At 40.6% G+C, this 230,686-nt stretch carries 218 protein-coding genes and 1 tRNA gene (1 of these 219 cut by a window edge); 129 read left to right on the forward strand and 90 right to left on the reverse strand.

Translation table 11 applies throughout. The annotated features are described in order from the left end of the window. Positions 1-77: 77 nt before the first annotated feature. The 8 genes from scpB (at position 78) to LI164_RS00040 (ending at position 7,286) form a co-directional block, all read left to right on the forward strand. On the forward strand, positions 78-659 hold the full coding sequence (gene scpB, locus LI164_RS00005; RefSeq protein ID WP_005332498.1) for an SMC-Scp complex subunit ScpB: 582 nt from the start codon (positions 78-80) through the stop codon (positions 657-659). Positions 660-759: 100 nt separating this feature from the next. Continuing rightward, on the forward strand, positions 760-2,151 hold the full coding sequence (locus LI164_RS00010) for a D-alanyl-D-alanine carboxypeptidase family protein (protein WP_227086566.1): 1,392 nt from the start codon (positions 760-762) through the stop codon (positions 2,149-2,151). A 56-nt stretch (positions 2,152-2,207) separates the two neighbouring features. After that, a complete protein-coding gene (gene recA, locus LI164_RS00015) occupies positions 2,208-3,299 on the forward strand; it encodes a recombinase RecA (RefSeq protein WP_005332501.1) in 1,092 nt (363 codons plus the stop codon). A gap of 3 nt (positions 3,300-3,302) precedes the next feature. Next, on the forward strand, positions 3,303-3,923 hold the full coding sequence (locus LI164_RS00020) for a regulatory protein RecX (RefSeq protein WP_227086567.1): 621 nt from the start codon (positions 3,303-3,305) through the stop codon (positions 3,921-3,923). A 122-nt stretch (positions 3,924-4,045) separates the two neighbouring features. Continuing rightward, positions 4,046-5,599, forward strand: coding sequence for a ribonuclease Y (gene rny / locus LI164_RS00025; protein ID WP_005336573.1), 1,554 nt, complete (start codon positions 4,046-4,048; stop codon positions 5,597-5,599). A gap of 140 nt (positions 5,600-5,739) precedes the next feature. Then, positions 5,740-6,039 (forward strand): hypothetical protein, encoded by a 300-nt coding sequence (locus tag LI164_RS00030; RefSeq protein WP_022279035.1) that lies wholly within the window; start codon positions 5,740-5,742, stop codon positions 6,037-6,039. A 16-nt stretch (positions 6,040-6,055) separates the two neighbouring features. Then, positions 6,056-6,595: an NUDIX hydrolase gene (locus LI164_RS00035; RefSeq protein ID WP_227086568.1), complete on the forward strand. Its 540-nt coding sequence runs from the start codon at positions 6,056-6,058 to the stop codon at positions 6,593-6,595. Between the two features lie 151 nt (positions 6,596-6,746). Next, positions 6,747-7,286: a stage II sporulation protein M gene (locus tag LI164_RS00040; protein WP_227086569.1), complete on the forward strand. Its 540-nt coding sequence runs from the start codon at positions 6,747-6,749 to the stop codon at positions 7,284-7,286. Positions 7,287-7,300: 14 nt separating this feature from the next. On the opposite strand, the gene LI164_RS00045 is transcribed toward LI164_RS00040, so the two are convergent. Then, the gene (locus LI164_RS00045; RefSeq protein WP_227086570.1) at positions 7,301-8,653 is read right to left on the reverse strand and encodes a polysaccharide biosynthesis protein; all 1,353 of its coding nucleotides are present in this window, start codon (positions 8,651-8,653) and stop codon (positions 7,301-7,303) included. 135 nt (positions 8,654-8,788) lie between these two features. Here LI164_RS00045 and LI164_RS00050 point away from each other — a divergent pair, with 135 nt between their 5' ends. The 12 genes from LI164_RS00050 (at position 8,789) to LI164_RS00105 (ending at position 20,068) form a co-directional block, all read left to right on the forward strand. Then, positions 8,789-9,247, forward strand: a complete 459-nt coding sequence (locus LI164_RS00050; RefSeq protein ID WP_022279039.1) for an Rrf2 family transcriptional regulator — start codon at positions 8,789-8,791, stop codon at positions 9,245-9,247. A gap of 20 nt (positions 9,248-9,267) precedes the next feature. Continuing rightward, entirely contained in the window at positions 9,268-10,449 is a 1,182-nt protein-coding gene (gene nifS / locus LI164_RS00055; protein ID WP_117606107.1) for a cysteine desulfurase NifS, read from the forward strand. Between the two features lie 33 nt (positions 10,450-10,482). Beyond that, complete coding sequence (gene nifU / locus LI164_RS00060; protein WP_005332537.1) at positions 10,483-10,926, forward strand: Fe-S cluster assembly scaffold protein NifU; 444 nt, start codon at positions 10,483-10,485, stop codon at positions 10,924-10,926. Between the two features lie 18 nt (positions 10,927-10,944). Then, complete coding sequence (gene mnmA, locus LI164_RS00065) at positions 10,945-12,024, forward strand: tRNA 2-thiouridine(34) synthase MnmA (RefSeq protein ID WP_168933058.1); 1,080 nt, start codon at positions 10,945-10,947, stop codon at positions 12,022-12,024. Beyond that, positions 12,021-12,827, forward strand: a complete 807-nt coding sequence (locus tag LI164_RS00070; protein WP_005332541.1) for a histidinol-phosphatase HisJ family protein — start codon at positions 12,021-12,023, stop codon at positions 12,825-12,827. Before mnmA ends, LI164_RS00070 begins: the two co-directional genes overlap by 4 nt. Positions 12,828-12,963: 136 nt before the next feature. Next, positions 12,964-13,977, forward strand: coding sequence for a type I glyceraldehyde-3-phosphate dehydrogenase (gene gap / locus LI164_RS00075; protein ID WP_005332543.1), 1,014 nt, complete (start codon positions 12,964-12,966; stop codon positions 13,975-13,977). A 148-nt stretch (positions 13,978-14,125) separates the two neighbouring features. After that, positions 14,126-15,319: a phosphoglycerate kinase gene (gene pgk / locus LI164_RS00080; RefSeq protein ID WP_227086571.1), complete on the forward strand. Its 1,194-nt coding sequence runs from the start codon at positions 14,126-14,128 to the stop codon at positions 15,317-15,319. A gap of 96 nt (positions 15,320-15,415) precedes the next feature. Continuing rightward, positions 15,416-16,165, forward strand: coding sequence for a triose-phosphate isomerase (gene tpiA / locus LI164_RS00085; protein ID WP_005332546.1), 750 nt, complete (start codon positions 15,416-15,418; stop codon positions 16,163-16,165). A 113-nt stretch (positions 16,166-16,278) separates the two neighbouring features. After that, positions 16,279-17,118 (forward strand): alpha/beta hydrolase, encoded by an 840-nt coding sequence (locus LI164_RS00090; protein WP_227086572.1) that lies wholly within the window; start codon positions 16,279-16,281, stop codon positions 17,116-17,118. After that, on the forward strand, positions 17,118-18,656 hold the full coding sequence (gene gpmI, locus LI164_RS00095) for a 2,3-bisphosphoglycerate-independent phosphoglycerate mutase (RefSeq protein ID WP_227086573.1): 1,539 nt from the start codon (positions 17,118-17,120) through the stop codon (positions 18,654-18,656). The genes LI164_RS00090 and gpmI overlap by 1 nt, the downstream gene beginning before the upstream one ends. A gap of 27 nt (positions 18,657-18,683) precedes the next feature. Continuing rightward, complete coding sequence (locus LI164_RS00100; protein WP_022279046.1) at positions 18,684-19,388, forward strand: TraX family protein; 705 nt, start codon at positions 18,684-18,686, stop codon at positions 19,386-19,388. Between the two features lie 29 nt (positions 19,389-19,417). Next, positions 19,418-20,068 (forward strand): HAD family hydrolase, encoded by a 651-nt coding sequence (locus LI164_RS00105; RefSeq protein WP_227086574.1) that lies wholly within the window; start codon positions 19,418-19,420, stop codon positions 20,066-20,068. Between the two features lie 445 nt (positions 20,069-20,513). Here the strand turns inward: LI164_RS00105 and LI164_RS00110 are convergent, their stop codons facing one another. Then, complete coding sequence (locus tag LI164_RS00110; protein WP_227086575.1) at positions 20,514-24,758, reverse strand: 2-hydroxyacyl-CoA dehydratase; 4,245 nt, start codon at positions 24,756-24,758, stop codon at positions 20,514-20,516. A gap of 312 nt (positions 24,759-25,070) precedes the next feature. Between LI164_RS00110 and LI164_RS00115 the strand changes: the two genes are divergently transcribed. The 17 genes from LI164_RS00115 (at position 25,071) to LI164_RS00195 (ending at position 43,457) form a co-directional block, all read left to right on the forward strand. Then, positions 25,071-25,937 (forward strand): rhomboid family intramembrane serine protease, encoded by an 867-nt coding sequence (locus LI164_RS00115; protein WP_117606115.1) that lies wholly within the window; start codon positions 25,071-25,073, stop codon positions 25,935-25,937. A gap of 27 nt (positions 25,938-25,964) precedes the next feature. Beyond that, complete coding sequence (gene pyk / locus LI164_RS00120; RefSeq protein ID WP_117606116.1) at positions 25,965-27,401, forward strand: pyruvate kinase; 1,437 nt, start codon at positions 25,965-25,967, stop codon at positions 27,399-27,401. Positions 27,402-27,543: 142 nt separating this feature from the next. Beyond that, on the forward strand, positions 27,544-28,275 hold the full coding sequence (locus LI164_RS00125; RefSeq protein WP_005332555.1) for a TrmB family transcriptional regulator: 732 nt from the start codon (positions 27,544-27,546) through the stop codon (positions 28,273-28,275). After that, a complete protein-coding gene (locus LI164_RS00130; RefSeq protein ID WP_173793527.1) occupies positions 28,272-29,543 on the forward strand; it encodes a diaminopimelate decarboxylase in 1,272 nt (423 codons plus the stop codon). The genes LI164_RS00125 and LI164_RS00130 overlap by 4 nt, the downstream gene beginning before the upstream one ends. A 60-nt stretch (positions 29,544-29,603) precedes the next feature. After that, positions 29,604-29,686 (forward strand) — tRNA-Leu (locus tag LI164_RS00135). Positions 29,687-29,829: 143 nt separating this feature from the next. Then, positions 29,830-31,512: a PucR family transcriptional regulator gene (locus LI164_RS00140; protein ID WP_117606118.1), complete on the forward strand. Its 1,683-nt coding sequence runs from the start codon at positions 29,830-29,832 to the stop codon at positions 31,510-31,512. A 148-nt stretch (positions 31,513-31,660) separates the two neighbouring features. Beyond that, positions 31,661-32,896 (forward strand): Zn-dependent hydrolase, encoded by a 1,236-nt coding sequence (locus tag LI164_RS00145; protein ID WP_040015436.1) that lies wholly within the window; start codon positions 31,661-31,663, stop codon positions 32,894-32,896. A gap of 59 nt (positions 32,897-32,955) precedes the next feature. Beyond that, positions 32,956-34,122, forward strand: coding sequence for an FAD-binding oxidoreductase (locus LI164_RS00150; protein WP_005332569.1), 1,167 nt, complete (start codon positions 32,956-32,958; stop codon positions 34,120-34,122). 61 nt (positions 34,123-34,183) lie between these two features. Further along, positions 34,184-34,975: an electron transfer flavoprotein subunit beta/FixA family protein gene (locus LI164_RS00155; RefSeq protein ID WP_117682475.1), complete on the forward strand. Its 792-nt coding sequence runs from the start codon at positions 34,184-34,186 to the stop codon at positions 34,973-34,975. 4 nt (positions 34,976-34,979) lie between these two features. Beyond that, positions 34,980-35,963: an electron transfer flavoprotein subunit alpha/FixB family protein gene (locus tag LI164_RS00160; protein ID WP_005332571.1), complete on the forward strand. Its 984-nt coding sequence runs from the start codon at positions 34,980-34,982 to the stop codon at positions 35,961-35,963. Between the two features lie 240 nt (positions 35,964-36,203). Beyond that, positions 36,204-38,831: a DNA polymerase I gene (gene polA / locus LI164_RS00165; protein ID WP_117648915.1), complete on the forward strand. Its 2,628-nt coding sequence runs from the start codon at positions 36,204-36,206 to the stop codon at positions 38,829-38,831. 12 nt (positions 38,832-38,843) lie between these two features. Further along, a complete protein-coding gene (gene coaE / locus LI164_RS00170; protein ID WP_117682476.1) occupies positions 38,844-39,434 on the forward strand; it encodes a dephospho-CoA kinase in 591 nt (196 codons plus the stop codon). Between the two features lie 43 nt (positions 39,435-39,477). After that, on the forward strand, positions 39,478-40,275 hold the full coding sequence (locus LI164_RS00175; protein WP_117656900.1) for an MBL fold metallo-hydrolase: 798 nt from the start codon (positions 39,478-39,480) through the stop codon (positions 40,273-40,275). 107 nt (positions 40,276-40,382) lie between these two features. Then, positions 40,383-40,655 (forward strand): ACT domain-containing protein, encoded by a 273-nt coding sequence (locus LI164_RS00180; RefSeq protein ID WP_005332576.1) that lies wholly within the window; start codon positions 40,383-40,385, stop codon positions 40,653-40,655. A 25-nt stretch (positions 40,656-40,680) separates the two neighbouring features. Then, positions 40,681-42,045 carry a PFL family protein gene (locus LI164_RS00185; protein ID WP_117682477.1) on the forward strand — a complete coding sequence of 455 codons (1,365 nt, stop codon included), beginning with the start codon at positions 40,681-40,683 and terminating at the stop codon, positions 42,043-42,045. 16 nt (positions 42,046-42,061) lie between these two features. Then, positions 42,062-42,919 carry a DegV family protein gene (locus LI164_RS00190; RefSeq protein WP_117682478.1) on the forward strand — a complete coding sequence of 286 codons (858 nt, stop codon included), beginning with the start codon at positions 42,062-42,064 and terminating at the stop codon, positions 42,917-42,919. Between the two features lie 49 nt (positions 42,920-42,968). Beyond that, positions 42,969-43,457 carry a GNAT family N-acetyltransferase gene (locus LI164_RS00195; RefSeq protein ID WP_117682479.1) on the forward strand — a complete coding sequence of 163 codons (489 nt, stop codon included), beginning with the start codon at positions 42,969-42,971 and terminating at the stop codon, positions 43,455-43,457. Between the two features lie 3 nt (positions 43,458-43,460). Here the strand turns inward: LI164_RS00195 and LI164_RS16245 are convergent, their stop codons facing one another. Beyond that, on the reverse strand, positions 43,461-43,673 hold the full coding sequence (locus tag LI164_RS16245) for a TrkA C-terminal domain-containing protein (protein ID WP_005332582.1): 213 nt from the start codon (positions 43,671-43,673) through the stop codon (positions 43,461-43,463). A 122-nt stretch (positions 43,674-43,795) separates the two neighbouring features. Between LI164_RS16245 and LI164_RS00205 the strand changes: the two genes are divergently transcribed. The 7 genes from LI164_RS00205 (at position 43,796) to LI164_RS00235 (ending at position 51,475) form a co-directional block, all read left to right on the forward strand. After that, complete coding sequence (locus LI164_RS00205; RefSeq protein ID WP_005336541.1) at positions 43,796-44,491, forward strand: DNA alkylation repair protein; 696 nt, start codon at positions 43,796-43,798, stop codon at positions 44,489-44,491. A gap of 32 nt (positions 44,492-44,523) precedes the next feature. Beyond that, entirely contained in the window at positions 44,524-45,660 is a 1,137-nt protein-coding gene (locus tag LI164_RS00210) for a YibE/F family protein (RefSeq protein WP_227086576.1), read from the forward strand. Beyond that, positions 45,654-46,403, forward strand: coding sequence for a YibE/F family protein (locus tag LI164_RS00215; protein WP_005332585.1), 750 nt, complete (start codon positions 45,654-45,656; stop codon positions 46,401-46,403). Before LI164_RS00210 ends, LI164_RS00215 begins: the two co-directional genes overlap by 7 nt. 52 nt (positions 46,404-46,455) lie before the next feature. Continuing rightward, entirely contained in the window at positions 46,456-47,898 is a 1,443-nt protein-coding gene (locus tag LI164_RS00220; RefSeq protein WP_147566971.1) for an ATP-binding protein, read from the forward strand. A gap of 144 nt (positions 47,899-48,042) precedes the next feature. Continuing rightward, on the forward strand, positions 48,043-49,440 hold the full coding sequence (locus LI164_RS00225) for an SPFH domain-containing protein (RefSeq protein WP_173793529.1): 1,398 nt from the start codon (positions 48,043-48,045) through the stop codon (positions 49,438-49,440). Between the two features lie 46 nt (positions 49,441-49,486). Beyond that, complete coding sequence (locus tag LI164_RS00230) at positions 49,487-50,599, forward strand: hypothetical protein (protein WP_117606128.1); 1,113 nt, start codon at positions 49,487-49,489, stop codon at positions 50,597-50,599. 12 nt (positions 50,600-50,611) lie between these two features. Next, positions 50,612-51,475: a TPM domain-containing protein gene (locus LI164_RS00235; protein ID WP_117606129.1), complete on the forward strand. Its 864-nt coding sequence runs from the start codon at positions 50,612-50,614 to the stop codon at positions 51,473-51,475. A 126-nt stretch (positions 51,476-51,601) separates the two neighbouring features. On the opposite strand, the gene LI164_RS00240 is transcribed toward LI164_RS00235, so the two are convergent. Continuing rightward, positions 51,602-52,879: a nucleotidyltransferase gene (locus LI164_RS00240; protein ID WP_117606130.1), complete on the reverse strand. Its 1,278-nt coding sequence runs from the start codon at positions 52,877-52,879 to the stop codon at positions 51,602-51,604. A gap of 89 nt (positions 52,880-52,968) precedes the next feature. Between LI164_RS00240 and mgtE the strand changes: the two genes are divergently transcribed. From mgtE to LI164_RS00315, 15 genes are all read left to right on the forward strand, one after another. Then, positions 52,969-54,321, forward strand: coding sequence for a magnesium transporter (mgtE, locus tag LI164_RS00245; protein ID WP_117606131.1), 1,353 nt, complete (start codon positions 52,969-52,971; stop codon positions 54,319-54,321). Between the two features lie 136 nt (positions 54,322-54,457). Beyond that, a complete protein-coding gene (gene pta, locus LI164_RS00250) occupies positions 54,458-55,462 on the forward strand; it encodes a phosphate acetyltransferase (RefSeq protein WP_022279061.1) in 1,005 nt (334 codons plus the stop codon). Positions 55,463-55,609: 147 nt separating this feature from the next. After that, the gene (locus tag LI164_RS00255) at positions 55,610-56,800 is read left to right on the forward strand and encodes an acetate/propionate family kinase (RefSeq protein ID WP_005332597.1); all 1,191 of its coding nucleotides are present in this window, start codon (positions 55,610-55,612) and stop codon (positions 56,798-56,800) included. Positions 56,801-57,047: 247 nt separating this feature from the next. Continuing rightward, a complete protein-coding gene (locus tag LI164_RS00260) occupies positions 57,048-57,581 on the forward strand; it encodes a DUF177 domain-containing protein (protein WP_117606132.1) in 534 nt (177 codons plus the stop codon). Between the two features lie 3 nt (positions 57,582-57,584). Then, entirely contained in the window at positions 57,585-57,764 is a 180-nt protein-coding gene (gene rpmF, locus LI164_RS00265) for a 50S ribosomal protein L32 (RefSeq protein ID WP_005332600.1), read from the forward strand. Positions 57,765-58,123: 359 nt separating this feature from the next. Continuing rightward, positions 58,124-59,077, forward strand: a complete 954-nt coding sequence (locus LI164_RS00270; protein ID WP_168933082.1) for an AEC family transporter — start codon at positions 58,124-58,126, stop codon at positions 59,075-59,077. A gap of 66 nt (positions 59,078-59,143) precedes the next feature. Further along, the gene (plsX, locus tag LI164_RS00275) at positions 59,144-60,166 is read left to right on the forward strand and encodes a phosphate acyltransferase PlsX (RefSeq protein ID WP_040015438.1); all 1,023 of its coding nucleotides are present in this window, start codon (positions 59,144-59,146) and stop codon (positions 60,164-60,166) included. Positions 60,167-60,200: 34 nt separating this feature from the next. After that, a complete protein-coding gene (gene acpP / locus LI164_RS00280) occupies positions 60,201-60,437 on the forward strand; it encodes an acyl carrier protein (protein WP_005336507.1) in 237 nt (78 codons plus the stop codon). A 65-nt stretch (positions 60,438-60,502) separates the two neighbouring features. Continuing rightward, positions 60,503-61,198 (forward strand): ribonuclease III, encoded by a 696-nt coding sequence (gene rnc, locus LI164_RS00285; RefSeq protein ID WP_040015439.1) that lies wholly within the window; start codon positions 60,503-60,505, stop codon positions 61,196-61,198. 7 nt (positions 61,199-61,205) lie between these two features. After that, positions 61,206-64,766 carry a chromosome segregation protein SMC gene (gene smc, locus LI164_RS00290; RefSeq protein ID WP_227086577.1) on the forward strand — a complete coding sequence of 1,187 codons (3,561 nt, stop codon included), beginning with the start codon at positions 61,206-61,208 and terminating at the stop codon, positions 64,764-64,766. A 68-nt stretch (positions 64,767-64,834) separates the two neighbouring features. Further along, entirely contained in the window at positions 64,835-65,782 is a 948-nt protein-coding gene (ftsY, locus tag LI164_RS00295) for a signal recognition particle-docking protein FtsY (protein WP_227078241.1), read from the forward strand. Further along, complete coding sequence (ilvA, locus tag LI164_RS00300) at positions 65,776-66,990, forward strand: threonine ammonia-lyase (protein WP_005332608.1); 1,215 nt, start codon at positions 65,776-65,778, stop codon at positions 66,988-66,990. The genes ftsY and ilvA overlap by 7 nt, the downstream gene beginning before the upstream one ends. A gap of 336 nt (positions 66,991-67,326) precedes the next feature. Then, positions 67,327-67,983, forward strand: a complete 657-nt coding sequence (locus LI164_RS00305; protein ID WP_005336501.1) for a GntR family transcriptional regulator — start codon at positions 67,327-67,329, stop codon at positions 67,981-67,983. Between the two features lie 59 nt (positions 67,984-68,042). Then, positions 68,043-69,242, forward strand: coding sequence for an NADP-dependent isocitrate dehydrogenase (locus LI164_RS00310; protein WP_117494265.1), 1,200 nt, complete (start codon positions 68,043-68,045; stop codon positions 69,240-69,242). A 15-nt stretch (positions 69,243-69,257) separates the two neighbouring features. After that, the gene (locus tag LI164_RS00315; protein WP_005332616.1) at positions 69,258-69,761 is read left to right on the forward strand and encodes an NUDIX domain-containing protein; all 504 of its coding nucleotides are present in this window, start codon (positions 69,258-69,260) and stop codon (positions 69,759-69,761) included. A gap of 14 nt (positions 69,762-69,775) precedes the next feature. On the opposite strand, the gene LI164_RS00320 is transcribed toward LI164_RS00315, so the two are convergent. Further along, complete coding sequence (locus LI164_RS00320) at positions 69,776-71,701, reverse strand: ABC-F family ATP-binding cassette domain-containing protein (protein ID WP_227086578.1); 1,926 nt, start codon at positions 71,699-71,701, stop codon at positions 69,776-69,778. A 202-nt stretch (positions 71,702-71,903) separates the two neighbouring features. Between LI164_RS00320 and LI164_RS00325 the strand changes: the two genes are divergently transcribed. From LI164_RS00325 to LI164_RS00390, 14 genes are all read left to right on the forward strand, one after another. Further along, positions 71,904-72,545 (forward strand): redox-sensing transcriptional repressor Rex, encoded by a 642-nt coding sequence (locus LI164_RS00325; RefSeq protein WP_117656921.1) that lies wholly within the window; start codon positions 71,904-71,906, stop codon positions 72,543-72,545. 80 nt (positions 72,546-72,625) lie between these two features. Continuing rightward, positions 72,626-74,140: an NAD(P)H-hydrate dehydratase gene (locus tag LI164_RS00330; protein ID WP_173785755.1), complete on the forward strand. Its 1,515-nt coding sequence runs from the start codon at positions 72,626-72,628 to the stop codon at positions 74,138-74,140. 3 nt (positions 74,141-74,143) lie between these two features. Further along, entirely contained in the window at positions 74,144-75,313 is a 1,170-nt protein-coding gene (alr, locus tag LI164_RS00335) for an alanine racemase (RefSeq protein ID WP_117656923.1), read from the forward strand. Positions 75,314-75,449: 136 nt separating this feature from the next. Further along, complete coding sequence (locus LI164_RS00340; protein ID WP_005336494.1) at positions 75,450-75,797, forward strand: type II toxin-antitoxin system PemK/MazF family toxin; 348 nt, start codon at positions 75,450-75,452, stop codon at positions 75,795-75,797. Between the two features lie 26 nt (positions 75,798-75,823). Then, positions 75,824-76,561 carry a hemolysin family protein gene (locus tag LI164_RS00345; protein WP_144124151.1) on the forward strand — a complete coding sequence of 246 codons (738 nt, stop codon included), beginning with the start codon at positions 75,824-75,826 and terminating at the stop codon, positions 76,559-76,561. Between the two features lie 44 nt (positions 76,562-76,605). Beyond that, positions 76,606-77,337 carry a YebC/PmpR family DNA-binding transcriptional regulator gene (locus tag LI164_RS00350; RefSeq protein ID WP_005332628.1) on the forward strand — a complete coding sequence of 244 codons (732 nt, stop codon included), beginning with the start codon at positions 76,606-76,608 and terminating at the stop codon, positions 77,335-77,337. 22 nt (positions 77,338-77,359) lie between these two features. Next, entirely contained in the window at positions 77,360-78,640 is a 1,281-nt protein-coding gene (locus LI164_RS00355; RefSeq protein ID WP_005332630.1) for an O-acetylhomoserine aminocarboxypropyltransferase/cysteine synthase family protein, read from the forward strand. A 49-nt stretch (positions 78,641-78,689) separates the two neighbouring features. Beyond that, positions 78,690-79,361, forward strand: coding sequence for a ClpP family protease (locus tag LI164_RS00360; protein ID WP_005336485.1), 672 nt, complete (start codon positions 78,690-78,692; stop codon positions 79,359-79,361). Positions 79,362-79,416: 55 nt separating this feature from the next. Then, complete coding sequence (locus tag LI164_RS00365; RefSeq protein ID WP_005332634.1) at positions 79,417-81,879, forward strand: DNA translocase FtsK; 2,463 nt, start codon at positions 79,417-79,419, stop codon at positions 81,877-81,879. Positions 81,880-81,901: 22 nt separating this feature from the next. Next, complete coding sequence (locus LI164_RS00370; RefSeq protein WP_005332635.1) at positions 81,902-83,164, forward strand: chitobiase/beta-hexosaminidase C-terminal domain-containing protein; 1,263 nt, start codon at positions 81,902-81,904, stop codon at positions 83,162-83,164. A 123-nt stretch (positions 83,165-83,287) separates the two neighbouring features. Next, positions 83,288-84,469, forward strand: coding sequence for an iron-containing alcohol dehydrogenase (locus tag LI164_RS00375; RefSeq protein ID WP_005332637.1), 1,182 nt, complete (start codon positions 83,288-83,290; stop codon positions 84,467-84,469). Positions 84,470-84,686: 217 nt separating this feature from the next. Then, positions 84,687-85,574, forward strand: coding sequence for a sulfide/dihydroorotate dehydrogenase-like FAD/NAD-binding protein (locus tag LI164_RS00380; protein WP_005332642.1), 888 nt, complete (start codon positions 84,687-84,689; stop codon positions 85,572-85,574). After that, positions 85,574-86,962, forward strand: a complete 1,389-nt coding sequence (gltA, locus tag LI164_RS00385; protein ID WP_005332643.1) for an NADPH-dependent glutamate synthase — start codon at positions 85,574-85,576, stop codon at positions 86,960-86,962. The genes LI164_RS00380 and gltA overlap by 1 nt, the downstream gene beginning before the upstream one ends. Before the next feature lie 254 nt (positions 86,963-87,216). Then, the gene (locus LI164_RS00390; protein ID WP_005332644.1) at positions 87,217-87,990 is read left to right on the forward strand and encodes a ZIP family metal transporter; all 774 of its coding nucleotides are present in this window, start codon (positions 87,217-87,219) and stop codon (positions 87,988-87,990) included. Positions 87,991-88,111: 121 nt separating this feature from the next. Here the strand turns inward: LI164_RS00390 and rlmH are convergent, their stop codons facing one another. Together rlmH and LI164_RS00400 are read right to left on the reverse strand one after the other, a co-directional pair. Next, positions 88,112-88,591 (reverse strand): 23S rRNA (pseudouridine(1915)-N(3))-methyltransferase RlmH, encoded by a 480-nt coding sequence (gene rlmH / locus LI164_RS00395; RefSeq protein ID WP_005332645.1) that lies wholly within the window; start codon positions 88,589-88,591, stop codon positions 88,112-88,114. Between the two features lie 46 nt (positions 88,592-88,637). Next, a complete protein-coding gene (locus LI164_RS00400) occupies positions 88,638-88,916 on the reverse strand; it encodes a type II toxin-antitoxin system HicB family antitoxin (protein WP_005332646.1) in 279 nt (92 codons plus the stop codon). A gap of 180 nt (positions 88,917-89,096) precedes the next feature. On the opposite strand from LI164_RS00400, the gene LI164_RS00405 reads away from it, so the two are divergent. Together LI164_RS00405 and LI164_RS00410 are read left to right on the forward strand one after the other, a co-directional pair. After that, positions 89,097-89,441, forward strand: a complete 345-nt coding sequence (locus LI164_RS00405) for a cupin domain-containing protein (protein WP_005332647.1) — start codon at positions 89,097-89,099, stop codon at positions 89,439-89,441. 43 nt (positions 89,442-89,484) lie between these two features. Beyond that, on the forward strand, positions 89,485-90,624 hold the full coding sequence (locus LI164_RS00410) for a glycerate kinase (protein WP_005332648.1): 1,140 nt from the start codon (positions 89,485-89,487) through the stop codon (positions 90,622-90,624). Between the two features lie 11 nt (positions 90,625-90,635). On the opposite strand, the gene LI164_RS00415 is transcribed toward LI164_RS00410, so the two are convergent. Then, on the reverse strand, positions 90,636-91,529 hold the full coding sequence (locus LI164_RS00415; protein WP_040015441.1) for a LysR family transcriptional regulator: 894 nt from the start codon (positions 91,527-91,529) through the stop codon (positions 90,636-90,638). A gap of 121 nt (positions 91,530-91,650) precedes the next feature. Between LI164_RS00415 and LI164_RS00420 the strand changes: the two genes are divergently transcribed. Beyond that, entirely contained in the window at positions 91,651-92,409 is a 759-nt protein-coding gene (locus LI164_RS00420) for a DUF4866 domain-containing protein (RefSeq protein ID WP_005332651.1), read from the forward strand. Between the two features lie 134 nt (positions 92,410-92,543). Here LI164_RS00420 and LI164_RS00425 read toward each other — a convergent pair whose 3' ends face one another. Then, a complete protein-coding gene (locus tag LI164_RS00425; RefSeq protein ID WP_005332652.1) occupies positions 92,544-93,899 on the reverse strand; it encodes a threonine/serine exporter ThrE family protein in 1,356 nt (451 codons plus the stop codon). 206 nt (positions 93,900-94,105) lie between these two features. On the opposite strand from LI164_RS00425, the gene nadA reads away from it, so the two are divergent. From nadA to LI164_RS00635, 42 genes are all read left to right on the forward strand, one after another. Next, the gene (gene nadA, locus LI164_RS00430; RefSeq protein WP_040015442.1) at positions 94,106-95,011 is read left to right on the forward strand and encodes a quinolinate synthase NadA; all 906 of its coding nucleotides are present in this window, start codon (positions 94,106-94,108) and stop codon (positions 95,009-95,011) included. A gap of 10 nt (positions 95,012-95,021) precedes the next feature. Beyond that, a complete protein-coding gene (locus LI164_RS00435) occupies positions 95,022-96,251 on the forward strand; it encodes an L-aspartate oxidase (RefSeq protein ID WP_005332656.1) in 1,230 nt (409 codons plus the stop codon). A gap of 43 nt (positions 96,252-96,294) precedes the next feature. Next, positions 96,295-97,146, forward strand: a complete 852-nt coding sequence (gene nadC / locus LI164_RS00440; protein WP_005332663.1) for a carboxylating nicotinate-nucleotide diphosphorylase — start codon at positions 96,295-96,297, stop codon at positions 97,144-97,146. Between the two features lie 76 nt (positions 97,147-97,222). Then, a complete protein-coding gene (locus LI164_RS00445; protein WP_005332670.1) occupies positions 97,223-97,435 on the forward strand; it encodes a FeoA domain-containing protein in 213 nt (70 codons plus the stop codon). A gap of 421 nt (positions 97,436-97,856) precedes the next feature. Then, positions 97,857-100,109, forward strand: a complete 2,253-nt coding sequence (gene pflB, locus LI164_RS00450) for a formate C-acetyltransferase (protein WP_040015443.1) — start codon at positions 97,857-97,859, stop codon at positions 100,107-100,109. 132 nt (positions 100,110-100,241) lie between these two features. Further along, the gene (gene pflA / locus LI164_RS00455) at positions 100,242-100,967 is read left to right on the forward strand and encodes a pyruvate formate-lyase-activating protein (RefSeq protein ID WP_005332673.1); all 726 of its coding nucleotides are present in this window, start codon (positions 100,242-100,244) and stop codon (positions 100,965-100,967) included. Between the two features lie 148 nt (positions 100,968-101,115). Next, complete coding sequence (gene yqfC, locus LI164_RS00460; protein WP_005332674.1) at positions 101,116-101,394, forward strand: sporulation protein YqfC; 279 nt, start codon at positions 101,116-101,118, stop codon at positions 101,392-101,394. 17 nt (positions 101,395-101,411) lie between these two features. Further along, positions 101,412-102,698, forward strand: coding sequence for a sporulation protein YqfD (locus tag LI164_RS00465; protein ID WP_040015444.1), 1,287 nt, complete (start codon positions 101,412-101,414; stop codon positions 102,696-102,698). A gap of 5 nt (positions 102,699-102,703) precedes the next feature. Continuing rightward, complete coding sequence (locus LI164_RS00470) at positions 102,704-103,708, forward strand: PhoH family protein (protein ID WP_005332676.1); 1,005 nt, start codon at positions 102,704-102,706, stop codon at positions 103,706-103,708. Continuing rightward, the gene (gene ybeY, locus LI164_RS00475; protein ID WP_005332677.1) at positions 103,705-104,199 is read left to right on the forward strand and encodes an rRNA maturation RNase YbeY; all 495 of its coding nucleotides are present in this window, start codon (positions 103,705-103,707) and stop codon (positions 104,197-104,199) included. Before LI164_RS00470 ends, ybeY begins: the two co-directional genes overlap by 4 nt. A gap of 13 nt (positions 104,200-104,212) precedes the next feature. Continuing rightward, positions 104,213-105,874, forward strand: a complete 1,662-nt coding sequence (locus LI164_RS00480) for a polysaccharide biosynthesis protein (RefSeq protein ID WP_005332678.1) — start codon at positions 104,213-104,215, stop codon at positions 105,872-105,874. A gap of 83 nt (positions 105,875-105,957) precedes the next feature. Beyond that, positions 105,958-106,335 (forward strand): hypothetical protein, encoded by a 378-nt coding sequence (locus LI164_RS00485; RefSeq protein ID WP_005332679.1) that lies wholly within the window; start codon positions 105,958-105,960, stop codon positions 106,333-106,335. A gap of 87 nt (positions 106,336-106,422) precedes the next feature. Then, positions 106,423-106,644, forward strand: a complete 222-nt coding sequence (locus LI164_RS00490) for a DUF896 domain-containing protein (protein WP_005336417.1) — start codon at positions 106,423-106,425, stop codon at positions 106,642-106,644. Next, complete coding sequence (locus tag LI164_RS00495) at positions 106,622-107,176, forward strand: 5-formyltetrahydrofolate cyclo-ligase (RefSeq protein ID WP_005332681.1); 555 nt, start codon at positions 106,622-106,624, stop codon at positions 107,174-107,176. The genes LI164_RS00490 and LI164_RS00495 overlap by 23 nt, the downstream gene beginning before the upstream one ends. Positions 107,177-107,184: 8 nt before the next feature. Next, positions 107,185-107,361, forward strand: a complete 177-nt coding sequence (locus LI164_RS00500; protein WP_005332682.1) for a DUF4250 domain-containing protein — start codon at positions 107,185-107,187, stop codon at positions 107,359-107,361. Further along, positions 107,327-108,766, forward strand: a complete 1,440-nt coding sequence (gene miaB, locus LI164_RS00505) for a tRNA (N6-isopentenyl adenosine(37)-C2)-methylthiotransferase MiaB (RefSeq protein ID WP_040015445.1) — start codon at positions 107,327-107,329, stop codon at positions 108,764-108,766. The genes LI164_RS00500 and miaB overlap by 35 nt, the downstream gene beginning before the upstream one ends. An 85-nt stretch (positions 108,767-108,851) precedes the next feature. Beyond that, complete coding sequence (locus LI164_RS00510; RefSeq protein ID WP_005332685.1) at positions 108,852-109,301, forward strand: hypothetical protein; 450 nt, start codon at positions 108,852-108,854, stop codon at positions 109,299-109,301. 205 nt (positions 109,302-109,506) lie between these two features. After that, positions 109,507-112,131, forward strand: a complete 2,625-nt coding sequence (mutS, locus tag LI164_RS00515) for a DNA mismatch repair protein MutS (protein WP_005332695.1) — start codon at positions 109,507-109,509, stop codon at positions 112,129-112,131. A 3-nt stretch (positions 112,132-112,134) separates the two neighbouring features. Beyond that, entirely contained in the window at positions 112,135-114,231 is a 2,097-nt protein-coding gene (gene mutL / locus LI164_RS00520) for a DNA mismatch repair endonuclease MutL (protein WP_227086579.1), read from the forward strand. Positions 114,232-114,265: 34 nt separating this feature from the next. Continuing rightward, positions 114,266-115,225: a tRNA (adenosine(37)-N6)-dimethylallyltransferase MiaA gene (gene miaA, locus LI164_RS00525; RefSeq protein WP_005332698.1), complete on the forward strand. Its 960-nt coding sequence runs from the start codon at positions 114,266-114,268 to the stop codon at positions 115,223-115,225. Continuing rightward, the gene (locus tag LI164_RS00530) at positions 115,219-116,505 is read left to right on the forward strand and encodes a methionine gamma-lyase family protein (RefSeq protein WP_005332713.1); all 1,287 of its coding nucleotides are present in this window, start codon (positions 115,219-115,221) and stop codon (positions 116,503-116,505) included. The genes miaA and LI164_RS00530 overlap by 7 nt, the downstream gene beginning before the upstream one ends. A 22-nt stretch (positions 116,506-116,527) precedes the next feature. Then, the gene (locus LI164_RS00535) at positions 116,528-117,766 is read left to right on the forward strand and encodes an NAD(P)/FAD-dependent oxidoreductase (protein ID WP_005332714.1); all 1,239 of its coding nucleotides are present in this window, start codon (positions 116,528-116,530) and stop codon (positions 117,764-117,766) included. Between the two features lie 58 nt (positions 117,767-117,824). Further along, positions 117,825-119,423, forward strand: coding sequence for a response regulator (locus LI164_RS00540; RefSeq protein ID WP_005332716.1), 1,599 nt, complete (start codon positions 117,825-117,827; stop codon positions 119,421-119,423). Further along, positions 119,420-121,198: a sensor histidine kinase gene (locus LI164_RS00545; protein WP_005332724.1), complete on the forward strand. Its 1,779-nt coding sequence runs from the start codon at positions 119,420-119,422 to the stop codon at positions 121,196-121,198. The genes LI164_RS00540 and LI164_RS00545 overlap by 4 nt, the downstream gene beginning before the upstream one ends. Continuing rightward, positions 121,195-122,490: an ABC transporter substrate-binding protein gene (locus tag LI164_RS00550; RefSeq protein ID WP_227086580.1), complete on the forward strand. Its 1,296-nt coding sequence runs from the start codon at positions 121,195-121,197 to the stop codon at positions 122,488-122,490. The genes LI164_RS00545 and LI164_RS00550 overlap by 4 nt, the downstream gene beginning before the upstream one ends. A 122-nt stretch (positions 122,491-122,612) precedes the next feature. Beyond that, the gene (locus LI164_RS00555) at positions 122,613-123,911 is read left to right on the forward strand and encodes an ABC transporter substrate-binding protein (protein WP_005332726.1); all 1,299 of its coding nucleotides are present in this window, start codon (positions 122,613-122,615) and stop codon (positions 123,909-123,911) included. Positions 123,912-123,996: 85 nt separating this feature from the next. Then, positions 123,997-124,839: a carbohydrate ABC transporter permease gene (locus LI164_RS00560; RefSeq protein ID WP_005332727.1), complete on the forward strand. Its 843-nt coding sequence runs from the start codon at positions 123,997-123,999 to the stop codon at positions 124,837-124,839. Then, entirely contained in the window at positions 124,840-125,679 is an 840-nt protein-coding gene (locus LI164_RS00565; protein ID WP_005332728.1) for a carbohydrate ABC transporter permease, read from the forward strand. Positions 125,680-125,708: 29 nt separating this feature from the next. Next, positions 125,709-127,217, forward strand: a complete 1,509-nt coding sequence (gene malQ, locus LI164_RS00570; protein ID WP_147566967.1) for a 4-alpha-glucanotransferase — start codon at positions 125,709-125,711, stop codon at positions 127,215-127,217. 2 nt (positions 127,218-127,219) lie between these two features. Next, positions 127,220-129,472, forward strand: a complete 2,253-nt coding sequence (locus LI164_RS00575) for a glycogen/starch/alpha-glucan phosphorylase (protein WP_227086581.1) — start codon at positions 127,220-127,222, stop codon at positions 129,470-129,472. Between the two features lie 114 nt (positions 129,473-129,586). Next, entirely contained in the window at positions 129,587-131,233 is a 1,647-nt protein-coding gene (locus LI164_RS00580; protein ID WP_227086582.1) for an NAD(P)/FAD-dependent oxidoreductase, read from the forward strand. Between the two features lie 93 nt (positions 131,234-131,326). Beyond that, positions 131,327-131,587, forward strand: a complete 261-nt coding sequence (locus LI164_RS00585) for a DUF4321 domain-containing protein (protein WP_005332732.1) — start codon at positions 131,327-131,329, stop codon at positions 131,585-131,587. Between the two features lie 35 nt (positions 131,588-131,622). Continuing rightward, the gene (gene radC / locus LI164_RS00590; protein ID WP_005332734.1) at positions 131,623-132,315 is read left to right on the forward strand and encodes a DNA repair protein RadC; all 693 of its coding nucleotides are present in this window, start codon (positions 131,623-131,625) and stop codon (positions 132,313-132,315) included. Positions 132,316-132,331: 16 nt separating this feature from the next. Continuing rightward, positions 132,332-133,354 (forward strand): rod shape-determining protein, encoded by a 1,023-nt coding sequence (locus LI164_RS00595; protein WP_005332736.1) that lies wholly within the window; start codon positions 132,332-132,334, stop codon positions 133,352-133,354. A 1-nt stretch (position 133,355) separates the two neighbouring features. Then, positions 133,356-134,249, forward strand: a complete 894-nt coding sequence (gene mreC, locus LI164_RS00600; RefSeq protein ID WP_005332737.1) for a rod shape-determining protein MreC — start codon at positions 133,356-133,358, stop codon at positions 134,247-134,249. A gap of 6 nt (positions 134,250-134,255) precedes the next feature. After that, on the forward strand, positions 134,256-134,774 hold the full coding sequence (mreD, locus tag LI164_RS00605; protein ID WP_173786018.1) for a rod shape-determining protein MreD: 519 nt from the start codon (positions 134,256-134,258) through the stop codon (positions 134,772-134,774). Further along, entirely contained in the window at positions 134,767-137,709 is a 2,943-nt protein-coding gene (locus LI164_RS00610) for a penicillin-binding transpeptidase domain-containing protein (protein ID WP_227086583.1), read from the forward strand. Before mreD ends, LI164_RS00610 begins: the two co-directional genes overlap by 8 nt. Before the next feature lie 100 nt (positions 137,710-137,809). After that, positions 137,810-138,601 (forward strand): septum site-determining protein MinD, encoded by a 792-nt coding sequence (gene minD / locus LI164_RS00615; protein WP_005332740.1) that lies wholly within the window; start codon positions 137,810-137,812, stop codon positions 138,599-138,601. Positions 138,602-138,616: 15 nt separating this feature from the next. Next, complete coding sequence (locus LI164_RS00620) at positions 138,617-138,829, forward strand: cell division topological specificity factor MinE (protein WP_117612699.1); 213 nt, start codon at positions 138,617-138,619, stop codon at positions 138,827-138,829. Further along, positions 138,826-139,950 (forward strand): FtsW/RodA/SpoVE family cell cycle protein, encoded by a 1,125-nt coding sequence (locus LI164_RS00625; RefSeq protein WP_118397206.1) that lies wholly within the window; start codon positions 138,826-138,828, stop codon positions 139,948-139,950. Before LI164_RS00620 ends, LI164_RS00625 begins: the two co-directional genes overlap by 4 nt. Positions 139,951-139,963: 13 nt before the next feature. Next, positions 139,964-140,359, forward strand: coding sequence for a methylglyoxal synthase (locus tag LI164_RS00630; protein WP_005336385.1), 396 nt, complete (start codon positions 139,964-139,966; stop codon positions 140,357-140,359). Further along, the gene (locus LI164_RS00635) at positions 140,343-141,446 is read left to right on the forward strand and encodes a D-alanyl-D-alanine carboxypeptidase family protein (protein ID WP_117612697.1); all 1,104 of its coding nucleotides are present in this window, start codon (positions 140,343-140,345) and stop codon (positions 141,444-141,446) included. The genes LI164_RS00630 and LI164_RS00635 overlap by 17 nt, the downstream gene beginning before the upstream one ends. A 69-nt stretch (positions 141,447-141,515) precedes the next feature. Here the strand turns inward: LI164_RS00635 and LI164_RS00640 are convergent, their stop codons facing one another. Beyond that, positions 141,516-141,728, reverse strand: a complete 213-nt coding sequence (locus LI164_RS00640; protein WP_005332750.1) for a DUF378 domain-containing protein — start codon at positions 141,726-141,728, stop codon at positions 141,516-141,518. A 72-nt stretch (positions 141,729-141,800) separates the two neighbouring features. Between LI164_RS00640 and LI164_RS00645 the strand changes: the two genes are divergently transcribed. The 8 genes from LI164_RS00645 (at position 141,801) to LI164_RS00680 (ending at position 148,439) form a co-directional block, all read left to right on the forward strand. Next, on the forward strand, positions 141,801-142,751 hold the full coding sequence (locus LI164_RS00645) for a TIGR01212 family radical SAM protein (RefSeq protein ID WP_227086584.1): 951 nt from the start codon (positions 141,801-141,803) through the stop codon (positions 142,749-142,751). 73 nt (positions 142,752-142,824) lie between these two features. After that, positions 142,825-144,201, forward strand: coding sequence for an HlyD family efflux transporter periplasmic adaptor subunit (locus tag LI164_RS00650; RefSeq protein ID WP_117606167.1), 1,377 nt, complete (start codon positions 142,825-142,827; stop codon positions 144,199-144,201). Positions 144,202-144,214: 13 nt separating this feature from the next. After that, positions 144,215-144,919, forward strand: a complete 705-nt coding sequence (locus tag LI164_RS00655) for a YggS family pyridoxal phosphate-dependent enzyme (protein ID WP_227086585.1) — start codon at positions 144,215-144,217, stop codon at positions 144,917-144,919. 13 nt (positions 144,920-144,932) lie between these two features. After that, positions 144,933-145,481: a cell division protein SepF gene (locus LI164_RS00660; protein ID WP_227086586.1), complete on the forward strand. Its 549-nt coding sequence runs from the start codon at positions 144,933-144,935 to the stop codon at positions 145,479-145,481. 38 nt (positions 145,482-145,519) lie between these two features. Further along, positions 145,520-146,275, forward strand: coding sequence for an RNA-binding protein (locus tag LI164_RS00665; protein ID WP_022278481.1), 756 nt, complete (start codon positions 145,520-145,522; stop codon positions 146,273-146,275). Positions 146,276-146,334: 59 nt separating this feature from the next. Further along, complete coding sequence (lspA, locus tag LI164_RS00670; protein ID WP_005332759.1) at positions 146,335-146,844, forward strand: signal peptidase II; 510 nt, start codon at positions 146,335-146,337, stop codon at positions 146,842-146,844. Next, the gene (locus LI164_RS00675) at positions 146,822-147,730 is read left to right on the forward strand and encodes an RluA family pseudouridine synthase (RefSeq protein ID WP_117494315.1); all 909 of its coding nucleotides are present in this window, start codon (positions 146,822-146,824) and stop codon (positions 147,728-147,730) included. Before lspA ends, LI164_RS00675 begins: the two co-directional genes overlap by 23 nt. Before the next feature lie 64 nt (positions 147,731-147,794). Further along, positions 147,795-148,439, forward strand: a complete 645-nt coding sequence (locus LI164_RS00680) for an AAA family ATPase (RefSeq protein ID WP_005332761.1) — start codon at positions 147,795-147,797, stop codon at positions 148,437-148,439. 193 nt (positions 148,440-148,632) lie between these two features. On the opposite strand, the gene LI164_RS00685 is transcribed toward LI164_RS00680, so the two are convergent. The 6 genes from LI164_RS00685 to LI164_RS00710 all read right to left on the reverse strand — a co-directional run bounded on the left by LI164_RS00685 (position 148,633) and on the right by LI164_RS00710 (position 154,596). After that, positions 148,633-149,718: a tyrosine-type recombinase/integrase gene (locus tag LI164_RS00685; RefSeq protein WP_005332763.1), complete on the reverse strand. Its 1,086-nt coding sequence runs from the start codon at positions 149,716-149,718 to the stop codon at positions 148,633-148,635. Between the two features lie 655 nt (positions 149,719-150,373). Then, positions 150,374-151,300, reverse strand: a complete 927-nt coding sequence (locus LI164_RS00690) for an Rpn family recombination-promoting nuclease/putative transposase (protein WP_227086587.1) — start codon at positions 151,298-151,300, stop codon at positions 150,374-150,376. Positions 151,301-151,794: 494 nt separating this feature from the next. Further along, positions 151,795-152,340, reverse strand: coding sequence for a Uma2 family endonuclease (locus tag LI164_RS00695; protein ID WP_005332765.1), 546 nt, complete (start codon positions 152,338-152,340; stop codon positions 151,795-151,797). A gap of 83 nt (positions 152,341-152,423) precedes the next feature. Then, positions 152,424-153,422 (reverse strand): DUF5688 family protein, encoded by a 999-nt coding sequence (locus LI164_RS00700; protein ID WP_227086588.1) that lies wholly within the window; start codon positions 153,420-153,422, stop codon positions 152,424-152,426. Positions 153,423-153,490: 68 nt separating this feature from the next. After that, complete coding sequence (locus LI164_RS00705; protein ID WP_040015447.1) at positions 153,491-153,973, reverse strand: hypothetical protein; 483 nt, start codon at positions 153,971-153,973, stop codon at positions 153,491-153,493. Between the two features lie 233 nt (positions 153,974-154,206). Beyond that, positions 154,207-154,596 (reverse strand): LysM peptidoglycan-binding domain-containing protein, encoded by a 390-nt coding sequence (locus LI164_RS00710; protein ID WP_005332771.1) that lies wholly within the window; start codon positions 154,594-154,596, stop codon positions 154,207-154,209. Between the two features lie 292 nt (positions 154,597-154,888). Between LI164_RS00710 and lexA the strand changes: the two genes are divergently transcribed. Next, positions 154,889-155,506, forward strand: a complete 618-nt coding sequence (lexA, locus tag LI164_RS00715; RefSeq protein ID WP_029732398.1) for a transcriptional repressor LexA — start codon at positions 154,889-154,891, stop codon at positions 155,504-155,506. A gap of 100 nt (positions 155,507-155,606) precedes the next feature. Here lexA and rsfS read toward each other — a convergent pair whose 3' ends face one another. From rsfS to LI164_RS00875, 32 genes are all read right to left on the reverse strand, one after another. Next, on the reverse strand, positions 155,607-155,960 hold the full coding sequence (rsfS, locus tag LI164_RS00720; protein WP_005336327.1) for a ribosome silencing factor: 354 nt from the start codon (positions 155,958-155,960) through the stop codon (positions 155,607-155,609). Between the two features lie 102 nt (positions 155,961-156,062). Beyond that, positions 156,063-156,644 carry a bis(5'-nucleosyl)-tetraphosphatase (symmetrical) YqeK gene (yqeK, locus tag LI164_RS00725; protein ID WP_005332788.1) on the reverse strand — a complete coding sequence of 194 codons (582 nt, stop codon included), beginning with the start codon at positions 156,642-156,644 and terminating at the stop codon, positions 156,063-156,065. Then, the gene (nadD, locus tag LI164_RS00730) at positions 156,628-157,242 is read right to left on the reverse strand and encodes a nicotinate-nucleotide adenylyltransferase (RefSeq protein WP_119195555.1); all 615 of its coding nucleotides are present in this window, start codon (positions 157,240-157,242) and stop codon (positions 156,628-156,630) included. Before nadD ends, yqeK begins: the two co-directional genes overlap by 17 nt. Before the next feature lie 56 nt (positions 157,243-157,298). Further along, on the reverse strand, positions 157,299-157,589 hold the full coding sequence (yhbY, locus tag LI164_RS00735) for a ribosome assembly RNA-binding protein YhbY (RefSeq protein ID WP_005332792.1): 291 nt from the start codon (positions 157,587-157,589) through the stop codon (positions 157,299-157,301). A 26-nt stretch (positions 157,590-157,615) separates the two neighbouring features. Beyond that, complete coding sequence (gene obgE, locus LI164_RS00740; RefSeq protein WP_005332798.1) at positions 157,616-158,905, reverse strand: GTPase ObgE; 1,290 nt, start codon at positions 158,903-158,905, stop codon at positions 157,616-157,618. A gap of 112 nt (positions 158,906-159,017) precedes the next feature. Continuing rightward, on the reverse strand, positions 159,018-159,299 hold the full coding sequence (rpmA, locus tag LI164_RS00745; RefSeq protein WP_005332800.1) for a 50S ribosomal protein L27: 282 nt from the start codon (positions 159,297-159,299) through the stop codon (positions 159,018-159,020). A 5-nt stretch (positions 159,300-159,304) separates the two neighbouring features. Next, positions 159,305-159,637, reverse strand: a complete 333-nt coding sequence (locus LI164_RS00750) for a ribosomal-processing cysteine protease Prp (protein WP_005332802.1) — start codon at positions 159,635-159,637, stop codon at positions 159,305-159,307. A 20-nt stretch (positions 159,638-159,657) separates the two neighbouring features. Next, positions 159,658-159,966 carry a 50S ribosomal protein L21 gene (gene rplU / locus LI164_RS00755; protein WP_005332804.1) on the reverse strand — a complete coding sequence of 103 codons (309 nt, stop codon included), beginning with the start codon at positions 159,964-159,966 and terminating at the stop codon, positions 159,658-159,660. Positions 159,967-160,162: 196 nt separating this feature from the next. Then, the gene (locus LI164_RS00760) at positions 160,163-160,954 is read right to left on the reverse strand and encodes an amidohydrolase family protein (protein WP_227086589.1); all 792 of its coding nucleotides are present in this window, start codon (positions 160,952-160,954) and stop codon (positions 160,163-160,165) included. 10 nt (positions 160,955-160,964) lie between these two features. Beyond that, positions 160,965-162,296 (reverse strand): aspartate kinase, encoded by a 1,332-nt coding sequence (locus LI164_RS00765; RefSeq protein ID WP_022278385.1) that lies wholly within the window; start codon positions 162,294-162,296, stop codon positions 160,965-160,967. Positions 162,297-162,382: 86 nt separating this feature from the next. After that, positions 162,383-162,991 (reverse strand): HAD family phosphatase, encoded by a 609-nt coding sequence (locus tag LI164_RS00770; RefSeq protein ID WP_118236544.1) that lies wholly within the window; start codon positions 162,989-162,991, stop codon positions 162,383-162,385. A 54-nt stretch (positions 162,992-163,045) separates the two neighbouring features. Beyond that, complete coding sequence (gene ybaK, locus LI164_RS00775; protein WP_022278387.1) at positions 163,046-163,531, reverse strand: Cys-tRNA(Pro) deacylase; 486 nt, start codon at positions 163,529-163,531, stop codon at positions 163,046-163,048. Positions 163,532-163,615: 84 nt separating this feature from the next. Beyond that, positions 163,616-164,335, reverse strand: a complete 720-nt coding sequence (locus LI164_RS00780; protein WP_227086590.1) for a TIGR03936 family radical SAM-associated protein — start codon at positions 164,333-164,335, stop codon at positions 163,616-163,618. Next, on the reverse strand, positions 164,319-166,184 hold the full coding sequence (locus LI164_RS00785; protein WP_117606864.1) for a TIGR03960 family B12-binding radical SAM protein: 1,866 nt from the start codon (positions 166,182-166,184) through the stop codon (positions 164,319-164,321). Before LI164_RS00785 ends, LI164_RS00780 begins: the two co-directional genes overlap by 17 nt. A 313-nt stretch (positions 166,185-166,497) precedes the next feature. Then, positions 166,498-167,844: an MATE family efflux transporter gene (locus LI164_RS00790; RefSeq protein WP_227086591.1), complete on the reverse strand. Its 1,347-nt coding sequence runs from the start codon at positions 167,842-167,844 to the stop codon at positions 166,498-166,500. Positions 167,845-167,980: 136 nt separating this feature from the next. After that, complete coding sequence (locus LI164_RS00795; RefSeq protein WP_227086592.1) at positions 167,981-170,236, reverse strand: NlpC/P60 family protein; 2,256 nt, start codon at positions 170,234-170,236, stop codon at positions 167,981-167,983. Positions 170,237-170,479: 243 nt separating this feature from the next. After that, on the reverse strand, positions 170,480-172,405 hold the full coding sequence (locus LI164_RS00800) for a polysaccharide deacetylase family protein (RefSeq protein WP_227086593.1): 1,926 nt from the start codon (positions 172,403-172,405) through the stop codon (positions 170,480-170,482). Between the two features lie 123 nt (positions 172,406-172,528). Then, complete coding sequence (locus LI164_RS00805; protein WP_117656969.1) at positions 172,529-172,846, reverse strand: hypothetical protein; 318 nt, start codon at positions 172,844-172,846, stop codon at positions 172,529-172,531. Between the two features lie 85 nt (positions 172,847-172,931). Next, positions 172,932-174,218 (reverse strand): bifunctional phosphoribosyl-AMP cyclohydrolase/phosphoribosyl-ATP diphosphatase HisIE, encoded by a 1,287-nt coding sequence (gene hisIE / locus LI164_RS00810; RefSeq protein ID WP_117494335.1) that lies wholly within the window; start codon positions 174,216-174,218, stop codon positions 172,932-172,934. A gap of 22 nt (positions 174,219-174,240) precedes the next feature. Continuing rightward, entirely contained in the window at positions 174,241-174,828 is a 588-nt protein-coding gene (gene hisB / locus LI164_RS00815; protein WP_005332827.1) for an imidazoleglycerol-phosphate dehydratase HisB, read from the reverse strand. A 15-nt stretch (positions 174,829-174,843) separates the two neighbouring features. Continuing rightward, positions 174,844-176,136, reverse strand: a complete 1,293-nt coding sequence (gene hisD, locus LI164_RS00820) for a histidinol dehydrogenase (protein WP_005336292.1) — start codon at positions 176,134-176,136, stop codon at positions 174,844-174,846. 84 nt (positions 176,137-176,220) lie between these two features. After that, entirely contained in the window at positions 176,221-176,856 is a 636-nt protein-coding gene (gene hisG, locus LI164_RS00825) for an ATP phosphoribosyltransferase (protein WP_005336290.1), read from the reverse strand. Positions 176,857-176,930: 74 nt separating this feature from the next. Then, the gene (gene hisZ / locus LI164_RS00830) at positions 176,931-178,178 is read right to left on the reverse strand and encodes an ATP phosphoribosyltransferase regulatory subunit (protein ID WP_227086594.1); all 1,248 of its coding nucleotides are present in this window, start codon (positions 178,176-178,178) and stop codon (positions 176,931-176,933) included. Positions 178,179-178,253: 75 nt separating this feature from the next. Then, the gene (locus LI164_RS00835; protein ID WP_040015453.1) at positions 178,254-178,793 is read right to left on the reverse strand and encodes a Holliday junction resolvase RecU; all 540 of its coding nucleotides are present in this window, start codon (positions 178,791-178,793) and stop codon (positions 178,254-178,256) included. Further along, entirely contained in the window at positions 178,751-179,758 is a 1,008-nt protein-coding gene (locus tag LI164_RS00840; protein ID WP_227086595.1) for an RluA family pseudouridine synthase, read from the reverse strand. Before LI164_RS00840 ends, LI164_RS00835 begins: the two co-directional genes overlap by 43 nt. A gap of 4 nt (positions 179,759-179,762) precedes the next feature. After that, positions 179,763-180,341, reverse strand: coding sequence for a hypothetical protein (locus LI164_RS00845; protein ID WP_005332839.1), 579 nt, complete (start codon positions 180,339-180,341; stop codon positions 179,763-179,765). A 9-nt stretch (positions 180,342-180,350) separates the two neighbouring features. Beyond that, positions 180,351-181,112, reverse strand: a complete 762-nt coding sequence (locus LI164_RS00850) for an SDR family oxidoreductase (protein ID WP_118000317.1) — start codon at positions 181,110-181,112, stop codon at positions 180,351-180,353. Between the two features lie 47 nt (positions 181,113-181,159). Continuing rightward, positions 181,160-183,061 carry a YgiQ family radical SAM protein gene (locus tag LI164_RS00855; RefSeq protein WP_005332847.1) on the reverse strand — a complete coding sequence of 634 codons (1,902 nt, stop codon included), beginning with the start codon at positions 183,059-183,061 and terminating at the stop codon, positions 181,160-181,162. Between the two features lie 23 nt (positions 183,062-183,084). Next, positions 183,085-183,801: a pseudouridine synthase gene (locus LI164_RS00860; RefSeq protein WP_227086596.1), complete on the reverse strand. Its 717-nt coding sequence runs from the start codon at positions 183,799-183,801 to the stop codon at positions 183,085-183,087. After that, a complete protein-coding gene (locus LI164_RS00865; protein ID WP_227086597.1) occupies positions 183,798-185,183 on the reverse strand; it encodes an RsmF rRNA methyltransferase first C-terminal domain-containing protein in 1,386 nt (461 codons plus the stop codon). The genes LI164_RS00860 and LI164_RS00865 overlap by 4 nt, the downstream gene beginning before the upstream one ends. Before the next feature lie 63 nt (positions 185,184-185,246). Next, on the reverse strand, positions 185,247-185,993 hold the full coding sequence (locus tag LI164_RS00870) for a M23 family metallopeptidase (RefSeq protein ID WP_227086598.1): 747 nt from the start codon (positions 185,991-185,993) through the stop codon (positions 185,247-185,249). 200 nt (positions 185,994-186,193) lie between these two features. Beyond that, the gene (locus LI164_RS00875; protein WP_227086599.1) at positions 186,194-187,639 is read right to left on the reverse strand and encodes an aminoacyl-histidine dipeptidase; all 1,446 of its coding nucleotides are present in this window, start codon (positions 187,637-187,639) and stop codon (positions 186,194-186,196) included. Between the two features lie 156 nt (positions 187,640-187,795). Here LI164_RS00875 and LI164_RS00880 point away from each other — a divergent pair, with 156 nt between their 5' ends. Beyond that, complete coding sequence (locus LI164_RS00880; RefSeq protein WP_227086600.1) at positions 187,796-188,743, forward strand: nucleoside recognition domain-containing protein; 948 nt, start codon at positions 187,796-187,798, stop codon at positions 188,741-188,743. Positions 188,744-188,827: 84 nt separating this feature from the next. Here LI164_RS00880 and LI164_RS00885 read toward each other — a convergent pair whose 3' ends face one another. The 20 genes from LI164_RS00885 to LI164_RS00980 form a co-directional block, all read right to left on the reverse strand. Continuing rightward, entirely contained in the window at positions 188,828-189,466 is a 639-nt protein-coding gene (locus LI164_RS00885; RefSeq protein WP_117606874.1) for an ATPase, read from the reverse strand. After that, positions 189,466-189,960 (reverse strand): pantetheine-phosphate adenylyltransferase, encoded by a 495-nt coding sequence (gene coaD, locus LI164_RS00890; protein WP_005332855.1) that lies wholly within the window; start codon positions 189,958-189,960, stop codon positions 189,466-189,468. Before coaD ends, LI164_RS00885 begins: the two co-directional genes overlap by 1 nt. Before the next feature lie 9 nt (positions 189,961-189,969). Then, the gene (rsmD, locus tag LI164_RS00895; protein WP_227086601.1) at positions 189,970-190,521 is read right to left on the reverse strand and encodes a 16S rRNA (guanine(966)-N(2))-methyltransferase RsmD; all 552 of its coding nucleotides are present in this window, start codon (positions 190,519-190,521) and stop codon (positions 189,970-189,972) included. 240 nt (positions 190,522-190,761) lie between these two features. Then, positions 190,762-190,968, reverse strand: coding sequence for an alpha/beta-type small acid-soluble spore protein (locus LI164_RS00900; RefSeq protein ID WP_005332859.1), 207 nt, complete (start codon positions 190,966-190,968; stop codon positions 190,762-190,764). 56 nt (positions 190,969-191,024) lie between these two features. Next, positions 191,025-193,055 carry an ATP-dependent DNA helicase RecG gene (gene recG, locus LI164_RS00905; RefSeq protein WP_227086602.1) on the reverse strand — a complete coding sequence of 677 codons (2,031 nt, stop codon included), beginning with the start codon at positions 193,053-193,055 and terminating at the stop codon, positions 191,025-191,027. A 5-nt stretch (positions 193,056-193,060) separates the two neighbouring features. Continuing rightward, positions 193,061-194,737 (reverse strand): DAK2 domain-containing protein, encoded by a 1,677-nt coding sequence (locus tag LI164_RS00910; protein ID WP_117612641.1) that lies wholly within the window; start codon positions 194,735-194,737, stop codon positions 193,061-193,063. 18 nt (positions 194,738-194,755) lie between these two features. Then, a complete protein-coding gene (locus LI164_RS00915) occupies positions 194,756-195,115 on the reverse strand; it encodes an Asp23/Gls24 family envelope stress response protein (protein WP_040015456.1) in 360 nt (119 codons plus the stop codon). Between the two features lie 205 nt (positions 195,116-195,320). Continuing rightward, a complete protein-coding gene (gene rpmB / locus LI164_RS00920) occupies positions 195,321-195,509 on the reverse strand; it encodes a 50S ribosomal protein L28 (RefSeq protein WP_005332867.1) in 189 nt (62 codons plus the stop codon). A 141-nt stretch (positions 195,510-195,650) separates the two neighbouring features. Then, positions 195,651-195,791 (reverse strand): hypothetical protein, encoded by a 141-nt coding sequence (locus tag LI164_RS00925; RefSeq protein ID WP_005332869.1) that lies wholly within the window; start codon positions 195,789-195,791, stop codon positions 195,651-195,653. 73 nt (positions 195,792-195,864) lie between these two features. Continuing rightward, complete coding sequence (locus LI164_RS00930) at positions 195,865-196,257, reverse strand: GerW family sporulation protein (RefSeq protein WP_227086603.1); 393 nt, start codon at positions 196,255-196,257, stop codon at positions 195,865-195,867. Between the two features lie 15 nt (positions 196,258-196,272). Continuing rightward, a complete protein-coding gene (locus tag LI164_RS00935; protein WP_227086604.1) occupies positions 196,273-197,235 on the reverse strand; it encodes a DUF2953 domain-containing protein in 963 nt (320 codons plus the stop codon). An 81-nt stretch (positions 197,236-197,316) separates the two neighbouring features. Next, entirely contained in the window at positions 197,317-197,640 is a 324-nt protein-coding gene (locus LI164_RS00940; protein ID WP_147566941.1) for a hypothetical protein, read from the reverse strand. Between the two features lie 62 nt (positions 197,641-197,702). Further along, positions 197,703-199,034, reverse strand: a complete 1,332-nt coding sequence (locus tag LI164_RS00945; protein ID WP_227086616.1) for a penicillin-binding protein 2 — start codon at positions 199,032-199,034, stop codon at positions 197,703-197,705. Positions 199,035-199,071: 37 nt separating this feature from the next. Continuing rightward, on the reverse strand, positions 199,072-200,544 hold the full coding sequence (locus tag LI164_RS00950) for an FtsW/RodA/SpoVE family cell cycle protein (protein ID WP_227086605.1): 1,473 nt from the start codon (positions 200,542-200,544) through the stop codon (positions 199,072-199,074). Positions 200,545-200,552: 8 nt separating this feature from the next. Continuing rightward, positions 200,553-202,715 (reverse strand): U32 family peptidase, encoded by a 2,163-nt coding sequence (locus tag LI164_RS00955; protein ID WP_227086606.1) that lies wholly within the window; start codon positions 202,713-202,715, stop codon positions 200,553-200,555. A gap of 145 nt (positions 202,716-202,860) precedes the next feature. After that, positions 202,861-203,274 (reverse strand): cell division protein ZapA, encoded by a 414-nt coding sequence (gene zapA / locus LI164_RS00960; protein WP_005332876.1) that lies wholly within the window; start codon positions 203,272-203,274, stop codon positions 202,861-202,863. Positions 203,275-203,346: 72 nt separating this feature from the next. Continuing rightward, positions 203,347-204,354, reverse strand: coding sequence for a Holliday junction branch migration DNA helicase RuvB (gene ruvB / locus LI164_RS00965; RefSeq protein WP_117494349.1), 1,008 nt, complete (start codon positions 204,352-204,354; stop codon positions 203,347-203,349). A gap of 19 nt (positions 204,355-204,373) precedes the next feature. Further along, positions 204,374-204,985 (reverse strand): Holliday junction branch migration protein RuvA, encoded by a 612-nt coding sequence (gene ruvA / locus LI164_RS00970; RefSeq protein WP_005332878.1) that lies wholly within the window; start codon positions 204,983-204,985, stop codon positions 204,374-204,376. 19 nt (positions 204,986-205,004) lie between these two features. Further along, positions 205,005-205,502, reverse strand: coding sequence for a Gx transporter family protein (locus LI164_RS00975; RefSeq protein ID WP_040015480.1), 498 nt, complete (start codon positions 205,500-205,502; stop codon positions 205,005-205,007). Positions 205,503-205,598: 96 nt separating this feature from the next. After that, a complete protein-coding gene (locus LI164_RS00980) occupies positions 205,599-205,970 on the reverse strand; it encodes a NusG domain II-containing protein (RefSeq protein WP_117648801.1) in 372 nt (123 codons plus the stop codon). 198 nt (positions 205,971-206,168) lie between these two features. Between LI164_RS00980 and LI164_RS00985 the strand changes: the two genes are divergently transcribed. Next, positions 206,169-207,146 carry an FAD:protein FMN transferase gene (locus LI164_RS00985; protein ID WP_227086607.1) on the forward strand — a complete coding sequence of 326 codons (978 nt, stop codon included), beginning with the start codon at positions 206,169-206,171 and terminating at the stop codon, positions 207,144-207,146. A 26-nt stretch (positions 207,147-207,172) separates the two neighbouring features. On the opposite strand, the gene LI164_RS00990 is transcribed toward LI164_RS00985, so the two are convergent. The 22 genes from LI164_RS00990 to ppk1 all read right to left on the reverse strand — a co-directional run. Then, positions 207,173-207,652 carry a DUF2752 domain-containing protein gene (locus LI164_RS00990; protein ID WP_117656980.1) on the reverse strand — a complete coding sequence of 160 codons (480 nt, stop codon included), beginning with the start codon at positions 207,650-207,652 and terminating at the stop codon, positions 207,173-207,175. 18 nt (positions 207,653-207,670) lie between these two features. Continuing rightward, complete coding sequence (locus tag LI164_RS00995; RefSeq protein WP_005332883.1) at positions 207,671-208,462, reverse strand: RnfABCDGE type electron transport complex subunit B; 792 nt, start codon at positions 208,460-208,462, stop codon at positions 207,671-207,673. A 12-nt stretch (positions 208,463-208,474) separates the two neighbouring features. Further along, entirely contained in the window at positions 208,475-209,059 is a 585-nt protein-coding gene (locus LI164_RS01000; protein ID WP_005332884.1) for an electron transport complex protein RnfA, read from the reverse strand. A gap of 14 nt (positions 209,060-209,073) precedes the next feature. Beyond that, positions 209,074-209,793, reverse strand: a complete 720-nt coding sequence (gene rsxE / locus LI164_RS01005; RefSeq protein WP_005332885.1) for an electron transport complex subunit RsxE — start codon at positions 209,791-209,793, stop codon at positions 209,074-209,076. 2 nt (positions 209,794-209,795) lie between these two features. Further along, complete coding sequence (locus LI164_RS01010) at positions 209,796-210,389, reverse strand: RnfABCDGE type electron transport complex subunit G (protein ID WP_117606884.1); 594 nt, start codon at positions 210,387-210,389, stop codon at positions 209,796-209,798. Continuing rightward, complete coding sequence (locus LI164_RS01015) at positions 210,389-211,318, reverse strand: RnfABCDGE type electron transport complex subunit D (protein WP_040015481.1); 930 nt, start codon at positions 211,316-211,318, stop codon at positions 210,389-210,391. The genes LI164_RS01010 and LI164_RS01015 overlap by 1 nt, the downstream gene beginning before the upstream one ends. A gap of 44 nt (positions 211,319-211,362) precedes the next feature. Further along, positions 211,363-212,682, reverse strand: a complete 1,320-nt coding sequence (gene rsxC, locus LI164_RS01020; protein WP_005332896.1) for an electron transport complex subunit RsxC — start codon at positions 212,680-212,682, stop codon at positions 211,363-211,365. A gap of 179 nt (positions 212,683-212,861) precedes the next feature. Next, positions 212,862-213,941 carry a 30S ribosomal protein S1 gene (gene rpsA, locus LI164_RS01025; RefSeq protein ID WP_005332898.1) on the reverse strand — a complete coding sequence of 360 codons (1,080 nt, stop codon included), beginning with the start codon at positions 213,939-213,941 and terminating at the stop codon, positions 212,862-212,864. After that, positions 213,922-214,779, reverse strand: coding sequence for a 4-hydroxy-3-methylbut-2-enyl diphosphate reductase (gene ispH, locus LI164_RS01030; protein WP_040015458.1), 858 nt, complete (start codon positions 214,777-214,779; stop codon positions 213,922-213,924). Before ispH ends, rpsA begins: the two co-directional genes overlap by 20 nt. A 23-nt stretch (positions 214,780-214,802) precedes the next feature. Then, positions 214,803-215,459: a (d)CMP kinase gene (gene cmk / locus LI164_RS01035; protein ID WP_227086608.1), complete on the reverse strand. Its 657-nt coding sequence runs from the start codon at positions 215,457-215,459 to the stop codon at positions 214,803-214,805. Positions 215,460-215,496: 37 nt separating this feature from the next. Beyond that, on the reverse strand, positions 215,497-216,741 hold the full coding sequence (locus tag LI164_RS01040) for an NAD(P)/FAD-dependent oxidoreductase (protein WP_117606886.1): 1,245 nt from the start codon (positions 216,739-216,741) through the stop codon (positions 215,497-215,499). A gap of 18 nt (positions 216,742-216,759) precedes the next feature. Beyond that, positions 216,760-217,662 (reverse strand): MurR/RpiR family transcriptional regulator, encoded by a 903-nt coding sequence (locus LI164_RS01045; RefSeq protein WP_005332906.1) that lies wholly within the window; start codon positions 217,660-217,662, stop codon positions 216,760-216,762. Between the two features lie 245 nt (positions 217,663-217,907). Next, entirely contained in the window at positions 217,908-219,323 is a 1,416-nt protein-coding gene (locus LI164_RS01050) for an oxaloacetate decarboxylase subunit alpha (RefSeq protein WP_005336230.1), read from the reverse strand. Between the two features lie 40 nt (positions 219,324-219,363). Further along, a complete protein-coding gene (locus LI164_RS01055; RefSeq protein WP_005332909.1) occupies positions 219,364-220,515 on the reverse strand; it encodes a sodium ion-translocating decarboxylase subunit beta in 1,152 nt (383 codons plus the stop codon). A gap of 34 nt (positions 220,516-220,549) precedes the next feature. Beyond that, entirely contained in the window at positions 220,550-220,915 is a 366-nt protein-coding gene (locus LI164_RS01060; RefSeq protein WP_005332914.1) for a biotin/lipoyl-containing protein, read from the reverse strand. Between the two features lie 24 nt (positions 220,916-220,939). Continuing rightward, the gene (locus tag LI164_RS01065; RefSeq protein WP_227086609.1) at positions 220,940-221,710 is read right to left on the reverse strand and encodes an OadG family transporter subunit; all 771 of its coding nucleotides are present in this window, start codon (positions 221,708-221,710) and stop codon (positions 220,940-220,942) included. A 14-nt stretch (positions 221,711-221,724) separates the two neighbouring features. Continuing rightward, a complete protein-coding gene (locus LI164_RS01070; protein ID WP_005332916.1) occupies positions 221,725-223,164 on the reverse strand; it encodes an acyl-CoA carboxylase subunit beta in 1,440 nt (479 codons plus the stop codon). Positions 223,165-223,376: 212 nt separating this feature from the next. Then, positions 223,377-225,365: a 2-isopropylmalate synthase gene (locus LI164_RS01075; RefSeq protein ID WP_117612634.1), complete on the reverse strand. Its 1,989-nt coding sequence runs from the start codon at positions 225,363-225,365 to the stop codon at positions 223,377-223,379. A gap of 172 nt (positions 225,366-225,537) precedes the next feature. Beyond that, positions 225,538-227,127 carry a sodium:solute symporter gene (locus tag LI164_RS01080; protein WP_227086610.1) on the reverse strand — a complete coding sequence of 530 codons (1,590 nt, stop codon included), beginning with the start codon at positions 227,125-227,127 and terminating at the stop codon, positions 225,538-225,540. Between the two features lie 259 nt (positions 227,128-227,386). Beyond that, entirely contained in the window at positions 227,387-228,055 is a 669-nt protein-coding gene (locus LI164_RS01085; protein ID WP_005332919.1) for a UDP-N-acetylglucosamine pyrophosphorylase, read from the reverse strand. A gap of 59 nt (positions 228,056-228,114) precedes the next feature. Beyond that, entirely contained in the window at positions 228,115-230,325 is a 2,211-nt protein-coding gene (locus LI164_RS01090) for a DNA topoisomerase (protein ID WP_227086611.1), read from the reverse strand. Positions 230,326-230,494: 169 nt separating this feature from the next. Continuing rightward, a protein-coding gene (gene ppk1 / locus LI164_RS01095) for a polyphosphate kinase 1 (RefSeq protein ID WP_227086612.1) crosses the window boundary here: on the reverse strand, positions 230,495-230,686 show its 3' end. It continues 1,914 nt past the right edge of the window; 192 of the gene's 2,106 nt are visible here — the last part of the coding sequence; its start codon lies off the right edge, out of view; it ends in the stop codon at positions 230,495-230,497.

Consider the following 230,686-nt stretch of genomic DNA (forward strand, 5'->3'; position numbering starts at 1 on the left):
TCATGCAATTGCATGACGCGCACCTCGCAGCAAGAATGCCGAGGCATTCTTGAAAGATGGAGTGACTAAGAAATTATATGGGTAAAAAAACGGAGATAGGTAAGATGGAGGCTGTGATAGAGGCCATTTTATTTACAATGGGCGAATCAGTGGAACTTAAGAAGATCGCGGCGGCGATTGAGCACGATGAAGCGACTACAAGAAAGATCATTCATCGGTTGCAGGACAAATATGAAGCAGAGGACAGAGGCCTTCGTATTATTGAGCTGGAAGACTCCTTTCAGTTGTGCACGAAGCGGGAGATGTATGACTATCTCATTCGTATTGCAAAACAGCCGAAGAAATGTGTTTTGACAGATGTTCTGCTGGAGACATTATCAATCATTGCATATCGTCAGCCGGTGACAAAGCTTGAAATCGAAAAGATCCGTGGAGTCAAATCAGATCACGCGGTAAATAAACTGGTAGAATATAATCTTGCCTGTGAAGTGGGAAGACTGGATGCACCGGGACGGCCGATTTTATTTGGTACAACAGAAGAATTCTTGCGAAGATTCAGTATTCAGTCTATCGAAGATCTTCCGAGCATGCAGCCGGAACAGGTAGAAACATTTAAAGAAGAGGCAGAGGAAGAAGTACAGCTTAAATTAAATGTATAAACAGATATAGTAAATGAAACAGATAAAGTGAAGAAGAGATACATATTTGTGCGCAGAGTATCATAATCTGTAAAGATAACGGTGCTTCAGGGTACTGGATATGAATCAGAACAAAATAAAAATTATCGCAGTCTTACTTTTGTTATGCATATCTGCCGCCTGGCTGGAAAGATATGAAATTCAGGAATCGGATCAGAATCTATCGGGTCAGATGGCTGACAAAATGAAACAAAATACAGACGAGCCACAAAATCTATACGCCCAATCGGCAGTCCTTATGGATGCTGACAGTGGGCGTGTTTTATTTGGAAAAGAAGAGGAAGCCATAAGGCCTATGGCAAGCACCACAAAGATTATGACCTGCATCATAGCACTGGAGCATATGACAGATAATGAGATAGTCACAGCGTCTGCATATGCTGCCAGTCAGCCGAAAGTTCATCTGGGTGTCCGGGAAGGGCAGCAGTTCTATCTGAGGGATATTTTATTCTCGCTTATGCTGGAATCGCACAATGACAGCGCAGTTATGGTTGCAGAAGAGATAGCCGGAAGCGTGGAAGCATTTGTAAAAATGATGAACGAAAAAGCAGAAGAACTGGGGCTTACTAAGACACATTTTGTAACGCCAAACGGACTGGATGGAGAGGATGAAGGTGGCGTGCACGCCACAACAGCCATGGAACTGGCGAAAATTATGAAATATTGTATTATGGATTCTCCGGAAAAGGAAATGTTTCTGGATATTACCGGAACGAAAGAATACCATTTCCGGGATCTTAAAGGAACTTCTTCTTATACATGCACGAATCACAATGCTTTTCTGACTATGATGGACGGGGCGATTTCTGGCAAGACCGGTTTTACGGCAGATGCAGGATATTGCTATGTCGGTGCACTCAGACGTGATGAACGGACATTTATCGTGGCATTACTTGCCTGTGGCTGGCCGAATCATAAAGGATATAAATGGAGTGACACGAAGAAACTTATGGAATATGGACTTTCGAATTATGAGTACCGGAACGTATGGCAGGAGCTTCCAAAGCAGGAGATTGTTGTAAAAGATAGTGGTAACGACCAGAACATTTATCAGAAAAACAGCGTGGCTGAGGTTGAAATTCAACAGAAGCCGGAAGTATTAAAAGTATTATTAAGAACTGATGAAAATGTAGAGATTTCCGTGCAGATGGAAAAAGCTTTGTCTGCACCGGTGGAAAAAGGGCAGAAAGTGGGAGAAGTGCGGTACATAATAGATAAAAATATTATTGGAAAATACGATGTTTTGACAAGAAGCGGGCTTAAAAAACGGACATTTTTCTGGTGCCTGAAAAGATGTATGGAGCGCTTTTTTTGGCTATACAAGATTGAATACATTCTTCGTGGATTTGCGTTGACGGAGATCGAAAACCATGATACAGTTAACATTGTCAGGGGAAACAATTCTTACACACTTTTTCTTGTTTTTTCTATTGACAATTTGCGGCGGTTATAATACTATATTAATCAAATACCGAACATTCGTTCGGAAAATATCAAGGAGATTTAATTATGGCGAATAATGAAGATAAGAAGAAAGCCTTAGATGCGGCTATTGCAAAGTTAGAGAAGGATTTTGGTAAAGGTACGGTCATGAAGCTTGGAGACCCGGCAGCCCAGGTATCAGTGGAGACAATTCCGACAGGATCTTTAAGTCTGGATATTGCACTGGGACTCGGAGGTGTTCCAAGAGGACGTGTGGTTGAGATCTACGGACCAGAGTCCAGTGGTAAGACAACAGTTGCACTGCATATGATTTCAGAAGTTCAGAAAAGAGGCGGGATTGCAGGGTTTATTGATGCTGAACATGCCCTTGATCCGGTTTATGCGCGTAACATTGGAGTAGATATTGATGAACTTTACATTTCACAGCCTGACAGTGGAGATCAGGCGCTTGAGATTGCTGAGACAATGGCGCGTTCCGGCGCGATGGATATTATTGTCATTGACTCTGTTGCAGCGCTTGTACCGAAGCAGGAGATTGAAGGAGATATGGGAGATTCCCATGTAGGACTTCAGGCAAGACTGATGTCCCAGGCACTACGTAAGCTGACTCCTGTTATCAGCAAGTCTAACTGTGTGGTAATCTTTATCAACCAGCTTCGTGAGAAGGTTGGTATTATGTTCGGTAATCCGGAGACTACGACCGGTGGACGTGCATTGAAGTTCTATGCATCTGTCCGCATGGACGTCAGAAGAATCGAGACGCTCAAGCAGGGCGGAGAGATGATTGGTAACAGAACCCGTGTGAAGATTGTGAAGAATAAGATCGCACCTCCGTTCAAAGAGGCAGAATTTGATATTATGTTCGGAAAAGGTATTTCAAAAGAAGGAGATATTCTGGATCTTGCAGTAAATCTTGGACTTGTCAACAAGAGTGGTGCATGGTTCTCCTGTAATGGAGATAAGATCGGCCAGGGACGTGAGAATGCTAAGATTTATCTCACAGAGCATCCGGAACTTATGGAGTCTTTGGATAAGCAGATTCGTGCACACTATAATTTTGACGGATCAGCATCAGAGGAAGCGGATACAAAGGAAGGAAAAAGCAGTAAAGCTGACAGTGCGGTCAAAGTAGCAGCAGAGGCAGAGAAAGAGGATTAACAGATGATTGTCACAAGAGTTGAAGCTGTGACAAAGACAAAGTATAAGGTATATGTAGATGGACAGTTTGCTTTTATATTGTATAAGGGTGAACTGTCCCGTTTTCATATAGCCGAAGATCAGGAATTGTCGCAGGAAAGCTATGAGAAGATTCGAACAGAGGTTATATTAAAAAGAGCAAAGCTTCGGGCAATGCATCTTTTGAATGATATGTGGCGTACAGAGGCGCAGCTTAGGGAGAAACTTACGCGTAATGAATATCCGGCAGATATCGTGGAGGCTGCAATCAGTTATGTAAAATCTTTTGGTTATATCAATGATTATGAATATGCAAGAAGTTTTATTGAATCAAGGAAAGAACGAAAAAGCAGGCGGGAGATTTATATGCAGCTTGTGGGAAAAGGAGTGTCCAGAGAACTAATTGATGAAGCATTTGAAGAGAGCTATGAGCGTGAAGATTCTACGGAGGCAATTCGCAGACTGCTAGAGAAAAAGCATTATGATCGGGAGAATACGACGCCGGAGGAAAAGAAAAAAATAATGGCTTACCTTGTCAGAAAAGGTTTTAGCTATGATGATATCAGAAGAACCATGCAGATATATGAGTGTGAGATGTACAGTTGATATAAAGAAAACATATTTAAATTATAGAAGTTTCCAATGGTTAAGCTTGACATCTTTCACAAAACAGTATAGAATTTAACTGTTGTATTTGTACAATGAAAACTAAATAAGGAGGTGCTCCTGTGCCGATAGGAATAGTAATTGCTGTTGCAGTAGTGCTTGTCATTGTGTCAGCAGTCATCAGTCACTTTGTAACCGTTTCTAATCTGAAGAAGAATGCGGAATCTAAGATTGGTAATGCGGAGAACAAAGCGCGTGAGATTATCGATGATGCAGTGAAGACAGCCGAGGCTAAGAAGAAGGAGTCTCTCTTGGAAATTAAAGAGGAATCAATCAAGAATAAGAATGAACTTGAGAGAGAGTCAAAGGAACGCAGATCTGAATTACAGAGATATGAGAAGCGTGTACTTTCCAAGGAAGAAGCTTTGGATAAACGGTCTGAGGCAATTGAGAAGCGCGAAGCAAGCTTTACAGCAAAAGAAGAACAGTTGAAGCAGCGTGAGAAGAAAGTTGACGAGCTGAGTCAACAGCGTGTACAGGAACTAGAAAGAATCTCAGGACTTACCTCCGAACAGGCAAAAGAATATTTGTTAAAAACTGTTGAAGAAGATGTGAAACATGATACTGCGAAGATGATCAAAGAGATGGAAGCGCAGGCAAAGGAAGAAGCAGATAAGAAGGCAAAGGAATGTGTTGTCACTGCTATCCAGAGATGTGCAGCAGATCATGTAGCTGAGACTACGATTTCTGTAGTTCAGCTTCCGAATGATGAGATGAAGGGAAGAATTATTGGTAGAGAAGGACGTAATATCCGTACTTTGGAGACACTGACAGGTGTGGAACTGATTATCGATGATACCCCGGAAGCTGTTGTATTATCAGGCTTTGATCCAATCAGACGTGAAGTTGCGAGAATTGCGCTTGAGAAGTTGATTGTTGACGGACGTATACATCCGGCAAGAATCGAAGAGATGGTAGAAAAAGCGCAGAAAGAAGTCGATTCTATGATTCGCGAGGAAGGAGAGTCAGCTGCACTTGAAGTTGGTGTTCATGGAATTCATCCAGAGCTTATCAAGCTTCTTGGTAGAATGAAGTTCAGAACAAGCTATGGACAGAATGCATTGAAGCATTCTATTGAAGTGGCACAATTATCCGGACTTCTTGCTGGAGAAATCGGTCTCGATGTCAGAGTGGCTAAGAGAGCCGGACTTTTACATGATATCGGTAAATCAATCGATCATGATGTGGAAGGATCACATATCCAGATCGGTGTTGACCTTTGCAGAAAATACAAAGAGTCAGCAACCGTTATCAATGCGGTTGAAGCCCATCACGGCGATGTAGAGCCGGAATCCCTGATTGCATGTGTTGTACAGGCTGCTGATACGATTTCTGCAGCAAGACCGGGTGCAAGAAGAGAAACATTAGAAACATACACAAACAGGTTAAAACAATTAGAAGATATCGCCAATCAGTTTAAAGGCGTTGAGAAATCTTTTGCAATTCAAGCAGGTAGAGAGATTCGTATCATGGTAGTTCCAGAACAAGTATCTGATGCAGACATGGTATTGCTGGCTAGAGATATTGCGAAACAGGTTGAATTTGAACTTGAATATCCAGGTCAGATTAAGGTAAATGTAATTCGTGAATCAAGAGTTACAGATTATGCCAAGTAGAAGATAAATGATAAGGAATCATCACATATAAAGCATAAAAGCTTATGGTGATGGTTCCTTTTTTGTATAATAAGAAATTGCTATAATAGTCCTAAAATGCTACAATTATGGTTGATAGTAAATAAAAGGAGATGTATGTGATGGATTTCAAAGAATATATCGTACAGAGAATCGAAGAGATGCCGCTTGTGACGCTGGCAACGGAGGAAAAAGATGGGGCAGTCTGCATCGATTTTACAAAAGTGGATGAGAAGATGTACAATGGAGTTCTGATTGGAAATACGGCAAATGCTGCGAAGATTCTGACAGAGGAATATATGACGGCTGTGACACCGGACGCAGAAAAAGACCAACTGCTGTGGTTCACTTATGAAGGTATGACAGAAAAAGCTCTCAAGAAGAAAATGAATATGATGGAAGCATTTGTATCATCTATATAAGAAAGGTGGCTGAATTATGAGCGAAGAAGTGAAGCGTGTCGGAAGAGATCTGGCATATGAAGGAACAGTCATAAAAGTTTATAAAGACCATATGAAATTTGCAAATGGTAACACGGCAGAATGGGATTTTATCCATCATGACGGGGCAGCCGCAGTTGTTCCGGTCATGGATGATGGAAAAATTCTCATGGTTACCCAGTATCGTAATGCGTTGGAGCGAGATACGCTTGAAATCCCAGCAGGGAAACTGGATGCGCCGGGAGAGCCTGGAATTGAATGCGCTTCCAGAGAACTGGAGGAGGAGACGGGATATCGTTCAGAGAATCTTGAATGGTTGATTACACTTCGGACAACAGTGGCATTTTGCGATGAGAAGATTGATATTTACGTTGCGAAAAATCTGATTCCGTCACACCAGCATCTGGACGAGGATGAATTTATCAATGTGGGAGCTTACACCATTGATGAATTGAGAAAAAAGATTTATTCCGGTGAGATTGAAGATTCCAAGACGGTGGCAGCACTTCTCGCATATGCGGACAAATATGGAAAATAGCAATCTGCAGACATCAGTGTTTACATGAGATGGAAAAGCAGATTTATGAACAAAGAAGAATCACAACAAGTAAATAAGAATATCTAGAAAGTCCAGGCATATAAATAGAGGGAGACTACATGCAAAAGTATCTGAACAGGAGGTTACGTGTGTGAAGATACAAAGAAGGCAAAGGTATCCTATTCTGATTTATATGCTGGGCTTTTTTCTTGGAATCATATATTTGAATGTTGCTTCGACCAGGTATGTTGTAGATGTGGGAATCTGGAGCGAGTGGTTCAGAAGCCAGTATCTTGGCTATGATTTGAAATCTTTTGATTATATGTGGTATGTAGCGCAGATACGCCTGCTTCCGGCAGGCGGACTTGCAATACTTGGTGGGACAAAGTTCCGGAAAATAGCAGCTTATCTGTTTCTTTTATGGGCTGGACTGGCAAGTGGCATGATTCTGACATCGGCACTTCTTATGCTGGGAGTCAAAGGATTGATATTATGCATTATAAGTATGCTTCCACATTTTTTGTGCTATATACCGGCTTATGCAATGCTTTTACTATATTTATTCCGATATCCGGTGAGCGAATGGAATTCTACGAAGACGTTAAGTTTTGTATTATTTCTTACTATGGGAATTGCATTAGAGTGTCTGGTCAATCCGGTATTGTTGAAAATGTTTTTGAGAACATTATAAAAACTAGCATTCTTTTATGTGTTGTAATGAGAGCTCAAAAGCATCTGGCGTAAATGATAGCTTATATACAAAATCCCGGTTACGAAAAGGAATATCTGGCTTGCCAGAAGGCAATGCAGGTATCCCGGGATTCCCCAATATGCTGTAAAATATAAGACACCAATGATCCGAATGAAAAGACTTAGCGTATTTAGCAAGAAAGAAATGCCAGTTTTTCCGAGACCATGGATAATGCTGATGAGTGCACTGTTGGCGTATAAAAATGGACACATCCAGGAAAGGGTGCGTATGAACTCTCCGGCAAGAGAGCTATGGAAGAGCAGTCTTCCTAATACGGGACCAAGTAGAAAGAATCCGGCCAGGCATCCAGTTCCAAGAAAAATGCAACCACAGAGGGAACTTCGGATCATTTTCTTTATGCGTTGTACGTTTTTTTGAGTCTGGGCTTCTGTGATAGCAGGTAAGAGCATTGTGGAAGCAGAATTAGTAAGAGCGGATGGAAACAGGATACAAGGAAGAGCCATACCTGTCAGGACACCATAAGTACTCAAGGCATCTGAGGTGGAAAGCCCATAAATTAGTAAAGAAGCAGGGATAGAGACTGCTTCGATACTTTGCAGTATATTTAAAAGTATACGATTACCGGTAATGGGAAGAGACAGTTTTATAAGCTCTTTTGCATCGGAAAACATTTGCTGTAAGGAAAGAAAAGGCGGAATAAGAAAATGAAGCCCAGGTTTATTACGAACGCATTTTAGACTATAAAGGGCAGAAGCTATTTCACCGAATATCAACCCCAGAACAGCAATCCAGATGCCGGAAGATCCTTCGGTGTGGTTTAAAAACTGACAAATAACGAGAACACTGAAAATACGTACTGTTTGTTCTAATAATTGAGAGGATGAAGGAATTTTGGTGTCTTTTAGGCCGAGGCAGTATCCGGTAATACAGCTATGTATAGCACTGAAAGGAAAAACGTAAGAAAGCAGGATCAGAAGATGTTCACATCTTCGGTCGCCAAGTACAGAGCCAGCTAAAAATGGCGCGAATTTTTGCAGAAAAATTGTAAAACAGCAGGAGACGGACAACGTGATGAGAAGTCCGGTATAGAGAAGCTGGCGGGCTTCTTTTTTTCTGTCCTGAACAAGACGGCTGGCAACACTGCGGGAGAGAATCGTCTGAATTCCGGCACAAGTTGCGGAATAGCCAAGAGCATAAATGGGAAAAATAAGCTGGTAAAGTCCGACCTGAACCGCTCCAAATGTATGGCTTAGGAAAATGCGATAAAAAAACCCCATAAATCTGGTGAGCAGCCCTGTAACGGTTAAAATAAATGTCCCTTTGATAAGTGGATTGTGTAACTCCATGAAAGTACCTCAAAAGATGCCTTTATTTCTTTATTATATTCGTAGGAAAAGCTTGACAGAACGGAAAATGGGTGATATTCTACTTAAAGTAAATCCCCAGTATTTTGCTAGGGATTGGAAAAGAAGGTGAAAATATTGAAACTGTCGACAAAAGGAAAGTATGGTCTGCGAGCCATTATCGATTTGGCGAGATTTAGCGAGAAAGAACCAGTATCCATCGGCTGCATAGCCACGAGACAAAAATTGTCTGAGCGATATCTGGAACAGCTTTTTGCATTACTGAAAAAAGCAGGGCTTGTAAAAAGTATCCGGGGAGCGTCCGGAGGATATGTGCTTGCCCGTGATGCGTCAGAAATATCGGTAGGTGATGTACTGCGTGCCCTGGAAGGCAATCTGGAACCGGTAAGATGCGCAGCATTTTATTCAGAAGAAGGGTGTATGGCTTCCGATGAATGTGTCACAAAGTATGTATGGCAGAAAATCAACGACAGTATTAATAAAACCGTAAATGAAATCAAGCTGGATGAGCTTGTAAAAGAAAGCAAAGAACTGAATCCGGAGGGTGTTATCCACGGAGAATGCAGTCAACAATAGAGAAAGAAGGGTAATGTAAGATGTCTAAATTAATTTATCTTGATAATGCGGCAACAACAAAGACAGCTCCAGAGGTTGTAGAGGCTATGCTTCCTTATTTTACAGAATACTATGGAAATCCTTCCAGCGTATATAGCTTTGCAGCACAGAATAAAGAAGTGATCACACAGCAGAGAGAGATCATTGCAAATGCGCTCGGTGCCAAAACAGAAGAAATTTACTTTACAGCAGGTGGTTCAGAGTCTGATAACTGGGCATTGAAAGCAACTGCAGAGGCTTATGGAAATAAAGGAAAACACATCATCACAACAAAGATTGAACACCATGCAATTCTTCATAGTGCCGAGTATCTTGAAAAGAGAGGATACGAAGTAACTTATCTGGATGTAGATGAATATGGTGTAGTGAAATTAGATGACCTCAAAGCAGCAATACGTCCGGACACAATCCTGATTTCTGTGATGTTTGCAAATAACGAGATTGGTACGATCCAGCCAATTAAAGAGATTGGTGAGATTGCTCATGAGCATGGTATACTATTCCACACAGATGCAGTACAGGCATTTGGACAGGTTCCAATCAATGTTGACGAATGTCATATTGATATGTTGAGTGCCAGTGGTCACAAATTAAACGGACCTAAAGGAATTGGATTTCTTTACATCCGTAAAGGGGTTAAGATCCGCTCATTCGTTCATGGCGGAGCTCAGGAGAGAAAACGTCGTGCCGGAACAGAAAATGTACCGGGAATCGTGGGAATCGGAACAGCAACTGAGCGTGCGGTCCGCACGATGCAAGAACGTACAAAGAAAGAAACAGAAGTACGTGATTATCTGATCAAACGTGTTTTGGATGAGATACCGTATACAAGACTGAACGGACATCCAACAAAGAGACTTCCGAACAACGCAAACTTCAGCTTCCAGTTCATCGAAGGAGAGTCACTTCTGATCAGATTGGATATGAAAGGAATCTGTGGTTCCAGTGGATCCGCATGTACATCAGGATCTTTAGATCCGTCCCATGTACTTCTGGCAATCGGACTGCCTCACGAGATTGCACACGGATCACTCAGACTGACTTTGAATGAGGAAATCACAAAAGAAGATATCGACTACGTTGTAGACAGTCTGAAAGAAATCGTGGCTTATATCCGTCAGATGTCACCACTTTATGAGGACTTCTTAAAAAAACAAAAATAGATAATAAATCACAAACATCAGGAGGAAATATAAATGTATTCAGCAAAAGTAATGGATCACTTTGAACATCCAAGAAATGTAGGAGAGATTGAGGATGCCAGTGGAGTAGGAACTGTTGGAAATGCAAAATGTGGAGATATTATGAGAATTTATCTGGACATCGACGAGAACCAGATCATTAAAGATGTAAAATTCAAGACATTTGGATGCGGAGCTGCAGTTGCAACAAGCAGTATGGCAACTGAGATGGTAAAAGGAAAGACGGTTCAGGAAGCGATGGAGGTTACGAATAAAGCGGTTATGGAAGCACTTGACGGACTTCCGCCGGTAAAGGTACACTGTTCCCTTCTTGCAGAGGAAGCAATCCATGCAGCACTGTGGGACTATGCACAGAAGAACGGTATTACAATTGAAGGACTCCAGAAACCAAAATCAGATATTCACGAAGGTGAAGAGGATGAGGCAGAAGAGTATTAAATCGCAAAGGTAGATGTGATGGAGAAGAAAAAAGTAGTAGTAGGAATGTCCGGTGGTGTGGATTCATCGGTGGCTGCCTGGCTTTTAAAGGAGCAGGGATATGATGTGATCGGTGTGACCATGCAGATCTGGCAGGATGAAGATGAATTCAAGCAGCAGGAAGAAGGCGGATGCTGTGGACTTTCCGCTGTGGAAGATGCAAGACGGGTAGCTGCCCGTCTGGGCATTCCTTATTATGTTATGAATTTTAAAAATGAATTTAAAAAATATGTCATCGATTATTTTATCGATGACTATTTGCATGGAAGGACACCGAATCCATGTATTGCCTGTAACCGTTATGTAAAATGGGAGTCTCTGCTTACAAGAGCGATGGAGATTGGTGCAGATTATATTGCAACCGGTCATTATGCACAGGTAGAACAGCTTCCTAGTGGAAGGTATTCCATTAAGACTTCCGTGACAAGTGTGAAGGATCAGACTTATGCGCTATATAATCTGACACAGGATCAGCTTAGTAAAACACTGATGCCAGTTGGAAAGTATAGCAAAGACGAAGTACGTAAGATGGCTGAGAATATCGGACTTCTGGTTGCTCATAAACCAGACAGTCAGGATATATGTTTTGTTCCGGATGGAGACTATGCCACATATATAGAAGAAAACATTGCGGCAGGTTCAATCCGGCCGGGGAACTTCGTGACTTCCGATGGAACGATTGTAGGACAGCATAAAGGAATCATACACTATACAGTGGGGCAGAGAAAGGGTCTTGGATTATCTCTGGGACATCCGGCATTTGTACTGGAAATCCGTCCAGAGACAAATGAAGTAGTTGTGGGAACCAATGAAGAATCCATGTCCAGATATGTACGTGCTAATCATGTTAATTTCATGTCGGTTGCTGACATTGATGGGAAGAAGCGTGCGTGGGGAAAGATCCGCTACAATCATAAAGGTGCATGGTGTACAGTCGAACGTACAGGTGAAGACGAAATTTTATGTACATTCGATGAACCGGTACGTGCGATTACACCGGGACAGGCACTGGTGCTTTATGATGGAGAATATGTTCTTGGAGGAGGAACGATTCTATGAAAACAGATGCACATATGCACAGCAGCTTTTCTTATGATGCAGAGGTCTGTCCAAAGAAAATGATAGAAGCTTCCATCCAGAAGGGGTTAAAAGCCATCTGCTTTACAGATCATTATGACAAAGATGACGATCAGTGGGGCGAGGGAGAGCAGATTTTTGATGTAGATGAATATTTTACAACTATGACAAGGCTAAGGGAACAATATCGGGATCAGATAGAGGTCCGGATAGGGGTTGAACTTGGTCTCAGACCGCATCTTGCAGAATATTACAGCAGGTTCGTTCCAAAGTATCCATTTGATATGGTGATTGGATCGGTCCACTCGGTTCACGGCGTAGACCCGGCATCCGAAAAGCTGTTTGAAGGAAAGACTGATGCACAAGTATACAGGATGACCTTTGAGGAGAGTCTGGAGGATATCAGACATTTTCATGATTTTGATGTTATGGGACATCTAGATTATGTGGTAAGATATGGTAAGAACAAAGAAAAAGAATATTCGTATAAGATGTTTGCAGATGAGATAGACGCTCTTTTAAGAGAACTGATCGAACATGGCAAAGGACTTGAGCTTAATATGGCAGGACTCAAATATGGACTGCCTTTCGCACATCCGCATCCGGATATTCTGAAGCGTTACAGAGAGCTTGGAGGCGAAATTGTTACAGTTGGTGCAGATGGGCACCGGCCAGAGCATATTGCATGGGAATTTGACAAGGCATGTGACATTTTAAAAGGGTGTAATTTTAAATATTATACAGAATTTAAGGAAAGAAAGCCGATTTTTTTGACACTTCGATAGAATTCGAAAAGAGACTTGAATTTTTGTACTTTCTTTAGTACAATGAAAGAGGTTGATGAATCTTTAACAAACTTTTGTTGAAGATATCAGCATAAAATGCAAAGAACTAAATTTAAAACTTTAGGAGGAATTAATCATGGCAGTAAAAGTAGCGATTAATGGTTTTGGACGTATTGGACGTTTAGCTTTCAGACAGATGTTTGGAGCAGAGGGATATGAGGTAGTTGCAATCAACGACCTGACATCTCCTAAGATGCTTGCACACCTGTTAAAGTATGATTCTTCTCAGGGAAGATATGCTTTAGCTGATAAGGTAGAGGCTACAGAGGATTCTATCATTGTTGACGGAAAAGAGATCAAAATCTACGCAAAAGCTAATGCTGAGGAACTTCCATGGGGAGAAATCGGTGTAGACGTTGTTCTGGAGTGTACAGGATTCTATACATCTAAAGAAAAATCCATGGCACATATCAAAGCAGGAGCTAGAAAAGTTGTTATTTCCGCACCAGCTGGAAAAGACCTGCCAACAATCGTATATAATGTAAACCACAATGAGTTAAAACCAGAGGATACAGTTATTTCTGCAGCTTCTTGTACAACAAACTGTCTTGCACCTATGGCTAAGGCACTGAATGATCTTGCACCGATCAAATCTGGTATCATGAGCACAATCCATGCTTACACAGGAGATCAGATGACTCTTGATGGACCACAGAGAAAAGGTGATTTAAGAAGATCTCGTGCAGCAGCAGTTAATATCGTACCAAACAGCACAGGTGCTGCAAAAGCAATCGGTCTTGTTATTCCAGAGCTGAATGGAAAACTCATCGGTTCTGCACAGCGTGTACCAACACCTACAGGATCAACAACAATCCTTACAGCAGTTGTAGAGGGTAACGTAACAGTAGAGCAGATCAATGAGGCTATGAAAGCAGCTTCTAATGAGTCATTCGGATACAACACAGATGAGATCGTATCCAGTGATATCGTTGGAATGAGATATGGTTCACTGTTTGATGCAACACAGACAATGGTTATGCCACTTGACAACGGAACAACACAGGTTCAGGTTGTTTCCTGGTATGACAACGAGAATTCTTACACAAGCCAGATGGTAAGAACAATCAAATACTTCTCAGAGCTTGCATAAGATTTCGAGTATTTCATAAAGACTCACAAAGGGTCCGGTCTAATATGGACCGGATCCTTTTTAAGTAATAGAAATATAATTTTATTGCTTAAAAAGCGTTTGGCAGAACAAGCCAGAGTATATTCATTTTGAGAATGGAGAGAATGTTATGTTAAATAAAAAATCAGTAGATGATATCAATGTAAAAGGAAAAAAGGTTCTTGTAAGATGCGATTTTAACGTACCACTTATTGATGGAAAAATCACAGACGAGAACCGTCTTGTTGCAGCACTTCCTACAATTAAAAAGCTGATTGCTGACGGAGGAAAGGTCATCCTTTGCTCACACCTTGGAAAACCGAAGGGACAGCCAGTACCGGAGTTATCTCTTGCACCAGTTGCAGTACGACTTTCAGAGCTTCTTGGACAGGAAGTAACATTTGCAGCAGATCCTGAGGTTGTAGGAGCTAACGCAAAAGCAGCAGTAGCCAATATGAAAGACGGAGATGTCATCTTACTTGAGAATACACGTTACAGAGCAGAAGAGACAAAGAACGAAGATGCTTTCAGCAAAGACCTTGCTTCTCTTTGTGATGTATTTGTAAATGATGCATTTGGAACAGCACATCGTGCACACTGCTCTAACGTAGGTGTTACAAAATATGTGGACACAGCAGTTGTAGGATATTTAATGCAGAAAGAGATCGATTTCCTTGGAAATGCAGTAAACAACCCGGAGAGACCTTTCGTAGCAATCCTCGGTGGAGCAAAAGTATCCAGCAAGATTTCTGTAATTGAGAACTTGATCGATAAAGTTGACACACTGATCATTGGTGGTGGTATGTCTTACACATTCAGTAAAGCTCAGGGCGGTACAGTTGGAAATTCACTTCTTGAGGCTGACTACTGCCAGTATGCACTTGACATGTTAAAGAAAGCACAGGAGAAAGGTGTAAAACTTCTTCTTCCTGTAGATACAGTCATTGCAGATGATTTCTCCAATGGAGCAAATAAAAAAGTTGTAAAAAGCGGTGAGATTCCGGACGGATGGCAGGGACTTGATATTGGACCTGAGACAGAGAAAATTTTCTGTGACGCAGTAAAAGATGCTAAGACAGTTGTATGGAACGGACCAATGGGCTGCTTCGAGATGCCGAACTTCGCACATGGAACAGAGGCAGTTGCAAAAGCACTTGCTGATACAGATGCAGTTACAATCATCGGTGGTGGAGATTCCGCAGCAGCAGTGAACCAGCTTGGATATGGCGACAAGATGACACACATTTCCACAGGTGGCGGAGCTTCTCTGGAATTCCTGGAAGGAAAAGAATTACCGGGTGTTGCAGCTGCTAACGATAAATAGGTGACGAAAACCAAGTATACACTCGTATCCAATGTTTTTCTTTGATTAATTTCAGAAAAATACTGAACAATAAAATTTAAATTAGGAGATAAAATCATGGCAAGAAGAAAAATTGTTGCAGGTAACTGGAAGATGAATAAAACTCCAAGCGAGGCAGTTGCTCTTGTAAATGAGTTAAAACCTTTAGTTGCAAATGACGAAGTAGATGTAGTGTTCTGTGTACCAGCAATTGATATTATTCCAGTTGCTGAGGCAGTAAAAGGGACCAACATTCAGGTTGGCGCTGAGAATATGTATTTTGAAGAGAGCGGGGCTTACACAGGCGAGATTTCACCAGCTATGTTAGTAGATGCAGGTGTCAAATATGTTGTTCTTGGACATTCTGAGAGAAGAGAGTATTTTGGTGAAACAAATGCTGATGTCAATAAGAAAATCCTGAAAGCATTTGAGCATGGTATTACACCAATTATGTGCTGTGGTGAGACACTGGAGCAGAGAGAGCAGGGTGTGACAATGGATTTCATCCGCCAGCAGGTGAAAGTCGGATTCCAGAATGTGACAGCAGATCAGGCAAAAACAGCAGTTATCGCTTACGAGCCAATCTGGGCAATTGGAACAGGTAAGACAGCAACAACCGAGCAGGCTGAAGAAGTATGCGCAGGTATTCGTGCATGTATCGCTGAAATCTATGATGAGGCAACAGCAGAAGCTATCCGTATTCAGTATGGCGGATCTGTAAATGCTGGAAATGCAGCAGAATTGTTCGCACAGGCTGATATCGATGGAGGACTTGTAGGCGGAGCATCTCTGAAAGCAGATTTCGGAAAAATTGTAAATTACAAGTAAGATTTTGAATCGCAGGGGGCGGCAGACACTTCCTGCGATTTTTACCCTGACTCGTCAAAGAGTCTTAAGGTATGAACAGTTTACGAAAATAAACAGCGCTAGAGGATAGTATTATGATATATAAAGAAATACCAATTCAAGTGGAAGGTTCTGATAAGACGAGCCGAGCACAGTTTTATATACTGGATACACTTCCGGACGAGATGAAGATCCAGAAACGGCCGATCATTCTGATTTGTCCGGGCGGAGGATATCACAAGGTCAGTTACCGAGAAGGAGAACCCCTTGCCATGCATTTTTTGAGTCTGGGCTATCATGCATGTGTGTTACAGTATTCCGTGTCACCGGAGGCATTTTATCCGACACAGCTTTTGGAAGTGACAGAGAGTGTCAGACAGATTCATGAACATGCAAAAGAATGGTATATTGACACAAAGAAAATTGTACTGGCGGGAGCTTCAGCAGGAGGACATCTGGCGGCTAATTACTGTGCATTTTGGAAACGCGAGTTTTTGGTGGAGAAAAGTGGTATGCAAAGAGAGATGTTAAAGCCAAGAGGCCTGATCCTCTGTTATCCGGTTATCACATCGGATCCGAAATATGCGCATATGCCAAGCTTCCAGAATCTTCTTGGAGATACAGTAGAGGAAGAGGCTTGGAACTTATCTTTGGATCATCAGATTACAGATTCCATGCCGCCTTGTTTTATCTGGCATACAGCAACAGATCAGACAGTACCGCTGCCGAATTCTCTGCTGCTTGCCATGGCATTATGGAAAGCAGGCATTCCGGTGGAGCTGCATGTGTATCCGGAAGGGATTCATGGACTCAGCCTTGCCAATGAACTGGTAGAATGTCTGGATGGCAGGGGTGTACAGGAGGAATGTACAAGCTGGATTTCGCTTGTTGATACATGGCTTGACAGACTTATGAAGAAAGAAGGAGAAGAATAATGAGCAAGAGACCAACAGTTCTTATGATTTTAGATGGTTACGGTTTAAATGATAATCAGAAAGGAAATGCTGTAGCTGAAGCAAAGACTCCGGTTGTGGATAAGTTAATGGCAGAGTATCCATTTGTAAAAGGATATGCAAGCGGACTAGCTGTCGGACTTCCGGATGGACAGATGGGAAACTCTGAAGTCGGACATCTGAATATGGGGGCCGGACGTATTGTGTACCAGGAATTGACAAAAATCACAAAATCTATTCAGGATGGAGATTTCTTTGAGAACAAAGCACTGCTTGCTGCATGTGAAAATGTAAAGAAAAATGATTCTGCACTTCATTTGATGGGACTTGTATCAGATGGAGGAGTACACAGCCATATTGAGCATATTTTCGGACTTCTTGAGTTGGCAAAAAGACAGGGACTTAAGAAAGTTTATGTACACTGCTTCCTGGATGGACGTGATACACCACCGGCATCAGGAAAAGAGTATGTAGAGCAGTTAGAAGCTAAGATGAAAGAAATAGGTGTTGGTGAAGTAGCGTCTGTTATGGGACGGTATTATGCGATGGATCGTGATAATCGCTGGGATCGTGTAGAAAAGGCATACCGTGCAATTGCATACGGAGAAGGCGAAAAGGCAGCAAGCGGACCAGCCGGAATCCAGGCATCTTATGATAAAGATACAACAGATGAGTTTGTTCTGCCAACAGTTGTTGAAAAAGATGGAGCTGCGCTTGCAACAGTCAAAGAAAATGATTCCATCATCTTCTTTAATTTCCGTCCAGACCGTGCGAGAGAAATTACAAGAACATTTTGCGATGATAAATTTGAAGGCTTTGACAGAGGCGAGAGAATTAAGACAACATTCGTATGCTTTACAGAGTACGATGTGACAATTGAAAATAAACTTGTGGCATTTGTAAAAGAAAAGATTACCAATACATTTGGTGAATTCCTTGCAAAGAATGGACTTAAACAGGCACGTATCGCCGAGACAGAGAAATATGCACATGTGACATTCTTCTTTAACGGTGGAGTTGAGGAGCCGAATGAGGGCGAGGATAGAATCCTTGTGAAATCTCCGAAGGTGGCAACTTATGATCTGAAACCGGAAATGAGTGCTTATGAAGTATGTGACAAATTAGTTGAAGCAATTGAATCTGATAAATATGATGTGATTATCATCAACTTTGCAAACCCGGATATGGTCGGACATACTGGCGTAGAAGGAGCTGCAATCAAGGCTATTGAGGCGGTTGATGAGTGTGTAGGAAAAACAGTTGAAGCAATTAAGAAGGTAGATGGACAGATGTTTATCTGTGCAGACCATGGAAATGCAGAACAGTTGATCGACTATGAGTCAGGCGAACCATTCACTGCTCATACAACAAATCCGGTTCCATTTATTCTTGTAAATGCAGATCCTGCATATAAATTAAGAGAAGGCGGATGCCTTGCAGATATTGCTCCGACATTGATTGAATTAATGGGAATGAAACAGCCAGCAGAGATGACCGGAAAGAGTCTTTTAGTGAAATAGTTGGTGAAAAATTGTAAGGGGCAGAACATGAATCGAGATCAAATTAAATTTCTTGCAATCATTACCATGACATGCAACCATATTGCAAATATATTTCTGACACCGGGAACGTTACTATTTGAGATTATGATCGACATTGGGTATTTTACTGCAATTACGATGTGCTACTTTCTGGTGGAAGGTTACGGTTATACCCATGATAAGAAAAAATATGGGGAGCGGCTGCTGCTGTTCGGTGTGATATCATTCATACCATTTTGTCTGGCATTTGGTATGGTCCAGATGAATATGCTGTGTACCTTATTTTTGTGTTTCCTGATTCTTAAGGTTATGGAAATGTCCACTTTAAAATGGGAAAAATGGATTGTAATATTAATTTTAATCTTTGTATCCCTGTATTCAGACTGGGCATTACTGGCTCCTGTTTTTACAATTTTATTTGCAAAAAGTAAAGGAAATCGAATAAAAACAGCAATATCATTTGGAATAGGAGCATGTTTATTTGCAGGATTTAATTATTTGTCAAATTTAGAGAGTATGAGTACGGGCAGTGCGCTGATTCATGCATTGTGTTCAGGTATCGGACCGGTTGTGGCAGGAATCATCATTTTATTCTGCTACAATGGAAAGAAATCTAATCATGCAGGGAAAGCGTCAAAATGGTTCTTTTACATATACTATCCGGCGCATCTTCTTTTCTTGTGGGCAGTACATCAGCTTTGCATGTTGTAGAGAAGTATAAATAACAGGAGTACAGGAATATGAGCAAAAAATATGAGATATTTTTATTTGATCTGGACGGAACTATCACAGATTCTGCTCTTGGAATCACCAATTCAGTCATGTATGCATTGAAAAAGTTCGGCATCGAAGAGACAGACCGGACAAAATTATATAAATTTATCGGTCCGCCGCTTACAGAATCCTTTGAGAAATTTTACGGTTTTACAAAAGAGCAGAGTCTGGATGGAGTAAAGTATTACCGGGAATATTATCATGATAAAGGCATCTATGAGAATCGTGTTTATGATGGATTAGAAGAAGTTTTAAAGAAGATAAATGAAGCCGGAAAGCAGGCAATTGTTACAACATCAAAACCGGAGGAATATGCAAAGATTATCATTGATCATTTTCATCTGACTCAATACTTTGCATGCGTTGCGGGTATGGAGATGGACGGTGGAAGAGGAACAAAAGCGCAGGTCATTACCTATGCTCTTGAGAAAAATGATATTACAGACAAGTCTAACGTACTTATGATCGGTGACCGCGAACACGATGTCATCGGCGCCCATGAAAATGGACTTGACTGTCTCGGCATTCTCTACGGATTTGGAAGCCGCAAAGAATTTGAAGAAGCCGGAGCGGATTACATTCGTGAAAATGTAGAAGACATTTTACAATTCGTATAAAAATTTATTCGCCAATATTAATCCAGAGAAAATTATTATTTGTCAAAGGCACGCTCGCGCTACCTTCCGCTGGTAGCGGTACATAAGGCGCTAAAAAACACCGCCTAAGTACCGACCGCTCCAGAGTACCTTTCTCCAAATAATAATTTTCCTGGATTTTCTATATTTTGAACAAAATTATAAGGTGATTTTCGCTTTTCGAAGGAATTATAAAGTGTAGTGATATTAGTGAATAAAAAGAATCCAGCAAGGTGATGTTATTTGACGGTAGAGTGATTTCTGATACATCTGCGAGTATAGTCTCATATATTTTACATTGTCTGAGTCCATACGGACGAGTTTGTAAAATATATGAGAAATAAACGACGCAGCAGATGTCAGAAATCATTCGTGTCAGGAACACATCTAGCTGGATTCTTTTTTATGTATCACTACAAATTATTAATTACGCCTCTAAATTCTTGTTTGCTGTGGAAAGCATCAGTTTAATTCGATTCAACTGATTTACTTCACTTGCGCCCGGATCAAAGTCGATCGCTACGATATTTGACTGTGGGTAGCGTCTTCGTAACTCTTTAATAACACCCTTGCCTACTACATGGTTTGGCAGGCAGGCAAATGGCTGTGTACACACGATATTTGGTGCACCGCTGTGGATCAGCTCTAACATTTCGCCGGTCAGGAACCAGCCTTCACCAGTCTGATTTCCAAGAGATACAATGTCAGAAGCCATCTTTCCGAGATCACGGATATCTGCAGGCGGGTTAAAATGTTTGCTCTTCTTAAATGCTTCGGTAGCCGGAGCGCGGAACCAGTCTATGACCTTGATGCCCCAGTTTGCAGCAGTTGCTTTTGATTTCGCAAATCCAAGCTTTTCTACTTTGAAGTTCTGATTGTAGAAACAGTACTGCAGGAAGTCCAGAAGATCTGGGACAACAGCTTCAGCCCCTTCACTTTCCAGCAGATCGACCAGATGATTATTAGCTGCCGGAAGGAATTTGACAAGAATCTCACCGACAACGCCGACGCGTGGTTTTTTAACATCTAAAAGTTCGATATTATTGTCAAAGTCTTCGATGATCTGCCGGCATAACTTCTTGAATTTTCGTCTGGAAGGATAGCCGGAAGAGACAAACTCTTTACATACTTCCACCCATTTTCTATGCATTGCATTCACAGATCCCGCAACAGCTTCGTATGGTCTTAAACGATACACACATTTCATAAAGATATCACCAAATACTACGCTGTAAATACCACGAAGTACGAGAGCGGGTGTGATCTTAAATCCAGGATTTTCTTCCAGTCCGCTTAAGTTGATGGAAATAACCGGAATATATTCGTAACCGGCTTTTTTTAGGGCACGGCGGATAAATCCGATATAATTGGAAGCACGGCAGCCACCACCGGTCTGGCTGATGATGACAGCAATCTTGTGTGTATCATATTTGCCGGAAAGGATGGCCTCCATGATCTGTCCGACAACCATAAGGGACGGGTAACATGCATCATTGTTAACGTATTTAAGCCCCACATCTACTGCCTGTTTGTTGTCATTTGGAAGGACTTCGATGTTGTATCCGGAAGCTTTAAATGCAGACTCCATCAGTTCGAAGTGGATCGGTGACATCTGTGGGCAGAGAATCGTGTAATTCTCGCGCATTTCCTTTGTGAAAGATACTTTTTTAATAGCTGCGGAATGAATCGTACGTTTGTCATTTCGCTGTTCTCTGACGCGGATAGCAGCCAGAAGAGAGCGGACACGGATCCTTGCAGCACCTAAGTTGTTGACTTCATCAATCTTCAGAGATGTATAGATCTTATCTGAATTATTTAAAATATCCGCAACCTGATCGGTTGTGACCGCATCCAGTCCGCAACCGAAAGAGTTGAGCTGGATCAGATCCAGATTGTCTTTTGTTTTTACATAGTTTGCCGCTGCATACAGACGGGAATGGTACATCCACTGATCCATCACGTTGAGTGGGTGCTCAGCTGGGTTTAAGTGGGAGATGGAATCCTCAGTCAGCACAGCAATATTATAAGAATTGATCAGTTCTGGAATGCCATGGTTAACCTCCGGGTCAATGTGATATGGACGTCCTGCCAGTACAATACCTCTGTTTCCGGTCTCATCCAGGAATTTGATAACTTCCTCCCCTTTTCGACGCATATCTTCACGGCATGCTGCAAGTTCTTCCCATGCGGCATGGACGGCAGACTGGATCTCCTGATTGGAAATATCAAATTTCTTTCCAAGTTCTTCCACCAGGCGATAGGAGATAGTATCCTCGCTGGCAAAAGAGAGGAATGGGTGCATAAAATCAACTTCTCCATTTACAATGGCATCAATGTTATTCTTGATATTTTCCGGATAAGAAGTAACAATCGGGCAGTTGTAATGGTTGTCAGAGTCTGCAAATTCATTGCGCTCGTAAGGAATGCTTGGGTAGAAAATGTGTTTCACACCTTCGTTGATCAGCCATTGTACATGTCCGTGAGCCAGTTTTGCCGGGTAGCATTCAGATTCACTTGGAATGGACTCAATACCGAGTTCATAAATGCTTCTTGTAGAAGCAGGAGAGAGTTTGACAGAGAATCCAAGCTGATTGAAAAATGTGAACCAGAACGGATAGTTTTCGTATATATTTAATACACGGGGGATTCCGATTACACCGCGTTTTGCAGATCCTTCCGGCAATGGTTCATAGTCAAAATAACGTTTTAATTTGTATTCAAATAAATTTGGCAGCTTATTCTCGGATTTTGCTTTTCCGAGTCCGCGTTCGCATCTATTTCCGGTAATGAACTTACGTCCGCCGCTGAAATGATTAATCGTCAGACGACAGTTATTTGTACAGCCTTTACATTTTGTCATAGTTGTAGAATATTCCATGGCCTCAATGTCCTCAATAGAGAGCATAGTCGTGCCTTCGCATTCTACATAACGTTCACGTGCAATGAGAGCTGCACCAAATGCGCCCATAATTCCGGCAATATCTGGACGGATAGCCTCACATCCTGCGATTTTCTCAAAACTTCGAAGGACAGCATTGTTGTAGAATGTTCCACCTTGAACTACGATATGTTTTCCAAGTTCCGATGCATCAGAAACTTTGATGACCTTGAATAACGCATTCTTAATAACAGAATATGCAAGTCCTGCGGAGATATCAGCAACCTCAGCACCTTCTTTTTGTGCCTGTTTAACCTTGGAGTTCATAAATACAGTACAACGTGTTCCAAGGTCGATTGGATTTCTTGCAAATAAAGCTTCGTGGGCAAAATCTTCAACAGAATAATTCAGTGATTTTGCAAATGTCTCAATAAATGAACCACAGCCGGAGGAGCAGGCCTCATTGAGCTGTACACTGTCAACGGTCTGATTCTTGATCTTGATACACTTCATATCCTGACCGCCGATGTCCAGAATACAATCAACATCCGGCTCAAAGAAAGAAGCAGCATAGTAATGAGAGACAGTTTCTACTTCACCTTCGTCAAGGAGAAGGGCTGCTTTGATCAGAGCTTCTCCATATCCGGTAGAGCAGGAGTGTACAATCTGTACATCCTCTGGTAATTTGCTGTAAATATCTTTGATCGCAGTAATTGTTGTACCAAGCGGATCTCCGTCATTGTTGTGATAGAAGGAATATAAAAGTGTTCCGTCTTCGCCGACAAGAGCTGCCTTTGTAGTGGTAGATCCGGCATCAATACCAAGGAAAGCCTTTCCTTTATAGGTAGCCAGATCTCTGATGGGAACCTGATCCTTGTCGTGCCGCTTTTTAAACTCTTGAAAGTCAGCTTCACTTGCAAACAAAGGTTCCATACGGTCAACTTCAAATTCCATCTTAATCTTGCCTTCCAGGCGCTTTTGCATCTCCTGGATTGGTACGTCCAGATCCTTTTTTGAGTTCAGGGCAGAACCAATGGCTGCAAACAGATGGGAATGATTCGGGGCAATGATGTGCTCATCATCCAGATTCAATGTACGGATAAATGCCTTGCGCAGTTCGGAGAGAAAATGCAGAGGTCCGCCAAGGAATGCAACGTGTCCGCGAATAGGTTTACCGCATGCAAGACCACTGATAGTCTGGTTGACAACTGCCTGGAAAATGGAGGCAGCCAGATCTTCTCTTGCAGCACCGTCGTTGATGAGTGGCTGGATATCTGTCTTTGCAAATACACCACATCTTGCAGCAATCGTGTAAAGTGCTTTGTAATTCTTTGCGTATTCGTTAAGACCGGAAGCGTCTGTCTGAAGAAGAGATGCCATCTGGTCAATAAAAGAACCTGTACCACCGGCACAGACACCATTCATACGTTGTTCAATATTCCCGCCTTCAAAATAAATGATTTTAGCATCTTCACCGCCGAGCTCAATAGCTACATCGGTCTGAGGAGCGTAGTCCTGAAGAGCCGTGGATACGGCTATAACTTCCTGAACGAAAGGTACCCCCAGATGCTTGGCAAGTGTCAGTCCGCCAGATCCGGTGATGACCGGAGAGACGTGAATGGCACCAAGTTTATGAATGGCACGACCAAGAAGATCAGATAAAGTCTCCTGGATATTGGCAAAATGTCTTTCATAATCGGAGAACAGTACTTCATTGTCCTGATCTAATACAGCAATCTTGACTGTAGTGGAACCGATGTCAATACCGAGAGTGTAAATGTCGTTTTGAACCATAATTTATGTACTCCTTATTCAATGTTTATTATTAAAAAAAGATATGATTAAAATTCATTTGGCAGATATCTCTTCCTATTACAATGTAATCTGCCAATATAACTAAAATATTATACGACAGTTTGCGCCAAATTACAATTAAGAAATCGTGTTCTTAACATAAAAGAAACATAAAAGAAATATGAAATGCGAATAAAAAAATTGTAAAAAATGTAAAATTACAGAAAGCTGGGGAGCGTATGATTGACAAAATAATAGCAAGACGATAGAATGGCTATGTGTGAAAATAATTTTAACAGGAGTTAGGACAATATGAATTGGATGGACAAACTGGAACGAAAGATCGGAAGATATGCAGTTCCGAATCTGATGTTGTACATTATCATCATGTATGGAGCCGGATATGTGCTCTACTTGATAAATCCGGCATTTTATGCACAGTATCTCTGCCTGAATGCACAGGCAATTCTACACGGACAGGTCTGGAGGATCATTACATTTATCATTCAGCCTCCGTCATACAGTCTGATCTGGATGCTGGTGGCATTATCTCTTTATTATTTTATCGGGAAAGAACTGGAACGGGCATGGGGGACTTTCCGTTTTAACCTCTACTTCTTTGCCGGAGTTCTGTTTCATGTGATCGCTGCCATTTTGGTCTATGTACTGACAGGGCTTGTATTGCCGCTTGGAACAGGATATCTGAACATGTCGTTATTCCTTGTATACGCAGCTATGAATCCGAATGCACAGTTCATGTTATATTTCATCATTCCGGTGAAAGCCAAATGGCTGGCGTGGCTGGACGGAGCATATTTTATCTGGGCAGTTATCCAGGCATTTCTCCCGGCGTATGGAGGAAGTGCCTATGGAATATACTATAAAGCAAATGCACTGGCGGCAGTTGTCTCAATCTTGAATTTCCTGATATTTTTCCTGAATTCAAGAAATGTAAGACCATACCGTCCTTCACAGGTGAAGCGCAAAAATGATTTTTACAGACAGATTCATAAGGCACGCCCGGTCAATTACTATAAGGACGGTGCAAGACATAGATGCGCAGTCTGCGGAAGAACCGAACTGGATGACCCAAAACTGGAGTTTAGATATTGTTCCAAGTGCAATGGAAATTATGAATATTGCCAGGAGCATTTATTCACTCATAAACATGTAATTTAGAAATTGAACAACAAAAGGAGAACAGGAATGAAGAAAACAAAGATTGTCTGCACAATGGGACCGAATTCAAACGATGAGAATATCATGAGACAGCTTGTAAAAGAAGGCATGGATATTGCAAGATTTAACTTTTCACATGGCTCACATGAAGAACAAAAAGGCCGTATGGACATGTTGAAGAAGATTCGCGAAGAAGAGAAGAAACCAGTGGCAATCCTTCTGGATACAAAGGGACCGGAAATCCGTACAGGTGTTTTGAAAGACGGAAAAAAGGTATTGTTAAAAGAAGGCGAGACAATCACTCTGACGAATGAAGAAATCGAAGGAGATGAAACAAAAGTTTCTCTGACATACAAAGGTCTGGTCGATGATGTGCAGATCGGGAACATGATTCTGATCGATGATGGTCTGATCGGACTTAAAGTAAAAGAAAAGACGGAGACAGATATTATCTGTACAATCGTTAATGGTGGTGAACTTGGCGAGAGAAAGGGAGTCAATGTCCCGAATGTTCCAGTCAGACTTCCGGCAATTACAGAAAAGGATAAAGAAGACCTGAAATTCGGTGTTGAGCAGAAAATTGACTTTATTGCAGCATCATTTGTAAGAAATGCTGAGTGTATTCTGGAAATCCGTTCTTACTTAAATAAATGCGGAGCACCATATATTCCGATCATTGCAAAGATTGAGAACTCGGAGGGAATTGATAATATTGATGAGATTATCCGCTGTGCAGACGGTATCATGGTTGCCAGAGGAGATCTCGGTGTAGAAATCCCGGCAGAAGAAGTTCCATATCTCCAGAAATTGATCATTCAGAAATGTAATGATAATTACAAACCGGTCATTACAGCAACTCAGATGCTGGATTCTATGATCCGTAATCCACGTCCGACAAGAGCAGAGGTTGGAGATGTGGCAAACGCAGTTTACGACGGAACAGACGCTGTCATGCTTTCAGGTGAGACTGCACAGGGAAAATATCCGGTTGAAGCACTGAAGATGATGGTACACATTGTAGAAAGTACGGAGCAACATTTGGATTATAAGGAGATGCTGGAAAAAGCAGGTGCACACAGAATGAGAAATGCTTCCAGTGCTCTGGCATATGCAACTGTAACAACTGCAAGAAATCTGAAAGCAGCGTGTATTATTACACCAACTGTATCAGGAGCAACTGCAAGAGTTGTGTCCAAATTTAAACCGAAGACAGAGATTATCGGTATATCACCAAACGAAGATACACTTCGCAGAATGCAGATTTACTGGGGAGTACGTCCGTATTGCTCTATTAATGCAAATTCTACAGATGAAATCTGTAGCAGCGCGTTAGATCTTGTAAGAGCAAAACAGATTGCAGAGACTGGAGACACTGTAGTCCTGACAGCAGGAATTCCTTCCCCGAATATTTCCGGAAATGTTGCCGGAGTCAGCAATATTATGAAAATAGCAGTGATAGATTAAGAACTACTGAAAACGAACAACAGATGAGAGATTTCTTTCATCTGTTGTTCGTTTTTTGAATATATTTCTCATTTAAGCACTTGACTGATAGCGAGAAATATACTATAGTGTTCCGTAAGAGAACTACTACAAAAGAATAAAAATGAGAACAGGTGAAAAAATGGAAGATAAATCATATATCGAACGCCTGATGGAATTTGGGCTTACAAGGCAGGAAGCAGGAATTTACGGCTGCCTGATCAGTGAAGGAAAGACGACAGGCTATGAAGTCGCAAAGCAGCTTGGAATATCTAGATCCAATGCGTATAATTCGCTTGCAAGTATGACTGAAAAAGGCGCGGCTTATCTGGTGGAAGAAGGAACAACAAAAAAATATGTATCTGTGCCATTGGACGAATTTTGCCGGAATAGAATCCGGAGGCTGGAAGAGTCCCAAAGATGGCTAAAGAAGCATATGCCATCTGAAAAAGATCATGTAGAAGGGTACATTACAATAGAAGGTTCTTCTAATATTTTGGATAAGATTCGTAATCTTCTGGCAAAAGCCGAAGAGAGAGTATACATTTCCTGTACAAGAAATTACCTGTTATTGTTCGTGGATGAGCTGGAAAGTCTGATCCGGGCTAAAAAGAAAGTCGTAATTGTGACAGATCAACCTGTGAATTTTAGAAATGCCAGAGTCTATATGGGAAACAATCGTGGAATGCAGATTGGTGTGATTACAGATTCCAGATATGTGCTGACCGGAGAGTATGGAGAAGGAAGTATTAATACATGTCTTTATTCCGGACAGAAAAATTTTGTAGAGTTATATAAAAGTGCTCTTAGTAATGAAATAAAACTTCTGGCAATACGAGAGGAGAACATGCAATGAAGAAAAAACCATTTGTAACAAAAGAACAACTGGATGAAATTATTAAAAAATATCCAACTCCATTTCATCTTTATGATGAGAAGGGAATCCGCAAGAATATGCAGGCACTAAAAGAAGCATTTGCATGGAATCCGGGGTATAAAGAGTATTTTGCAGTTAAAGCAACGCCGAATCCGTTCCTGATTGATATTTTGAGAGAGTATGGATGCGGATGTGACTGTTCTTCTTATACAGAACTTCTCCTTTCAGATGCAATGGGAGTAAAGGGAGAGGACATTATGTTTTCTTCCAATGACACACCGAGAGAAGAATATGAACTTGCACACAAGTTAGGAGCAATTATTAATCTGGATGATATTACGCATATTGATTTCCTTGAAGAGACAATTGGCGAGATTCCAGAAACGATCAGTTGCCGGTATAATCCGGGCGGACTGTTTAAGATTAGTAATGATATTATGGATAACCCGGGAGATGCCAAGTTTGGTATGACAACGGAGCAGCTTTTTGAAGCATTTAAGATTTTAAAAAGCAAAGGTGCGAAGGAATTTGGAATTCATGCCTTCCTTGCAAGTAATACTGTAACAAATGAATATTATCCGATGCTTGCAAAAGTATTATTTGAAGTGGCTGTAAAGCTTCAGAAAGAGGTAGGCATTCATATCAAATTTATTAATTTGTCAGGCGGTATCGGAATTCCGTATACACCAGATCAGGAGCCAAATGATATCCGTGCGATTGGAGACGGTGTGCGGGAAGTTTATAATGAGGTTCTTGTGCCTGCAGGCATGGGAGATGTAGCTCTTTATACAGAACTTGGAAGATTTATGTTGGGACCTTATGGCTGCCTTGTAACAAAAGCAATTCATGAGAAACACACCCATAAGGAATATATTGGGGTAGATGCATGCGCAGTAAATTTGATGCGTCCGGCTATGTATGGTGCATATCACCATATTACAGTTATGGGAAAAGAAGATACGCCGTGTGATCACAAATATGATGTAACAGGTTCCCTTTGTGAGAATAATGACAAATTTGCAATTGACCGTATGCTTCCGAAGATTGATATGGGAGATGTTCTTGTGATTCATGATACAGGGGCACATGGATTTTCTATGGGATACAATTATAATGGAAAATTAAAATCCGCAGAGGTGCTCTTAAAAGAAGATGGAAGCACACAGCTTATCCGAAGAGCTGAAACACCAGCAGATTATTTCGCAACCTTTGATTGTTTTGATATTGGAAAAAAATTAATAAAATAAATGTTGTATTTCACGCAGTTGTGTGTTACAATTAATCTCGGCTTGAAAAAGCTGGGATATGCGGATGTGGCGGAATGGCAGACGCATCAGACTCAAAATCTGACGTAGGTGACTATGTACGGGTTCAAGTCCCGTCATCCGCAGTTGATTTATGAAAGAGCATCGAAGACTTAAAGTTTTCGGTGCTTTTTTGTTCTTGCACATTTATTAGATATTCATTATAATAAAATCGATGTTTTTAGAGGAACAAAAGAAGAAAGAATGAAATGACGAAAGGAAGAAGATTATGGGATTTACAGTACAGGATATGCTTGATATGAAATTATTTCAGAAAGCGAATCTGCTCTGGGGCAAAGGTGGTATTGGCCAGGAAATCCGTGGTGTTACGATTATTGAATCTCCAGATATTGTTCGTTTTATCAGTGGTGGAGAGGTCCTTCTGACAGGATTGAATGCATTTCAGAATTGTTCCCCGGAAGAGTTCCGCAGTTATATCGCGGAGCTTGCAAAGAAAAAAGTAAGTGCACTTGTGATTAAGCAAGGAAGAACCGTAGACTTCATGGAGGAAAAGATGGCGGTCATACAGGAGTATGCTCAAAAGACAGAAATTCCTGTCATTGAGATTCCGTTTGAAATGCCATTTCGAGAAATTCTTAATACGATCATGGAGCATATTTTTAGTGAGGAAGTTATCAGACTTAAGTATTTTAAGACAACTCATGATAATTTCACGGCACTGTCACTTTCCTTTCATTCCATGGAAAATGGAGTGCAGCGTATTGTAGACATTTTGTCAAAACTGATTGGAAACCCGGTGGCATTGTTTGATCAGAATCTGGAATGCCAGGCGACAACAGATACGAGAATCCGTGAATTTGAAATTCAGCCGGACGCAAAAGAATATTCTTTAGACTTCTATTCAAATTATAAATACCGGAGACAGGAAATTACATTGGAGGAAAAACCGGAAGAAAAGATCGGGCAGTATCTTGTGCGATTGAATGTTATGTATAATGCGAGAATGTATCTGGTTGTTACTGAAACAGAACATCCGGTCAACGGTATGGATTTTATTGCAGTTGAGAATGCAGTAACAGCGTTGAAGCAGGAATTGTTCCGTCAAAGTTCACTGGCAGATCTTGAGAAAAAGTTCCAGAGTGATATTATGAACAATATTTTGAATGGAAAGGTTCACTCAATTCAGGAACTTCGAAGGGACAGTTCCCTGCTTGGGATTTCTATGGATGCGTCCTACCGTATTATTGCGTTCAATCTCGGATATAGCTCAAATCAGGTCGATCTGAATGACACGGTGAAATACACGAATATATTGAACAATGCGATCGCTATTGAATTTCCGAATGTGAAGATTCAGAATGATATGGACAGAGTCATTGTGATCCAGGAAGTAGATCCGGCGAGAAAACAGGAAGAATATCGTCACGAATTGAAAGAAATAGTCATGAAAATCCAGAAGCGTGTGGCAAGTACGAAAAAAGATTTGAAAGTCTGTGCCGGAGTCGGACGAATGATAGAGGGGATTGAACATATTCCGAGCAGTTTTAAAGAGGCAACTGATTCACTGATGTTTATTGATATTCTTGGAGATGAAAATGAAGACAGTCAGTCCAAAATTATGATTTTCTCCGACATGGGAATTTTCAAACTGCTTTGTCAGCTCAGTGATGAGAAAGAAATGATGGAATATGTACCAGAATCTCTTCAAAAATTATATCATTACAAAAAACAGCAGCGTCAGGATCTGATCCTGACACTTAAGACTTATCTGGAACACAACCAGAATCTGACAAAGACAGCTCAGGACTTGTATATACATTATAAGACGGCGGCCTATCGTATTGAGCGGATTTCGCAGATCACAGGCATAGATTTTGATAACCCTAATGAAGTACTATCTGTCCGAATTGGCTTAGTTGTATGTAAAATGATGGAAAATTTAAAAAAATAGCAGTTTTTTGAGAAAGTAACAGAGATTTATCAGTTGTTGATAAATCTCTGTTATTTTTTTGTCCAATTATGCAGATGCGTATTGTTAAAAAAATATCTATAATATGAGACATAGAAAAACAAAGATTCACAAGGGAGGAGGAATTCGGATGAAAGCAAATATAAATCGTGTGGTTTCCAGATTAGAAGACATTTATCAGTGTGGTAAAAAAGAAGATGGAACGTACACGAGAATGGCATTCTCCGAAGAAGATGTAAAAGGAAGAGAACTTTTTGCATCTTGGGCAAAGCGCCTTGGCATGACATGCCATGTGGACGAAGCTGGTAACCTGATTGCTCATATGGATGGGCAGGATAATGATCTTCCGGCAATCATGATGGGTTCCCATCTTGACACGGTTCCGGACGGAGGCCGATACGATGGAGTGACTGGCTGCGTTGGAGGATTGGAAGTATGTGAAGTGTTAAAGGAACATGGAAAAGTTCCGAAACACCCGATCGAGGTGATTGTGTTTACCGATGAAGAAGGATTCCGTTTTGGAAAAGGACTTCTGGGAAGCAGTTCACTTTGTGGACAGGACCCTGATGTCAGTGATGATGAGCTGGATATTTACGGTGAGCCACGAGGCGAAGTGATGAAATCATATGGAATCACAAGTGCAAATGTGATGAAAGCCAAAAGAGATCCAAAGACGGTACACAGTTTTATCGAACTTCATGTAGAACAGGGATCCAGACTTTATAAAGCACATACACCGGTCGGCGTTGTATCATCGATTGCAGGTGTGAACCGATATGATGTGACTGTAGCAGGCGAGGCAAATCATGCAGGAAGTACTGCGATGGCTGACAGAAAAGATGCACTCGTTGCTGCGGCTGGATTCATCAACAAGGTTCCGGAAATTGTAAAAGAGTATGGAAATGAATTTACTGTTGCAACAGTCGGAACCATTAAAGTTACACCACATTCCGTTAATGTAATTCCAGGAACTTGCACTTTCAGCCTGGAGATTCGTGACCAGAGCGCAGAAGTTATGAAACTGATCGAAAATCATCTCAGACAGCTTCTTGAGGACATCTGCAAAAAATATGGAGTTACATCTACATTTGTTCCGACATCTTATCATGATCCGGCGCCAATGTCGGAATTAGTAAGAGGAACAATAGAGGAAGCGGTAAAAGAGCTTGGAATTGATTATACAGTCATCCCAAGCGGTGCATTTCATGACTCCCTGATCATGACAAGCGTATTCCCGACAGGAATGATTTTCGTGCCTAGCAAAGACGGAATCAGTCATTCCAGATATGAATACACAGCACCGGAAGACATTGAGAATGGCTGCAATGTTTTGTTAAATACAGTTTTAAAACTGGATGAAAAATAAAAGTCGAAAGACATGATGCACTTTAAGAAAACCTTAAAAAAGAAAGGCAGGTAAAAACTATGGCAAAGAAAAAAATTGGTATTATCGGTGGCGGAATCTCAGGAGCAGGACTGGCTTATCACTTAAGCCTCTACGAAGGAGAAGCTGATGTGACAGTATTTGAAAAGGACACAATCGGTGGAGCTTCTACAGCAAAATCAGCCGGAACTGTATGTCTTTTTGATGATTCCCTCAAGAACAGATACTGGGACGTTAGACTTTATGGTTTCGAGTCCTATCTGAAAATGGAAGAGGAAGAGAAAGGTTCAGCAGGATTTGATAAGACAGGAACTCTTGTAGTAGCAACAAATGAAGAAGTAGAGAAGGTTATTAAGACAGGAATCGCTCTTGCAAAAGCAGCAGGATATACAGGAGAGTATATTACAGATAAAGACCGTATCAAAGAAATCCTTCCAGACATTTCTACAGAAAATATTCTTGGAGCAGGATATACAGAGGATGACGGATATTTTGATGGAACAATGATTTCCAATACATATATGAAAAAAGCTCAGAAAAATGGCGTAACTGTAAAGACAGGCGTGAAAGTTACAGATGTTAAGATCGTAGATAACAAAGTAAAAGGTCTTACAACTGACGATGGAGCAGAGTATGAGTTTGATGTAGTTGTTGACTGTACAGGTCCATGGAGCAAAATTACAGGAGAAATGGTTGGACTGAACGTACCAATCTGGCATACAAAAGCGGAAGCATTCTTCTTATGCCCTCCAGGAAAGAAATTAGACTACACATTCCCAGTACTGAAATACCCAGAGTTCTATGCACTGAGAGCAGGAGACAACATTTTTATCTGCAAATCTCACTTATCTATGGATCTGAACAATCCGATGCATGCAGGACAGTGGGATCCAGACAAATTACCTGCAACAGGTGGAACAGACGATTACTTCATCGACTTCCTTCTGGATCAGTTGGATGCTAAGGTTCCGGGAATCGTAGACAGCGGACTTGTATCTTCCTGGTTATCCTACCGTGCAGAGCCAAAGGATTTCTGGCCGGTACTTGGTAAGACACCAGTAGAAGGATACATGCTTTCAACAGGATTTGGTGGAAATGGAGTCATCGAGGTTCCGGCAGCAACACGTGATCTTGCAAAACTGATCATGCGTGACGAGAGCACACCACTTCTTGAGAACTGGGCATTCGAGAGACTTCTTGAAGACTAATAAGCAAACGAAAGTTACCATTGAAAGTAACAGATGAAAGTAAAAATAATAGGAGGAAACTATGAATATAGCAGTTCTTATTAAGCAGGTTCCGGTATCTAACGATGTATCTGTAGACCCGGAAACACATGCACTTGTACGTGCAAGCTCTGAAGGAATGATTAATCCGGCAGATCTGAATGCCATTGAAGAAGCAATGCAGTTAAAAGAGCAGACAGACGGAAAAGTTGTAGTATTTACGATGGGACCACCGGATGCAGAAAAAGCATTGCGTGATGCGATGGCACTCGGATGTGACGAAAGCTGCCTGATCACAGATAGAGCAGTTGCAGGAGGAGATACCGTAGCAACAGCAAAAGTATTAGCAAAAGCAATTCAGTTATATGGCGAATTTGACCTGATCTTAGGAGGTGCCCTGTCAGCAGACGGGGCAACCGGACAGGTGGCAGCAATGGTTGCAGAAGAATTAAATCTTCCACATGTTGTAGAAATCCAGTCTGTAAAATATAAGGAAGATCAGGCAGGAAAAGTTGAAGTTGTAAAGAAAATGCACGATACAAGTTTCAGGATTGCCTGTGTTACACCGGCAGTATTATCTGTAAACTTTGGTTGCAATGAGCCAAGACTTGCAACACTTAGAAGTAAACGTGCGGCAAAATCAAAACCACTTGTTACCTATACAAATGCTGAACTTGGATTTGCAGCAGAGGAAATTGGAATCAAGGGATCACCGACAGTTACTGTTGATTCCTTCCAGCCGGAGACAAAGAGAAGTGCTAAGATGCTTACAGGTACACCGGCAGAACTTGCAAAACAGCTTTATGACCTGATTGAAGAGGAGAAAGGAAAGTAGACCTATGGCTAATGGAATTTGTGTTTATGCAGAAAGTTATAATGGTGAATTAGAGACGGTAGCTGCAGAACTGGTTTCAGCGGCAAAAGGTCTGGCTGAGACAACAAAAGAAAAAGTTCAGGCAATCGTTCTTTCCGACCATGCAGAAGAACTTGTAAAAGAATTAGATAAGCTTGGTGTAGATGAAATCTATGCAGTAAAAGCAGATCATGATATCACACTTCAGGATGATGCAGTCAGTGCTGCAATTGCTGAAATGTTAAAGAAAATCGAGCCATCCGCAGTGCTTGTTCCGGCAACACCACAGGGACGTTCTATTTTCTCAAGAGTAGCGATGCGTCTTGGTTGTGGTATGACTGCGGACTGTACAGAGGTTCTGGCTGCTCAGAGAGAAGACGGTTCTTTCTATATTAAACAGAACAAACCGTCCTACGGAGAAAATGTATTTGTTACAATTCTTACAAAAGAAGGTATTTATCCGCAGATGATGACAGTAAGACCTGGTGTCTATGCAGCCTGTGAGGCAAAAGAAAGCGGAAATGCAAATGTAACATTTTTTGATGATATCAAAATTGAAAAATCTGGAGTTGAGATTCTGGAAGAACTTCCGGCAGAAAATACAACAGACAGTATTCTCGGAGCAGAAGTTGTTGTTGTCGGAGGACGTGGAGTTCTGGAAGATGATAACTTTGAACTTCTCGAGAAATTTGCTGAGAAAGTCGGAGGAGCAATCGGAGGAACAAGACCAATGGTTGATTCAGAGATGATTCCGTTCAATCACCAGATTGGACAGACAGGACTTACAATCCGTCCGAAGATCTGTATCTCCTTTGGTGTATCCGGAGCAATTCAGCATACAGAAGGAATCAAGGATACAAATTTATATGTTGCAGTCAATACAGACGAAAATGCTGCGATTTTTGGAGTTGCAGATTACGGAATCCAGGCAGATTTAAAAGAAATTCTGGAGAACTACCTGACACTGTAATATAAAGACAGAAATTACTTACCTCAATTTTAGAATATATGCATGCTTTAAAAAGCATGACAAAAAGGAAAGCTCATCGCCGGGCTTTCTTTTTTTGCCATCAGAGTCTTGGATGGAACAATTTGATAGAAATGTATCAAATTTAGCGTTATTTTATTTGTTTTGATAATATATAGCTTTTAAAAAAAACAGATTTGGTGTATAGTAATAAGGTAGTTTGTTTATTAACAAGGAGACTATATGAGCGAGAATACAAATAAAAAAATTGTGCTCATCGATGGGCACAGCATATTAAACAGGGCATTTTTCGGACTTCCGGATCTGACGAATTCCGAAGGACTTCATACGAATGCAATCTATGGATTTCTGACGATCATGTTCAAGATTCTGGATGAAGAAAAGCCGGATTATCTGACGGTCGCATTTGACGTGCATGCGCCGACATTCCGTCATAAGATGTATGACGCTTACAAAGGAACAAGAAAGCCGATGGCAGACGAACTGAGGCAGCAGGTTCCGGTTATTAAGGAAGTCCTTTGCTCTATGGGGATTAAGACTATAGAGTGTGCGGGATTGGAGGCTGACGATCTTCTTGGAACACTGTCCAGACGATGTGAAGAAGAAGGAATGGAAGTGTCCGTTATTTCCGGAGACAGAGATCTTCTGCAGCTTGCAACGCAACATGTTAAGATCCGCATTCCAAAGACAAAGCAGGGTCGTACTGAAGTGGAAGATTATTATGCGGCAGATGTGAAAGAACGTTATCAGGTGACACCGAAGGAGTTCATTGATCTGAAAGCGCTGATGGGCGACACGGCCGATAACATTCCAGGAGTTCCAAGCATCGGAGAAAAGACAGCGACCAAGATTATCACAGAATATCATTCAATCGAGAATGCATATGAACATGTGAGTGAACTGAAGCCGCCACGAGCGTCCAAGGCACTTGCTGAGCACTGGGATATGGCAGTTATGAGCAAGACACTTGCCACGATTGAAGTGCATGCGGATTTTCCGTATGAACTGTCTGAGGCGAAGCTTGGTAATATATTTACAGAAGAAGCATATGCATTTTTCCAGAAACTACAGTTTAAGAATCTTTTGTCCAAATTCGATGTTACTGCACCGGCAAATCAGGTGGAAGACGGATTTGAACAGATTACAGATTATAAGAAGGCAGAAAAAGTTCTGGATCAGGCAAAAGAATCCACATGTGTTGGAGCGGTCATCTTCCAGAATACGGAAAATGTACTTCCGCTTTTTGCAAATGAAGCGGCAATTGGCGGTATCGGTCTTTGTTTTGATGAAGAGCATGCATACTGTATTGAAGTGACTGAGCAGATTACAAAGGAATTCCTTCTTGAAAAGCTGAGTAAGCTGAATGAAAGTTGCGGACGTTTTGTCATGTTCGATATCAAAGAAGCTATGAAGTGGCTGCCAATCAAAAATCAGAAGCATTGTTTTGATGCAACGGTTGCGGCTTACCTTTTGAATCCGTTGAAGAATGATTACACATACGAAGATGTGGCAAGAGAGCAGCTTAATATTGTAATTGAAGAAAAGTCAGAAGCTTATGTAAAGGTTTGCTATGAAGCATATACAGCGTTTAAGGGCAGTGACTTGTTATACAAGAAGTTAGAAGAAACACAGATGCTGCATCTATTTGAAGATATTGAGATGCCGCTTGTATTTACTCTTTATGATATGGAAAGAAATGGGATCCGTGCTGAAGGTGAGGCGCTGAAAGTTTATAGCAGCCAGCTTGGCGGACGGATTAGTGAACTGGAAAAAGAAATTTACGAAATGGCAGGTGAATCGTTCAATATTAATTCACCAAAGCAGCTTGGCGTGATCCTTTTTGAAAAGCTTTTACTTCCGGGAAGTAAAAAGACGAAAAGTGGTTATTCCACTGCGGCAAGTGTGCTGGACAAGCTTGCACCGGATTATCCGATTGTAAGTAAAGTGCTGGAATACAGACAGCTTACAAAGCTAAAATCTACGTATGCAGATGGTCTGGTCAATTATATTGAAGAAGATGGACGAATCCACAGCAAGTTCAATCAGACAATTACAGCGACCGGACGGATCAGCAGTACGGAGCCGAATCTTCAGAATATTCCGGTCCGGGTAGAACTGGGACGGCTGATCCGGAAGGTATTTGTGCCGGAGGACGGATACATTTTTGTGGATGCCGATTATTCACAGATTGAACTTCGTGTGCTGGCACATTGTTCCGGTGACGCAAATCTGATCGAGGCTTACCGGGAAGAAAAGGATATTCATAGAATTACAGCTTCTCAGGTATTTCACATTCCTTTTGAAGAGGTAACTCCACTTCAAAGAAGAAATGCGAAAGCGGTCAATTTCGGTATTGTATATGGGATCAGTTCTTTTGGATTGTCTGAGGACTTGAGTATTGGCAGAAAAGAAGCTGCAAAATATATTGAAGATTACTTTAAGACATATCCGGGAATCAAGACATTTCTGGATGATACTGTGGCACATGCAAAAGAGATGGGGTATGTTGTGACATTGTTCGGAAGAAGACGTCCGGTTCCGGAACTTTCTTCCAGCAATTTTATGCAGCGTTCCTTCGGAGAGAGAGTGGCAATGAATGCACCAATCCAGGGAACCGCAGCAGATATTATGAAAATTGCCATGATCGGTGTGAACCGTAGACTGAAAGAGCAGAATCTGAAGTCCAGACTTGTACTTCAGGTACATGATGAACTTCTCATAGAAGCTTACAGACCAGAACTTCCGGAAGTAGAAAAAATCCTCCGGGAGGAGATGGAGCAGGCGGCATCCTTAGATGTACCGCTGGAGATAGATATGCACACAGGAGAAAACTGGTACGAAGCAAAGTAAGGGGTGGAGATTATGAAAATTATAGGTATTACTGGCGGAGTAGGAGCAGGAAAGACACAGATACTGGAATATTTAAGTGACAAATACGGAGCTTCCGTTTGTCAGACTGATAAGGTGGCAAAGAAATTACAGAAAAAAGGCGGAATCTGTTACGATCCGATCGTAGAACATTTCGGTACAGAAATACTGGACGAAAAAGGGGAGCTTGACAGAAAGAAGCTTTCAGATATCGTGTTCGGTGATCCCAAAGAGTTAAGTGTACTCAATGAGATCGTACACCCGGCGGTAAAAGAGGAAGTAAATAAAAAAATCAAAAAAGAAGAACGCAAGAACACGAATCTTCTGATTGTAGAATCGGCTGTTCTTGTAGAAGATCATTATAATGAGATCTGTGATGAGCTCTGGTATATATATGTGGAGGATGCAGTGCGCAGAAACCGTCTTTACTATTCCAGGGGATATGATAATAAGAAGATTGATGAGATTATTGCAGCACAGCTGCCAAAGGAGATGTTCCTAAAAGCCTGTGACCGTGTAATTGATAATAGTGGAATCTTTGCAGAGACAATGATCCAGATCGATCAGATTGTAAAGGAATTATAGACAGATCTCATACCTAAGATATACGGAAGGAATTTACATATATATGAGACTATGCAGTATTGCCAGCGGAAGCAGTGGCAATTGTATCTATACGGGAGGAGAGCATACACATCTTCTTGTAGATACAGGAATCAGCAAAAAAAGAGTAGAGGAAGGTCTGAAAGCTCTGGATATCAAGGGAGAGGAGCTTAGCGGGATTCTGATCACTCATGAACATATTGACCATGTGCAGGGTCTTGGCGTGTTCAGCAGAAAGTATGAAGTGCCGATCTATGCGACAAAAGGTACAATAGAAGGAATCAAAAAGATTTCCAGTATTGGAAAGATGCCGGAAGGATTATTCCATGAAATCCAGACGGATGAAACATTTACACTGGGTGAGCTGAAAGTAGAACCATTCAAAATCTCTCACGATGCAAATGAACCGTCCGGATACCGGATCGGTGACGGGGAAAAATCCGTTGCAGTCGCAACAGATCTTGGAAAGTATGACGATTATACCGTGGAACATTTGAAAAATCTGGACGCAATCGTGCTGGAGGCAAACCACGACTTAAAGATGTTGGAGGTCGGTCCATATCCATATCCGCTCAAACGAAGAGTGGCAGGAGACAAAGGACATTTATCAAATGAATTGTCAGGAAGGCTGTTATGTGATATATTACATGATAACCTGAAACATGTTGTTCTTGGACATCTCAGTAAAGAGAACAATTATGAAGAGCTTGCCTATGAGACGGTGAAGTTAGAGGTTACTTTGGGAGATAATCCATATAAAGGGGACGATTTCCCAATCACTGTTGCAAAGAGAAGCAGTGTGTCAGAGATTATTGATCTGTAACTGTTTTGTAAAAAAACACTGGTCAAAAATGATTGATCTGTAACTGCCTTACAAAAAAGCATAGTGTCAGAAATTTTACTGACACGGAGATTACGAGGAGGAACACCATGAAGAAATGTATCATTACTGTAGTTGGAAAAGACAAGGTTGGAATTATTGCGGGAGTATGTCAGTATCTTTCTGATATTTCTGTAAACATATTAAATATTTCCCAGACAATCGTAGAGGGTTATTTTAATATGATGATGATTGTAGAGGTCACAAATTGTACAAAAGAAATTGCAGTAGTTGTTAATGAGATGGAAGAACTCGGAAAAACAATTGGCGTAGATATCCACTGCCAGCGGGAAGATATCTTTGAAAAAATGCATCGTTTGTAATCTTGAATAAAGCGGAGGATTGGACATGATTAATTTTTACGAAGTAAATGAAACCCAGCAGATGATTGAACATGAGAACCTGGATGTGAGAACAATCACACTTGGAATCAGTCTTTTGGACTGTATTGATTCTAATCTGGATAAGTTGAATCAAAAAGTATATGAAAAGATTACAACAGTTGCAAAGGATCTGGTTGTGACAGGTAATCAGATTGAACAGGAGTACGGAATCCCAATTGTCAATAAACGTATTTCTATAACTCCGATTTCATTGATCGGTGGTTCAGCATGCAAGAAACCGGAAGACTTTGTGGAAATTGCAAAGACATTGGATAGGGCAGCGAAAGAAGTCGGTGTGAATTTTATCGGTGGTTATTCTGCATTAGTGTCAAAGGCTATGACAAAAAGTGATGAGCTTTTAATCCATTCTGTTCCACAGGCGCTTGCCTGTACAGATCGGGTGTGCAGTTCTATTAATGTAGGATCTACAAAGACAGGTATCAACATGGACGCAGTCCGTCTCTGCGGAGAGATTGTAAAAGAGACTGCAGAAGCAACGAAAGACAACGATTCTCTTGGATGTGCAAAGCTTGTTATATTCTGTAATGCACCAGATGACAACCCATTTATGGCAGGGGCATTTCTTGGCGTGACAGAAGGCGATGCGGTGATTAATGTAGGAGTCAGCGGACCGGGGGTTGTAAAGCATGCCATTGAGCAGGTGCGTGGACAGGGGTTTGAAGAATTATGTGAGACAATCAAGAAAACCGCATTTAAGGTGACACGTGTCGGTCAGCTTGTAGCAGGAGAAGCATCAAAACGTCTCGGTGTTCCGTTTGGAATTGTCGATCTGTCACTGGCACCTACTCCGGCGATTGGAGACAGTGTCGCTGAGATTCTGGAAGAAATCGGTCTGGAGCGTGTTGGAGCACCTGGTACGACAGCAGCGCTTGCAATGCTGAATGATCAGGTGAAAAAAGGTGGTGTTATGGCATCCTCTTATGTAGGTGGACTTAGCGGTGCATTTATTCCAGTCAGTGAAGATCAGGGAATGATCGATGCGGTAACGATAGGCGCGCTGACAATGGAAAAATTAGAGGCTATGACTTGTGTATGCTCTGTAGGTCTGGACATGATCGCTATTCCAGGAAAGACGAAAGCATCTACGATTTCAGGAATTATTGCCGATGAGATGGCAATCGGAATGGTCAATCAGAAAACAACAGCAGTACGTCTGATTCCTGTTATAGGAAAAGATGTTGGAGATACCGCTAAATTTGGCGGATTGTTAGGATATGCACCGATCATACCGGTGAATGAATATGACTGTAGCGCATTTGTGAGCAGAAAAGGAAGGATTCCGGCTCCGGTGCACAGCTTTAAGAATTAGGAGGAAATTGACAAGAATGGGAAAGGTAGCAATCGTTACAGACAGCAACAGTGGAATTACACAGGAGGAAAGTAAGAAATTAGGAATCCATATTCTTCCGATGCCATTCTATATTAACGGAGAATTATTCTATGAAGATATCACATTATCCCAGGAAGAATTTTATAAAAAACTGGCAGAGGATGCAGAGATATCTACCTCACAGCCATCTCCGGGAGATGTGATGGATTTGTGGGAAGAGCTTTTGAAAAAATATGACGAAATCCTTTATATTCCGATGTCAAGTGGACTTAGCAGTTCCTGTGATACAGCCATGGGACTTGCTATGGAATTTGAAGGAAAAGTCCGTGTAGTAAATAATCAGAGGATTTCTGTTACTCAGAGACAGTCGGTTCTTGATGCGATTGAAATGGCAGAGAAAGGGATGTCTGTACAGGAAATCGAAGAAGTTCTGATGCGTGAAAAACTAGAGTCCAGTATCTATATTACAGTAGATACACTAAAGTATTTGAAAAAAGGTGGACGTATCACACCGGCAGCGGCAGCTATCGGTACTGTGTTGAATTTAAAACCGGTTCTTCAGATTCAAGGCGATAAGCTGGATGCCTTTTCGAAAGCGCGTGGATGGAAATCTGCAAAGAAGACGATGCTTGATGCAATGGAAAAAGATTTGAAAGAACGGTTTGCCGGAGAAGAAGTACATCTCGAGGCTGCCTATACATGTTCTGCTGAAGAAGCACAGGAATGGAAAGCAGAGATAGAGGCAAGATTCCCGGGATATGATGTGGTGATGAATCCGCTGTCACTGAGCGTATCATGTCATATTGGACCAGGGGCAAGGGCAATTGCCTGCAGTCGTAAAATTAAATTGTAATAAATGAAATTACAATTTTAATGTGTGGACTCATACAGGGAGGAAAACTATGGAGATTACTGTAAGAGAATTTCGAAGTGAAGATACGAAAGATGCAATTGCAATCTGGAATGAAGTTGTAGATCAGGGAAAAGCATTTCCACAGCTTGAGGATTTGGGAGTGGAAGACGGAGAAGCATTTTTTAAAGAGCAGTCTTATACAGGTATTGCGGTCAATGAAAATGATGAGATCGTGGGACTTTATATTCTTCACCCGAATAATATTGGCAGATGCGGACACATCTGTAATGCCAGCTATGCAGTAAAAAGTACGGTAAGAGGGCAAGGCGTTGGTAAGGCAATCGTGACGGACTGCCTGGAAAAAGCAAAAGAAATCGGTTTCCGTGTGCTGCAGTTCAATGCAGTTGTAAAAAGTAATACAACTGCACTGAAGCTTTATCAGAAGCTTGGATTTACACAGCTTGGGACAATTCCGGGTGGATTCCTGAACAAAGATGGCGTGTACGAAGATATTATTGTGCACTATAAAGAACTGTAAGTGTTATAGATCAGGTTCACGGATAATGATAATATCGTTTAACTTTAAAATGGTATTTTTTTGTGGAAGCACAGAAAGATCATCTCGTAGTACAAGAAATATGGTGATCTGCTGTGTTTCTTCCATTTCTCCGACAGTCTTTCCGGCGTAGCGCTTGTCTACAAATACTTCCGCAATTTCTTTAATGTCTGTATTTTTTAAGTCAGATGTCTCCAATTTGAATGATGTTAAATATTTTTTCTTTCATAATAGTTCCCAAAACATATTTTTCCAGTTGTTATATAGTCTAACATATCTGGGACGAAATCTCAAAATGAATTAACGAAGGAAGGGTAGTTATGAATCAGGTTAAAGTAACAGAGCGTGTACAAAAACAGTTGTTTGAATTACAGGATTTACAATATCGGGATTTTCAGGCAAAACTCTTGCCGACAATAGAGAAAGAAACGGTTATTGGTGTGCGAATGCCTGTGCTTCGCAAATTTGCAAAAGGATATGGAAAAACAGAAGAAGCAAAAGAATTCTTGAAAATTCTTCCACATCAGTATTATGATGAAAATAATCTGCACGGGCTTTTGATTGAACAGATTAAGGATTATGACAGATGTCTGGCAGAGCTGGAACGATTTTTACCATACATCGATAACTGGGCAACCTGTGATATGCTGGCAGTCAAAGTAATGAAAAATCATCTGGATACATTTATAGAAGAGGTCTGCCACTGGATGAAATCAGACCGCACTTATACAATCCGATTTGGTATCGGTATGCTGATGCGTTATTATCTGGGAGACGAATTCCGGATAGAATATCCCAGGAAAGTAGCTTTGGTTCAGTCAGACGAATATTATGTGAATATGATGAGGGCATGGTATTTTGCAACCGCGCTCGCAAAGCAGTATGATCAGATACTCCCATTTATTGAAGAACGCAAACTTGATGTGTGGACACACAATAAGTCCATTCAAAAAGCTATTGAAAGTTATCGGATTACTCCAGAACAGAAAGTATATCTGAAAACGCTCAAAATATGAAGGTAATAGAATAAATGAAAAGAAGTAAGAAAATGAAAAATTTAAGTCAAAGAATAATCGAATATGTAATGAAAAGTAAAAAAAGAAAAGTATATTGTATTTTGGGTCTGGTCTACTTTCTGGCAGTTGTATTTGTTATGAATGATGCCTGGCTATATCAGACGCCAATTGCGAAACTTACGAAGGTTGAGACGCGGATGACCGGAGAAGGGAAAAGCACTCGTGGAACGAAGGAGAAAAAATACGAGCAGAACATTCAAGGAGTCGTTCTAAACGGGAAAAATAAAGGGAAAAAAGTTTCGTTTTCTCATGAATATACTTATACAGGTATGTTGAAGCAAGGATACCATAAAGGGGAAAAAGTTTTCCTGAATGGTTCCAAAGATGATGTTGGATCGGGAATACGAGGTGTAAAAAGGGATACTGAGATTGTCGTACTGCTTGGATTTTTAATTCTGCTTCTTCTTATTGTAACCGGAAGACATGGAGCATTGACTGTCGGGACAGTCATAATAAATCTAATTATATTTTTCGTGGGATTCTGGAAATGTGGAGACAGTTCGAATGTGTTATCGCTTTGTAACAAATTGGTAATACTTTTTGCAGCAGCTACTTTGATTGGGCTAAATGGAATTAATAGAAAAACATGGGCAGCATTGTTGTCCACATTGTGTGTGCTCGCAATGATTATGGGGATTTTTGATCTGGTAATGAGACATATGGAAGAACTGGATTACTCCACAATGGAATATCTTGGAAGCATTGATAATCCAGATGAAATGTTTCATGCAGAAATATTATTGTCCGGGTTGGGAGCTATTATGGATGTATCCGTTGCAATTTCTGTCGCTTTGAGTGAAATTGTCCGGAAAAAACCAGATGTAACATTTTTTGAATTGTTTAAATCAGGAAGAGAAATTGGATATGATATTATGGGGACGATGATTAATGTACTGTTATTTGTATTTGGCTGTGGACTTATTCCAATGTGTCTGATTCGGATGAATAACAGTGTGCGGTTCGTTACAATTATTAAACTTCATATTCCGTGTGAATTATGTCGATTTTTTGTTGAGAGTATTGGTATTGTATTGGCAATACCGGTATCGATTATTATAACATCTGTTATGATGAAAATGTCTGCAAAGAAGGTGAAAAAGATATGCTGATAATACTTGGGTTGATTTTGATTAGCTTGATTGTGATTGTCGGAGGAGACAGAGGAGTTGTATCTTTAATTGCCCTGGTCGGGAATTTACTTCTGCTTAGCTTTGCAATCTGGCTTATGGCAGCAGGAGTACCGGTTCTATTTGTTACGGTTGGAGCGGGAATCGTGATATCCTGCATTACATTATTTTATCAAAATGGAACGAATGTAAAGACCTGGAGCGCATTTATTTCTGTGGCTATTACAATGCTGGTTTTATTTTTTGTCATTTATGTTGTAATATGGAGTACTGAGGCTGGTGGATTGAATGAAATCCAATCTGTTGGAGATGACATTTTATATTACAATATGGATTTGAATATCAGTATGCGAAATGTGATGGTTTCAGTTATTTTGCTCAGTACACTGGGGGCAATTCTCGACATGGCTCTGACAGTTACGACTTCTGTATATGAGGTGAAAAATCATAAATCCGAGATGAAATTTACAGAGCTTGTAGAAAGTGGAATGAAAATCGGAAGAGAAGTGATTGGAACAACGGTAAATACATTGCTGTTTGCATATCTTGGAGAATCACTATTGTTATTTACCTATTTGAAAATGCAAAATTATTCGTTGGAACTTTTGCTAAATTCAAAAATATTGTTTCAAAATTTTGCTTCTATGATTTTCGGTGCAATTGCCTGTGTAATGGTGATGCCGATTGCGGCAGTGCTAATGGCAAAAATGCTTGCTGTAAAATAGAAATTCAACTATACTGAAGAAAAGATTCTATTTTAAATGTAGGAGATAGGAAATGAAATCAATTTCTATTTATGCAGTGACAAGAAATCAGAACATAGGACAGTTACAAAAACTGGAACGGCAACTATCAGGAAGGGAGTATTTTCTGAAAATGCGTACATGGGAACTGGAGAGTATGAGATCTCTTGTCCGTGAACTGGAAGCGCATATGGATGAAGTATACGCCCTTCGTTTTTTTTATTCCTTCCAGATTCCGAGACTTGGAAAGGAATTTGATCTGCTTCAGATCAAGGACGAGCAGATTGTGAATATTGAACTGAAAAGTGGCGCAGTATCCGATGAGACGATCCGGAAGCAGTTGATTCAGAACCGTTATTATCTGTCTGTGCTGGGACGCCCGATTTATTCTTACACTTACATCAGCAGTCAGAACCGGCTTGTAAGGCTGACGAACCACGATCATATTGTGGAGGCCGACTGGCAGCAGTTGTGCGGACTCTTGAAAAATAAAAGTTCAGATTATGGTGGAGAGATTGAAGATTTATTTCAGGCAGAAATGTATCTGATTTCGCCTCTGACAGAACCTTTGAAATTTTTGCGAAAGGAATATTTCCTGACTTCCCAGCAAAGAGACATTAAGCGTCAGATTCTAAAAAGAATTCGAACAGAACATACTGGGTATTATAGTTTCAGTGGACTTCCGGGAACAGGAAAAACTCTGTTACTTTATGATATTGCCATGAAGTTATCACAGAAGCATAAAGTGTGCATGATTCACTGTGGTGAGGCCGGAAAAAAATGGGAGATTCTGCATGAACGATTACGACGGATCGACTTTTGGTCGGATAATCAGATAAAAAATCCAATAAACTTAGAAGATTACAGCGCTATTCTTGTGGACGAAGCACATTTGCTCTCGGCAGAAAAATTAGAATTATTGCTGGAATGTGTGAAAGAACAGCCGGTTATATTTTCCAGCGATGTGGAAGATATGATATCCTCAAAAGAAATTGACAGAAGAGGTACGCACAGAATCGAACATTTGCCGGAAATACAGATTTTTCGCCTGACAAACCGAATCCGGGCCAATGCAGAGGTATCTTCTTTTATTCAGAATATGATGCATCTGCCAACTGGGAAAAGTCAGAAAGGCTACCCACATATCGAAGTCGTCTATGCAAATGATTCAATAGAAGCGGAAAAATTGATAAAGAATTACAAAAGTCATGGGTATCAATATCGCAAAGAGCCCTATGATGCAAATGATAATACTACCGGACAAGAGCATGCAGAGTATCTGGCAGTGGTGATTAATGACCAGTATTATTATGACGAAGAAGGGTATCTTAGATCAAACAAGCAGGGAAGAAAAGAAATGTCTGATGTCCGAAAACTTTTTCATTACTTGAATCAGGTAAAAGAAAGTCTGGCTTTGGTCATACTTGAAAATGAAGAAGTGTATGGCAGATTACTGAATTTGCTGCAGGGAAAATAAAATAGATTTTTCAGACAATAAAAAGAAAATCACACAAAATGTCACTGAAATGTTATAATCAAAATATGTATTAATTGATCAAAATATACTGTAATCTGGCTGAGACGAGACGCCAGATTGCAGGGTGTAAATAGGAGGAATATTATGGGATTAATAAAAGCAGCTCAAGCCGCAACAGGGACGGTCATGGCAGATCAGTGGAAGGAATTCTTCTATTGTGATTCTCTTGATAACGATACACTGCTTGTAAGAGGAAAAAAGCGCACAGGGAGCCGTTCCTCAAATACAAACGGTAACGACAACATCATTTCCAATGGTTCTGGAATTGCAGTGGCAGATGGTCAGTGTATGCTGATCGTTGATCAGGGGAAAATTGCGGAAGTTTGTGCGGAACCGGGCGAGTATACATATGATACTTCATCAGAACCAAGTATTTTTGCGGGAAATTTAAGTGACAGTATCAAAAATACATTTCTGACGATCGGAAAGAGATTCAGTTATGGCGGTGATACAGGAAAAGATCAGAGAGTCTACTATATCAACACAAAGGAAATCACAGATAATAAGTTTGGTACTGCTAATCCAGTCTGGTTCCGTGTAGTAGATAAACGCATCAATCTGGACAAAGATATTGAGATCCGCTGTAACGGAGTGTATTCCTTTAAAATTACAAATCCACTTTTGTTTTACACAAGTCTTAGCGGAAATGTGACAGAATGTTATGAAAAAAGTGAGATCATGCCGCAGCTTAAGACGGAGTTCGTAGATGCGCTGCAGCCGGCATTTGCTAAGATCGCAGAGATGGAGATACGCCCAAGCCAGATTCCGGCACATGCCACCGAGATTGGTGACGCCATGAACGAGATTTTGACGAAAAAATGGTCTGAGATCCGTGGACTTTCTATTGTGTCTGTTGCATTTAATCCAGTCACACTCAAAGAAGAAGATGCTGAGGCAATCCGTCAGGCACAAAATACATCTATGTATACAGATCCAAGCATGATGGCAGCGACACTTGGTATGGCACAGGCAGAGGCAATGAAGAATGCGGCCAGCAATCCGAATGGTGCTATGATGGGATTTATGGGAATGAATATGGCGAGCGGCGGCATGAATATCCAGGGACTCTATGACCAGGGAGCCGCTCAGAAACAGGCGCAGCAAGAGCAGCAGGTACAAAAAGAGCAGAATCAGGCAAATGGACAGGATCCACAGGCGGGTGAACCCCAAAATCTGAAAAACAAAGCAGCAGCCCCGGCAGCAGGTGGAGAGATAGCGTCTTGGACTTGTTCCTGTGGTCAGGTCAACAATGGCAGATTCTGTATCGAGTGTGGTAAGCCAAAACCACAGGATGACGATAGCTGGACTTGCAGCTGTGGAACGCTCAACAAAGGAAAATTCTGCATGGAGTGTGGAAAACCGAAACCGCAGAAATTACACTATCGCTGCGATAAATGTGGCTGGGAACCGGAAGATCCTGCAAATCCTCCGAAATTCTGTCCGGAGTGCGGAGATCCGTTTACAGATGACGACAGAAGTTAACTCCCACAGGAATGCATAAAATGAGACTTTGTAAGGAGAAACATGAATGTCAGAGATAAAAGAATACAAATGTCCGGCATGTGGCGGTGCCATGGAATTTGACAGCAAAAGCCAGAAAATGAAGTGCCCGTACTGTGATACAGAGATCTCCGTGGACGAATATGAATCGTTGATCGCAAAGGCAGATCAGGTAGTTGCCGCAGATGCAGCATCAGATGTCGAGACAGAACAGAAGAAGTCCGAAAACTATACTGCACATGACTGGAATCAGGATGAGATTGATAATATGGTTGTCTATATCTGTCAGTCTTGTGGCGGTGAAATCACGACAGATAAAAATACAGGCGCTACAACTTGTCCGTTCTGCGGAAATCGTGTTGTTTTAAAAGGACAGTTTGAAGGAGCGTTAAAACCGGATTATGTCATTCCATTCAAATTAGATAAAAAAGCTGCAAAAGAAGCTTATTATAAGCATCTGACAGGAAAAGCATTTATCCCGTCTGTGTTCAGACAGGAGAATCATATAGACGAGATTGTAGGTTTATATGTTCCGTTCTGGGTATTCAATATCGAATCAGAAGCTGATATATCCTATGATGCAGAAAAAATCCGTGTCTGGAAGTCCGGGGATACCGAATATACAGAGCACAAATATTATAAAATCCGCCGGGGAGGCACAATCTATTTTGAACATGTGCCGGAAGACGGTTCTGTAAAAATGGATGATGCATTGATGGAATCACTGGAGCCTTATGACTTTAAAGATGCTGTACCATTTAAATCTGCGTACCTGGCAGGTTATGTAGCCGACCGATACGATGTAGACCAAGATGAATGCATGAAACGGGCGAAAAAGAGAATCAGACGGAGTACGGAAGATTCTTTTCGGGAGACTGTCAACGGATATTATGCACTTTCTACGCAGAGCAGTACAGTAAATATCCGGGATTCCAAGACCAGTTATGCCATGTATCCGGTATGGCTTCTGAATACTACGTGGAAAGGACAGAAGTACACATTTGCCATGAACGGACAGAGTGGAAAGATTGTAGGAGATTTGCCGGCGGACGAAGGTGCATTCTGGAAATATGTAGGAACAAGAGGGATTCTTATCAGTGTGATCCTTTATATCATCATGATGGTTGTCATGTTTTTATAGGAGGGTGGGAATATGAGAGAAAATAAAATAATAAGAAAAATTTTCACCCTGCTATGTGTACTGACATTGATAGTCGGGCTTAGCATTTTGAACATCCCGGTATGTGCTGAAGAAATCCCACAGGATCGCCAACTTCCCAGACTGGTAGACGATGCAGATCTTCTGACGGACAGTGAAGAGCAGGAGCTTAACACAGAACTGGACGAAATCAGTGAAAAACAGCAATGTGACGTCGTTGTAGTGACGGAAAATTCATTAGATGGAAAAAGTGCGCAGGATTATGCGGATGATTTCTTTGACTATAATGGGTATGGATACGGTGATGAAGACAGCGGTGTTCTGTTTCTGATTGGGATGGACGAACGGAAATGGGCAATTACTACATACGGCTATGGTATCACTGCATTTACGGATTATGGACTGGAATATATGGAAGATGAGTTCTTGTCTTATTTAAGTGATGGTGAATATATGGAAGCATTTTCAAAATATGCCACACTTTGCGATGATCTTCTTACCCAGGCGAGAGATGGGCATCCATATGATGTAGACAGCGATGATGATAAGCCAGATGTTTTCACTATGATCTTCTGGGGTGTTGTGGATCTGCTCATAGGATTTGTTGTTGCATTCATAATGGCGCAGGTGAAGAAAAGCAAATTAAAATCTGTCAAAAATCAAGTTGCTGCCAATGCGTATAAGAAACAAGGCAGTATGAAAGTAACAACAAAAGAGGATCGATATATCAATAGTATTGTGACAAAACGCCTGATTCCAAGAGATGATGAGGATCACGGCCACAGTGGCGGAGGCGGAAGCACAACACATGTCAGTTCTTCCGACCGGTCACACGGTGGACGAAGTGGTGGGTTTTAATATCAGCTAGGAGTCAATCCCCCAGCTGATATAGCCTCCGGCAGGGCGCACATTGTCCGGTGGACAATGGTTTTGCGCCGACCGAAACGGAGTGTAGACTTGCAGAGGCATTCTTGAATATTATACTTAAGACTTAAGTCGAATAATCTGTTTTTGATATTCATTTTTATAAGGTGTATGATACTTGTCTGTCACAACACTTTCGTACAGATCTGATGCAAAAATATTCTGCTCCAGCATATGGATATCTATACCGGCAGGCTGTGATAATTTCGAGATAACAGGAATGCCGGTATTTTTTTTGATAGAAGTAAGTACCCATGAGGATTCTTGGCGGAAACCAAGAAGTCTGGCGTATCCACACCTGGAATCTGCTGCCAGATCCGGTACATCACATTTGCTGATGCCGAGTAAAATGTGGATCAGACATCTGCTGATGCGGGAGTAAGTTACATTTTTTGTTTTTATCAGGTCGCAGAACTGGCTGAAAGTTAAAAAATCATTTCTAAATGTGATGATCCGGTTTGCAATCTCCGGTGTAATATCCAGATATCGCGTCAGTGTATCTTTTGTTTCGGTCAAAAGCTTTGCTTTTAAAAGCAAGGAAAAATCATCTGCAAACACAGGAAAGCATTTGTGATAGTTTTCTTTAAAAATCTTGTGACAGTTTTGCGGCAGTTCCCGAAGTATATGATTAATAGCAGGAGTGTGATTCGCATTTTTTGTAAGTTCACAATCCTGTAATCCCTGCCGGAGTGCAGAGGCAGAGCTGAAAAGGCCACCGAGTGTCTGGTCATGATATCCGGCTCCTTCGCGTGTAATTGTTACTGGCTCGATAGAACTGTTCAGAAAGGAAAGCGCTTTTAGATATTCAATAGCCAGGATGTTATTTGGCGAATCCAGAATCGCGCTGATCTGTTCGGGGATACAGGACAATGATTTGTTTTTGCCTAAATATTCTATAAAAGCCAGTTTTCTTGCGGCAGGAAATGCATTTCCATTTTTTAAATGTTTCTGAAGGAGAACTTTGTAAAGCTCGGTTTCTTTACAAAGAACATCGGCAATCTGTTGTAATATTTTTATTTCGCCGCACTCACTTCCAAAGCACAGATAATCTACACAGCCGAGAGCTTCAAGGAGGCTGACCGCACCGGTGGCAAAGTATTCTGCACTTCCGGTTGCGTAACAGACTGGTAGTTCTAAAACTACGTCGGCACCACATGCAAGTGCCATCTGGGTACGCAGATGCTTTGGCATGATGGAAGGAATTCCACGCTGAACATAGTCGCCGCTCATAATAATAATTGCAGCATCAGCGCCTGTGATTTTCTTCGCTTTTTCTATATGGAATTCGTGCCCTTTGTGAAATGGATTGTATTCCGCAATAATTCCAACAATTTTCATACACTTTCTCCTTGTCACTGTTAATAAAATTTATTATACTATAACTATGTTTTGCTTGCAAATGAATGACAACAGGCAGGAGGGTATGTATGGAAGAGGAACAGATGCTGACAAAAGAACAGATTCTTGATATGCTTGATGCAGGTCAGTACAAAGAATTAAAAGAAGAACTGGGAAATATGTACCCCGTCGATATTGCCGAGACACTGGAAGATTTTGAGCAGAAACCGCTCGTTATGGTGTTCCGTCTCCTGGCAAAAGAAGAGGCTGCTGAGACATTTACTTATATGAACAGTGACATGCGTGAGGTACTGATCGGGGCACTTACCGATTCCGAGTTGGAAGAGGTCATGGAAGAGATGTATCTGGACGATACGGTCGATGTCCTGGAAGAGATGCCTGCGAATGTTGTGGATCGTCTTTTGATGGTTACCGATGAAGAGACAAGAGCCCAGATCAATCAGCTTTTGCAATATCCGGAAGACAGTGCCGGAAGTATTATGAATGTGGAGTACATTGCACTCCGCAAAGAGATGACGGTTGAAGAGTCTATTTTAAAAATCCGTCAGGTTGGTCTGAATCGTGAGACTATCTACACTTGTTATGTTACGGAAAAACGAAAACTGATCGGACGGGTCGATGTCAAAGAACTTCTGACAACCGGTGAATCTAGAACAATCGAAGAGATTATGGATACGAATGTGCTTTACGCGCATACAACAGACGATCAGGAAGATGTAGCTATGATGATCAATAAATATGGTCTTATTGCCCTTCCAATCGTGGATCATGAAATGTGCATGGTCGGTATCGTAACTGTTGACGATGCCATGCTTGTAATGCAGGAAGAGGCAACAGAAGATATCAGTATCATGGCCGGTATGTCTCCAAGTGAAGAGACTTATTTTGGAACATCTGTTGTGGAACATGTAAAAAGCAGGCTTCCATGGCTGTTATTTCTGATGCTTTCTGCGACAGTGACACAGATGATCATGAACAGCTATGAAAGCGCACTTGTAGTTATGCCACAGCTTGCCGGTTTTATTCCAATGCTGACAGGAACCGGTGGAAACTGCGGTTCACAGAGTTCTACGCTGGTTATTCGTGGATTGTCTGTAGGAGAAATAGAATTTCGGGATTTATTCAAAGTTATATTTAAAGAAGTCCGGGTGGCAGCAGTGGTCAGTGTGATACTGGCGGTTGTGAATGGAATCAGAATCATCGTTATGGGACAAGGAGATGCGCTCATTGCATTATCCATCGGTGGAACTATGATCTGTACCGTCCTGATTGCAAAAGTCGTAGGCTGTACCCTTCCGATGCTTGCTTCCAAGATCGGACTCGATCCCGCAATCATGGCGACCCCGCTTATTTCTACCCTTGTAGATATCAGCACAGTAACTGTATACTTTATGATCGTCAGCCATGTATTCCACTTATAATAACATTTTGTATTTAATCAGAAACAATCCCAATGTACTGAATTTAGTACGCAGATACAACTTGTCCATGCCAATCCTTTGTATTATAATGAGAACGTTGAAATAACTGAATACAAACGAAAGGAGTCTTTAAGTCATGGGATTTATTGATGATATTAAAGCGAGAGCAAAAACAAGTAAAAAGACAATTGTACTTCCGGAGACAGAGGATATCAGAACATATGAAGCAGCAGAAGCAGTTCTGAAAGAAGGAACAGCAAACCTGATCCTTGTCGGCAGCGAAGAAGAGATTGCAAAGAACAAAGGTTCTTTTGATATCAGCGGAGCAACAATCGTAGATCCTGCAAAGAGCGAGAAGACAGACGCCTACATCGCAAAACTTGTAGAATTACGTGAGAAAAAGGGAATGACAGAGGAAAAAGCAAGAGAACTTCTTCTGACTAATTATCTCTACTATGGTGTTATGATGGTTAAGATGAAAGATGCTGACGGAATGGTATCCGGAGCATGCCACTCAACGGCAGATACATTAAGACCAAGCCTTCAGATCCTGAAGACAAAACCGGGAACAAAGCTCGTAAGCGCATTCTTTATCATGGTCGTACCGGATTGTGAGATGGGTGCCAACGGAACATTCCTGTTTGGTGATTCCGGACTTGAGCAGAATCCGGATCCGGAGAAACTTGCAGCAATCGCACTTTCATCCGCAGACTCCTTTAGACTTCTGACAGAAAAAGAGCCAGTTGTAGCACTTCTTTCACATTCAACAAAGGGAAGCGCAAAACACGCTGACGTAGATAAAGTTGTAGAGGCTACAAAGATTGCAAAAGAGAATGCTCCGGAAGGACTTCTCATTGACGGAGAATTCCAGCTTGATGCAGCAATTGTTCCGTCAGTAGGAGCATCTAAAGCACCGGGAAGCCCGGTTGCGGGAAAAGCGAATGTACTGATCTTCCCAGACCTTGATGCTGGAAACATCGGATACAAATTAGTTCAGAGACTTGCAAAAGCAGAAGCTTACGGTCCTCTTACACAGGGAATCGCAGCGCCTGTCAATGATCTCTCCCGCGGTTGCAGCGCTAAGGATATTGAGGGTGTAATCGCAATTACAGCAGTTCAGGCAATGGCAGAAGATAAATAAATTTCATATCTTTAATGATCAGCCATATGCATTTTGCACAAAAAATATGCATATGGCTGAAATTTTTTCAAATTAGGGATAGACATTAGGGACGAAAGTCCTTATTATATAAGTTAAGAATTCTAATCTAAAAGAGAGGTAAATGAAATGAATGTATTAGTAATCAACTGTGGAAGTTCTTCACTGAAGTTCCAGCTCATCAACTCTGAGTCAGAGAAAGTACTTGCAAAAGGACTTTGCGAGAGAATCGGAATTGATGGAAGCCTTACATACCAGCCAGCAGGCGGTGAGAAGGTTAAATCTGACAAAGCTATGCCTACACATACAGAGGCTATTCAGTTTGTTATCGACGCATTAACAGATGCCGAGACAGGTGTTGTTAAGAGTCTGGATGAGATTGGGGCAGTCGGACATCGTGTCGTACATGGTGGAGAGAAGTTTGCAAGCTCTGTTGTAATTACTGATGAGGTAAAAGCTGCAATTGAAGAGTGTAATGATCTTGCACCACTTCACAACCCGGCAAACTTAATCGGTATCAATGCATGCCAGAAGTTAATGCCTGGAACACCGATGGTAGCTGTATTCGATACTGCATTCCATCAGACAATGCCGGAGAAAGCTTACATGTATGGTCTTCCATATGAGTATTATGACAAATACAAAGTAAGAAGATATGGTTTCCATGGTACAAGCCACAGCTTTGTATCTAAGAGAGCTGCTGAGCTTGCAGGAAAATCTTACGATGATCTTAAGACAGTTGTCTGCCACCTTGGTAACGGTGCAAGTATCTGTGCAGTAGAGAATGGAAAATCCGTAGATACATCTATGGGTCTTACACCACTTGAGGGACTTGTAATGGGAACACGTTCCGGAGATATTGATCCGGCTATCCTTGAGTTCGTAGCTAAGAAAGAGGGACTTGATATTTCTGAGCTTATGACAATGCTCAACAAGAAGTCAGGTGTATATGGACTTTCCAACAACCTTTCAAGCGACTTCCGTGACCTTGAGAACGCAGCTAACGAAGGAAATGCTCAGGCTAAAGTAGCTCTTGAAGTATTCGCTTACCGTGTAGCTAAGTATGTGGGAAGCTATGTAGCAGCTATGAATGGTGTTGATGTAATTGCATTTACAGCAGGAATCGGAGAGAACTCAGGTACAGTTAGAAGCGCTGTTCTGAAATATCTTGGATACCTTGGAATTACAGTAGATGAGAAAGCAAATGATACTCACGGAGAAGAGATTACAATCTCTACACCAGATTCAAAAGTTCTTGTTATGGTTATTCCTACTAACGAAGAGCTTGCAATCGCACGTGAGACAGTAGCATTAGTTTAATCTAAAACTATTGTAAAAAAGTTATTGATTTGATTATTTACACCCTTCCGTCTGAATACGGAAGGGTGTATGTCTGTAGTAATTACAAGATGTAGAATATTTTCCGGACAGAACAAAGTATGATGTTTAGTTCGAAAAGAAGATGCGTATAAAAATATTTGGAATAATCAAAAAATAATTTCTAAAATGTAGTTGACAAACAGCTTTTCCATGATATAATAGACAGGTATGAATAGGGGTGATTAATATGTTGATTGACCTATCCAATGTCTTATCCGAACCACACAGATCTGTTGATGAGACAGTTCCATGTGAACTTAAAATATTTCGGAACGGGCTTGGTGAGTATCCGGTCACTGAAAGTTCTGATGTTCATGTAAAGATTAATTATATGGAGAACGGAAAACTTCAGATAGAAGGAACTTGCAAGCTGACTGTAGAGATTCCGTGTGACAGATGTCTGGAACCGGTGGCGACAGTATTCGATCTGAATATTTTACGCATCACAAAGGGAAATGTCACAGATGAGAGTGAAGTGGAATCAGAGGATTTAGACGAAGCAAATTATATTGACGGATATACACTCGATGTTGATCAACTGGTCGGCAGCGAGATTCTAATAGGGTGGCCGACGAAGATTCTGTGTAGCGAAGACTGTAAAGGGATTTGCAACGTATGTGGTCAAAACCTGAATCAGGGAACTTGTAACTGTGAAGATACGAGTCTTGACCCTAGAATGTCAGTTATCCGCGATGTTTTTAAGAATTTTAAGGAGGTGTAACCTATGTCAATTTGTCCAAAGAACAAATCTTCAAAAGCTAGAAGAGATAAGAGAAGAGCTAATTGGAAGATGAGTGCTCCGAACCTGGTAAAATGCAGCAAATGCGGCGAATTAATGATGCCTCATAGAGTCTGCAAGGCTTGCGGAAGCTACAACAAAAAAGAAATCATTGCTCAGGACTAATGAGTAAGAAACGCTGTAAATCTAGGGGGTTGAGGCATTCCTTAACCCCGTGATAAAGCGGTATTTTCTAAAATGTACCCCACTCTGTACCCCAATTTAAACAAACGAATTTCAACGGTTATGTATAGTCCATGTGTATAAATTTTATTGATTTAACTTCGTAGCAGCTTAAAGCTGTTTTTTTTGTGCCATTTTATATGACAACAAGATTCGTGATTGGGATTACTGTGGGTGGATATAAGGTTACTGAGCACAGGTACTATGAACGGTAACTATATAAGATTGGAAGTTAAGGATTGAAAAAATGAAATTCTGTGGTATAGTAAAACCTGAGTAAAATAGAAGTAGAGGGACAGATTATGAACGACATTTTATACCGCGCAGCAGCATATCTGCTTATTATTGCACTTGGAGTTTTTCTGAAGAAAGTCGGATTTTTTCATGAACAGGATTTTCGTACACTTGCAAAAATTTTGCTGAATATCACGTTGCCTTGTGCAATTATCTATTCATTTTCAAAAGTAGATTTTCAGATTTCGCTTTTAACAGTGACAGGACTTAGTCTTTTTGTTGGAATTCTTATGATGTTTATTGCGTTTTTTACATCGAGAATAACAGGGAAAAAAGAGAATATTCCATTTGATATTTTGAATTTGTCAGGATATAATATCGGAAATTTCTGCCTGCCGTTTGCACAGAGCTTTTTAGAGCCGCTTAGTCTTCTTGGCATCACGCTATTTGATATGGGAAATGCTTTTTATTGTAACGGTGGGGCAAAGGCAGTTGCGGAAGTATTCAAAAACTCCATACATAGGGTGCCGGGAACAGAGACAGCTGCCAAAACACAGTTAAAAAATTCGCTGAAGACTATGGGGCGGGCATTGAGTAGATCCACTCCGTTTCTTGTTTATTTTGGGATGTTGATTGTTCTGATTCTAGGGATTCCGATTCCCAGACTTGTATTGTCGGTTACACAGATTGGCTCCAATGCCAATGCATTTACGGCGATGCTGATGATTGGGGTCGGATTCAAACTGAATATTAAAAAAGATGGAATCAGTCATGTGATCCGGATTTTGTTCACGCGTTATGCAGTGACCATATCATTTGCTGCGATTGCTTTTTTCTGTCTGCCATTCCCGCTGCAGATCAGACAAGCGCTTGTTCTTGCATTTTTAAGCCCGATTGCCAGCGCCTGCCCAGCTTATACAGATGCTCTGGGAGAAGATTATGAGCTTTCCAGTACAATTAATTCCATTTCGATGCTGATCAGTATCGGATTGATCACAGCTGCATTGATTGTCATGTTGTAAAGATACGTGTTGATTTTTCCGGTGATGTTTAGTAGAATATTACCAGTAGAGACAGGAGGAAATATCATGTCAGAAATTACAACAGTAGTACTGGATGCTATGGGTGGAGATAATGCTCCGGCTGCAATGATTGACGGCGCAATTGATGCCATTTCCAAGGAAAAGAATGTAAAAGTCATTCTGGTCGGTATTGAAGACGTCATAAGAAAAGGTCTGGAAGGCAAGACATACAATCCAGAGCAGATCGAGATTGTGAATGCGACAGAAGTGATCGAGACAGCAGAGCCGCCGGTACATGCTATACGCAGGAAGAAAGATTCTTCCATCGTAGTCGGGATGAAGCTTGTAAAAGAGGGAAAAGCAGATGCTTTTGTATCTGCTGGAAGTTCAGGAGCGATTCTTGTGGGCGGACAGGTGATTGTTGGCAGAATCAAAGGTGTTGACCGTGCGCCATTAGCTCCGCTTATTCCAACGGAAAAAGGAGTTTCTCTTTTGATTGACTGTGGTGCGAATGTAGACGCCAGACCGGCACATCTTCTTCAGTTTGCCAAGATGGGGTCCATCTATATGGAGAATGTTCTTGGTATAAAGGATCCGAAGGTAGGTATCGTGAATATCGGTGCGGAAGAAGAGAAGGGCAATGCACTGGTCAAAGATACATTTCCACAGTTAAAAGAACTTCCGGGAATTAATTTTATCGGAAGTGTGGAGGCGAGAGAGATTCCACATGGCCAGGCAGATGTAATTGTCTGTGAAGCATTTGTGGGAAATGTGATCTTAAAGCTTTATGAAGGACTGGGGGCTGTTCTTGTCGATAAGATCAAAGGCGGTATGATGTCCACTCTTCGAAGCAAGATTGGCGCGCTTCTTGTAAAACCGGCGCTTAAGACGACTTTGAAGACATTCGATGCTACAGAGTACGGTGGAGCTCCGCTTCTGGGACTGAACGGTCTTGTAGTTAAGACCCATGGAAGTGCGAAAGCAAAAGAAGTGACGAATACAATCATTCAGTGTGTCACATTTAAACAACAGAATATCAGTGAGAAAATCAAAGCAAGTATTCAGGCGGAAGAAGCTGCCGCTGAATAATAGAATGAACAAACAAGCAAAAGGAGACGTAATTATGGAGTTTGAAAAACTGAAAAAAATTATTGCAGAGGTCTGTGATGTTGACGAGGACAAAATTACAATGGATTCTACATTCAAGGATGATCTGGACGCAGATTCCTTGGATGTATTCCAGATTGTTACAGCTATAGAGGATGAGTTTGAACTTGAAATCAGTGATGAAGATGCTGAGAAGATCGTAACGGTAGGAGATGCTGTTGAGCAGATCCAGAATGCAACTGGAAACAACTAAGATATTATAAGTGAGAAAGTCCGGAAAAAAGGGCTTTCTCTCTTTCTGACTATAGGAGAATGAGCATGAAGAGAAATTTAAAAGAATTAGAACATAGAATCGGATATACATTTCAGGATTTTGCGCTTCTTAAGAAGGCAATGAGTCACAGCTCCTATGTGAATGAAGAGCATCTTCCGAAGTATGAATGTAATGAGCGCCTGGAATTCCTGGGTGATGCAGTACTGGAACTTGTGTCCAGTGAATTTTTATTTTTTGAACATCCGACAACTCCGGAAGGAGAATTAACAAAGACCCGCGCCAGCATGGTCTGCGAACCAGCACTCGCATTTTGTGCACGGGAGATTGAACTTGGAGAATATCTGCTTCTTGGAAAAGGAGAGGATGCAACAGGAGGAAGGAAGAGAGAATCTGTTACTTCTGATGCTATGGAGGCACTGATTGGTGCAATCTATGTAGATGGTGGTTTTGCTAATGCAAAAGAGTTTATCAACCGATTCATTTTAAAAGACCTGGAGAATAAAAAGCTCTTTTATGATAGCAAGACTATCCTGCAGGAAATTGTGCAGGCACATTTTAAAGAAGAACTTTCTTACCATCTGGTTGGGGAAGAGGGCCCAGATCACGATAAAACTTTCCAGGTCGAACTTCAGATCGGAGAACAGGTCTATGGAATCGGAAAAGGACGTACAAAAAAGAGCGCAGAACAGGAAGCTGCCTACAAGACCATTCTGATGCTCCGCAAAAAGAATATAAAGTAGGTGTTGTATGTATTTAAAAAGCATAGAAGTGCAGGGGTTTAAGTCCTTTGCAAACAAGATAAAATTCGATTTTCACAACGGTATTACAGGAATTGTCGGACCAAATGGAAGTGGTAAGAGTAATGTAGCCGATGCGGTGCGGTGGGTACTTGGTGAACAGCGTGTCAAGCAGCTTCGAGGCGGCACAATGCAAGATGTTATCTTTTCCGGTACAGAGAACCGTAAACCGTTAAGCTATGCGTCTGTAGCAATCACATTGGATAATTCAGATCATAAACTTGCGATTGATTTCGAAGAAGTTACGGTAACAAGAAAGTTATACCGTTCTGGTGAAAGTGAATATCTGATCAATGGCAGTGCATGCAGGCTGAAAGATATTAATGAATTATTTTATGATACAGGTATCGGTAAAGAAGGATACTCCATTATCGGACAGGGACAGATTGACAAGATCTTAAGTGGTAAACCGGAAGAGCGGCGAGAGTTGTTTGATGAGGCTGCCGGTATTGTAAAATTCAAAAGACGTAAGAGTATGTCTGTGAAGAAGCTGGAAGAGGAACAGCAGAATCTGATCCGTGTCAATGATATTCTTTCGGAGCTTGAGAAGCAGGTCGGCCCATTGGAACGGCAGTCTGAGAAAGCAAGAGAATATCTGAAGAAAAAAGAAGAACTGAAGACTTATGATATCAATATGTTTCTGTTAGAAGCAGACCGCCTGAAAGAGCAGATCCGGGATGTGGAAGCAAAAGATAATCTGACAAAGGCTCAGATGGAAGAAGCAAACCGCTTGTATGAAGATACAAAGCAGGAATATGAAAGTATTGAAGAACAAGTCGATACGATGGACGCGTCTATTGAGACTTATAATCGCAAGCTTACTGAGACAAGCATGTTAAAACAACAGTTGGAGAATCAGATTGCTCTTTTGAAGGAGCAGATCCACAGTGCCAGAATGAATGATGAGCATTACGCGAATCGTGCTCAGTCCATTGAACGGGAACTTTCCGAGCGTGAGGAACAGCTTGGTACTCTGATTTCGGATCAGACAAGACTCCAGGCAGAATTAGATTCCGGCCGAAAAGCAGAAACACTTGAAAAAGAGAATCTGAACAAGCTTCAGATCCGTATTGCAAGTCTTAGTTCTGATATTGAAAAGAACCAGAATGATATTCGGGAAATTCTCGGAAACCGTGCATCCACAAAAGCTCAGATCCAGAAGTTCGATACTATGATGGAACAGATCCAGGTGCGGAAATCCGGACTGAACCAGAGATATTTTGGTGCGCAAAGTGAAGCCGGTCTTCAGAAAGAACAATATGAGACATTTTATGCGGAGTTAAAAGAAGTATCAGATCAGATTATTTCCTTTGCAGAAGAGAAGAAGAACTATGAATCACAGATTCAGGAACTTCAAAAGTCTTTAAATGAAAAAAATGAGCAGATCCGTGCAAGTCAGAGCGCTTACCACAGAGAGCATTCACGCCTGGAGTCTCTTAGAAATATGACTGAACGCTATGACGGATACGGTAACAGTATTAAGCGTGTTATGGATAACCGCAGTCATGAAAAAGGGCTGTTAGGTGTTGTTGCAGATATTATTAAAGTAGAGAAAAAATATGAGACAGCCATTGAGACGGCTCTTGGCGGCAGTATCCAGAATATTGTTACAGATAACGAACAGACAGCAAAACGTATGATTGAATTTTTGAAAAAGAATAAATTCGGTCGTGCAACATTTCTCCCACTGACGCAGATCCGTTCCCATGGAGGAATCGCTCAGCCACAGGCATTGAATGAAGCAGGAGTTATCGGTCTTGCAGACACTCTTGTTATGGTGGAAGACAAGTACCTGGAACTGGCAGGCTCTCTTCTTGGCAGAACACTGGTTGTCGATCATATTGATCACGGACTTGCCATTGCAAGAAAATACAGGCAGTCTATTCGAATTGTAACGCTGGAAGGTGATCTGATCAATCCAGGCGGTTCTATGACTGGTGGAGCATTCAAGAATTCCAGCACCCTTTTAAGTAGACGCCGTGAGATAGAAGAGCTGGAGCAGGCTGTCCAAAAACTCCGTGCGGATGTAGCAAAGACAGAGCAGGAGATCGCGGAGCTGAAAAACAATCGTTCCGGTTACTATAATAAAATCGAACAGATCAAAGATTTACTACAGAAAGCATATGTCCGCCAAAATACAGCGAAGATGAATGCCGATCAGGCAAAGAGCAAGATTGAAGCAGCGAATCAGACTGCGCTGGAAATTCAGAAAGAGACACAGCAACTGGATCAGGAGATCAGTGATATCATGGATAATCAGCAGTCCATCAATGTAGAGCTGGATACGTCTGAACAGTTAGAACGTGACCTGAATAAACAGATTGAAGAAGGGCAGACAAAGTTAGATGATCTGAAACATCAGGAAATATTACAGCAGCAGGCTTCGGAAAATGCACATTTATCCTGTGCTGCTACAGAACAAAAGGTTCTGTTCGTAATGGAAAATGCAGAACGTATTCAGGAAGAGATGCAAAAATTCCGCGAAGAGTTGAAGGGGCTGGAAGCAAGTAAAGGCGGTACGAGCAAAGAAATCGAGGAAAAAGAATCTCAGATTCAGGAACTGCGCCAGACGATTGAGAATTCCGGAGAATTATTTGTGGAAATTCAGGATGAGATTGAAAAGGCGAAGAAGACACGTGAAGATCTGAACCAGCGCCATAAAGATTTCTTACAGAAGCGTGAAGATCTCTCCAGGCAGATTTCTGATCTGGATAAAGAAATCTTTCGTCTGGAGAGCCAGAAGAACAGTTATGAAGAAGCTGCCGAGAAGCAGTTCAATTATATGTGGGAAGAGTATGAACTCACTTATAATCGTGCGATGGAGCTTAGGAATGAAAATTTAACGGATGTTGCGAAGATGAAAAAGCGTATTCAGGAATTAAAAGGAGAAATACGCGCTTTGGGAAATGTTAATGTCAATGCCATTGAGGACTATAAAAATGTATCGGAGCGATATGAGTTCTTAAAGACGCAGCATGATGATCTCGTGGAAGCAGAAGCAACACTGGAAAAAATTATCGCAGAATTGGACGAAGCGATGCGAAAGCAGTTCACAGAGCAGTTCGCACACATTTGTCAGGAATTCGACCACGTATTCAAGCAATTGTTCGGAGGCGGAAAAGGTACATTGGAACTGATGGACGATGAAGATGTTCTGGAAGCAGGAATTCGTATTATTGCTCAGCCACCTGGAAAGAAACTGCAGAATATGATGCAGTTATCTGGTGGAGAGAAGGCTCTGACAGCAATCTCATTATTATTTGCAATTCAGAATCTCAAGCCGTCCCCGTTCTGTCTGCTTGACGAGATTGAGGCAGCACTGGACGATAGCAATGTTGACCGTTTTGCACAGTATCTGCATAAGCTTACAAAGAATACACAGTTCATTGTCATTACGCACAGACGAGGTACAATGACTGCGGCAGACCGTCTGTACGGAATCACCATGCAGGAAAAAGGAATTTCGACACTTGTGTCCGTCAGTCTTCTGGAAGATGAACTGGACGATTAGAGAAAGCGCAGGTAAGATAGAACAAAGAAATATATTGGCAGGGAGCCGGCCTTGAAAGGAGTAAAAGTATGGCAGAAGAAAAGAAAGGTTTTTTCAGACGACTTGTCGATGGTCTCACAAAGACAAGAGATAATATTGTGTCCGGCATGGACAGTATTTTTAACGGATTTACACATATTGATGAGGACTTTTATGAAGAACTGGAGGAAGTCCTCATCATGGGCGATCTCGGAGTTCAGGCAACTTATGATATTCTGGACAAATTAAGAGAAAAGGTAAAAACCCAGCATATCAAAGAACCTGTTGAATGCAGACAAATCCTGATTGACAGCATCAAAGAGCAGATGGACGTCGGAGAAGCTGCTTATGAATTTGAAGAGAGAACTTCGGTGGTCATGGTCATTGGAGTGAATGGTGTCGGAAAGACAACTACGATTGGTAAATTAGCTGGAAAACTCCGCAGTCAGAATAAAAAAGTTGTGCTGGCTGCCGCAGATACATTTCGTGCTGCAGCGGGAGATCAGTTGAAAGAGTGGGCGAACCGTGCACAAGCAGAATTGATCGGAGGCCAGGAAGGTTCTGATCCTGCAGCCGTTGTCTATGACGCAGTTGCAGCTGCCAAGGCAAGACATGCCGATGTACTTTTGATTGATACTGCCGGACGGCTTCACAATAAGAAGAACCTGATGGAAGAGCTTCGTAAAATGAATAAAATCATTGACCGTGAATTTCCGGACGCATATCGTGAGACACTGGTAGTGCTAGATGCCACAACAGGTCAGAATGCACTTGCTCAGGCAAAGGAATTTAATGAAGTTGCTGATATTACCGGTGTTATCCTGACAAAAATGGATGGAACTGCAAAAGGTGGTATTGCAGTTGCAATCCAGGCGGAACTTGGTATTCCGGTAAAATATATCGGTGTCGGCGAGACGATTGATGATTTGCAGAAATTTAATTCTGATACATTTGTAAATGCATTGTTTGATGTAAAAGGAGAGAATGAAGTATGTTAACATTAGAAAAATTTGAAGAGGCAAGCGAAATTGTAAAAAACGTAACTCTTCCGACGAAACTGGTATACAGTGAAAACTTAAGCCAGCAGACGGGCGGTAAGGTTTATCTGAAGCCGGAAAATATGCAGTATACAGGAGCTTATAAAGTGCGTGGCGCATATTATAAGATCAGCACAATGTCTGAAGAGGCAAGAGCAAAAGGACTGGTGGCTGCATCAGCCGGAAACCATGCACAGGGTGTTGCATACGCAGCACAGAAATTCGGATGCAAGGCTACAATCGTTATGCCGACAGTAACACCATTGATCAAAGTAAATCGTACAAAAAGCTACGGCGCAGAGGTGATCCTTTACGGAGATGTCTATGATGATTCCTGTGCGTATGCCGAAAAACTGGCTCAGGAGCGCGGAAGTACATTTGTACATCCGTTTGATGACCTGGACATCGTAGCAGGTCAGGGAAGTATTGCAATGGAAATTGTGCAGGAGCTTCCAACCGTCGATTATATTCTTGCGCCAGTTGGCGGCGGCGGATTGATTACAGGTGTATCTACACTTGCAAAAATGTTGAATCCAAAGATTAAAGTGATTGGTGTTGAGCCTGCTGCTGCGCCAAGTATGACAATGGCACTTGCTTCTGGCGAGCCGGTTACATTGGACAGTGCAAATACCATAGCAGACGGTACTGCAGTAAAACGTGTCGGAGACCGCATTTTCGAGTATGCAAAGAAGAACATCGACCAGATGCTGACTGTAGAAGATGATGAGCTTGTCGGAGCTTTCCTCGATATGGTCGAAAATCATAAAATGATTGTTGAGAATTCCGGACTGCTGACAGTTGCAGCACTCAAGCAGTTAGATTTGAAAGGAAAGAAGGCGGTTGCAATTTTAAGTGGAGGCAACATGGATGTTATCACAATGTCTTCCATTGTACAGCATGGACTGATTCAGAGAGACCGTATCTTTTCGGCATCTGTATTACTTCCGGATAAACCGGGACAGCTTGCGCTTGTTGCTCAGACGATTGCTGATGCCCAGGGAAATGTTATTAAACTGGAGCATAATCAGTTCGTTAGCACCAACCGTAATGCTGCTGTGGAGCTTCGTATTACAATGGAAGCTTACGGTACAGAGCATAAGAACCAGATTATGAAAGCTCTGGAAGAAAAAGGATTCCGGCCAAGAGAGATCGGTGCAAAATTATATTAGCTGGGAGTCAATCCCCCAGCTGATATAGCCTCCGGCAGGATTGCAGAGGTGCGCAGTAGAAGTATGTCATGCAATTGCATGACGCGCACCTTGCAGCAAGAATGCCGAGGCATTCTTGAATAAAAATAGCATAGAAGAGAAAACCAGAAAGAGCAAGATTCAAAAAAAGTTTCGGGTTTTCTCTTTTTGCTATGGGATTTTTGAAGGATTTTTGTTTTGTCTCTTGACATATGAGATTGGATTGTATACAATTATACACGAAGTGCATTATATAAAAAGAAAGGTGACTTTTTAGTGTCAGAAAGATTCCAGAAGGTCACGAAGAAGGTTAAAATTATGGAAGAGTATCAGGACCGTTCTCTTAGAGGAAGGGTATTTGAAAAATTGAGGGAGGATATTTTATCCGGTGTCTATAAGGATTGTGATGAACTCAGGGAGATTACAATCGGTGAGGAGATGGGAGTTAGCAGGACTCCGGTTCGTGAGGCACTTAGGCAACTGGAACTGGAAGGACTTGTAAAGATTATTCCTAACAAAGGAGCCTATGTAACAGGCATTACGCCGAAAGATGTTCAGGATATTTACATGATTCGTTCTATGTTGGAAGGTATGTGCGCCAGATGGGCGACAGAGCATATCACTCCGGAACAGATTGAGCAGCTGGAAGAAATTGTTCTTTTATCTGAGTTTCATTTGAAAAAGGATAAGGACAAAGTTGTTCAGGTGTCAGATCTTGACGGTAAATTCCATCATGTTTTATATGAAGCATCCAACAGCCGGATTATGGAACATACGTTATCGGACTTTCACAAATATGTAAAGATGGCACGTATGTTGTCTGTAGGTGCAAAAAACCGGGCTGAGAAGTCCATCGAGGAGCACAAGGCAATTTTGGAAGCAATCAAAAAAGGGGATGCTGATGAAGCGGAAAGACTTGCAAATCTGCACATCATGCATGTAATGGAAAATCTTCATATCGAAATTGAAGATTAATGTTTCAAATTGTAAGAATCATATAAGTAAAGTTTATATAGTGGCAGGAGGACAAAGACATGGCGAAAATTAAAATGACAACACCAATTGTAGAGATGGACGGAGATGAGATGACAAGAATTCTTTGGAAGATGATCAAAGAACATCTTCTGAATCCATTTATTGAGCTAAATACAGATTATTATGATCTTGGACTTGAACATCGTAATGAGACGAATGATCAGGTTACATTTGATTCCGCAGAAGCAACAAAGAAGTACAAAGTAGCAGTAAAATGTGCAACAATTACACCGAATGCTGCGCGTATGCCAGAGTATAATCTGAAGGAAATGTGGAAAAGTCCGAATGGTACCATCCGTGCAATTTTAGATGGAACTGTATTCCGTGCACCGATCGTTGTAAAAGGAATTGAGCCATGCGTTAAAAATTGGAAAAAGCCAATTACCATTGCAAGACATGCTTATGGTGATGTATATAAAAATACAGAAATCAAGGTTCCTGGACCTGGAAAGGTAGAGCTTGTGTATACAGGAGATGATGGAACACAGATCAAAGAACTTGTCCACAAATATGACGGACCAGGGGTTGCTCAGGGAATCCATAACCTCTGTGGTTCTATCGAGAGCTTTGCCAGAAGCTGCTTCAATTACGCATTAGACACAAAGCAGGATCTCTGGTTCGCAACAAAAGATACAATTTCTAAGAAATATGACCACACATTTAAAGACATTTTCCAGGAAATCTTTGATGCAGAATATAAAGAGAAATTCGATGAAGCCGGTATCGAATATTTCTACACATTGATCGATGATGCTGTAGCGCGTGTTATGAAATCTGAAGGAGGCTACATCTGGGCATGCAAGAACTATGATGGAGATGTTATGAGCGATATGATTTCTTCTGCATTTGGTTCTCTTGCCATGATGACATCCGTGCTTGTATCACCGGAAGGATATTACGAGTATGAAGCTGCTCACGGTACAGTACAGCGTCATTATTACAAGCATTTGAAAGGCGAAGAAACTTCTACTAACTCTGTTGCAACAATCTTTGCATGGAGCGGAGCTCTTCGTAAACGTGGTGAACTGGATCAAAATCAGGAGCTGATGGATTTTGCAGATAAATTAGAGAAGGCAACGATTGATACAATTGAGGAAGGAAAGATGACAAAAGATCTGGCTCTTATCACAACACTTCCGAATCCAACAGTGTTAAACAGTGAAGACTTTATTAAAGCGATTGCTGAAAAGTTAGTATAGAAAGAGTTGAAATGCATGGAATACTGGGATATTTATGATAAAAACAAACAGCTGACCGGGCGAAAAATGAAGCGCAATGACTGGTGCCTGAAAGAGGATGAGTATCACTTGACAGTGTTAGGTGTGATCCGCCGTCCAGATGGAAAATATCTGATTACCCGCCGCGTTCTGACAAAGGCATGGGCACCAGGCTGGTGGGAAGTTTCCGGAGGCGCTGCACAGGCAGGTGAAAGCTCCGAGGAAGCGGTACGTCGTGAGGTACTGGAAGAAACAGGATTGGATGTAAATGGCTGTGTGGGCGGTTATATGTTTACCTATCACAGAGAAAATCCTGGAGAAGGCGACAATTATTTTGTAGATGTCTATCGTTTTGAAAAGGATTTTAAAGAAGAAGACCTGCATCTTCAGACAGAAGAGACTGCAGGATATAAGATTGCAACAGCTGATGAGATCAAGGCTCTGGCTGACGAAGGAATCTTCCTGCATTATGATAGTATCAAACGTGTTTTTGAAGAGTAGAAAAATGAGCTGGCTTATTCGGCCAGCTCTTCCCATTTTTCATATAAAGTTTCAAGTTCAGCGTCAATTTCTGCACGTTCTTTTGCAAGTTCCTGACATTTTACTGAATTCGTATAAACTTCCTCCTGCGCCATTAGAATATCAATTTCAGCACTTCTATCTTCCAGAACACCGATCCGTTCTTCTGTCTTTTTGAATTCATTAGCGCGTTTCCGTTCTTTTGCCTGAGCTTCTTTTTGTTCCTGCCAGCTTAACTTTGAATCAGAGGCCAAGTCAGCAGCTGCAGAAGAGGAATTATTTTCTAAGCGAGACGTATTGGAATATGCGGCTGTCAGTTCTTCTTTTTTCTCAAGATAATAATCATAATTTCCAATATAATTTACAAACGTATGATTAACAAGATCCATGATACGTGTTGCAGTCTGATTGATAAAGTAACGGTCGTGTGAAACATAAAGAACCGTTCCTGTGTAATTATTCAGTGCATGTTCCAGAATCTCTTTTGATGTAATATCCAGATGGTTGGTCGGCTCATCGAGAATCAGGAAGTTCGCTTCAGAAAGCATCAGCTTTGCAAGGGACACGCGTCCACGTTCGCCACCGCTTAAGTCACTAATAAGTTTAAATACATCATCTCCGGTAAATAAAAATGCTGCCAGCACTTTACGGATCTGCGTGTTATTAAGATTAGGATAGTCGTCGGAAATCTCCTGGAAAATAGTTTTTTCCATGTGTAGAACGTGGTGTTCCTGATCGTAGTAACCAATCTTTACATTAGAACCGAGACGGAAACTTCCAGAATCAGCTTTGAGTACCTGATTTAAAATCTTAAGGATTGTTGTTTTTCCGGTTCCATTATCTCCGATGATCGCGACATGTTCCCCACGCTTGATTTCGAAGCTGACATCTTCAAATAAAATCTGTGGTGGAAATGCTTTGCTTAAATGCTCGACACTTAAGACATCATTACCGCTGACACAGGAAGGTTCCAGTGTTAAATGCATATCTGTATGTAGTTCCATCGGTTTTTCAACCGGGGTCATCTTATCCAGCATCTTTTCACGGCTTTCTGCACGCTTGATGGATTTTTCGCGGTTGAAGGAGCGGAGCTTTTCAATGACCGCTTCCTGATGCTTAATTTCCTGCTGCTGGTTCAGATACTCTTTCATTCTGGCTTCACGGAGCATTTCTTTTTTTTGGGCGTAATCTGTATAATTGCCCATGAAAGTGGTAAGCTTGCCAAGTTCAATCTCGACGACTTTTGTTACAACCCGGTTCAGGAAATACCGGTCATGAGAGACAATCAGTACTGCACCGGGATAATTCAGAAGATAAGTTTCCAGCCATGAGATGGAATTTAAATCCAAATGGTTGGTTGGCTCGTCCAAAAGCAGAATATCTGGCTTTGTGAGGAGCAGTTTTCCGAGAGAAACACGGGTTTTCTGACCTCCGGATAAAGTTGCAACCGGTTTTGCGAATTCTTCTTCTGTAAATCCCAGTCCTTTTAAAACACCAGTGATTTCACTTTCGCAGGCGTATCCATTTTCACGTTCGAATGCTGCTGTGAGCCGCTGGTATGTATTCATACGTTCTTCCAGACGTTCTCCGCTTAAATGCTTCATTTCCTGTTCAATCTCACGAATCTGCCGCTCCATGTCGAGAATATCGGCTTTTGCAGTGCGTACCTCTTGATAGATCGTATGGTCATTATTCATATCCTGATGCTGTGCCAGATATCCCATCGTCTTGCCGCGTGTCAGAACAACATTGCCGCCGTCCGCCTGAATCTCACCAACGATCATCTTAAGAAGTGTTGTCTTTCCAGCACCGTTCGGTCCTACGAGAGCTGCTTTTTCGTGGTCTTCTATATGAAAGGAGCCGCCGGAGACAATTACTTCCTCTCCAAAGGCTTTTTTGATATTGTGACATGCAAGTATCATCCTATCCTCCTTGATAAAATCCTGTGATTTTGAGAAATAAAGATGCCGCAGGGCTGCGTCCGGCGCTGCGACCGCATAATTTTGGCATCATCTTATACTATTATAACGAAAATACTACAAAAAACAACTAAAAAGTTTGACATTATACTAACGATTGCCTATAATAATGAGTAGAAATTTTTGAAGGAAGGAGGTGCGGATCATGCAAAACAGGGGAATTTCACAGGCAGTTATCCGTAGATTACCCAGATATTATAGATACCTTGGGGAGCTGATCGAGCAGGGAGTAGAACGAATCTCTTCCAATGAGCTTAGTAAAAGAATGAAAGTAACAGCTTCCCAGATTCGTCAGGATCTTAATAATTTTGGCGGATTCGGGCAACAGGGGTATGGCTATAATGTAAAATATCTGTACTCAGAAATCGGAAAAATTCTTGGATTGGAACAGGATCATAATATTATTATTATTGGTGCTGGTAATTTGGGGCGTGCACTTGCGAACTATGCATCATTTGAAAAGCGGGGATTTATCTTAAAAGGATTGTTTGATATCAATCCGGAGCTTGACGGGCAAGAAGTTCGTGGTGTTCCAATTCAGATGATGGACGAGCTTCCGAAATTTGTAGATGAGAACAGTATCGATATTGCAGCATTGACGATTCCAAAGGATGAGTCAATCAAAGTCGCAAAATTTCTGGCAGATCACAATGTTCACGGAATATGGAATTTTGCACATACAGATCTGAATCTTCCGGAAAGTGTGATTGTTGAGAATGTACATTTATCCGAGAGTCTGATGAGGCTGTCATATAATATATGCCGCTACAAGGAAGAACATAATTAAGGAGATAACGTGTAAAGACAGGTTTGTTCAGATTGCATCCTGGCTTTGCACGTTTCTTTCTATCAGGAGGAATCAAAACTATGAGATATTTGCCAGATGCTAAACAGATGAAAACGGCAGATTCATTTACGATAAATGAACTTAAAATCCCGTCCCTGGAACTTATGGAACGGGCTGCCAGAGCATGTGTAGATCACATTAAAGACTGGAAAATTAATTTAAATAAAATATGTGTCCTCTGTGGTTCTGGAAATAATGGCGGGGACGGCTTTGCGATTGCCAGAATGTTTGCATGGGAAGGGTGTGACGTAACAGCAGTTCTGGTCGGAAACAGAGATCACTGCACACCAGAGACTGCCCATCAGATAGAACAGTTGAAAAATACAGGAGCACAGTTTAAGGAGCGGTTTGAGCAAGAAGCATTTGAAAGTGAACCGTATACTTTAATTATCGATGCAATTTTTGGAGTTGGACTTTGCCGGGAGGTTGGAGGCAGATATGCACAGATTATAGAGTGTGTGAATCAGTCTGATGCAGTCCGTATGTCCGTGGATATTCCTTCCGGAATTTGCGCAACTACAGGAAATGTATTAGGAACTGCAGTGCGTGCAGACTATACTGTGACAATTCAGGAGACGAAAGTTGGTCTTGTACTTGATCCGGGAAGAAGTTATGCAGGAATCTGTGTATCCGAGGATATCGGAATTGTATCACTTCCACTGGAAAGAGATGAGGAAACAGTTTGTACACTGGAGGGCAGTGATTATGCAGCACTTCTTCCGAAACGAAATGCGGACTCCAATAAAGGAACTTACGGAAAGCTTCTTATGATCACCGGAAGCAAAGGTATGTCAGGTGCTGCATATCTTGGCGCACTTGCAGCTTACAGGACAGGTACCGGGCTGGTGCAGATCTATACTGCTAAAGAGAATCTCGTGATCTTACAGAGCCAGATCCCGGAAGCGATCATTACAACTTATGAAAAATATGATGTCAATGAACTACATCGCTTGATCGACTGGGCAGATGTCGTAGCTATAGGTTCCGGACTTGGAACAAAGAAGACTGCAAGGAAGATTTTAAAAGAAACCATTGCATATACAAAGAAACCGTGTGTCATAGATGCAGACGGACTTAATATTTTGTCTGAACATATGGATTATCTGTGTGGTGCAGATTGTGAACATTTTATCTTTACACCGCACATGAAAGAATTTGAACGGATCAGCGGTTTGAAGATTGCTGAAGTAAAAAAAGATCGTATTGTAGCACTTCGTACATTTGTTAAAGAATATGACGTTACCTGTGTACTGAAGGATTCCAGAACAACCATTGCAAAGCCGAGAGAGCGGGTAGCGGTAAATCTATCCGGCTGTGCGGCTATGGCAAAAGCCGGATCCGGGGATGTGCTGGCAGGCATTATCGCATCGTATCTCGCACAGGGACTTTCTGAATGGGAAGCAGCGCTTCTCGGTGTTTATATTCACGGAAGAGCTGGTGAGATTATAGAGAAGGAACAAGGCGCATACAGTCTTCTCGCAAGGGAACTTGCACAAAAGGCAGGAACAGCCATGACGATACAGGAGGAAAACTAGATTATGAAACAATACAGCAGAGTATGTGAACGAGTGGATCTGGATGCAATTTTTTATAATTTCCAGATGATGAAAGCAAATATCAAAGATGGAGTACAGATGATCGCAGTTATCAAAACAGATGGATACGGACATGGTGCAGTCCAGATTGCCCGGTTACTGGAACCGGTAGACTATATCTGGGGCTACGCGGTTGCAACACTGGACGAAGCTGTCGTCTTGAGAAAAAATGAAATAAAAAAACCAATTCTTGTGCTTGGATGCATTTTCCCGGATCAGTGGGAAGCAATGATTGAAAATGAAGTCCGGATGACCACTTACACAGTAGAAATGGCGAAAGGAGTTTCGAATCTTGCGGTCAAAATGGGAAAAGATGCATATATTCATATTAAGCTGGATACCGGAATGTCAAGACTTGGTTTCCAGATTCATGAAGACAGTGTAGATGCAATTGAAGAAATTTCAAAAATGCCGGGACTTAAATTAGAAGGAATGTTCACACATTTTGCAAAAGCAGATGAAACAGACAAGGCATATACAGATGTTCAGATTGGAAAATACAACTATATGCGTGATGAACTTAAAAAGCGAGGTGTCTCATTTCCGATTTACCACTGCTCAAATAGTGCCGGTATCATTGATATTAAGAAAGCGAATATGGATCTGGTACGTGCCGGAATATCCATTTATGGATTGTATCCTTCCGAGGAGGTAGAAAAAAAGAATGTTCCGTTAAGACCGGCCATGGAACTGATCAGTCATGTCTCTTATGTAAAGACAGTTCCGGAAGGAACTCCGGTCAGCTATGGCGGAACCTATGTGACAGAAAAAGAGACTTCTCTTGCGACCATTCCGGTCGGCTACGGAGATGGATATCCCAGAAGTCTTTCTAACAAAGGTTATGTACTGATCCATGGCAAAAAAGCACCAATCCGCGGAAGAGTTTGTATGGACCAGTTTATGGTCGATGTGACAGATATTCCAGATGTAAAATTTGGTGATAAAGTAACACTGGTCGGTAAAGATGGTGAAGAATTTCTTCCGGTGGAGACTTTAAGTGATCTGTCTGGAAGATTTAACTATGAATTTGTCTGTGATCTCGGAAAGAGAATTCCAAGAGAATACATTCAGAATGGGCAGGTCATAGAACAGGTCGATTATTTTGATGTGTAATAGTAAGAAAGGGTAAAAGCCCAGACTGGGATGCCTGTGAATGGATTTTGCTTTATTCTTGCATGAAAATATAAGAATACTTCCGAAAAAGCTGGAAATACTTGTAGTATCATAGTAAAATCGGAGTGTGGACATTGTGCAGGTAAGACGTGGTGATATCTATTATGCAGATTTGAGTCCGGTGGTCGGCTCAGAACAGGGAGGGATTCGTCCGGTGCTGATTATTCAGAATGACGTAGGAAACCGTCACAGCCCGACTGTCATATGTGCGGCGATTACTTCCCGTATGAATAAGGCGAAGCTGCCGACTCATGTAGAGATAGATGCAAGAAAATATCAGATTGTAAAGAATTCTGTGGTATTATTAGAACAGATCCGAACCATAGACAAACAGCGCTTAAAGGACATGGTTTGTCACCTGGATAAAGAAATGATGTACAAAGTAGATGAAGCAATCAAAGTCAGTTTTGAGCTTCATACATAATCAAAGGAGTGAAAGAAAGTAGAATTATGGACGAGGCCAGACAGGGGACCGCGGATAAGCTGATCCGTAATGTGTTCCGATACATGGATAAGAACGCCCGGGATATCATGACTCACAGGAAGAATATTGTGGCGATAGATGAGGAGGAATCTCTGGAAGATGCACTGCATTTTATGCTGGAGACGAATTATTCAAGATTTCCGATTTACAGAGGAAGTATTGATGAGATCATCGGTTTTATGCATTTGCGTGAGGCCATGACATGCTATTTGAAAAACAATTACAGAAATGTTCCGGTCAAAGAATTACATTCTTACATAAGACCTGTAGATTTTATACCGGAGTCTAAGAATATTGATCGCCTTTTTAAGGAGATGCAGGCAAAGAAAAACCACATCGTAATTGTTATGGATGAATATGGGCAGACTTCCGGTCTTGTGACACTGGAAGATATACTGGAAGAAATTGTCGGAAATATTATGGACGAGCATGACGTGGAAGAAGAATTGATCATTGTACTTTCTGCCAGTTCCTATATCGCGAGCGGTATGCTGGAGCTGGAAAAACTGGGAGACCTTTTGCATGTTACATTTGACACGGAAGAGTATGGAACACTCAATGGCTTTATGATTGACAAGCTGGAACGTATCCCGAATGAAGGCGAAGAGTGCATTGTAGTATATAAGAACTACCGATTTACCGTTCTGGAAGTAAATGATAACACAATTCAAAGAGTAAAGATTGAAAAACTTCTGATGGCGTGATAGAATAAAGAACGTGTGAAAACAGATAGAAAAGAGGAATAGAAATGTCAGGACATTCAAAATTTGCCAATATTAAACATAAGAAAGAGAAAAATGATGCAGCAAAGGGTAAGATCTTTACGAAAATCGGAAAAGAACTTGCAGTTGCCGTAAAAGAAGGTGGAAGCGCTGATCCGGCTAACAACAGCCGTCTGCGTGATGTTATTGCAAAAGCAAAAGCTAACAATATGCCGAATGATACCATCGACAGAAATATCAAAAAAGCTGAAGGGGATGCCAATGCAGCAAACTACGAGCACATTACATATGAAGGATATGGTCCGAACGGAACTGCTATCATCGTAGAGGCTCTGACAGATAACAGAAACCGTACAGCTACGAATGTAAAGAATGCATTTACAAAAGGTAAGGGAAATGTAGGAACACCTGGATGTGTATCCTTTATGTTTGATAAAAAAGGTCAGATCATTGTAGATAAGGAAGAGTTCGACGGGGATTCTGATGAACTCATGATGACCGCACTTGATGCCGGAGCAGAGGACTTCTCAGAGGAAGAAGACAGCTTCGAGATCTTTACAACACCGGAAGATTTCAGTGCTGTACGTCAGGCTCTTGAAGAAGCTGGAATTCCAATGGCAGGTGCAGAGGTTACAATGATCCCTCAGACATATGTCGAACTGACAGATGAGAAAGACATCGCAAATATTCAGAAGACTCTGGATATGCTTGATGATGATGATGACGTTCAGGATGTTTATCATAACTGGGACGAGTAAAACATAAAAAGGGGATAAACTTATGAGTAATTACAAGATTGAAACAAAATGTATCCAGTCCGGTTATGAGCCGGGCAATGGAGAGCCGCGTGTACTTCCGATTTATCAGAGTACAACATTTAAATACAATAGCAGCGATCAGATGGGTCGTCTGTTCGCATTGGAGGAATCCGGATATTTTTATACAAGACTGCAGAATCCAACCAATGATGCAGTGGCAGCAAAAATCTGCGATTTGGAAGGCGGAGTTGCAGCAATGCTGACATCTTCTGGTCAGGCAGCGAACTTCTATGCCATTATGAATATCTGTGAAGAAGGAGATCATATTGTATGTGCTTCTGCAGTATATGGCGGTACCTATAACTTGTATGCCCATACAATCAAAAAGATGGGCATTGATGCAACATTTGTTGATCCGGAATGTACGACAGAAGAGTTAAATGCCGCATTCAAAGAGAATACAAAAGCTGTATTTGGTGAAACCATTGCCAATCCGGCTCTTGTAGTATTAGATCTCGAGAAATTTGCAGCGGCTGCTCATGCACATGGCGTACCGTTTATTGTGGATAATACATTTGCAACACCGGTCAACTGCCGTCCGTTCGAGTGGGGTGCAGATATCGTAACACATTCTACTACAAAATACATGGATGGACATGCCACATGTGTCGGAGGAGCTATCGTTGACAGTGGTAACTTTGACTGGGCTGCCCATGCAGATAAATTTCCGGGACTTACAACTCCGGATGAGACATATCACGGAATCGTATACACAGAGAAATTTGGAAAAGCTGCGTATATTACAAAGGCGACTTCTCAGTTAATGAGAGATTTAGGTTCCATTCCATCACCTCAGAATTCATTTATTCTGAATCTTGGACTTGAAACGCTTCCATTACGTGTGGAGCGTCATTGTGAAAATGCTCTGGCAGCTGCAAAATATCTGCAGGCACATGAAAAAGTAGCGTGGGTAAGTTGTCCGATGCTAGAAGGTGATAAACATTATGCACTTGCTAAGAAATATATGCCAAACGGAACTTGTGGAGTGATTACTTTTGGTCTGAAGGGTGGAAGAGAGGAAGCAGTCCGCATGATGGACAGCCTGAAGATGATTGCAATCGTGACTCATGTAGCCGATGCAAGAAGCTGTGTTCTCCATCCGGCAAGTCACACACACCGTCAGATGAATGATCAGGAGTTAAAAGAAGCTGGAGTACAGCCGGATCTGATCCGTTTCAGTGTTGGAATTGAAAATATTGATGATATTATTGCTGATTTAAGTCAGGCACTTGAACAGGTATAAAAGTATTCAAATACCTCCATACTAAGAAAAAAGTATGGAGGTATTTTTTATGGAAAAAGAAACAACTGAGGAAAAAAGAAATGAAATGAAAGAAACCGGCAGCATGAAACTTGACTCTAATAACCGGAAACATAATGTACGTCTTCTGACAATTATTGGAGAGATTGAAGGTCATGAAGCGGTATCCGGGAATACAAAAGCGACAAAATACGAACATCTTTTGCCGATGCTGGCTGAAGTAGAAGACAGCGAAGAGATTGATGGACTTCTGATCCTTTTAAATACAATGGGCGGGGATGTGGAAGCAGGACTATCTATTGCAGAGATGATCGCTTCTATTAGTAAACCGACAGTTTCTCTAGTCCTTGGAGGCAGCCATTCTATCGGAGGACCGCTGGCAGTGGCGGCAGATTACTCATTTATCGTCCCGAGCGGAACTATGATCATACATCCGGTCAGATCAAATGGCATGTTTATTGGAGTACAGCAAAGTCTCCAAAATATGATCCGGACACAAAAACGCATTACAGGGTTTCTTGCAGCTCATTCCCATATGAACGAAGAACGTATCGAAGAACTGATGCTTAATCCGACAGAACTTGTCAAAGATGTCGGCACACTTCTGGAAGGAGAAGATGCGGTCAGGGAAGGTCTGATTGATGAAGTTGGAGGAATGAGCCATGCATTAAGGAAACTTCACCAGATGATTGACGAAAAATAATCATTCATGTATACTATAGTGTGATATGTTTTGCGCATAAGGGGGAGTAAAAAATATGGCTGCAAAGTCAAAAAAGAAAACTGGCAGAAAGCAGACAAAGAAAAAAAAGACCGAACAAAGTTTTTTAGGGGAGGAAATCTTTGTCTGGGTTACTCTGGCAGTCAGTATTTTGCTATTGATCAGTAATTTCGGATTTGGCGGAAACATTGGCTATCATGTATCCGGGGCTCTAAAGCACGGCTTTGGGATCGTTGCCTATCTTGTCCCATTTTTACTGTTTGGAATCGTATCATTTTTAATATCAAATAAAGAAAATAGAATCGCATATATAAAATCTGCGCTTGTGCTGGTTTTTATGATCCTTACCTGTACACTTTTAGACCTGATCCATGAGATGGGCGGAAGACTTGGAAGCTTTATTGCAAACCTTCTTATACCCGCAGTCGGAGTGGCAGGTACATATGTAATTGTAATAATCTGTATGATTATCTGTGGAGTGATCATTACTGGTAAATCTGCTTTAAAGGGAGTAAAAGCAAAAGGTGATCAGGCCTATGGCCGCGCAAGAGAAGATGCCAAAAGAAGACGTAAAATTTCAGAAGAACGTAAAGCTAAGCGTGCTAAGATGCGTGAGCAGGAACAAAAAGCTGCCAAAAACACAAACCCTAACGAAAAACGATCGGATCACCGCGTAACGGGAGTTTCTCTGGCAACCAGACTTTCTGATAAGTTCCAGTCACCGGAGATGAAGGAAATAAAGAGTAATCCGGAAATGATACCGGAAGAAGATAAAACAAAAAAACAACCGGATTTTGTGATCAACAGGGCTCCTGATATTCCAATAGAAGATATTCCGGAAGAATCAGATGTGACGGAGGAAGCCTTTGATTTTACACAGGCAGACAAGAATCCGACAGACTCTTCTTCGGGAAGTTCTGTGCGTAAAAGTAAGATGGGAGCAGCTCCGGTTGCCGATGAAGTTGCGCGTGTTGCAGCAGAAGCTGCGAAGACAACAGCGGCTGTAAGAACAAAAGCATATAAAATGCCACCGGTATCACTTCTGAATCGTGGTAGTGAAGGACGTCAGGAATCGGATGCAAAGCTTCGGGAAACTGCTATGAAGCTTCAGGAGATTCTGGCGAATTTTGGAGTAAATGTAACAGTTACAAATGTAAGCTGTGGTCCTGCTGTCACGCGTTATGAGCTTCAGCCGGAAATGGGTGTGAAAGTAAGTAAGATTGTCGGACTGGCAGACGATATCAAGCTGAATCTGGCCGCCGCAGATATTCGAATCGAGGCACCGATTCCGGGAAAAGCAGCTGTAGGAATTGAAGTTCCGAATAAGGAAAATTCTACAGTCATGCTTGGGAATCTTCTAGCGTCCAAAGAATTTAAAGACAGTACCTCTAAAATATCGTTTGCAGTTGGAAAAGATATCGGAGGTAAGGTTGTCGTTACAGATATAGCAAAGATGCCACATGTGCTGATCGCAGGTGCTACAGGTTCCGGTAAGTCTGTCTGTATTAATACATTGATCATGAGCATCCTTTATAAAGCAACTCCGGATGAAGTCAAATTAATTATGATCGATCCTAAAGTTGTAGAATTAAGTGTTTACAAAGGCATTCCACATCTGATGATTGACGTGGTGACAGACCCGAAAAAGGCAGCTGGTGCTTTGAACTGGGCAGTAGCTGAGATGACAAGGCGTTATCAGGCATTTGCGTCATTGAATGTACGTGATATCAAAGGATATAATGCGAAGATTGAATCTATGCCGGATCATGCAGATGAAGCAAAAGGACATAAGATGTCGCAGATTGTCATTATTGTAGACGAGCTTGCAGATCTTATGATGGTTGCTCCTGGCGAAGTTGAAGAAGCAATTTGCCGGCTGGCACAGCTTGCAAGAGCAGCAGGAATTCATCTGGTCATTGCAACACAGCGTCCGTCTGTCAATGTTATCACAGGATTGATTAAAGCAAACATGCCGTCAAGAATCGCGTTTTCTGTAACTTCTGGAGTTGATTCCAGAACCATCATTGATATGAATGGCGCTGAAAAATTACTTGGAAAAGGAGATATGCTCTTTTATCCATCCGGTTATCAGAAACCGGTACGAGTCCAGGGAGCTTTTGTATCGGATAAAGAGGTGCAGAAAGTTGTTGATTATTTAATTGACAAAAATGGCAATGCCAATTACGATGAAGAAGTTGTCAATCATGTAAATACATCCAATATTGGCATGGTATCTTCAAACGGACCTGGTGCCGATGAAAGTAATGGGCGAGATGCCTATTTTATAGACGCAGGTCGTCTTATCATTGATAAGGACAAGGCTTCCATAGGGATGCTGCAGAGAGCATTCAAGATTGGCTTTAACCGTGCAGCACGTATTATGGATCAATTGTGTGAAGCGGGGATTGTCGGTGGCGAAGAGGGAACAAAACCGCGAAAAATCCTCATGACACCAGAAGAATTTGAACAATACATACAAAATATAAATACTACTGAATAATCAGAGGAGGTCAGTATAGACAATGAAATGCAGGTATTGTAAGGCAGAAATACCAGAAGGGGAATTATATTGTAAAAAATGTGGGCGAGAGGTACAGATTGTACCAGATTACAATCCACTTGAAGAAATGTTAACGGCTCAGATCCAATTAGATGGCAATGAGCAGGAATCGGAGCTCGATCAATATATAAATCAAAAACGCAGAAATAATAACAGGACAGGACAATCTGCTGGCAGAAATACAGGAAGAAGTGCATCACGAACAACAGCGGCTATGACTGGAAGAAGAATGACCGGGAATACTACGGGGCAGATGCTAACTGAAAAGGAAAGAAGAAAACGGCAGAGCGCAAAAGCAGCAAGAAAGAAAGCTTTGCGCAGAAAAAGACGAATCGTCCTGCTTATTATGGCTGCAATCGTAGTATTAGCAGGTGCCGGATTCTATGTTGTATATCAGAATTCCTATAACGGGATTATGAAAAAAGCACAAAAAGCCGCGCAGTCAAAAGATTATACCACTGCAGAAGCTTATTATAAACAGGCAATTTCCAAAAATACTAAAAAAGCAGATGCTTACACAGGTCTTGCAGATGTTTATCAGTCACAGGATAAGACAGATGAAGGTACAACATTATTTGAAGAAGCAGTTAGCAAGCAATCTGGTAATGTTGAACTTTATAAAGCATGTATGGATTTTTATTTGAAATCAGATCAGAACATGGAAATTCCAGAACTTTTGGATTCTGTCAATGATTCCATGTTGGAGAAATTAAGCGATTATGTTGTAGATGAACCAAAGTTCAGTCTGGAGGATTCTACGACTTATGATGATGTCCAAAAATTACTTCTGACTGCAGATAAAGATACAATCTACTATACAACGGATGGTACAGATCCTGATCTGACAAGTACGAAGTACACTAGTGAAGGCATACAGATCAGCGAGGGTGAGACAACCATAAAAGCAATTGCTGTCAACAAAAAAGGGGTGCCGAGTGCAATCGGTAAGAAGACTTACACGGTAGAATTCCCTGTAGAAGATGCACCGGCGGTCTCCCCGTCAACAGGACAGTACGATGAAGCAGTTCAGATTGAAGTAAAAGTACCGGAGGGATATACTGCATATTACACGACAGACGGTACAGACCCGACAACAGCATCTACAAAATATACCGGGCCAATCGACATGCCAAAGGGAGAAACTCTTTTTAAAGTCGTACTTGTCAATGGAAAGGGGCGTATGAGTGGTATTACCACTAGAAATTATATGTATGATAACCAATAATTGTTATCTTATTATGTAAAAAAAGAAAAAATTACCAGAAAAATATTGCGTTAAATTATTATCAATGCTATAATGCAACTGTGATAAAAATTTAACGCAATTATTTTATGGAGGAGAAAAATCATGGCAAGATTTACATTACCAAGAGACATTTATCATGGAGAAGGAGCTTTAGAAGAGCTGAAGAACTTAAAAGGTAAAAAGGCAATCGTTGTTGTCGGTGGCGGCGCAATGAAACGCCAGGGATTCCTTGCAAAAGTTGAAGACTACTTGAAAGAAGCTGGAATGGAAGTTGCTCTTTTCGAAGGTGTAGAACCAGACCCGTCTGTTGAAACTGTAATGAAAGGTGCAAAGGCTATGCAGGAATTCGAGCCTGACTGGATCGTAGCTATGGGTGGTGGATCACCGATTGATGCAGCAAAAGCTATGTGGGCTTTCTATGAGTATCCGGAAATAACATTTGAAGATCTGATTACACCATTCAGTTTCCCGGAATTAAGACAGAAAGCAAAATTTGCAGCAATTCCTTCAACCTCCGGAACTGCAACTGAAGTAACAGCATTTTCTGTTATCACAGATTATGCAAAAGGAATCAAGTACCCTCTGGCAGATTTTAACATCACGCCAGATGTTGCAATTGTTGACCCGGCTCTTGTAGCTGAACTTCCTGTAAAGCAGGTTGCTTACACAGGTATGGATGCCTTGACACATGCGATTGAGGCATATGTATCTACATTGAACTGTCCATATACAGATCCGCTTGCACTCAAAGCAATCGAGATGGTATTTGATTATCTTCCGGCATCCTACAGATGCAATATGGAAGCAAGAGCAAAAATGCACGATGCACAGTGTCTGGCTGGAATGGCATTCTCTAATGCATTACTTGGAATCGTACATTCTATGGCTCATAAAACAGGAGCTGCATTCTCTACAGGACATATTACACATGGTCTTGCAAATGCAATGTATCTTCCATATGTAATCAAATATAATGCAAAAGATCCTGTAGCAGCTAAGAGATATGCTGAAATTGCAAGATTTGTAGGACTTGGTGGAGCATCTGAAAAAGCACTCATCAACAGTCTTTGTGAGAAGATCAATGAATTCAATGTTATCTTAAATATTCCGGCTACATTAAAGGATTTCGGAATCAAAGAAGATGAATTTAAAGAAAAAATTGCTACAATCTCTGAAAATGCTGTTGGAGATGCCTGTACAGGTTCTAATCCAAGAACAATTGATCCAGCTACAATGGAAAGACTGTTTACATGTATTTATTATGGAACAGAAGTTGATTTTTAATTAACAACAATGTTAAAAAAATAATTTTAATAAAATAATGATGAAACGGCAGGTATTATAATAATATTTGCCGTTTTTGGTGCGGTTTTCAGAATTTATTTAGAAATTAAATTCACAGCAAGTTACTTGATATTTTCATAACAATGTTGTATCATTATATAGATGATTATTATTATTCCCGGTATTTCAATGGGGGTTAGAATTAGGAGGAAGCAAGATGTATAAGATATTAAAAGCTGAAAAATTAGCTGACAAGATTTATCTTATGGATGTTGAGGCACCACGTGTTGCAAGACACTGCCAGCCTGGACAGTTCGTTATCGTTAAGATGGACGATAAGGGAGAACGTATCCCACTTACAATCTGTGACTATGACAGAGAAGCAGGTACTATTACAATCGTATTCCAGGAAGTCGGAGCATCTACTGTAAAGATGGCTGACTTAAAGGCCGGGGATTCATTCCGTGATTTCACTGGACCTCTTGGCTGTGCTTCAGAGCTCGTTGAAGAAGACATAGAAGACTTGAAAAAGAAAAAAATCTTATTCGTAGCAGGTGGAGTTGGAGCTGCTCCTGTATATCCACAGGTAAAATGGTTACATGAACACGGCGTAGCAGCAGATGTTATTGTCGGAGCAAAGACAAAAGATATGCTGATCCTTGAAGATGCTATGGAAGCTGTATCTGGTAACTATTACCCATGTACAGATGATGGTTCCTACGGACATGCCGGAATGGTTACAACAATGGTCGAAGAACTTGTAAATAATGGAAACAAATATGATGTATGTATTGCAATCGGTCCAATGATCATGATGAAATTTGTCTGTCTCCTTACAAAGAAACTGGAGATCCCGACAGTTGTCAGCATGAACCCAATCATGGTTGATGGTACAGGAATGTGCGGTGCCTGCCGTCTGATCGTTGGAGACGAAGTGAAATTCGCATGCGTAGACGGACCAGAGTTTGACGGACATCTCGTTGATTTTGATAACGCTATGAAGAGACAGCAGCTTTACAAGACAGAAGAAGGTCGTGCAATGCTGAAATTACAGGAAGGTGACACTCATCATGGTGGATGCGGAAACTGCGGAGGTGACAAATAATGGCAAATGTATTAGAGAGAGTTCCTGTAAGAGAACAGGATCCAAAAGTAAGAGCAACAAACTTCGAAGAAGTATGTTATGGATATAACAAAGAAGAAGCAATGGAAGAGGCACAGCGCTGTATCAACTGTAAGAATGCAAGATGTATTCAGGGCTGTCCTGTATCTATCAATATTCCAGGATTTATTAGTCATGTAAAAGAAGGTAATATTGAGGAAGCTTATAAAGTAATCGGAGAGTCCTCAGCACTTCCTGCTATCTGTGGCCGTGTATGTCCACAGGAGTCCCAGTGCGAGAGCAAATGTATCCGTGGAATCAAAGGTGACCCGATTTCAATCGGTAAACTTGAAAGATTCGTTGCTGATTACGCTCTTGAGCATGACATTAAACCTGCAAAACCTGAGAAGACAAATGGACATAAAGTTGCAGTTATCGGTTCTGGTCCGTCCGGACTTACATGCGCCGGAGACCTTGCAAAGCTTGGTTATGAAGTAACAGTATTTGAGGCACTTCATGAGCTTGGCGGAGTACTTGTATATGGTATTCCAGAGTTCCGTCTTCCAAAAGAGAAAGTCGTAAAGAAAGAAATCGAAAAAGTAAAAGAATTAGGTGTACATTTTGAGCCAAACGTAGTAATCGGTAAATCAACAACAATCGATCAGTTGATGGAAGAGGAAAACTTTGAAGCTGTATTCATCGGTTCCGGAGCAGGTCTTCCGATGTTCATGGGAATTCCGGGAGAGGCATCAAACGGAGTATTCTCTGCAAACGAGTATCTGACAAGAAGCAACCTTATGAAAGCTTTCGATGATTCTTATGATACACCGATTGCAGCAGGTAAGAAAGTTGCAGTTGTCGGTGGCGGTAACGTAGCAATGGATGCTGCCAGAACAGCACTTCGTCTTGGAGCAGAAGTACATGTAATCTACCGTCGTGGCGAGGAAGAACTTCCAGCCAGAGTTGAAGAAGTACATCATGCAAAAGAAGAGGGCGTTATATTTGATCTTCTTACAAATCCAAAAGAAATTCTTGCAGATGAGAATGACTGGGTAAAAGGAATGAAGGTTGTTAAGATGCAGCTTGGAGAGCCTGATGCATCAGGAAGACGACGTCCGGAAGAAATTCCAGGATCAGAGTACGAGATTGAACTTGATACAGTTATCATGTCTCTTGGAACATCTCCAAACCCATTGATCGCTTCTACAACAAAAGGTCTTGAGACAAACAAGAGAAAATGTATTGTTGCAGAAGAAGAAAATGGACAGACATCAAAAGCATGTGTATTCGCTGGCGGAGATGCTGTAACAGGAGCAGCAACAGTAATCCTTGCTATGGGTGCCGGAAAAGCCGGAGCAAAAGGAATTCATGAATTATTAAGCAACAAATAAATTCTTGAATGGGGACGTAGTAAAACTTTAAAATGCTACGTCTCCATCATTGATTAAGGGTGTCCCTTTTTTCATAAAAGGGGTGCCCTTAATTTATGAAGTTGACTTTTTTATTGACACTTCTAAATCTTTTGTATAAAATAATATTAGAATTAGTTGCGCCTAACCTCCGCAGATTAATTTAATACGGTTATTCTAGGATATCGAGATTCTGAATATAATACTAATAGATAATAAAAAGGAGTGTTTGATACATGACAATTTTCTGGGGACTAATGATACCGTTCATCGGAACAACTCTTGGGGCATTATGCGTATTATTTATAAAAAATGAATTAAAACCTGTGATTCAAAAGTCTTTACTTGGTTTTGCAGCGGGAGTTATGGTTGCGGCCTCTGTATGGTCACTTTTAATTCCAGCTATGGAAATGTCTGATCATCTGGGACAACTGGCATTTTTACCGGCTGCTGTTGGCTTTCTTGTCGGCATTGTATTTCTTCTTGCATTGGACCGCCTCATTCCACATCTGCATCTTGGGAGTGAAGAATCAGAAGGTCCTAAAGCTTCATTAAAGAAATCGACGATGCTGATCTTGGCAGTTACAATTCACAATATTCCGGAAGGAATATCTGGTGGCGCAGTATTTGCAGGACTTCTTATGAATAATTCAAAAGTGACACTTGCCGGAGCATTTGCACTGTCTATCGGCATAGCAATTCAAAATGTACCAGAAGGCTTTATTGTTTCACTGCCTGTCAGAAGTGAAAAAGGGCGGATAAAAGCTTTTTTATATGGTATGTTTTCTGGGATTGTGGAACCAATTGGTGGTGGTATAACAATTTTGCTTGCATCTAAAATTACACCTGTATTGCCGTATCTACTTGCATTTGCAGCAGGTGCTATGATTTATGTTGTAGTGGAAGAGTTAATTCCGGAATCATCTGAAGGAACCCATAGCAATGTCGGCACAATAGGTTTTTCGCTTGGGTTTGTATTAATGATGATATTAGATGTAGCGTTGGGCTAGAAAGCATAAAGATGAATAAAAGGAGAACATGTTCGATAAAGTAACATGTTCTCCTTTATTCTTTTAATTTATAAACTTACACTAGTTATGACGATTGATAACAGAATGTAAAAAATCTCATTTACTTGTGATAGGGTTCATGATTTATAATTCGATAACTGCGATATATCTGTTCCAATAAGATCACACGCATTAATTGGTGAGGAAACGTCATTTTTGAAAAGCTGAGTGCATAGTCTGAGCGTTTTAAAACTTCTTTGCCAAGACCAATAGAGCCGCCTATAATAAAAATAATATGACTGATGCCTTGAACGCCAAGCGTGTCGACTTTTTCGGAAAGTTCTTCAGAGGTCAGCATTTTGCCACGAATTTCTAATGTAATTACATATGAATCTTCTTTGACATATTTCAAAATGCGTTCGCCTTCTTTATCCCGGATTGCATTTTCAACAGTCTCGCTTGCGTGATCCGGCGTCTTTTCGTCAGCAACTTCGACAATCTCAAGCTTACAATAACGGCCGAGTCTCTTACTGTATTCTGCAATAGCATCTTTTAAATACTTTTCTTTTATTTTTCCAACGGTAATTAAAGTAATTTTCATAAATGTCTCCAGTCAAAAAATATCTTCCGTAAAAAATAGCTGGATATTATTCGTCCCAGCCCTCGTAAAACCGGATATTTACAGAAATGTTACGAATAAATTCCCCTTCTTTTAAGTCAATATCTTCCTCGTCAGATACATACGGGATGAATGGATCTTCTTCTGTAAGTTCCAGACTCAGCCAGTTTCTGGCGGCCTCATTGGCATCATCTATGGCATCATCTATCGTGTCACCTTCTCCGTAACAACATTCTAAATCAGGGAAATAGCCCTTGTATTTTCCATCTTTTTCTTCATGAAATACTGCTGGATATATAAATTTCATTTTTCTGTCCTTTCTAAACTCTTATAAGTCTTTTACATTATATCACGACTTGACAGGAATACAATAGCAAACACTTTTTAATTATTCTTTCATTTTTCTGTGATTCACTAAGTTATTCTGCACAAGATATGCTATGATATACTTATAATATTAAAATTGAATTCAGGAGGTTCTAGAACAATGACAAGAGCAGGCGAACGTAAGATTGCAAAAAAAGAACAGGTAAATGGCGGAGCAGGTCATGTGCTTATGGAGGCTCTTTTAAATGAAGAAGAACGAGGAGAGCATTGCCGTATATTTTCTCAGGTAACCATTGAGCCAGGCTGTGAACTTGGTTATCATGAGCATCATGGAGAAACTGAGACTTATTATGTACTTTCCGGCAGTGCGACTTATATGGACAACGATAAAGAATACGAGATCAAAACCGGCGATGTTACATTTTGCAAAGATGGAGACGGACATGGAATTAAGAATCACGGAACAGAACCAATTGTATTTGTAGCACTTGTATTAAAAAAATAAAAATCTTTTTATTTTATAAAGAGGTAATTACAGGAGGAAGCTTATGAAATTTTTATTTGCTTCAGATTCATTTAAAGGGAGTTTATCTTCGCAAAAGACAGCAGAACTTCTGGCAAAAGCAGCCCGGGAGATATTTCCGGACTGTCAATGTGACAGCATTGTCGTTGCAGACGGTGGCGAAGGTACAACAGCAGCAGTACTTGCGGCTACAAATGGAAAAAACTTACCTGTGCAAGTTCATGGACCTCTCTGGGAGGATATTACAAGTAATTATGGCATGCTGGATGAAAATCGTGCAGTAATGGAAATGGCTGCAGCTTCCGGACTGCCTCTCGTTCCAGAAGAGAAAAGAGATCCACGCTATACTACATCTTATGGAACTGGAGAAATGATTGCAGATGCTCTTAGAAGAGGATTCCGGGATATATCCATAGCCATCGGCGGCTCTGCTACAAACGATGGTGGAATCGGCTGTATACGCGCCCTGGGTGGAAAATTTTTAGATGAGAATAATCAGGAATTAAAGGGGTGCGGCGAGGATTTGATGAAAATTAGAAAGATAGATCTTTCTGGACTGAATCCATTGATAAAAGAATGTAAATTCACGGTAATGTGTGATGTCACAAATCCGCTTTGCGGAAAAGACGGAGCTACTTATACATTTGGCAGACAGAAAGGTGCAACCCCTGAGATTCAAAATGATTTGGAAGCTGGTATGTGTAATTACCGGGACATTATTAAAGAGCAATTTGATCTGGATATGGATAATATACCGGGTTCCGGAGCAGCTGGTGGTCTCGGGACTGCTCTTATGGTATTTTTAAACGGAACATTGAAATCTGGAATTGAGACGGTACTTGATCTTGTGGATTTCGATGAACATCTGAAAGATGTCGATATTGTCGTAACCGGAGAAGGTGCTACAGACTGGCAGTCTGTATTTGGCAAAGTCATGCAGGGAGTTGGTGTACACTGCAAAAAGCGCCATATACCAGCTGTAGCGATTGTCGGAAGTATGGGAAGCGGTGCAGAAGATATCTTCGATTATGGAATTGAATCTATTATCACAACGGTAAATAATATTATGCCTCTGTCTGATGCTTTAAATCATGCTGAAGAATTATATCTTGGTGCAGCTAGACGAATGTTCCGGCTCTTAAAAGCAGGAATGCAGATGCGTTAACAAATAAATTGTTATATTTTATGATATTCTTGAATGAACTTGATCATCTTACGAACGGCAGTACTCTTTGCAGTGCTGCCATTCGTGACTAAATAAATTCTCCGAAGGGGCAGTTTTTCTTCCAACGGAATCTGATATACATCACCTTTGGTCAAAGCTAGTTCAGCCATTTTCTTAGGATAAAAACCGATTCCAAGGTTATGAGTGATCAAAGGAAGCATCTGATCGGTTGTTGCGGTCTCCATATCCGGTGCAAAGGAAAGTCCCTGTTCCAGAAAAAAACTGTTATATAATTCTCTTGTACTGCTATTTTCATCAAGACTAATAAATGGAAGAGAAGCAATATCTTCAAGCTTCTGGGTATGTTCTGCAAGCTTTTTGTATTTTCTCCCTCCGATTAGTATTTCGCGGTAAGAGGCAAGAGGTATTTTCTCCAGTGGACTTTTGATGTCAAGTGGTGTTGTCACCGCAGCAAAATCCACAATATCACTTGTTAATGCCTGAATTGCCTGTGGCGTCGAATGATTCGAAATACGAAGTCTGACATGCGGATATTGTTCATGAAATTTTTCAAGTCTTGAAAGTAGTACCAGTCTCAGCGCGTTTTCGCTGGCACCGATGGATACTAATCCATTCTCCAGTTCACCATTCTGACGGATTTCTTCTTCGCCAATCTGTAACTGTTCATATGCAATTGCTACATGCTCATATAATTTCTTCCCCTCTGGTGTTAACGAAATACCACGGTTAGACCGTAGGAAAAGAGTGCATTTTAATTCTTGCTCCAGGATATTCATGCAGCGTGTAATATTGGGCTGATTGTTGCCAAGCATTTTTGCTGCTTTTGTAAAGCTCTTATAACGTGCTACAAAATAAAATATGCGGTAATAATCGTAAGTAATCATATCTAATCCTCTCATTCCAAATTGATATATCCATGATACTAAATATATCTTTTACATTTTAACGTAAGACAACTATAATATATAGCAGATAAAAAATCAATAAGAAAAGAGATGAATAAAAATGGCAACCATATTTCCAAGAGAAGAAAAAGCAGAATACTTATTTGACAAAATTCTGGAAAATCCGCAGGCATGCGAACGGTTGATGGAAACATTTTATGAATCAGTAGAATCTGACGGCGAATATTCAGGAGAAGTATTGCCGCCGGAGAAATTTGCAAAAGCTTTATTTGACGCTTATAAGAATAAAGATCTGACCGCTTTCCTTCTGGCAATCTGTCAGCACAGCATGTTCGATCTTCTTAGAAATGCATACCTTGTTCCGTTTCGTTTTAATGCTGACGGACATACCAATCCTTATATTTTAACGGATGGATTCGGCAATCTGTTAAATGATTGCAAGAAAGCTGTACCTGACAAAATGTATCATAAATTCCAAAAAGTCTACGCACAAAATGATGATGTGAAAATGTATCTGGCAGAAGGATATCGAAAAAGGCATTGTTATGATGAAGTGACTATGGAAGTAAAAGATTATCGAATGGGAGAGCAGTTAGGTGTTTTGCTTGTATATGAACTGCCGGATACTATCAAAATGAAAGAGACTGAAGCTCAGTCTTATGTCGCCGTTATGGATCTGGTTATGCAATTGCAGGAAGAATTGCCAAAATCCATTGTTTATTATGGACAAGAATGTCTTGAAGAAAAAGGCGAGCATTTTGATGAACTTGGAGTTTTTCTTCCATTTACACATTTTTCAGAACGACTGGAAAAACATATTGAGACAGCGAAGAAGATTGTTTATCAATATAAAGAATAATTTGTTATATAATCTATAAGAAAGAGGAACTATTCACTTGAAAATGAACGGTTCCTCTTTTAGTTCAGTTGAGAAGACTCCCAATTATATAAGTGACAAGTGAACTTATATAATTGAGAGTCGAATCTTTGAATTTACGTGCAATAACGAAATGTTTTATCTGTCAAAATCCTTGCAAAAATCAATCCAAGCGGCAATGCAAGTATGATCATAAATGCGGCAGCGAACCACTCTGCTGATGTATGCAGGGACATGATTCCCAGATTATAAATAGCACGGTACAAATAAAGGCCAGGTACCATAATTACTATAGAAGGTACCGTTACGGATATTCTTGGAAATCCCGCAACATTTTTAATCATAGAAGCAAGAATTCCTGCGACAAGCGCGCCGATAAATGCAGCAGCAGCTGGGGGCATATTTGCAAGGTCCACCATTTCCAGACGAAGAGTATTGGCAACTGCTCCGATACATCCGGCTGTAGCTGCCAGTTTTCTTGGACTGTTAAACATAACAGAGAATCCGAAAACTCCACAAAAGCTTGCTGCCAGTCGGAAGAGAATTTGTACCGGGACTTGCAAATTTAATGTTAGAAAATCCACCGGCTGCAATTTTAAGACAAGTGCCATAATCCAGGCAGTCATTGTTGCAACAGTGATAATAATGATTGCATAAGTTAATCGTTCCAGACCTGATCTCATATCCAATTTTGCAAGGTCAATACCGCTGGTAATGAATGGGAATCCTGGAATGATAAATAACATAGAACAAATATATCCTGCTTCATGTTGTTCTGACACCCCGAGTATCAGTTTCATCACTTCAAATAATCCCGCATAGACCAGACAGGCTGATGTTACAGAAGCGAAGATACATAAAAATAGTGTAAAATGATGCTTCCCCAGTTTGCATCGGACAAAATTCCCGATACCGGCACCTGCAAATGCACAAAACATTTCTACCGGTCCGCCTCCAAGTAAAAAGGTAAATGCGCCACAGGCAAGTGCGGCTGCAAAACCAAGTGCGGTCGGAGAGTAGAGACCATGTATTTTTTCAATCTGATCCAGATGAGAATGTAATTCCTCACCAGTCATGTATACACCTTCGGATGAAAATTTATTAATAAACTGTTCCAGACGATTCAGTTTTGATGTGTTTACTCCTGTATTTGTAAGACATAAGGACTGAGAGTAACATTCCTCTCCATCGAAACAGGTGTATTCAATAGACATTAATCCGATGTCTGCAGTACAAGTCAACCCCAACTGTTCTGCGAGTGTATTCATAGATTGTCTGACACGCCAGGCTCCGGTTCCACATGACAGAAGCATAAGACCTGTCCGTCCAATCACAGAAGATTTTTCAATAATTCCGGCACTTGTAATCGGGATATCATCAATTGCTTCTGCATAATCATGCCATAAAATTTCCATGTGATTTTTGTGGATCACTTGCATATAAATCACTTCTTTCTTCACTGAACTGACCATATCGTCAGCTTAGTATAAATATTTTTGCAGCCATATAAATTATGTATGTTTGATATTTTAATTATACATATATAGCATATTATGTTCAGCTTTAGTATAGTCTTTATTTCTTGTTTGTCAATAATTACTTACTGTCTTGTCACATGTAAAAACATGTGCTATAATTGTCTGCAATGAAATTTCAGATCATATGGGAGGAAAAACATATGACAATTGTAGAAGAAATACAAAAACTAAAACAAGAAAAAAATGCAGTGATCCTGGCTCATTATTATGTCAGACCTGAAGTTCAGGATATTGCAGATTACATAGGAGATTCTTTCTATCTAAGCCGTGTCGCAACAGAGCTTTCTGAGAGTACGATTGTATTTTGCGGCGTTTCTTTTATGGGCGAGAGCGCAAAGATCTTAAATCCGGACAAAACTGTTCTGATGCCGGATCCGGCTGCTGACTGCCCGATGGCACATATGGCAGATGTAGAATCCATTAAAAAAATCCGCGAAGAGTATAAAGATGTAGCAGTGGTCTGCTATATTAATTCTACAGCAGCTTTAAAAGAATATTCCGATGTATGTGTAACGTCAGCAAATGCTGTCAAGATAGTAAAAGCGTTACCGAATAAGAATATCTACTTTATTCCGGACCGGAATCTGGCTCATTTTGTAGCAGATCAAGTTCCAGAGAAACATTTTATCTATAATGAAGGATTCTGTCCGACACATGAGCGTATGGAAGCTGATGAAGTCCGCGAAGCAAAAGAAGAACACCCGGATGCACTGGTGTTATCTCACCCGGAATGTAATACAGAAGTATTAAAATTATCCGATTATATAGGAAGTACTTCAGGAATTATTAAATATGCAACGGAAAGTCCATGTAATGAATTTATCATCTGTACAGAAGAGGGTGTACACTATAAACTCGTTCAGAATAATCCGAATAAACATTTTTACTATCCGAAGACTGTTCCGGTATGTCCGAACATGAAAAAGAATACTTTGGAAAAAGTGCTTCATGTATTAAAGACCGGCAAGAACGAAGTTCATGTCAGTGACAGCCTTCGTGAAAATTCAAAAAAACCTCTGGAACGTATGTTAGAGCTTGGAAAGTAGGCATTTGAATATGAATCAAACAGATAATATGAAAAATGTAAGTAATAGTAAGGAAAATAATTTGCAAGCCGATGTGGTCATTGTCGGCACAGGCGTAGGCGGCTGCTTTTCAGCCCTGAATCTGTCCGAAGATTTATCCATTATTATGATTACAAAATCAGATCTTGAAAGCAGCGATTCATTTCTCGCACAAGGAGGAATCTGTGTGTTACATGATGACGATGATTATGACAGTTATTTCGAAGACACAATGCGGGCTGGTCATTATGAAAACAGGAAAGAGTCTGTAGATATTATGATCCGCGGTTCACAGGATGTAATTCATGATCTGATCGGGTATGGTGTGGATTTTGCAAAGGAAGATGGTAAACTTCTGTACACAAGAGAAGGCGCCCATTCCAGGCCTCGAATTCTGTTTCATGAAGATATTACTGGTAAAGAAATCACAAGTAAGCTTCTTGCACAGATAAAGACACGTAAAAATATCCAGATTATGGAATATACGACGATGACTGACATCCTTATTTCCAAAGGGGCATGTGCCGGGATTGAGGCTGAAACATCTGATCATAAAAAGATTTATATCCACGCTGATCAGACTATTTTTGCAAGCGGCGGTATCGGAGGTCGTTATAAGCATTCTACAAACTTTCCGCATTTAACTGGAGATGCCATTGATATTGCAAAAAAGCATGGCATCAGACTGGAACATTTAGATTATGTACAGATCCATCCAACAACACTTTATTCTAAAAAGCCGGGACGCAGATTTTTGATTTCCGAATCTGTGCGTGGTGAAGGCGCTCTTCTGTATGATAAAAACGGAAATCGATTTATAGATGAACTGCTCCCAAGAGATGTTGTCACAAAAGCCATTCAGGAACAGATGAAGAAGGATGGGACAGATCATGTGTGGCTGTCATTAGAAAAGATTCCAAAGGAAATAATCCTAAGTCATTTTCCGAATATCTACCAGCATTGCCTGGAAGAAGGTTATGATGCGACAAAAGAGTGGATTCCAGTCGTGCCGGCTCAGCATTACTTTATGGGGGGAATCTGGGTTGACTCCGATAGTCATACATCTATGCCAAATTTATATGCAGTAGGAGAGACAAGTTGCAACGGTGTTCATGGAAAGAACCGACTTGCAAGCAATTCTCTTTTGGAGAGTCTTGTATTTGCTAAAAGAGCTGCCAGGAAAATCATGTCTGAAAAACAGATGAATAAGGCAACCGCATAAAACAGTAATAAAATGCTATAAAAAAGGAGATTTTCAAAGAGTCATGAATACAATTACAATGAAACTACAGGCTGACCATCTCATCGAAGAAGCCTTAAGAGAAGATATATCCAGCGAAGATGTAACCACAAATTCAGTCATGAAAGAAGCTGTTCAAGGAGAAGTAAATCTTATCTGCAAGCAAGACGGTATTATTGCAGGACTGGAAGTATTTAAACGAGTATTCGAATTGCTGGATGCTAATACAAAGATTGAATTTTATAAAAAAGATGGCGACGCAGTAAAAAGCGGGGAACTTCTGGGTGTTGTTACAGGCGATATCCGTGTACTGTTATCTGGAGAAAGAGTGGCACTGAATTATCTGCAACGCATGAGTGGAATTGCCACATACACGAATTCTGTTGCAAAATTGCTTGCTGGAACTAAAACGAAACTTTTGGATACAAGAAAAACAACTCCGAATATGCGTATTTTCGAAAAATATGCAGTTCGCGTCGGAGGCGGATATAATCACCGCTATAATCTATCTGATGGCGTCCTTTTGAAGGATAATCATATTGGTGCAGCCGGAAGCGTCACAAAAGCAATACAGATGGCAAAGGATTATGCACCGTTTGTTCGGAAAATCGAGGTGGAAGTAGAAAATCTTGACATGGTAAAGGAAGCGGTAGAAGCAGGTGCAGACATCATTATGTTAGACAACATGTCTTATGACGAGATGAAAGAAGCTTTATTAATCATTGATGGACATGCCGAGACAGAATGTTCCGGAAATGTTACAAAGGAAAATATTGAAAAACTGACCGGACTTGGTGTGGATTATATTTCCAGTGGAGCACTGACCCATTCTGCACCGATTCTTGATATTTCCTTAAAAGGACTTCATGTAATATAAGTCCATGCATACTGTTGCTGTTGACTAACATTTATTTCTCGCTCTACAATAAGAAAAAAGCAAAGAAGGTGCGAGTATGCAGGCTTTGTCAACAGCAGCACCCGGTAAAGTATATACCATCAAATGGATGTTCGGCCTTCCGGAGGTTCTGGATATCATCCGTAACTGTCAGATTGAGGAGGGCAGTGAAATCCGGGTCTTTGAAAAGTTCAATGGTGGTCTGATTATCGGGAACAAACACAAAAGAATCGCAATTAGCGATGATGCGGCGGCAAGAATACAAGTTTAAAGTTGTATCAGTTGAATTTATGATACTATTAAAAAGGTATTTGTCGTAAGAAAAAAGAAGTATGAGAATCCATTTAAGGTGTTTCATGCTTCTTTTTCTTATATCTGAACAGCATTTTTATCATTTACATATGCAGATATCAGGGGAAAATCTAAATTATGATATCATATATTTTGAGGATAGCCGTATTACTTTTATTTGAATTTGTCAATAGTTTAACAAATATTTTTTGTATAAAATTACATACAAAACACATGAATTGTACTCTCTAAAATGCAATTTCTCGGTGAAATTGCACAAAATCAAGTACAAGCGCTTTTTGATTAATTGTACTCATTTAAATACTTGCAATCGAAAAAAACCGATGCTATACTGTGCCCGTAAAAAGAAATACATATTTAGGAAAAGGAGACGTAAAGATATGGCACAGTACGAACAGTGGGCAGGATTTAAAGGAAGAAACTGGACACATTCTGTAGATGTTAGAAGTTTTATCCAGGATAACTACACTCCATATGATGGAGATGAATCTTTCCTGGAGGGACCAACTGAGGCAACCAACAAATTGTGGGGAAGACTTCAGGAACTTCAGAAAGAAGAACGTGCAAAAGGCGGCGTTCTAGATATGGAAACAGAAGTTGTATCCGGACTGACAGCATATGGCCCAGGGTATATCGATGAGAGTATGAAAGACCTTGAGCAGGTTGTAGGTCTTCAGACAGACAAGCCTCTGAAGAGAGCATTCATGCCTTACGGTGGAATTAAGATGGCAGAGCAGGCTTGTACAACTTATGGATATGAGCCAAGCCCAAAACTTCATGAAATCTTTACTAAATATCATAAAACACACAACCAGGGAGTTTTCGATATCTACACACCAGAGATGAAAAAAGCTCGTCATAACAAAATCATTACAGGACTTCCGGATACTTACGGACGTGGACGTATCGTTGGTGATTATCGTCGTGTAGCTCTGTACGGAATTGATTTTCTTCTTGAGAAAAAACAGTATGATTTTGAGCGTTACGCAAGACACGGCATGAAAGGTACAGACTTCCGTCTTCGTGAAGAGCTTGCTGATCAGATGAGAGCACTTCGTGATATGAAAGAAATGGCTGCTGCTTATGGTTATGACATTTCACAGCCTGCAAAAGATGCAAAAGAGGCTGTACAGTGGTTATACTTTGGTTATCTTGCAGCAATCAAGACTCAGAACGGTGCTGCTATGAGTGTTGGACGTGTGTCTACTTTCCTTGATATATATATTGATCGTGATATTAAAAACGGTAAGCTTACAGAGAAAGAAGCTCAGGAATTAATTGATCACCTTGTAATGAAGTTCCGTATGGTTAAATTCGCAAGAATTCCTTCTTACAATGAACTGTTCTCAGGAGATCCTACATGGGCAACTCTGGAAGTAGCCGGACTTGGACAAGATGGACGTTCTATGGTAACAAAGAACGATTATCGTTTCCTTCACACATTAAAGAACATGGGACCTTCTCCAGAGCCGAACTTAACAGTCCTTTATTCTTCAAGACTGCCAGAGAACTTCAAGAAATTTGCTGCTCGCATTTCTGTTGAGACAAGTTCTATCCAGTATGAAAATGACGATGTTATGCGTCCGGTATGGGGTGATGACTACAGCATCTGCTGCTGCGTATCTGCCACAGAGACTGGTAAAGAGATGCAGTTCTTCGGAGCTCGTGCAAACCTTGCAAAATGCTTAATGTATGCAATCAACGGTGGTGTTGATGAGAAGACAAAAGCACAGGTTGGACCAAACTACCAGCCAATTACATCTGAGTACCTTGATATCGATGAAGTACTTGCTAAATATGACGAGATGATGGAGTGGCTGTCTAAACTGTACGTTGACACACTGAACATGATCCACTACATGCATGATAAATATTATTATGAGGCAGCACAGATGTCTCTCATCGACACAGATGTAAAACGTTCATTTGCTACAGGTATCGCAGGATTCTCACATGTAGTAGATTCCTTAAGCGCTATCAAATACGCAAAGGTTAAACCAATCCGTGACGAGGACGGAATTGCTGTTGACTTTGAAATCGAGGGAGATTTCCCAAGATATGGTAATGATGATGACCGTGCAGATGACATTGCAGTTTGGCTTCTGAAGAAATTCATGCACAAACTGAGCAAATGCCATACTTACAGAGATTCTACACCGACAACATCTATCCTTACAATTACATCAAACGTTGTATATGGTAAGGCTACAGGATCTCTTCCAGATGGAAGAAAAGCAGGAGAGCCATTATCTCCAGGAGCTAACCCATCATACGGTGCAGAAAAAGCAGGACTTCTTGCTTCCTTGAACTCTGTTGCTAAGCTTCCATATGAACTTGCATTAGATGGAATTTCTAATACACAGACAATCAGCCCAGGAGCACTTGGACACAATGATGAAGAGAGAAGTGTGAACCTTGCACACGTATTAGATGGATACTTTGATCAGGGAGCTCATCATCTGAATGTCAATGTATTTGGTACAGAGAAACTGATCGATGCTATGGAGCATCCAGAGAAACCAGAGTACGCAAACTTTACAATCCGTGTATCTGGATACGCTGTAAAATTCATCGACCTGACTCGCGAGCAGCAGTTAGATGTAATTTCCAGAACATGCCATAAAGAAATGTAATTTTCACACATATAAGACCTCGTGTTTGACAATGCTCTTCGCGGGGTCTTATAATTAATTATGTAAATTTTCAAAATAATAAACCATTATTGAAAATACATTTTAAAAATATATAGATAGGAGATTGTTATTATGGAAGGATACATTCATTCCACAGAAAGTTTTGGTTCTGTAGATGGACCAGGAGTTCGCTTTGTCATTTTTACTGCAGGATGTCCCATGCGTTGTCAGTTCTGTCATAACCCGGATACATGGAATATGAAAACAGGTACACTGACTTCTACGGATGACCTGATCAAAAAAGCCCTCAGATATCGTTCTTACTGGGGGAATGAAGGTGGCATTACTGTCAGTGGTGGTGAACCGCTTCTTCAAATTGATTTTCTGACTGAACTTTTTAAAAAAGCAAAGGAAAATGGAATTCATACAACACTAGATACAAGTGGTAATCCTTTCACAAGAGAAGAACCTTTCTTTAGCAAATTTAATGAATTAATGCAATATACCGATCTCATTTTGCTTGACATCAAACACATTGATGAAAAGGAGCATATACGTCTGACAGGGCATACGAATAAAAACATCTTAGATCTGGCAACTTATCTGTCTGATATGAAGAAGCCTGTCTGGATCAGACATGTTCTTGTTCCTAAGCGCAGCGACAAAGATGAATATCTGGACAGACTGCATGAATTCATTCTGACTCTTCATAATGTAGAACGCGTAGAAGTTCTACCATATCATACACTTGGTGCATACAAATGGAAAGAACTTGGTATGGAGTATCCATTAGAAGGAATTGATCCTCCGACTGCTGAGCGTGTAGAGAATGCCAGAAAACGTCTTGGAGCATTTTAATAATACCAATTTATAATTTGATAAAAGAAACATATAGCTTATGATATTTTAAAGCTGTGTGTTTCTTTTTTACTTCAGTAATGAAAGACATACCTTCATTCATACATTATTACAAACGATATTTTCATAAATTGAAAAATGGAGTTTTATGAGTATAGATTTGGAAAATAGCAAAAGAAAAGCTGCCAAAGCATCCAAATTTCCAGAAGATGTTGTTCTTGGAATGCCTAATGTTGAAATTCTGGGACATTCTGAAATGCGAATTGAAAATTATCGGGGACTGATTGAATATACAGATCAACTCGTTAGAGTTCAGACAAAAATCGGTCAGATACGAATTACCGGAAAGCACCTTCAAGTTGATTCTTATACGAATGATGATATGAAAATTACGGGGAAAATTCAGAATATTGAATATCAGACATAAGGTGGGGGATTCATTCATTGCTTTTAAAAATATATCAATATATTCGAGGATATGTAAGAATCCGGATTACCGGTCATCGTATGGAACGTTTTATTAACGCATGCAATTACCGAAAAATAAAAATCTGGGATTTATCAGCCAGCGATGGCTCTTACGAAATGAATCTATGGGTAAAAGATTTCAAAAAGCTGCGTCACATTTCTCATAAAACTTCCACAAAAATTACGATTGTAAAAAAATATGGACTTCCTTTTTATCTGTTTGACCATCGAAGACGCAAGCTTTTCTTTGCTGGCATACTTACTGCCACCGTTTTACTATTGATAATGTCTGGTTATATCTGGGATATTGAAATCCTTGGCACACATACACAGACCGAAGAAGTCATAAGAACATTTCTAAAGGAGAATCATGTGAATACCGGCATACGGCGCGGAAACATTGATTGCGACCGTATTGTAAAAGATATTCGGAAAGGATTTGACGACATCATCTGGGTATCTGCATCTATAGAGGGAACCAGACTGATCATTCAAATCAAAGAAAACGAAGATGCTAAAATAGATAATAAAACAGATAATAAAACAGATATAAAAGAGGATATATATCCAAATTCTGATGCTGGGACGGACCTTGTTTCAGATTGCACAGGGACTATTGTACGCATTATCACTCGAAAAGGTATTCCTATGGTGCGGGAGGGAACATCTGTAAATCCCGGTGATATTCTTGTTTCCGGTCAGATTCCTATTCTTAATGATGCAAAAGAGATCACAGGATATGAGTCCTGTCATTCAGATGCTGATATTTTCATCCAGACTCAGATTCATTACGAGAATACTTTGCCCAGAAAATACGTAAAAAAAACAAGTGTAAAGTTCCCCCGTTTGTTCTATCTGTATTTTCGCATTGGTAAATATCGTCTGTCACCATTTTTCATCTGGTCTCCGTATGAACACTATTCAAAAAGCACAATGGAGTCACGGCTGAAACTTCTAGATCATTTTTATCTGCCGGTATATATCGGCGTTGTAGGTCTGACCCCTTATAAACCTGTTATGAAAAAATATACAGATCAACAGCTTCAAGACAAATTGAACAGATATTTCTTACGATATTGTGAAGATTTAGATAAAAAGGGGGTAGAAATTATTCAGAATGATGTTAAAATAGACACAGGGTCAAAAGAGGGAGCTATATCTGGTACACTGACCATCATCTGCAATACCGGACAGTCCCGACAATCTGAGATTCTGCAGCTTCCGAATGATCCGGAAGAACAAACTGAACAATTAGGAGAATAAGATATATGGGAATTATGGAAACTGTTCTTGAAATCCCGGCTGAGCATGAAGCAAATGTATTCGGGCAATTTGATGCTTTTGCAAAAAAGATTGAGCGCTCCCTTCATGTGACACTGATTTCCAGAGATGGTGTTGTCAAGATCATGGGGGACAGCAATGCTGTAGAACGCGCAAGAAATGTACTCTCACAGCTTCTTGAATTATCCCGTCGAGGTAACACGATTTCAGAACAAAATGTGAATTATACGCTGGCACTTGTCATGGAAGACAGTGAAGATAATGTCTTGGAAATTGATAAAGATATTATCTGTCACACCTTACAGGGGAAGCCAATAAAACCAAAGACACTTGGGCAAAAACAGTATGTAGATGAAATTCGGGAAAAAATGATTGTCTTTGGACTAGGTCCTGCCGGAACAGGAAAGACATACCTGGCCATGGCTATGGCAATCACTGCATTTAAAAATAATGAAGTTGGAAGAATCATTTTGACAAGACCTGCCATTGAGGCGGGAGAAAAGCTTGGATTTCTTCCGGGAGATCTGCAAAGCAAGATCGATCCTTATCTGCGTCCGCTTTATGATGCTCTTTATCAGATTATGGGAGCAGAAAGTTTTTTGAAAAATTCTGAAAAAGGACTGATTGAAGTCGCACCGCTTGCTTACATGCGTGGACGTACATTAGACAATGCATTTATCATTCTGGACGAGGCTCAGAACACAACTCCGGCGCAGATGAAGATGTTTTTAACAAGAATCGGATTTGGCTCAAAAGTTGTAATTACCGGTGATGAGACACAAAAGGATTTGCCAAGTGGTCAGACTTCCGGACTTGATGTAGCTGTCCGTGTTGTCGGCAAGATCAATGACATTGGAGTATGCCGTCTTACAAGCAAAGATGTTGTCCGCCATCCGCTTGTCCAGAAAATTGTAAAAGCTTACGAAGAATACGAGACAAAGACACAGAACAAATCAAGAAATCGCAGCCGAGAGAAAAGGAGAAAATCATGACATTATTTTATGAAGAAGAAGGAGCATTAAAGCTCCCTTTTGATTGCCAGGCGCTTGCCCGTGAAGTCATAAATGGCGCATTGGAATATATTCATTGTCCATATGAAGTTCAGGTCAATCTCTTACTCACTATGAACGATGAGATTCATGAGATGAACCGGGATTTCCGTAACATTGATCGTGCAACAGATGTACTTTCTTTCCCGATGCTGGAATATGAAACTCCGGGAGACTTCTCTCATTTTGAAAGCGAAGAAGACTGCTTCGATCCGGAGACAGGTGAGCTTCTGCTTGGAGATATTGTGATTTCCAAAGAAAAAGTCATTGCACAGGCTGAAGAATACGGTCATTCCGTCAAACGTGAATACGCATTCCTGATTGCACACTCGGTCCTTCATCTTTCCGGTTATGATCATATGGAAGAAGAGGAACGTATTGAAATGGAGACTCTTCAGCGTGAAATTTTAAATGAGCTAAATATATTACGTTAACATGGAGTAAATTATGAGTGAAAACAAAAGTGAAACCGGGAAGAACTTTCTCGTTCAGGGTTCCATTCTGGCTATAGCCGGAGTCATAACTAAAATTATCGGAGCAGTGTACCGAATTCCCCTCGTAAATATACTGGGTGATAAAGGTATGGGCTACTACGGAGTCGCGTTTCAGATTTACGCGATTGCACTTACACTGACTTCTTACAGTCTGCCCCTTGCAGTATCCAAGCTTGTCTCTGCAAGACTTGCAACAGGACAATATAAAAATGCATATCGCGTCTTTCGGGGTGCCATGACATTTGCAATTGCAGCAGGCGGTATCGTCGGTGCCATCATATTCTTTGGCGCTGATTTTATCGCATCGAATCTGATGGCAATGAAAATGAGTACGTTAGCTTTGCGAGTACTGGCTCCGTGCATTCTGATCGTGGCAATCCTTGGTGTATTCCGTGGATTTTTCCAGGGAAATGGATCCATGATTCCGACAGCTGTTTCCCAGATCATCGAACAGATTGTCAATGCAGTTGTCAGCGTAGTCGGTGCTTACATGCTCCTTAAGGTTGGTAAAGAAGTTGCTGCCCAGAAAAATAATGATTCTTATGGTGCGGCTTATGCAGCATCTGGCGGTACACTAGGTACCGTGATGGGAGCACTTGCTGCGTTATTATTTTTATTTTTCTTATTTTTAGCTTTCCGGAAGAAATTCCGCCGTCAGATGGAGCGTGATCGTGGAAATAAAACTGAAAGTTATAAGAGAGTTTTTAAAGTGCTTCTATTAACGATTGCACCTGTTATTTTAAGCGCAACGGTCTACAATCTTTGTGGTGTTGTAGATAATGCTATGTTTGGGACAATTATGTCTATTCAGGGGCATAAAGAAAGCGAATATGCCGCCCTTCTTGGTATTGTAACCGGAAAATACGATACACTGATGAATGTGCCTCTTGCGATTTCCAGTGCCTTTGGATCTTCCTTGATCCCAAGCATTGTACTTACAGCAAAGACCGGAAACCGCAGACAGGTTCATGAAAAGATTGATATTTTTACGCGTTTTAATATGATTATTGCGATTCCATGTGCAGCCGGATTTATCGTACTGGCAAAACCACTTCTGGATTTATTATTCTTTACAGAGAATAATACTCTTGGCGGTGTATTATTACAGATGGGAGCAATCTCTGTTGTATTTTACAATCTTTCTACTGTAACGAATGCAGTGCTTCAGGGACTCGATAATATGATGGTACCGGTAAAGAGTGCCGCCATCTCTCTTGTTATACATATCATTTCCCTGTTCCTTATGATGGTTGTTTTCAAATGGGGCATTTATGCAGTTGTTTTGAGCAAGATTGTTTTTTCTCTTTCTACCTGTATTTTAAATGCACATGCATTGAGAGAACGAATCGGATATGTTCAGGAGCAGAAGAAAACATTTGTCATACCGGCAATTGCCTCGATCATTATGGGGATCGTTACACTTGTTGTACATTTGTTATTTGAATTGTTCGTAGGAACAAGAATTGCAACTGTCATTGCATTGTGTGTTGCTGTTGCAGTTTACGGTGTTGCGCTTGTACTTCTTGGCGGTGTAACAGAAAAAGAGCTATCTTCCATGCCAAAGGGACCAATGTTAGTCAAAATATGCAAGAAAGCTCATTTATTCCGTTCCTAGGCTGTTCTTAATGCTGCATGACACGGATCATGAATAGAAGTAAATAATAAAGTCAATACTGTACTTAAAAAGGAGATATTTCCATGAAAAGTAAGTACAGCATTGGCTTTTTAAGTTGTTGTGCATGCCTGATCATTGCCATGACATTTGCATATCAGTTCAGTTATCAAAAAGCAAAGGCGAGAGCTGAAAAACTAAAAATAGAAGAGCAGCAGACCATGGAAAATGAGGATTCATCTTCTGTCACGACCGGCAGCAAGGCTTCCAAAAATGACTGCTATTATCTGATGGAAGTGAACGGATACATTGTTGTGTATTTCAGCGATAAGAAAACACCTTATGAGTATACAGACATTCATTATGATGAACTTCCAGAACTTTTAAGACAGGAAATCAGAAATGGAAAGTATATTGAAAGTACCGCTGAGCTTTATGGCTTTCTCGAAAATTATTCCAGTTAATGTATCCTGGATTTTTCTGTAGACTTCTTGTTCCGGATAGTGTAAGATAAATAGATGACGTCTTTATTAAGAAAGGAACGAAAGCACATGGACGAAAGCAAAATTGCCCGTATTAATGAACTCTATCACAAATCCAAAGAGGTCGGATTAAGTGATGCAGAATTAAAAGAACAGCTTATCTTAAGAAAAGAATATATTGACAGCGTCCGCCGTAATCTTAGGGGACAGCTTGACAATATTTCTGTCAAAGAGGCAGATGGAAGTATTACGAATCTAGGTGAAAAATATGGAAACAAAAAAGTCCATTAGGCAGATTATCCGTAAGCAACGCAAAGAACTGGATCCAATTATCTGGCAGTCACAGACGGCTGAAATCTGTCGTAAGACATGCGAACTGGATGTATTCCGGGAAGCAACAGATATTTATTGTTATATAGATTTCGGAGGGGAAGTGGGGACTCGGCCACTTATGCTGGAAGCCTGGAAACTCGGAAAAACTGTCTGGGTTCCGAAGGTTCACGGCGAAACAATGGATTTTTATGAAATTACTTCTTTTGATGAATTAAAACCTGGTGCTTATGGTATTCTCGAACCCGCTGCCGGAATACCTGCATCGGCAGACGACGGACTTATGATCATGCCAGGAGTTGCCTTTGATACAAACCGCAATCGTGTCGGCTATGGAGGCGGTTATTATGACCGATATCTGGAGTCACATCCTCAGCTTCATACACTGGCACTGGCTTTTGATATGCAAGTCTTATTTGAAGTCCCGGCAGAGGAACAAGATATTAAGCCACAGCTTCTTGTGACAGAAACAAACATTTATCAGGAAGGATAATATTATATATGGAATTACCAAAAGATCCAGTCATGCTTCTTAGCGTGATCAATACAGAACTCAGAGATAAATATCCATCGCTGGACGCACTATGCGAAGACCGCGAAATCACAAAAACATCTATTACAGATACGTTGAAAGGGATTGATTATGAATACGATAACATCAGGAATCAATTTGTCTGATCCTGTACCTCATAAGGAACCAGAAAGACAATATTATTTCATAGAAAAAGCGAAAGAATACGTAAGAAAAGAAGCAGAAGAAGCAGGAAGGCCGATGACTTTCTGCGTCACAACCTTTGGGTGTCAGATGAATGCGCGCGATTCAGAAAAATTACGTGGAATTCTACTTGAAATAGGCTACGAAGAAGCGTCTGAAGAAGAGGCAGATTTTGTAATCTTTAATACGTGTACTGTCCGGGAAAATGCGAATACAAGAGTTTACGGACGCCTTGGTCAGTTAAAGTCACATAAAAAGAAAAATCCACATATGAAGATTGCCTTGTGCGGCTGTATGATGCAGGAACCGGAAGTTGTAGAAAAACTTCGTACAAGCTATCGCTTCGTAGATCTTATTTTCGGCACCCATAACATTTATAAATTTGCGGAACTAATTACTGCAGTTTACGAAGGTGGCCGCATGGTCATTGATATCTGGAAAGATACTGATAAGATTGTCGAAGATCTTCCAAACGACAGGAAATATTCCTTTAAATCCGGAGTCAACATTATGTTTGGCTGCAATAATTTCTGTAGTTACTGTATCGTGCCATATGTAAGAGGACGTGAGAGAAGTCGTAAACCAGAAGCAATTGTGCGGGAAATCGAACGTCTTGTAGCTGATGGTGTCACAGAAGTTATGCTTCTTGGACAAAATGTAAATTCTTACGGAAAGAACTTGGAAGAACCGTTGCCCTTTGCAGAACTACTACAAAAAATCGAGCAGATCGAGGGACTTCATCGAATCCGTTTTATGACTTCCCACCCGAAAGATCTTTCTGATGAATTGATCGAAGTGATGGGCAAGAGTAAAAAAATCTGTAAACACCTTCATCTTCCCGTACAATCCGGAAGCAGTCGTATTTTAAAGAAGATGAACCGCCATTATACAAAAGAACAGTATCTGGAACTGGTAGATAAAATCCGTGCCGCTGTGCCGGATATCTCTCTGACAACAGATATTATTGTCGGATTTCCTGGTGAGACAGAAGAGGACTTCCTGGAAACTTTAGATATTGTAAGAAAAGTGCGATACGACAGTGCATTTACATTTATCTACTCCAAGAGAACCGGAACGCCTGCTGCCACAATGGAAGATCAGGTTCCGGAGGAAGTTGTAAAAGATCGTTTTGACCGTCTACTGAAAGAAGTTCAGACAATTGCAGCAGAGGTATGTGCTGTACATGAAGGAACCGTTCAGGAAGTGCTGGTTGAATCTGTCAGTGACCATGATGACCATATGGTAACCGGACGACTCAGCAATAACATTCTTGTTCATTTCCGGGGAGATGCATCTATGATCGGCGATTATGTCAATGTGAAGCTGGATCAATGTAAAGGCTTCTATTATATTGGAGAACAGGTATAGAAAAATATACCAGTGATGATATTGATAAAACGAGTAGAAAACGCTCACACTATTTTGTAAGAACAGATAGTGAGGGCGTTTTTATATGAAGAATAGCTTATCAAAGAAAAACATTTATTTAAAAAATATAAGTGAATATCTTGTACTATGGGCTGTCGGAGGATGTATTTATTATGGGATTGAAGTCTTATTTCGCGGTTTTTCACATATAAGTATGTTCATGCTTGGCGGACTGTGTATGCAGTTTTTTACATGGCAGGGACGGCTGACAGAATGGCAGGATGCTCTGCCAAGACAGATTACACGTTGTACGATCTTTGTTGTGAGTATGGAATTTATCACTGGAATTATCGTAAACAAATGGTATCACCTGGCAGTTTGGGATTATTCGGATATGCCATTGCAGTTATGGGGGCAGATTTGTCTTCCCTTTGCGCTTATTTTTTCTTTTTTATGTACTATGGGTATCCTTCTGTCCGGATATCTGCTCCATTGGTTCTATAGAGAACCAATACCACATTACCGCATTTGGTAGTGTTACATCATCCGTTTTGATATTTGATAAACATGTGGCAGGTAGTGATAACTAATCTTTTCCTGTTTGTCTAAAATTTCGACTTTCATGAAACAGGATGAGATGTTATAATATAAAGATGCCGAAGTTTCGAGATTGCCAATGGCATTCCTGAATTCACAAGTATTACACAAGAGGAGATAAAAAAGTGGCTGAATTAACACCTATGATGCAGCAGTATATGAAAACAAAAGAAGAATACAAAGACTGCATTTTATTTTATAGACTGGGAGATTTCTATGAGATGTTCTTTGATGATGCACTGGTAGCATCAAAAGAACTGGACATCACCCTTACCGGAAAAAACTGTGGACTGGAAGAACGTGCACCGATGTGCGGTGTCCCGTTCCATGCAGTAGACGGTTATCTGAACCGGCTCGTATCTAAAGGTTACAAGGTCGCCATCTGCGAACAGATGGAAGATCCGGCAACTGCAAAAGGAATCGTCAAACGTGAGGTTGTCCGGATTGCCACACCTGGAACGAACCTGGATATGCAGGCATTAGACGAGACAAAGAACAACTACATTATGTGTGTTGTTTACATGGAAGATCGTTTTGGGTTGTCTGTCGCTGATGTTACGACCGGCGATTATTTTGTTACGGAGATTAATACAGAAGAAAAACTGTTTGACGAAATCTATAAACTTATGCCGTCGGAGCTTATCTGTAATGAAGCATTTTTCATGAGTGGCATGAACATCGAGGATTTGAAGAACCGCCTTGGAATTACCATTTATTCACTGGATCCATGGTATTTTGATGATGCAATCTGTCAGGATACATTAAAAGAACATTTCAAAGTCGGATCATTGACTGGTCTTGGTCTTGCAGATTATGACTGTGGGATCATTGCTTCCGGAGCCCTTTTGATCTATCTGAAAGAGACTCAGAAGACATCTCTTTCCCATATGTCACGTCTGATTCCATATGCTGCCGGAAAATATATGCTTCTCGACAGTGCTACAAGACGGAATCTTGAACTTTGTGAGACTTTAAGAGAGAAGCAGAAGAGGGGAAGCCTTCTCTGGGTACTGGATAAGACGAAAACCGCCATGGGTGCCAGAAATCTCCGAAAATATATTGAACAGCCACTGGTTCAGAAATATGATATTGAGAAACGTCTGGATGCTCTCAATGAGCTTTTAGATAACGCGATTTCAAGAGAAGAGATCCGGGAATATCTGTCACCGATCTATGATCTTGAGCGTCTGGTCAGCAAGATTACATATCAGTCTGCGAACCCGAGAGATATGATCGCATTTGAAAGTTCTCTTTCTATGCTGCCTCATATCAAATATATTTTAAGCGAGATGACAAGTCCTCTTTTGAAAGAACTTTATGAAGATTTAGATACTCTGGAAGATCTGTGTACACTGATCAAAGATGCAATCCAAGAAGATCCGCCGCTTGCCATGAAGGAAGGCGGTATTATCCGCGACGGGTATAATCCGGAAGTTGATAAACTCCGCTCTGCTAAGTCTGACGGGAAAGACTGGCTTGCAAAACTGGAAAGTGACGAGCGTGAGAAAACCGGCATCAAAAATCTAAAGATTAAATACAATAAAGTATTCGGCTACTATCTGGAAGTGACCAATTCTTTTAAAGATCTGGTTCCGGATTATTATACAAGAAAGCAGACCCTTGCCAATGCAGAGCGTTATATTATTCCGGAATTAAAAGAACTGGAGGATACGATTCTCGGTGCGGAAGATAAGCTTTATTCTCTGGAGTATGAGCTTTACAGTGATATCCGAAGCCGTGTTGCCAAAGATGTTGTCCGTGTCCAGAAAACTGCCAAAGTGATCGCCCAGATTGATACACTGGCTTCTCTGGCTCTTGTTGCAGAGCAGAATAATTATGTGCGTCCGAAGATAAATGAAAAAGGTGTCATTGACATCAAAGACGGCCGTCACCCGGTAGTTGAGAAAATGATTCCAAATGATATGTTCATTTCCAATGATACATATCTGAACGATAAAAAAGACCGGATCGCAATTATAACGGGACCGAACATGGCCGGAAAGTCTACCTACATGCGCCAGACAGCCCTGATTGTTCTGATGGCTCAGATTGGTTCTTTTGTTCCTGCCTCCAAAGCCGACATCGGTCTGGTAGACCGTATCTTTACCCGTGTAGGAGCTTCCGATGATCTGGCAAGTGGTCAGAGTACATTTATGGTCGAGATGACGGAAGTCGCAAATATTTTAAGAAATGCCACTAGCAAGAGTCTTTTAATACTTGACGAGATCGGCCGTGGAACGAGTACATTTGACGGGCTCAGCATTGCCTGGGCAGTCATCGAACATATCAGTAACAGCAAACTTCTTGGTGCTAAGACTTTATTTGCCACACATTACCACGAGCTGACCGAGCTGGAAGGCAAAATAGATAACGTGAATAACTATTGCATTGCTGTTAAAGAGAACGGCGACGATATCATTTTCCTTAGAAAAATTGTCAAAGGTGGTGCGGACAAAAGTTATGGTATCCAGGTAGCGAAGCTTGCAGGGGTGCCGGAGTCTGTTACTGACCGGGCAAAGGAAATTGTAGAAGAACTGGTTCAGACAGATATTACAAGCCGGATCAAAGATATTGCTGTTTTGGGTGCCCCAAAACCTAAGGCAAAAAAATATGATGACGTGGATCTGGCTCAGATGTCATTGTTCGATACAGTGAAAGATGATGACGTATTAAAAGAGTTAAAAGAGCTTGATCTTGGAAACCTGACACCAATTGAAGCACTCAATACCCTTTATCAGCTTCAGAACAAATTAAAAAACAGGTGGTAGACCATGAGTAAGATACAGGTATTAGACCAGATTACAATTGATAAAATTGCCGCCGGGGAAGTCATAGAACGTCCGGCATCCGTAGTCAAAGAGCTTGCTGAGAATGCAATTGATGCCGGTGCGACTGCTGTAACTGTCGAGATCAAGGAAGGTGGCATTACATTTATGCGAATCGCTGACAACGGAATCGGAATTGATAAAGAAGATGTCCGTGCTGCATTTTTACGCCATTCTACAAGTAAGATCCGAAGTGCAGAGGATCTTGCACACATTTCATCTCTTGGTTTCCGTGGCGAAGCACTTTCCAGTATTGCAGCGGTCTCTCAGGTAGAGCTTCTGACCAAGACAAAGGAAGCAGATTTTGGCGTGCGATATAAGATTGCCGGTGGGAAGGAAGAATCACTTGAAGATGCCGGTGCCCCGGATGGCACGACATTTTTGATCCGGCAGCTTTTCTACAACACACCTGCCAGAAGAAAGTTTTTAAAAACTGCTATGACAGAGGCTAGTCACGTCGGAGACCTGGTCACAAGACTAGCGTTGTCTCATCCGGAAGTTTCCTTCCGTTTTATCAACAACGGTCAGGTTAAACTTCATACTTCCGGCAATGGAAATTTGAAGGATGTCATCTATCATATATACGGACGGGAGATTGCATCGAATCTGATTGAAGTAGATTTTGAAAGAAAAGGAATCCACATTACCGGATATCTTGGAAAGCCCTTGATTTCCCGCGGCAACCGTAATTTTGAAAATTATTTCGTAGATGGAAGATACATTAAGAGCAGTATCATCTCCAAGGCAATTGAAGACGGATATAAAGATTTTACTATGCAGCACAAATACCCATTTGTCGTGCTTTACCTGGACGTAGACACAGAACATGTAGATGTTAATGTGCATCCGACCAAGATGGATGTCCGTTTTAATAATCAGCAGGAGATTTATAATACCCTGTTTGCGGCTGTCGATGACGGACTACATGAACGGGAGCTAATTCCCGAAGTGACATTGGATGATATAAAAATTCCAGAAGAACCGAAAGATTGTAAAAGTAATTTTCCAGAAGAACCGAAAGAGTCGAAGATGGATCTGCCGAAAAAAAGTGAGGCAGAACATACCGAAAAGCTGCGAACCTCTTTGCAGTCACCACAAAATGAAGATGAAAAGCTGCAATACTTTATGAATGAGATGAAGAAGAGAGTATATTCTTACCATGAAGCGCTGCACGAAAATAAGCAAGAAACAACACCTGCTTTATCCAATACCGACTCCTGTAAACCGCAGAAAAATGTATCAGTGCAGGACTCCTATAAACCGCAGAAAGATATACCAGTGCAAGACTCCTATAAAACGCAGAAAAATATACCGGTGCAAAACTCTTATAAACCACAAAGAAATGTGCAGGCACAAGGCTCGCAGATCGCAGAGTCGCCAAATTATACTGCAAAACAAGTTCCTGCGGAAAAGCCACAGCAGCTCAATTTCTTTGAAGAAAAACTTCTGGAGCCACAGGCAAAAGCTGAACATAAGATTATCGGCCAGGTCTTTGATACTTACTGGCTGGTAGAATTTCATGATAACTTATATATTATCGACCAGCATGCAGCTCATGAGAGAGTTCTGTATGAACAGACATTGAAGGGCATGAAGACACGGGAGTTTACTTCTCAGCTTATTAGTCCGCCAATCGTACTGAATCTGTCTATGCAGGAGGCAGAACTTCTCAGGCTTTATATGGATCAGTTCACGCGGATTGGTTTTGAGATAGAAGAATTCGGACAGGATTCCTATGCAGTCCGCGCTGTACCGGACAATTTGTTCAGTATTGCAAAAAAAGAACTGCTCATGGAGATGATTGACAGTCTGTCTGATGAAATCAACCGAAATGCGCCATCTAATCTGATTGACGAAAAGATTGCATCTATGTCCTGTAAGGCAGCTGTCAAAGGAAATATGCGATTGAGCGCTGCAGAAGTAGACACATTGATCACGGAACTTCTGTCACTGGACAATCCTTATCACTGTCCACATGGGAGACCCACCATTATCGCCATGTCAAGGCGCGAACTGGAAAAGAAATTCAAACGTATTGTTTAATATCGAATATGAAAAATGTAAGGGATGATATATCATGCAAAAACAACCTTTAATCATTCTCACCGGACCTACTGCAGTCGGTAAAACAAAGGCTTCCATTGGTCTTGCAAAAGCAATCGGTGGTGAGATTATTTCTGCAGATTCCATGCAGGTCTACAAATATATGGATATTGGTTCCGCAAAAATCCGTCCGGAAGAAATGCAGCATGTTCCACATTACTTAGTAGATGAACTGGAACCAGACGATGAATTTCATGTTGTCCGTTTTCAACAGATGGCAAAAGAAGCTATGCAAAAGATCTATGCTGCCGGGCATATTCCAATCGTAGTAGGCGGAACCGGATTTTATATTCAGGCACTACTTTATGATATTGATTTTACAGATAATGATAATGACACCTCGCTCCGCGCAGAATTAGAAACATTTGCAGAAGAACATGGCGCAGAGGCACTTCATGAAAAACTTCGCGAAGTGGACCCAAAATCGGCAGATACTATCCATGCAAATAATATAAAGCGGGTCATTCGGGCATTGGAATTTTATCAGAAAACCGGAATGAAAATTTCTGAGCACAATGAAACAGAGCGACAAAAAGAGTCGCCCTATCAATTTGTATATTTTATCTTAAATGATGACCGCAAGAACCTGTACCGCCGTATAGATCTACGAGTTGACAAGATGATAGAAGAGGGGCTTGTCGCGGAAGTTAAGGCTTTAAAAGCGCGTGGCTATGACCGCAGTATGGTTTCTATGCAGGGACTTGGATATAAAGAAATTCTGGACTATCTGGACGGAGTATGCACATTAGAAGATGCCATTTACAAAATCAAACGAGATACAAGACATTTTGCAAAACGTCAGATTACATGGTTCAAGCGAGAGAAGCATGTGACATGGATTAATAAAAAAGATTACAATTATGATGAAGATAAGATTCTGGAAGTGATGCTCGAATCTATTAAAAAAGATATTTTGGAGGGACAATCATGTTAAATATAGAAGATATGTATCTGGAAATGGGAATCCGCAGAGAGGTTTACGATTTCGGGAGCCAGATTGAAGGAACTTTAAAAGAACGTTTTGATGCCATCGACAAAGTGGCAGAGTACAATCAGTTGAAAGTCGTGCATGCAATGCAGAAATGTAAAGTCAATGCCGGCTGTTTCAAATACGCCAGCGGATACGGTTATGACGACCCGGGACGTGACACACTGGAAGAAGTGTACGCAGAGATTTTTCATACAGAAAGTGCTCTTGTAAGACCGCAGATCACATGCGGAACTCACGCACTGGCACTGGCACTGGCTGCAAATCTGCGCCCGGGCGATGAGCTTCTATCTCCAGTCGGAAAACCTTATGACACATTGGAAGAAGTCATTGGAATCCGCCCATCGAATGGTTCTCTTGCGGAGTACGGAATTTCCTATCGCCAGGTAGATCTTCTAGAAGGCGGTGCATTTGACTATGACAATATCAAAAAAGCAATCAATGAAAAAACAAAGCTTGTAACAATCCAGCGTTCCAAAGGATATCAGACAAGACCAAGCTTTTCCGTCTCACAGATTGGAGAACTGATTGCATTTGTAAAGAGTATCAAACCAGACGTTATCTGTATGGTCGATAACTGTTACGGTGAATTTGTAGAGACGATTGAGCCAAGTGATGTGGGTGCAGATATGGTCGTTGGTTCCCTGATCAAGAACCCGGGCGGTGGACTTGCGCCAATTGGCGGATATATCGCAGGACGAAAAGATCTGATTGATAATTGTGGATACCGCCTGACTTCTCCAGGACTTGGAAAGGAAGTTGGTGCATCTCTCGGTGTCATGCAGTCCTTCTTCCAGGGACTTTTCCTGGCACCGACTGTGACAGCAGGTGCTTTAAAAGGAGCCATCTTTGCAGCAAACATCTACGAAAAATTAGGTTACAGTGTCATTCCAAATGGTACGGAGAGCCGCCACGATATTATTCAGGCAGTAGAACTTGGAACACCGGAAGGTGTCATCGCATTCTGTAAAGGAATCCAGGCTGCCGCCCCGGTTGATTCCTATGTCACACCAGAGCCATGGCCGATGCCAGGATATGACAGCGATGTTATTATGGCAGCCGGAGCATTTGTTCAGGGCTCCTCTATCGAGCTGAGTGCCGATGGTCCGATCAAAGAGCCATATGCAGTGTATTTCCAGGGCGGACTTACATGGCAGCATGCAAAGCTTGGAATATTAATGTCTTTAGAGTATCTGGTAAGAGAAGACCTTGTAACAGAGTTATAATATAAAGTTAAGGAGTTCAGATATGAAAACACTTGCAATTGTCGGAGGCGGTGCTTCCGGTATGTTGGCGGGCATCACCGCCCTTGAGACAAATCCAGACATTCAGGTCATTATCTTTGATCAGAAGGATATTCTTGGAAAGAAAATTTTGTCTACCGGAAATGGGCGCTGTAATCTGACAAATAAAAACATGTCTTTGGATTATTTCCGAAGTGATGAGCCGCAATTGATTTCTTCTGTTCTAAAAGCCTTTGGATATTCGGATACAATTCGTTTTTTCGAAAATCTGGGACTTCTGATGAAATCCAGAAATGGATACATTTATCCAAGATGTGATCAGGCATCTGTCGTCCGTTCTGTTCTGGATAATCGTTTAAAAGAACTGGGCGCAGACATCAGACGTGAGAACGCAGTGACATCCATATGCCGGACAAAAAAAGGATTCCAGATTGAGACCGGCAGCGAAAAAATTCAAGCTGACCGCATCATTTTAGCAGCCGGCGGAAAGGCTTCTTCGAAACTCGGCTCTGATGGCAGCGGTTATACCCTTGTCAAATCACTGGGGCATTCTGTTGTGCCGGTTGTTCCGGCACTGGTGCAGTTAAAAGTAAAGGATTTTGCCTTTCAAAAAGCTTCAGGAGTCAGGACAGATGCAAAAGTAACAGCCTTGATCAATGGGCGTATGGCTGTCTCAGATACCGGTGAACTTCAGATTACCAATTATGGCATATCCGGAATTCCTGTATTCCAAGTCAGCCGCTATATTTCCAGGGCTTTATATGAAAAGCAAAATGCGCAGGTTATGATTGACTTTCTGCCGGAATTAGAGGAAGCTTCACTTAGAGAACTATTTAGCAAAAAACTTCAGCACCTGAGCGAGAACCAAAAGTCAAAACCGGAAGACCTTCTGACCGGAATTCTTCACACAAAACTAATTCCGGAAATACTCCGAATTTCAGGCATCCGTTTTTCTGCGAAACTAAATATGATCAAAGGAGCAGAACTTACAAGACTGTGTGAGGTCATAAAGTCTTGCAGGTTAAACATTTCTGATACCAACGGGTTTGACAATGCTCAAGTTAGCGCAGGCGGTGTCAGCTTAAAAGAAGTAGATATGGAGACGATGCAGTCCTGTATTACAAAAGATCTCTATCTTGCCGGAGAACTTCTTGACGTTGATGGAATTTGTGGCGGTTATAATCTACAGTGGGCATGGGCTACCGGTTATCTGGCAGGAAAACATGCGGCATCTGATCTATAACAATTACTTTAAGAAATATATAAATTCGGCCGATTCATAAAAAAAGTGAGGAAAAAGAATGGAATTACTAAAACTGGTAATTGTGGACGATGAACCAATTTTATTACAGGGACTTTTAGATACCTATGACTGGGAGGGTATGGGATTTGAGGTTGTCGGATCTGCCAAAAGTGGAGTTCAGGCACTGGAAGTCATCAGACGTGAACAGCCACATGTCGTTCTAACCGATATTCGAATGAAGCAAATGACAGGACTTATGGTTATGGAAGAAATTCAAAAAGAACAGATCTCATGTCTTTTTGTAGTACTTAGTGCATACCGTGATTTTGAATATGCAAAACATGCCTGTGATCTTGGCGCCTATGCATATCTTTTAAAACCAATTGATGATGAACAGCTTCGCTCCACAATGACCGGAGCCTATAACACATGTATCAAACAGCTACGCAGTGAAGAAAAATACGAAAGCTGGGAACAACTCCTTTTAAAAGACGGTGACAGTTTTCTGCAGGTTGTAATACAAAAATATGTTCAGAATCTGATTCCGGAGGAAAAGATTGCAGAAGTATTTTCTGTACTTCATGATTTGCCGGATAATCATGATTTTTTTATCACAGTGTGCGCCGATATTGATTTAATTTATAAAATTACAAATTCTTTAGATTATGAAGCATCCAGATATGCCGTAATCCAGGAAATAGAAGCACATGTTTTTGAACATTTTTCGTACTGGAAATTTGAAGGGGAAGACGGCAATTATGTTTTCATTATAAAAACTCAGCAAAAAAATGCAGTAAGGCAGATCAAAACTTTATTAGAACAGGCAAAGAATGAAGAAAAATGTCCGGTCATCGCTTCTATTTCCAAGCCATATAAAGGGATATCCGGAATCAGGAAAAGCTATGAAGAAGCACAAAAATTATTTGGAATTGCCAGTGCTTCCGGTGCCAGTGCGTTTACAATTCCAGAAGATTTAGAAGAACAGGAAGACGATTCGAAGCAGTTTTCTGAAGACAGGGAAATCCGGATTATGAACAGCATACGGAAAAATGATTTTGTGGAACTAAAAGAAACATTTATTGATTTTATTTACCATCTTCCAAAAGAAGAAGCACGGCAATGCCAGTACCTTCATAAAGTTATGCTCCGAGTACAGTTCATGCTTCAGGACACCTATGGTATGAACGAGGATATGAAAAATCAATTTGCAAATTATTATTCTAACCTGAATCATCTGCCGGCTGTAAAAGCAGTAGATGTCTGCTACAAAATTTTATGCCGTGCAATAGAACTGCGTCAGGAAGAAGCCGGAAAAAATGAAACGGGTTATTTTAAAGAATACATGACAGAAGCTGTCGCTTATATCGAAGAACATCTTCAAGAGGAAGACTTGTCAATCATTGCAACAGCAGCTCATGTATATTTAAACCCGGTTTACTTTGGACGTATCTTTAAAAGCACCTTCCATATGACTTTTAAACAGTACCTGGTCAAAAAACGTATGGATAAAGCAAAAAGAATGCTGGAAGAAGGAAATACCAGTATCCGAACAATCTGTGAAGAAGTTGGTATCAGCAATCCTTCTTATTTTTCACAATTATTCAAGCAATATACCGGAAAACTGCCAAGTGAGTATAAAAAGGAATACGAAGTATGAAGCAAAAATATTTAAGTTCAGGTATCCAGAAAAAATATTTAAAATCTACGCTTATATTACTTCTTCTTGCACTTTTATTATCTATGATCGGAGTATGGAGTTATATGCACCATACTTTAAAAAATAATATTATAGAAAAATACGAGTTTGCAGACGAGAAGATGGGAATTTTACTGGATAATCTTTATACGAAATCGAAAGAAGTGACTGCAGAAGCTATTCTTAATGAAACGATCCAAAAAAGTCTGAACGCAGAAGAACTGACTGATAATGAAAAGAATGCCGTTGGCAAATATTTCTCATATCTGGATCTGGATTCTATTCAAGATTATTGTTATATGGATAATAAAGGAAACATATATACCAGATCCTATAGTTATGTAGATGCTTTTGACATTAAAAACACTGTGTTTCAGAAGAAACTTGGTACAGAGTACGCAAAAACAGTCTGGTTCATTGCAAAAGATACACTCTTTAACGGAAAAGAAGATTCCTTGTTCATCACCCGATATGTTCATTCTCTGGACTATCCAAGTGAACCGGGAATTATTATTCTGAAAATGAATCCTTCCTTTTTGAATCATATCGTAACGATGGATTCCGAAAAGGCAGATTCTTCCATTCTAACCGGAATAATGGATCAGAATGGAAATATTTATGCTCTGAATCAGAAAAACACTGCCTTGCCGGACAATGTGACGAAAACTTTGATAAGCGCATGTAAAAAATCCTCTGATACGGGAATTATTCTCAATGGAGAGGCTGTAACGGGTGGTTATCTGTCTGCTTACTATCAAAAGGACTGTTCGTTTTCCATCTTTACGTATGTGCCAAATGAAGTTGTTACAAGTCAGACCACCCAGATTTTAATTGTATTGGTTCTGATTTACCTGATTATTGTAGTATTAGCCCTATTACTCAGTATCTTGTTCTCTAATCGGTTCACCAGACCGGTCCAGGAAATCACCACATATATGACTGGATTTGACGGTGGAGATTATACACATATGCCGGAACTTCACACAAACACGGAATTAGATCAGATTGGACATTCTTACAATGAAATGCTTGGCAATATTGAACAACTTGTCAATGAAATTAAATTACAGGAAAAAGAACTGCGCACCAGTGAATTAAATATGCTGATCAGTCAGATCAATCCACATTTTCTGTATAATACACTGGATACCATCTATATGCTTGCGCGTATGAACAAAGAGGAAACGACCATGCGTATGATCCAGGCTCTTTCAAAGTACCTGCGCCTCTGCCTCAGTAAAGGAAGTGATATTGTATCCGTAGAAGATGAGCTGGAAAATGTGAAAAGCTACATGGAAATCCAGCAGATCCGAAACGTAGATCTGTTTGAGTATGAAATTGACTGTCAGGTCAATGCAAAAGAAAATAAAATCCTGAAGCTGATTCTTCAGCCATTAGTAGAAAATGCAGTAAAATATGGATTCAGTGAAATCTATGAGGGGGGCTATATACGGATACGGATTACAGAAGAAAATGATGTTCTGGTGCTATCTGTCTATAATACCGGCATGCCAATGAATAAAGATATGGTAGAAAAGATCAACGGACTTACGCATTTACCTATTTCTCAGATCAAAGAGGCATTTCCTGACAAAAAACATGGATACGGTGTATTTAATATACTGACTAGACTGCGGTTAAAATACGGTGATAAAATTACATATTACTACGAAACAACCGATGCAAGTACAACTTGTACGATAAAAGTGCCAAAAGGAGGTGAGCAGGAATCATGAAAAAGCAACATATCAAAAAAACAATCCGAAGTATATTTATACTTCTACTTATGATCTGCCTGCTGACCGGTTGTAAAACATCTGAAAAAAAACTGGCAGAAGAATCCAAAGAACCAGTAAAAATATCCATTATTCTGACCGTGGATCCATCTACCGGAACGAAAAATGAACAGAAAGTAGTGGAAGCATTTAATAAAAAATACAAAGGAACCTATGAACTGGATGTTGACTGGATCGTAGAGACAGAAGCTGACTATCGTCAAAACCTGAAACGATTGAATGCAACCGATGAACTTCCAGATATTATTACAGATCTTCGAATGCTTCCTTCTTTTTATCAGAAAATGATTGCAGAAAACCGAATTGCGGATCTGACTCCATATATTGATGCAGACGAAGAGTGGTCTTCCATGATCGAACCTGTTGTACAGGAAGGCTGCACTTACGCAGACGGAAATATTTATCTTGCACCAATTTCAACTGCGGCTTTTTCCTGCTGCGGCATATTCTGGAATCAGGAATTGTTTAACAAAGCCGGCATTGATTCCTTTCCAACAACATGGGATGAGTTCTGGGCGTGTTGTGACAAACTTACAAACGCAGGTATCACGCCACTGGCACTACATACAGATGGAACGGGATGGGCACCTATGTTACTGGCAAGTGCAGCAGTCGCTTCTTCATCGGAAGAAGGTGCTGAATTTATGAGTCTGATCTATCCGGACACCTACCAGAATGCTTCCGGGCTGGAATTGGCAAATACTTTAAAACGGCTGTTTTCCTATACAACATCGAATGCCCTGTATAATGATTTTGACACGGCATACAATAACTTTTTTACCGGGAAAGCAGCTATGGTTCCAAATGGATATTGGATGATCGACCAGATCCCTGACGGATGGGAACAGTGTGTTCGTTTTTCTTCTTTCCCTGGAAATACACTGGTTTCTTCTCCGGAAACATTTGGCTGGGCACTGACGTCTGGATGCAGTGAAGAAGTAAAAGAAGGAGCACTTGCATTTTTTAAATTCCGGACAGAATTTAATCTTCTGGAAAAAGAAAAGATGTTTTCAATGGAGGAAAAATACATAAGCCAGGTGGAACGCGACTACCTGAAGGCATTTTCGAATTCCCCGACATTTGTTCCGAATTACCAGGTCAAATGGAATTCCGTTTTCCAGGAAAATACTCTCTCCAAATACCTGCCTCAGCTTGCGGAAGGACGTATTACCCCGGAAGATTTTCTAAATTATGCAGATGACAGCATACGACAATTTGAAGAAGAACAATAACGGAAAGTTTAATTTTTTATATTAGAGGTTTTTTTATTGATACAGTTTTACGCAAATTTCCTGCTAAAATATGAGTAAATCAAGAGAACAAAAAAGATTCTCAGAAAGGCGAGGGAACAATTATGAAAATGCGTAAAGTTGTATCAATTTTACTTGTTGCAGCAATGACTATCGGAATGGTAACTGGCTGCGGCAGCTCATCGGGCAAAAAAACTGCAAAGTCTGATGCAAAAGGAAAGGTATATTATCTGAATTTCAAGCCAGAGCAAGATGAGCAATGGCAGGAACTTGCGGAGCAATACACAGATGAAACGGGAGTTCCGGTAACTGTACTCACTGCTGCATCCGGTGAATACGAAAAAACATTAAAATCCGAGATGGCAAAAACAGATGCTCCTACATTATTCCAGGTAAATGGTCCGGTAGGACTTGCAAGCTGGAAAGATTATTGCTATGATCTGAAAGATTCTGATATAGCAAAAGAGCTGACAGATGATGACTTTGCTCTGATGGACGGAGATAAGATGGCAGGTATTGCTTACGTTGTTGAGAGTTACGGTATCATTTACAACAAAGAGCTTCTTAAAAAAGCAGGTTACTCCGCATCAGATATCACAAACTTTGACAGCTTCAAGAAAGTTGTGGAAGACATTACAGCAAATAAAGACAAACTTGGATTCTCTGCATTTACATCAGCAGGTATGGACGGTTCTTCTGACTGGAGATTTAAAACTCATCTGGCAAACCTTCCAATCTACTATGAGTATAAAGCAGACGGTATTGATAATACAGATGCAATCAAAGGTACATACCTTGACAACTATCGTCAGATCTGGGATCTGTACATCAACAACGCAACTTGCGAGCCAACTGCTCTTTCTACAAAGACAGCTGATGATGCAACTGCAGATTTCGTAACAGAAGAGGCTGTATTCTATCAGAACGGTACATGGGAATACAACAACATCAAAGATATTGGTGATGATAATCTTGGAATTCTTCCTATCTACATTGGTGTAGACGGAGAGGAGAATCAGGGAATCTGTACTGGTACAGAGAACTACTGGTGTGTAAACTCCAAAGCTTCAGAAGATGACATTCAGGCTACTTTAGACTTCATGAACTGGTGTGTAACATCTGATACAGGCGTTAATGGTCTTTGCAAAGAAATGGGATTCACGATTCCATTCAAAGCAAATCTTGATTCTGATAACGTACTTGTAAATGAAGCAAACAAATATCTGGAAGATGGCAAAACTCCTGTTTCATGGAACTTCTCAACAATGCCTTCTGAGGAGTGGAAGAATGGTGTTGGTTCTGCATTAACTGCATATGCAGCAGATCAGACAGATGCGAACTGGGCAAAAGTTGTAAGTGCTTTTGTAGACGGCTGGGCAACTGAAGCAGCAGCTTCCAAATAAGAAATATCAAATATTAATCGTGATATGTTCATGCGGCGGGCAGGGTCAATTCTCCCGCCGCTTTTAAGGAAAGGGGGCGCCTTTTATGCAAAAGGCTGTAAAACGCTATATGCCCATATTCGTACTTCCTACATTCTGTGCGTTTATCTTGGGCTTTATCATTCCTTTTATCATGGGAATCTGGCTTTCATTCTGTAAATTCACAACGGTAACAGATGCGAAATTCATCGGATTTTCCAACTACAAAAAGGCTTTTGAAGACACGGTATTCCGTCATTCTTTCTGGTACACTGCATTGTTTGCAGTTGCATCTTTAATTATTATTAATGCCGTTGCTTTCGCTCTGGCAAGTGCACTTACCAAGAATATGCGTGGTACTAATATTTTCCGTACTATTTTCTTTATGCCGAACCTGATTGGTGGAATTGTTCTTGGTTATATCTGGCAGTTAATTTTTAATGGTATTCTTGAAAAATACGGAACTGCACTTGCATTAAACGAATGGTACGGATTCTGGGGACTGATCATTCTTGTAAGTTGGCAGCAGATTGGTTATATGATGATCATCTATATTGCAGGTCTTCAATCTATTCCGGGTGATGTTATGGAAGCGGCACAGATCGATGGTGCCGGAAAATGGACAAAATTATTCAAAGTCACGATTCCAATGATGATGCCATCCATTACCATTTGTATGTTCTTATCACTGACAAACGGATTTAAATTATTTGACCAGAACTTATCACTGACAGCCGGTGAACCTTCCAAGATGTCTGAGATGATGGCACTGAACATCTTTAACACGTTTTACGGACGTACTGGATGGGAAGGTGTCGGACAGGCAAAAGCCGTTCTGTTCTTTGTTCTTGTCGTTGCAATTAGTATGATTCAGTTACATATGACTCGTTCCAAGGAGGTGCAGCAATAAATGAAAAAGGAAAGAAGTGCTCTTAGCACAGCCGGAACCGGTATATTTACAATTGTAGGAATTGTCTATATACTGCCTATTTTAATCGTACTTATGAATTCTTTTAAAAAGAAGGTTTATATTAATAAACAGCCATTCCAGCTTCCGGATGGAAAAACGATGGCCGGACTTGAAAACTACATGACTGCAATTGATAAATATAATCTTCTAAGTGCAGTTGGCTGGACAGTATTTATTACTGTTGGATCTGTTCTTGTAATTCTTGTATGTACTTCTATGTGTGCATGGTACATTACAAGAGTCAAATCTAAATTTACAAAAATGCTTTACCTTTTATGCGTATTTTCAATGGTCGTACCTTTCCAGATGGTTATGTTCACCCTGTCACTGGTTGCTGACCGTACCGGACTTCGTACTCCTTGGGGTATCATTATTATTTATCTGGGCTTTGGTGCAGGTCTTGCAGTATTTATGTTCTGTGGATTTGTCAAATCAATTCCAATCGAGATAGAGGAAGCAGCAATGATAGACGGCTGCACACCAATCCGTACATTTTTCAGTGTAGTACTTCCGATCATGAAACCGACCTACATCTCTGTTGGTATTCTTGAGACAATGTGGATCTGGAATGACTTCCTACTTCCTTATCTGGTACTGGATCTGAACAAATATAAGACAATTTCTATCGCAATCCAGTATATGAAGGGAAGCTACGGCCGTGTTGATATGGGTGCTGTTATGGCTGCTTTGATTCTTGCAGTTATCCCTGTCATCATCTTTTATCTGTCCTGTCAGAAACATATTATCAAGGGTGTGGCAGCAGGAGCCGTTAAAGGTTAGGTACATGCCTGAAAAAAGGAGTTTATATCATGAGACAAAGTGGAATTTTAATGCCGGTATCTGCACTTCCTGGTGCATACGGAATCGGATCATTTTCAAAGGAAGCTTATAAATTTGTCGACTGGCTGCAAAAAAGCGGCCAGTCACTGTGGCAGATTCTGCCACTTGGCCCGACCAGTTATGGGGATTCTCCTTACCAGTCATTTTCGACTTTTGCCGGAAATCCTTATTTTATTGATCTTGAAACACTGGCCCGGGAAGGACTGCTTGAAGACGACATATGCAGGCAGGCAGATTTTGGTAATAATTCGAATCAGATAGATTATGGCATGCTTTATCAGAACCGATTTCATATCTTAAAGGTAGCTTATGAACATGCAAAAGAACAGCAGATCATGAATTCTTCTGATTACGTGGATTTTCTGAACGAACAAAATGAATGGCTTTCAGACTATGCTCTTTATATGTCTGTAAAAGATTATTTTCATGGAGCTGGCTGGAATCTATGGGAGGAAAATATCCGTCTTCGCAGACCAGATGCAATTTCGCATTATCAGGACTTACTTACAGATGAAATTCATTTTTATCAGTTTCTACAATACGAATTCTACAAACAATGGAACATGTTAAAAGAATATGCAAATCAAAAAGGGATTCAGATTATTGGAGATATCCCAATTTATGTTGCTTATGACAGTGCAGATGTGTGGGCACACCCAGAGTTGTTCCAATTAGATGAAAGTGGACAGCCAACAGCAGTAGCCGGATGTCCTCCGGATGGTTTTTCTGCTACCGGACAGCTTTGGGGAAATCCTTTATATCGGTGGGATTATCACAAAGAAACCGGATTTTCCTGGTGGGTAAACCGGATCCGAGGTTGTTTTAGACTATATGATATTATGCGAATTGACCATTTCCGGGGCTTTGATGAATATTACAGCATTCCTTATGGTGATCCAACTGCTGAAAACGGGCACTGGGAAAAGGGGCCTGGTATGGATTTATTTCACAAAATAAAACAAGAACTTGGTGATCTTCCAATTATTGCTGAGGATCTTGGATTTTTGACAGATTCCGTAAAACAACTTTTAAAAGATAGTGGGTACCCAGGTATGAAAGTTCTTCAATTTGCTTTTGATTCCAGGGAAGACAGTGATTATCTTCCACACAATTATCATCCAAACTGTGTTGTATACACCGGTACCCATGATAATGATACGCTTCAAGGATGGTATCAAGCTTTAAAAGAAGAAGATAAAGAAATGGCTTTGGAATATATTGGAAATCGATTTACTCCGGAAGCAGACATTCATTGGGATTATATTCGGCTCGCTATGAGAAGTGTGGCAGATACATGTATTATTCCTGTTCAGGACTACTTAGGTCTTGGCTGCGAAGCACGCATAAATACCCCTTCTACATTAGGCGGAAACTGGATCTGGCGTTCAGACGCAGACAGCTTCACGGATAATCTGGCAGCAAAAATTAAAAAAATTACTCAATTATGCGCGCGCAGTTTACAACAAAAAGGAGAGTAACAATGAATTACAAAAAATATTTGGAAGACCAGCTTCAGACATCTATTGAAGCAGCTGATCATAAAAGTGTTTATTATGCACTGCTTCATCTGACAAAAGAATTATGCAAAGAGAAAACAGCAAATCAAGGAACAAAAAAGATTTACTACATTTCGGCAGAATTTTTGATAGGAAAACTTCTTTCCAACAATTTGATCAATCTTGGAATCTACGATGATATAAAGAAGCTTTTACATGAAAACGGAAAATCTCTGGAGGAAATTGAAGAATTCGAACCGGAACCATCACTTGGAAATGGCGGGCTCGGCCGCCTGGCTGCTTGTTTTCTTGATTCTATAGCAACACTTGGACTTCCGGGATCGGGAATTGGTCTGAATTATCATTACGGTCTCTTCCGACAGGTTTTTGAAAACAAAAAGCAAAAAGAGTTGAAAAATCCATGGATTGAAAAAGAAAACTGGCTTATAAAAACAGATGTTCATTTTCCGGTTCAGTTTGGTTCTTTTACTTTACAGGCGTCCATGTATGACATTGACATTCCCGGATATGGTAACGGAATCAACAAACTACATCTTTTTGATGCAGACTCCATTGATGAATCACTTGTGACAGATGGCATTCATTTTAACAAAGAAAATATTCCCAAAAACCTGACTTTATTCTTATACCCGGATGACAGTGACAAAGCCGGACATCTGCTCCGTATTTATCAGCAGTATTTTATGGTCTGCTGTGGTGCAAAGCTTATTTTAAAAGAACTAAAAGAACAGAATTTTGAACTTACTTCGCTTCCTGAACATGTTGTCATTCAGATTAATGATACCCATCCATCTATGATCATCCCGGAACTTATCCGGCTTCTCATGGAGCAAGGCATTGACTTTGATACTGCAACTGATCTCGTATCCAGAACATGTGCCTATACAAATCACACGATTCTGGCAGAAGCTTTGGAAAAATGGCCGCTCGATTATCTGAATGAGGTCGTGCCGCAACTGGTTCCGATTATTGAAAAATTAGACGCTAAAGCAAAAGAAAAATATAAAGATGAGTCTGTTGCGATCATTGATTCGCAAGACCGTGTGCATATGGCTCACATGGACATTCACTATGGCTTTAGTGTAAACGGAGTTGCAGCCCTCCACACAGATATTTTAAAAAACTCCAAATTAAAAGCTTTTTATCAGATCTATCCGGAAAAATTTAATAATAAAACAAATGGTATTACATTCCGCCGCTGGTTGATGCACTGTAATTTGGAACTTTCGGAATATATCAGCAGTCTAATCGGTGATTCCTGGAAGAAAGATTCCTCGAAACTTGAAAAACTTCTTGAGTATCAGAACGATACTAAGGTATTGAATCATTTTCTTAAGATCAAGCAGAAGAATAAGCAAAAACTATGTATGCATTTAAAAGAAAAGCAAGATTTGGACATTGATCCGAATTCCATTTTTGATATTCAGATCAAAAGACTGCACGAATACAAAAGACAGCAGTTAAATGCGCTTTATGCCATTTATAAATATAAACAGATCAAATCCGGCCAGCTTCCACAGAGGCCGATCACCATGATCTTTGGGGCAAAAGCTGCACCTGCTTATACACTTGCAAAAGATATCATCCATCTGATCCTTTGCCTCCAAAAGCTTACGTTATCAGATCCTGAGGTATCACCTTATTTAAAAGTGATTATGGTTGAAAATTATAATGTTACAGAGGCATCTCATCTAATACCTGCCTGTGATATTTCTGAACAGATTTCGCTTGCATCAAAAGAAGCAAGTGGAACCGGCAATATGAAATTCATGCTGAACGGAGCTGTGACACTTGGAACTATGGATGGCGCCAATGTTGAAATCTGTAATCTGGTCGGAAAAGATAACATTTATATTTTTGGTAAATCCAGTCAGGAAGTGATTCAATTATATGAGACGTCCGGATACCATTCTGACCAATATTACGACAATGATCCACTGATACAAAATCTCGTTGATTTTATTATCAGCAAAGAAATGATACGTATCGGTGACCCGGAAAACCTGTGCCGGTTATACAAAGATTTGATCAGTAAAGACTGGTTTATGACTTTGCTCGATTTAAAAGAATACATTGCTGTGAAAGAGAACGTAATGGCTGACTACGAGGATCGTATGAACTGGGCTGGAAAAATGTTAATAAATACTGCAAAAGCCGGATATTTTTCTTCTGACCGGACCATTGCCGAATATAACCGGGATATCTGGAAACTTTAATCGTATACTTGTCTGAAACATAAATATGAGCTATACTAAACCAAGGCCATTTTTCGCGAAAGCTAAAATGGCTTTGGTTTTTTCGTTATCGATTACATGTACAAGGAGGAAAACATGATCAGAATCAGTCAGTTAAAGCTTCCGGTTACTCATAAAAAAAGTGACCTTGAAAAGAAAATATATACAACATTAAAAATTTCCAGCTCAGATCTTCTGACCTGGCATATTGAAAAAAAATCTCTGGATGCCAGAAAGAAACCAAATCTTTTTTATGTTTACACGATTGCAGCGAACGTTCAGAATGAAAAGCGGATCATTAAAAAGAACCGGAATAAAAATATTACAATAAAAGAAGAAAATGATAGCTATCATTGCACTCCGACCGGAACACATGTACTGACTTACAGGCCTGTTGTAATCGGGACCGGACCGGCCGGTCTGTTCTGTGGTTATGCGCTCGCACGTATGGGATACCGTCCAATTCTTTTAGAACGTGGTGCTTCTATGGAAGAGCGCCAGAAAGACGTACAAGATTTCTGGAAAACAGGCAAACTAAATCCTGAGTCTAATGTCCAGTTCGGCGAAGGCGGTGCAGGTACATTTTCTGATGGGAAGTTAAATACGCTTGTGCACGATACCCATAACAGAGGAAAGGAAGTCCTGCGTCTTTTTGTGAAATATGGGGCACCGGAATCCATTCTTTATGATGCAAAGCCACATATCGGAACTGATATTCTGGCAAAGGTCGTTAAAAATATACGTGAGGCAATCATCTCTATGGGTGGTGAAGTTCGTTTTCATACAAAAGTGACAGGAATCCGTACAAAACGCAGCATTGATTTTTCAGATGAGCCGGCACTTGCGATGCTTCATCTGGAAGATACCAGAACAAACATCGGAGAAGATTTACTGACGGACGTTGCAGTACTTGCCATTGGTCACAGCGCCAGAGACACTTTTGGGCTTTTAAATCTCTCAGATATAAAAATGGAGCCAAAACCATTCGCTGTAGGCGTACGCGTAGAACATCCGCAAGATATGATTGACGAATCTCAATATGGTAAAAATGCACCCGAGAGCCTTCCTGCTGCTGCATATAAATTAACAGCTAAGACAAAAGAGGGCAGAGGTGTCTATACTTTCTGCATGTGTCCAGGCGGTTATGTAGTAAATGCTTCATCTGAAGAGAACCGACTTGCAGTAAACGGCATGAGCTATAGCGGGCGAAATGGCAAAAATGCCAATAGTGCAGTAATCGTAACCGTCTCACCGGAAGATTTCCCAGAAAAAGGCATCCTCGGAGGTCTGGCTTTTCAGCGCCAATTAGAAGAGGCTGCATTTGCTGAAGGGCAAGGGAAGATTCCAGTCCAGCTTTTTGGTGACTTTAAAAAAAATGTGCCATCTTCCAGTGCAGGTGCTATAGCCCCACAGATGAAAGGTGCTTATAGTTGGGGCAATGTAAGGAGTATTTTCCCTGAGTTTATTGCAAGATGCCTGGAAGATGGAATTACGGAATTTGGAAAGAAAATCCCAGGCTACGACTGCGATGATGCAGTCCTCTCCGGTGTAGAAAGCCGTACCTCTTCACCAGTCCGTATTCTGCGTGACGAGACCTTGCAAAGTTCTGTAAAAGGACTTTATCCATGCGGGGAAGGTGCAGGATATGCAGGCGGTATTACATCAGCCGCCATGGATGGACTGAAAGTGGCAGAAGCTGTCAGTCAAAAATACATGGCTTTCGACAATCCTAAGAATGTTTAAGAATTTTTTAAGGGTATAAGTCTATACACATTTTCAGAAATGTGCTAAAATGTATGGAGTTTTCAGATAGAAGAAACATGAGGAGGAGTACATATGAAAGGAGCAGGCGGAAAGAACTCCTGGGCACTTTTTCTGTTGTTATTAACAGGAATCGTCCTTGGAGGCTTTATTGGCATGCTGGCAGAAGGGGTGCCGGCACTTAGCTGGCTTGGCTATGGGCAGACGTTCGGGCTTGATACACCGATTGTAGTCAATCTGGGACTTCTGGTCATTACATTTGGTCTTACGATCAAGATTACAATTGCCAGTATTATAGGCGTTGTGATTGCAATTATCATTTACCGCTTCTTATAGTCTACCGAAGAGAATCATCGAATCTAAAGGAATATATGAATCAAAAAGTTACCATGAAAGAGATACCGAGTGCCGACAGGCCTTATGAAAAATGCGAAAAGCTCGGCGCCGGTGCTCTGAGTGACACAGAACTTTTAGCTGTGCTGCTTCGAACCGGTACGAGAGGGGAGAATGCTCTCGAACTTGCCAGCCGTATTCTTTATCACAACGGCGAAAGCGGAATTCTCGGTATTCATCAGTTCAGTATTGAGCGATTGAAGAAAATTCACGGTGTCGGACGCGTGAAAGCAGTCCAGCTATCCTGTATCTCAGAGCTTGCGAAGAGACTTTCCAAAGCCTCTGCCGGGGAATTATTAAGTTTTGAAAATCCGGATTCGATTGCAAGGTACTACATGGAAGATCTCCGGCATGAAAAGCAGGAAATCATGAAACTGCTCATGCTGAATTCCAAATCAAAACTCATTGGCGAAACGAATATATCAAAAGGAACGGTGAATGCTTCCTTAATTACGCCAAGAGAATTATTTATTGAAGCATTACAAAAGAATGCTGTATTTGTTATTATTTTACATAATCATCCAAGTGGTGAGCCGACACCAAGCAGGGAAGACCGGCTCATTACAAGGCGCATTCAGGATGCGGGAGCTCTAATCGGGATCGAGCTTTTAGATCACATCATCATTGGGAATAATTGTTATGTGAGTTTTCGCGAAGAAGGAATGCTGTAGAAAGGATTTGAATCATATGGCAAGGAACACCTATGGACTGGATCTGGGATCCTACGAAATCAAAGTCTATGACAAAAAGCAAGATACCATCTGGAAAGAAAAGAATGTGCTTGCAGTTCAGGATAAAAAAGAAATTATTGCAATCGGTGAAGATGCTTATCAGATGTATGAAAAGACTCCACCGGATATTGAAGTTGCATTTCCAATGCGTGACGGCGTTATTTCCCGTTTCAATGATATGCAGAACCTGCTTCAGAATATTCTAAAAAAGAACCGACATTTCAGCCGGGGTGCAGAATATGTGATTGCGGTACCAACTGATGTAACTGAGGTACAGAAAAAAGCCTTTTTTGACCTTGTGATCCACTCAAATGCAAAGGCACGAGAAGTTAATATCGTAGAACGTTCCATTGCCGATGCAGTCGGTCTTGGTATTGATGTCCAAAATACAACGGGTGTTATGATTATTAATTTCGGTGGTGAGACAACCGAATTATCCGTCCTCACCGAAGGTGGTATCGTCTTTAACCGCCTGTTAAAACTTGGCGGTACAACACTGGATCAGGAAATTGTGAATCTTGTACGGAACAGTCATGATTTTTTGATTGGAAGTAGAACGGCAGAAATATTAAGACAGCAGTTCGATGTTTTTAACGGCGATTCTGAGACCGCTTTCTCTGTAGCAGGAAGGGATTTGATCACCGGACTCCCTATGCGAAAGACCATTTCCATCACACTTGTAAGAGCCGCATTTAAAGATACTCTTCTGGAATGTATGAAAGCCGTCCGCTCTATGTTGGACCGTACACCGCCGGAGATCCGGAAAGCTATTTACCAGAATGGGATTTATCTGACTGGTGGAATTGCGAATATGAGCGGTCTGGATGCTTATGTAGAAAGTATGACTAAAATCCACACAACTGTTGCTGAAAAACCGGGCATTTGTGCAGTTAATGGGTTAAAGAAAATCATGCTTTCCAAGGATCTCAGTAAATTAGCATACTCAATGTTAGACGAAAGTTATAGGTGGATGAGATAATATGAAGATAAAAAACCAATCCTCAATTCCAAGTAAATACTGGTTGGCAATCATTGCAGTCATCTGTGTGATTCTTTTGGGAATCGATCAGGTGACAGACGGCGGGGGGCCGCTTCGATTTATCGGTGATTATACAGTTGTTCCAATGCAGAAAGGTATCAGCTATGTTGGAAGATGGTTAAGTGATCTTTCTGATAACTTTGAGACACTTCAGGATATGAAAAAGCAAAATGAAACTTTGCAGTCCAAAGTAGATGAACTGACTATTGATAATACAAGACTTCGCCAGGACGAATACGAATTAGAACGTCTGCGCGATCTGTACAAACTGGATCAGAACTACTCTGATTACGAAAAAATCGGTGCACATGTCATTGCGAACAACGGAACGAACTGGTTCAGTGATTTTACTATAGACAAAGGAAGTGCAGACGGCATCAAAGTGAACTGTAACGTACTGGCCGGGAGCGGGCTGGTAGGACTTGTCACAGAAGTTGGTCCCCACTATGCGAGAGTACGTTCAATCATTGACAATTCCAGCAACGTAAGTGCTATGATCCTCTCTACTTCAGATACCTGCATCGTGCGTGGAGATTTGAAATTAATGGACGATGGACGTCTTCGTTTTGAAAAGCTGGCTAATAATGACAATGACATAAAGGTCGGTGAACAGGTTGTTACTTCCTATGTAAGTGACCGCTTTGTTCAAGGTCTCTTTATCGGATATATCAGTGAGATCAATGTGGATTCCAATAACCTGACTCGTTCCGGTTATATCACACCTGCGGTAGATTTTAGCAAAATTCAGGAAGTCCTTGTTCTCACAAAGACAAAAGAAGATATGACGAACGGGGCAGACGATGAGTCTGCTTCCGACACAGCAAAGGGAGAGTAGTGATCTATGAAACGAAAGCTCATAACACTGGCAATTATTATCCTGTGTTTTCTCTTGCAAAGTACCATTTTCCCATCACTGGCTTTTGCCGGCGTGCAGCCAAATCTTTTTATAATCGTAACAGCATCTTTCGGATTTATGCGAGGACGTAAAGAAGGTATGGCTGTTGGTGTGATCTGTGGACTTTTGACAGACGTTTTCTGGGGAAACACAATTGGATTTTATATACTTTTATATACTGTGATTGGATATTTAAACGGAACGTTTGAACGTTTGTTTTATGATGAAGATATCAAACTGCCTTTAGTACTTATCAGTGGCAGTGAACTAATCTACGGTGGCGTTATCTGCTTTTGCGGATATATCCTGAAAGGTGACTTTAGTTTCGGAACCTATCTGATTCATATCATCCTGCCAGAACTTGTATACACTATTTTAGCAACTTTGATCGTATATCAGATCATCTTACACATTAACAAAAAACTAGAAGCAGAAGAGCAAAGGAGTGCAAGCCGATTTGTATAATTTGTGGAACCGGGTCAAATCCGGCGTAAGTGAAATCGTAAAATCAAGAACATTTATTGCAATTATCGTGTTCTGCGTCTTGTCAGCAGTATTACTTCAACGAGTATTTTATCTGCAGATTGTGAAAGGACAGAACTATACCGACAAATATGAACTTCAGATTCAGAAAACAAAAGAGGTCGAAGGAACCCGCGGCAATATTTATGACCGCAACGGTGTTCTGCTTGCCTACAATGAACTGGCCTATTCTGTTACCATTCAGGATAATGGAGACTATGATAAAAAATCCGAAAAAAATAAAGCTTTAAATCAAATCGTAACGAAAGTTATTAACATTGTAGAAAGTAATGATGATTCCGTCATCAATGATTTTGGTATTATTCTGGATGCCAATAGTGAATACTCTTTTGTAGCAGAAAGTGATACCCAGCGCCTGCGTTTCATCGCAGATGTATATGGCAAAAAAACCATTGATGAATTATCGGACAAGCAAAAGTCCCAGTCTGCTGCCGACATCATGCATTACTTATGTACCGATAAAACTTACGGTTATGGTATCAACGAGAAAAAACTGGACAAGACTATGATTTTGAAACTGGTCAATGTACGTTATGCAATGTCTCTGAACAGTTATCAGAAATATATCTCTACTACGATTGCATCCGATGTCAGTGATCAGACTGTGGCTGATATTATGGAAAACAGTGATTCTCTACAGGGCGTTAACATTGAAGAAGAATCCTTACGCCGATATACAGACAGTAAATGTTTTGCAAATGTAATTGGCTATACCGGACAGATTTCAACAGACGAATATGATGCACTTAGTAAAGAGGATCAGGAAACTTATTCCAAAACGGATACGGTCGGAAAATCCGGACTTGAAAAAGTCCTGGATTCCACACTTCGCGGAAAAAAGGGTGAAGTGAAGTTATATGTAAATAACGTTGGTAAAGTTCTGGACACCGTTCAGTCTACAGAACCAAAAGCTGGCAATGATGTGTATCTGTCTTTGGATGCTAATCTTCAAAAAGCAGCCTATAATATTCTGGAACAGGAGCTTGCCGGAATTCTTCTTTCCAAGATCCAGAACACTTTGGATTTTGATCGGAATTCTGTCAGTGACGGAAGTGACGTTATGATTCCAATTGGCGATGTTTATAACGCACTCATTGCTAATGATGTTGTAAATATGACTCATTTCAGTGAGAATGATGCAAAATCAACCGAACAAGAAGTTTATAATACATTTTCCGGATACAAAGAGCAGGTTCTGGCAAGTCTTTCCAGTACACTTGCAGATCCTAATGCAGCTGCATACAAAGATGATTCTAAGGAAATGCAGGCATATCTGAGTTATATTGTTACAGATATATTGACAAATAATACCGGCATTTTAAATTCCAGTGTCATCAACAAAAATGATGAAACCTATAAAGCATGGAAAACAGATGAGACCATCAATGTTTACACATTTTTAAACTATGCTGTTTCTCAGAACTGGATTGATACCTCAAAGCTTCAAAATTATACAAGCAATGGTGGTAAATATTCGGATTCCTCGGAAACTTTCCAGGCAATTATTTCATACTTAAATGAACATTTAAAATCCGATAACAGTTTTGACAAGCTGATCTACAAATACATGATCAAAGCCGGATCCATTACTGGTCGTGAACTTTGTATGATTCTCTACGAGCAGAACATACTTAATTATGATGAATCTCAATATAATGCACTCGCAAGTGGCGCAACAACAGCTTATGACTTTATGCGTGGAAAGATCCAGACACTGGAGATTACACCTGGACAGCTCGGTCTGGAACCATGTACAGGTTCTTTTGTCATGACAGATACTTCCACAGGTCAGGTTCTGGCATGTGTATCTTATCCGGGATATGACAATAACCGACTTGCAAACAATATGGACTCAACTTATTACAATCAGCTTGTAACAGCAAGTTCCCGTCCATTCTACAATAATGCGACACAGGAAAAGACCGCACCGGGATCTACTTACAAACCTTTGTCTGCCATAGCCGGACTTACCGAAGGTGTTATCAGTACCGATTCCCATCTTCCGTGCCATGGTATTTATGAAAAGATTGAACCAAATCCAAAATGCTGGATTTACCCAAACGCACATGGCAGTCTGGATGTGTCGGGTGCAATTGAAAACTCTTGTAACAGTTTCTTTTATGAAGTCGGTTACAGATTAAGTCTGAAAGACAACGGAATCAATTCTATCAGCCAGGATAATAATCAGGGTGATGCAACGAATGCTTACTATTCCAGTGAGCTTGGACTCCAGAAGCTTTCAAAATATGCTCAGATGTTTGGACTTGGAACCACTTCCGGAATGGAAATTCCAGAGGCTGATCCACAAATTTCCGATGATTCTTCTGTACCATCTGCAATTGGACAGGGTACCAACAACTACACGACAAGTCAGCTTGCTCGCTATGTTACTACGATTGCAAATAAAGGAACACTTTTTGATCTGACACTCCTGAACAAGACCACTGATGTCAAAGGCAATGTCATTGAAGAATCACAGCCAAAAATCGATAATACTCTGTCAGATATTTCTGCAAGCACATGGGATGCTGTACATGAAGGAATGCGTAATGTAGTACTTGTATCTCACAGTAGTACATTTTCGGATATTAACAGGAGCGGATTCCAGTTATCCGGTAAAACCGGAACAGCTCAGCAGAGTAAAACGCATCCGGACCATGCGCTTTTCATAGGATTTGCGCCAAGCGATTCACCGGAAGTTGCTTTTGCAACTCGTATCGCCAATGGTTATAGTTCTACTTATGCAGCAGAAGTAGCCAGAGACGTTATGAAATATTATTACCAGCTCACTCCGGAAAATGAATTGATAACCGGAACAGCTTCAAGCATTGATTCAAATGCTTCAAATGAAGGCTAGGAGCAGCTTGCCCTTCAAAAGACAAAATGGTTCATGAAACACATAGCGAAAAGAAAATTTAAAAGCATGAAACAAAGCCATTGACAGGAGGAAGTTATTCATGGGCGAAGTAATTGTTATTACATCAGGAAAAGGCGGTGTAGGTAAGACCACTACAACAGCAAATATTGGTGCGGGACTCTCTTGGTTAGGAAAGAAAGTCATTGTCATTGATACCGATCTTGGTCTTCGCAACCTTGACGTAGTTATGGGACTGGAAAATCAGATCGTCTATAATCTGGTCGATGTGATTGAAGGAACCTGTCGATTGAAACAGGCAGCAATCCGGGATCGCAGATATGAAAATCTCTATCTGCTTCCATCTGCCCAGACAAAAGATAAATCAGCAATTTCACCGGAACAGATGAAAAAGCTGGCTTCAGAATTGAAAGAGGAATTTGATTATGTACTTTTAGACTGTCCGGCCGGAATCGAACAGGGATTCCAAAATGCAATAGCCGGAGCTGATCGTGCTCTTGTTGTCACAACACCGGAGGTTTCCGCAATCCGTGATGCTGACCGCATCATTGGACTGTTGGAAAAAAATCAGATTCGCAATAGTTCGCTGATCGTTAATCGCATCCGAATGGATATGGTAAGACGAGGGGATATGATGTCCATTGATGATGTGACTGAAATTCTCTCCATTCCACTGATTGGAGCCATTCCAGATGACGAGCAGGTTGTTGTTGCCACGAATCAGGGGGAACCGGTCATCAGCCTGGATTCCCTGGCCGGAAAAGCCTATACAAATATATGCAAGCGTATTCTCGGCCTTGAAGTACCTTTCTTGAATCTTTCCGGACATCAAGGACTATTTTCAAAACTGTCCGGTGTCTTTCATAAAAAATAGGAGGGTACATACAGCATGTTAAAAAAATCTTCTGTGTCTGTTGCGAAAAGCAGATTGAAACTGCTGATCGTGTCAGACCGCATAAGCTGTTCTCCGATAGAATATGAGAACATTTCCAGAGATTTATTCCAGACATTATCCAAATATCTGGAACTTACAGAAGATAACTTTCATGTTGAAATATACAGAACACATATTTTCATTTCATATGTAGGAGAAGAAACGTGAGATTACCAAGATTAACAAAACCTTATAAACTCAGAGATTACAAGTTCAGCCTTGTTCTGCTTGTATTTGCATTATCCGTAATTGGCATTATGGTTGTAGGCAGTGCGAAGGCATCTGTTCAGAACAAGCAGATTTTTGGTGTCTGTGTAGGATTCATTCTTATGATGATTGTATCTTTGATCGATTATATATGGATTCTTAATTTTTACTGGATTATATATGCAGTCGCAATATTAAGTTTGTTATCTGTACTTGTCTTCGGACACACAGCCAACGGCGCAAAGCGTTGGATTGACTTGGGATTTACAACTTTTCAGCCATCAGAGCTTGCAAAAATTCTTTTAATTTTGTTTTTTGCAAGATTTCTTATGGATCACAAAGATGATATTAACGATGCAGTCACATTGATTAAATATGCAGTGCTTGCCGGAATTCCACTTGCTTTAATTCTGGTAGAGCCGAACCTTTCTACTACAATCTGCACTGCACTTGTCATCTGCCTGTTGATCTATGTTGGAGGACTGAGTTACAAATTTATCGGAACTGTACTTCTTATATTAGTTCCAGTGGCTATTATCTTTTTAAGTATCGCCGTCCAGCCAAACCAGCCATTTTTGAAAGACTATCAGCAAAAGCGTATTCTTGCTTTCCTGGAGCCTGAAAAGTATGCCAGTGATGAAGCATATCAGCAGAATAACTCTGAGATGGCAATCGGATCTGGTCAGCTTACCGGAAAAGGTCTGAATAACAATACTACTACCTCTGTAAAAAATGGTAACTATATCTCAGAGCCACAGACGGATTTTATCTTCGCCATTATTGGCGAGGAACTTGGGTTTGTTGGATGTTGTATTATTATTGCGTTATTACTGCTTGTTGTGATACAATGTATATTGATTGGAATGCGATCGCGGGATCTCGCTGGAAAGATCATATGTAGTGGCGTTGGAGGTCTGATTGGATTTCAAAGTTTTATTAATATAAGTGTAGCAACGAATATGCTTCCGAATACCGGAGTACCGCTGCCATTTATCAGTTATGGCCTGACATCACTTGTAAGTTTATATATCGGTATTGGATTTGTCTTAAATGTCGGACTGCAACAAAAAAAATATCAATAAAGGAGTGAACGCAATGAATATAGGTCTTGTCGCTCATGATTCAAAGAAAACACTGATGCAGAATTTCTGTATTGCTTACCGTGGAATTCTGAGTAAACACGAACTTTATGCTACCGGTACAACTGGAAGACTCATCGAAGAGGTAACGAATCTGAATGTTCACAAATATCTGGCTGGTCCACTTGGTGGAAAGGAACAGCTCGGAGCTCAGATTGCTCAGAATGATATTGATGCATTAATTTTTTTAAGAGAACCTATGAACCCAAAACCTCATGAGCCGGAGGTCAATGATTTATTCCGCCTTTGCGATACTTATAATATCCCAATGGCAACGAATCTTGCAACCGCTGAACTGATTATTTTAGCAATTGACAGAGGAGATTTAGACTGGCGTGAAATGTACAGATAACTCTTCCAAAAGCAGAAGAGCAAGAAATAAACGTAATAAAAGAAAAAAACAAATAAGAAACAGATGGGTCGCATGCCTGTCTGTTATTCTTATGATACAGTGTATTGCAGCTGTCAATATCTATAAAGACAGCAACAAAACAGAAGCTCTAGTACAGGAATATGAAACTTCCAATTATACAAAAACTTTGTATCGGGGGCAGCTATTTGCCGAAAATCTGTGTACAGCATCTGAAGACATTCCGTTATCTGTTAAATCTTCCGATACTGGTTCTGACTCAGTTTCCGAAAATGCTTCTGCTGCTGGCAATCCACTTGGCTTTGAACCGGAGTCCGTACATGCAGTAGGGCTTTTTGACGTGAATAACGCCGAAACAGATTGTGCTTATAATATTCATAAGAAAATCTATCCTGCAAGCACAACGAAGATTCTGACCGCCCTGGTTGCTTTGGAGAATGGAAATTTATCTGATACGGTCACAGTGGCTGATGAAGCTGATTCTGGTAAATTTGCAGCAGATGAACAGACATGTGGCATCAAAGCAGGAGATCAGCTCACACTGGAAGATCTGTTGAACGGTCTGCTTTTATATTCCGGCAACGACAATGCCGTTGCCATTGCTGACCACATTGCAGGCAGTACAGAAAAGTTTGCAGAGATGATGAATGCTGAAGCAAAAAAACTCATGGCAACAAACAGTCATTTTGTGAATCCAAGTGGTCTTCATGACGATAACCATTATACGACTGCTTATGATCTCTATCTGATTTTTAATGAATGTATCAAACATGATGAATTTGTAAAGATCATTAACAGCAGTTCTTATACTGCACATATTACCGGCGCAGATGGAACAAAGCGAGATGTGAAATGGGAGCCTACCAACTATTATGCAAAAGGAGAAGCAACTCCTCCTGATAATGTGACAATCATCGGCGGCAAGACCGGTACAACAAAAGGAGCCGGAAACTGCCTGATTCTTCTTACAAAGGACAGTTCTGGAAATCCTTACATTTCCATTATTATGGGAGCCGGATCAAAGCCTCTTCTTTATCAGGATATGACATCTATGCTCAGTAAAATTTAGTTGTACTAAAAAAGTATATCAAAAGGGGCATCCTCATAGGGATACCCCTTGGTTTGTTCTTAGCCTGCTTTATGAGCAGACATCTGTCATATCTTTCATGCGACCGTACAAGCTGATCAGGTAAAGTCCACAGATACCTACGATTGTATAGATAATCCTGGATAACCAGGACAGATTTCCAAATAAGAAAGCTACCAGATCAAACCGGAATATCCCAACGAGCAACCAATTGACAGCCCCGATAATTACAATTGTAAGAGCTGTATTGTCAAACCATTTCATATAGATTCCTCCTTTTTTGTACTACCTATATTATGTACAAAGTTCAAGGATTTATGCAAAAGGACCATATTTATGTATTACACTTATTCAGATTATTTAAAAAATAAATATCATGAAAAGGTTTATAAACTTCCTGTCAATCTTCCTGTTACCTGCCCAAACCGTTTAAACGGAGCATGTGGCTGCGATTTCTGTGCGGAACAGGGAACAGGATTTGAAGCTTTAGATCATCAATTATCTGTGACAGAACAATTAACTCTGACTCGAGAAAAGATTGAAAAAAAATATCATGCACATAAATTTATTGCTTATTTTCAAAACTACACGAATACATTTTTACCCATTGACAGATTTGAAAAATATATGCGGGAAGGCGCAAGCTTTCCGGATGTTGTAGAAATTTCCATTTCGACCAGACCGGACTGTATCTGCTCTGATTATTTGGAAATTCTTGAAAAAATCCGTTCAGAATTTCAAGTAGAGATTACTTTGGAACTTGGACTTCAGACTGTAAATTACCATACATTAAGAAATATACATCGCGGACATACATTAGCCGAATTTATTGATGCTATGTGGATGATCCGAGATTATCACTTTGACACCTGTGCACATGTTATTCTCAACTTGCCAGGTGATGATCTGATTGATGCTATTGAATCTGCAAAGATACTGTCTGCACTTCAGGTCAGCACAGTCAAACTCCATTCTCTCTATATTGCTAAAAACACAAGGTTGTGTGAAGCTTATGAAAATGGTACAATAACTCTGTGTTCAAAAGAAGACTATATCACACGTGCAATTACATTTTTGGAATACCTTAATCCAGAAATTGCCGTGGAACGGCTTTTCAGTCGTATCCCCGAAAATGATGCCGTTTTTTGTAACTGGGGCACAAGCTGGTGGAAACTAAAAGATGAACTACTTAACACGATGCAGAAAACAGACAGCTACCAGGGAAAAATGTATCATTATTTACATGGAGCAGCTTTAAGGTCTTTAGATGGCTCTGATAATTTATAGTACTTTGTCTGCTTTGCAGATCTAAATATTACGACTTGTCTAAGAATCTTGAATCATTAAAAGGAGGCCGACGTTGGCAGAAAATCATACTACAAACATTACTGCATTTCGGAAAAAATGGAATATTAATATCGGAATTGTCATCTTTGGAGTGGTATTCATATATCTGCTTGTCACGGTTCTTATGTACCTGACAAGTAAGCATATTTCGGCATATGAAGTCAGAGAGGGCAGCATTTTAAAAGATAATGCCTATACCGGACTGGCAATCCGCAATGAAGAGGTCGTGACTGCCGAGCAGTCAGGTTATATTAACTATTTTGTGTCAGAAGCCAGCAAAGTTGGTGCAAAAACAAAAGTATATTCTCTTTCTCCAAAACAATTAGAATTTAATGACACAGTTTCTACAGATTCGCAGGAACTGACTGCCGAAGAACGAGATTCCATCTATTTAAAGACCCAGTCCTTTAGTGAAAATTACAATGGCAGCAGTTTCAACGAGGTTTATTCTTTAAGAGATGAAATTTCCTCTGTTCTGGAAAGCAAATCTAATCAAAGTCGTCAGGCACAATTAGATGAGATGGTACAGGCAGGTACTGACGGGCTTCAGGTATTCAATGCTCAGTCCGACGGTGTGATTCTTTATTCTACAGATGGATATGAGAATCTGACCGTCAGTGATGTCACTGCTGATATGCTTTCAAAAAAGAACTATAATTCCGTAAACATAAAAAACAATTCAAAGGTAAATTCCGGAGAAGCTATCTATAAACTTGTGAAAGATGATGACTGGTCACTGGTCATTCCACTGGATGATAAAACAGCTAAAAATCTGGCTGATACGAAAAGCGTAAAGGTTCAGTTCACAAAAGATCAGGTGAAAGAACGTGCCTCTTTTCAAGTATACAGTGCCAAAAACACAAACCTTGGTATCCTTACCTTTCATACTTCCATGGTCCGCTATGCGAAAGACCGTTATCTGGATATTGAATTAATTTTAGAAGATGAATCCGGACTTAAAATTCCAAAGTCCTCTGTGACAAAAAAAGACTTTTATCTTGTACCGGAAAATTATCTGACACAAGGCGGCAACAGTAAAGAAACTGGTGTTTTAATCAATAACGATTCTGACGATGCCCAGTTTAAAAAAGTTGATGTCTATTATCGAGATACAGAAACTGGCATGGTTTATCTGGATCCAAATGCATTTGATAAAAATACAACTTTAATAAAACCTGATTCAACTGAAACATACAAGCTTAAGAAAACAAAATCTTTACAGGGAGTCTATAATATCAATAAAGGATATGCTGTATTTAAACAAATCCATATACTGTGTGAAAGTGACGAATACTATATCGTTGAATCTGGAAATTCCTATGGTCTGGCTAATTATGACCATATTGCACTTGTTGGCAAAGATGTAAGAGAAAATGATATTGTTTATTAAGGAGCTGATAAAAATGTTAAAAGAAAATCTGGAAAATGTAGAACAGAAAATTCAGGCTGCATGCGAAAGGAGTGGGCGTGACCGCTCAGAAGTTACTCTGATCGCAGTCAGTAAAACCAAACCGGCAGAAATAGTCCAGGAAGCTTATGATCTTGGAATCCGTCTTTTCGGTGAAAATAAAGTTCAGGAAATCATGGATAAGTCGGAAGTACTTCCTGCTGATATTCACTGGCATATGATCGGCCATCTTCAGCGCAACAAGATCAAATACATCATTGATAAAGTGGATTTGATTCATTCTGTTGACAGTTTGAGACTTGCCGAAGCGATTGAAAAAGAAGCAGCTAAGAAACATGTAATTGCAAAAGTCCTGATTGAAGTAAATGTAGGAAGAGAAGAGAGCAAATTCGGATTTCTTCCGGAAGAATTAGATGATTTTGTTGAAAAAGCTTCTAATTTTTCACATATTCAGTTTATGGGACTCATGACAAGCGCTCCATTTGTTGATAATCCAGAAGAAAACAGACCAATTTTCGCAGAATTAAGGAAATTATCTGTTGACATAGCGCGTAAAAACGCCCATAATATGTCTATGAGTATACTTTCCATGGGTATGACCAATGATTATGAAGTTGCAATTGAAGAAGGTGCAACAATGGTTCGTGTGGGAACAGCCATTTTTGGTGCCCGTAATTATGCTCAAACAAACGTAAGATAGGAGATATTACAAAATGGGAGTATTAGATAAGTTTTTGGACATCATGAAGTTAAGTGATGATGATGAGTATGATGAAGATGACTTCTTTGATGATGACGAATATGATGATGAATACGAAGAAAAGCCAAAAAAGAGTATCTTCCGTAGAGAAAAGACTCATGATGAAAGCAACGAAGACGATTACGAGCTTCCTGCCAAGTCTCAGCAGCGTCCGGCCCGTTCTAATAATAAAGTAACTCCGATGCGTCAGCCAGCACGTCGCACAGGTGTAAGCATGGAAGTCTGTGTTATTAAACCGACATCTGTAGAAGATGCCAGAGAGATCACAGAAACATTATTAAGCGGACGTACTGTTATTCTGAATCTGGAAGGACTGGATCTTGAAGTTGCTCAGAGAATCATTGATTTTACATCTGGTGCTACATATGCAATCAGTGGAAATCTTCAGAAGATATCCAATTACATCTTCCTTGTCACACCTACTAATGTTGACATTTCCGGAGATTTACAGGATTTACTGAACACTTCTCTTGACACATCTTCAATGCGTACAAGATTTTAATTAAAAGTTTTTCAGAGTATTTATAATAGTGAGTGTTTATGAATAAAGAGGAACAATTATTGGAAAAACGGCTGATTGAATTATCTAATCTTGCATTCAGCCGTGATATTGTTACATTTTCAGATTTTCTGAATTTGAATGAATTGAATATCCTGCACAGGACCCCGAAAGATCAGTTTAAAGCGAGGTTCGAAACGTATGGAGGTTATGAGTTAGCGGAGCGTCAGATGGTTGCATTTCTACCTGATGCTCTTTATTATGACTACGGTTACCCAATGCAGGCTCTTAAAATCTGTCCGGTGAACAAGCGTTTTGCAGAAGATCTGACACATCGTGATTATCTGGGGGCTATTATGAATCTTGGAACCAGTCGTACCAAGATCGGTGATATTATTCAAACAGACGATGGTGCTATTGTTTTTGTAAAAGAGGAGATTTCAGACTATATTATGAAAAATCTCACACGGATCAGACATACAACTATCACCGTGGAACGCAGAGAACTTTCAGATATTTCCTATGAACCTCATTTTGAGGAATTGAAAGGAACAGTTCCTTCCGTGCGCCTTGACACTGTGCTTTCGGTCGCATACCCACTTTCCCGGAGTAAGCTGACCACATATATCGAAGCTGCAAAAGTGTTTGTAAACGGTAAACTGATCACGAATAACGGCTATCATCTGAATGAAGGCGATTTGATTTCCGTCCGTGGACTTGGACGAATTGCTTATGCAGGAATTCTGTCCGAGACAAAAAAGGGACGTTACATGATTTCGCTTAGAAAATATATTTAAAATATCCGGAATATGACAGTATTTTTGAAACTTCGAATCAGAAAGGACTTTTATAAATTATGGATTCAATAAAATCACGCGGCAGACATTATATTTCAGCAATATTACTTGTATTAGTTGGTGTATGGTTCGATCAGTTCACAAAAACTTTAGCTGTGGATCATCTAAAAGGACAGGATCCTTTTATTCTGTTCAAAAATGTGTTTCAGTTTGAATACCTAGAGAATCACGGAGCAGCATTTGGCATTCTGCAGAATAAACAGATTTTCTTTTTTATCATTGTACTGATCATTTCAGTATTTATTATCTGGTTCTATCTGCATGTCCCAATGACAAAAAAACTACTGCCATTACGAATTTGTGCCGTATTTATTTTCTCTGGTGCAATTGGCAATTTTATTGATCGGTTAAAACTAGGATATGTCGTGGATTTCTTTTATTTTAAACTGATCGACTTTCCAGTTTTCAATGTAGCTGATATCTATGTAACAGTCGGAACATTTATACTTGCTTTTTTATTGTTGTTTTATTATAAGGAGGAAGACCTTGACAGAATATTTCACAGTTGAAAATGAAGAAGGAGACCGTATTGACCGTTATCTTGCTGAGGAGATGCCGGAACGATCTAGATCATATCTTCAAAAATTAATTAAAGAACAATATATTAAAGTCAACAACAAGCCTGTAAAAGCCAATTACAGGCTTGTTTTAGGTGACAGGGTAGAAGTATGTATCCCAGAGGCAAAAGAACCCGATATCGAGCCTGAAAACATTCCTCTGGACATTTTATATGAAGATGAAGATGTAATTGTCGTCAATAAGCCAAAACAAATGGTAGTCCATCCTGCCCCTGGGCATTACAGTGGAACATTGGTCAATGCTTTAATGTATCATTGTGGTAATGAGCTCTCCGGTATCAACGGCACTTCCCGTCCCGGAATCGTACACCGCATCGATATGGATACAACCGGTTCTCTGATCATCTGTAAAAATGACATGGCTCACCAGAGCCTTGCTGTGCAATTAAAAGAACACTCTATTAATCGAATTTACGAAGCCATTGTACATGGAAATATCAAAGAAGAAGAAGGAACTGTAAATGCACCTATCGGACGTCATCCAACAGATCGTAAGAAAATGAGCATCCATGCTAAAAATGCAAGAAATGCCATTACCCATTACAAAGTGCTGAAACGCTTTGGCGACTACACTTATATCCAATGTAAGCTTGAAACCGGGCGTACACATCAAATTCGCGTACACATGGCAAGTATTGGACACCCACTTCTCGGTGATCAGGTATATGGCCCCAAAAAATGTCCATTTCCCAAGCTCGTAGGGCAGACCCTGCATGCTAGAACACTTGGATTTATCCACCCACGTACTAATGAATATATTGAAGTAAATGCTCCTTTACCTGATTATTTTTTGAATTTATTAGAGAAATTAAATTAAATTTTCTATGCATTTCACGCAATTTATAGTATAATGTCTATATATTTAAAGGAGCGTGATAAATATGACAAATACAATTATTACAATCGGACGTGAATTTGGTAGTGGAGGATGCGAGATAGGTCATAAATTAGCTGAAAAATTAGGTATTAAATGTTACGACAAAGATATGCTGGATCTTGCAGCAAAAGAAAGCGGAATATGCCAGGAGATTTTTGAAAGCCATGATGAAAAACCAACAAACAGCTTTCTGTATTCTCTGGTAATGGATACATATTCCTTTGGTTATTCATCCGGAAGTTATACGGATATGCCATTAAATCATAAGGTTTTTCTTGCACAATTTGATGCGATAAAAAAGATTGCAAAAGCTGGACCTTGTGTTCTTGTCGGAAGATGTGCAGATTATGCATTAGAAGATAATCCTGAGCTTTTAAGCGTATTTATTCATGCAAATATGGATGCCCGTATCCGCCGTATCGCACGTGATTTTGATCTGACAGATGCAAAGGCAAAAGATATGATCCGTAAGACAGATAAACAGCGTAGCAGCTATTATAATTATTATACAAACAAACGCTGGGGAGATGCAAACAGCTATCAGTTCTGTCTGGATAGTTCCAAACTCGGCATTGAAGGTACTGTTGACGCTATTCTTAAACTGATTGAAATCAAAGATGATCAGAAAATTAATAAAAAAATATACTAAATAAAAAAATCCCGGCTATCATAGTTGAGACCTTTTAACTTCAGTCTTATATAACAATAAAAAATAAGAAAGCGGAACATTTTCTCAGTCAGAAATGGATTCTGCTTTCTTATTTTTTATTCAACTGCTTTAGTTTTTTGTTTGAATACTATTTTCTTATATCAAAAATCAAAAAAATATTAATTTTTAAAATTTATTCTCTTAATTTCACTGCCGAAGCCGCCATACGGCGTCTGTCTTCATCAATAGCTGCATAATGTTTTTTGGTCGTATTAACATCTTTATGCCCCAGGACATCTGCCACAAGATAAATATCACCTGTTTCCTTATATAGCGACGTGCCATAGGTACTACGAAGCTTATGAGGTGTGATTTTTTTATTCGGAGTTACCTGACGGGCATATTTCTTCACCATATTCTCAATTGCCTGAACCCCCATACGCTTTCTTTGCGTTGACAAAAATAAGGCTTCTTCATGGCCGGAGAGGGGAGTAATGACTTTCCTGTCAGCTTCAATGTAATTCTCAAGTGCATCCGCAACCTCATCACCAAAATAAACAACCATCTGGCTTCCGCCTTTTCGCGTAACCGTAATTCCATTATTCTTAAAATCTACATCTGTAAGATTTAAACCTACACACTCTGAAACACGGATTCCAGTGCCGAGAAGAAGTGTAAGAATCGCCAGATCACGATTCTTTGTTTTCTGATAATATGCAAGTGCCTGTCCAGTCAGATGTTCACCTGCAGATTCCACATAATCCAAAAGCATTGCCACCTCATCAATATCCAAACGTATAATCGCCTTGTCATGAAGCTTTGGCATATCTACTAAAAGCGTCGGATTCGTGGCAATGTACTGATGCTTAAAGTAATACGAATAAAAGCTTCTAAGCGCTGACATTTTACGTTTTAACCCACGTTCACCGTTGGTAATCATTTCGTTGTCCTCACGCTTATAAACCTTCAGATATTCCATATATTCTTCAATATCAACAGGCTCAATACGCTCCAGATCCTGAACCCGGAACTGATCCATCGTATAATTCTTGTAAATCGGATTATTTTCTAATAAAAAATGAAAGAACACCCGGATATCATATGCATAATTGATTCTCGTCTTTGCAGACGATTTAGGCTCCATAGCCCGGAAATAATCCTTCGCGAATGGCGGCAAAGTCTTTAAGACTTCTCTAAGTCTCAGTGTCTGGTCTATCTGTGTCTGCTTGTAATAATCGCTGGTCATAGTTGATGATTTAGTTATTGTTTTGTCTGCCATAATATTTTCCCCTCGTATTAATTACGTTATGTGTCTATATGATCTTTTAAATATTGGAATATCCTTTATTTCATATAAAAATCTACGTAAATTATACCATAACTTCATCTTCATATCTACATCTTTTGGAAAAATCGGTGTTTGTCGTATAGATTGATTTTACTAATGTGAACATATATATAAATAACACTAGAATGAACTTTAGCCTCCTAAATCAAAAAAAATAAAACTATAACCAAAAAATTTTTTTTCGTGAAATGAACAAAAAAATGAACATAATTCTTCTTTTGAAGTTGATATATTTTAATATATTCTGCTCTCGTATTTCTGGATTTTCTTGTCTGTAATTCGTAATTTTGAGTTGTTTTTGGGTTTGATTCTTTCATACTTTATCTGGCTTTGCTGTACAGCATTTTATCAAATGCGCCGACACAATTTATATCAATTACACATACAAATAACTTTCTCCTTGAGTGTCATAATTAATTTTGACACTCTTTTAATTAATCCGGTGTTCTACAGATACGTAAGATGGTTAGTAACCCTTTCTGATTGAGTAAGCTTAATATGTGTCTCATAATTAAATTTGAGACACATAAAAAATACGCCCGGATTCCTCCTCCAGGCGTATCATAATCTTTATACTGCTTCTCTTCTATTTTACAAGCATTTCCTCTTCTGCTTCCGCTATTTCTGCATCTGTAGCGTGCGTATATTGCTTAATTTTGTCGTGTGGCACATGATCGGCAAGCATATTCTGTATAATTGCTTTTTGACCTTCTGCACGACCTTCTGCTCTTTGATCTTCCCATGCTTTTGCCATATTTACGACCTCCTCGTCTTTAATGGTTATTTCCAGTCCTAATAGTTCATTGCATATTACCGCTGCATCCCTGCTCATTTTTTCGAACAGCGGGTTGCTCTCCATCAGTTTCCCCATTACCTGTTCATTCTCAGAAACACGTATCATTTCCATGACACGGCCGATTTCGGTATGGAACATTTTGTAATCTTTGATTTCCTTTGGAGTGATCAGCGGTAATTCATACTTTGGTATGAACCGTCTCATTTTTTTATCTACAGGTGCTATCATCTCTTCCAGGGTCCTCGGACCGTCCCAGTCTTTTTCACCCCAGTAAATAGTGACCGTAATGACTGGAACTAACCGGTCCTCCTTATGGAATCCGGATAAGAATTCTTCGGATGTCTCTGCTTCCTCCCGGTCATTCCGGTGTTTCTTCCTGATGGCTGAAATCTGTGCTGCATAATTCATGATATCATACAGCATGACCTTTACCGGCATTGCATAATGGATATGGGCCTGGGATTCCACTCCCAGGATCGCATAGATCCTTCCCCGATATTCTTTTGCAATATAGCCTTTCAGTAAATCTCGGAATTTCTGCACTGCAATGACATTGCCGTCATCACCATATGGAAGTGTCAGTTCCGCCGGATCCTGGTCGATCAGTTCGTCCGGCTGCACGACCTGCTCACCGCCATACACGGCATAATTGATGACATCTGCAAAAATGTCGTTTCTTTTTAGATACTCTTTTGTAATAGCATCTATTTTTCCCATGGAATCATCATCTCCTTTTTTGATTTTTCTATCATAAACAGAGATGATCCCTTTCGGAATATCCCTGATAAGCGCATCTAGGGATATCCCCTGTATTTTCTTTTACTTGATTACATGTTCCAGCATATACGACTGGAACGACTTACTTATAATTGTACTTATGTCATTTACTTACTACTATTATTTTAACCAGTATCCGGATTTTAGTCAATGTATTGCTTCAGGAATCTCAACTAAAAGAGTCTCATAATTAAATTTGAGACACCTGCTTTAGGAGTACCAGATACTGCAGATATATTACATGGTTTCGCCCTTTAAATTCTTGATATATCTTAATGTAAAAAATCAAAAAAATGAACATAATTCTGGCAAAAAATAATGTTCATTTTGGAATAATGTTCATTTTTAAAAACAGTGAACAAAATGCAGTTTTCCCAATGTTTATAGTACTTCCCGGCATTCTACTATTTTGTTCATTAATTTTAAGTTATTAGCTAAATAAATCTGGATAAATCAATTTCCAATTCGCCATCATAAATCAAAACGGGAATTTTCTGTGTAAAATCATATTCAAACATATTGTCATTTTCAAAATCAAAAACTGTTACTTTTTGCAAGGTTTTGTCTATAACCCAATACTCTCGAACTCCAGCAGTCCGATATTTGAATGTTTTTACAACATAATCCATCCGTTCACTACTTGGAGATACAATTTCAATTATCCAATCCGGTGCTCCATGGCAGCCTTTTTCGTCAAGAATTGATGGATTGCATATTACAGACAAATCCGGTTCGACATAATTTCTATCATCGTTATTCAAAAAAATGGAAAATGGTGCCAACATTGCCTGACAAGAACCTTTATTATTCATGATATGGCTCTGTACACTAAAAAATAAATATCCAAGTATATCTTGATGTGTTTTTGTCGGTGTTCCCATATCATAAATCTGTCCGTCTATTAATTCTGCACGCTGACCATCTGGTAAAGCCAAAATATCATCAACTGTATATTTATGTTGTTCTTTTGGTAATGGCATAACTAGGACCTCCCTTTTATTTATATTATCTAATTAACATTGGAACATTTACAGGTGGATTGCCAACTGAAAATATTTCAAAGTTACATTTCCATAGGTTTTAATTCTTTCTTCTCGTTATCATAAACAAATATTTGACGGCTCAGAATATCACTCGCTTGATTAAACATTTTATTTACATCTTTTAAAGAACGAAGAATCCGTCTCGGCTGCACTGTTGATACCGGGTGAATTCGTACATCGTGAATACTTGTAAATGATACATAATAACTTCCGACACAAATTTCTGCCAGTTTCTCTAATACTCCAGGATAAAACATTGCAATTGCTCCATTTTTCTTTTTCACTGTCGTAATTGTCGGTGCAAATAATGGATTTATCTTTTCAAGCTTATATCCAAATGCCATAAACGCTCCCTGAGTATATGGAGGATCAATCAAATCTTCTGCACGCAAGTACATACGCGGCGGTGCCCAGACATTCGTATTCCGTAATGCATCTTCCCATATCTCCCCATAATCCTTCTCCCACTTATCAATAAATGCTTTTTGGGCTTTCACAGTACCTAATCCCATTTTCTCATCGTCATAAAGCAATACATATAATACAAGTGCAATATCACCAATCTTCTTGTATACACAATCCTTTAATTCGTATTTATTATCGGTAAAATTTATTGGCCGGACAATCAAACGATTACGAATAAACTCATAATCTGTAATATTCTTCATAATCTCATCCGAACTGTAAAATGATGCTAGCTTGATATTTTCACTGACAATAAAATCAACTCTCTTCCAGCCATATTCCTGATATTCATTGTACAGTTCTTTGGCAGAGAATCGGCAATAAGTATCTGTTCTGCCCTCTAATGTTACAGTTAAATTAATAAAGTCACCGATTAATGTATCCGATTCCACATGATTATATTTTACATTTGTATTCCGTATAAACTCTTTTTCGATATCACTTTCAGCGTTATATCCGTCGGGATAAAATTTATAATTTTCTTCGGAAATGTTCCATTTTTCATTCTTTAGTATATGTTTTTTTAATTCTTCCACAAATGTTAAATATTCCATTTGGTTCCTCCTATATACATATATATATATATATGTATGTTATATTGCTAAAAAATCTAAATCTAAAATTAATTATAACAATCTACTTTTATAATTTCTTCTGAAACAGGAACACAGTTTAGTTTTTTAGTCATAAATTCAAATAATTCTGCTTCGTATCCAGCCGAATATAAAAGCTGCATATTATTAATGTGGTCTACAACCATATAATTCTTACCGTTCTGTTGTATAAAATCCACTTTAAAAGCAGCCGTTAAAACTCCGTTCATTTGCTGAAAACGTTTAATACCTTTTACTTTTATATAATACTCTCCATTATCGTTCCAAAATTCATAATCCAAAGTATCACTTTCAGCAGGACTATATAATCTTTGTATTGCTTCCTCCTTCGAAAAGAAAATTTCGAAAATTAATTTTTGCCCTGCATTTTTATATGTTCCGTTTGAAAATGTACTATATCGATTCCAACGTTTTATAATAAGACATATTGAAATTATCATTAATAAAAAGAAAAAACATATCAGCAAACTAAATTTCAATTTTTCACTCACGTCTATGCCTCCCTATAATGAAATTAACTATTTTATTTACGTCTAATATATTTATGATAACTTCTTGTAATTCTATTGTCAATTCTCTTCTTAGTATAAAGACAGGGCATAAAACTATCTCTAATCTTATGCCCTGTCCATGGGTGAGTGTTTATATATAAGAGAATAACATTCTTATATATCTGAGTAATAAAATATATCTTAAACGCTATATTATTTACACAACAGACTAATTATCTTGCCTGTGTGTCATAATAAGCTACTGTAAGATATTGTCCTGCGTGAATCTGATCTGATGTAAGTCCATTAATAGACATTACTTCATCAATATAGTCATAAATAGAATCGTAGTCATCACCTCTGTATTCTTTAGCGATTCCCCATAACGTATCACCTTCTTTGATCTCAATGCTCTTGTAAAATTTCTGTTCTGGCTGTTCACTCTTATCGTGGGCGGATACCAGATTGCTTCCAAGTGCAATACTTAGTCCAGCAATCATAATAAATGCTACAATCCAAAGTGTTAATGTGTCTCTGTATGTCTTATGCGTTTTCGATTGACACTTTCCTGATTCTGTTCTTCCCATTGTTCTTTCTACTGCATATTCGTTACCCATTCTCATAACTTTTACACTCCTCTTTTTTGATTCCCTAACATGAAATTCTAAATTGTAACTATATCTTTTTGTAGTATCGAATAAATGTTCTCGAACTTTTGTTCGTGATTATATTATATCGAACAGTTGTTTGGATGTCAATATCTTTTTATAAAAATCCGAACATATTTTCTAAACATTTGTTTGCTTTTTAATATGCCCTGTGATAAAATATAACCATCAAATTAGAGACGCTATATCACTAAACTATAAGTATATAGAAGGGCTGATATGAATATACGGGAGGATTATTATAATTATGGCACAGGGTAAGATTACTCCAAAACAACAAGAAATTTTAGATTATATCAAATCACAGATACTGGAACGTGGATTTCCACCTGCAGTACGTGACATATGTGAAGCTGTTCATCTAAAATCTACTTCTTCTGTCCATTCTCATCTTGAGACATTGGAGAAAAATGGATATATTAAGCGTGACCCGACAAAACCTAGGGCAATTGAGATTTTAGATGAGTCTTTTAATTTTAACAGACGTGAGATGGTCAATGTTCCATTAATTGGTCGTGTAGCAGCCGGAGAACCTCTTCTGGCACAGCAGAATATCGAGAACTACTTTCCTATTCCGATGGAATTCATGCCGAATAATCAGACCTTCATGCTGACTGTTTGCGGTGAGAGTATGATCAATGCCGGTATTCTTAACGGGGATATGGTACTGGTAGAACAACAGCAGACAGCAGATAACGGAGATATGGTTGTTGCATTGATCGATGATGGTGCAACTGTAAAGACTTTTTATAAAGAAGAGGGATTTATCAGACTTCAACCGGAGAACGACTTTATGGATCCGATCATCGTAAGAGACTGCCAGATTCTTGGCAAGGTGATTGGTGTATTTAGATTCTTTAAATAATTTTGACATGCAATTTCCTATTACATTATATAAAAAACGGTATGACCTGCGCCATACCGTTTTTTATATTCCACTCTTCTGTTGTATCTAAATTCATTTATTAAGATAATTCGTTCATCTCAACGTCTTTTCCATCACTCCAGATTCTCTCTAGATTATAGAATGGACGGTTTTCTCTGTCAAAAATATGAATGATGATATCACCGTAATCCAGAAGTACCCATGTACCGCTGTTATTACCTTCCTGCTCTTTCAACTCATATCCGGCTTTATGCATCTTCTCTTCTACATTGTCAACAAGTGCACGTACCTGACTGTCACTGGTTCCGTTTGTTATAACAAAATAATCTCCAATGACAGATATCCCAGATATATCGATCACACGAATATCTTCACCCTTTTTCTCATCCAGTGCCTGATATGCTACGCGTGCCATTTCCAGTGCCTGATTCATTCTGTTTCCTCCTGTTATTTTAAATTTGCAGGAATGCGAGTGATTTTGTTGCCCGTCACTTATCGTGGACGCCATCGCCCATCGCATATCTGCTATTAATTATTAATGTTTGGAATAAAGTTCATTGTAATATTGATAAGTCTCTTCGGTTGTCTGATCAATTGGCATGTCCTGCGCTTTCAGATACACCAGAGAATCTCGCAAAATACGATACAGACACTTATCAATATCTTCAAATGCCAAATGCCTCACATCCATCATATTGGGCAGCTCTTTGCGCCCCGGCTCCATATAATCTGCAATATATACAATCTTTTCTAAAAGACTCATTCCCGGACGTCCTGTCGTATGAGAGCGAATTGCCATAAGAATCTCTTCATCTTCTATATCATACTTATCTTTCGCCAGATAAGCACCTAATTTTGCATGCAAGAGACTTGGATTCTTTCGTTCGATTTCTGAAATCTCCAGATTGTATTTTTCGCACATTTTTATCTTTGTATGTCCTGGAATGCATTTTGCGCAATCATGTAAAAGTCCGGCAAGTAAGGCCTTTTTCAAATCTGCGCCATAACGCATTGCCAGTGCTGCTGAAGTATACATTACCCCCTGTGTATGGCGATAGCGGTCTTCATCCAGTTCTTTCATTAATTTTTTACTGATTTTTTCAATTTCCTGATCCATACAGTCCTTCCTTTCTGATGTAAGCTTCGACTTCTGCCGGAATGTATTCTGACACAGGTTCTCCTGATTCTATAAGTTTTCTGATTTCATGAGACGATACGTGTTCTAAAGGCATTGCAAGGAACTTTATATATGCTCCATATTTTCCTTTAAGCATCTGTATCTGTCCATTTAAGGACTCTTTGGTCGCCGCCTCATCTCTGCACGCTGCAAGAATAATACATGCCTTAAAAAGCCTTTCCGGGTGTTTCCATGTTTCGATTGAAAAAAGGGAATCTGCTCCTATGATAAAATAAAATTCATCGTCCGGATACATTTTCCGAAAATGTTCCATCGTTTTATAGGAGTAAGATACTTTTTCCCGCTTCGCTTCATATTCCTGCAGATAAAACTGCTTATTAGCTTTTATTGCAATCTGGGTCATGGCAATTCTTTCATGAATATCCGACTCAATAGAAGACTGTTTTTTATGTGGAGGCATTCCATTTGGCATAAACCAGATCTGATCCAGATCGAACTGCGTAAGTGCAGTCTGGGCAAGATGTAAATGTCCATTGTGGATTGGATCAAATGTACCTCCCATAATTCCTATCTTCATAGATATCACCTCACTGATACCATACATTTTTTTGTTACTGCTTCTTCTGATATCATTTACGGAAGGACAATCTTCTTATTCTTATCTTTTCCTTCTTTATAAAGAACAATTTTTTTGCCGATCACCTGAACAACCTGAGAATGTGTACGCTCTGCCAGCATACTTGCCAATTCTTTTGGATCGTCTGCACAGTTCTTCAGAACACTAATCTTAATCAGTTCTCTTGCTTCCAGTGCCTCAGCGATTGCTTTTGTAAATTCTGGTGTCATACTGCTTTTTCCAATCTGAAAGATTGGATCCATAGTCATAGCCAGACCCTTTAAATATGCTCTCTGCTTCGTTGTCATAACGTGATTTTAATTTCCTTTCTATTTTATTTGTAATAATCGAACTGAAGGCCATACATTTTCACAGTATCTCCTTCTTCTATTCCAAGTTCTTCAAGCTGCTCCAGGATTCCTGTATCCTTTAAGAACTTCTGGAAGAACGCAAATCCTTTTTCTGAATCCAGGTTCGTGTAACCAAGCATCTTCTCAATCTTTGGTCCTTCTACTATATACATATCGTCTTCTTTCTCAACTGTATATGGAAGATCCAGATTAATAAGTTCTTCATCTGGGAAGTACTCAGGCTCGAAAATAATTGGCGCAACATCCAGCTTCTCGATCTCAGTAGAAACATAATAAAGAAGCTCTTTGATTCCTGCTCCTGTAACACCAGAAATTGGAAATACTTTGATTCCCTGTGGTTCAAATTCTTTTTTCAAACGTTCTACCGGATTTTCTGACTCACCATCATCGTAAATCAGGTCTATTTTATTCGCTGCAATGACTTGTGGACGGCTTGCAATCTCTGCATTGTATGCATGTAGTTCTGCATTGATCTTATGAATATCATCCACTGGATCACGCCCTTCACTTCCTGCTGCATCTACAACATGAATCATCATCTTTGTACGCTCAATATGTCTCAAAAACTCATGTCCAAGTCCGATACCTTCAGATGCTCCCTCAATAAGTCCCGGAATATCTGCGATAACAAATCCATTGGCGCCTTCAAGATCAACAACTCCAAGGTTCGGATTGAGTGTTGTAAAGTGATAATTTGCAATTTTCGGCTGTGCATTGGTTACTCTGGAAAGAAGTGTAGATTTTCCGACATTCGGGAAACCTACCAGTCCAACGTCAGCGATTACCTTAAGCTCAAGTTTTACCATCAGCTCTTTTGCCGGCTGTCCAGGCTGTGCATACTTCGGAATCTGCATAGTCGCTGTCGCAAAATGCTGATTTCCAAGGCCTCCTTTTCCACCTTTTAAGATGACCTGACGTCTGTTGTCTCCAGACATATCGGCAATGACCTTGCCTGACTCAGCCTCTTTGATGACAGTCCCTTCAGGAACTTTCAATACGATATCATCAGCGTCTTTACCATGGCATCTCTTCTTTCCGCCTGGTTCACCGTCTTTCGCTGCATATTTTCTGCGGTGTCTGTAATCCTGAAGAGTATTCAATCCTTCGTCCACTTCAAAGATTACATCTCCGCCACGACCACCGTCACCGCCGTCCGGTCCGCCGTTGGGAACATATAATTCTCTTCGGAAACTGACGTGTCCATCGCCACCTTTTCCGGATCTGATCGATATTGTCGCTCTGTCTGCAAACATGTTCTTTCTCCTTTTTTATAATAAAATGCTGTTTTATGATAAAGAAAAAAGATGCTGCACATAACTAACAACTAGCATCAGTTATATTGCAGCATCTTTTGCTCATTCTTAATTATGCTACTGGATAGATAGAAACCTGTTTCTTATCTCTTCCTTTTCTTTCAAATCTTACAACGCCATCAACGAGAGCGAATAATGTATCATCTCCGCCACGTCCTACGTTAAGACCTGGGTGAATCTTTGTTCCACGCTGTCTGTAAAGGATATTACCAGCTTTTACAAACTGTCCGTCAGCTCTCTTAGCACCAAGTCTCTTAGACTCGGAATCTCTACCGTTCTTTGTAGAACCAACTCCTTTTTTATGAGCAAAAAACTGAAGATTTAAGTTCATCATGGTTGTTACACCTCCTCGAAAGTTAAATCAATATATTCTTCGTAGTTCTCGTCATCAGCCATTCCTTTGAGTCCGAGAATCATCGTGTTCAGAAGAAGTCCGGCTTCTTTAGAAGGATTACCTTCCAGATGCCAGGAAATCATGCCTGTCTCTTCATCAGAAAATACAGAAAATGCATCTTCTGTATAAAGTTCAATTGCATTCATCGTATTGATAATCAATACCGATGCTGCTGCACACACAATATCCTGTCCTGGATCTGCATATTCAGCATGTCCCTCTGTCTGAAATCCTGTACATTCTTCCTTCTCATTTTGATAAATGACTACATGAATCATGGATAATCTCCAAAAATTAATTATGCATTAATCTTCTCGATCTTAACTGCAGTGTACTGCTGTCTGTGACCGTTTTTCTTATGGTATCCAGTTTTTCTCTTATACTTGTAAACGATAACTTTTCTTGCTTTACCGTTCTCAACTACAGAAGCTTCAACTGTTGCACCTTCAACAGTCGGATTACCAACCTTTAATCCATCGTTGCTTACTGCGAGCACCTGGTCGAAAGTATAAGTCTCTCCAGCCTCAACACCAAGCTTCTCTACTTTAATGATATCGCCTTCAGCTACTTTGTACTGTTTACCACCTGTTGCTATAATTGCGTACATATGGCACCTCCTATTATCATTACTCGCCAATTACGGTGTCTGCAAAATAATTTTGCAAGACTTTAAAACCTCATTGTGCGGCATACCTGTATATATTAGCATATGATTTTTCAAAAATCAAGTCTTTTTCCAAAAATTCAAAAATAATTTTCAACGCTTATCAAAAACTGCAGAACCGTTCACAATTAATGTGTAATTATAATCCCAGTAATTTTACTGCTGTCCCAGCAAAAATCTGATTTCGTTCTTCCTCTTCCAAAGGCATTTCCTTCAAAATCTCTACAAACTTTTTCTGATCTGCCCACGGAGAATCAGTTCCAAACACAATCCTGTCTGCACCGTGTTCGCGTACCATACGAAGAAACTGTTCTTGCGGCATGCGGTCAAGAATCACACCTGTATCGAAATAAACATTTCTTCCAACCAACCGTTCTTCCACCTCACTCCAGAGTTCATTACCACCCATGTGCGCAAGCACCAGTTTCCCTGGTTCCACTTCATTCAATACTTCTTCTGCCATGGCCGGCGTGCAGTGTATATTATCCGGACACTTCGGATCTTGACCTGCATGCACGCTGATTATCAGTCCAAGCTCAGTAGCATAGGAAATAATTCTCTTATAACGGATATCGTTAAAATAAGTATCCTGATAATCCGGATGAAGTTTGATTCCTTTCATGCCCATATCCTGAATCTGTCTCAGTTCTTCTTTATAATTCTCACTTTCCGGATGCAGACTTCCAAAAGAAATGAGTGTCCCTTCCTGAAAATGTGTTGCAAATTCATTGATTGTATGAAACTGACCTGGTCTGGTTGCAATCGGAAGCACGATAGAATGATCAATACCTGCCTGTTTTGTAGATTCTTTTAGTCCTTTCCATGTTCCATCGGTAAATGGATTCATGTCACCGCCTGTCTTTGACAGGAAATCAATCGTTCTTGCAGCAATTTTATCTGGAAACATATGCGTATGAAAATCTATGATCATAGTTTCTCCTTTAAATTCTTGTATTTACAAAAATGTCATAAATTGCTTTAATTGCTGCATCAAAATCGTGATTTCTCACACCAATGATAATATTCAGCTCACTGGAACCCTGATCGATCATCTTTACGTTGACATTTGCATGTGCCAGTGCTGAGAATATTCTTCCGGAAGTTCCTCTTGTGGCACGCATACCGCGTCCTACAACCGCGATCAGCGCAAGATCTGATTCCAGTTCCAGGAAATCCGGTTCAACTGCACGATGGATTCCCGCAATCACTTTCTGCTCTCTCTCAGCAAATTCGTCCTGATGAACGAAGATTGTCATAGTGTCAATTCCAGATGGCATATGTTCAATAGAAATTCCATTATCTTCAAATACTGTCAGAACTTTACGACAGAACCCTACCTCTGAGTTCATCATGGCTTTTTCAACTGTAATGGAGGCAAAATCCTTCTTACCAGCCACACCAGTGATCGTAAATCTCGGTTTCTGGCATGTTGCTTCAACAATCAGAGTTCCCTTGTCTTCCGGAGCATTCGTATTCCGGATGTTGATTGGAATTCCTTCTCTTCTTACAGGGAAGATTGCGTCTTCATGAAGAACTGTTGCACCCATGTAAGACAACTCACGAAGCTCTCTGTAAGTAATCACGTCGATTGCCTTTGGATTCTTGATAATACGCGGATCTGCAATCAGGAAACCTGATACGTCTGTCCAGTTCTCATACATATCTGCATGTACTGCTCTTGCTACGATAGAACCTGTAATATCAGATCCTCCTCTGGAAAATGTATGGATTGTTCCGTCCGGATTGGATCCATAGAATCCAGGAATGACTGCCCGCTCTGTATGCGCCAGTCTCTCGGACAATACTTCGTTTGTCTTCTCAGCGTCAAATTCTCCTTCTTCATCAAAGAAAATGACTTCAGCTGCATCAATAAATTCATATCCCAGATAAGCTGCCATGATAATACCATTCAGATATTCTCCTCTGGAAGCAGCGTAATCTCTCCCAATCTTTTTACTGAAGTTTTCCTGAATCGTCTTAAATTCATCGTCCAGAGAAATCGTAAGCTCCAATCCATTAATAATAGAATCATATCGATCTTTGATAACTTTCAGGATTTCTTCAAAATCCTCTTCTCTGTCATCATCTAAAATTGCCTGTCCGTAACATTTATACAAAAGGTCTGTCACTTTTGTGTCACCAGAATGCCGCTTTCCAGGCGCTGACGGAACCACATAACGTCTTGTCTCTTCTTTTCGGATAATAGCTCCTACTTTTTTGAACTGAGCAGCACTAGCCAGTGAGCTTCCTCCGAATTTTACGACCTTTATCATCTTTTTTGTATTCCTCCACATAACATAATCTAGTAATGCTGAATAATTTATCATCCTATGAAAAAACTATCTTCTGATATATTACATTATTTTTCAAGCATCTGCAATGGAATATCTGTATTAAATACGACTCCATTTATGCCCACCTTTCGTGCACCTTCCACATTTTCAGGTCTGTCATCAAAGAACAGTGCCTGTTCCGGAACGATTTTATAACGCTTAAGAAGTATCTCATAAATCTTTGGATCCGGCTTCATACATTTCTCCTTCCAGGAAAATACCCCTCCGTCAAATGTTTTCAAAAAGCTTAATTGCTCCTCTGACTGACAGTACATTTCGTCAGAATAATTGGACAGATAGTACATTTTCATTCCTTTTTCACGAATATACGAAAGCCAACGTTCTGTTACCGGATACGGGACAATGGACGCGCCAAATCCTTCGAACACTTTGCGGATATCTTCCTCAATCTCCGGATCATTTTCAATAAACGAGTCAAGCCACTCCTGTGTCGTGTAAAGTCCGGAATCACCTTTATCCCAGTCATCACTGCGAAATACTGCATCTGCCACACGGTCAAACATCGCACCTTCATAACCAAGATCATGAAGATAGTCCTCCCACGCAAAATGTATCAATACATTTCCAATATCAAAAATTACGGTATCAATATTTTCTGTCAGATAATTATCCATAATTGTCTCTCCTTCTTTCAAGAATGCCTCGGCATTCTCGCAAAAAATCCTCTGTTAATCTTTATGAATAACATCAGCAAACTGTGCGTTTGCGGCTTTTGCAAGATCTTCAGGCAACAAAGTCAATTGCATGCCCAGCTTTCCACCGCTGACATGCATATGATCCAGTTCTTTTGCATCTTCCTGGATCACTGTCGGGAACTGTTTCTTCATTCCGATTGATGTACAGCCTCCCCGTACATATCCGGTCACCTTTGTCAATTCTTTCAGATGAAGCATCTCCAGTGATTTTTCACCTACAACTTTTGCAGCCTTCTTAAAATCGATTTCTTCCTCGATAGGAATAACAAAGACATAATGCCCACCGCTTTTTCCTGTTGTTACCAGTGTCTTGTATACATACTTATGATCATACCCTAACTTATCCGCAGTCTCAATACCGTCTGAAAATTCATCACATTCATATTCTTCATATTCATATGGAATCTTCATACGATCCAACATACGCATGGCATTTGTCTTTACTTCTTTTTTACTCAAGTCAATCACTCCTTGTCTTATTGAACAAAGAATGCGCCTCGGCACATTCTCGCTGTAAAAAACACGTCAAACTACTCTTTCTAACTAAGAACAGACCATCGGTGTCCCAAGTGCCTCAAGGGGCACCAGTTTTCCATCCTCGTCCCTTGCATATACATCGAGGCGATTATAGAACAACGGTGCATCTTCCTGCCCAATATATTTCAGAAATGTTTCCATTACAAGATCTGGTTTCAAGTTCTGTTCGCTACCGGTTGCCAGATATAGATATATATATTCTTCCTTTATTTCTGACCCGTAAATCATCGGCTTAATATCAACTTCTTTTTCGCTCTTCTTTGTCTTCTTCCAAACCAAAATCTGCTCCTGACTTAAGAACTCCTCCCAGGATTCTTTCCATTCAGACGGAATATTTCTTCGAACATCAGAACTCTTTCCTGATTCCAGTAAAAACACCTGATAATCGGAGGCTGCCGTAATCGTCATACCACTGGCCTTTTTCTCCTCGGAAATCTGCACCATACTTACCATCTCAATTCCTTCTACGCTGACTGTATTCATTCGGGCCACCGCTTCTTTTGAATCAATCGGCTCTGTCAATTCAATATCCAGATATTCTCCGTCACTGGTAAGGCCGATTCCCAGTGGCTGAGCAAATGACATGATCATATGCGGACTGTATCCGCCGCTGAACGCGATCGGTATGTCTGCCCGCCGCATCACTTTTTGAAAGAAACGCATAACATCCAAATGTCCGATAAATTTCATACATCCGTATTTTCGAAATTTAATTCTTGCCTTCAACACAGACACCTCCTCCCCATCTTGCGGCACCACAGCCGGAACACTGCATTCTGCAGTTCGGTGTTACTTCTCCTTTCATAGCTTTGTCCCATTCTTTTCTCAAGAATTTTTTCGTAACACCAATATCAATGAAATCCCACGGGAACACTTCATCTTCATAGCGTTCTCGTAAATTGTAAAATCCAATATCAATTCCAGTATTTTCAAATGCCTGCATCCATTTATCATTGTCGAACTGATCACTCCAGGAATCGTAAATAGCTCCCAGACGATATACTTCCTCAATCAGTTTTCCGACCTTTCGGTCGCCTCTGGCAAGGATACCTTCCAGAACAGTCACTTCTGCATCATGCCAGTTGTACTTCAGACTCTTACGGTTAAGCTGATCTTGAAATGCATGTTTCACAATGGCAGCTCTTGCAATATATTCTGTATTTTCATACATCGGCGCCCACTGGAACGGAGTGAACGGTTTCGGAATAAAGAAAGAACTACTGGCTGTGATCTGACATTTTCCATTGCGCTGATCCTTTGGAATCTCATAGTAGCGTCTCGCAATTTTATCTGCCAGAACCGCAATCTCTTTCATATCTTCTTCAGTTTCCGTCGGAAGTCCAAGCATAAAGTAAAGTTTTACCTTGTTCCAGCCCCCGTCAAATGCCTGTCCTGCACCACCGAGAATATCCTCTTCCGTAAGTCCTTTATTAATCACATTCCTCATTCTCTGGGAACCAGCCTCCGGTGCAAATGTCACACTGCTTTTCTTAATATCCTGGACACGTTCCATAACATCCAGAGAAAAGGCATCAATTCGAAGAGACGGCAGAGAAATATTGATTCCTTTTCCTTTGAATTCGTCGATCAGGAAGTTTACAAGCTCCTTTAGCTGACTGTAATCACTGGAACTTAAGGAACTAAGTGAAATCTCTTCATGCCCGGTGCTCTTTAACATCTTATAAGCATACTGTTTCAAAACCTCTACATCTTTTTCTCTGGTCGGACGGTACAACATTCCTGCCTGACAGAAGCGGCAGCCTCGGATACAGCCACGCTGGATCTCAAGTACAACACGGTCCTGCGTCGCACGAATAAATGGAACGACCGGATTCTCCGGGTAGACAGCCTCACTCATATCCATTACAAGCTGCTTCTTGATCTTTTCTTTTGCATTTGGATGATTCGGTACAAATGAATCAATCGTGCCATCTTCTTTATATGTTACATCATAAAACGCCGGAACATAGATACCTTCTACCTCTGCAGCTTTTGCCAGATAATCCCATCTGCTTCCACCATTTTTCTTATTTTCTTTGTAAATATCTAAGAGCTGGTCATAAACCGTTTCCCCTTCACCGATATAAAACATATCAAAAAATTCTGCAATTGGTTCCGGATTATAGGTGCAAGGACCGCCGCCAATTACAATTGGATCATCCTCCGTCCTTTCTTTTGCGTGAAGCGGAATTCCACTCAGATCCAGAATCTGCAAAATATTCGTATAGCACATTTCGTACTGGATTGTAATACCGAGAAAATCAAACTCTTTCACTGGATCCTGAGATTCCAATGCAAAAAGAGGAATATGTTCCTCGCGCATCACCTTGTCCAGATCTACCCACGGAGAATAGACACGCTCACACCACACATCCTCACGGCGGTTGAACATGTCATAAAGAATCTGGATGCCGAGATGTGACATTCCAATTTCGTAGACGTCCGGGAAACACATGGCGAATCTAATCGCTACCTTTTCCGGGTCTTTCATGACCGAATTATACTCCCCTCCGATATAACGGGCAGGCTTCTCGATTTTTAGTAATATTTCATCATTTAAAGCAAGTTTTCTCATTAAATCTCCTTGATTCTTTGTGCAATATACACAAATAAATTCTTACTGTTTTTTCTTGTAAAATCATAAATTTTCGTTGTTTTTTGTAACTGTTTTTTTGCTGTATTTTAGTCTATTCTAGGGTGAAAATCGTAAATTACTACAAAACTTCCAAAATCCTAAACACTGACTGACGTTTAGTAATGGTTAACAATATATAATAATATATGGTAATCAGATAATAGTCAATTAAATTCGATTGCATATTTTTCCACATATTATTCACTATCGGTTACATCCAGGATTTCCTGTCAAATCTTAGCGTAACCTACTGTTACCCATGCACTTTTCTCCTCACAAAATAAAAGCAAATAACTTGCATCGCAATTGTAATGAGCCATGATGCCGGATATGAAATAAACAGAAATGCCAACGAACGGTGAGCCGGGAACAACCAGAACACCCATACAATTCTTGTTCCCACTGTACCGATAACGGATAAGATCATCGGTACTGTTGAACGATCCATACCACGGAGTGCCCCTGGAAAAAGATCCATAATTCCGCACAGGAAATATGTCACGGTGGTATATGCAAAAATTTCTATACCACAACGGATTACTTCCGCCTCTTCTGTATATAATCTCAGAATCTCTGCTCCAAATAAATAAACTCCGCCTCCTAATACAAGCGATACGACAACTGTCAGAATCAAACAGTCAATCAATATTTTATCCATACGTTTTAGTTTTCGCAGTCCATAGTTCTGACTGGTAAAGCTCATACATGCCTGTGTGATCGCATTAACAGAGACATATAAGAATCCAAAAATATTATTTGCTGCTGTATATCCGGCCATAGTCGTTGAGCCAAATGAATTCACCGAAGATTGAAGCAATGCATTTGAAAAATTAATTACAGTACTTTGAATTCCAGCCGGAATTCCAACCTGGCAGATTGGTTTCAGATATTTCTTTTGGATCTTCAAGCGTGAAAATCGTAACTGGTAGCTGCTCTTAGTTCTGTATAAACAACCAATTACCAGTACACAGGAAATAAATTGTGAAGTCACCGTTGCAATCGCAACTCCTGCCACGTCCAGATGGAATACAATAACAAGCAACATATTTAAGCATGCATTGACCACTCCGGAAATAATCAGGAATATCAGCGGCCGTTTCGTATCTCCGACAGCTCTTAATATGGCTGCGCCGTAATTATAAAGCATAAAAAAAGGCATACCCAGGAAATAAATTCTCATATACAACGTTGCCTGATCAATAACATCAGAAGGGGTACCCATAATCTCAAGCGCAAGTCTTGAAAAAAATAATCCCACAAAAATCATAATAATTCCACTGATCAAAGCAAACATCATCGCTGTATGAACGGTCTCGGACATCTCTTCATGCTTTCCCGCTGCATAATATCGGGCAGCTAATACATTTGCACCAAGAGAAATACCAATAAATAAGTTTGTAAAAAGATAAATAAGCGCTGTCGTTGCCCCTACTGCCGCAAGAGACTGGCTTCCACTGAATCTTCCTACGACCACAATATCCACCGCATTGAACATTAACTGCAGCATACCGGATAACATCAACGGCAATGCAAATGATATTAACTTGTCCATGATTGATCCATTACACATATCAATCTCGTATTTGTTTTCCCTGCTCATAATTTTCTTCCTTTTTATTATCCTCTATATGAAAATAAACGCCTGTGTTTTTAGCTCAGAAAAGACAGCAAAGCATGATTTCATTACTTTACTGTCTCTCATTTTGCAATTCATAATAAATCTTCAAAAAAAATCCTTACTTCACCAGATATACAGAGGCATTTGCCACGCCAAGCGCCTCTGCCTCTTCATGGCTGTTCACATAGATATCAATGTGATTCTGCTTAATCGCTCCACCACAGTCTTCTGCTGTAAATATATGTCCTCCGATGATAACTTTTGTTCCGTATGGAATTACACTTGGATCAACTGCAATGGTTCTTCCTTCTGCCACACGGCTTCCTGTTGCTGTAATTCCATCTGCTTTATTACAACACTTTTCGCATGCGCAGTAGTATGTAATCTTAAAATTCCCAAGACATGTACCATACATATCTGTCGTTGCATTGACTTCTCCAATGCCTCCATCAACAACTACCTCATTATCCTCCAATATACGAGTTGCCCACACTGCATTTTCCGTATTGACAGTGCCACTGATAATTCCGGCTTTCGTGTTGGCTGCCTCAATCGTTTTTCCATCGCCAGCATACATGACTACATGGTAAACATGTCCTGCTTTTGCGTAGAAAATCAGATCTCCCGGCTGGGCATCTTCCACAGGAATCTGTGTCCCATACTGACTCTGATCTTGTGCAACTCTTGGAAGTTCATATCCGTATGCCTTATAAATCTGCTGCACAAATCCAGAACAGTCTGCCCCTTCTGTCAGACTGGTTCCTCCCCAGACATATGGATTACCTATAAACTGAGAAGCATATTCCAAAATAGATTCTCGAACTGCTCCATTCGGAGTTCCTTCTTTTGTAGACGTAAGTGTATAGTAAAGTGCCTGATTCTCTTCTGGCGATATAATTTCTTCTGCAGTCTGATAGTGATCCTCACCTGTAATCTCCACCTGTGTGGTTACTTCATCTCCAGTATTCAGATATTGTCTTGCCACAAATCCACGCACATCTGCGGACTCCACATATACCCAGTCAGAATCCGCATCTGCAAGCACATAACAAAGCGCTCCCTGATTCATCGTTCCCACGATTCTGGATTCTGTACCTTTGCCCTCACGTACATTCAGCATCGTCGCATTTACCGTCGCATAATTCTTATCTGCAACAGTTTGATTTACCGTTGCACGCAGATACGTATATGCCTGATTTTCCAGTGGTGAAACTAATGTCTGGGCAATTGCTGCCGTTCCTTCAATTCCAGTATATTCAGTCCCATTCTCTGCTGCAGTTTTCTTTGCTTCTTTTTGATAAACTTCCAAAAGTTTCTGCGCTGCATTGCTGGTATAAACTTCTGATGCTTTCACAAATCCTCTGACATTACCGGACTCTACGTAAAGCCAGCCATTTTCTTCTTCTTTTAAAATGTAAAGAAGACCATTCTTATCAAGTTTACCAATGTAACGGACCTGCTCAGCATTCTGATCTGTTACATTCTCGTTTAGTGTCACATCGTCTTCTGTCTGTTGCTGTTCGGTAATAGGCTCTGCGTGAATTGCTGCTTTTTTATTCTGCTCTGCCTTTTCGTAAATGGCATTTAACTTTTTTGCTTCTTTTTTCGCAGCCTTTTTATCTGCTTTCAAAGACTCATCTGATGTGTCGGCGGTTCCATCTATTCCTTCCGGAATGGATTCTCTGACATACAGATCCTCCTTTGCAAATGCATAAGTTCTCGCAACTGTCCAAAATCTGAAATCATCAATAGTCTGTGGAAGTTTTACAATCTGCTGCCTGGAAATTAAATCCTCATTACTTGCTGTTTCTGTATTCTCAGTTTGAACCGCTTTCTCCTGATTAGCTTGCCCATTCTGATTTGTCTCTGTATTTTCTATATTGTCAGCAGGAGTTTCCGGTTCATCCGGCTCACTCGGTGTTGTCGGTGCTTCCGGCTCACTCGGTTCTACCGGTGTTTCCGGTATTTCCGGTTCACTCGGTTCACTCGGTTCTGTCGGTGTTATCGGTGTTGTCGGTATTTCCGGTTCGCTCGGTTCTACGGGTGTTCCCAGTTCTGTTACTCGTTCTCCGGTTGTCGGATCTACTTTCTGTCCAGTCGTCACATCTTTCAGAAACTTATCGGTGTCCAGCTTCACCTCATTGCGCTGAATCATTCCAAGTACTACTTCAGATACTTTTACCAAAGTTTCTGAACCATCGACTTTTTTAGCCAGTACATTTTGTACCCCTGCCTGTTGTTCCATCGTACTGTCAGATATATTATCATCTGCAAGTACTGAAATCGGTGTGCCAAATGTCATGCCAACTGCCAGAATCCCTGCCAATGTCTTTGTCCCTTGTTTTTTTATAATGTTTGTCCTTTTAGCTTTCACAAGTTGTCCCTTCTTAACTATTGAATAATATTCAAGAATGCCTCGGCATTCTTGCTGCGAGGTGCGCGTCATGCAATTGCATGACATACTTCTACTGCGCACCTCTGCAATCCTGCCGGAGGCTATATCAGCTGGGGGATTGACTCCCCCACTGATACAAGCTTGTTTCTCACCACCTATAGAGGTGGGAGTCATCTCCCAGCTGATATATTATACAGATTCTTTCTTTAACACCTTATGATTTCAATTACTCTTCTTGCTACTCTTTTTGGAACTGCTGTTTTTTGAAGAACTGCTGTCACTTTTCTTTGAGTTGTTTGCATCAGATGTTGCTTCACTCTTCGCATCAGATGATGAACTGCTGCTTGTATCTGTCAGGGCTGAGCCGCTGCTCTTATACTTTTCTACATCTTTTGCCCAGAAATCAACATACTTCTCACCGTTCTGTAATGCAACGCCTTTTGCCTTTGCCATCTCTGAAACTGTCACGAGCTGATAGCCTGCTTCTTCAAGTTTCGGAATCAAAACAAGTGCCGCATCAATAGATTCTGTATGGATATCATGCATCAGAATAACATCTCCATCCTGTACATCATTCATAACCGTGTCAATGCTTGACTGCGCATTTCTTGTCTTCCAATCCAGGGTATCAATACTCCATAAAATCATTGGCAGTCCTACAGAAGATCTTACCGTATCATTGATTGCACCATAAGGTGGTCTCATGACGGTTGCCGTGGATCCTGCTGCCTGTTGGATCAGATCGTTCGTTGTACCAATCTGATTTGCGATCTTATCTGCACTGAGCTTTGTAAGCTGCGGATGGTCATAAGAATGGTTTCCTAATTCACAACCAGTTTCTTTCATCTTCTTTACAAAATCTTCTTTTCCCGGAATATTCTTTCCCTGCATAAAAAATGTTGCATGTGCATTATACTTCTCTAACTGAGCCAGAAGCTCTCCGGTTCGTTCTCCCGGTCCGTCATCAAATGTAAGCGCCACCATCGGTTTACTCGCATCAATATTGACATCTCCTTTTGATTTCAGTTTACCTTTTTTGGAAAATGTACATTTTGCAAGACCTACCTGAACTTCTCCGGTCGCCATAATTCCACTATTGTCGAAATAATAATCATCTTCTTCAATGGTCTGCCAGCCAATGACTGCCGCACCATTATCCCCTAGATAATATGTTCCGTCATCAGTTTTCTTCCATCCGGTCTGCATAACACCGTCTTTATTGAAGAAATATGTTGCATTATTGATGGTCTGCTTTCCGGTTACTTTATTACCATCTGCATCAAAATAATAAGTCTTTCCTTTGGAAACCACAAAATCATTCATTACATATGTACCATCGTACTTCTTAAACTTGTCTCCATCCCATGTTCCCGTTGGATTTGTCACAACAAATGTACCGCCTTCAACTGTCAGTCTGACTTTATGTTTCCATTCATTCTCCAGCTTTTTCTGGATATCGGAATTCATCTTAATCGTGATCTTGTATTTTCCTTCTGTATCAGTCTTGGCATCTGTGGAAATCTCATAATTCTTTCCAGCTCTCAGTTCGTTGATGAAATCTGCAACACTGTAACCCTTTTTCTTATCCAGCCATACTTTGGCAGCTTTTTTCTCGTCCTCTGATGTTGCCGTAGCTGTAAGATTTACCGGATCCTGACTGTTCTGTTGTATTTCAATCTTGTCTGCTTTGAGCGTAACTTCAGTCTTAACACCAATCACTCCGGCAAACTTTAATATTCCGGTCAAGACCAGACACGCAAGTACTAAACAAGCTGCCAAAATCAGGATTTGATTCCTCTTCTTTCTCTTTCGGTGGTTTTTAAGGCTTTCATGTCTTTCACTTCTGCTATCATACCCTTTCAGATCATCCGATTTTTTCTTCGAATGGTTTCCATGGATTCTTCTATTCTCATGAGAAATCCAATCATCGTCTTCGTCATGGTCAGAATACCTCTCCGAATCTTCAGCTTCTGTTCCGTAATCTATATAATCATCGTCCAGATTATAATCTTCATCCAGATCATAGTCTTCATAGTCTTCATCGTCATCTAATCCGCTGTCTTCATCGTCCAGATCATAGTCTTCACCAAAAGCATATCTCTGATCTTCATCTATATTAAATTCATCTTCATCTCGAAATTTACTCATAGGTATTCTTTCTCCACTTTTCCTTTTCTTATTCTCAGTTAAGTATAGCTCAGTTCGACATTTTTCTCAACGGGATAGTTATTAGGAATTTCTTAAGGTTTTGTTACAACTTATTACAACCTGTTACAATGATTTCCAAATTTCCTGAATATCCGTATCTTTTGTAATTTCATTGGCTATATCACTGCTGCTCATATGAAACACTTCCTGTTTTTGTTTATCCATTGTTAAAAATGCAGCAAACATCAATGCACACAAAAAAAGGCGGATTCCAAATGTTCCGCCTTTTGTATCTTCATTTATATCCTCTTGTGACTTTCCATACAGGTAATGATATGCATTTGCATATCTTGGGTGTACTGCAGGTATCGTCCTTCTATCATTATACAGCGCCCTTGTCTGCTCCAAAAGCTCCTGCCTGCGTCTTTCTGCATCATTCATAGATTCCTCCGCCTTATTCATTATTGAACATTTATCGCTTTCTTAAATCTATGAACTTACTTATGCACCTATACCTGCAAGGAATCTATTTCTGCAATAACTGATTTGTAATATCTTCCCATGTAATTCCTTTTTCCACCATCAGTACCATAGCATGATAAAGGAAATCTGCCATTTCCGTTTTCAATTCTTCCGGATTTGGATTTTTGGAGGCGATCACAATGCCGGTTGCTTCTTCTCCAATCTTCTTCAGGATCTTATCCTGTCCCTGTTCAAAGAGATAATTTGTATAAGACCCCTCCTTTGGATTATTTTTTCTGTCAATAATTGTCTGGTAAACATGTTCGAACACCTGTACCGGACTCTTCTCATTATTATCACTTCCAACAATAGGCTGGAAGAAACAAGTTGGATTTCCTGTGTGACAAGCTGCTCCCACCTGATCGACTTTTGCAAGGAGCGTATCCAGATCGCAATCTATTGTCAGTGACTTCACATACTGAAAATGTCCGCTTGTCTCTCCTTTCAGCCAAAGCTTCTGTCTGCTTCTGCTGTAATAAGTCATGCGCCCGGTCTTAACCGTCTGGTTAAATGCTTCTTCATTCATATACGCCAGCATCAGCACTTCTCCTGTCTGGTAATGCTGTACGATGACCGGAAGAAGCCCCTGTGGATTTTTCTTAAACTGTGAGAACTCCATAATACTTTCAAATGAAGTCATCTGAATATCTTCTTTTTCGCAGAGTTCTTTAAAATCATTAAAATTCATTTCCGGCTGACTGATATATCGTCCAGACAGACCTTTGACTCCTTCGGATTTTAAAATTTTAAATAATTCCAGTTCTTCCATCGTATCAGTCACAATAACACATGGAATGTCTGTAACTGCCACAACAGAGTTCAGATCCAGTCTGTGCATAAAAATCAGTTGGCTGCAATTATCTTCAATCAAATGCTGATGCTTGAACAATCCGTCAAAATCATCTAACGAAACTGCAACCTTCTCTTTTCCGAAACGTTCAGCTGCTTTTGCCATCATCTCAGCACTGTCCGGTTTTGAAAAATTCAAAATTACTCGTTTAGCTCCGGAATACAGGATTCTCTGTACATCTTCCATACGTTTGATGTTGCCTCCTGCTACCATTGGAATACTGATCACATTATGAATCTGTCTGAGCAGATTTAAAGATGCCTCGTGATCATCATCAGAATCTGATAAATCAAAAATCAGAAGTTCATCTGCCCCGCGGTCACTGTAGTGCTTCGCGAGCTCTACCACATTATCTGCCAGGACTTCCCGGTCATTAAACCATTTTATCGCTTTCCCTCCTGCAATATAAATGCATGGGATTAATTTTCTATAACTTATCATAATTAAGTTTTATTCTCTCCTTTTACAGGCTTCCTTTCGTTGTCCACGCCTCATCAATACGTGGTTCTCTCATTGTCGCCATGTCGAGAGCCTTACCAAAGCTCTTGAACAGGGCTTCTGCCATATGGTGATTATTTTCTCCGTCCATAATTTTCAGATGAATATTCATCATTGCACTGTAAGATATGGCATAGAAGAATTCTTTGATCATTTCGGTATCCAGCTCACCGATATTCTCTACCGTAAATTCTGCATCATATTTCAAATACGGACGTCCGGAAAGATCTACTGCACACAGTGCCAGTGTCTCGTCCATCGGAAGAATCATATGCCCGAACCGCTTGATTCCGGCTTTATCTCCTACCGCTTCCAAAATTGCCTGTCCGATTACGATTCCGGTATCTTCTATGGTGTGATGACAATCCACATCCAGATCTCCATTGACCTTTACGGTAAGATCGAACAACCCATGTCTTGCCATTCCGTCCAACATATGATCAAAAAATCCAATTCCAGTATCGATCTGATTGTTCCCGGTTCCATCAAGATTCAGTGTTACTTCAATGTCAGTTTCTTTTGTTGTACGTTTCTTTGTTGCTATTCTTGCCATATCTTTCAAGCCTCCTTATTTCTCAAAACGAACTTTAATTGAATTTGCATGTGCAGTTAAGTGTTCAGCTGTAGCAAATGCTTCAATATCCTCGTGGATCGCACGAAGTGCATTTTCAGAATAAGATATTATACTTGATTTCTTAATAAAATCATCTACGGAAAGTGGTGAGAAGAATTTTGCAGTTCCATTTGTCGGAAGAACATGGTTCGGTCCGGCAAAATAATCTCCCAGTGGCTCACTTGCGTACTCTCCGATGAAAATAGCTCCGGCATTACGGATTTTTGTCATGACATCAAATGGATTCTTTGTCTGGATTTCAAGATGCTCGGAGGCAATCTCATTTGCTGTCTCAATTGCCTCATCCATCGTATCTGTAACCAGTATGTATCCATAGTTATCGAGAGATTTCTGAATAATCTCACCACGGGATAATTCTTTTATGAACTTGTCAGTCTCATCAGAAACTTTCTTGGCAAGTTCTTCGCTTGTTGTTACAAGGATTGCTGAGGCGAGTTCATCATGTTCTGCCTGTGACAGAAGGTCTGCTGCCACGAATCTTGGGTTTGCAGTCTCGTCTGCAATAACAAGAATCTCACTTGGTCCGGCAATGGCATCAATACTTACATAACCATAAACTGCTTTCTTTGCAAGTGCCACATAAATATTACCAGGTCCTACGATTTTGTCAACTTTTGGTATGCTCTCAGTTCCATAAGCAAGTGCTCCGATTGCCTGTGCTCCGCCGACTTTATAGATTGCATCTGCTCCGGCCTCTTTTGCTGCCACTAGTGTAGTCGGTGTTACCTTTCCGTCTTTTCCCGGAGGTGTCACCATAATAATCTCATCAACTCCAGCTACCTTTGCCGGTACAATGTTCATCAATACAGAAGATGGATACGCTGCCTTTCCACCTGGTACATACACACCTACTCTGTGAAGTGCTGTCACTTTCTGTCCAAGGATCGTTCCGTCCGGTTTGCTGTCAAACCAGCTTGTCTGACGCTGTTTTTCATGATAAGTACGTATATTTGCAAGTGATTTACGGATAATCTCAACAAGCTTTGGATCTACCAATGCATAAGCCTCTTCAATCTCAGCATCTGTAACTTTGATGTTTCCTGCATTTAAGTCTGCCTGATCAAATTTTTTTGTGTACTCAAACAGAGCCTGATCTCCGTTTGCCTTTACATTTGCGAGAATTTCTGTCACTCCCTGCTCGTACTGTCCATAATTGTTCGGGCTTCTCTTTAACAGATCTTCTAAAAGATTTTTTCTGCTGTTTTCATCTAACTTCTGTATTCTCATTGCCGTTCTTCCTCCTATACACAAGGCTCCTGTTATCATCTTACATGTCTTTTCGCTTTTTCTGTCCAGAAACCATTTATTATTTTAAATCTGTGTGCGAAGCTTCATCAACAGATTCTTGATCCGCTCGCTTTCCATACGCATGCTGACTGGATTCACAATCATTCTTGCGGAAAGAGGACATACTTCCTCCAGAACTTCCAGTCCATTTTCACGAAGTGTGGAACCGGTCTCCACAATATCGACAATGACCTCAGAAAGTCCAACGATTGGTGCCAGTTCAATGGAACCGTTCAGTTTAATGATCTCCACAGTCTGATGCTTTTTATTATAAAAATAATCTTTTGCAATATTCGGATATTTTGTTGCCACACGAATCAACTCATGATGCTGTAAAAGTGGCGCTGCATCCTTATATCCGCAGACACACATTTTACATTTTCCATAGCCAAGATCCAGAACCTCGTGGACTTTACGCCCTTCCTCCAAAATGGTGTCCTTTCCTACAACTCCAATATCAGCTGCACCATACTCTACATAGGTCGGTACATCTGGTCCCTTTGCCAGAAAGAAACGAAGCTTCAATTCTTCATTGGTAAAAATCAGCTTTCTGGAATTCTTGTCCTTCATCTCTTCGCAAGTAATACCAATCTTTTCAAATAGTTCCAGTGTCTGATTGGCAAGACGCCCTTTTCCAAGGGCAAATGTCAGATATCTCATATAAAAACTCCTATCGTCAAATTCAAAACCCATTTTCAAGGCTCTTCGAATCTGGGTCTGCCAAAGCAGACATTTTATTTGTTGTTATTTACTTCCTTTTGTTCTCCGGTCACCAGATTTACCATGGTAATCTCGCCACTTTTCTTAATATATACAAGACTTCCAGCATAATATTCCTTGCCGAACCGGATATAGTCTTCCAATCCTTTCTCCGGTGATTTCTTAATCAGTTCTGTATTCTTTGCTTTCGCCCGGAAATCTTTTGCAAGCCGGATCGCATCTCTTGCACGGCTTTCATCATAAAGAATAATTGCATTCTTTCTTGTATAAACAATGCGGATTTTTTGGCGGATCAGAGCATTCATCAACTCATCAATGACAATGGCAAAGCCGATAGATGCTGATGTCTTCCCAAACTTCTCCAGCAAATGATCATAACGGCCGCCTTTGACTACCGCATCTCCGGTTCCAAATGTATAACCACGGAAGATGATTCCCGTATAATATCCATAATTTCCTGTCATACTCAGATCAAAAGTCACAAACTTCTCGACTCCGTAAAGTGTGAGAATATCATAAATCTTCTCCAGTCGCTTCACAGCCATGATTCCACTGGAATTAGGTGCAATGTTCTTTGCTTTTGCAAGAACTTCCACGCCTCCGACCAGATTTCCAAGAGCTGCAAATGCCTCTTTTGAGCTTCTCTTTACCATAATGCTGTCCAGATATTCCTCAACTCCGAAGTAATTGCGGTTGTTGATCAGTTCAACGACCCGTTCCCGTGCTTCTTCGTCCAATGCTGCGTCTTCAATAAGACTTTGGAAAAAGCCAAGATGTCCAACGCTTAATTGAAATTCCTTAAGTCCGATTGCCTGCATAGATTCAATGACCATAGCAAGCATCTCTGCATCTGCCTCCACTGAATCATCCCCAATCAGCTCAGCTCCCATCTGGGTCACTTCTCTTAATCGTCCCTGATTGTTGGAATGATTAATAAATGTATTACCTGTGTAACAAAGCCGTATCGGGAGATCTTCCTCTCCAAATAATGTAGCAGCCACACGTGCGATGGACGGTGTGATATCTGGTCGCAAAACCAACGTGTTGCCTTCTTTATCAAAAAATTTGTACAGATCTTTGGACGGTATTGTTCCGATTTCCTTCCGGAACACATCAAAATATTCAAAGGTCGGAGTCTGAATATCATGATATCCAAATAAATGCAGTGTTTTTTTCAGTCGATTTTCCAGTGCCAGCTTCTTTCCGCACTCAACATTATAAATATCCCGGACTCCCTCCGGCGTATGAAGTAGTTTTTCCATAGATCATTCCTCCCACACTTTAGCGTGCTACCATATTAAAACCTTATTGCATTATACGCATTTCCAGGCACTTTGTCAAGCTTCCTCACGGAGTTCCAAATCCAGATTTATGAAGTCCAGATAAGGAATATAATACCCGTTTTTGGGTTTCATAAAAAATCGTGGATCTAATTCCTCGTAGCGGATACTTTTACGCCCGCCATCACATGCTCTGTTCCAGAAACGAATCATTTCTTCAAATCGCATATAATAAAGTTCGTTCCGTTCAGAATAATAAATCAGGATAAACGCAATTCCATCTTGATGCTCGAACTGAGTCATAAATGTAATCTGATGCTCATGGATATTATGTAATGGGAATGTATCAGCTACACATTCTTTTGCATCAAAGCACACTGGAATTCCCTGGACTGCTCCAATGTAATCTACCGTACTTCGTTTTTCAAAATACGCCAGTGTGATCTGTTTGTGATCTGCGTCCATGCGCACCGGTGTAATGGGGGTCGGTATCTTCTGAATCAGGGCAAGTCCCTTTTCCAGATAATGGTCGTTGGTCCAATTGACCATCTCTTCTAATGTAGAACCTCTAAGGCCTCTTGAGTTCCATGTTCCCATGCTGTCTCCTTAATAAGTTGATAAAATTTACCCGGAACACGCGCCTGAAATACATTTTCCGAAAGATTCTCCAAAGGTTTTGGCATCTGCGGAAAATGTAGCTCATAAGAATGTAGCATTTGTGCCTTTACACCATATGTCTCATACTGGTGGTTCCAGGATATATTTCCATATTTGTAGTCCCCCATTAACGGGTGTCCGATACTTGCCAGATGTGCACGGATCTGGTGCGTCCGACCAGTAATCAGATGAACCTTTAACAGCGTAAGCTCTTTTTGATAAGCCACTGGCTCATATTCTGTCTCAATGGCTGCTGCCCCTTCCGACATTTTCCGGCTAATCATAACTTTATTCGTTTTCTCATCTTTTTTCAGATATCCCCGAATATGTGAAGTTTCTTTAATACAGCCTTTGACCAGACAGAGGTAATATTTTGCAAGGGTTCTTTCTTTAAAAGCTTCCCCCATGATCTGAAGCCCGGCCAGGCTCTTCCCTGCCACGACCATACCACTTGTGTTTCGGTCCAGCCGGTTGCAGATTCCAGGGTGAAATGTCAGAAGTTCTTCTTTTGTAACAGAACTATTTGACAGAAGATATCCAATCACATATTCCACCAGTGACACATCTTCTTTCTTCGCTTTCTGAGATAACATGCCTGCCGGCTTATTTATAAGCAGGATATTATCGTCTTCATAAATAATCTCCAGATCCTTTTTTACCGGATAAGACTCACTTGCTGCTGCATTTCCTGTAAATTTATCGATTGTCTCCTCTGCAAGAAAAAACTTTATCGAATCTCCGGTATTAAGTTTCTCCTGCCCTGCTGCCTTTTTCCCATTTAATGTAATATTCTTCTTTCTGAGCATTTTATAAATGAAACTTCCAGGCGCCTGGGGAAGATATTTTTTCAAATATTTGTCCAGCCTCTGACCGGACTCATTTTCTTTGATAATCGTCTCTCTCATAATTCTACATACAAGTGGACAAAATCAGTTTCCGGACTGCACGGTCTTCCCGTCCGTTTTCTGTATGTCCCACCTCAACAATATTATTCATGCCCTCCACGCGGCTTAAAAATGCTTTGTAATCGTGGAATATCTTGACCGTCATTTTTTCGTGATGATTTGCATTGAGCATGTCCTTCAAATATCTGGCACATGTTACCTCGTCCGTCTTTGTATTCGACGCATAACCGATGACTGTATGCCCGGAAATCACAATAGCGTCAACCGGCATCACTTTCTCCGGACTTGTAATGACAAGATCATAAACTCTTTTTAAAAGTGACGCTTTCGCCTCGATTTCCTGATAAATATCTTTTTCTATACTCTGATGTGGTGCAATGGTAATAAATTCGACCAGCATCTTTGATGCCGGAAGACACCCGACGACTGCAACTACCGTGAGCAGATTCAGCTTGGTCTTCGTCTGCACATAACCAAGCACGACAAGTGCTATGACAACTGCAAACTCCGCAATCGTTCCGATCAGGTATTTTTCTTTTCTCCATTTAATATAACCAGGCTGTCCCTTTTCTTTTTTCTTCATGCGAACCTCCTATTCTGCAATTTTCTCCATCACTGCCACGATCACACTGTCCGGCACAACTTTTGATGCCACCCAAGCAGCTTTCATGGATAGACCATACACGGAAGTCTTTTTGCCTCTCGCGCTGTCGATCAGAGCTTTTCTGACCACGTCTTTCGCATCGGCACGAAATTTCTTTTTCACACTTGCGACTTCTTTTCCGGTATGGTCAAAGAATTCTGTATCCACCGGTCCCGGACACACGGCAGTCACATAAATACCGCTTCCTTTGAGTTCTCTGCCAAGTGCCATGGACAGGCTGTAAACGTAAGATTTTGTCGCTGCATACACTGCAAATCCAGGCTGTGGTCCAAATGCTGCAGCTGATGAAAGGTTCACAATTCTGCTGCCACAATGCATATACGGAAGACAAAGTGCTGTCATTCTTGTCAGTGACCGGCAGTTGAGATCTACCATGCCGGTTTCTTCCTTCCAGCCATACTCGCAGAATGTTCCAATCTTTCCATAACCCGCCGCATTTACGAGCATCCGTACATTGGCGTGGGATTTTCCCAGTGCTATTCCCAGTTTTTTATAAATATAATCCTGGTTCAGATCTCCGTCAAAAATACGCACCGGAACTTTTAATTCCATCTCCAGTTCGTTCAGACGTTCTGCCCGTCTTGCGACGACCCAGATTTCATCCAGATTCTGATAAAGCTTTGGAATCTGCCTTGCAAATTCTCTTCCAAGTCCGGAAGATGCTCCTGTAATCAATGCTATCTTCATCATACTCCTATCACCTCTTGCAGTGTTTACAATTATCACTTTCGCTGTTATTATCTGCTCTTTCGGCGTTTATTGTTTCCGCCTCTGTTATTTTTTACATTTTTTGAATTCTTGCAGTTCTGCTTTCTTTTTACTCCAGACATGTCTGACTTGATTTTCCTTGGCTTGATCAAGCATTTCTGGTCAAATCCCACCAGATCCATGCGCCCGGATTTTCTAAGCGCCTCCATGACCAGATCATAATTCTTCGGATCCCGGTACTGGATCAATGCTCTCTGCATTGCTTTTTCATGCGGGTTCTTCGGTACATAAACTGGTTTCATATTTCTTGGGTCTACGCCTGTGTAGTACATACAGGTAGATATGGTGGACGGTGTCGGATAGAAGTCCTGTACTTGCTCCGGCATATATCCAAGATCCCGTAAATGTTCTGCAAGCTCGACTGCTTCCTTTAACGTTGACCCCGGGTGAGAAGACATTAGATACGGCACAAGATATTGATCCATACCAAGACGCTCGTTCATTTTTTTATACCGTTTTACAAACCCCTTATAGACAGAATTCTCCGGTTTTCCCATTTTCTCCAGGACTGCGTCTGATACATGCTCCGGTGCAACCTTAAGCTGCCCGCTTATATGATACTGGCACAGTTCCTTTAAAAATGTGTCATCCTTATCTGCCATAACGTAGTCGAACCGGATTCCGGAACGGATAAAAACTTTCTTGACTCCAGGTATTTTACGCAATTTTCTAAGAAGTGCCACGTAATCCCGATGATCGACCTTCATATTTTTACACGGTTTCGGGAACAGACACTGCTTTTCCTTGCAGACGCCATATTTTAACTGCTTTTCACAGGACGGTGCACGGAAGTTTGCCGTTGGTCCTCCAACGTCATGAATATATCCTTTAAAATCCTTGTCCTTCACCATTTCATTCGCTTCTTTTAATAAGGACTCATGACTTCTCGTCTGCACAATCCTTCCTTGATGAAAGGTCAGGGCACAGAAGCTGCACCCTCCAAAACAGCCACGGTTACTGATCAGACTGAACTTGATTTCTTTGATTGCCGGAACCCCTCCGTCTTTTTCATAACTCGGATGATAAGTTCTCATATACGGAAGGCCATACACCAAATCCATCTCGTCCTGAGAAAGCGGTTTTGCAGGTGGATTCTGTACAACATAAAGATGATCGCTGTAAGGCTCTACGAGACATTTCCCCGAAAACGGATCTGTATTACAATACTGCACATAAAAACTTCTTGCATAATTGAGCTTGTCCTCTTTCAATTGCTCATAGGATGGAAGAATTGTTGGTTCATAGACACTGTCCAGACTCTTGACCTTACACACAGTTCCCGGAATGTAAGTAATATCTTGAATACTAAGTCCACTATCTAACGCCTCTGCAATCTCAATGATCGAATGCTCACCCATTCCATATGAAATAATATCCGCCCCGGAATCCAATAGCACGGAGCGTTTTAATTTATTGGACCAATAATCGTAATGTGCCAGTCTTCGAAGACTCGCCTCGATTCCTCCGAGAATGATTGGTGTCTTTTTATAAACCTGACGGATCAGGTTGCCATAGACTGTCACCGCATAATCCGGACGTTTTCCCATAACACCGCCTGGAGTATAGGCATCTGTACTTCTACGCCTTTTTGATACAGAGTAATGATTTACCATAGAATCCATATTACCTGCCGATACAAGAAAAGCAAGTCTTGGCTCGCCAAGAACGGTGATGCTGTTCTTATCTTTCCAATCCGGCTGTGCGATGATTCCGACCTTGTATCCATAATCTTCCAGAAGCCTTGTAATAACTGCCGGTCCAAATGATGGATGGTCTACATAAGCGTCCCCTGAAATGTACACAAAGTCCAACTGTTCCCAGCCCCGTTCTTCCATATCCTTTTTACATATTGGTAAAAATCCCTGTGACATCTATAATACCTCACTTGTAGCGTTCAAAATAATAAATTCTTTAATTCTTCTTCGGTCAGCATGCGGTATTCGCCCTCTGCCAGATTATCATCCAGAATCAAGCTGCCCATACGTTCCCGTTTCAGATAAACAACCTCTTTTCCCACTGCCTGGAACATGCGTTTTACTTGATGAAACTTTCCTTCCTGGATGGTCAGACGTATTTCGGATAAATCATCACTTTTTATAATGTCGAGTTTTCCCGGCATCGTGATCTCCGGTTCATCTTCTGTGCCAATATTTACACCTTCTGCAAATTTTTCCGCATCGTCTTTTGTAACGTTCCCCTGCACTTTTGCAAAATAGCATTTATCCACATGATGTTTCGGAGAAAGTAACCGGTGTGCCAGATTTCCATCATTTGTAATTAAAAGAAGTCCCACCGTATCCTTATCCAGACGCCCCACCGGGAACAGATCTTTCCGCTTCTGTCCCTTGATCAGATCAATCACTGTTTTCTCGCGTTTATCTTCTGTTGCAGATACTACACCCGCCGGTTTGTTCAGCATATAGTATACATAAGAGGCATATCCGATTCGTTCACCGTCCAGTGTGACATGTGCTTTTGTCTCGTCCACTTTAAGTTCCGGGCGCTTTGCAATCTCGCCATCTACCTCTACTTTGCCTTTTCGAATATACTGCTTCACTTCCTGCCTGGTTCCTACGCCCATCTCAGACAGGAACTTGTCTAACCGGATCATGAATTCAACCTCCATCCCGGCAGATATTTATTCTTCAAAGTTCCATTAGCAAGCTTTCCCCATCCCAGTGGATAACCATCCACGCAGACCAGATACCAGCCTTTTGCTTTCGTCTCTACCAAATCATCAACATCCAGTGTTTCCCCTTTCAGATAACGGCTCACACGATCATCTTCTAGTGGCAGATCAACAATCTTCTCATAATCATCTTTTTTGAGGGTCATGGCAAAGGCCTGGCTTGGCTCAAACCGTTTTTTCTTAAGTTCTCCAAGTAAAAGTCCGGTACGCAGGAACCGAAGTCCCTTAAGATCAGGAAGTCCTGCCGGCATTACATAGACACGCTCGCCGTGGATATCCAGAAGATCCGTACGGATTTCTTTCTTTACATCATTTAAAAATTCTTCCAGTTCCTCTGGTAATTTCTTCTTTCCTTTTCCACCGGTCAGTTCACCTTTCACACGGTCACACGGTTCGCCCTTTTGTACAAGTGCCAGATAGTGTCCTTCCCCTTTCATTTTATGTGGGAATATGCGGACAGTATCCACAAGCGACGGATCCCGTGATTCTGTCACTTCCGGCATCCCCTGAACAAAGCCTTCATATGGCGCAATCTTCAAGATTCTAAATTCCGGATAGGTCTTAAGTAAATGTTCGATGACCTGCTCATTTTCTCTCGGATCAAAAGTGCAGGTGGAATACAGCATCATTCCGCCTTGTTTTAGCATACGGGCAGCCTGCAAGATAATGCTCTTCTGAATATTACAGAAAAAGTCCGGCCCATGCTCCTCCCATGCAGATACCATTTTTTTATCTTTTCGGAACATTCCTTCTCCGGAACACGGTGCGTCAATCAGAATCTTATCAAAATACTCTGTAAAATAGCTTTCCATTTTTCCAGGCTCTTCACTTAAAACAAGAACATTGCCAATACCGAACACCTCAATATTTTTCAGAAGTCCCTTGGCTCTGGAATTACTAATATCATTGGCCGCAAGTACTCCTTCCCCCTGAAGCTTTGCTCCAAGCTCTGTAGCCTTTCCTCCCGGTGCCGCACATACATCTAACACCTTGTCTCCCGGTTCCACCGGAAGCCGGTTTGCCGGTGTCATGGCACTTGGCTCCTGCAGATAATAAAGCCCTGCAAAATAATATGGGTGTTTAGACGGAGTTACATGCTCCCCGTCATAATAGAATCCATTCTCAATCCAGGGAATCGGCTCGATTTCAAACGGACAGATCTTTTTAAACTCTTCTACGGAAATTTTATTCGTATTTACACGAAGCCCATAATAACGCGGCTCTTCATAACATGCAATATAATCGTCAAAATCTTCTTTCAGAAGATCTCGCATCTTTTTTTCAAAATTCTCTGGCAATCTCATTGATTTTTCTCCTCCAGCGCATAAACATACATAATATAGTATAGCATATCTGGGTGTATAACTCTAGAAATATGAATAGATTAATTTTTTATTTTCTAAAAACAAAAGCACTTCATACGGATTAACGCTGATTTCTTTCCCATTTTCATAAAAATAAATCCCAAAATGCAAATGTACGGGAAACTGTCCCACCGTTCCTTCTGCTCCATAACCGCTATCTCCCATGTACCCTAGCAATTCTCCTGCTCTTACATAATCTCCTATTTTCAGGTTTGTATAAGAGTCCAGATGCGCGTAGTAGTAATATGTACTACTATCGCTTATGATACCAATCCGCCAACCCCCTTTTTCAAGCCAGCCCCTATTTTTCACCGTTCCGTCACTGACGCTCACCACCGGATACAGCCCCCGTTTATTTTCAGCCGCCATAATATCTGTTCCTTCATGCACCCGATTTCCGCCATAATTACGTTCCATATGCCAGGTGTCCACAAAACTTACTTTCAAAGATTTATCCACATCAGACTCTGGAATCGGGAAATACAAGGCCTCTTTTTCCACATTTTGCATCGCCTGCCTGCATGTTAAAGACAGGTATTTATTCTGACGCAGTTCTTCCGAAAAAAATTTATCTCGAAATTGCTGCGCAGCCAACGTCATCATTCGATCTGTCATGTGTTTTCCGGACGTATATGAAATTGATATTCCAACAGCATCCAGTAGCGCTATCACAAGCAGAATTGCAAACAGCCTCAAGCTTACCTGCCAGGTATACACTTGTTTATTTCTAAGATTCCTATTTTTCTTCATTTCAGTTTTATTCTCATTTTCCGCACATTTTTCTTCTACTATATGACTATATCAAATGTAAAATAACTCCCACCTCTGCAGATGGTAAAAATAAAAATAGAACATACAGATTCTTTCTCCATATGTTCTACTTTTATATTTTCTTATTTTTCAAACTGCCATGATGTCTGTAGATTTTTTATACTACACACCACGTTATCCTATTTTAATTTTGCAAGAATTCCTTTTAAGTATTCCCATGTTCTCTGTGTAGAGGCAATATCCAGCTTCTCATTAAAGGAATGAATATCCAAAAGATCCGGTCCCATAGATACACAATCCAAATCTGGTTTCTTTCCAAGGAAAAGTCCACACTCCAGTCCAGCGTGAATGGTAGATACAACCGGTTCTTTTCCATACTGCTCTACAAATGTCTCTACCATTACTTTGCGAAGTTCGGAATCTACTTTGTACTCCCATGCAGGATATCCACCCTGTGCCTTTCCGTCAGCTCCGACAGCCTGTGCACAAGTATCCAGGATTTCTTTCATATCTGCTTTCTTACTCTCCATAGAACTTCTTACAAGACTTTCAAGTTTTACAGCGTCCTTAGTCGTTTCTACAATACCAAGATTCAGGGAAGTTTCAACCAGTCCTTCCAGTTCACGGTCATAGCACTGTACTCCGTTCGGGCAGATGATAAAATATGTGATTACACGTTTTGTACTCTCCGCGTTCATAACTGCCACACCAGATACACTTTCTTCTTCTACATCCACAGTAAGTCCCGGTTCTTTTCCAAGAAACTCCTTGTCCCATGTTGCTTTTAACTCTGCAACAGAAGCTTTTACTTTATCAGCATCTTCTTTCGCCACAAGGATCTCTGCCTTACACTCACTTGAAATGACATTGTTCTTTGTTCCTCCTGCAATGCTGATCAGGCGGATGTCAGTCTCCAAAGATACGTGATTCAGAAGTCTTCCCATCATTTTATGTCCATTTCCACGCTGTTTGTGAATCTCTGCTCCGGAATGTCCTCCAAGAAGTCCGTGGATACGGATACTGATTTTCTCTCCTTCTGCGTTCTCGCGTGTGACTGGAATCTCAGTATTATATCCGAATCCGCCTGCACAGCCAACTGTCAGGATTCCCTCTTCTTCAGAGTCAATATTAATAAGCTTCTTTCCTTTAAGTACGGACAAGTCAATATTCTCTGCTCCACCCATTCCAATCTCTTCATCTACCGTAAACACAGCCTCAATTGGTGGATGCGGAATATCCTTGCTGTCCAAAATCGCCAGCGCCATAGCAACTGCAATACCGTCATCACCGCCAAGTGTAGTGTCTTTTGCTTTTACATATCCGTCTTCTACATACAGTTCAAGCGGATCTTTCTTAAAATCATGATTTGATTCCGGACGTTTCTCGCATACCATATCCATATGTCCCTGAATAATGACCGGTTCACTGTTCTCATATCCCACTGTTCCCGGTTTGGAAATGATAATGTTATTTGTCTCATCCTGTATGCATGCAAGTCCTCTTTCTTTTGCAAATGCTACGCAGTAATCACTGATTCGCTTTGTATCGAATGTACCATGAGGTACCTGGCAGATTTCCTCGAAAAATCGAAATACTTCTTTTGGTTCTAAGTTTTCTAATACCATGTTTATAACCCTCTTTTTGAAATAATTTTTGTGGTCACCCCATATCTGCGCAACCACGAATTTCTTTCTCTATTATGTATCATTTGTCATAAAAAATCAAATATTTCCATATGGTTAATTAAGTTTTAAGATTTTGCTCAGCAGGAGGCTTGTTCCATGAAAAATCATTTTTTTCAGCTTTTTCTGATCCTATGCTTTTTTGTGATGCTTTCATTTCCTTCTGAAGTATTTGAAGGCGCAAAATCCGGACTTCTACTTTGGTTCCTTACTGTTTTGCCAACGCTTTTTCCATTTCTTCTCATTTCGCGCCTGCTTCTTGACTCCTGTGCCTGTTCACTTTTAAACAAACTCCTTGCTCCTGTGATAAGCCGTCTGTTCGGCATTTCCGCCCAAGGTTCCTTCGCTTTTATTGTAGGATTCCTGTGTGGTTATCCTATGGGGGCAAAGATTACCGCCGATCTCTTTCATGCAAGGCAGATTTCAAAAGCAGAAGCTTCTTATCTACTGTCATTTTGCAATAATACAAGCCCTGCATTCCTCATCCATTATATTGTTCTCGGATATTTTCAGAACCCCAGACTCATTTTCCCATCTGTGCTGATCTTATACGGAACGCCAATCCTACTAACTTTTTTCTTTCGCATAAAGAAACATTTCGCATCATCGAACACTACAGACATTACATCTCCATTTACTATTTCAAAAATTCCTTCATGTTCTCTCGATTTCTGTCTTATGGATAGTTCTGAGGCTATCGTTAAAATCGGCGGATATATTATTCTTTTTTCCGTCATTTTAAATTTACTCCAAAAGCTCCCGATTTCACACCCGTTTTACCAGTTATTTCTTCTGCCATCTTTAGAACTAACTAACGGCTGCGCTCTCTTAAACAAAACAATAACCGCCCAGACCATCCCTCTGTCTTTTCCTATCTATTATAGCCTCTGTATGGGACACACTGCTTTCGGCGGCTGGTGTGCACTTTTTCAGACAGGCAGCATGATAAATGGAAGTGGACTTTCTCTCAACTCCTATGCAAGAAAAAAACTGGTCACCGCTCTGGTGACCAGTCTGTTTGCTTATCTTTATATACGTTCAACCTAAAAACTGTGTTTGCACTCACATCAGTAGCAATTCCTGACTCTTAATTGAGAATCTGTAAACAAATCTTCGTACAGGATAAAGAATCTACTCTTCACTGTCCAGGTCAAAATCCGGGAATGCATCCTCTGCTGGTTCTTCTTCCTGCTCATATCCCTGATCTTCATTCTGTGCTGCTGCCGGCTGATCCGGAATATCCAGCTCCGCACGGTTATTACGAACCATGTCATAGCACTCCTGAAGAGAATTCACAAGACTATCATACTTGGTTGTATAACTGTCCAGTGTATGTCCGATGATTCCTTCTGCATTCGCCATCAGATTATCTGCATAACGCATAGCTCCGATACGGATTTCATTCGCATCGCTTGTTGCATTATCAAGAATCTCCTGTGCCTGCTCTGTGGCAGCAGTTACAATCTCATTCGCCTGTGCGTATGCCTGCTGCATAATTTCATGCTCGCTCACCAGTTCATTCGTATGAATCTGTGCTTCCTCCAGCATGCTGTCCGCTTTTGCCTGTGCATCAGCAAGGATTGCATCTTTATTTGCAATGATCTTCTGATAACGCTTGATTTCATCTGGTGTCTTCATACGAAGCTCACGAAGGAGCTCGTCCATCTGATCTTTATTTACAATAATTTTTGATGTAGACAGTGGCTGAAACTTACAACTGTCAATATATTCCTCGATTTCTTCAATGATCTGCTCAATACGGCTGCTCATTATCTACACTCTCCTTTTTGATTCATTTTCTCCCTTATTCTTTCTCGCACAACATCGGGAACAAACTTTGAAATATCTCCATGATAGAAAGCTACTTCTTTTACTATGGTAGAGCTCAGATAAGAATACTCCAGGCTTGTCGTTAAAAAAACTGTCTCAACACTTGGCTCCAGTTTATGGTTCGTCTGAGCCATCTGAAGCTCATATTCAAAATCTGTGATTGCCCTGAGTCCTCGAACTATCATACAGGCATCCATCTTTTTGGCAAATTCTACCAGCAGCCCATCAAATGGGACTACGATTACATTTGTCATATCCCGTGTTACCTCATTTAACATTTTAACACGTTCCTCTACGGAAAACAACGGGGTTTTTGCATTATTATTCAATACTCCGATGACCAGCTCGTCCACAAGCGGTGCGGATCTTCTGATAATATCCAAATGTCCATATGTAACCGGATCAAAACTTCCGGGATAAATTGCTCTCTTCATAACTGCTCCTTATTCTTTCTCCAGGAAAATATGTTTATTTGTCTTATACATCTTTTCTTTTATTATGGAATAGCCCAGTTCTTCTGCATAAGACAGATCTGTCTTCTTCGATGCTTCCACGATAATAATTCCGTCATCCGCCAGCAAAGTCGTATCAGCGAGAAATTCCAGCACTTGCTTTTCCCATTCGTGATTATACGGTGGATCCATAAATATATATTCAAACTTCCACTCACCATTCAGCCTCGAAAGCGCCGCAAATACGTCCATCTGCATCGTCTTTGCCCGGTCTTTTAATTTTGTAGATTCCAGATTCTCCTGTATGCACTTCATAGCTTTTGGATTCTTCTCTACGAATACCGCATTTGCCGCCCCGCGGCTCAGCGCCTCAATCCCAATCCCGCCGCTTCCGGAAAAGAGATCCAGGAAATTACTATCATAGAGTTCTGCCGAAATCATATTAAACAATGTTTCTTTTATCCGGTCTGTTGTAGGTCTTGTATCCATTCCATCCAGTGTCTTAAGCTGCAGACGTCTGGCTGTTCCTGCAATTACTCTCATATCACATTCCTCTTTCTCTTTATCAGTTCTTTTTTATACTATTTCATCTATTTTTATCTATATTTTTCGTAAATTTTTCTTAGTTTCTCGTTCATTATAAATTTGTCCCATGGAAATGTCAATCCGATTCCCCGATGTACTGTATTCTATGCAAAATTCTGACACTGACTCCATGAAATTAGGGATACAACTTTTTCTTGTCATATCCCCATTTCATCTTTGTTCTGTTACCGTTAAATATTATTTACCGGCCATCTGTTTTTCCTGCTGTTCAATCATCTTTTTTACCATATAACCACCAACTGATCCATTCTGTCTGGAAGTCAGATCACCATTGTAACCGTCTGTTAATGGTACTCCAAGTTCTGTTGCTACCTCATACTTGAATTTGTCCAGTGCTCCTTTTGCCTCTGGAACTGCTGCTTTGTTAGATGAACGATTTGCCATTTTATACTCCTCCTTTTGTAACTTTGTTTTTGTTACGTTGTTAGTATATGGAGGATTTAAATTATTACACTAGAAGTTCCTTCATAATCTGGAATTTGCTGGACATATTCAGGATTATTTTTTAAGAGCCATTCTGCGGCTTCGTTCGCTTTCTGCAAAATTGCCGCATCCTGATAAATGTCTCCCAGTCCAAAATCCATAAGTCCGCTTTGACGGATTCCAAACAAATCTCCCGGACCGCGAAGTTTTAAATCTTCGCTTGCGATTTTAAATCCATCGTTCGTTTTATTTAAAATTTCCAGACGTTTTTTTGTTTCTTTTGCCTTTGAGCCGGTCATAAAAATACAATAAGACTGATATTTTCCTCGTCCAACACGACCGCGGAGCTGATGAAGCTGCGCCAGTCCGAAACGCTCTGCATTTTCAATCATCATAACGGTTGCGTTAGGCACATCAATTCCAACCTCAATCACTGTCGTTGACACAAGGATCTGGATTTCATTACGTCCAAAACGCTCCATAATCTCGTCTTTTGCTGCCTGCTTCATTTTCCCATGAAGATGATCAACTACAATCTGAGTCCCCATTTCTTCTTGCAGCATTCTGGAATAATCTGTCACATTTTCCGCCTCCATAGCTTCACTGTCTTCTACCATCGGGCAGATAATGTAACACTGTCTTCCTTCTGCAATCTGCTTTTTCATAAATGTGTAGGCCGTCTGCCGGTAACTGGTGTCTACCACACAATTCTTAATAGGCAGACGGTTCGCCGGAAGTTCATCTATCACAGAAATATCAAGATCTCCGTATAAAATGATTGCAAGGGTTCTCGGGATCGGTGTCGCACTCATAACAAGAACATGCGGAACACCGCCTTTTTTTGCAAATGACTCTCTTTGTTTTACCCCAAATCTATGCTGTTCATCTGTCACTACAAGTGCCAGATTATCATAATAAACTGCGTCCTGAATAAGTGCATGCGTCCCCACGATGATCTTCGCAAGTCCACACTCGATCCGGTCGTAAGCTCTGCGTTTTTCTTTTGCCGTCATCGAACCTGTCAAAAGCACTACTTTTATCGGAATATTATATGCTTCAAAAAGACTGGTAATCGATTCATAATGTTGTCTTGCCAGCACCTCTGTCGGTGCCATCATTGCCGCCTGATAGCCTTTTAATGCGGTATTAAGAAGCGCTAATACTGCAACGATCGTTTTACCTGACCCTACATCTCCCTGCACAAGTCTTGACATGGCATGCTCAGATGCCATGTCCTGCTGGATTTCTCTCCATACGTTCTGCTGCGCCCCGGTCAGTTCAAATGGTAACGCTTTTTGAAACTCCTCTGTCCGTAAATCCAATGGAATCACATATTCATTATCCATGCGGCTATTGCTGTCTTTTAGTTTCCGGATTGCAAGTATAAACTGTAAAAACTCTTCAAATACAAGCCGTTCTCTTGCATGATAAAAGACTTCTTTATCTTCCGGAAAATGAATACCACGAATGGCATAATTATATTCTGCCAACTGATAATGCAGACGGATTTCTTCAGGCAAATGCTCTTTTGTAAGATCAAGGCTTTCTACGACCTGCTTAACAGCTTTTGAAATCGCATTGTTCGTCAGGCCTGCTGTCAGATTATAAATCGGTTGTAGTGTATGCAGTTTTTCTTCATATTTTTCACTTGGATAAAAGATTTCCGGATGTTCCAGTACAAGTCCGTCCCGCCGATTCACAGCCCGGCCGCGCAAGGTAATCTGACCACCACCTGCCAGCGTATTTTTAAGAAACGGCATACGAAACCAGACTGCTTTGATCGTCCCCGTCAGATCTTTTACGTGAATGGTCGTCACCTGCAAGTTCCGACTTCCACCCACCTGCACACACCCGAAAATAATTCCTGTTACAGTAACAGTTCGACCGTCCTCTACCTCTGCGATAGGGACGGCCTCCTCATACACGTCGTAATTTCTCGGATAATACCTGAGAAGGTCACCAACTGTATAAATTCCCAGTTTTGCAAACAGCTTCTCCGTCTTCTCCCCGACGCCTTTTATTTCATGAATCTTACTCTGTTCAATCATATCTCTTATTCTACAGCTAATACATAATAATAGATTGGCTGACCACCACAGTGCACATCAACATCTATATCTGGATAGAGTTTTTCAACTTCCTGTGTAAAGGCATCTGCCTCTTCCTCAGTCACATCCTGTCCATAATACAGACTGATCAGTTCCGAATCGTCATCTACAAGCTGTTCTAACATTTCCAGTGTAGTCTCTGCAATATCCTGTCCTACAGAAAGGATTCCTGCATCACCAATTCCCATAATATCTCCCTGATGAATCTCTTTGTCATCAATGTGTGTATCACGGACTGCATAAGTAACCTGTCCGGTTTTCACATTCTTAATTTCATCAAGCATTGTCTCTTCGTTAGACTTTGCATCTGCATCCGGAACAAAGTTAATAATTGCTGTAATCCCCTGTGGAACAGTCTTTGTTGGGATTACAATGATTTTTTTATCTTCTACAAGGTCTTTTGCCTGATTTGCTGCAAGAATAATATTCTTGTTATTTGGAAGAATAAAAATTGTCTCTGCATTGACCTGATCAATGGCTTTTAACATATCATCTGTACTTGGGTTCATAGTCTGTCCACCCTCAATGATATAATCTGCTCCAAGTTCACGGAAGATTTCGTTCATTCCATCACCGATAGATACTGCAATAAATCCCATTGGCTTCTTCGGCTCTGCAGTCTTTTTAGCTTCTTCGGCTTCTGCCTGTTCTTTTGCAAGCTTCTCGGAATCACGAATCAGTTTTTCCCTATGCTCCTCACGCATATTATCTATTTTCATGCGTGATAACTGTCCATAAGTCAGTGCTTTCTGAATCGCAAGTCCTGGATCATTCGTGTGTACGTGGATCTTCACGATTTCATCATCTGCTACACATACGATAGAATCACCAATTGATGACAAGTATGCTTTCAGCTCATGCTCGTCGTTCTCTGTAAATTCCTTTTCAAGAAGAATGATAAACTCTGTACAGTAACCAAATTTAATCTCTTTTTCTTCCTCGACACTGACTTTTACTGCTGTACTATTTCCAGCAGCCGGTGCGATTGCGCTATAATCAATCTCTTTCCCAAGAAATGCATCATATGCTCCGCGGATAACTTCTAAGAGTCCCTGTCCACCAGAATCCACTACCCCTGCTTCTTTCAAAACCGGGAGCATCTCCGGCGTCTTCTGAAGAACTTCATCCGCATGCTCAATAACTGCCGGGATAAACTCCTCAAGATCTTCTGTCTCAAGAGCAAGCTCTGCTGCTTTATCTGCGATTCCACTTGCAACAGTAAGGATTGTTCCTTCCTTCGGCTTCATAACCGCCTTGTATGCTGTGTCTCTTGCTCTCTGGCAAGCTGCTGCAAGGGCTGCTGTATCAATCTCTTTTTCATCACGGATCGACTTTGTAAACCCTCTTAAAAGCTGAGAAAGAATAACTCCCGAGTTACCTCTGGCTCCTCTTAAGGAACCGGAAGAAATTGCTTTTGCCAGGTTCTTCATATCAACATCTGCAAGCGCTGTCACTTCCTTAGCTGCTGACAGGATTGTCAAAGTCATATTAGTTCCCGTATCTCCATCCGGAACAGGGAATACATTCAGTTCGTTGATAAATTCTTTCTTTGCTTCTATATTCTGCGCGCCTGCAAGAAACATCTTCGCAAGCATATTTGCATCAATTGTCTTTGTAGCCACTTCTTATGTCCTCCTTGATTAATCAATGACGCGTACGCCCTCGATATAGATATTAATCTTATCTACCGGCATTCCGGAAAACTCTTCCACACGATACTTCACATTGCTGATCAGGTTATCCGTAACCGCTGAAATACTTACGCCATACGCAACAATGATATGAAAGCTCAAGCTTACATGGTTATCCTCAGAGATACGCACCTTAATTCCACGAGTCAGGCTCTCCTTTTTTAACAGATGAACCAGACCATCCTTCATATTCACTGCAGCCATTCCAACGATTCCAAAACACTCTACCGCTACAGTTCCTGCATATTTTGCTATCACTTCAGGATCAATCGTAATAATTCCGAGATCCGTGCTCATACAACCTTTCATATCCGATACCTCCATATCCGTATATTTAACATATGTATTATACTCTGTTTCATTATATATTACAAGGCAAAACAGGCATGTCCCGACTGTTCTGCCTGATTATCATTTTCACATAACTAAAAAAGGTCCACCGGACCTTTTTGTCGTATGCTTGGCAACGAAAAAAAGCCCAGATTCCATTTCTGGAATCTGAGCTTTTATACTATTATGCTCGCTCAACTTTGCCAGATTTCAAACAAGAAGTACAAACATACATTCTCTTTGTAGCTCCGTTCTCTGTCTTAACACGAACAGATTTTACATTAGATTTCCACATTTTTGGGGATTTTCTATGAGAGTGGCTTACGTTGTTTCCAAAGTGAGCACCCTTTTCACAAATAGCACATTTTGCCATGACTGCACCTCCTAACGCTCATAATAAGTCTTTTTCAGACTCGCAACAATAATATACTAGCAGATAATTCTCACAAAAGCAAGTATTATTTTCAAGATTTTTTCGACATTTTTCAATCAAGATTTATATTTGCCTTTTTTGTTATTTACAGCAAAACAAATTATATCCAGCCAGCAGGCATAGTATGACACACAGAACAGTTACAAATGTATTGGGCAAAAGCATGGCGATCACAAGTCCGATTGCTATTCCAAACAGCGCAAATCCCACTACCCGTTTCATTTTTTATCGACCCTTCTCTTATAATGTATCTTACTCTATTCTATGCTTCACACAGACCGGACATTACAGATAACTACTGTACATCTACTCTGTCAAGAATATCCTTCACATCATTCTCGTCAAGTTTTGAATCTTTACCTCCTGTAAATTTGTCGACCATGTCAGGCACCATATCAAGAATCTTTGTGATCGTATCCTGGTTCTTAATATTTACCAGTCTTGTGTGTCCATTCTGGATCACAAGAACTGCGCAAGGTGTCATCTTGCCGCCAACACCTCCGGCTCCTTTTTCCTTCTTGTCCGCATTAAACGCTCCGGCTCCAATTGCAAAAGATACATCCACCAGTGGAAGAATGATTGTGTCCCCGATATGGATTGCATCTCCTACTACTGTCTTCGATGAAACAACTCCATCAATTCCTGTGAACAATGCCTCCACAGTCCCTTTAAAATTATTATCTGCCATATAAAAATCCTCCTGTTATTTTATTTTAAAATTACGAATATCACGATAAGTCTGACGCACATTTCTATTCCAGATCAGTTTCCAGCCGCTCTGAGCAAAATGCCACAGATAAATCTTTCCTTTTAAATATGCTGAACCTTTCAGCACCTGATGTTCAAAATCAGGTGTCACACTTATACATCCTCCAACAAATGGATATAGCACGCCAAACACTGCCAAAGCCTGTCCGGTATAATACGGATCATCAAATCCATAAATAATCCTCACATCTGCCTTTTTGGGCTTTAAATGTTTCATAAGCCTGAAAAGTTCTTTTTTACATTTGTGATATGCCCCTTTATGCACCTCATCTCGAAGAAATTCTTCCAACTTTTCTTTCTTTCCCGACAATGCTTTTATTTTATCACACAATTTTCCAAAAGTACATTTTATCTTCTGAATCCACGAAAGAATCCTCTGATAGAAGCTTCCATTCTTTTCACTGTCCACGGATTTTTCTTTTTCAGGAATTCCTTTTTCAGTTTTCCATTTTTCAGATTCCGGAGCATGCGCACTCTTTTGGCGTATCGTCTGCGACGTCGCCAGATTCTCTTCAGATTTTTCTGCAAATTTTTCAGATTCATTCTTTTCAATCTTGTCTGTTTCTGTAATACTCTTCTCATGATTCGATTTCTCCTCTTCTTCTATTTCTGAAATCTCAATTTTCTCAGCTTCTTCTATTCCAGAAATCTCAGCTTTCTCAGCTTGTTTCTGCAGCGTCTGTACCTTTTTCTGTTTCTTTCCGGCTCCTGTATTTCCTCTTTTTATCCATGCAAGTCTAAGCCGCCACTTCATTTTTCCATTCTTATACAAGATGTCCGCCCGAACAAGCTGCAAAAGCCAGGTAACTTGCACTTTTCCCTTCAGAGAATCCAGGTCACCATCACACCTTCCCTGTACCTCGTAATGAACCGGCACAAAAAGAAAAATAGCAATCAATAGCAATAGGATTCCCAGTATTACAGCGATTATTATGCCGATTATTTTTAATATCAAAATCAAAATATGTAGCATCGCATCTTAGCCTTCCTGTTCTCTTTCTAACAGATATGTGCGGATATCCGCCGCTCCTGTTTGTTCATACACGTTCCCGGCAATCTCTTCTACCAGCTCCAGAGCCGCCTCGTAACCTCTTACAATTCCTACAACAAAGAAATCATCATTTGGAAAATCCGGCTGAAGAAAAAGCGCTGCATTATAAATTTCAAGCTGATTCGACCCATGTTCCGGCAATACCAGTACATAGATATCTCTTTGAAGTTTTCCCGTATTCAGTCTTCTTATAATCTTTTCTTTTTTCTTTTTCAGGTCTTCACCCCAGTAAAGTCTGCGATAATATCTCATGTTATCTTTCCATTTTCTCAACTATTTACCAATTATTACCTGCACATATCACAGAATCTTCTTTATTGATAATATGCATCAAACACTTTTTTTGCAATATTAACTGCTTTTGCAGAACCGTCAGCCTGCTCAATAATCACACTGATCACAAGTTCCGGGTTGTCAACATTAGCAATTCCAACGAACCAGGAATGATCTTTTTCCTTATCTGAGCTATATTCTGCCGTTCCGGTCTTTCCTGCAGCCGTGTAGTTTTGTCCACCAAGTACAGATGCTGTTCCATAATCGGTAACAGCCGTCATATAATCTTTGAGCTGCGCCGCCTCTTTGGAAGTCATCAGATCTTTATATTTCTCCGGTTTTGTCTTCTCGATCACACTTCCTGCATTGTTGGTAACAGAATCTACCAGATATGGTTTCATCAATGTTCCGCCATTGGCAATTGCTGACGTGATCAAAGCCATATGATATGGGCTTACCTGTGTTTTCCCCTGTCCCATGGCAGTCATCATCCGCTCTGCCTCCGTGTCCGATGAAGTCAACGTAAACTGACTCTTGCTGTACGGCAGGACAGACGGAAGTTTCTTATTAAACAGAAGCTCTTGCGCAGTATCCTTGTAAGTGTCTGCATTCAGTGATCTTCCGATATTGGAAAATGAAGTATTACATGAATACGCAAGACTATCCCTCAAAGTCACCTGTCCGTGTACGTGTCCACCATAGCAATGAATTGTAACATCACCACTTTCAATAGAACCTGTACAGTTATAGGAATAGGAATCAAAATCTGCATTTTCACGCATGAACTCCAGTGTTGTTACAAGTTTAAACGTAGAACCAGGTGCGTACTGCCCCTGCGTTGCACGATTCAGAAGCACACTATCCTCACTTGTGCTAAGTTCATTCCAGTTTTGACTGACTGTATTCGGATCAAAATCAGGTTTTGAAACCATAGCTAAAATCTTTCCTGTACTTGGATCCATAACAACTACTGCACCTTTATTAGAACCAAGTGCATCATAAGCTGCTTCCTGGAGATTTGTATCCAGTGTCGTTACTACATTATCTCCCTGGTTTTTCTTATCCTGGAATTCATTTTTTAATTTGTCTACAAAAAATGCATTGGAAGTCAGAAGTTCAAAGTTAGAAACAGACTCCAGACCAGATTTTCCCTGAGCAGTATAACCGACCACATGAGCAAATATATTATTGTACGGATATTCTCTTGTCTCTGTCCCATCTTCTGCCACATTTGTCTGAGCCAGCACATTTCCATTTCTGTCCAGAATCTTTCCGCGGATCACACGGTCCGCATAAGAATCCTGCCTCTTATTATAAGGGCTGCTGATGATATCTCTGCTTTTCACAACATTAAAATAAGAGATATAACCCATCATAGCAATAAACAGTGCTACAAAAATATATGTGACTCTAGCGAACTCCTTGTTGCGGGCGCGCTTTTTCTTTTCTCGGCGCTTGTCCTGCCGGTCTGCTTCTTTTCGCTCTCTGCGGGACATCTGCCGTTTTTCGCGCTCTCTTTTTAACCTCTCCTCTGCCTCTCTCTGCTCGTAACCTTTCCTTCTTTTTTCTTTCAAGATTCTCTTCCTCGTCTTCTCTTAAAATATAAAGTCCCTGAATAATTGCAAACATGATCAATGTACTGAGTATAGAACTTCCTCCGTAACTGACAAGCGGAAGTGTCACTCCAGTAGATGGAATGAATTTTGTTACTCCTCCAATATTCAAGAACACCTGAAAAATGTAACAAGTTCCAAGCCCCAGTGCTACCAGTTTATAAAACATATTGCGAAGCTGCATCGCAATGTTTAAAAACATTACATAACAACTAACACATACCAACGTCATGCATAATCCGAAAATCAGCCCCATCTCCTCGCAGATTGCAGAAAAGATAAAATCTGACGATGCAACAGGAATCGTATCTGGCTGTCCCTGGAACAGTCCCATACCGAACCAGCTTCCTGTTCCAATTGCAAATAAAGACTGTGCCACCTGATATCCGCTTCCGCTATATGAAGCAATCGGATCTTTCCAGGCGACCACACGGTTCCTAACGTGATTAAACAAGTAATAAGCCCCCACTGAAGCTACACTTCCGGCTCCTAGTCCTGCCAATACATATAAGGGCTGTCTGGTTGCCACATACAGCATAACCAAGTACACTACAAATATAATCAGTGCAGCTCCAAGATCCTTTGACGCAACCAAAATCAATACATGAAACGCTGCTAGTGCTGTCGTCACAACGATATCTTTAAATGCCATGGACTGTTTAAAACTGGAAGCCACAAAAAATACAAATACAATTTTCACAAGCTCAGACGGCTGAACGTTAATTCCTGCCACCTGAAAACCAAGCTTTGCTCCATAAGACACAGAACCAATTACAATGACAAGAGCCAGAGATACAATACCAATAATTGCATAAACCTTTCTCCATTCCGAAAGCTTTTTCACCTTTCGGATCACGACTGGTACTACCAGACTGATTGCCACACCACCTGCTGCAATAACGAACTGTTTTACTGCATTGGAATAACTTAGTCTCGTCAACATGATCATACCGATACATAATAGCATGCACATATTATTTACGACCAGTCTGGATACTCTCGGATAAATATTCGTATATAGTAATATAGTAGCTCCAAACAGTACTACCTGCATCAGATAAAATGCAAGAAGTTTGATATCCTCCTTTTCCAAGTACATGACCAAATATGCAATAATATGTATCATGAACATCAACACATTCTGTTGTCTCAAAAGACTCTTCTTTTTATCCGGATCTTGATATCCAAAAATACTGAAACACAAGAATGTGTATGAAGTCATCAATATGATCATCAGATATTTTGACAATTCAACAATAATGTTTACCAATTTTTCACCTACTTTACTCCCCGCTTAAAATGTCCTCTGGTAAAACTGATATCTGGCATCGATATCTCTTTATCCTCCAGAAAAACATTTTTATAACTTTCCAAGATTTGTTCCATCTCCCGTTCTTTTTCTAATGTAAAATTCAGACGGATTCCAGATGGTTCCAGGCTCCTGATTTCATTTTTCTGATCCAAAAGAACAATCGGAGCTGAATTATATATTATATTATAACAGTATTTACAGTAATTTTTAACAGGAAATTTATTTCCAAGGCGATCTGTAATATATAACATACTATCTTTTCCAAGACAGTCCTCCGTCGTCCTTCTGATACAGTTCGCTGTAATCATTACAGGCTGATACCCATAGACAATCAGATTACCTCCCGTAGACAGTTCACTAAGCTCCCGGAAATTCAATTCAACGGAAGACGTATACTGATCAATTCCAAGTTCTGACAATCCTTTTATCGCCCTGTTATTCCATCCGTACAAATTATAATCTGACAGAATCTCCCCTTTATATCCTTTTGATTTCATCCATTCTAAAGCTTCCCAGTTCCGAACAAGAACACCTTCATAATACTGGCTAATCTTCTCAAAATATACCTTGTAAATATTCATTGCTCTTTCCCTGAAAATGTATGGCATCGCCAGACAGATCTTTGATTCATGTTTTTTATCTCTCATGTTTAAGCGGTATTCTTCTAACATGTCGATAACTGTTTCATCAAATGCGATTGCATCAGATATAAAGATGCGATCAACATATTCCCTGGCTAAAGCCAGCTTTAACTGTTCCACTGTCTCTACTGAAATCTGAAACTCATAATTTCTTCTGCTATTTTCAAACTTATTATCAGACATGTCTTCTGCCTGAATCTCCGACCAAATCATATGCCGGCGATATTCTTCTGTAATCTGCACTTCCAGATCCGAGAGCGCTGCTCTACGTAGTTCATTCAGACTCTGCATCGGCAGAAACAGATTTCCAGACACATCGATATACACCTCTTCAAATACAAACGGAGTATTTCCGGTTTTCCGTATCTGCTTTTCGATCCGTTCTGCCGCAAGGGGTTGATTTTTTGCAGTCTGGACCATATCTCCTGTCACAGTTACCGTCATTTCCGGTCTGTCATGCAGCCATACAGTCAGTTCTGAGGCAGTGCCTTCTGCAAGATTTAGGGTTCCGTCAATTTTTTCCTGTAATATGTAATCCATTTTTCCTTTCTTCGGTTCCGTCTCTTTTCCGGGGCGCTTCAAAGAAAGCATCTCTTTTCCGTTCTGCTTTCTGTAGTACCCATCACAGTACCCTCTTCGGCGGTAACAATTTTCCAGCTTTTCTTTGTCCTCCTTTGTGACATGAAACCCTTTTTTCCCTTTTTGCAGATAAATATCTGTATATTTCCGATACATCTGCGTCACCGTATATACATAATCCGGCTGTTTCATGCGCCCTTCAATCTTAAAAGAATCAATTCCGGCCTCAACAAGTTCGGGTATCATATCGATCGTACAAAGATCTTTCAGGCTCATTAGATCTGCAGATTTTCGATTTTCAACTCGATATGGAAGTCTGCATGGCTGCGCACATTCCCCGCGGTTTCCACTCCGTCCGCCAATCATACTGCTCATTAAGCACTGTCCGGAATAGCAGTAACACAAAGCACCATGCACAAAACATTCTATCTCCAGACCAGTTGCATTTTTCATATTCTTAATTTCTTCCAGAGACAACTCTCTTGCCGGCACAATTCTCTCTGCTCCCATTCTCTGAAAAAGTTGTGCGCTCAGTGTTTGTGTCACAGTTGCCTGAGTACTTACATGAAGCGGAAGATCTGGAAATGCTTCCCGAATCAGGCGCATAGCCCCGATATCCTGCACAATCACTGCATCCAGCCCTTGTTCGTAATATGGGCGGAGATAATCTACAAGTTCTCCCAGTTCCTGCTCTTTTAATAACGTATTGACTGTCATATATAATTTACGTCCGTGCAGATGCACATAGTCAATTGCTTCCAACATGCGTTCCTCATTCAGATTATCCGCATGCGCCCTTGCCCCGAAACGGCTCCCCCCTATATATATCGCATCTGCTCCGGCACAGACCGCTACTTCCAGGCATTCCCATGAACCTGCCGGCGCAAGTATCTCAACTTCTCTTTTCATTCTGATTTCGTCCTTAAATTAATTATTATTCAAGAATACCAGGATTCAGGAGTTTTTAATTCTCTGTCATTTTCTATGATTTTTCCGTCTTTCCGGTATCTTTATCTTTAAAAAGGGCCGTCAATCCGACAGCCCCTCTCATATTCTAATTCTCTTTATTATTCTTAATCTCTGTCTCCAGTTGAACAATCTTCATCTGAAGTTCCTTGTTCTCTTCCTTTAACTTGTCCAATGCTTTATCCGCATTCTCTAATTTGATCTGTACAGATATCAGTTCATGCTTCAGATCATACATCTCTTTATCTTTCGCTTCAATATCACTTTCCAGTGTACCGCCCTGTTTTCGTGCTTTAAAATAATCATCCGCAATATTAAGTGCCAGCAGAACACTTCTTGTCTCTGCACTCTGCTTACGATATCCCTCACTACTGCTGCATTCGTCAATCTTATGATTCAAATATGTAGATACCTTCTGCAGATATTCTTCACTTTCAAATCCACTTAAAGTGAATACTTTTCCTCCAATTAAAACTTCTGTAAAATTCTTTGATGATGCCATAAAAGCCTCCCACAAACTCTGCTATTTCTTATGAATATAATTTATTATAAACTAAACTGTCATAAAAACCAACTATTTTTCATGATTTTGCTTCAAAATCCCTAAATGTGCATACGCAAGATCTGTCACGATCCGCCCTCTCGGTGTTCTCTGAATAAATCCATTCTTCAATAAATATGGCTCGTACACATCCTCTATTGTTCCTGAATCCTCACTCAAAGAAGCCGCCAGAGTATCCAGTCCAACAGGACCGCCATCAAATCTTTCTATGATCGTCATTAAAAGATTCCGGTCTGTCTGATCTAGTCCACACTTATCTACGTCAAGAAGATCCAGTGCATAATTCGCCACATCTTCTGTAATATATCCATCATACTTCACCTGAGCAAAATCTCTCACACGTTTCAAAAGACGATTTGCAAGTCTCGGCGTCCCCCTGGAACGTCTCGCAAGTGCAGTAGCTCCGGCATCATCTATCCCTACATCAAGAACCTTTGCTGACCGGGCAATAATTCTCTTAAGTTCTTCAACTGTATAAAACTCCAATCGGTGAATCACACCAAATCGGTCTCTGAGCGGTGCCGTCAGCATGCCGACACGAGTTGTTGCTCCCACCAATGTAAACTTCGGGAGATCCAGTCGAATGGATCTGGCACTTGCTCCCTTTCCAATCATAATATCTATCGCATAATCTTCCATAGCCGGATAAAGAACTTCTTCCACCTGACGATTCAAACGATGAATTTCATCTACAAAAAGTACATCTCCCTCCTGCAGATTATTGAGGATTGCTGCCATCTCACCCGGCTTTTCAATTGCCGGTCCAGATGTAATCTTAATATTCACATGCATCTCATTAGCAATAATTCCGGCCAGTGTTGTTTTACCAAGGCCTGGAGGGCCATAAAAAAGTACATGATCCAGGGCTTCCCCCCTCTCTCTTGCCGCAGTAATGTATACTTTTAAAATCTCTTTTGCTTTTTCCTGTCCAATATAATCATCTAAAAGCTGGGGCCTTAGGTGACTTTCAATCTTGACATCCTCTTCCAGATTCTCTGTTGTTATAATTCTCCTGCTCATATCTCTCCCCTTGCAGTAATCAGAACATGAACTTCAATGCTCGTTTAAGCAATTCTTCCACCTGCATATCTGGTGTGATTTCCACCTGTTTCACAGCTTTCAGTGCTTCTGTATTGCCGTATCCCAATGCAACCAGCGCCTGAACCGCTTCGCTTTGAATCTCTCCTCCTGTTGACATCTGGGCTTTTAAAGCACCATCTTCTGTTATTGCATGTTCCAGAGCATCTTCGATGCTCAACTTATCCTTAAGTTCCACAATCAACTTCTGCGCTGTTTTTTTTCCGATCCCCGGTGCGGATGAAATGGCTTTCACATCATCAGCCATAACTGCAAACCTCAGATCATCTGGTGACAATACCGACAGAATTGCCTGACCTCCTTTAGGTCCGATTCCACTGACTCCGATCAGTAACTTAAATACATTCAAATCATCTACTGTCAGAAATCCAAACAGCTGCATTGAATCTTCCTTGACATTCAAATAAGTATGTATCTTCACTTCACTTCCAATCGGTGGAAGCTTACTCATAGATTGCGCTGACATATAAATTCCATATCCTACGCCTCCTACATCTACAATTACTTTATCTTCATATTGAGCAGCCAGCTCACCTCGTATATACGATATCATAGTACCTCCTCTGCTCCTTCTACTCTAAAAACATAATATCGCTTATTCTCCTAAGCACCTGATCTGCAACAACACCGATCAAAAATCCCGTAATCAGTCCGGCAACAAGAAGCACCGGCATATAATATGACATTGCAAATGTCTCAACAACAATCATTGCAACAACCAGTTGTCCAATATTGTGACAGACACCGCCTGCAATACTGATTCCAATAACACTGAATCCTCCTGCCTTTTTCAAAAGTGCCATCACAGTTAAACTAAGTAATCCACCTGCCAGACTATACGCAATACTAAAATAATTTCCAAACAAAACACCGCTTAAAAGGACACGTACTATAGATAATACATACACTTCCCTAAGCGGTATCTTATAAAGTGCAATCACGATAATCAGATTAGCTAGCCCAAGCTTGACTCCCGGGATTCCAAACGAAATCGGAACAAGCGTTTCAATATAGCTAAAAATCAATGCAAGCGCTGTAAATACTCCAAAATATGCTACGCGGTTTTTCACTTTTATGTCTCCTCCTACTATATCAGGCCGCTCTTTCTTATTCTTTATCCGCTATGGCACATAATGCTACTGCTTCACGGACACTAATTCTGAACTTTAATTACTTACCGCATCATACTGGCTGTTCTGATGGCTGTCAACTTCCACAACAATCTTATTCGGCAGGCAGATAATACTTTCTTTATTCTTAGAAACCGCCTTCTGCTTCACGCAGAGCTGATCCGGGCAATCCGCACGGATCATATCAGCTTCTCCATTCTTGATCTTCAAAACATTGCTTCCATTATTCAGCACGATCTCCTGATCATCTGCCAGACTATATACGCCTTCTATCTTTCCATTCACCTTTACAGTAATGTAATCTGCACTTTTCTCTCCAATAATCCTATGTAACAACACACACGATCCCGCCACTACCAGAATGATGATCATTAGTACAATATCTTTTTTCTTCAATCTATTTTTCATCTTGGCTACCTCTCTACGGATATTTTAGCACAGTACTTCTATCTATGCAACCACATGTTCGATTGTTTCTTTCACCAGAATCACTTTCTTAAACTCAAGGCAGCTAGTGTCAAGTGTCTGAAAGAACAATAGCATTGCATATCTCATATTTCATGTTATAATTACCATAGTTATAAATACTTGAAAATGGAGATTATTATGAAACTAAAACAAATGATTGCTGTTCTAAGTTCAGTTGCCATGCTCTTATGTGGCTGCAGTTCTGCGAATGCAAAAGACCAAACTTATTCCGACACACTTTACGATACAGTTGTAAAGGTCCAGATTCTGGATCCTGTAAACAAGAATGTCATGAGCGGATTAAAAAGTCTTTGTCAAAAATACAATACCATGTTTTCTATGTATGTAGAAGGCAGTGACATTTACAATATCAATCATGCCCAAGGCATGCCGGTAGCTGTTTCCTCTGATACTGCGACACTTATCAAAAAAGGTATCTACTACGGCAATTTATCCAATGGTTCTTTTGATATCACGATTGGATCTGTTTCCCAATTATGGGATTTTACTTCTGGTTCCGGAACTGTTCCAGATGCAGACGCAATTGCCTCTGCGCTCAGTCACGTAAATTACAAAAATATCAGTGTATCTGATAACACCGTCCAGCTTTTGGATCCAAACGCTTCCATTGATGTAGGTGCTATTGCCAAAGGATATATTGCGGATCGTATCAAAGATTATCTGAAAAAAAATGGTGTAAAACATGCAGTCATAGATTTGGGGGGAAATATCCTTCTGCTCGGATCCAAGACCGACGGCTCCAAATATAACATCGGAATCCAGAAACCATTTGGCGAGACCGGAGAACCGATCACTTCCATCAAAGTAGCAAATAAATCTGTTGTTACAACCGGAATTTACCAGCGTTACTTTGAGGCAGATGGGAAAATTTACCATCACATTCTTGATCCTCGCACAGGTTATCCATGTGAGAATACATTGTACAGCGATACAATCATTACTGATTCTTCCCTGACAGCTGATGCTCTGAGTACAGTATGTTATCTCATGGGATATGAAACTGCCAACGATCTGATTGATCAGTTAGAAAATGTAGATGCATTGTTTATTACAAATGACAACGAAATTCACTACACAAAGAATTTTCTTCGATAATTCCGGCAAATACTTATTTCCATCTTTCAGATTTGTAAGAAACTTTTAATAATATGGTGCAGATTCAATAACACATTTCCATAATAATAACTCATTGGCGGGTTTCCGGGAAAATACCGGAGCATCCGCCAGATATAAAACAAAATCATCAATATTCCAAGCATGGCAAGAATTTTCCATGCTTTTTTTGTATCAGAAATTCCCAATATATATCTTCGTATTCCGAACCACAGAATAAAAATCATAAAAAGATATACAAATGGATGCATCTGCCAAGCTCCCGCAAAATCCAGGTGCAAAAGACGTATAAATGCTCTCGTCATGCCACAACCCGGACACGGAAGTCCGGTAATCAGCACAGCCGGACAGATTGTAATAAAAAATTTCCTAAGCAACACAAAATAGGCGAATACTGAAAGTATCGCCCATTTTGCATGTTTCACATCTTTAAAAAATATCGTTTTTCCAATTTTTAATCTTTGTTTCAGATTACGTTTTTTCTCCATCTTCCACTTTAATTCTTTCTAGAGAATAACTTTCTTCGGACATTTTGCCGCACATGCACCGCATCCGGTACATTTTTCCGGATCAATATGCGCAACATTATCCAGAACCTTAACAGCATCAAACTGGCATGCTTTTTCACACATCTTGCAGCCAATGCATCCAACTTTACATGCCTTCATGACATCTTTACCCTTGTCTTTAGAATTACATTTTACAAGATGTTTCATGTCATATGGCACAATCTCAATCAATTTACGAGGACACGCGGCAACACATTTTCCACAAGCTTTACAAGCTTCTTTATCAACCACAGCAACGCCATCAACAATGTGGATTGCATCAAACGGACAGGCTTTCACACACGTTCCTTCTCCAAGACATCCATATGTACAAGTCTTTGGCCCGCCATTCTGCATCATATTGACCATGACACAGTCACCAATTCCATGATATTCGTAATCTGTTGCTGCCTGCTCACATGTTCCACCACATTTTACAAATGCTACTTCATGGATCTGCTCGCCTGCAGACACTCCCATAATCTCACCAATCTTGGCTGCGACTGGTGCACCTCCGACCGGACAGCTTCCAACTTCCGCTTCTCCCTTTGCAATTGCTGCAGCAAGGCCGGAGCATCCGGCATATCCACAACCGCCACAGTTATTTCCCGGAAGCACTCCAAGAATTGCCTCTTCTCTCTCATCTACTTCAACCGCAAATTTCTTTCCGGCAAGTCCAAGGAATACACCAATGAACAAGCCAGTACCACCTACGATAACAGCAGCAATAATAACAGCTGTAATATTCATTGTCTATCCCTCCTATATCAGTCCTGAAAATCCACAAAACGCAATTGCCATAAGACATGCTGTAAGCAAGACAATTGGCGTCCCCTGGAAGGACTCTGAAATATCATTGTACTCAATCTTCTCACGAATACCTGCCATAATTACGATTGCAATCAAAAATCCAACAGATGTTCCAACACCATTTACAACGCCTTCTAAAATTGTATAATCTTTCTGGACATTTGTAAGTGCTACACCAAGAACCGCACAGTTTGTTGTGATCAGTGGAAGATATACTCCAAGTGCCTGATAAAGTGATGGCATCGCTTTTTTCAGAAACATCTCAACAAACTGAACGAGTGCTGCAATAAATAATATAAATACAATCGTCTGCAGATATTCAAATCCTAATGGAACAAGAATAAATTTATAAATCAAACTTGTCAACAGGGAAGAAAGTGTAATAACAAACACAACTGCTCCTCCCATACCTGTAGCTGTCTCAACTTTTTTGGATACTCCAAGGAATGGACAAATTCCAAGAAACTGGCTGAGTACAACGTTATTTACAATAGCTGAACCGATTGCAATAATCAGTAATTCTGATAATGTCTTCATACTCTGCACTCCTCCTATTCTTCATCGCCTGTTGGAAATACTTTTCCGCTACATCCGGCACATCCGGCACAGTCTGAGCAGCATCCTTGAGGCTCTGCGATTTTCTTGCCTTTCTTTTCAGCATTTTTTCTGATTTTATTCATACCTGCAACCAAGAATGCAAGAACAAGGAATGCTCCTGGTGGCAGGATAAAGATTGTTACCGGGACATAACCGCCCTGTCCGGCTGCAAGATCTGCAAGCGGCAGAATCTGTTTTCCGAAAATTGCTCCTGTTCCGATGAACTCACGAACAATACCAATGCATGCAAGTCCAAATGTAAATCCAAGTCCCATACCAATTCCATCAAAGATAGAAGGAAGAACCGGGTTCTTGGAAGCATAGCTCTCAGCACGTCCAAGAATGATACAGTTTACTACAATCAGTGGAATGTAAAGTCCAAGTGCATCATAAAGACTCGGCACAAATCCTTCTAACAGGAACTGAACAATTGTTACAAATGAAGCAACAACTACAATGAACGCCGGCATTCTGACTGAATCCGGTATGATCTTACGTAGCATGGAAATCAACATATTGGAAAGGACCAGTACAACTGTTGTTGAAAGTCCCATACCAACTCCATTGATTGCAGATGTCGTAACCGCAAGTGTCGGACACATACCAAGCATCAGAACAAAAGTAGGGTTCTCTTTAATCAGTCCATTATAAACTCTTTCCGTACATTTATTCATCTTTAATTACCTCCCTGTCCAAATGCATTCTGATAATAGCCAAGGGCCGCATTGACAGCTCCGGTCACTGCTCTTGAAGTGATTGTTGCACCACTTAAAGCATCTATCTGCTCACCGTCTCCTCCATCTTTTGACACAGCAAACTTTGTCGGATTCTTTCCTACATACTGTTCATAGAAAGACGGTTCTTTTGCTTTCATACCAAGACCTGCAGTCTCACTGAGAGAAAGGAAGGAAACACCTGTCACAGTACCATCAGACTGGATACCAACACTAACCTGAATATCTCCGCCATATCCGTCCTTATCGGTTGTTGTGATGACATATCCTGTATCACCAACTGTACAGACTTCGTCAATAGTTGCATTAACACCAAGATCACTGATTGCCTGCTTTGCAGCCTTCTGATCTACATCTGTCTCTTTAAACTCATCAAGCTTTGCATCTGGAAATACAGCCTGCCAAGCTTCTTTTTTCGCCTTTTCCTGCGCCTGGGCGATTGGATTCAGAGTTATCTCATGAACGAGACCAAGTCCAAGTCCTGCAATCAAAGTGATAGCAGTCAGAATCAATGTGTTTTTCAAAATCTTATTCATTATTTCTCTCCTCCTTTACCAAATGGTTTTGGGAGAGTAACTCTCTCGATCAATGGTACAATTAAGTTACTGATAATGATCGCATAGGAAACTCCCTCTGCGGAACCGCCGAACAGACGGAAGAGTCCAGTCAGAATTCCAAGCAAGATTCCATACACGTATTGTCCCTTTGGCGTGATCGGACATGTTACATAATCCGTTGCCATGAACCATGCACCAAGCATCAGTCCACCGCCACACAGATGTGCTGTAATATACTGTGCATCAAAAAATCCTACAGCCGGATTCTGGAAATGTCCAAATATACCAATAAAGATAACGAATGTCACAATATATGTACCAGGGATACGAAGATCAATAATTCCCATTAAAATTAAGAAGATTGCTCCAATGATAATTGCAATCACTGAAGTCTCACCGATTGTTCCAGGAATTGTTCCGATCAGCATGTCCATAGAATTAACAGCTTTCCCTGACTTCAGAAGCGCCAGTGGTGTTGCTCCTGTTACTCCGTCATAGACGAATGTCGTCATCTGACTTGTAAAAGAAATCAAAAGGAAACATCTTGCTCCAAGTGCCGGGTTCATAAAGTTCTGTCCCAGACCTCCAAAAAGCTGTTTTACAATCAAGATACCAAATACACTTCCAAGTGCACCCATCCACCATGGTGCTGTAGGTGGCATATTAAGCCCCAGAAGCAGTCCTGTTACAACAGCACTGTAATCTCCGATTGTAATTTTTTTGTGCATTAATTTTTCATAAATATATTCTGTCAGTACTGCAGATGCTGTCGTACTGATGAGCATAATGAGCGCCGGAACTCCAAAATTATATATACCGAACGCAGATGCAGGCAGCAGTGCAATTACTACCATGAGCATAATCTTGCTGGTTGTCATATTATCACGGATATGTGGTGATGATGACATTTTTAATGTTTGATCGCTCACGTTGATTCACCTCTTATTCTTTCTTATTTCTTCTTGCGATTTGCAAGTGCTGTTTTTCTCATAGAACCGATTGCCTGCTTCAACTGACGCTTAGCCGGGCAGACATAACTACAAGATCCACATTCCATGCATTCCAGGCCTTCGTGTTTCGTAAATGCTTCTTCATCATGGTGTTCCGCATAATCTGCAAGTCTTGATGGAATCAGACGACTTGGACAGACCTCCACACATCTTCCACAATTAATACATGCTGTCGGCTCGTACTGTGCAACTTCATCCTTTGTGAAGCAGAGAATGGATGAAGAAGTCTTTGTTACCGGAACATCCACTGTAAACATAGAAAATCCCATCATCGGACCTCCGGAAATAATCTTCTCCGGATCAACCTTATAGCCTCCAGCTGCTTCAATCAATTCTGCCTGATTCATACCAAATGGCGCTTTGAAGTTGCCAGGTTCATGAACTGCATCTCCACTGACTGTTACAATTCTATCCATAGATGGCTCACCTTTTGCAACTGCACGGTAAATTGCTGAAATCGTAGCAACATTGTCTACAACACAACCAGCATCAGCCGGAAGCATTGATGAATTAATCGCACGTCCAGTTGTTGCATAAATGAGCTGACGCTCACCCCCCTGTGGGTACTTTGTCTGGAGTTTCAGCACTTCCATACGTGGCTCATCTTTTGTCAGTTCTTTTAATTTTTCAATACAGTCCGGTTTATTATCTTCTACTCCAAAAAGACCTTTTGCATTATCAAACAGTCGAAGAATTATCTTCATACCTTCTACTAACTCCTCGCCATGCTCCAAAATCTGTCTGTAATCTGCTGTAATATAAGGCTCACACTCCGCACAATTGGCAATGATATAATCGATCTTATCCGGTTCTTTTGGAGATAATTTTACCTTTGTTGGAAATCCAGCTCCACCCATACCGACAATTCCGGCATCTCCGATTGCATTCAGAATTTCTTCTTTTGACATCTCTGACACTGCCTTTGGTGTACTGTACTCAACTTCCTCATACTCTCCGTCATTTTCAATCACAATGCTGTTGACTTTGGAGCCAGCCGGAGTGAAACGCGGTTCAATAACTTTTACGGTTCCAGAAACTGATGCGTAAATTGGCGCTGATACAAAACCACCGGCTTCCGCAATCATCTGTCCTCTAAGGACATGGTCACCTTTTGCCACAATCGGTACTGCCGGTGCACCGATATGCTGTGACATCGGATATACCAGATCACCTTTCGGCTGTACCTGGACAATTGCTTTATCTTTTGCCAGAGCTTTGCCGTCATTCGGATGAACTCCACCTTTAAATGTTAACAATGACATCCTTTTATCCTTCCTTCCTAATTTGTCTTTTTATACTATACTAGAAAATATCTGATTTTTCCAGTGTTAGCTTCGATTTTCTTGTACATTATGTAATACAGCTCGTTCTTTTATTAACAAAGTAAAGGGGCGAAAGTTCTACAACTTTCCGCCCCTTATTATTTGCATCTTATAATCTATTACTCAGCGTCAGCTGTCTCTTCATCAGCTGCCTCAAGAGCTTTCATGCTAAGGCTGATCTTCTTCTCTGCTTCATTCAGATCAACAATCTTAGCTGTTACTTCTTCTCCAACTTTCAGTACATCTGACGGTTTGTCAACATGTGCTTTTGAAATCTGAGATACATGAAGTAATGCATCTACTCCAGGCGCAAGTTCTACAAATGCACCGAAGTCTGTCATTCTTGCAACTTTACCTGTAATTACTGTTCCAACAGCATAATCTTCTGCAGCATTAGCCCATGGATTAGACTCTGGGAATTTCAGGCTAAGAGCAATCTTTGTATCGTGAATATCTTTTACAAGAACCTTTAACTCATCGCCAACTTTAAATACTTTCTTCGGATTCTCAACACGTCCCCAGGACATCTCTGAAATATGAAGAAGTCCGTCAACTCCACCAAGATCGATAAATGCACCAAAGTCAGTAACATTCTTAACAACACCTTCTACTGTATCACCAACATGAAGCTTCTCAAACAGCTCTTTCTGTTTTTCAGCTTTCTCAGCAACAAGAAGCTGTCTTCTGTCACCGATTACACGGTTTCTTCTTGGATTGAACTCGCTGATCACAAATTCAATTTCCTGGTCCTGATATTTGCTCAAATCTTTCTCATAAGTATCCGACACAAGGCTTGCAGGAATAAATACTCTTGCTTCATCAACTACTACACTGAGACCTCCGCCAAGGATCTGTGTAACAGGAGCTTTCAGAACTTCATGGTTCTCATAAGCCTCTTTTAATCTTTCATTACCTTTCTCGGCAGCTAATCTCTTATATGTCAGCAACACCTGTCCTTCTCCGTCGTTTACTTTCAGAACCTTCACTGTCATAGGGTCACCTACGGATACCATAGTAGTAAGATCTGCATTGCTGTCGTTCGTGTACTCACTTCTTGTAATGATACCATCTGCTTTGTAACCAATATTTAAAACGATCTCATCTGGTTTAACATCGATGACAGTACCGTCTACTACCTCTCCGTTTCTAATTGTTTTTAAAGACTCTTCCAACATCTGTTCAAAAGTTAATTCTGACATTATTTTGAACCTCCTCAATTATTTTATTGGGCGTGGATGCCCCTGCTGTAATACCTACTGTTTCCACGGACCTTAATTGATTCATATTCAAATCGCCAAGTGTCTGTATATAGTACGTATCCGCACATGCATTGCTGCAGATTTCAAATAACTTTTGGGTATTTGAGCTTCTCTTGTCTCCGATGACAATCATCGCATCCACCCGCTTTGCAATGTCATAAGCCTCTTCCTGACGCTCTTTCGTTGCATTACAAATCGTATTTAAAACAATAATATCATAACGCTTTTCAGAAATAATTTCAACTAAATCTTTAAATTTATTGTAATTAAATGTCGTCTGTGCTACTACACAAACTTTTTCACTCTCCGGAACCAGTTCAAATGCCCTTGCTTCCTCTTCTGTCTGAATGATCGTAGCCGGGCCTTGCGCCCATCCTTCAATTCCCATAACTTCTGGATGTTCACGGTTTCCTATAATTACAATATGATATCCGTCCCGGCTTTTTTCTTCCACGATCCTATGTATTTTCTTCACAAATGGACAGGTTGCATCTACATAACGTACTCCGTTTTCATCCAGAAGATCACAGATTCTCTTTGGAACGCCGTGGGAACGGATGATCACGATTCCTGATTCTATCTGCTTGAGTTCTTCTTCTGACAGGATTACTTCAACTCCCTTTTTCTCCATGTCTTTGATGACTTCTTCATTGTGAATGATCGGACCATAAGTGTAGATCTTCTCTGCCGAATTTTCTTCAATTTGCTTATATACCGTATCCACAGCTCTCTGTACACCAAAGCAGAATCCTGCCGATTTCGCCAGTTCTACCTGCATGTTCATCCCACCTTTTCTTTTTCTCACACGATATTATCTGTGATTGCTTTTACAACCTCTTCGATTGTCATATCTGAGCTATCGATCAACACTGCATCTTCCGCCTGTCTGAGAGGTGCAATTTTTCTTGTACAATCGCGTTCATCGCGTTCTTTGATATCTTTCTTAATTTCTTCCAAATCACATGAAACACCTTTTTCTTCCAGTTCTTTATATCTACGGAGCGCTCTCGTCTCCACACTTGCTGTCAGGAAAATCTTCACATCCGCTTCAGGCAACACACAGGTTCCAATATCCCTTCCATCCATCACAACGTCCTGAGTTCTTGCAAGTTCTTTCTGAAGATTCAGCAAATGTGCCCTCACCTCCGGAACCGCGGATACTTTAGAAGCCATATTTCCAACCTCTTCATTTCGAAGCCTGGAAGTAATATTTTCGCCATTCAGATACACTTGCTGTTCACCTTGTTCATACTGTATTTTCACTTCTGCACCTTCACATGTCGCGGCAATAGCATCCAGATTCTCCGGATTAATTTTTTTGTCCAAAAAATAGACAGCAAGCGCGCGATACATTGCTCCCGTATCTACATATATATATCCTTTTTCTTTCGCAACCCGTTTGGCAATCGTACTTTTTCCTGCACCAGCCGGGCCATCAATCGCAACATTATAACCCATATTTTCTCCTTCTCAATCTGCTTTATATTTCTTTTAATTACTGGATTGCATTTCCTGCCGCATATCCGGTCGACCAGGCAATCTGCAGATTAAAACCTCCGGTCAATGCATCCAGATCCAGTACTTCTCCCGCAAAATATAACCCTTTTACAAGCTTTGATTCCATCGTTCCAGGATCAATTTCTTTCACATTAACTCCGCCTTTTGTAATAATCGCTTCCGGATAGTCGCGAAGTCCGGTAAGCGTCATACGAAAATGCTTGATCAAATGAACAAACTGTTTCCGTTCTTCTTTCTCTATACTGTTAACCTTTTTCTCCGGATCAATCCCACCAAGTTCCAGCATGACCGGAATTAATTTAGTTGGAAACAGCTTTGTGATTGCATTTTTAAATTGCCGGTTATGATTCTCTTCAAAATCTCTCAGCACTCTCTGATCCAGTTGTTCTTCTGTAAGAGCTGGTTTCAGATCAATTTCCAATGTCAGTTCCTTTTTCTGTCCATTTTTATCCATGAATTTTTTGCCCACATAACTGCTGGCACTGATAATCAATGGACCACTGACACCAAAATGTGTAAACAGCATTTCTCCAAAATCTTTATATAATTCTTTCTTTCCATCCAATATCTTTGCTTCTACATTGCGAAGTGAAAGCCCCTGCAATTCACAGATCCATGGTTCTTTTGTCTCCATCGGCACAAGAGACGGAAAGCATTGTGTTACTTTATGCCCAACGTTTTCGGCAAATCGGAATCCATCACCTGTAGATCCTGTGGAACGGTAAGACAATCCACCTGTTGCAACAATACATGCATCTGCGGTTTGTGTAGTAGTATCTTTTAATACCACCTTATTAAACTTGCCTTTTTCAGCTTCTACACTTTTCACTTCTGTATTTAAGCAGACTTTCACGCCCACTTTTTTCATTTCCCGTTCCAATGCGCGGATAACATCAGACGAATGATCCGAGATTGGAAACACTCGATTTCCTCTCTCTATCTTCACTGGCACCCCTGCATCTTCAAAGAAATCTATCACATTCTGATTCGTATAACCATAAAAGCTGCTATACAAAAACTTAGAATTCGTCACAACTGCATCAAACAATTCTTCCATATCTGCGGCATTTGTAATATTACATCTTCCTTTTCCAGTAATAAATATTTTCTTTCCTAGTTTTTCATTTTTTTCATACAGCGTGACTTGATGTCCGTTTTTTGCTGCAGCAATTGCCGCAAACATTCCCGCTGCTCCGCCACCTACTACAATAACATGACTCATTTATATTATCCTCTTATTCTAGTCATTCATTTTGACTGTATCGCCTACCATATTCAGTTCATCTCCACTGTAGACCTGATACTCATCCCAGATATCTTCCAGCGCCTCCAGTGTAGTGATTACTTCTTTCTGCTTCTTCATGCAGAGTGCCACCACAAGAGCATTGATCACGCTAAGTGGTGCTACAAGAGAATCTACGATCGAAGCCATATCACTTCTTGCAATCAAATTACAGGAAGAATACAGGTTCATCGGCGAATGTACACTATCCGTAATCGTGATTACCTTAGCCTTTCTGTTGCTTGCAAATTCCAATGCTTTAAGCGTTCTCATAGAATATCTCGGGAAACTAATCCCAATAATCACATCTTCTTCATCAATTCGCAGCAATTGCTCGAAGATTTCACTGGAACTGTTCGTATGAACCGCTGTCACATTATCGCAAATCAAATTGAGATAGAAAGACAGAAAGCTTGCAAGTGGTGCACAGCTTCGTATTCCGACTACATATACTCGCCTTGCATTCAGAATCGTGTCTACAGCCATTTCAAACGCCTCATGGTCAATTCCTTCCATTGTCAGCTTTATCTTCTCTATATCCGACTGTAGAACCGATGTTAGAATCTCTCCTTGACTGATCCGTCCATACGTCACTTCCATTCGTTGAATGGAATTAAGTTTTGTACGGACCATCTCGCCAAGCGCCCTTTGAAACTGGGGATAACCTTCATATCCAAGAGCTGTTGCAAATCTTACAACTGTCGATTCACTGACTCCAACCTCTTCACCCATTTTTGCAGCCGTCATAAATGCTGCTTTATCATAATCTTCACGGATAAAATCTGCCAGCTTTTTCTGCCCTTTACTGAACTTGTTATATCCGTCTTCTAATCTTTGCACTAATTCATTTTGTGTTCCCATATAGCGTCTTCCTTTTCTATTACATCGTTTCTATTATAAGATGTAAAAGAGAAATCTTCAACCATTAATCCTATCTATCTCAATCATCTATCTTAATTCTATCTTAATCTATCTCAAATCTGCCTTAAATACTTCTACTGCGCACCTCTGATATCTTTTTTAAGCCAGCATAATAAAACAGGCGGAAAATCTTCCGCATAAATGCATCTTTGACTTTCCGCCCGTTTTCATTATTTTATATTCTGCTATACTGGATAACTTCCATTCTCAGTATCAGCAATTGTCTGGTCGACCTTTGTCTGCTGTGCCTGACGATATTTGAAAAACTCTGTTGCTACCTGTGGGAACAATGCATAAGATAATACATCTTCATCCTGCTGGATCCACTGAGCACATTCTTTTCTGAGTGTGTCAAGCTCATCCGGAATCAAATCTGCCGGACGGCAAGTGATAACTTCCGGATTATCTCCAAGAACTTTCTTTACGACATCTGGATTAAATGGTTTTGCTGTCTTACCATATTTTCCACTTAAGATGTCTTTTGTCTCCTGTGTTGCAACTTTGTAGCGTTCTCCCATCAGCACATTAAATACAGCCTGTGTACCTACAATCTGTGAAGATGGTGTTACAAGTGGCGGTTCACCAAGATCTTTACGAACTCTTGGGACCTCCTCAAGTACGTCGTAGAATCTATCCTCCGCTCCCTGTTCTTTTAACTGGGAAGTCAGGTTAGACAACATTCCTCCCGGTACCTGATAAAGAAGTGTCTTAATATTAACACCTAAGTTCTTAGGATTCAGAAGTCCACTCTCAAGAGCCTCATCACGAATCGGTCTGAAGTAATCAGCAATCTCTGCCAGTAAGTTCTGATCCAGTCCGCTGTCATAAGGAGTTCCCTTAAATGTCTCAACCATAACCTCTGTAGCCGGCTGTGATGTTCCAAGTGCAAATGGTGACATTGCAGTATCAATTACATCGACCCCTGCCTCTACAGCCTTTAAGTAAGTCATAGACGCCTCTCCTGACGTATAGTGGGTATGAAGCTGAATCGGAAGATCTACAGCTTCTTTCAATGCCTGTACAAGCTCTGTTGCTTTGTATGGTACAAGAAGTCCGGCCATATCTTTGATACAGATAGAACTTGCTCCCATATCCTCAATTCTCTTCGCTGTCTCTACCCAGTAATCCAGTGTATAAGCATCACCAAGTGTATAAGAAAGAGCTACCTGCGCCTCTGCTTTTTCCTCATTTGCTGCATCTACTGCTGTCTGAAGGTTGCGAAGATCATTCAGGCAGTCAAAAATACGAATAATATCTATTCCATTTGCAACAGATTTCTGCACAAAATATCTTACCACATCATCAGCATATGGACGATATCCAAGGATATTCTGCCCACGGAATAACATCTGTAATTTTGTATTTTTAAATCCATCACGGAATTTGCGAAGTCTGTCCCATGGATCTTCTTTCAGGAAACGAAGAGATGCATCAAATGTAGCACCACCCCAGCACTCTACAGAATGATATCCAACTTTGTCCATCTTTTCCACAATCGGAAGCATCTGCTCTGTAGTCATACGAGTAGCGATCAAAGACTGATGCGCATCACGCAGAACTGTTTCCGTTATCTTAATTGGTTTTTTTTCAATTTCTGCCATTATAATTTCCTCCATATATTGTCAATTACAATATTGACTGTTACATTACTCCAAAGATTGCCATGAATGTACCTGCAGCTACGGCAGTACCGATAACACCAGCTACGTTCGGTCCCATTGCATGCATCAGAAGGAAGTTCGTTGGATCTGCCTCTGCACCGACCTTCTGAGATACACGCGCAGCCATAGGAACCGCGGAAACTCCTGCTGAACCAATCAGAGGGTTTACTTTTCCATGTGTAAACGCACACATGATTTTACCAAATACAACTCCGGCTGCTGTACCAAATGCAAATGCGATCAGACCTAACACAACGATTTTCAATGTATCAAAGTTCAGGAATGCTTCCGCACTTGTTGTAGCTCCTACTGATGTACCAAGCAGGATAACTACAATATACATCAATGCATTGGATGCTGTCTCTGTCAACTGTCTAACGACACCTGACTCACGGAACAGGTTACCAAGCATCAACATACCTACAAGTGGTGCTGTTGTTGGAAGAATGACGCAGACTACAATTGTAACAATAATCGGGAAGAGAATCTTCTCGAGTTTAGATACAGGTCTTAACTGTTCCATTCTGATCTTACGTTCTTTCTCCGTTGTAAGTAATTTCATAATCGGTGGCTGAATAATCGGCACCAGTGACATATAAGAATAGGCCGCCACTGCAATTGGTCCCATGATCGCCGTCTGCTGCAGTTTACCTGCGAGGAAGATAGATGTCGGTCCATCTGCTCCTCCAATAATTGAGATTGCTGCCGCTGCCTTGTCGGAGAATCCCATGCACATTGCTCCAAGGTATGCAGCAAAAATACCGAACTGTGCTGCTGCTCCAAGAAGGAAACTCTTTGGATTCGCAATCAACGGTCCAAAGTCTGTCATCGCACCTACTCCAAGGAAGATCAGTGACGGAAGAATTGACCACTCATCCAGCTTATAGAAATAGTAGAGAAGTCCACCCGTTCCATTTGATGCATCCTCTGCATGCAACATAATATCCGGATAGATATTTACAAGCAGCATACCAAATGCAATTGGCACAAGAAGCAGAGGCTCAAATCCATGTCTGATTGCCAGGTACAAGAAGAAACAAGCCACCGCAATCATGACCACATTGCCCCATGTAAGACTAAAAAACGCCGTCTGATGCACGAGGTTTCCTAATGTTGTTGTTATATATTCCATTTCTTAACCTCCAGTCGTATATGTGTCGGCAGTATTATTTCAATGTTGCTAATACTGCTCCGGATTCGATTGCATCACCAACAGCTACGTTGATGCTTGCTACAGTTCCATCTTCCGGTGCTACAACTGGGATTTCCATCTTCATTGCCTCGATTGTAAGAACAGCATCACCCTTCTTCACTGCCTGACCTACAGTAGTGTCAAGTTTGAATACTTTTCCGGCTGCTCCTGCTTTTACTTCAATAGATCCGGCTGCTCCTGCTGCCGCTTTCGGTGCTGCCTTTGGAGCTGCTTTTGGTGCTGCTTTCGGTGCAGCTGGTGCAGGTGCTGCGCCTGCTCCTGTCTCTTCTACTGTTACATCATAAACATTACCATTCACTGTAATTGTATAATTTTTCATTCTGATATCCTCCTTAATTACTCACTATGAATTCCATTTATTTGACGGACGGCGCTTAATGCTGCGGACAACAAATCCATCTGTCGTTGTCTCTTCTGCTGCTGCAATTGCTGCTGAAATAACAGCAATCAATTCCAGATCATCAGTTTCATCCACTTCTTCGACTGTCTCACTTACAGCCGCTTTCGTTTCATCTTTCTTCTCATCTTTTTTCTTGCCAAATACATTCTGGATTGCCGGAATGTATTTAAACAAAGAAATCAGGAATGAAATGAAGATCAGTACTGCAAATACAGTTCCCATTCCAAGCAGTGTATTTAAGCCTGCCTTTTCCATAATCTCTCCAAGTGAGAACTTCGCACTGACTGTCATACTTTCAAGGTATAAATCTTTATCAAACACAAATTCAATCGTAGCATCACGATCTTTGAACTGTGCCGGTACAGATACTGTCAGCTCATCATCTTTCGCTTCAAATGTATAATCTCCATGTCCGACATACTCACCGCATTCTTTGATTCCTGCCTGCCAGCTGTCAACTGCGCCATCAAAGCTGTCCGGTGTGAACTTCAATCCAGACATCATGAACTGATACTCTTTGCTGAATTCGTTCTGGTCGTTCCACTGTGCCAGTGTATCACTGTCTACATTCTGGCAGTAGTTTATCAGAAACTCTGTCTCCTGCTCGATCATTGCCTCATCATATTCCAAAGTAGTCTGTGTCTTACCACATCCTGTCAGGCATACGATTGCGGTCATCATCAGGCAGAGCAATAAGCTAATCTTTTTCTTCACTTTGCCTCACCTCTCTAAACTGTTCCATGCTTTTTCATCGGGCTTTCTTCTCTTTTTGTAAATAACATCTCAAATGCTCCGATGACATATTTTCTAGTGTCAGCAGGCTGGATAATTGTATCTACATAACCTCTTCTTGCTGCGGAAACCGGACTGGACTGAAGCTCGGCATATTCTTTTGCTTTCTCGTTGATTGTCTCAGCATCAGCATCTGCATACATAATTTTTGCTGCAAGATCTGCTTCCATCATTCCGATTTCTGCTGTCGGCCATGCATAGACCATATCAGCACCAAGAGATTTACTGTTCATTGTCACATAAGCACTTCCAAATGCTTTTCCGATTACAACGTTAACTTTTGGTACAGTTGCATTTGCAAATGCATAAGTTAATTTTGCTGCTGCCTTTGCAAGGCTTCTTTCTGCACACATAGTTGCTGCAAATCCTGATACATTCGTCAGTGTAAGAACCGGAATATTAAATGCATCACAGAACTCTACAAATCTGGCTGCTTTTCTTGCGCCTCTTGCAGAAAGTGCTCCATCAAACTCTTCTACAACTTCTGCATTCTCATCATAAACTTTAGATCTGTTCGCAACAGCACCAACTGTCATACCATTCAAACGAATAAAGCCTGTTACCATGTCTTTTGCATGATTCTTCTGAGTCTCAAAGAATACATGATCATCTGCGATTTCAGCAAGGGCTATTGCTGTATCTTCTGTTGCATTTTCAATCTCTGAACATGCACGATTCAGATCATCTGAACATTCTGTGTATGATGCATCTTCCTCATTATTACATGGTAAAATGCTTACTAATGTACGAATCTCTGAAAGAATCTCTTCTTCTGTTCCGACACCATCTACAAGACCTGTCTTTTCACTTTGGAATTTTGCAGAAGATGTATCACATTTATCTACTGTATTTCCTGGAATCGCATTCGGAGAATTTACGAATAACTTCGCATTCTTTTCTTCCATAAATGTAAAATCTGTAAGAGCTGGTACTAAGGACAAGCCTCCGCCACAGGTTCCGAAAATTGCTGTAATCTGTGGAATTACTCCTGATGCAAGTGATTGTTTTAAATATAATGTTCCAAATGCCTCAAGTGCGTCTGTTGCCTCCTGAAGTCTGAGACCTGCACAATCTACAAGTCCAATAACAGGAGCCCCCATCTTCATTGCCATATCATAAATGTTCGCGATCTTTCTGGCATGCATCTCACCAATTGATCCCTTCAATACTGAAGCGTCCTGGCTGTACACATATACCAGATTACCATCGATCACTCCATAACCGGTAATGACACCGTCTGCCGGAGTTTTCTTTTCCTGCATGTTGAAATCTGTTGTTCTGGCTGTTACTGCTCCGCCGATTTCAACAAAGCTGCCTGCATCAAGTAACTGTTCAATGCGATTACCTGCTGCATTTTCTGTTGCCATGTTGCCCATAATTTAGCCCTCCATTTTCTTTATTAAAATATGGTTATACCAAAATTTCGCCGAATTTATTATAACTTTTTTACCGAAAAATGGCAACGCCTACAAGGCATATTTGTTAAGGATTTGACAAATTTTGTTAATTATTTATGACTTTTGTTAAAAATCAAAAAGCGGTTTGGGCAATTAGCTCAAAACCGCTTTTATAGGTCTATAAATTCTGTTTATTTTTCATTTCTAAATTGAATTGGAGTCATATTATATGCCTTTTTGAACAATCGATTGAAATGCTCCACATTCTGATATCCGACAGATAATGCAATATTTTCCACTGTCATATTGCTGCTCTTAAGAAGTGCTCTTGCTTTCTTCATACGGATTTTCTTTACCAGTTCTCCAAATGTGACGCCGGATTTCTCCTTAATGTATTTGGAAATGTATGGTTTAGACAAGAAGAACTTCTCAGCAAGGTCATCTAATGTAATATCAATATAGTTCTCCTGAATATAATTCATAATTTCAATCATACGTGCGTCTTTACATGTATTGGAATTTCCAATCTCTTCCAGCTTATTAACTGCAACTGTGAGTGCCTCAATGGATGCCTTGATAATATCGGCGTCAATTCCAACACCCCAAAATGTCTTTCCTTGGCAGATTATACCAACATATGCAACAGCCTTGGAGGATGATCCTTTTGTCAGAGAATGTTCCTCGTAAAAGCTCAGTTCATAGCTGACGTTGAAATACTGTTTGATTGCATTGCTGACCGCATCCAAACGTCCATTACCCGTTGCGGTGATGGCCTGGCTCTCTTTCTCATGATTGATCGTAACCTCAGCTGTAATTCCATTGACCTGTTTGAAATGACACTCGTCAATATGGAATACCGGTTTTGTATTAATGTAATTATCAGAGAAAATCTGATATACAAGTTCCGGAGTCAGCTCTTTATGTGCACGGTCAGAAATACCTTTCACAAGATATCCGACTTCCTCACGCATCTCTTTTGGAAGATTGATTCCATGGCTCTGTTTCAGAATGTAGTTCACACCACCTTTACCAGACTGGCTGTTGATGCGGATAACATCTGAATCGTATTTTCTTCCAACATCCTGTGGATCGATCGGCAGATATGGAACTGTCCATGTATCGCACTTCTTCTCTTCTCTCCACGCCATTCCTTTTGCAATAGCATCCTGATGTGATCCTGAAAATGCTGTAAATACCAGATCTCCTGCATATGGCTGACGCTCATAGACATGCATTCTTGTCAGTCTCTCATAAGTTTCGCGAATATGGTGCATATCAGTAAAATCAAGCTTTGGATCTACTCCGTGAGAGAACATATTTAAACCTAATGTCACAATATCTACATTACCGGTACGCTCTCCATTTCCAAATAATGTACCTTCGATACGGTCAGCTCCTGCCAGAATTCCAAGTTCCGCAGTTGCAACACCACAACCACGGTCATTGTGTGGATGAAGGCTTAATACAACATTATCTCTGTATTTCAGATTTTTATCTACATACTCTAACTGGCATGCAAATACATGTGGGATCGCATTTTCAACGGTTGTCGGAATATTGATGATTGCCTTGTTGTCCGCACTTGGTTTCCATACGTCCAAGACTGCATTACAAACTTCGACCGCATAATCAACCTCTGTTCCAGAGAAACTCTCCGGGCTGTATTCAAATGTAAAGTTACCATCTGTCTCATTTGCCAGCTTCAGAAGTAATTCTGCTCCATCGACTGCAATCTTCTTGATCTGCTCTTTGCTTTTTCTGAATACCTGCTCTCTCTGTGCAACAGATGTGGAGTTGTACAGATGGATCACCGCATGAGGCGCACCCTTAACAGCTTCAAATGTCTTCTTAATAATATGCTCTCTTGCCTGAGTCAGTACCTGAACGGTCACATCATCTGGGATCATATTCTTCTCAATCAGCGTTCTCATGAACTTGTACTCGGTATCGGATGCTGCCGGGAATCCAACCTCAATCTCCTTAAATCCGATATCTACTAACATCTGGAAGAACTCCAACTTTTCCTCAAGACTCATTGGCTCGATCAGCGCCTGGTTACCATCTCGCAGGTCAACACTACACCATACCGGCGGTTTTTCAATCTCTGTCTTCTTCACCCAATCATATGTGACGACCGGTGGCATAAAATAAGTCTTTTCGTACTTTTCAAAATTATTCATATCTATCACCCTTCCAAATTAATTTTCATCAAATTAGTTGTCTTTTTTTAAGACTCACTCATACTAACACAGGAATAAAAAAAAGGAAAGTGACATATTTAATCACTTTCCTTGATTTTTTTTAATATCCTTATGCTTTTTTGAGTTCAAGGCTCAATTTTTCTGTCATTTTTTACTCATCCTCAAGAGCTTCTTTTCTTGTCGTCATAACTTTCTCTTCATAACATGCAAACAGATCATCGATTACTTTCTTCTCCTGTTTCTTTGTAAAGAGACTTACAACCGGAACAAGAATAAGTCCACCAACCATAGCGATCACACCGGAATTGATTGAAGATTTGAAAATGTATCCAAGTACCGGTCCCCAGCCGCTCACATCAACTCCTCCAAGTGTAATGACAAGCTGGATTACTGCTACCGCACACCCCCATATAAAACAAACAAATGCAGAAGCTTTTGTCACGCCTTTCCAGTATAATCCATATAAGAACGGTGCCAAAAATGATCCTGCAAGAGCGCCCCAGGAAACTCCCATCATCTGTGCGATAAATGTTACTTCCGGATGTGCATCTTTAAAGATTGCAATCACTGCCGATACAAAAATAAAAAATACAATAAACATTCTCATAACAAACACCTGCTTTTTCTCAGACATTTCTTTCTTAGATGCAGGCTTGATCACATCCAGTGTAAATGTAGAACTTGATGTCAGCACCAGTGATGAAAGGGTGGACATAGATGCGGATAATACAAGCACAATGACCACCGCTATGACAAGTGCCGGAAGTGTAGATAACATGGTCGGCACAATGGTGTCAAACAGCGGTTTCCCGGTGGTTGGATTGATGGTTACTTTATCTGCATACAGTCTTCCGAATCCTCCAAGGAAATAACAGCCTCCGGCAACAATAATGGCAAACACTGTGGATATAACCGTTCCTTTATGTATATCTTTCTCGCTCTTAATGGCATAAAATTTACCGACCATCTGTGGCAGCCCCCATGTTCCAAGGGAAGTCAGAATTACCACAAATAAAAGCGCCAGCGGATCCGGTCCAAGAAATGCGGTGTATGCTCCCTGCCAGCCCGCGTCGCCTGTCACAGAAGCCAACGCCTTTGTTGCCTCCTGAAATCCTCCATTGTCGGCAAGTACTGCTCCGATTACTGCGCAGATTCCAAACAGCATAATGATTCCCTGAATAAAATCATTGATCGCCGTTGCCATGTATCCACCGAAAATAACATAGAATCCAGTCAGTACCGCCATAATTAAAATAACAAACCAGTAGGGAATATCAAACACAAGTCCAAAGAGACTGGAAAGTCCATTGTATAAGGACGCCGTGTACGGAATCAGAAAAATGAATACAATGACTGATGCCGTTACCTTAAGCGGCACACTGTCAAATCTCTTACCAAAGAAATCCGGCATCGTCTTAGCATCTACATGCTGTGTCATAATACGGGTTCTTCTTCCAAGCACATTCCATGCAAGCAATGACCCGATAAATGCATTTCCAAGCCCCGCCCATGTACTGGCAAGACCAAAGTTCCATCCAAACTGTCCCGCATAGCCTACAAAAATAACAGCTGAAAAATATGACGTTCCAAATGCAAAAGCCGTCAGCCACGGACCAACGCCACGCCCTCCAAGAACAAAACCATTCACATCTGTCGCATGCTTTCTGGAATAAAATCCGACATAGATCATAATCGCAAAGAACACGACAAGCAAGATAATACATAATACTTCCTTTGACATCTCTCATTCCTCCAAATAACTAGTCTTTTGTTTAAATTTGTTACTTTAAACCGTTGCGCTTTAAAGTGTTAAAGTCTTTTTATACAATACCATACGGGAAATGTATTGTCAATACAGAGAACTTGTTTTTTCTGTCACCTCTTCCGTTTTTTGGGGCACTGCCTTCCCATGCCAGATATTTCTAAAAACACAGAAAGAGGCTGTACAATCGTGTACAGCCTCTTTCTGTGTTTTTATATAATTGGATACATGCGGATTTTTAATATTTCTCTACTACTTCACCCTGCTTTTTGTAGATACTGTTTGCAGGTACGAATCCTCTGACACTGGACAGCGGGTAGATATTGCTGTGGCTTCCGACTACACTTCCCGGATTCAATACTGTTCCGCAGCCAACTTCTACTTCATCACCGAGCATGGCTCCGAATTTCTTGATTCCGGTCTCAATCTGTCCTTCTGGCGATTTTACTACGACCAGTTTCTTGTCTGATTTTACATTGGAAGTGATAGATCCTGCTCCCATATGTGCTTTGTATCCAAGTACGGAATCTCCAACATAGTTGTAATGTGGAACCTGTACTTTATTGAACAGTATAACATTCTTAAGTTCTGTAGAGTTTCCGACTACGGCTCCCTCTCCTACAATTGCATTGCCACGGATAAATGCGCAGTGGCGAACCTCTGCATCTTTTCCGATGATTGCCGGTCCGTGGATATATGCTGATTCAAATACTTTTGCAGATTTTGCAATCCACACATTTTCTCCTACTTTATCATACTCGTCTGCCGGAAGTGTCTCTCCCAGTTTTACAATGAAATCACTGATCTTCGGAAGTACTTCCCATGGGTAAGTCACTCCTTCAAAGATATCCTTTGCAATTGTCTCATTAAGATTATACATCTTTGCTACTGTCATTTCTTCGAACATTTCTAAACTCCTCCTGCTCACAGTTTACTTATTATTTTTTTTAATCTTTTTTATTGTACCTATTTGCTGGCATTTACTGTCTTTGTACTCTTTCTTCCACTAGACTTACTGCCCGATTTTGCACCGGTCTTTGTTCCACTCTTTGCACGCCCGGATTTTGCGTACTTCGTCGTCCGCTTCTCATTCTTATAAAACGGTGCAACCCGGTCATAACAGGCGCGGAGCTGATATTGATTATTCAGTCCTTTGACGCCTTCCGTGCGGCTGGACACAAAGCGGTCCAGTTTCATCATATACTCGTCAGAGGTGATATCTCCGTCAGCCACATAGGTCAGTCCCTTCTCCCAGCTTGCTGTCAGCTCCGGATTCAAAAGCGACCGTACAGAATGGTCAACCACATCATAGATCATTTCTCCAAGCATGGTCGGTGTGACAATCTGTGTCTTCTTATTGAGTGCCAGATATTTATTGTTAAAAAGCTTCTTTAGGATTTCACCTCTGGTCGCACTGGTTCCGATTCCACTTCCTTTAATCTGTGCGCGAAGCTCTTCGTCTTCAATCAATTGTCCTGCATTTTCCATAGCAAGGATCAGGGAACCGGAATTATAGCGTTTCGGTGGAGATGTCTTTCCTTCCTTAATCTCCATTCCCTGGATTGGGAGAGTCATCCCTTTTTTCAGGCTTTGGATTTTTTCAAAAAATGCCTGGGAAGATGCCATATCTTCGTTACCGTCACCATTGTCACCCGAATTGTTATCACCGGAACCATCACCTGTTTCTGCGGAAGTCACACTTCCACTTACATTTCTGTCTTCTGCTCCTGCAGCGCTGCCAGATTCTCCCTTCTTTTCTCCCGGAACTCCCACAACTTTTAAGTAGCCAGGCTCTGCCAGTACTTTAAAGCTTGCAAAGAAAGACTCTTCTTTTACCTTTGTTGTAATGGCAACCTTCTGATAAACCGCCGCCGGATAAAATATACTTAAAAATCGTCTTACGATTACATCATAGACCGCCCGTGACGTCCAGGAAAGTCCACTTAGCGCACTCATGCCTTGTCCGGTTGGAATAATGGCATAGTGATCGGTAATCTGTTTGTCATTGACATATCTTGTCTTCGCCAGACCTTTATGACTTCCGAATCCTACAATCTCCTGTAAAAACAAAACTGCCGGCTCATATTTCATAAGTCCATTGAGATTCTTATGTATCTCTTTTGCCACAGCCGTGGAAAGCACACGCGCATCGGTTCTCGGATAGGTCGTCAATTTCTTTTCATAAAGTTCCTGCGCAATTTTCAGTGTCTCATCCGGACTGATTTTAAAGCGTTTCGAACATTCATTCTGCAGCTCCGCCAAGTTAAATAACAACGGTGGATTTTTCTTTTCCTTTTTCTTTTCAATAGACGCAATCTGACCTGTTACCGGTTGTTCCTGCGTCAGATAATCTATGACCTGCTGCGCCTTTTCGCGCTCTTTAAATCCATTTTCCTTATATAGATCAAATGACTCGAACCACTTGGAACCCTTTACTGCGCGCCATTCTCCTTCAAATGTCTGACCCTGTTCTCCAATTGTCGCAAGAATACGATAAAACGGGGTCTCGATGAACTCACGGATCTCGCGTTCTCTTCTTACAACCATTCCAAGAACACAAGTCATTACACGCCCTACAGAAACAACTGAATAATCCGTTCCAAGATAATTAGAAATGCTATTTCCATATTTTAATGTCAATAATCTTGAAAAATTGATTCCCATGAGATAATCTTCCTTGGCTCGCAGATAAGCAGCACTTGCCAGATTGTCATACTCACTTAAATCCTTTGCCTCGCGGATTCCTCGCAGTATTTCCTCCTCTGTCTGGGAATCGATCCACACTCTTCGTCTATTTTTTCCATGTACCTGCGCCTGTTGTTCTACCAGACGGTAAATATATTCTCCCTCGCGTCCTGAATCGGTACAGACATAGATAGTCTCTACATCCGGTCGGTTCAAAAGCCCTGCTACAATCTTATACTGTTTCGCTACCGACGGTATAACTTCATATTTGAATCTTGTCGGTATAAACGGCAGCGTCTGAAGACTCCATTTTTTCAAGGCAGGATCATACTCCTCCGGATAACTCATAGTCACCAGATGTCCTACACACCAGGTCACAATGGAATCCTCTGATTCCAGATACCCGTCCTGCCTTCTGGTGTTCAGCTTCAATGCCTTCGCAAACTCCTGTGCAACACTGGGTTTCTCAGCTATATATAGTGATTTCCCCATATTTATTACGTTAACTCCTTACTTTTTTTACTGTGCCTGTATTATTTTTATATCCTTCAAATCATGCTTTTGATAACAGCTTCTCAACCATCTTGCTGATAGTATTTTTACGTTTTCAATTATATCCACATTTATTTTACTACTCATATATACAGACATTTTTTCATAATCATCTATGAAAAATTCTCTTAATCTTTTTCAATAAACCAATTTTCTCTGGTAATTCCTGTGGCGGTTTTGCCTGCAATGCCTCTTGCATAAAGACATTCTGTGAATCAATATACAGTTCTTTCTGCTCTTTACGCCTGTATTTTCCGTCACTTCCAAGAACTCTTGCTTTTACATTATCACTTAACATCAC

Source organism: Dorea sp. 210702-DFI.3.125 (genome assembly GCF_020560945.1).
In the GTDB taxonomy this organism is placed as follows: domain Bacteria; phylum Bacillota; class Clostridia; order Lachnospirales; family Lachnospiraceae; genus Dorea; species Dorea formicigenerans.

What these genes read in the sequence shown, in the direction of transcription:
- scpB (WP_005332498.1), top strand. Translation starts at nt 78, where the DNA reads ATGGGTAAAAAAACGGAGATAGGTAAGATGGAGGCTGTGATAGAGGCC.
- LI164_RS00010 (WP_227086566.1), top strand. Translation starts at nt 760, where the DNA reads ATGAATCAGAACAAAATAAAAATTATCGCAGTCTTACTTTTGTTATGC.
- recA (WP_005332501.1), top strand. Translation starts at nt 2,208, where the DNA reads ATGGCGAATAATGAAGATAAGAAGAAAGCCTTAGATGCGGCTATTGCA.
- LI164_RS00020 (WP_227086567.1), top strand. Translation starts at nt 3,303, where the DNA reads ATGATTGTCACAAGAGTTGAAGCTGTGACAAAGACAAAGTATAAGGTA.
- LI164_RS00030 (WP_022279035.1), top strand. Translation starts at nt 5,740, where the DNA reads ATGGATTTCAAAGAATATATCGTACAGAGAATCGAAGAGATGCCGCTT.
- LI164_RS00035 (WP_227086568.1), top strand. Translation starts at nt 6,056, where the DNA reads ATGAGCGAAGAAGTGAAGCGTGTCGGAAGAGATCTGGCATATGAAGGA.
- LI164_RS00045 (WP_227086570.1), bottom strand. Translation starts at nt 8,653, where the DNA reads ATGGAGTTACACAATCCACTTATCAAAGGGACATTTATTTTAACCGTT.
- nifS (WP_117606107.1), top strand. Translation starts at nt 9,268, where the DNA reads ATGTCTAAATTAATTTATCTTGATAATGCGGCAACAACAAAGACAGCT.
- nifU (WP_005332537.1), top strand. Translation starts at nt 10,483, where the DNA reads ATGTATTCAGCAAAAGTAATGGATCACTTTGAACATCCAAGAAATGTA.
- mnmA (WP_168933058.1), top strand. Translation starts at nt 10,945, where the DNA reads ATGGAGAAGAAAAAAGTAGTAGTAGGAATGTCCGGTGGTGTGGATTCA.
- LI164_RS00070 (WP_005332541.1), top strand. Translation starts at nt 12,021, where the DNA reads ATGAAAACAGATGCACATATGCACAGCAGCTTTTCTTATGATGCAGAG.
- gap (WP_005332543.1), top strand. Translation starts at nt 12,964, where the DNA reads ATGGCAGTAAAAGTAGCGATTAATGGTTTTGGACGTATTGGACGTTTA.
- pgk (WP_227086571.1), top strand. Translation starts at nt 14,126, where the DNA reads ATGTTAAATAAAAAATCAGTAGATGATATCAATGTAAAAGGAAAAAAG.
- tpiA (WP_005332546.1), top strand. Translation starts at nt 15,416, where the DNA reads ATGGCAAGAAGAAAAATTGTTGCAGGTAACTGGAAGATGAATAAAACT.
- LI164_RS00090 (WP_227086572.1), top strand. Translation starts at nt 16,279, where the DNA reads ATGATATATAAAGAAATACCAATTCAAGTGGAAGGTTCTGATAAGACG.
- gpmI (WP_227086573.1), top strand. Translation starts at nt 17,118, where the DNA reads ATGAGCAAGAGACCAACAGTTCTTATGATTTTAGATGGTTACGGTTTA.
- LI164_RS00100 (WP_022279046.1), top strand. Translation starts at nt 18,684, where the DNA reads ATGAATCGAGATCAAATTAAATTTCTTGCAATCATTACCATGACATGC.
- LI164_RS00105 (WP_227086574.1), top strand. Translation starts at nt 19,418, where the DNA reads ATGAGCAAAAAATATGAGATATTTTTATTTGATCTGGACGGAACTATC.
- LI164_RS00110 (WP_227086575.1), bottom strand. Translation starts at nt 24,758, where the DNA reads ATGGTTCAAAACGACATTTACACTCTCGGTATTGACATCGGTTCCACT.
- LI164_RS00115 (WP_117606115.1), top strand. Translation starts at nt 25,071, where the DNA reads ATGAATTGGATGGACAAACTGGAACGAAAGATCGGAAGATATGCAGTT.
- pyk (WP_117606116.1), top strand. Translation starts at nt 25,965, where the DNA reads ATGAAGAAAACAAAGATTGTCTGCACAATGGGACCGAATTCAAACGAT.
- LI164_RS00125 (WP_005332555.1), top strand. Translation starts at nt 27,544, where the DNA reads ATGAGAACAGGTGAAAAAATGGAAGATAAATCATATATCGAACGCCTG.
- LI164_RS00130 (WP_173793527.1), top strand. Translation starts at nt 28,272, where the DNA reads ATGAAGAAAAAACCATTTGTAACAAAAGAACAACTGGATGAAATTATT.
- LI164_RS00140 (WP_117606118.1), top strand. Translation starts at nt 29,830, where the DNA reads ATGGGATTTACAGTACAGGATATGCTTGATATGAAATTATTTCAGAAA.
- LI164_RS00145 (WP_040015436.1), top strand. Translation starts at nt 31,661, where the DNA reads ATGAAAGCAAATATAAATCGTGTGGTTTCCAGATTAGAAGACATTTAT.
- LI164_RS00150 (WP_005332569.1), top strand. Translation starts at nt 32,956, where the DNA reads ATGGCAAAGAAAAAAATTGGTATTATCGGTGGCGGAATCTCAGGAGCA.
- LI164_RS00155 (WP_117682475.1), top strand. Translation starts at nt 34,184, where the DNA reads ATGAATATAGCAGTTCTTATTAAGCAGGTTCCGGTATCTAACGATGTA.
- LI164_RS00160 (WP_005332571.1), top strand. Translation starts at nt 34,980, where the DNA reads ATGGCTAATGGAATTTGTGTTTATGCAGAAAGTTATAATGGTGAATTA.
- polA (WP_117648915.1), top strand. Translation starts at nt 36,204, where the DNA reads ATGAGCGAGAATACAAATAAAAAAATTGTGCTCATCGATGGGCACAGC.
- coaE (WP_117682476.1), top strand. Translation starts at nt 38,844, where the DNA reads ATGAAAATTATAGGTATTACTGGCGGAGTAGGAGCAGGAAAGACACAG.
- LI164_RS00175 (WP_117656900.1), top strand. Translation starts at nt 39,478, where the DNA reads ATGAGACTATGCAGTATTGCCAGCGGAAGCAGTGGCAATTGTATCTAT.
- LI164_RS00180 (WP_005332576.1), top strand. Translation starts at nt 40,383, where the DNA reads ATGAAGAAATGTATCATTACTGTAGTTGGAAAAGACAAGGTTGGAATT.
- LI164_RS00185 (WP_117682477.1), top strand. Translation starts at nt 40,681, where the DNA reads ATGATTAATTTTTACGAAGTAAATGAAACCCAGCAGATGATTGAACAT.
- LI164_RS00190 (WP_117682478.1), top strand. Translation starts at nt 42,062, where the DNA reads ATGGGAAAGGTAGCAATCGTTACAGACAGCAACAGTGGAATTACACAG.
- LI164_RS00195 (WP_117682479.1), top strand. Translation starts at nt 42,969, where the DNA reads ATGGAGATTACTGTAAGAGAATTTCGAAGTGAAGATACGAAAGATGCA.
- LI164_RS00205 (WP_005336541.1), top strand. Translation starts at nt 43,796, where the DNA reads ATGAATCAGGTTAAAGTAACAGAGCGTGTACAAAAACAGTTGTTTGAA.
- LI164_RS00210 (WP_227086576.1), top strand. Translation starts at nt 44,524, where the DNA reads ATGAAAAATTTAAGTCAAAGAATAATCGAATATGTAATGAAAAGTAAA.
- LI164_RS00215 (WP_005332585.1), top strand. Translation starts at nt 45,654, where the DNA reads ATGCTGATAATACTTGGGTTGATTTTGATTAGCTTGATTGTGATTGTC.
- LI164_RS00220 (WP_147566971.1), top strand. Translation starts at nt 46,456, where the DNA reads ATGAAATCAATTTCTATTTATGCAGTGACAAGAAATCAGAACATAGGA.
- LI164_RS00225 (WP_173793529.1), top strand. Translation starts at nt 48,043, where the DNA reads ATGGGATTAATAAAAGCAGCTCAAGCCGCAACAGGGACGGTCATGGCA.
- LI164_RS00230 (WP_117606128.1), top strand. Translation starts at nt 49,487, where the DNA reads ATGTCAGAGATAAAAGAATACAAATGTCCGGCATGTGGCGGTGCCATG.
- LI164_RS00235 (WP_117606129.1), top strand. Translation starts at nt 50,612, where the DNA reads ATGAGAGAAAATAAAATAATAAGAAAAATTTTCACCCTGCTATGTGTA.
- LI164_RS00240 (WP_117606130.1), bottom strand. Translation starts at nt 52,879, where the DNA reads ATGAAAATTGTTGGAATTATTGCGGAATACAATCCATTTCACAAAGGG.
- mgtE (WP_117606131.1), top strand. Translation starts at nt 52,969, where the DNA reads ATGGAAGAGGAACAGATGCTGACAAAAGAACAGATTCTTGATATGCTT.
- pta (WP_022279061.1), top strand. Translation starts at nt 54,458, where the DNA reads ATGGGATTTATTGATGATATTAAAGCGAGAGCAAAAACAAGTAAAAAG.
- LI164_RS00255 (WP_005332597.1), top strand. Translation starts at nt 55,610, where the DNA reads ATGAATGTATTAGTAATCAACTGTGGAAGTTCTTCACTGAAGTTCCAG.
- LI164_RS00260 (WP_117606132.1), top strand. Translation starts at nt 57,048, where the DNA reads ATGTTGATTGACCTATCCAATGTCTTATCCGAACCACACAGATCTGTT.
- rpmF (WP_005332600.1), top strand. Translation starts at nt 57,585, where the DNA reads ATGTCAATTTGTCCAAAGAACAAATCTTCAAAAGCTAGAAGAGATAAG.
- LI164_RS00270 (WP_168933082.1), top strand. Translation starts at nt 58,124, where the DNA reads ATGAACGACATTTTATACCGCGCAGCAGCATATCTGCTTATTATTGCA.
- plsX (WP_040015438.1), top strand. Translation starts at nt 59,144, where the DNA reads ATGTCAGAAATTACAACAGTAGTACTGGATGCTATGGGTGGAGATAAT.
- acpP (WP_005336507.1), top strand. Translation starts at nt 60,201, where the DNA reads ATGGAGTTTGAAAAACTGAAAAAAATTATTGCAGAGGTCTGTGATGTT.
- rnc (WP_040015439.1), top strand. Translation starts at nt 60,503, where the DNA reads ATGAAGAGAAATTTAAAAGAATTAGAACATAGAATCGGATATACATTT.
- smc (WP_227086577.1), top strand. Translation starts at nt 61,206, where the DNA reads ATGTATTTAAAAAGCATAGAAGTGCAGGGGTTTAAGTCCTTTGCAAAC.
- ftsY (WP_227078241.1), top strand. Translation starts at nt 64,835, where the DNA reads ATGGCAGAAGAAAAGAAAGGTTTTTTCAGACGACTTGTCGATGGTCTC.
- ilvA (WP_005332608.1), top strand. Translation starts at nt 65,776, where the DNA reads ATGTTAACATTAGAAAAATTTGAAGAGGCAAGCGAAATTGTAAAAAAC.
- LI164_RS00305 (WP_005336501.1), top strand. Translation starts at nt 67,327, where the DNA reads ATGGAAGAGTATCAGGACCGTTCTCTTAGAGGAAGGGTATTTGAAAAA.
- LI164_RS00310 (WP_117494265.1), top strand. Translation starts at nt 68,043, where the DNA reads ATGGCGAAAATTAAAATGACAACACCAATTGTAGAGATGGACGGAGAT.
- LI164_RS00315 (WP_005332616.1), top strand. Translation starts at nt 69,258, where the DNA reads ATGGAATACTGGGATATTTATGATAAAAACAAACAGCTGACCGGGCGA.
- LI164_RS00320 (WP_227086578.1), bottom strand. Translation starts at nt 71,701, where the DNA reads ATGATACTTGCATGTCACAATATCAAAAAAGCCTTTGGAGAGGAAGTA.
- LI164_RS00325 (WP_117656921.1), top strand. Translation starts at nt 71,904, where the DNA reads ATGCAAAACAGGGGAATTTCACAGGCAGTTATCCGTAGATTACCCAGA.
- LI164_RS00330 (WP_173785755.1), top strand. Translation starts at nt 72,626, where the DNA reads ATGAGATATTTGCCAGATGCTAAACAGATGAAAACGGCAGATTCATTT.
- alr (WP_117656923.1), top strand. Translation starts at nt 74,144, where the DNA reads ATGAAACAATACAGCAGAGTATGTGAACGAGTGGATCTGGATGCAATT.
- LI164_RS00345 (WP_144124151.1), top strand. Translation starts at nt 75,824, where the DNA reads ATGGACGAGGCCAGACAGGGGACCGCGGATAAGCTGATCCGTAATGTG.
- LI164_RS00350 (WP_005332628.1), top strand. Translation starts at nt 76,606, where the DNA reads ATGTCAGGACATTCAAAATTTGCCAATATTAAACATAAGAAAGAGAAA.
- LI164_RS00355 (WP_005332630.1), top strand. Translation starts at nt 77,360, where the DNA reads ATGAGTAATTACAAGATTGAAACAAAATGTATCCAGTCCGGTTATGAG.
- LI164_RS00360 (WP_005336485.1), top strand. Translation starts at nt 78,690, where the DNA reads ATGGAAAAAGAAACAACTGAGGAAAAAAGAAATGAAATGAAAGAAACC.
- LI164_RS00365 (WP_005332634.1), top strand. Translation starts at nt 79,417, where the DNA reads ATGGCTGCAAAGTCAAAAAAGAAAACTGGCAGAAAGCAGACAAAGAAA.
- LI164_RS00370 (WP_005332635.1), top strand. Translation starts at nt 81,902, where the DNA reads ATGAAATGCAGGTATTGTAAGGCAGAAATACCAGAAGGGGAATTATAT.
- LI164_RS00375 (WP_005332637.1), top strand. Translation starts at nt 83,288, where the DNA reads ATGGCAAGATTTACATTACCAAGAGACATTTATCATGGAGAAGGAGCT.
- LI164_RS00380 (WP_005332642.1), top strand. Translation starts at nt 84,687, where the DNA reads ATGTATAAGATATTAAAAGCTGAAAAATTAGCTGACAAGATTTATCTT.
- gltA (WP_005332643.1), top strand. Translation starts at nt 85,574, where the DNA reads ATGGCAAATGTATTAGAGAGAGTTCCTGTAAGAGAACAGGATCCAAAA.
- LI164_RS00390 (WP_005332644.1), top strand. Translation starts at nt 87,217, where the DNA reads ATGACAATTTTCTGGGGACTAATGATACCGTTCATCGGAACAACTCTT.
- rlmH (WP_005332645.1), bottom strand. Translation starts at nt 88,591, where the DNA reads ATGAAAATTACTTTAATTACCGTTGGAAAAATAAAAGAAAAGTATTTA.
- LI164_RS00400 (WP_005332646.1), bottom strand. Translation starts at nt 88,916, where the DNA reads ATGAAATTTATATATCCAGCAGTATTTCATGAAGAAAAAGATGGAAAA.
- LI164_RS00405 (WP_005332647.1), top strand. Translation starts at nt 89,097, where the DNA reads ATGACAAGAGCAGGCGAACGTAAGATTGCAAAAAAAGAACAGGTAAAT.
- LI164_RS00410 (WP_005332648.1), top strand. Translation starts at nt 89,485, where the DNA reads ATGAAATTTTTATTTGCTTCAGATTCATTTAAAGGGAGTTTATCTTCG.
- LI164_RS00415 (WP_040015441.1), bottom strand. Translation starts at nt 91,529, where the DNA reads ATGATTACTTACGATTATTACCGCATATTTTATTTTGTAGCACGTTAT.
- LI164_RS00420 (WP_005332651.1), top strand. Translation starts at nt 91,651, where the DNA reads ATGGCAACCATATTTCCAAGAGAAGAAAAAGCAGAATACTTATTTGAC.
- LI164_RS00425 (WP_005332652.1), bottom strand. Translation starts at nt 93,899, where the DNA reads ATGGTCAGTTCAGTGAAGAAAGAAGTGATTTATATGCAAGTGATCCAC.
- nadA (WP_040015442.1), top strand. Translation starts at nt 94,106, where the DNA reads ATGACAATTGTAGAAGAAATACAAAAACTAAAACAAGAAAAAAATGCA.
- LI164_RS00435 (WP_005332656.1), top strand. Translation starts at nt 95,022, where the DNA reads ATGAATCAAACAGATAATATGAAAAATGTAAGTAATAGTAAGGAAAAT.
- nadC (WP_005332663.1), top strand. Translation starts at nt 96,295, where the DNA reads ATGAATACAATTACAATGAAACTACAGGCTGACCATCTCATCGAAGAA.
- LI164_RS00445 (WP_005332670.1), top strand. Translation starts at nt 97,223, where the DNA reads ATGCAGGCTTTGTCAACAGCAGCACCCGGTAAAGTATATACCATCAAA.
- pflB (WP_040015443.1), top strand. Translation starts at nt 97,857, where the DNA reads ATGGCACAGTACGAACAGTGGGCAGGATTTAAAGGAAGAAACTGGACA.
- pflA (WP_005332673.1), top strand. Translation starts at nt 100,242, where the DNA reads ATGGAAGGATACATTCATTCCACAGAAAGTTTTGGTTCTGTAGATGGA.
- yqfC (WP_005332674.1), top strand. Translation starts at nt 101,116, where the DNA reads ATGAGTATAGATTTGGAAAATAGCAAAAGAAAAGCTGCCAAAGCATCC.
- LI164_RS00470 (WP_005332676.1), top strand. Translation starts at nt 102,704, where the DNA reads ATGGGAATTATGGAAACTGTTCTTGAAATCCCGGCTGAGCATGAAGCA.
- ybeY (WP_005332677.1), top strand. Translation starts at nt 103,705, where the DNA reads ATGACATTATTTTATGAAGAAGAAGGAGCATTAAAGCTCCCTTTTGAT.
- LI164_RS00480 (WP_005332678.1), top strand. Translation starts at nt 104,213, where the DNA reads ATGAGTGAAAACAAAAGTGAAACCGGGAAGAACTTTCTCGTTCAGGGT.
- LI164_RS00485 (WP_005332679.1), top strand. Translation starts at nt 105,958, where the DNA reads ATGAAAAGTAAGTACAGCATTGGCTTTTTAAGTTGTTGTGCATGCCTG.
- LI164_RS00490 (WP_005336417.1), top strand. Translation starts at nt 106,423, where the DNA reads ATGGACGAAAGCAAAATTGCCCGTATTAATGAACTCTATCACAAATCC.
- LI164_RS00495 (WP_005332681.1), top strand. Translation starts at nt 106,622, where the DNA reads ATGGAAACAAAAAAGTCCATTAGGCAGATTATCCGTAAGCAACGCAAA.
- LI164_RS00500 (WP_005332682.1), top strand. Translation starts at nt 107,185, where the DNA reads ATGGAATTACCAAAAGATCCAGTCATGCTTCTTAGCGTGATCAATACA.
- miaB (WP_040015445.1), top strand. Translation starts at nt 107,327, where the DNA reads ATGAATACGATAACATCAGGAATCAATTTGTCTGATCCTGTACCTCAT.
- LI164_RS00510 (WP_005332685.1), top strand. Translation starts at nt 108,852, where the DNA reads ATGAAGAATAGCTTATCAAAGAAAAACATTTATTTAAAAAATATAAGT.
- mutS (WP_005332695.1), top strand. Translation starts at nt 109,507, where the DNA reads ATGATGCAGCAGTATATGAAAACAAAAGAAGAATACAAAGACTGCATT.
- mutL (WP_227086579.1), top strand. Translation starts at nt 112,135, where the DNA reads ATGAGTAAGATACAGGTATTAGACCAGATTACAATTGATAAAATTGCC.
- miaA (WP_005332698.1), top strand. Translation starts at nt 114,266, where the DNA reads ATGCAAAAACAACCTTTAATCATTCTCACCGGACCTACTGCAGTCGGT.
- LI164_RS00530 (WP_005332713.1), top strand. Translation starts at nt 115,219, where the DNA reads ATGTTAAATATAGAAGATATGTATCTGGAAATGGGAATCCGCAGAGAG.
- LI164_RS00535 (WP_005332714.1), top strand. Translation starts at nt 116,528, where the DNA reads ATGAAAACACTTGCAATTGTCGGAGGCGGTGCTTCCGGTATGTTGGCG.
- LI164_RS00540 (WP_005332716.1), top strand. Translation starts at nt 117,825, where the DNA reads ATGGAATTACTAAAACTGGTAATTGTGGACGATGAACCAATTTTATTA.
- LI164_RS00545 (WP_005332724.1), top strand. Translation starts at nt 119,420, where the DNA reads ATGAAGCAAAAATATTTAAGTTCAGGTATCCAGAAAAAATATTTAAAA.
- LI164_RS00550 (WP_227086580.1), top strand. Translation starts at nt 121,195, where the DNA reads ATGAAAAAGCAACATATCAAAAAAACAATCCGAAGTATATTTATACTT.
- LI164_RS00555 (WP_005332726.1), top strand. Translation starts at nt 122,613, where the DNA reads ATGAAAATGCGTAAAGTTGTATCAATTTTACTTGTTGCAGCAATGACT.
- LI164_RS00560 (WP_005332727.1), top strand. Translation starts at nt 123,997, where the DNA reads ATGCAAAAGGCTGTAAAACGCTATATGCCCATATTCGTACTTCCTACA.
- LI164_RS00565 (WP_005332728.1), top strand. Translation starts at nt 124,840, where the DNA reads ATGAAAAAGGAAAGAAGTGCTCTTAGCACAGCCGGAACCGGTATATTT.
- malQ (WP_147566967.1), top strand. Translation starts at nt 125,709, where the DNA reads ATGAGACAAAGTGGAATTTTAATGCCGGTATCTGCACTTCCTGGTGCA.
- LI164_RS00575 (WP_227086581.1), top strand. Translation starts at nt 127,220, where the DNA reads ATGAATTACAAAAAATATTTGGAAGACCAGCTTCAGACATCTATTGAA.
- LI164_RS00580 (WP_227086582.1), top strand. Translation starts at nt 129,587, where the DNA reads ATGATCAGAATCAGTCAGTTAAAGCTTCCGGTTACTCATAAAAAAAGT.
- LI164_RS00585 (WP_005332732.1), top strand. Translation starts at nt 131,327, where the DNA reads ATGAAAGGAGCAGGCGGAAAGAACTCCTGGGCACTTTTTCTGTTGTTA.
- radC (WP_005332734.1), top strand. Translation starts at nt 131,623, where the DNA reads ATGAATCAAAAAGTTACCATGAAAGAGATACCGAGTGCCGACAGGCCT.
- LI164_RS00595 (WP_005332736.1), top strand. Translation starts at nt 132,332, where the DNA reads ATGGCAAGGAACACCTATGGACTGGATCTGGGATCCTACGAAATCAAA.
- mreC (WP_005332737.1), top strand. Translation starts at nt 133,356, where the DNA reads ATGAAGATAAAAAACCAATCCTCAATTCCAAGTAAATACTGGTTGGCA.
- mreD (WP_173786018.1), top strand. Translation starts at nt 134,256, where the DNA reads ATGAAACGAAAGCTCATAACACTGGCAATTATTATCCTGTGTTTTCTC.
- minD (WP_005332740.1), top strand. Translation starts at nt 137,810, where the DNA reads ATGGGCGAAGTAATTGTTATTACATCAGGAAAAGGCGGTGTAGGTAAG.
- LI164_RS00620 (WP_117612699.1), top strand. Translation starts at nt 138,617, where the DNA reads ATGTTAAAAAAATCTTCTGTGTCTGTTGCGAAAAGCAGATTGAAACTG.
- LI164_RS00630 (WP_005336385.1), top strand. Translation starts at nt 139,964, where the DNA reads ATGAATATAGGTCTTGTCGCTCATGATTCAAAGAAAACACTGATGCAG.
- LI164_RS00640 (WP_005332750.1), bottom strand. Translation starts at nt 141,728, where the DNA reads ATGAAATGGTTTGACAATACAGCTCTTACAATTGTAATTATCGGGGCT.
- LI164_RS00645 (WP_227086584.1), top strand. Translation starts at nt 141,801, where the DNA reads ATGTATTACACTTATTCAGATTATTTAAAAAATAAATATCATGAAAAG.
- LI164_RS00655 (WP_227086585.1), top strand. Translation starts at nt 144,215, where the DNA reads ATGTTAAAAGAAAATCTGGAAAATGTAGAACAGAAAATTCAGGCTGCA.
- LI164_RS00660 (WP_227086586.1), top strand. Translation starts at nt 144,933, where the DNA reads ATGGGAGTATTAGATAAGTTTTTGGACATCATGAAGTTAAGTGATGAT.
- LI164_RS00665 (WP_022278481.1), top strand. Translation starts at nt 145,520, where the DNA reads ATGAATAAAGAGGAACAATTATTGGAAAAACGGCTGATTGAATTATCT.
- lspA (WP_005332759.1), top strand. Translation starts at nt 146,335, where the DNA reads ATGGATTCAATAAAATCACGCGGCAGACATTATATTTCAGCAATATTA.
- LI164_RS00680 (WP_005332761.1), top strand. Translation starts at nt 147,795, where the DNA reads ATGACAAATACAATTATTACAATCGGACGTGAATTTGGTAGTGGAGGA.
- LI164_RS00685 (WP_005332763.1), bottom strand. Translation starts at nt 149,718, where the DNA reads ATGGCAGACAAAACAATAACTAAATCATCAACTATGACCAGCGATTAT.
- LI164_RS00690 (WP_227086587.1), bottom strand. Translation starts at nt 151,300, where the DNA reads ATGGGAAAAATAGATGCTATTACAAAAGAGTATCTAAAAAGAAACGAC.
- LI164_RS00695 (WP_005332765.1), bottom strand. Translation starts at nt 152,340, where the DNA reads ATGCCATTACCAAAAGAACAACATAAATATACAGTTGATGATATTTTG.
- LI164_RS00700 (WP_227086588.1), bottom strand. Translation starts at nt 153,422, where the DNA reads ATGGAATATTTAACATTTGTGGAAGAATTAAAAAAACATATACTAAAG.
- LI164_RS00710 (WP_005332771.1), bottom strand. Translation starts at nt 154,596, where the DNA reads ATGAGAATGGGTAACGAATATGCAGTAGAAAGAACAATGGGAAGAACA.
- lexA (WP_029732398.1), top strand. Translation starts at nt 154,889, where the DNA reads ATGGCACAGGGTAAGATTACTCCAAAACAACAAGAAATTTTAGATTAT.
- rsfS (WP_005336327.1), bottom strand. Translation starts at nt 155,960, where the DNA reads ATGAATCAGGCACTGGAAATGGCACGCGTAGCATATCAGGCACTGGAT.
- yqeK (WP_005332788.1), bottom strand. Translation starts at nt 156,644, where the DNA reads ATGGATCAGGAAATTGAAAAAATCAGTAAAAAATTAATGAAAGAACTG.
- nadD (WP_119195555.1), bottom strand. Translation starts at nt 157,242, where the DNA reads ATGAAGATAGGAATTATGGGAGGTACATTTGATCCAATCCACAATGGA.
- yhbY (WP_005332792.1), bottom strand. Translation starts at nt 157,589, where the DNA reads ATGACAACGAAGCAGAGAGCATATTTAAAGGGTCTGGCTATGACTATG.
- obgE (WP_005332798.1), bottom strand. Translation starts at nt 158,905, where the DNA reads ATGTTTGCAGACAGAGCGACAATATCGATCAGATCCGGAAAAGGTGGC.
- rpmA (WP_005332800.1), bottom strand. Translation starts at nt 159,299, where the DNA reads ATGATGAACTTAAATCTTCAGTTTTTTGCTCATAAAAAAGGAGTTGGT.
- LI164_RS00750 (WP_005332802.1), bottom strand. Translation starts at nt 159,637, where the DNA reads ATGATTCATGTAGTCATTTATCAAAATGAGAAGGAAGAATGTACAGGA.
- rplU (WP_005332804.1), bottom strand. Translation starts at nt 159,966, where the DNA reads ATGTACGCAATTATAGCAACAGGTGGTAAACAGTACAAAGTAGCTGAA.
- LI164_RS00760 (WP_227086589.1), bottom strand. Translation starts at nt 160,954, where the DNA reads ATGATCATAGATTTTCATACGCATATGTTTCCAGATAAAATTGCTGCA.
- LI164_RS00765 (WP_022278385.1), bottom strand. Translation starts at nt 162,296, where the DNA reads ATGATAAAGGTCGTAAAATTCGGAGGAAGCTCACTGGCTAGTGCTGCT.
- LI164_RS00770 (WP_118236544.1), bottom strand. Translation starts at nt 162,991, where the DNA reads ATGGATAATTATCTGACAGAAAATATTGATACCGTAATTTTTGATATT.
- LI164_RS00785 (WP_117606864.1), bottom strand. Translation starts at nt 166,184, where the DNA reads ATGAGAAAACTTGCTTTAAATGATGAAATATTACTAAAAATCGAGAAG.
- LI164_RS00790 (WP_227086591.1), bottom strand. Translation starts at nt 167,844, where the DNA reads ATGAGCAGGGAAAACAAATACGAGATTGATATGTGTAATGGATCAATC.
- LI164_RS00800 (WP_227086593.1), bottom strand. Translation starts at nt 172,405, where the DNA reads ATGAGTAAATTTCGAGATGAAGATGAATTTAATATAGATGAAGATCAG.
- LI164_RS00805 (WP_117656969.1), bottom strand. Translation starts at nt 172,846, where the DNA reads ATGAATGATGCAGAAAGACGCAGGCAGGAGCTTTTGGAGCAGACAAGG.
- hisIE (WP_117494335.1), bottom strand. Translation starts at nt 174,218, where the DNA reads ATGATAAGTTATAGAAAATTAATCCCATGCATTTATATTGCAGGAGGG.
- hisB (WP_005332827.1), bottom strand. Translation starts at nt 174,828, where the DNA reads ATGGCAAGAATAGCAACAAAGAAACGTACAACAAAAGAAACTGACATT.
- hisD (WP_005336292.1), bottom strand. Translation starts at nt 176,136, where the DNA reads ATGAGAATACAGAAGTTAGATGAAAACAGCAGAAAAAATCTTTTAGAA.
- hisG (WP_005336290.1), bottom strand. Translation starts at nt 176,856, where the DNA reads ATGAGATATCTGACATTTGCCCTTGGAAAAGGGCGTCTTGCCAATCAG.
- hisZ (WP_227086594.1), bottom strand. Translation starts at nt 178,178, where the DNA reads ATGGAAAAACTACTTCATACGCCGGAGGGAGTCCGGGATATTTATAAT.
- LI164_RS00835 (WP_040015453.1), bottom strand. Translation starts at nt 178,793, where the DNA reads ATGGGAACATGGAACTCAAGAGGCCTTAGAGGTTCTACATTAGAAGAG.
- LI164_RS00840 (WP_227086595.1), bottom strand. Translation starts at nt 179,758, where the DNA reads ATGAGAGAGACGATTATCAAAGAAAATGAGTCCGGTCAGAGGCTGGAC.
- LI164_RS00845 (WP_005332839.1), bottom strand. Translation starts at nt 180,341, where the DNA reads ATGAAGAAAAAAGAAAAGGGACAGCCTGGTTATATTAAATGGAGAAAA.
- LI164_RS00850 (WP_118000317.1), bottom strand. Translation starts at nt 181,112, where the DNA reads ATGATGAAGATAGCATTGATTACAGGAGCATCTTCCGGACTTGGAAGA.
- LI164_RS00855 (WP_005332847.1), bottom strand. Translation starts at nt 183,061, where the DNA reads ATGTCACAGGGATTTTTACCAATATGTAAAAAGGATATGGAAGAACGG.
- LI164_RS00860 (WP_227086596.1), bottom strand. Translation starts at nt 183,801, where the DNA reads ATGATCCGGTTAGACAAGTTCCTGTCTGAGATGGGCGTAGGAACCAGG.
- LI164_RS00865 (WP_227086597.1), bottom strand. Translation starts at nt 185,183, where the DNA reads ATGAGATTGCCAGAGAATTTTGAAAAAAAGATGCGAGATCTTCTGAAA.
- LI164_RS00870 (WP_227086598.1), bottom strand. Translation starts at nt 185,993, where the DNA reads ATGAAGAAAAATAGGAATCTTAGAAATAAACAAGTGTATACCTGGCAG.
- LI164_RS00875 (WP_227086599.1), bottom strand. Translation starts at nt 187,639, where the DNA reads ATGGTATTAGAAAACTTAGAACCAAAAGAAGTATTTCGATTTTTCGAG.
- LI164_RS00880 (WP_227086600.1), top strand. Translation starts at nt 187,796, where the DNA reads ATGAAAAATCATTTTTTTCAGCTTTTTCTGATCCTATGCTTTTTTGTG.
- LI164_RS00885 (WP_117606874.1), bottom strand. Translation starts at nt 189,466, where the DNA reads ATGAGCAGCCGTATTGAGCAGATCATTGAAGAAATCGAGGAATATATT.
- coaD (WP_005332855.1), bottom strand. Translation starts at nt 189,960, where the DNA reads ATGAAGAGAGCAATTTATCCCGGAAGTTTTGATCCGGTTACATATGGA.
- rsmD (WP_227086601.1), bottom strand. Translation starts at nt 190,521, where the DNA reads ATGAGAGTAATTGCAGGAACAGCCAGACGTCTGCAGCTTAAGACACTG.
- LI164_RS00900 (WP_005332859.1), bottom strand. Translation starts at nt 190,968, where the DNA reads ATGGCAAATCGTTCATCTAACAAAGCAGCAGTTCCAGAGGCAAAAGGA.
- recG (WP_227086602.1), bottom strand. Translation starts at nt 193,055, where the DNA reads ATGATTGAACAGAGTAAGATTCATGAAATAAAAGGCGTCGGGGAGAAG.
- LI164_RS00915 (WP_040015456.1), bottom strand. Translation starts at nt 195,115, where the DNA reads ATGAAAGGTTGTATGAGCACGGATCTCGGAATTATTACGATTGATCCT.
- rpmB (WP_005332867.1), bottom strand. Translation starts at nt 195,509, where the DNA reads ATGGCAAAATGTGCTATTTGTGAAAAGGGTGCTCACTTTGGAAACAAC.
- LI164_RS00925 (WP_005332869.1), bottom strand. Translation starts at nt 195,791, where the DNA reads ATGAAACGGGTAGTGGGATTTGCGCTGTTTGGAATAGCAATCGGACTT.
- LI164_RS00930 (WP_227086603.1), bottom strand. Translation starts at nt 196,257, where the DNA reads ATGGCAGATAATAATTTTAAAGGGACTGTGGAGGCATTGTTCACAGGA.
- LI164_RS00940 (WP_147566941.1), bottom strand. Translation starts at nt 197,640, where the DNA reads ATGAGATATTATCGCAGACTTTACTGGGGTGAAGACCTGAAAAAGAAA.
- LI164_RS00945 (WP_227086616.1), bottom strand. Translation starts at nt 199,034, where the DNA reads ATGGGTTATATCTCTTATTTTAATGTTGTGAAAAGCAGAGATATCATC.
- LI164_RS00955 (WP_227086606.1), bottom strand. Translation starts at nt 202,715, where the DNA reads ATGAAAAGAGAAGTTGAGATACTTGCGCCGGCAGGTTCATGGGAATGC.
- zapA (WP_005332876.1), bottom strand. Translation starts at nt 203,274, where the DNA reads ATGGCATCATCAAAGAATTTTACAGAAGTTTTAATTGGAGGAAAAGTA.
- ruvB (WP_117494349.1), bottom strand. Translation starts at nt 204,354, where the DNA reads ATGAGCAGGAGAATTATAACAACAGAGAATCTGGAAGAGGATGTCAAG.
- ruvA (WP_005332878.1), bottom strand. Translation starts at nt 204,985, where the DNA reads ATGATATCGTATATACGAGGTGAGCTGGCTGCTCAATATGAAGATAAA.
- LI164_RS00980 (WP_117648801.1), bottom strand. Translation starts at nt 205,970, where the DNA reads ATGAAAAATAGATTGAAGAAAAAAGATATTGTACTAATGATCATCATT.
- LI164_RS00985 (WP_227086607.1), top strand. Translation starts at nt 206,169, where the DNA reads ATGAAACTAAAACAAATGATTGCTGTTCTAAGTTCAGTTGCCATGCTC.
- LI164_RS00990 (WP_117656980.1), bottom strand. Translation starts at nt 207,652, where the DNA reads ATGGAGAAAAAACGTAATCTGAAACAAAGATTAAAAATTGGAAAAACG.
- LI164_RS00995 (WP_005332883.1), bottom strand. Translation starts at nt 208,462, where the DNA reads ATGAATATTACAGCTGTTATTATTGCTGCTGTTATCGTAGGTGGTACT.
- LI164_RS01000 (WP_005332884.1), bottom strand. Translation starts at nt 209,059, where the DNA reads ATGAAGACATTATCAGAATTACTGATTATTGCAATCGGTTCAGCTATT.
- rsxE (WP_005332885.1), bottom strand. Translation starts at nt 209,793, where the DNA reads ATGAATAAATGTACGGAAAGAGTTTATAATGGACTGATTAAAGAGAAC.
- LI164_RS01010 (WP_117606884.1), bottom strand. Translation starts at nt 210,389, where the DNA reads ATGAATAAGATTTTGAAAAACACATTGATTCTGACTGCTATCACTTTG.
- LI164_RS01015 (WP_040015481.1), bottom strand. Translation starts at nt 211,318, where the DNA reads ATGTCATCATCACCACATATCCGTGATAATATGACAACCAGCAAGATT.
- rsxC (WP_005332896.1), bottom strand. Translation starts at nt 212,682, where the DNA reads ATGTCATTGTTAACATTTAAAGGTGGAGTTCATCCGAATGACGGCAAA.
- rpsA (WP_005332898.1), bottom strand. Translation starts at nt 213,941, where the DNA reads ATGTCAGAATTAACTTTTGAACAGATGTTGGAAGAGTCTTTAAAAACA.
- ispH (WP_040015458.1), bottom strand. Translation starts at nt 214,779, where the DNA reads ATGCAGGTAGAACTGGCGAAATCGGCAGGATTCTGCTTTGGTGTACAG.
- cmk (WP_227086608.1), bottom strand. Translation starts at nt 215,459, where the DNA reads ATGGGTTATAATGTTGCGATTGATGGCCCGGCTGGTGCAGGAAAAAGT.
- LI164_RS01040 (WP_117606886.1), bottom strand. Translation starts at nt 216,741, where the DNA reads ATGAGTCATGTTATTGTAGTAGGTGGCGGAGCAGCGGGAATGTTTGCG.
- LI164_RS01045 (WP_005332906.1), bottom strand. Translation starts at nt 217,662, where the DNA reads ATGGGAACACAAAATGAATTAGTGCAAAGATTAGAAGACGGATATAAC.
- LI164_RS01050 (WP_005336230.1), bottom strand. Translation starts at nt 219,323, where the DNA reads ATGGCAGAAATTGAAAAAAAACCAATTAAGATAACGGAAACAGTTCTG.
- LI164_RS01055 (WP_005332909.1), bottom strand. Translation starts at nt 220,515, where the DNA reads ATGGAATATATAACAACAACATTAGGAAACCTCGTGCATCAGACGGCG.
- LI164_RS01060 (WP_005332914.1), bottom strand. Translation starts at nt 220,915, where the DNA reads ATGAAAAATTATACAATTACAGTGAATGGTAATGTTTATGATGTAACA.
- LI164_RS01070 (WP_005332916.1), bottom strand. Translation starts at nt 223,164, where the DNA reads ATGGGCAACATGGCAACAGAAAATGCAGCAGGTAATCGCATTGAACAG.
- LI164_RS01075 (WP_117612634.1), bottom strand. Translation starts at nt 225,365, where the DNA reads ATGAATAATTTTGAAAAGTACGAAAAGACTTATTTTATGCCACCGGTC.
- LI164_RS01080 (WP_227086610.1), bottom strand. Translation starts at nt 227,127, where the DNA reads ATGTCAAAGGAAGTATTATGTATTATCTTGCTTGTCGTGTTCTTTGCG.
- LI164_RS01085 (WP_005332919.1), bottom strand. Translation starts at nt 228,055, where the DNA reads ATGTTCGAAGAAATGACAGTAGCAAAGATGTATAATCTTAATGAGACA.
- LI164_RS01090 (WP_227086611.1), bottom strand. Translation starts at nt 230,325, where the DNA reads ATGGGGAAATCACTATATATAGCTGAGAAACCCAGTGTTGCACAGGAG.